Below are 230,686 nucleotides of genomic sequence, written 5' to 3'. Positions count from 1 at the left end.
GCCCCCGGCCGTACCGCGGGGGTGGCGACGTACACCCAGGCCCGTACGGTCGCCCCGTCCCCGGTGCGCACCGCGTCGCACACCTCCCGGTCGTAGCCGTCCTCCAGGAGGTCGAGCAGGGCGACGAGCTCCTCGTAGTGGCCCGGGGCGGCGCTCACCAGGTCGCCCGTGACGCACCCCGCGCCCCGCAGCAGGTACGGGTAGCCGGGTCCGTCGTACAGCAGGGCGCCCGCCAGCAGGGCCGGTTCCTCCGTCGCCGTGCGGCCACGGAGGAACCGGTCGTGGTTGTACTCGCCGGGCCGCAGCGTCCCGTACACGAAGAACGGCAGTTCGCTCATCGTTCCGTGGTCTCCTGCCGGATCCACGCGAGGTAGCCCGCGCTCCCCCGCACCACCGGGGTGGCGATGATCTCGGGCGTCTCGTAGTCGTGGACCGTGGTGAGGTGCGCCTCCAGCGAGGGGTAGCGGGCCTCGGTGGTCTTGAAGAGCACCTGCCACTCCTGGCTGGTCTCGATGGCGTTCCGCCAGTGGTAGACGGAGGTGACCGGACCGGAGATCTGCGCGCAGGCGGCGAGCCGCGCCTCCACCGCGCCGCGGGCCAGTTCCTGCGCCTTCTCGGCGCTGTCGGTGGTGGTGAGTACGGTCATGGCCTGGGTCACGGTCTCGCCTCCGAGCGTCGGTCGTCGCGCCACGGCGGCGCACCGCGCGGCGTACGGCCGAGCGTACGCACCCCGCGTTCAGGACGCGTAGGGGCGGACGGACTTGGCGTCGCGCAGGGCGTGGGCCCACCAGGAGAGCTGGTCGAGCATGGTCTTGGCGGCGGCGTCGGGGGCGGTGGGGTCCTTGTGGCGGCCGTCCTCGTCGAAGTGGCCGAAGGCGTTGTGGAAGGAGACGGTGTCGCGGACGGTGACGGCGTGCAGTTCCGCGAAGACCTGGCGGAGTTGTTCGACGGCGCGCAGGCCGCCGGAGACGCCGCCGTAGGAGACGAAGCCGACGGGCTTGGCCTGCCATTCGGTGTAGTGCCAGTCGATGAGGTTCTTGAGGGAGGCGGGGAAGGAGTGGTTGTACTCGGGGGTGAGGACGACGAACGCGTCGGCGGCGGCGAGCCGGGGGCTGATCCGCGCGAGCCGGTCGCGCACGTCGGGGGCGGGGTCGCGGGAGAGGGCGGTGGGCAGGTCGTTGCCGGGGTCGGCGAGGTCGACGACGTCGACGGTGAAGTCGGTGTGCTGTCCGGCGTGGGCGAGGAACCAGTCGGCGATGACGGGCCCGAAACGGCCTTCGCGGTTGCTGGCGACGACGACGGTGAGGGTGAGCGGCGAGCGCTCGGTGATCTCCATGAAGAAGACCTTCGTACCTCAACCATGATTCAGGTCAAGCGGTTCCCGTGAACATCTCGCCACCGGCTCGGGCGGGGAGGGGTCACCCGTTCGGGGCGGGGCGGCGGGCGGGGCCGGCGACCCGTCGCTGACCTGCGCCGATACGGGCCGTCCAGGGCGACACGCCGACCCGGACGGCGCAATCTGATGGGGTATCAGCAGGCGGGTACGGCGGACGGGGCCTTACCTCGGAGACAGGACATCCGACCGTCACCCCCGCTTGTCGCGCGCCCCGGAGGATCCCATGCGCACCACTGCCCGCCTGCTGACCGGTACCGCGCTGGCGGTCGTCTCGCTCGGCGCCCTCGCCTCACCGGCCGCGTACGTCGCGTACGCCGGTGACTTCGGGAAGCTGGAGGTGTACCCGTCGACCGCCAAGCCGGGCGAGACCGTCACGGTCAACACCACCGCCTGCGGCAAGAAGGGGCACGGGATCGGCGACGCGGAGTCCCTCGGCGCGGGCGAGTTCGAGCTGTCGCCCGGCACCCACAAGGACGTGGTGGTCGGCCGGTTCACGGTCCCCTCGCACACCAAGCCGGGCACCTACTCCATCGCTGTGGCCTGCGACAACGGCAAGACCGCCACCGGTGACCTGATCGTCGAGCGCGGTCACGACTCGGGCGGGCACAGCTCCGGCGGCCACGACTCGGGCGGCCACGTCCCGAGCGGTCACGTGAAGACCGGGGTGGGCGGCAGCGTCGGCCCCGACAGCACCCAGATCGCGGCGGGAGTGGCAGTGCTGGCCGCCTCCGCCGTGGGCGGGGCCTGGCTCCTGCGCCGCCGGGCGAGCGGCGCGCAGGACGGCTGACGGGGTCCGTCCCCGTACCCCCGCCTCGCTCCCCGCCCCCGCCGCGTGTGTCCCCGAGACCGCGGCGCGGGCGGGGAGCCCCATCCCCCGCGAGGGCAGCGATGACCGACGACACCGACACCAGGAGCGGGACGGGACACGGCACGGACACCGGCACGGGCACAGCCACCGGCACCGGCACCGGCGCTGAGGGCAGGAGCAGGGGCAAGGGGTGGGGCATAGCCATCGCCGCGTGCGTCGGCCTCTGGCTGGTGCAGAACGGCTCCGAGGACCTGACCCCGCCCGTCCCGACGGCCGCCGAGGCCTTCGCGGCCGGCCCCCACCAGCACACCGACGCCGCCGCGGACCCTCTGCCGCCCTCCGCCCCGGTCCGCGTCCGCATCCCCGAGATCGACGTCGACGCCCCGGTGATGCGCCTGGGGCTCGCCCCGGACGGCAGCCTGGAGGTGCCGCCCGCCGGGAATCCGAACATCGCCGGCTGGTACAAGGACGGCACCCCGCCCGGCGCGAAGGGCACCGCGATCGTCGCCGGTCATGTCGACAACTCCGAGGGCCCCGCCGTCTTCTACGCCCTCGGCGCCCTGAAGAAGGGCCACCGCATCGAGGTCACCCGCCGCGACGGCACCACCGCCGTGTTCACCATCGACGCGATCGAGGTGTACGAGAACGGCGAGTTCCCCGACCGGAAGGTCTACGGGCCCGCCGACCGGGCGGAGCTGCGCGTGATCACGTGCGGCGGGGAGTTCGACGAGAAGACCGGCTACCAGGGCAACGTCGTCGCCTACGCCCACCTGATCGGCGCCCGGTGACGGCCCGCGCGCACGCCGGCCCGCAGCAGCGGCGGGAGCCCGCGCCCGGGTCCCCTCCCCCGCTCAGCTCCACTGGTCGAACGCGAGCTTGGCGACCAGCGAGAAGACCACCACCAGCAGCACTCCCCGTACGAACTCCGCGCCCTTGCGCAGCGCCGTCCGCGCCCCGAACATCCCGCCCGCCAGGTTGAACACGGCCATCAGCGCCGCCAGCTTCCACAGCACCGTGCCCTGGTAGGCGAACATCGCCAGCGCTCCCGCGTTGGTGCACACGTTCACGATCTTGGCGGTGGCGGAGGCGGTCACCAGATCCAGGTGGAGCACGGCGGCGAGCGCCAGCACCAGGAACGTGCCCGTGCCGGGTCCGAACAGCCCGTCGTAGAAGCCGATCCCGCCGCCGACGAGGACGATCGCCGTGACGATCCGCGCCCTGGTCACCGGCCCCTTGTCCGCCCCCGCGCCGAACGACGGCCGCAGCATCACGAACGCCGCCACGCCCAGCAGCACCACCATGATGACCGGCCGCAGGACGTCACTGCTGATCCCGGCCGCGAAGAACGCCCCGCCCATCGAGCCCGCCAGCGCCGCGAGCCCGATCCGCACCGCCGTGCCCACCCGCACCGGCGCCTTGCGCACGTACGTCACAGCGGCGCCCGTGGTGCCCACGATGGCCACCGCCTTGTTGGTGCCGAGGATGTGGGCGGCCGGGACGTGCGGCAGGCCGAGCAGCAGCGCGGGCAGGAGGAGCAGCCCGCCGCCGCCCACCACCGCGTCGATCCAGCCCGCCACGAGAGCGGCCGCGCAGAGGAAGAGCAGGGTGGTCAGCGATATGTCGGGCATACCGAGAGCCTAGGTCGTGTCTTCAAAGTCCCGTCTGCCCGGCCTCCGGGCGGACGACGCTACTTTGAAGACCCTCCCTAGGGACGGGATACATGTGCCGTCCACGAAACCAGTGAGCCTTGAGGTACCTCTGAGGTTGGGTTGTCGCGCCCCGCCGGGCGGGCGTCACAGCAGCCGGAAGGCCAGCCGTCGTTGGAGGGCCGTGACGCCCCTGCCTATCCAGGGCATGAGGAGCAGGAAGCCGATCCCGCCCACCACCGCGTGGAACGCCCACGCCCCGGCGAAGGTCGGGCCGCCCCACGCCTGCGCCGGGTCGCCCGCCCGCAGCGGCCAGCCCAGGTTCATGGGGACGAGCGACCAGCCGTACACGGTGACGGCGAGCGCCACCGCGTTCACCGGTGTGGCCAGCAGCGCGTACAGGACGAGCCGCCGGGGCGCCGGCGCGCCGAGGTCCACCCCCAGCAGCCGCCGCGCGAGCAGGTGCGGCACGCCCAGCAGCCCGGCCGGGAGCGCGACCAGCAGGTAGGCGACCCGCCTCCAGGTCGCGGGGCGGAACGGCTCGGTGAGCACACGGGTGACGACGTCCATGCACCAAGGCTCCCGAACGGCGGCTCCCCGCACCATGGAGGCCACCGGAGTATCCGGGCTCCGGCTGTCCCCACCCCGGCAGGCGGGGTTCCCTCACCGGTGACCACGTCCGCCGCTGAGGTCAGCTTTCCGTGGGCGAAACAATCGGGATGCGGCCGGGTAACACCGCCGACGCACGCTGACGGGCATGAGTTCACGCATCGTGGTGGTCGGAGGAGGCACGGCGGGCGCCCGGCTCGCCGAGCGGCTGCCCGTCACCCTGCTCGGCGAGGAGCCGCACGCCCCGTACAACCGGGTGCTGCTCGCGGACGTCCTGGCCGGGCGGTACGGGCCCGAGGTCACCGCCCTGCCGGCGCCGCGCGACGGAGGGGCGCGGCACGAGGTGCGGGTGACCGGCATCGACCGCGCCGCCCGCGTGGTGCACTGCGCGGACGGTGCGGCGTTCGCGTACGACCGGCTGATTCTGGCCACCGGCTCGAACCCGGTGCTGCCGCCGCTGCGCGGCCTGGGCGGCGGGCGGCTGCCGGCCGGGGTGCACGCCTTCCGGACGCTCGACGACTGCCTCGCCCTGGACGCGCTGGTGGCACCCGGGGTGCGGGCGGTGGTGATCGGGGGCGGCCTGCTGGGCGTGTCGGCCGCGCGCGCCCTCGCGGCGCGGGGCGCGGAGGTGGTGCTGGCCCAGCAGGGCGAGCACCTGATGGAGCGCCAGCTGGACGCCGAGGCCTCACGGCTGCTGCGCCGCCACCTGGAGGCGGACCTGGGGGTGGAGGTCCACACGGAGTGCCGTGTCCGGGGCCTGCGCTGCACGGACGACACGGTCGAGGCGGTCGAGCTGGCCGACGGGTTCGTGCTGGACGCGGACGTCGTCGTCATCGCCTGCGGGGTGCGGCCCCGCGTGGGTCTCGCCCTGGAGGCGGGCCTGGACGTGCGGCGCGGGATCGTCGTCGACGACCAGCTGCGCACCTCCGACCCGTTCGTCCACGCCGTCGGCGACTGCGCCGAGCACGACGGCCGGCTCTACGGGCTGGCCGGTGCCGCCCTGGAGCAGGCCGACGTCCTGGCGGAGGTGCTGCTGCACGGCACCGGCGCGTACCGCGGCACGCGCGCGTTGACCCGGCTGAGCATGGACGCCCTCGAACTGGCGGCGTTCGGCGAGGCGACGGCGCTGCCCGGCGACGACACCGTGCGGCTGGCGGACGCGACGAGCGGCGCGTACCGGAAGGTCGTCGTCCGCGGCGACCGCCTCGTCGGCGGCGTACTGCTCGGCGATCTCGGCGCGGTCGGGGCGCTCGCCCGGGCCTGGGAGGGCGACGAGGCCCTTCCGGAAGCGCCCCTGCTCCACCTGCTCACCCATGACGGAGGCTCCTGAAATGGCCCACACGCCGAACATGCCCACCATCGTCCTCGTCGGCCACGGCATGGTCGGCCAGCGCTTCCTGGAGGGCCTCGCCGAGCGCGGGGTCACCGAGCGGGCGCGGGTCGTCGTGCTCTGCGAGGAGCCGCGCCCGGCGTACGACCGCGTCCGGCTGACCTCGTACTTCGACGGGAAGACGCCCGACGACCTGTCCATGGTCGAGGGTGACTTCATGACGCGGCACGGGATCGAGCTGCACCTGGACGACCCGGCCGAGACCATCGACCGCGAGGCGAGGACGGTCACCTCGCGCGCCGGCCGGGTGATCGCGTACGACACGCTGGTCCTGGCGACCGGTTCGTACCCCTTCGTTCCGCCGGTGCCGGGCAAGGACGCGACCGGCTGCTTCGTCTACCGGACGATCGAGGACCTCCTCGCCATCGAGGAGTACGCGAAGACGGCGCGGACCGGCGCGGTGGTCGGCGGGGGGCTGCTCGGCCTGGAGGCGGCGGGCGCGCTCAAGGGGCTGGGCCTGGAGACGCACGTCGTGGAGTTCGCGCCGCGCCTGATGCCGGTGCAGGTCGACGAGGGCGGCGGCGCGGCCCTGCTGCGCACCATCGAGAACATGGGGCTCGTCGTCCACACGGGCACCGGCACGCAGGAGGTGCTCACGGAGGACGGCGCCGGGGGCGGTCGTGTGACCGGCATGGCGCTGTCGGACGGTTCGACGGTCACCACCGACATGGTGGTCTTCTCGGCGGGCGTGCGCCCCCGCGACCAGCTGGCGCGGGACTGCGGCCTGGCGGTCGGCGAGCGCGGCGGCATCGCGGTCGACGAGCGGTGCCGTACGTCGGACCCGGCCGTGTTCGCGATCGGCGAGTGCGCCCTGGCGGTCGACGGCCGGGTGCACGGGCTGGTCGCGCCCGGGTACGAGATGGCGCTCACGGCCGCCGCGGCGATCGCCGAGGAGGAGACGGACGGCTTCACCGGTGCCGACATGTCGACCAAGCTGAAGCTGCTCGGTGTGGACGTGGCGTCGTTCGGTGACGCGCACGGCACCGCCGAGGGCTGCCTGGACGTCGTCTACTCCGACTCCCGGGCCGGGGTGTACAAGAAGCTGGTCGTCGACCCGGACGGGGTGCTGCTGGGCGGCGTGCTGGTCGGGGACGCCGAGTCGTACGGGATGCTCCGCCCGATGACCGGGACGAAGCCGCCGGTGGCGCCCGAGCAGCTGGTGCTGCCGGCCGGCGCCGGGGCGCCGGTGTCGCTCGGCCCGCAGTCCCTGCCCGACGACGCGATCATCTGCTCCTGCCACAACGTCACCAAGGGCGCCATCTGTGCCTGTTCCTCGCTGCCCGAGGTCAAGAAGTGCACCAAGGCGGGCACCGGCTGCGGCAGTTGCGTGAAGGTCATCCAGCAGCTGCTGCCGAAGCCCGCCGACACCGGCATGTGCGGCTGCTTCACCTACACCCGCAGCGAGCTGTACGAGATCGTCCGCACCATGCGGTTCACGTCGTACGCCGAGCTCCTCGACTCGCACGGCCGCGAGGAGGCGCGTGGCGGCGACGGCTGCGAGGTCTGCAAGCCGGCCGTGGCGTCGATCCTGGCGAGCCTGACCAACGAGTACATCCTCGACGGCGAGCGGGCCGCGCTCCAGGACACCAACGACCACTTCCTGGCGAACATGCAGCGCAACGGCTCGTACTCGATCGTGCCGCGCATCCCGGGCGGGGAGATCACCCCGGAGAAGCTGATCGTGATCGGCGAGGTGGCCCGGGACTTCGGCCTCTACACCAAGATCACGGGCGGTCAGCGGATCGACCTGTTCGGTGCCCGGGTGGACCAGCTGCCCAGGATCTGGGCGCGGCTGGTGGACGCGGGCTTCGAGTCGGGGCACGCGTACGGCAAGTCGCTGCGGACGGTGAAGTCGTGCGTGGGCCAGACCTGGTGCCGCTACGGCGTGCAGGACTCGGTGCGGATGGCGATCGACCTGGAGCTGCGCTACCGGGGCCTGCGCGCCCCGCACAAGCTCAAGTCGGCTGTCTCGGGCTGCGCGCGGGAGTGCGCGGAGGCCCAGTCGAAGGACTTCGGCGTGATCGCCACGGCGAATGGCTGGAACCTGTACGTCGGCGGCAACGGTGGCGCGACGCCGCGCCACGCGGACCTGCTCGCCCAGGACCTGTCGGACGCGGAGCTGATCCGGCTGATCGACCGGTTCCTGATGTTCTACATCCGCACCGCGGACCGGCTGGAGCGCACGGCGACCTGGCTGGAGCGGCTGGAGGGCGGGCTGGACCACCTGCGGGACGTGGTCGTGCACGACAGTCTCGGGCTGTGCGACGAGCTGGAGGCGCTGATGGCCGCGCACGTGGCGACGTACCGCGACGAATGGGCCGAGACGCTCCAGGACCCGGAGCGGCTGAGCCGGTTCGTCTCCTTCGTGAACGCCCCGGACGCGCCGGACCCGTCGGTGCGGTTCGTGCCGGAGCGCGGCCAGATCAAGCCGGACCTGACGATCCTGACGCTGGAACCGCCGGCGTCCAGGGACTCCCTGGAAGGAGCCTCCGCCCGATGATGCTCGAACTCTCCCTCGACGGGACCTGGTTGCCGATCTGCGAGGACTCCGCGCTGACGCCGGGGCGCGGCATGGCGGCGCTGCTGCCGGACGGGCGGCAGGTGGCGCTGTTCCGGGACCGGGCGGGGCGGCTGTACGCCATCGACAACCGGGACCCGTTCACCGGCGCCCAGGTGCTGTCGCGGGGCCTGCTCGGCTCGGCGGGCGGGCGGCCGTTCGTGGCGTCGCCGTTGCTGAAGCAGCGCTTCGACCTGGAGACGGGTCGGTGCCTGGACGACGAGGAGGTGTCGGTGGCGGTCTTCCCGGCCCGCACCCGTGAACTGGTCCCGGCCGCCTGAACGTTCGTGACCGCTACGCCCTCGACCGACACGCTCTCGACCGACACGACCCTGACCGACGCGATCTTGACCGATCGTTCCAGATCGATCTAGAGTCCCGACCGTGGCCAGGACCAAGGAATTCGATCCGGACGCCGCGCTCCAGGCAGCCCTCGAGCTGTTCTGGGAGCGCGGCTACGAGGCGACGTCGATGGCGGACCTCACCGACCGCCTCGGCATCGGCCGCGCCAGCATCTACGCGACCTTCGGCAACAAGCACGAGCTGTACCTGAAGGCCATGGACCGGTACGCGGAGTCCCGCGAGCCGGGCCTGGTGGAGGAGCTGTCCCGGCCGGGCCCGGCCCTGCCCGCCGTCCGGGCGCTGGTGCGCCGGTTCGCCGCCGAGGCCGCCAGTGACGAACAGCGTCTCACCGGCTGCTTCTTCACCAACACGGCCGCCGAGCTGGCCGCTCACGACCGGGCCGCGGCCCGGCGGGTGGAGCTCGGCTGGGAGCACGTCGAGACCGCGCTGCACGCGGCGCTGGCACGGGCACGGGCCGGGGGCGAACTCGCCGCGGACCGCGACCCGCGGGCGCTGGCCCGGATGCTGCTGGTGCTGATGCAGGGGCTGCGCGTCGTCGGCAAGGCGTCAGGCGACCCCGCGCGCGTGCGGGACGCGGCGGAGCAGGCACTGACGCTGCTGGACTGACCCGGCGGCACCGGAAGGGGCGCCCGAACCAGGGCGCCCCTTTCCTTCCGGCCTCATATTGGAACGTTCAGTCAAGAATCAAGCAGGACCAGACCCAGAGGGGGACCCCCATGTCCGCACGCTTCACCGGCACCGCATCGCGCTTCACCGGAGCGACCGCGCTCGTCACGGGCGGCGGCTCCGGACTCGGCCGCGCGGTGGCGCTGGCCTTCGCCGCCGAGGGCGCCTCGGTCGCCGTCTCCGGGCGCACGGTGGCCACCCTGGACGAGACCGTCGCGCTGATCGAGAAGGCGGGCGGCACGGCGGCAGCCTTCCCCGCCGACGTCAGCCGCGCCGACGACATGCGCGCCCTGGTGGAGCGGACCGTCGCCCGCTTCGGCGGCCTCGACGTCGCGGTCAACAACGCCGGCGTGCTGCGCGGCGGCGGCAGCACCGTCGGCGACCTGGACGCGGCGGACTGGCGGACCCTGCTGGACGTCAACGTCACCGGGGTGCTCCACGCCCTCCAGGCCGAGATCGCCCACATGCGGGCCCACGGCGGCGGCGTGATCGTCAACGTGGGCTCCAACCTGGGCGCCCACGTCCGCGTACCCGGCACCGGGGGCTACGCGGTGAGCAAGGCCGCCGTCTCCGCGCTGACCCGCGCCGCCGCCCTGGACCACATCGGCGACGGCGTCCGGATCAACGCGGTGAGCCCCGGCGCCTCGGAGGCGCCCATGTCCCTGCTGCCCGGGGAGACCCCCGAGGAGCGGGCGGCCCGGCTGACCTCCCCCCTCGGCCGGCTCACCTCCGCGGAAGAGGTCGCCGCCGCGGTGCTGTACCTCGCGTCACCGGCCGCGGGGTCGGTCGTCGGCGCCGACCTGGTCGTGGACGGCGGGGTCGCGGCCTGACCCGGCCCGGCCCCCCGCCCCGCCGGCGGACCGGTCAGGCCTGGCCCTCGATCGCCTTCGGGTCCATCCACATGACCTCCCACAGGTGGTGGTCCGGGTCCTGGAACGAACGGCCGTACATCGTGCCGTAGTCCTGGGGGTCGTTGGCGGCGGAGCCACCGGACGCCAGCGCGGCGTCGCACAGCTGGTCCACTCTCTCCCTGCTGTCGGCGCTCAGCGCGAAGATCGCCTCGGTGGTGGACGACGCGTCCGCGATCTCCTTCTTGGTGAAGTCCTTGAAGCGCGGCTCGGTGAGCAGCATCACGAAGATGGTGTCGCTCAGGACCAGGCAGGCGGTCTTGTCGTCGCTGAACTGGTCGTTGAAGGAGAAGCCCAGCTTGCTCCAGAAGGCCTTCGAGGTCTCGAGGTCCTTCACCGGCAGGTTCACGAAGATCATCTGGGGCATGTCGTCATCTCTTCTCTCGTCGTCGTGGTGCTTTCGAGGGGGTAGACCGGGGGGTCAGGCGAAACTCATCGCTCCCGCCGGACGTCCTCGAAAGAAATCTCGCCCCGCCGCGTCCCGCCCGCCACCGCAGCCGGGCGGAGGGGCGGAAGCGGCGGGGGGTGCCGGAGAGGTGGGCGGCGCCGGAGCGGCGGAGCGCCGCCGCTTCCCCTTCACCGGGTGTTGATGCACCGTCAATGCGGGACTTCTAGGTTCCGGAAGCGCGCGACCCCGTCGCCCCGACCGGTGCGGCGGGAGGGTCACACACCCTTGGAGTGACAAGTGGAACGTCGCAGTTTCCTGCGCGGAGCGGTCATGGGCGGCACGGTCGCGGCCTTCGGCGGCACCCTGATGCAGGGCGCGGCCTACGCGGCGCCGGCCCAGCCGGGCCCGGGGCCGTACGGGGCCCTCGGCGCGGCGGACGCCAACGGCATCCAGTTGCCCAGCGGCTTCACCAGCCGGGTGATCGCCCGATCCGGCCAGAAGGTCGGCTCGACCTCGTACACCTGGCACAACGCCCCCGACGGCGGCGCGTGCTTCACGGACGGCACGGGCTGGATCTACGTCTCGAACTCGGAGATCAACCCGGGTGGCGGCGCGAGCGCCGTGAAGTTCTCCTCCACGGGCGCGATCACCGGCGCGTACCGCATCCTGTCGGGCACCCGCACGAACTGCGCGGGTGGCAGGACCCCGTGGAACACCTGGCTGTCCTGCGAGGAGGTCAGCCTGGGGTACGTGTACGAGACCGACCCCTACGGCGTGAACGCGGCCGTGCGCCGGGACGCGATGGGCCGCTTCAAGCACGAGGCCGCCGCCGCCGACCCCGTCCGCAAGGTGGTCTACCTGACCGAGGACGAGTCCAACGGCTGCCTGTACCGGTTCGTCCCCACCACCTGGGGCAACCTGTCCTCCGGCACCCTTCAGGTGCTGCGGGCGGGCACCGCCACCTCCGGCAGCTTCACCTGGGCCACCGTGCCGGACCCGGACGGCTCCCCCACCGTCACCCGTGACCAGGTCTCCGGCGCCAAGCGGTTCAACGGCGGCGAGGGCTGCCACTACGCCAACGACACCGTCTGGTTCACCACCAAGGGCGACAACCGCCTCTGGCAGCTGAACCTGGCGAACAACACCTACGAGCTCGCCTATGACGACTCCCTGGTCACCGGCGGTGGCGCCCCGCTGACCGGCGTGGACAACGTCACCGGCTCGTCCTCCGGCGACCTGTTCGTCGCGGAGGACGGCGGCACCATGGAGATCTGCGTGATCACGCCGGACGACGTCGTGGCGCCCTTCCTGCGGATCGGCGGCCAGTCCGGCTCCGAGATCTGCGGCCCGGCCTTCTCACCGGACGGCCGCCGGCTGTACTTCTCCAGCCAGCGCGGTACGACCGGCAGTTCGTCGGGCGGCATCACCTACGAGGTGACGGGGCCGTTCCGCGCGTAACGCCGCCGCTGCGGCTGCCGGCGCTGGACGGCCGGCTGCGGCTGCCGCCCGGGCTGGGCGCCGCCCCCGTGCAGGAGGGCGGCGCCCAGTGGCGTCAGGGTGTGCAGGACGGAGCTGCCCTGCCGGAGGGTCACCACCAGTCCCGCGTCCCGCAGCACGCCCGCGTGCTGGCTGGCCGAGGCGAGCGAGACGCCCGCGCGGCGGGCCAGCTCGCTCGTCGTACCGCCGTGGCCTATGGCCGTGAGGACGGCGCACCGGGTGTGCCCGACGAGCCGTCCGAGCGGCGAGGAGCCCGGGTCCACGGGGCCGGACACCGGGGCGTCGGTGTGCGTCACGGGGTAGACCAGGACGGGCGGCAGGTCCGGGTCGCGCAGGACGACCGGGGTGCCCCGGCAGAAGTACGAGGGCTGGAGGAGCAGGCCCCGCCCGTCCAGCCGCAGCTCGCGGTCGACGGGGTAGTCGGCCTCCAGCACGGGTGCGCGCCAGCGGAGCACCGGGGGCAGGGAGGCGAGCAGTTCGTCCGCGCCGCCGTCGAGGAGCGCCCGGCCGCGGACGGCGCGGTCGGCCTCGACGCGGGCCTCGATGTGCGACCAGTACGGCTCGATGGCGGCCCGGTGGTAGCCCCGGAGCGCCCCGATGAGCCGCCCGAACGGCTCCTGCCGGCCCTCGGCGAGGTCGCGCGCCCATCCGGGCAGCGGGGCGCCGCCGGGCCGGGAGGTGGCCAGCAGGGCCAGCTCGGTGTGGACGCGGGCGGGCGGGGTGGCCCGCACGGCCTGGAGGCCCGCGTCGAGGCTGTCCAGGCCCTGCGGCGGGGTGAGGAAATCGGGGAAATAGCCCCGCGTCGGCACGAGGGCGCCGAGCAGCCGCGTTTCGCCGTTCAGCCGCGCCCGCGATTCCGAACGCCACGCTCCGTAGACGAGGGCGCCGCGCCGGTCCCGCAAGCGGTGAAAGCTGAGAATCGTTTCCCACAACGCATCAGGCCGGGCGGCCATCCGGACCCCGGCAAGGTCGTCCCCGGTGAAATGAATACGCAGCACTGAACCCACCCCTGTTGCATCCGCAATCACCCCCCGCCAATGAGTATGCATGCCATCACACGCCGTCACCACGGCATTTCAGCCACACTTGAAACGCATCGCGGAGACCGGGGGTGAACCGAAAAGCTGTACGCCGTCGGGCAGGAAACCTTCAGGACCGAGGTGACGTGCTGGAGACCGTGGGGGGCTTCGCGCGTCCGGCGGCGGACCTGAAAGGTTGCGGCTCTCCCGCCCGGCAGGGGTAATGGGGCGCGGTCGGCGGGTGGGGATCCGGTGGCCGCGCTCCGCCCGTTCCTTTGCGGGATGAATCGACCGATTAGGCCGGACATTGGCCTATACATTGACCTGACATAAAGGTCCGGTGTTCAACCGCCCGAAATACACCCGCCCGCAATGCCACCGGAACCAACATTTCCGTTCCCGGTGGCCCACCGGCCCGGCGGGGCCGGACCGCGTACGCACGCCGACGGGGCGGACACCTCCGCACAAGGTGTCCGCCCCGTCTCTCTTGCGGACCGGAGCCGCCGCCGATCGGTGAGGGTCGGGGACCAACGGCGGCTCCGGTGTCGAGGGGCCGGACCGTCAGGGCAGTGAACGGTCCGGCGCCGGCTCAGCGGCTGTCGCTCCCGTTCGACTGGGCAGCCGCGCGGCCCGCCTCCAGGCGCGCCACCGGGATGCGGAACGGCGAGCAGGAGACGTAGTCCAGGCCCACCTCGTGGAAGAAGTGCACCGACTCCGGGTCGCCGCCGTGCTCGCCGCAGACACCGAGCTTGATGTCGGGCCGGGTCTCGCGGCCGGCCTGGACCGCGCTGCGCACGAGCGCGCCGACGCCGTCCTTGTCGATCGTCTCGAACGGGCTGACGCCGAAGATGCCCTTCTCCAGGTACGCGGTGAAGAAGCTGGCCTCCACGTCGTCCCGGGAGAAGCCCCACACCGTCTGGGTGAGGTCGTTGGTGCCGAAGGAGAAGAACTCGGCGCACTCGGCGATCTGGCCGGCGGTCACCGCGGCGCGCGGCAGCTCGATCATCGTGCCGAGCGCCAGGGTCAGCTCGACGCCGGTCCGCGCCTGCACCTCGGCGATGACCTGCTCGGCCTCGTCGCGCACCAGCTCCAGCTCCTGGACGGTGCCGACCAGCGGGATCATGATCTCGGCGCGCGGGTCGCCCTTGGCCTCGACGCGCTCGGCCGCGGCCTCGGCGATCGCCCGCACCTGCATGGTGAACAGGCCGGGGATGACCAGGCCGAGGCGTACGCCGCGCAGACCCAGCATCGGGTTCTGCTCGTGCAGCCGGTGCACGGCCTGGAGCAGGCGCAGCTCGTTCTCGTGCGGCTCCTTGCGGGCCTCGGCGAGGGCGACGCGCACCGACAGCTCGGTGATGTCGGGGAGGAACTCGTGCAGCGGCGGGTCGAGGAGGCGCACCGTGACCGGCAGGCCGTCCATCGCCTCGAACAGCTCGACGAAGTCCTGCTTCTGGAGCGGCAGCAGGGCCTTGAGGGCGGCGTCGCGCTCCTCGTCCGTGTCGGCGAGGATGAGGCGCTCGACGTACTCGCGCCGCTCGCCGAGGAACATGTGCTCGGTGCGGCACAGGCCGATGCCCTGGGCGCCGAAGCGCCGCGCCCGCGAGGCGTCCTCGGCGTTGTCGGCGTTGGCCCGTACGCGCAGCCGGCGTACCCGGTCCGCGTACGCCATGATCCGGTGGACGGCCTGGACCAGCTCGTCGGCGTCGTCGGCGCCGGCGTGCATGCGGCCCTCGAAGTACTCGACGACCGGCGACGGCACGACGGGCACCTCACCGAGGTACACCTTGCCGGTGGAGCCGTCGATGGAGACGACGTCGCCCTCCTCGACGACCCCGCCGCCGGGCACGGTCATCCGGCGGCGCTTGGTGTCGACCTCCAGCTCCTCGGCGCCGCAGACACAGGTCTTGCCCATGCCGCGCGCGACGACGGCCGCGTGGGAGGTCTTGCCGCCACGGGAGGTCAGGATGCCCTCGGCGGCGATCATGCCGTCCAGGTCGTCCGGGTTGGTCTCGCGGCGGATGAGGATGACCTTCTCGCCGGACCGGGACCACTTGACGGCGGTGTACGAGTCGAAGACGGCCTTGCCGACGGCGGCGCCGGGCGAGGCGGCGATGCCGCGGCCGACCTGCTCGACCTTCGCCTTCTCGTCGAAGCGCGGGAACATCAGCTGGGCGAGCTGGGCGCCGTTGACGCGCTGGAGGGCCTCGGCCTCGTCGATCAGGCCCTGGTCGACGAGCTGCGTGGCGATCCGGAAGGCGGCACCGGCGGTGCGCTTGCCGACGCGGGTCTGGAGCATCCACAGCTGGCCGCGCTCGATGGTGAACTCGATGTCGCAGAGATCCTTGTAGTGGTTCTCCAGCGTCTCCATGATCTGCATCAGCTGGTCGTACGACTTCTTGTCGATCGACTCGAGGTCGGCCAGCGGCACGGTGTTGCGGATGCCGGCGACGACGTCCTCGCCCTGCGCGTTCTGCAGGTAGTCGCCGTAGACGCCCTGGTGGCCGGAGGCGGGGTCGCGGGTGAAGGCGACGCCGGTGCCGGAGTCGGGGCCGAGGTTGCCGAACACCATGGAGCAGATGTTGACGGCGGTGCCCAGGTCGTGCGGGATGCGCTCCTGGCGGCGGTAGAGCTTGGCGCGCTCGCCGTTCCAGGAGTCGAAGACGGCCTTGATGGCGAGGTCCATCTGCTCGCGCGGGTCCTGCGGGAAGTCGCGCCCGGCCTCGGCCTTGACGATCTTCTTGAAGTGCTTGACGAGCTTCTTCAGGTCGCCCGCGTCGAGGTCGGTGTCGACGGTGACCTTCTTGGCGGCCTTGGCGTCCTCGAGGGCCTCCTCGAACAGCTCGCCGTCGACGCCGAGGACGGTCTTGCCGAACATCTGGATGAGGCGGCGGTACGAGTCCCAGGCGAACCGCTCGTCGCCGGCCTGCTCGGCCAGGCCCTCGACGGACTTGTCGGAGAGTCCGATGTTGAGGACGGTGTCCATCATGCCGGGCATGGAGAACTTGGCGCCGGACCGGACGGAGACCAGAAGCGGGTTGTCGGCCTGACCGAGCTTCTTGCCCATCTTCCGCTCGAGGCCGTCGAGGTGCGCGCTGACCTCGTCGCGGAGCTCGACGGGCTCGTCGCCGCTGTCGAGGTAGACCTTGCAGGCCTCGGTGGTGATGGTGAAGCCGGGGGGCACCGGGAGACCCAGGTTGGTCATCTCGGCGAGGTTGGCACCTTTACCGCCGAGCAGGTCCTTCAGGTCCTTGTTGCCCTCGGTGAAGTCGTACACGAACTTCTGATCTTTGTTTTCCGACACGGGTCTCGACTCCTCGAGGACTCGGTGGCTGCCCTGACGGCGAGGAACATACCCAGATCGAAGGCTTCTGGGTACGTACGCCTACCCGTCATACGGCCTTAACCACCCGTCCGCCACCAGATCGAAAGTGACCGCGCAGTAGGTTTTCCGGCCCTCAGCCTTCAGCCTCCGAAAGGGGCTTGACGCAATGCTGGGGGTAACCGCTCATGTGAGCGCCGAACGAGCCACGTGAGTTCAAGTCTTGAACACAAAAAGGGTGGCACTCAGTGCCACCCTTTGAGAAGTGCAGTCGCCCATTTCGCGCTCATCTGAGCGCAACCCCTATCAGGGGTGGCGAGAATCACGCCCCGCCGGAGCCCCCGGTTCCAGGATCCGGACGGGTCCCGACCCGCATGCGGACAGCCGCCGAAGAGCCCCGCCGGGTCACCCGCCGGAGGTGTCCAGCTCCGCGTCCGCGCTGACCGCGGCGCAGTCGTAGGGGTCCTTCAGCCATCCGTCCGGCAGCACCACGCGGTTGTTCCCGGACGTCCGCCCGCGCGGCCCGTCCGCACCCGCCGGCCACGCCTGGTCCAGGTCCAGCTCGCTCAGCTGAGCGCGCAGCTCGTCCAGCGACGAGGTGATCGCCAGCCGCTTGCGCATCTCCGAGCCGACCGCGAACCCCTTCAGGTACCAGGCCACGTGCTTACGGAAGTCGATGACGCCCCGCGTCTCGTCGCCGATCCACTCCCCCAGCAGCGTCGCGTGCCGCACCATCACCTCCGCGACCTCGCGCAGGGTGGGCGTCGCCGCCGCACCCGAACCCTCGAAGGCCGCCACCAGGTCGCCGAACAGCCACGGGCGGCCCAGACAGCCACGCCCCACCACGACACCGTCGCAGCCGGTCTCGCGCATCATCCGCAGCGCGTCGTCGGCCGACCAGATGTCGCCGTTGCCGAGCACCGGGATCTCCGGGACGTGCTCCTTCAGCCGCGCGATGGCGTCCCAGTCGGCCGTGCCGCCGTAGTGCTGCGCCGCCGTCCGCCCGTGCAGCGCGATCGCGGTCACGCCCTCCTCGACCGCGATACGGCCCGCGTCCAGGAAGGTGATGTGGTCGTCGTCGATGCCCTTGCGCATCTTCATGGTCACCGGCAGGTCCCCGGCGTTCGAGACCGCCTCGTTCAGGATCGCCCGCAGCAGCGGACGCTTGTACGGCAGGGCGGACCCGCCGCCCTTGCGCGTCACCTTGGGCACCGGGCAGCCGAAGTTCAGGTCGATGTGGTCGGCGAGGTCCTCGTCGACGATCATCCGGACCGCCTTGCCGACCGTCACCGGGTCCACCCCGTACAGCTGGATCGACCGGGGCGTCTCCGTCTCGTCGAAGTGGATCAGCTGCATCGTCTTCTCGTTGCGCTCGACCAGCGCCCGCGTCGTGATCATCTCGCTCACGAACAGGCCCTTGCCGCCGCTGAACTCGCGGCAGAGGGTACGGAAGGGGGCGTTGGTGATGCCGGCCATCGGCGCGAGCACCACCGGCGGACGCACGGTGTGCGGCCCGACGGCAAGGGGACTGAACGCGGTCATGCCCCCCATTGTCACCCACACACCGAGCGGATCGTTAGTTAGGCGTACTTTGGATATGTGCCCGAGCTCACCCACCGCCGGCGGCTGCTCGTCCTGGCGATCTGCTGCATGAGCCTGCTGATCGTCAGCCTCGACAACACCGTCCTGAACGTCGCCCTGCCCTCCATGCGCGAGGAGCTGCACGCGGACGTCGCCGGAATGCAGTGGGTCATCGACGCGTACACCGTCGTCCTCGCGTCCCTGCTGATGCTCGCCGGCTCCACCGCCGACCGGATCGGCCGCCGCAAGGTCTTCACGGCGGGCCTCGTCCTGTTCACCCTCGGCTCGGCGCTCTGCTCCCTCGCCCCCGACCTGACCTCCCTCGTGGCCTTCCGCACGGTCCAGGCCGTCGGCGGCTCGATGCTCAACCCGGTCGCCATGTCGATCATCACCAACACGTTCACCGAGCCACGCGCGCGTGCCCGCGCCATCGGCGTCTGGGGCGGCGTCGTCGGCATCTCCATGGCGGCCGGCCCGCTCGTCGGCGGGGTGCTCACCGACACCGTGGGCTGGCGCTCCATCTTCTGGATCAACCTGCCCATCGGCCTGCTCGCCCTCTTCCTCACCCTCCGGTACGTCCCCGAGTCCCGCGCGCCCCGGCCGCGCCGCGTCGACCCGGTCGGCCAGCTCCTGGTCATGACCCTCCTCGGCTGCCTGACGTACGCCATCATCGAGGCGCCCGTCGCCGGCTGGACCTCACCGCTGATCCTGGGCTTCGCCGGCGCGGCCGCGCTCGCCCTCACCGGGCTCCTCCTGTACGAACCGAGGCGCGCCGAGCCGCTGATCGACCTGCGGTTCTTCCGCAGCGCGCCGTTCAGCGGGGCGACGGTCATCGCGGTGTGCTCGTTCGCGGCCCTGGGCGGCTTCCTGTTCGTCAACACCCTGTACCTCCAGGACGTACGCGGGCTGACCGCCCTGGGCGCCGGCCTCCACATGCTGCCCATGGCGGCGCTGACCCTCGTCTGCGCCCCCCTGTCGGGGCGCCTCGTCGGCAGCCGGGGCCCGCGCCTGCCGCTGCTGATCGCCGGCGTGACGATGACGGCGGCCGGCGTGCTCTTCGCCGCCTTCGAGGCCGAGGCGTCCACGCCGCTGCTGTTCACCGGGTACGTCCTGTTCGGCCTCGGTTTCGGCATGGTGAACGCGCCCATCACCAACACGGCCGTCTCGGGCATGCCCCGCGCCCAGGCGGGCGTCGCCGCGGCCGTCGCGTCGACCAGCCGCCAGATCGGCCAGACGCTGGGCGTCGCGGTCATCGGAGCCGTCCTGGCCTCCCACACGGCCGGCTTCGCCGCGGCGAGCCGCCAGGCGTGGTGGGTGATCGCCGGATGCGGCCTGATCGTCCTCCTGGTCGGCGCGGCCACCACGACGCGCCTCAAGTAACCCACCGCTCCGCACCCAGGGCGGGCCGTGCCCACCACCCACCACCCCGCACCCGGCGACGCACCGGGGCGGGCCGTGCCCACCACCCACCGTCCCGCACCCGGCGACGCACCGGGGTGGGGCCGTGCAGGGTCGCCCCCGCAGGGGTTGGCGGCGTTACCGGGGCTCCCTGTCCCGCAACCCGAGGCCGCCGGCCCCGAGGAGGCGAGCCCGGAGGGGCCACGCCCCACCCCCACCGACCGGCACCGGCCCGAGGCACCGCCCGCAGGCGAACCGGGACAGGGCACCGCCCAGCAGGGAACCGACGACAGGCACCGCCCCAGTCCCGTTGTGCCCACCCGTCCCGCCCTGCGAGACGATTGCCCACAACGGGGGCAGCGGGCCCAGCGGGTGAGCCCACAACGGGTGGGTGGGAACCCCTGCGGGCGGTTGCCCACAACGAGACCGGCGGGGCGAGCCCGCAACGGGAGGCGGGAGTCCCGGGACGATTGCCCACAACGGGGTGGGCAGGCCCCGCGGGGTGATCCCGCAACGGGGGGTCGGAGCCCCTCGGGGAACTGAGACAGGCCCCCCGCGGCAAAGACCCGGGCCACCCGTACAGGGGTGGCCCGGGCCTTGGTAGGCGCCGTGCGACATATCGCCGTGCGCCCGGTCCGGTGCGCGAGGCGTCAGCTCTCGCGCGTCTGCTCGTCCTGCGGCGTCTCGTCCTGCTCCGGCGTACCGAGCGCGCGTTCCCGCATCTTGCGGAGCAGGTCCTGCTTCTGGTCGGCGGCCGCCCTGCGGTCGGCGGCGCGGGCCGGGGCGGAGCCCTGCTGGTCGGCGCGGGACAGCTTCTTGCGCTGTCCGCCTACGCCGAGGAGGTTGTTGCGGCTCTTGGCCATGGGTTCTCCATCGTGGTGAGAAGTGGTTCGGCAGGTGGTGCGTGGGGGGCGGGTGGTGTCACCCGCCGCACTCTCACTCGTAGATCGGAAGGTATGGCATGCGCTGACCGTACCCCGCCCATGAAGGCCAGGGCATCCACTTTTCCCGGGCCGCACGACGAAGCCCCGGTCCCACCGGAACCGGGGCTTCCCGAGAAGCACGCGTCAGCAGCCCAGCAGGCGGCTGCCCAGGTAGCCCTGGATCTGGTCCAGGGAGACGCGCTCCTGCTTCATGGTGTCGCGCTCGCGCACGGTCACCGCGTTGTCGTCCAGGGTGTCGAAGTCGACCGTGATGCAGAACGGCGTGCCGATCTCGTCCTGGCGGCGGTAGCGGCGGCCGATCGCGCCCGCGTCGTCGAACTCGATGTTCCAGTTCTTGCGCAGGTCGGTCGCGAGACCCTTGGCCTTCGGCGAGAGCTGCGCGTTCCGGGACAGCGGCAGGACGGCGACCTTGACCGGCGCGAGGCGCGGGTCGAGGCGCATCACGGAGCGCTTCTCCATGACGCCCTTGGCGTTCGGCGCCTCGTCCTCGTTGTACGCGTCGAGGAGGAAGGCCAGCATCGCGCGGCCGACACCGGCGGCCGGCTCGATGACGTACGGCGTCCAGCGCTCGCCGGCCTCCTGGTCGAAGAACGACAGGTCGGTGCCGGACGCCTTGGAGTGCGCGTTCAGGTCGTAGTCGGTGCGGTTGGCGACGCCCTCGAGCTCGCCCCACTCGCTGCCGCCGAACTGGAAGCGGTACTCGATGTCGGCGGTGCGCTTGGAGTAGTGGGAGAGCTTCTCGGCCGGGTGCTCGTACCAGCGCATGTTCTCCTCACGGAGACCAAGGTCGCGGTACCAGTTCCACCGCTGCTCCATCCAGTATTCCTGCCACTGCTCGTCCTCGCCCGGCTTGACGAAGAACTCCATCTCCATCTGCTCGAACTCGCGGGTGCGGAAGATGAAGTTGCCGGGGGTGATCTCGTTGCGGAAGGACTTGCCCATCTGCGCGATGCCGAACGGCGGCTTCTTGCGGGAAGTCTGCTGCACCTGGGCGAAGTTGGTGAAGATGCCCTGGGCGGTCTCGGGGCGCAGGTAGGCGACGGAGCCGGAGTCCTGGGTGGGGCCGAGGTGCGTGGAGAGCAGGCCGGAGAACTGCTTGGGCTCGGTGAAGGTGCCCTTGTTGCCGCAGTTGGGGCAGCCCAGGTCCTTGAGGCCGTTCTCGGGGAGACGGCCGTGCTTCTCCTCGTACGCCTCTTCCAGGTGGTCCGCGCGGAAGCGCTTGTGGCAGGAGGTGCACTCGGTGAGCGGGTCGGTGAACGTGGCGACGTGTCCGGAGGCCTCCCAGACCTCGGGGGCCAGGATCACCGACGAGTCGATACCGACGACGTCCTCGCGCGAAGTGACCATGTAGCGCCACCACTGGCGCTTGAGGTTCTCCTTCATCTCGACACCCAGCGGCCCGTAGTCCCAGGCGGCCCGCTGACCGCCGTAGATCTCGCTGCACGGGTAGACGAAGCCACGGCGCTTGCTCAGGTTGACGATCGTGTCGATCTTGTCGGCGGCCACTGTGCTCTCTTCATAACGACGATGGCGAACGGCGAATGCTTCAGGTTACCGGCGTGCGCACCCCTGGGATCAAATCGGTGCGTGGCCGGGGCCACTCCCCACCTTTGTTGACAATCGTTTCCAACATTGTTGAAAATGAATCCCATGAACGTACGCCGTCTGATACCCACCACCGCCGTCGCCGGAGCCGTGACCCTCGGCCTGGTCACCCTCTCCGCCTGCGGCGGACCGTCCGGCTCCGGCTCGGGCGGCGCGGACGGCAAGCTGAGCGTGGTGGCGTCGTTCTACCCGATGCAGTACCTGGCCGAGCAGATCGGCGGCGACCACGTCTCCGTCTCCACCCTCACCAAGCCCGGCGTCGAGCCGCACGACCTGGAGCTGAAGCCGCGCCAGATCGGCGCGCTGGGCGACGCGGACTACATCCTCTACCTCAAGGGCATCCAGCCCGCCGTCGACGACGCCATCGCCCAGGCGGGCGTGAAGAACACCGTCGACGCGGCCACCCTGACCGCGATGGAGGAGCACGGCACCTCCACCGGCCATGAGGAGGGCGGCCACGAGGAGGGCGGCCACGAGGCGCACGACCACGGCCACGAAGAGGGCGCCGCCGAGCACGAGCAGCACGACCACGCCCACGAGGGCGAGGCCGGCGCCGACCCGCACATCTGGCTCGACCCGGTGAAGTACGCCGAGGTCGCCAAGGGCGTCGGCGCCTCGCTGGAGAAGGCCGACCCGGACAACGCCGCCGCGTACCGGAAGAACACCGACGCGCTGGTGAAGAAGCTGACCGCGCTCGACACGAGGTTCGAGACCGGCCTGAAGAACACCACCACCAGGACCTTCATCACCACCCACTCCGCCTTCGGCTACCTCGCCGAGCGCTACCACCTGGACCAGGAGGGCATCAGCGGCGTCGACCCCGAGTCGGAGCCGAGCCCCGCCCGGGTCAAGCAGCTCCAGGCCACGGCGAAGAAGGACAAGGTCTCCACCGTCTTCTTCGAGACCCTCGCCAGCGACCGGACCGCGAAGACCCTCGCCAAGGACACCGGCCTCCGGACGGACGTCCTGGACCCGCTGGAGGGAATCACCGACAAGTCCCGGGGTGCTGACTACATCGAGGTCATGGAGGCGAACCTCGCCGCGCTGAAGAAGGCGCTGGGCGCCAGGTGACCCGCATCCCGCACGCCCGCAAGGGAGGCACAGCAGTGAGCAGCGAGCCCGTCATATCCGTCCGCTCCGCCACCGCCTCGCTCGGCTCGCGCCCCGTGCTGCGCGGCGTCGACCTCGCCGTCCACCGCGGCGAGGTCGTCGCCCTGCTCGGCGCGAACGGCTCGGGCAAGTCCACCGCCGTCCGCTCGGTCATCGGGCAGGTCCCGCTCACCGGCGGCTCCATCGGCCTCTTCGGTACTGAGCTGAGGCGCTTCCGCGACTGGGCGCGCGTCGGTTACGTGCCGCAGCGCACCACCGCCGCCAGCGGCGTGCCCGCCACGGTCCGCGAGGTCGTCTCCTCCGGCCGCCTGTCCCGTACGAAGCTGAGGTGGCCGTCCAGGGCGGACCGGGCGGCCGTGGAGCGGGCCATCGAGGTGGTCGGGCTCGCCGACCGCGCCAAGGACTCCGTCTCCGCCCTGTCCGGCGGCCAGCACCAGCGGGTGCTGATCGCCCGCGCGCTCGCCTCCGAACCCGAACTGCTGATCATGGACGAGCCGATGGCGGGCGTCGACCTGGCCAGTCAGGAGGTGCTCGCCGCGACGCTGCGCGAGCAGGTCGCGGGCGGTACGACCGTCCTGCTGGTGCTGCACGAGCTGGGCCCGCTGGAGCCGCTGATCGACCGCGCGGTCGTGCTGCGCGACGGCTGCGTGGTCCACGACGGCCCGCCCCCGGAGGCGGTCGGCCAGCACGCGCTGCCGGGCCACGACCACGTACATCCGCACGCGGCCGACGAGCCGCTCCGCACGGGACTGCTGACCTGATCATGGACTTCCTCTCCGAACCCTTCATGCAGCGGGCGCTCCTCGCGGCCGTTTTGGTCGGGATCACCGCCCCGGCGGTCGGCATCCACCTGGTGCAGCGCCGCCAGGCGCTGATGGGCGACGGCATCGGGCACGTCGCCATGACGGGCGTCGGCCTGGGCTTCCTGATGTCCGCCAACCCGGTGTGGACGGCGACGCTGGTGGCCGTCGCGGGCGCGGTGGCGATGGAGCTGATCCGGGCGTACGGCCGCACCCGCGGGGACATCGCGCTGGCGCTGCTCTTCTACGGCGGCATGGCGGGCGGCCTGATGCTGATGAGCCTGTCGCCGACGGGGTCCAACGCCAACCTGCTGTCGTACCTCTTCGGCTCGCTGTCCACGGTGTCCGAGGAGGACGTCGTCGCCGTCTGCGTGCTGGCGGCGTTCGTGATCCTCGTCACGGTCGGGCTGCGGCGGCAGTTGTTCGCGGTGAGCCAGGACGAGGAGTTCGCCCGGGTCACCGGCCTGCCGGTGCGGGCGCTGAACCTGCTGATCGCCGTCACCGCCGCGGTGACCGTCACCGTCGCCATGCGGGTGGTCGGGCTGCTGCTGGTCAGCGCGCTGATGGTGGTACCGGTCGCGGCGGCCCAGCAGCTCACCCGGAGCTTCAGGGCGACGTTCGCCCTGGCGGTCCTGATCGGTACGGGCGTGACGCTGGCCGGCACGGTGACCACCTACTACCAGGACGTGCCGCCGGGCGCGACCATCGTCCTGCTGGCCATAGCGGTGTTCGTGGTGCTGACCGCCCTCGCCGCACCGCTGGCCCGGCGCCGCGCCAGGGCCGCCGCACCGGCGGACGTGGAGGCCTGTGACGTGGCAGTGGCGAGCACAGCGGCTCCCTCGGGCACCGCGACCCCCGCGAGCACAGCGCCCCCCGCGGGCCCCGTGGCTCCCCCGGCCTCCGCGGACGAGGGCGCCGGGGCCGGGAAGGCGTGACGCGGAGCTGCCGGGCCCCGTGGCGGGGCCTGGCAGAATGGCCCGGACGTACGGTTGAGCGGGCCGAGTGTTGAGGAGGCACCTGTGGCGATGGCTGGAACCCCCGGCGTGCGCGGCCGGTCGACCCGGCAGCGAGCTGCCGTTTCGGCGGCGCTGAACGAGGTGGACGAGTTCCGCAGCGCGCAGGAGCTGCACGACATGCTCAAGCACCGCGGCGACTCGGTGGGCCTGACGACGGTCTACCGCACCCTCCAGTCCCTCGCCGACGCGGGCGAGGTCGACGTGCTGCGCACCAGCGACGGCGAGGCGGTCTACCGCCGCTGCTCGACGGGCGAGCACCACCACCATCTGGTCTGCCGGATGTGCGGCAAGGCCGTGGAGGTGGAGGGCCCGGCCGTCGAGGAGTGGGCCGAGGCGATCGCCGCGGAGCACGCGTTCGTGAACGTGGCGCACACCGTGGAGATCTTCGGTACGTGCGTGGAGTGCGCCGCGAAGAACGCCTGACGCGCGTAAGACCTGACGCGTGGGAGGGGCCCGCACCGGAACCGTCCGGTGCGGGCCCCTCTCGTGTGCGTCGCCGCGTCACATGCGGCGGATGTTGCGGTCCAGGACCGCCCGCAGCCGGTCGGCGCCGTCCGGGCCGGCGACGGCCCGCTTGGGGAGGATGACGAGGCCGATGCCGTGCCGGTCACCGGTGAGCAGCACGAACAGGTCGCCGGTCTCGGTGTAGCGGGGCAGTGCGGGCCAGCGGTACGTCATGTCGAGGTCCCGCGAGAACTGCCGTACGCCCTCGTCGTCGACGACCACCCGGAACTCGCCCTGCGTGGCGTACATCCGGTGCACCTGCTGGCCCTGGAGGCCGGGCACCAGCAGGTACAGGCCGGCCGCCAGAACCAGTGCGGCGACGCAGAGCGCCGTGCCGCCCATGCTCGGCCCCTTGGGGCTGGTGAGGTTCAGGACCAGTGCGCCCACCATGAGCAGGGAGCACCCCAGCAGCACCCCGTTCTGGAGCCGCCCCGACGGGGTGGCCCTGGCGCGGGCACGGATCGCCCCCACCGCGTCGGCGAGGGCGGGTAGGTACGTCAGTTCCACGGCGTCCCGCGTCGTCCCGGGCACTGCGTCGGCCACGGCTCCTCCTTGTCATGGACAGAGCTGTGATCGTAGCGACGCGGTCAGACGGCCGGCTGCTCGCCCTCCGGGCGGCCCTGCATGGCCAGCAGCTCCTCGTTCGGGATCGCCCCGCCGAAGCGCCGGTCGCGCTGGGCGAACTCCAGGCACGCCCGCCACAGGTCGCGGCGGTCGAAGTCGGGCCACAGCACGTCCTGGAAGACCATCTCGGCGTACGCGCTCTGCCAGATCAGGTAGTTGGAGGTGCGCTGCTCACCGCTGGGCCGCAGGAACAGGTCCACGTCCGGCATGTCCGGGTAGTAGAGGTACTTCTGGATCGTCTTCTCGCCGACCTTCGACGGGTCGAGCTTTCCGGCCTTCACGTCCTCCGCGATGGCCTGCATGGCGTCCGCGAGCTCCGCGCGCCCGCCGTAGTTCATGCAGAAGTAGAGAGTGAGCCGGTCGTTGTCCTTGGTCTGCTCCTGCGCGATCTGGAGCTCCTTGGCCACCGACTTCCACAGCTTGGGCATCCGCCCCACCCAGCGGACCCGGATGCCCAGCTCGTCGAGCCGGTCGCGGGTCTTGCGGATGAAGTCGCGGTTGAAGTTCATCAGGAAGCGCACCTCGTCGGGCGAGCGCTTCCAGTTCTCGGTGGAGAAGGCGTACAGGGAGATGCTGCCGACGCCCATCTCGATCGCGCCCTGGAGGACGTCCAGCACGCGCTCGGCCCCGACCTTGTGCCCCTCGGTGCGCGGCAGGCCCCGGTCCTTCGCCCAGCGGCCGTTGCCGTCCATGACGATCGCCACGTGGGTCGGCACCAGCTCGCCCGGGATCTTCGGCGGGCGACCGCCCGAGGGGTGCGGCTCGGGGTCCTTGTAGTCGCGGCGGGACCGTCCCAGGAATCCGCGTCGTGCCATGGGGCTCACACTCTCCTCATTCTGCTTCTACTTCTCGACGTACCGAAGGGAGCGCAGCCCCCGCTCCAGATGCCAGTGCAGATACGCGGACACCAGCCCGCTCCCCTCCCTGACGTGGCGCGGCTCGCACGCGTCCGCCGTCTCCCAGTCGCCGGTCAGCAGCGCGCTGAGCAGACCGACGGCCTCCGCAGAGGGTACGACGCTCCCGGGCACCCGGCAGTCGCCGCATATCACCCCGCCCGCCGCCACGGAGAAGAACCGGTTCGGCCCGTGGATCCCGCAGCGGGCGCAGTCCTCGAACGACGGCGCGTAGCCGTTCACGGCCAGCGACCGCAGCAGGAACGCGTCCAGGATCAGGTGCGGGGCGTGCTCGCCCCGGGAGAGGGTCCGCAGGCCCCCGATGAGCAGCAGGTACTGCTGCACGGCCGGCTCGCCCTCGTGGTCCGTGAACCGCTCGGCGGTCTCCAGCATGGCCGTGCCGGCGGTGTACCGCGCGTAGTCGGAGACGATCCCGCTGCCGTACGCCGCGATCGTCTCGCTCTGCGTGCACAGCGGCAGCCCGCGCCCCACCAGTTCGCTGCCCCTCGCGAAGAACTGCACGTCGACGTGGCTGAACGGCTCCAGCCGCGCGCCGAACTTCGACTTGGTCCGCCGCACACCCCGCGCGACGGCCCGCACGCGCCCGTGCCCGCGCGTGAGGATCGTGATGATGCGGTCCGCCTCACCCAGCTTCTGGGTGCGCAGCACGATGCCGTCGTCGCGGAACAGGGTCATGGAGCCATTGTCCCGTACGGAGGCGGGGCCCGTGGCCCGCTCCCCCCGGCAGGGGGCCGATCACTCGCGCCGGTGAACCCGGGAACGTGGCATGGCAAAACCGCGAGCGGCCAGTAAGACTACGAGTATGAGCCTCGAACGCGTCACGATCACCATTCCCAGCGAGACACTCGAAGCCGTCCGGCAGGCCGCGGAGCGGGACGGCCTCAGCGTCTCCGCGTGGCTGTCCCGAGCGGCCGAGAAGGCAGCCAAGATCGAGGCGGGGCTGGCCGCGGCGGAGGAAGTCCTGGCGGAACTGGGTCCGCCCACCCCCGAGGAACAGGCATGGGTGGACTCCGTCATGGATCTCGTCACCGGCCCGCCGATGGACGGCTCCACCTCCCACCACGATGCCGCATGACCATGACCACTCTGCGGACCATGGTGTACGACGCGGGGGCTCTCATCGCCGCCGAGCGGAACCAGTCGACCTTATGGCGCCTGCACCGCTCATACCTGACGGCAGGCGGCGTACCGGTCGTACCGTCCCCCGTCGTCGCACAGGTGTGGCGAAACGGCGCACGACAGGCGGCGCTCGCCCGCCTGCTCCAGGGATGTGACGTCCTGCCGCTGGACGACGCGCTGGCCCGGAGGGTGGGCGAGCTCCTCGGGCACGCCGACGTGGTGGACCCGGTCGACGGCGCCGTGGCCCTCATCAGCGCGCGCACCTCCGCCACGGTGATCACGTCGGATCCCGGTGACATCCAGCGCCTCCTGGACCACCTCGGCCGGGCGGGGAAGCGAGCCACCGTGAAACCGCTCCACTGAACTGCCGTCGCCGGCAGTCACGGCACCTCGCCCCGGCTCCGCGCGTTCACGTACGACGTCGCGGCGCTGATCCGCTCCGCGTCCGTCGCCGGGCGCACCCCTTCCGGCGGGCAGTCCCACTCCCGCCCGCCCCCGATGGGCCTCAGCTGGACGTACGGCCCCACATGCCCCATGAGGCGCCCCACGCGTCCGCTGCGCACGTCCACGACGTACGCCCCGACCGTCAACCCGAACGGCAGGCTCATACCCGTCCACCTTCCTCCGGCAGAGCGGCGGCCAGCAGGCGTGCCGTCTCCACCGTGCAACGTCCCAGTTCCACGAGCGGCCGAGGGGGCTCGGCGGCACAGGTGACGGGGTCCAACCCCAGCGACGGGAGCTTGATTCCCGCCCTTTCCAGCGCCGCGCGCAATTCCGCCACCGCCTCCTCCGCGTCCTCAACGGTCCCCATCGACTGCCGCACGCTTTCTTCCTTCACCAACGCCGTCCTTTCCGAATCCATTTCCCGCTAACTGCCCCCAGGATGGACCCGCACCCCTAGCATTGGCAGTTGCGCACGCGCTACAACTGCGCGGCAGGACTGGGGTGTTAATCCATGGCCAACGCAGGCTCGTCCAGGCAGGCCGCCTGGGAGTTCTACGGCACGGAGCTGAAGAACCGGCGCGAAGCCGCGAAAATGACGCAGCAGGAACTGGGGCGGAAGGTCTTCGTATCGGGCGGATACATCGGCCAATTCGAACAGGCCATCCGTAAACCACAGTTGGACGTGGCGGCGAGGATCGACGAGGTCCTACAAACCGATGGCTTTTTCGAGCGGATGTGTCGTCAACTCATCAACAAGTCGCCCTATGCGGAGTATTTCGCGGCAGCGGCGGAGCTGGAGTCGTTGGCGACGAAGCTGTGTGACTTCGCCCCGACCCTGGTGCCCGGCCTGTTGCAAACCGCTCCGTACGCACGTGCCGTCACGTTGGCGATGAACCCGTTCATCTCAGAGGAGGACGTCGAGGGCAAGGTCACTGCCCGAATTGACCGTGCGCACATCCTGAGAAGGCCGTCCGCACCGGTGTACTGGGCGATCGTGCACGAGAACGTGCTGCGTACGCCAGTGGGAGGCTCTGCCACCATGGCCGGCCAGCTGGACCACATCGTGGCCCTGGCGCGGGAGCGGATCGTGCTGCCCTTGGTGATCCCCTACCAAGCCGGGGCGTACGCGCTGCTGACTGGCATGGTCACGCTGATGGAGTTCGAGGACGCACCGCCGACCGCCTATACAGAGGCCGTGTATTCGGGGAACTTGCTGGACGATCCGGCCCTGGTGAAGCAAGTGCAGGCCGCTTACGATCTGCTGAGGGCCAGCGCACTCCCCCAAGAGGCGTCCCTGACCCTGATCGAATCAGCGGCGGAGGACCACAGACGATGCGCGCGTACGACCTGAGCACCGCCCGGTGGCGCAAGAGCACCTACAGCGACGGCAACGGCGGAAGCTGCGTGGAAGTGGCGTACGACTTCCCCGGCGGCATCGTTCCCGTCCGGGACAGCAAGAACCCCACCGGGCCCGTCCTCGTGGTCGGCGCCCCCGCGTGGCGGGTGTTCGTCGAGGGTGTCGGGACGGCTGGGCCTGGCCTACTCTGATCCTCTTTTGTGGATCAACTGGGGGGTTGGGCCGTGTACAGCACGAGTGGTGCCGCGTGGTGAGAACGCGCGTGAGGACGCTGACGACCACCGCCGTCGTCCTGGCGGTGGTCGGGTCGATCACGGCCTGGATCCTGTCGTATCAGGGCTATCTGCCGGGCGACGCCATGGTGCGGACGTGGACGGCGGCGAAGGACCGACCCACCGACGACACGCTGGCCAACGACACGTGGGTCGTCGGCGACGTCGCCGTCCGGAGCCGGTTCGACGCGGTGACCGGGTTCGGCCTCGCGGAGGGGCAGGACGGCAGGAAGCTGTGGGAGTACGTGCCGCCCGGCCGTACCAGGATCTGCGGGAGCGCGGAGCACGCGGACGCGTCGGTGCTGCTCGTCGCGTACGGGGAGGAGGGCGGCGACCACAGCGCCCCCGCCGCGCCGGGCAAGGGATGCGCGACCGTCCTCGCTCTCGACCTGAAGAACGGCCGACAGCTGTGGACCGCCCAGCGGAAGGTCGCGACCGGGCGGTTCGACGAGCCCGCCCCGTTCCTGGACGCGGGCGGCGGCATCGCCGTCGTCGCCCATGACCACCGTGACGCGCGGCAGGCGCGGACCAAGGACGACCACGCCTCTCTGCGCGCCGTGGACCTGCGCACGGGCAGGCCTTACTGGACGGCTGCCGTGCCCGACAAGTGCGGCCCGCACGGAGTCGCCGCCGGCAAGGGGCAGGTGTTCGCGGTCCTGGAGTGCGGCGGCGAGGAGACGGACGAGTTCGGCAGAGGCAGCACGGACGGCGCCGAGCTGCACATGGCCGCCTTCGACCGCGCGACGGGCGCCCTGGAGTGGAAGGTCCCGTTGGACGCACGTCTCCCCATGGATCTGGGCGCCGTGGTCTCCATCGAATCCACCGACCCGCTGGTGCTCGCCGTCGGGCGGGACGGGAGCCTCGACGAGGGCACGTACCTCTCGTTCAGCCAGGACGGACGGCCGCGCCCCGGCATCGAGTTCGACGGCGACCACGGCAAGATCGCCGCAGCCGATCCGACCCAGACGGCGATCGTCGGCGAGCGGCTGTACGCGCTGCCGGGTTACTACGAGAAGGGAGAGCACCACACCCTGGTCGCCTACGACCTGACGACCGGCGAGAACGTGTGGGCGGAGCCCCTGGACGAGCCCGCCGCCGCGCTGATCGCGCACGGCGACCGGATCACCGTGCTCGGCGAGTGGTCCACCCAGGCCAGCGACATCACCGACCTGTTCGTGTTCGACGCCGCCGATGGCGAGGAACTCGACGAGCGGCACTTCCGCGACGAGGTTCCCGGTTCCCGCTTCTACGAGCACCGGGGGCGGCTCATCGCCGCCGGGTCGGGCGGCGGACTCACCTTCACCGCCTTCGAGCGGTGGTGAGTCCATGACCGTGTCCCGCGGCGGGCGCGGGAGCTACGGCTCCCGGCCCTCCTGTTTGGCGACGGCGACCTCCTTGCGGAGCGCCCGCGCGAGGATCACGCCGGTCACGATGAGGCCGACCGCGAACCATCTGGGTGCCGCGTCGTAGACGAGGACGAGGACGCCCATGGGGATGAGCAGGCCGACGAACGGCATGAGCAGGCGCCGTACCGGGGGTCTGGGGACGGCCGGGTACCACTCGGTGAAGCGCGCCGCGGTGATCAGCGCGGACGCCTGGACGAGCCAGGCGGTCCAGAGGTTGTCCGGATCGCGCAGCACGAGGTCGCCGATCAGGCCCGCTACGGCGGCGGTGAGGAAGGCCAGGCTCCAGGCGTGGGTGACGACGAGGTTGATCCGCCGGAAGTCGCGGGTGTGCCAGAGCTCGCGGGGGACCTTCTTGCGGGCGTAGGGCGTCGTCAGGGGTGTCCCGGCCGCGACGGACACCACCGCCAGGGCGACGATCGTCAGGTTGGAGACCTCGTTCCCGTACGTTTCCAGCCAGCGCAGGGTGTCCGGTGGGGCGATCATGCCGAGGACGGTGAGGACGGCGAAGAAGACGAGCCCGGCGGCTTCGAGGAAGATCGGCCGGTGCCGTACGAGCAGGAGGAGGACCGCCGTGGCGAGGGCGAGGCCGGCGGCGAGCTGGTAGCGGCCGGGGCCCGCGAGCAGGGAGAAGAGGATCCACGGGGACATCCCGGTGATCGAGCTGTTCATCAGCTTGGCGCCCCAGCCGGCTGTGCCGTTCATGGTTCCAGCGTGGCGCGGTTCATGCGTGGAGGCGAGAGACCTCATAAGCCGGGCTTATGGGGCCATAGACGGGGGGCGGGTACCGAGGTGAGGCGAGCCTTACTTAGGGTGCGTATGAGCAGTCATGTGACCGCTCACTCCTCGCTCGAAGGGAATCCGTCATGCCCCGCCCCCTGCGGGTCGCGATCGTCGGTGCCGGCCCCGCCGGAATCTACGCCGCCGACGCGCTGCTGAAGTCCGATGCCGCAGCCGACCCCGGTGTGTCGATCGACCTCTTCGAGCGGATGCCCGCGCCGTTCGGCCTGATCCGGTACGGCGTGGCTCCGGACCACCCGCGCATCAAGGGCATCATCACCGCGCTGCACCAGGTGCTGGACAAGCCGCAGATCCGGCTGTTCGGCAACGTGGACTACGGCACGGACATCGCCCTGGACGACCTGCGGGCGTTCTACGACGCCGTGGTGTTCTCCACGGGCGCGACGGCCGACCGGGCGCTCGACATACCCGGCATCGACCTGGACGGTTCGTACGGCGCCGCCGACTTCGTCTCCTGGTACGACGGTCACCCGGACGTGCCGCGCACCTGGCCGCTGGAGGCCGAGAAGGTCGCCGTGCTGGGTGTGGGGAACGTGGCGCTGGACGTGGCGCGCATCCTCGCCAAGACGGCCGACGAACTGCTGCCCACCGAGATCCCGCCGAACGTCTACGACGGCCTGAAGGCGAACAAGGCGCTGGAGATCCACGTCTTCGGCCGGCGCGGCCCGGCGCAGGCGAAGTTCAGCCCGATGGAGCTGCGCGAGCTGGACCACTCGCCGAACATCGAGGTGATCGTCAACCCCGAGGACATCGACTACGACGACGGCTCGATCGAGTCGCGCCGGTCCAACAAGCAGGTCGACATGGTCGCCAAGACCCTGGAGAACTGGGCGATCCGCGACGTCGGCGACCGGCCGCACAAGCTGTTCCTGCACTTCTTCGAGTCGCCCACCGAGGTCGTCGGCGAGGACGGCAAGGTCGTCGGCCTGCGCACCGAGCGGACCGAGCTGGACGGCACGGGCAACGTGAAGGGCACGGGCCGGTTCACGACGTGGGACGTCCAGTCCGTGTACCGCGCGGTGGGCTACCTGTCGGACGAGCTGCCCAAGCTGCCGTTCGACCTCGCCAGCGGCACCGTGCCCGACGAGGGCGGCCGGGTGATGGAGGGCGGCGAGCACATGGCGTCGACGTACGTCACGGGCTGGATCCGGCGCGGTCCGGTCGGCCTGATCGGTCACACCAAGGGCGACGCCAACGAGACGGTGGCCAATCTGCTGGAGGACCACCGCGAGGGCCGGCTCCTGACGCCCGAGTCGCCGGAGGAGGACGCCGTGGTGGCGTACCTGCGGGACAAGGGCGTGGAGTACACGACGTGGGAGGGCTGGTACCGCCTGGACGCCGCCGAGCGGGCGCTGGGCGAGGCCGAGGGCCGCGAGCGCGTCAAGATCGTCGAGCGTGAGGGCATGCTGCGGGCCAGCGCCGGGCAGTGAGCCGACGCGGCCGGGCCGCCCCCTGACCCTGGGGGGCGGCCCGGCCGCGTTTCACGCGTCCAGCAGGGGGACGAGCTCCTTCTCCTCGTACAGCAGGTGCGCCTCCAGCTCGTCCGTGAGCCGTTCGACGTCCAGCAGCACCTGCCGGGGATCGGCGGCCTCGTCGGTCACCACCTTCTTCAGGTCGGCGAGGAGGACGGCGATCCGTTCGTGCTCCTGCCGCAGCCGGTCCACCACCGGGGCCAGTTCGGGGTGGCGGTCGGCGAGCGCCGGGAAGAGCATCGTGTCCTCCCCGGTGTGGTGGTTGTGCAGCCCCTGGCACATCGTCAGGCAGTTGACCCGCAGTTGGGTGGCGAGGCCCTTGGCGGTGCCGGACTCGGCGATCTCCTTGCGGATGAGGCCCAGTTCGCGGCGGAAGGCGTCGTGCACGACCCTGATGGTCTCGCCGAGGGACGTCGCGTTGAAGCGGGGCGGGCCGGGCACCTCGGTCAGGGCGACGACGGGGATAACCCGGCTGGTCTTCGCCTGGTAGGCGGCCCAGCCGGGCTCGACCTCCACCGCGCGGGCGAAGGCGCGGTCCCGGTCCTCGCCCGTGAGGACGGTGGCCTCGGCCTCGTACGTGAGGACGCCGGTCTCCACCGTGACCCGGGGTCGGGCCACCAGGTTGTGGTACCAGGCGGGGTGCTGGGGGGCGCCGGCGGCGGAGGCGATGACCAGGATCCGGCCGTCGCCGTCGGCGTAGAACCCCACGGGCGTGGTGTGCGGTTTCCCGGACCGGGCGCCGGTGGTCGTCAGCAGGACGAGCCGGGCCCCCTCGAGCCATCCGCCCACGCGGCCGTGGTTGGCGCGGAACTCCTCGATGATGGGCAGGTTGAAATCGTTGGGCAATTCTCTGCTTTCTGCTCCAGGGTGAAGGACTGCTGCGTGCACGCGGGTGCACGGCTGTACGCGGAGAGAAAACAGAAGAAGGCGGGGCTCTGGCCCGCCCCGGCGTCACGCCGAGGCCGGGTGCCCTACTCGTGAATGGCCCATGGCCGACCCGGCAGTCACGGCGTCAACCTACCGATGACGAACGATCATCGGCAACGGCGAAATCCAGCCACGGGTCAGGGGTGCGCGGGTGCCCACCGCCCGTCCGCGGCTCCGGACGGGGGCGGTTCAGGAACCCGTCGTCCCCCGGGCGGCCTCGCCCATCAGCTCGGCGACGCGCATGGCCGGTGCCGTCCCGTCGACGCCCGTGACGCACACGGCGATCGCCACCGGACGGCCGTCGGCGGTGCGCGCGAGGGACACCGTCCACGCGGTGCCCGTGCCGCCGTGGGCGCCCTGCGGGGCGGCCACCCAGGTCGACCGGGTCTCCGACGGGCCGAGGGCCGAGCGGAGTTGCTCGGCGGTGTCCTGGCGCAGGACACGGCGGGGAGTGCCCGGGGGCACCGTCGGGGCCCTGCTGGCGCCGTCGCCGCCGGTGACGTGGTCGACCAGGCTCGGGTGGAGCTGCTTGCCGCCGGCCGCGAGGACGGCCATGATCCGGGCCGCCTGGAGCGGTGTGGCGGTGACGTCCCCGAGCCCGTTGGCCACCGCGGCGAGCTGCTTCTGGCTCCGGTCGCCGCGCGGGAAGGTGCTCTGGGCGGCGCGCACGGGCACGGCCAGCGCGTCGTCGTTGAAGCCGAACGTCTCGGCGGTCGCGGCCAGGGTGTCGGCTCCCAGGTCGGCCGCGACCCGGGCGAACACGTTGGCGCAGGACAGGCGCAGGGCGGTGCGCAGTGTCGCGTTCTCGCAGGGCGCCGGGTCGCCGGCGGCCAGCGGGCTACGGGTCGGGGCGTCGACGGAGGCGTAGAGGCCGTGCTCGACGGCGGCCGCCGCGACGACCGGCTGGAAGACGCCGCCCGGGGTCACCGCTTCGCGCAGGGCGCGGTTCAGCAGCGGCTTGTCGTCGTCGGCCTGGGCCTTCTTCCACGCCTCCGCGTCCTTGGGGGTGGAGCCGCCGAAGGTGGCCGGGTCGACCGAGGGGGCGCTCACCAGGGCGCGGATCCGGCCGGACAGCACGTCCAGGGCGACCGCGGCGCCGGTCTCGCCGCGCAGCCCTTCGGCGGCGGCCCGCTGGGTGGCCGGGTCGATGCTGGTCACGACGGTGCCGGGCGGGCGGCCCCGGTGCCGGGCGGCGGGCCCGAGGACGTCCTCGTGGACCGCTTCCAGGCCGCTGGTGCCGAACGCGGCGGACCGGTACCCGGTGACAGCGGCGTACAGCTCACCGTCGGTGTAGGTGCGCCGGTAGGGCACCTTGGGGTGGCCGGTCGGCTCGGCGCCGGTGATGGCACGGCCCGCCACGATGATGTCGCCGAGGCCTTGGGCGGGTGCCGGTTTCGCGGACGGTTGCTTCGCTTCCGGCGTGGGAGGTGGCTGCCCGTCGCTCCCGCCGTTCGTGCATCCGGTGAGTACGGCGGGCAGCAGCACGAGCAGGGTGGTGAGCACAGCTGTACGCCGGGTGACCGAAAGCATGGCGATCATCCTAGGACGCGGTGCCGGGCCCGGCAGGAGCGTCCACGGCACCGCCCCGTGCGGGCGGCCGTGGCCGGCGGCCGGGGCTAGAACGGCGTCCGCGCCGTCTCCATCAGGCGGGCCGTGTCGTCGGCCGGGAGGTGCAGGGCGGCGCCGACGGTGGTGAGGACGTCCCGCTCGGCGGTGGTGTACGCGCCGTCGGCGAGCGCGATGCGGGCGCCCTGCAGCAGGATCGACTCCCGTCCGGCGGGCGCCAGGTGCGGGGTGAGCGGCTCCAGGGCCTCGTGGAGCTCGATGGCGAGCGCGGCGCCGCACGGGGTGCCGGTGTCGGCGACGAAGCGGCCGGTGTCGGCTTCGAGGGCCTCGATGAGCGCGGTGAGGCTGTCGGCGGTGCAGTCCTCGTACCCCGCGGCGCGGACGGCGGAGACGGCGGTCCGCAGGACCGGGCGCGAGGAGACGCCACCGGCCGCGAGGACGGCGAGGGCGACGGTGTGGACGGCGTCGCGGAGCATCGCGGAGAAGCGGGCGGTGGTGGGGTGGTCCAGCGCGTCGGTGCCGTAGTGCCCGTGGCAGGCGGCGCATTCGACGACGGGTCCGGCGAGCCCGCGCGGCAGCAGCGGAACGCCGAGCAGGGTGAGGCGCCTGCGGCCGGTGCGGCGCCGGTAGTTGCGGTCGCCGCCGCAGCCGGGACAGAAGAACTGGCCGTCGCCGACGGTGTTCCACGAGGTGGAAACCGAGCAGATGCGCGCGCGGATGCCTGAGCCGATACGCCCGTCCCGCTCGCGTGATCCTCGTGCTGGCAGCACGTCGCACCTCCAGAACGCCTCGGCCACCTTGCCGCGTTGGCGTGATGTTAGCCACATCGATGATGTCGCGTCAGCACCCCGGCGTGAGATCGCCACGGACATGGCTGAACCCCGCCCTCCGGAAAGACTCCGGGCGGGCGGGGTTCCGTGCGGCGTGGATCAGCGCGCGGCGCGGTTGACGGCCGAGACGACCGCCTTCAGCGAGGCGCGGGTGGTGTTGGCGTCGATCCCGATGCCCCACAGGACCTTGCCGTCGATGGCGCACTCGATGTACGAGGCGGCCTGCGCGGACGCGCCCTCGCTCATGGTGTGCTCCTGGTAGTCCAGCAGGCGTACGTCGATGCCGATGGCCTGCAGGGCGGCGAAGAACGCGGAGATCGGGCCGTTGCCGGTGCCCGCCAGGACGGTGTCGGCGCCGTCGACGACCGCCTCGACGGTCAGGGTGTCCGTGCCGTCCTTGTCGGTCGTGGTCTGGCCGGAACGCAGCTGGATGCGTCCCCACGGGTTCTCCGGGTTGGGCAGGTACTCGTCCTCGAAGACGGACCAGATGGCCTTGGGCGTGACCTCGCCGCCCTCGGCGTCGGTCTTCGCCTGGATGATCTTCGAGAACTCGATCTGCATCCGGCGCGGCAGGTCCAGCTTGTGGTCGTTCTTCAGGACGTACGCGATGCCGCCCTTGCCGGACTGCGAGTTGACGCGGATGACCGCCTCGTAGGACCGGCCGACGTCCTTGGGGTCGATCGGCAGGTACGGCACGGCCCACTCGATGTCGTCGACCGTCTTGCCGGCGGCGGAGGCGGTGGCCTCCATCGCGTCGAAGCCCTTCTTGATGGCGTCCTGGTGGGAGCCGGAGAAGGCGGTGTAGACCAGGTCGCCCGCGTAGGGGTGGCGCGGGTGGACCTCCATCTGGTTGCAGTACTCGGAGGTGCGGCGGATCTCGTCGATCTGGGAGAAGTCGATCTGCGGGTCGACGCCCTGCGAGAACAGGTTCATGCCCAGCGTCACCAGGTCGACGTTGCCGGTGCGCTCGCCCTGGCCGAACAGGCAGCCCTCGATGCGGTCGGCGCCCGCCATGACCGCCAGCTCGGCCGCCGCCACCGCCGTACCGCGGTCGTTGTGCGGGTGGACGGACAGGCAGACGTGCTCGCGGCGGGACAGGTTGCGCGACATCCACTCGAAGCGGTCCGCGTGCGTGGACGGCGTGGAGCGCTCCACGGTGGCCGGCAGGTTCAGGATGATCTCGCGGCCCTCCTCGGGCTGCCAGACGTCCATGACGCCCTCGCAGACCTCCAGGGCGAAGTCCAGCTCGGTGTCGGTGAAGATCTCCGGGCTGTACTGGTAGCCGAAGACCGTCTCGTCGCCCAGGATCTTGTCGGCGTACTCCATCACCAGGCGCGTGCCGTCGACGGCGATCTGCTTGACCTGCTCCTTGGAGCCGCGGAAGACGACCCGGCGGAAGACGGGCGCCGTCGCGTTGTACAGGTGGACGGTGGCGCGGTGGGCGCCGCGCAGCGACTCGACGGTGCGCTCGATCAGCTCCTCGCGCGCCTGCGTCAGGACGGAGATCGTCACGTCCTCGGGGATGGCTCCCTCTTCGATGATGGAGCGTACGAAGTTGAAGTCGGTCTCGCCGGAGGACGGGAAGCCGACCTCGATCTCCTTGTACCCCATGCGCACCAGCAGGTCGAACATCTCGCGCTTGCGGGCGGGGCTCATCGGGTCGATCAGCGCCTGGTTGCCGTCCCGCAGGTCGGTGGACAGCCAGCGCGGCGCCTTGGTGATGCGGCGGTCGGGCCAGGTGCGGTCGGGGATGTCGACGGCCTCGTACGAGCCGTACTTGTGGACGGGCATCCCGGACGGCTTCTGGGTGTGCGTCGCGTTGGTGATCGGCGTGGGGCGGCCAACGGGCTGGGACATTGCGTAGGGCTCCTCGGTTGTCCTTCACAGGGACGGCCGACTGGGTCGAAGCAGCACCAGACTCCGCGGGGAGGGGGTCGGCCTACGACTACAGGCCCTCGCCGCGGCAGCTAAGGAGAAGCAGCCCGAAACGCATGATGCGGACAAGCCTAGCCGAGCAACACCGTGAGTGGAGGTGCCGTTTCAGTATGCGGGATTCGCTGCCGTAACCGTCGGACGGTGACGAATCACTCCTTTTCAGGAATTGCCGTCGCTGCTCGTGACAGGTCCGTAACACAGTGCCACATTGCGGTGCATGACTGCCACAGCTCCCGCGTTTTGCACGATCGTCCCGCCGCACCTCCTCGACCACCTCGCCCGCGCCGCCGACCCCGACGTCGCCGCCGCCGCCCGCCGCACCCTCGTCACCGACGCCGCGAACCGCACCGCCCGCCGGCTGACCACCGTCATGGGCGCCGCGGCCGTGCACGCGGTGGCCGACGCGCCCGCCGGCACACCGAAGCGCACCATCTACGACGCCAGGCACGGGACCGCCCTGCCGGGCAGGAAAGTGCGCGCCGAGGGCGCGGAGCCGACCAAGGACGCGACCGTCAACCGCGCGTACGCCGGCCTCGGCGCCACCTTCGAGCTGTTCCGCGACGCCTACGGGCGCGACTCGATCAACGGCTCCGGCCTGCCGCTGGACGCCACCGTCCACTACGACGAGGACTACAACAACGCCTTCTGGAACGGCGACCAGATGGTCTTCGGCGACGGGGACGGCAGGATCTTCCTCGACTTCACCATCGCCGTGGACGTCATCGGACACGAACTGGCCCACGGCGTCACCCAGTACACGGCCAACCTCGCCTACTTCGGCCAGTCCGGCGCCCTCAACGAATCCATGTCGGACGTCTTCGGCTCCCTGGTCAAGCAGAAGGCACTGGGGCACACCGCCGAACAGGCCGACTGGCTGATCGGCGCCGGACTGCTCGCGCCGGCCGTCCAGGGCCGGGCCCTCCGCTCGATGAAGGCCCCCGGCACGGCGTACGACGACGACGTCCTCGGCAAGGACCCGCAGCCCGCGACGATGGACGACTACGTCCACACCGGCTCCGACAACGGAGGCGTGCACATCAACTCGGGCATCCCGAACCACGCCTTCTACCTCTTCGCCACGGAACTGGGCGGCAACGCCTGGGAGCGGGCCGGGCAGGTCTGGTACGACGTGCTGACCGGCGGCAGGCTGGCCGTCGACGCCGACTTCGCGGACTTCTCGCGGCTGACGGTCACCGCGGTGCGCGACCGGTTCGGCGCGGGCGGCCCGGAGGACGACGCCGTCGTGAAGGCCTGGTCGACGGTCGGGCTACCGACGGAGTAGACAGGACCCATGCGTATTCGGGTGATCCGGACGGGCGGTTTCGCGGGCATCGAGCGACGGGCTGAGGTCGACACCTCGAAACTGCCCGACGCCCCCGACTGGCACGCCCTGGCGGAGGCGGCGCTCACCGGCGGCCACGAGAAGCGGCCGCCGGGCGTACCGGACGGGTTCGCCTACGAGATCACGGTCGACGACCGAACGGTCCACTGCACCGACCCCGGCCTCACCGAAGCCCAGCGGGCACTGGTGGGACGGGTGCTTCGGGAGGGCGCGTAGCGGGGGGACGGAGACCCGGGCCCGGCACTGCCGGGCCCGGTTCCTAGAAGCCGAGCTTGCGGAGCTGCTTGGGGTCGCGCTGCCAGTCCTTGGCGACCTTCACGTGCAGGTCCAGGAAGACCGGCGTACCGAGGAGCGCCTCGATGTGCTTGCGGGACTTGGTGCCGACTTCCTTGAGGCGCTGGCCCTTGGGGCCGATGATGATGCCCTTCTGGCTGGGGCGCTCGATGTAGACGTTGGCGTGGATGTCGAGCAGCGGCTTGTCCTTGGGGCGGTTCTCGCGCGGGATCATCTCCTCGACGACCACCGCGATCGAGTGCGGCAGCTCGTCCCGTACGCCCTCGAGCGCCGCCTCGCGGATCAGCTCGGCCACCATGACCTGCTCCGGCTCGTCCGTGAGGTCGCCCTCCGGGTAGAGCGGCGGGCTCTCGGGCAGCAGCGGGATCAGCAGGTCGGCCACCAGCTGGACCTGCTTGTCGCCGACCGCCGACACCGGGATGATCTCCTGCCACTCCATGCCCAGCTCCCTGCCGAGCTGGTCGATGGCGATGAGCTGCTCGGCGAGGGTCTTGGAGTCCACCAGGTCGGTCTTGGTGACGATCGCGACCTTCGGGGTCTTCTTGATCTCCGCCAGTTCCTTGGCGATGAACCGGTCGCCGGGGCCCAGCTTCTCGTTCGCGGGCAGGCAGAAGCCGATCACGTCGACCTCGGCCCACGTGGTGCGCACCACGTCGTTGAGCCGCTCGCCCAGCAGGGTGCGGGGCTTGTGCAGGCCCGGGGTGTCGACCAGGATCAGCTGCGCGTCCGGCCGGTGCACGATGCCGCGCACGGTGTGCCGGGTGGTCTGCGGCCGGTTGGAGGTGATCGCCACCTTCTGGCCGACCAGAGCGTTCGTGAGGGTGGACTTGCCCGCGTTGGGGCGGCCGACGAAGCAGGCGAAGCCGGCCCGGTGGGCGGCTTCGGTTTCAGGGTTACGAGCGCTCATGACGGCCATTCTCCCCGATGCTCGCCCCCTCACCCACCACGGGCTCCGTGCCGGACCCGGCGCCCACCGCCGACGCCCGTTGCCGCGAGCGCAGCCGTGCGGCCAGCGCGGCGGCCGCCGAGGCCGCGTACAGGACGGTGAGGACGCCCAGGATCAGGTCCAGCCAGTCGACCGGCTCGCCCCGCACGAGCGCGACCGCCGCCGGGACGCCCGCCGCGAGCCCGGCCGCGACCAGCAGCACCCCGGCCACCCCCTGCGCGGCCCGCGCCACCGCCGGCCTGGCCGGCTTGAGCAGGTCGGCCGCCGCCCAGAGCACCAGCAGCAGCGGGAAGACGTGGTACGGCTCCAGGCCGCCCTCGACGAACCAGTCGACGAGATTGATGACGACGCCGACGGCACCGACGGCCAGGACGATCCAGGAGTAGGTCAGGCCCCTGGTCCTCTCCCCCGCACCGGCCATCAGCCGGCGCTCACCGTGACGCGCAGCTCCCCGTCGGGGCCGGCCACGAACACCGGGGTGTCCGGACCGCCCAGGTCACGGACGGCGGCGCGGTCCGCGTCCGCGGCGGCCGGGGCGCCGGTGACGACGGCCGCGGCCTCCAGCGACTTCGCACCGCTGGCCACGGCCATCGCCACCGCCGTCTGGAGCGCGCTGAGGTTCAGCGACTCCAGAGCGACGGTCCCGGCGACGTACGTACGCCCCGTCTCGTCCCGTACCGCCGCGCCCTCGGGCACGCCGTTACGGGCACGGGCGCTGCGCGCCAGGGTGATGATCTTGCGGTCCTCGGGGCCGAGGTCGGTGGTCTGTGTCATGCCCCGAGGATAAGTCCGCGATCAGTGTCAGCCCTGGGCGGCCTCGACGAACTTGTCACCCGCACGCTTGGCGAGGTCGTCGAGCTCCTTGGCGGCGTCCGGGGTGCCGGGAAGGAACACCAGGCGGGACACCCCGCTGCCCTGGCGGGCGACGACGACGTTGAGCGCGAACTCCATCGCCCCGCCGAGGTCCATGCTGACGCGCACACCGTGCGACTCCTCGCCGGTCTTCGGCGCGGCCAGCTTCGCGACCTTGAGCTCGACGGGCGCGCCCTCCATGGTCGTCTTGAAGCCGGTGCACTTCTCCGAGGCCTCGCCGATGGGCGTCACGAAGTCCGCGGCACCCGTGCCGGGGAAGGTCATGACCTGGTGGGTGAGCTGGTTCGCGCCGTTGCCGCCCGTGAAGTCCGCGTTCGCGCCCATGGTGGCGCCGGCGATCTTGTCGTGCATCAGGTCGGCGATCGGCTGGCACTCGGGCTTGTCGGCCTTGGGAACCTCGTCGGTGCTGGCCGGGTTCTTCATGGACACCCAGCCCTTGGGCAGGTCGGCGACCGTCAGGGTGCCCGCCTTCATCTGCGCGGCGGTCAGCGGCGTGGCGGCCGCCGGCTTGTCGGCCGGCTGCTCGGCGGCCTTGTCCTTGCCCTTGGCGGCGCTGTCGTCGCCCTTGTCGGACGAGCCGCCACCGCACGCGGCGGTGAAGGTGAGCGCGGAAACGGTGAGCGCGACGGCGACGCCGCGACGGATGCGAGTACGCATGAGGGTGTGTTCTCCCCTAGAAAGTGGTGTTCCTGGGGAGCTGCGGTTCCCCCCTCCCCGCCGATGATCGGCCGCGCTGAGGATACACACAGGGAGATCACAGGAAGGGCACAGGACTGTCCTCACCCGGCCACCGGGTACATCGCCTCCCGCCGCCCCTCCGGGCTCGCGAGCCACTCCAGTTTGGCCGCCGTGTCCGCCTCCGGGAGCGGGGTGTGCAGCACGATCATCAGGTCCGGCCGGGCGGGAACGCGCAGTTGCGTCGACTCCACGTGCAGGGTGCCGACCACCGGGTGGTCGAGCTCCTTGTGCACCTGGCCCGCCGGGGCGATGTCACGGCGCTCCCACAGCTCGGCGAACTCCTCACTGGCCGCCCTCGCCTCCTCCACCACCGCGCGGAACCCCTCGTCCTGCGGGCACTCCGAACAGGCCGCCCTGAACTGGGCGACGAGCTGCGGGGCGTTGCGGGCCCAGCTCTTCGAACGCGTCCGGTACAGCGGGTCGGTGAAGAAGGCGATCAGACCGTTCTGCGGCATGCCCGGGCGCATCCCTAGCACGGCCGACGCCGAGTCGTTGTACATGACCGTGTTGCAGTACCGGTCCATGATGTGCGCCGGGTACGGCATCCACGCGTCGATCAGCCGGCGCAGCCCGGCGCACATGTCCCGCTGCGCCGGATCCACCTCCGCCGGGGGCGGGTTCAGCCCGGCCAGTACGTAGAGGTGGCGGCGCTCGGCGGGGGTGAGGCGGAGCACCCGGGCCACCGCGTCCAGCACCTGCGGCGAGACGGTGATGTCCCGGCCCTGCTCCAGCCACTGGTACCAGGACACCCCGACGCCCGCGAGGACGGCCACCTCCTCGCGGCGCAGCCCCGGGGTCCGGCGCCGCGCGCCGCCGTCGGGCAGCCCCGCCTCCGCCGGCGTCACCCGGGCGCGACGGCTCCTCAGGAACGCGCGCAGCTCGGCGAGCCGGAGGTTCTTGTAGTCCGTACCGCGGGACGCTGTGCTTTCAGGTGCTGTCACCACATGGTCCTCCCCCTGCCTGGTGGTGCGGCCAACAGGATAAGTCGCCGCTCCCCAGGCGCGCTTCGGCGGCCGGAGGGTCGGGGCATGACCATCGACACCTCCGAGACCTCCGCGCCCGCACGGCTGAAGCGCCGCGCCGGGCTGATCCTCTTCGTGCTGTGCGCCGCCCAGTTCATGGTGGCGCTCGACTTCTCCGTACTGAACGTGGCGCTGCCCGTCCTCGGCGAGGACCTGGGGCTGGGCCGGTCGGCGCTCCAGTGGGCGGTCACCGCCTTCGCGCTGCCGTCCGGCGGGTTCCTGCTGCTGTTCGGGCGGGTCGCCGACCTGTACGGGCGGCGCAGACTGTTCCTCACCGGGCTGGTGCTGTTCGGCGCCGCGTCACTGCTGGCCACGTTCGCCTGGAACCCGGCGTCGTTCCTCGCGGGACGGGCGCTCCAGGGACTGGGGGCGGCGGCGATCGTGCCGACGGGCATGTCGCTGCTGACCACGACGTTCCCGGAGGGACCGCTGCGCGACCGGGCACTCGGCATCAGCGGCACGCTGCTGTCGCTCGGGTTCACCATCGGCATGGTGCTGGGCGGTGTCATGACCGACACCCTCGGCTGGCGCTCCACCATGGGCCTGCTGGCCGTGTGCGCGCTGGTCGTGCTGCCGCCCGCGATGGTCCTGCTGCCCGAGTCGCGCACGCCCGGCCGGCCCCGCCTCGACGTGCCGGGCGCCGTCACCGTCACCGGTGGACTGCTGGCGCTGATCTACGCCCTGTCGACGGCGGCCGAGCACGGCTTCGGCGGCACGGACGTGCGGGCGGCGCTGGCCGCCGGGGTGGCACTGCTGGTGGCGTTCGCGGTGGTGGAGTCCCGGCACGACACGCCGCTGGTGTCGCTGTCGATGCTGCGGCGGCGGACAGTGGCGTTCGGCAACCTGGGCGGGCTGGTCACGTTCTCCATGATGAGCGCGGTCATCTTCGTCCTGACGCTGTACCTCCAGGAAACGCTGGGGCTGTCCGCCTTCGCGACGGGTCTCGTCTTCGGTGTGCAGGGTGGCGTGTCCGCGGCCGCCGGGGCGCTCGCCCCGAGGGTGATCGGCCGCTTCGGCGCCCGCCGGACGCTGGTGGGCTCGCTGGTGGGCCAGGGGCTGTGCGTGGCCCTGCTGCTGGGCATCGGCCCGACGTCGGGGGCGCTCCTGGCGGCGGTGGGCGTCTCGCTGGCGAGCGTGTTCCACCTGGGCGCGATCGTGTCGTACGGGCTGACGGTGACGTCCGGGGTGCCGGACGAGGAGCAGGGCCTGGCGACCGGCCTGGTGACCACCACGCAGCAGGTCGCGCTGACGATCGGGATTCCCCTGCTGGGCGTGCTCGCCACCACACGGGGCGACCTGTTCGGCGGGGTCCGCACGGTCCTGGCCATCGACGCGGCGATCGTCCTGACGGCGGCGGCCGTGGTGGCGGCCGGCCTCCGACGTCCAAGCCGGAACCACCCCGCCTGAACCGGGCGATCGCCCCGCCGGCGCCCCACCCCACCCGTTGTGGGCAGTCGTCCCGCTGGGCGATGGGGGTCCCCCCTGCTCGAGCGAAGCCGAGAGCTTGGGGGAGGGTGGGCACAACGGGACCGGGGCGGTGTCTGTTCCCGGTTCGCCCGGTGGGCGGTGCGGATACGCACGGTGGGTGGGGGGCGTGGCCCCTCCGGGCTCGCCTCCTCGGGGCCGGCGGCCTCGGGTTACGGGACAGGGAGCCCCGGTAACGCCGCCAGCCCCTGCGGGGGCGACCCTGCACGGCCCCACCCCGGTGCGTCGCCGGGTGCGGGACGGTGGGTGGTGGGCACGGCCCCGCCCCGGGTACGTCTCCGGGTGCGGGGCGGTGGGTGTTACGGGCGGTCCAGGCGTAGGCGGGTCGCCTTGGGGAGGCCCGCCACGACCAGGTCGTACGAGTCCTCGACCAGCTCGTGGACCAGGCGCTCCGGGAGCTCCTGGACCGTCACCGTGTTCCAGTGGCGCTTGTTCATGTGGTAGCCGGGGACGATCGCCGGGTGCTCGGCGCGCAGGCGGAGGGCGATCTCCGGGTCGCACTTGAGGTTGACGGTGAGCGGCCGGCCGTCCAGGGCGGACAGCGCGAACACCTTGCCCGCGACCTTGAAGACCGAGGTCTCCGGACCGAACGGGAAGTCCTCCACCACGTCGTTGAAGGAGAGGCAGAAGGCCCGCAGCTGTTCGGGGGTCATGAGACCGGCTCCGCGACCACCGTGACGATCTTGTTGCGGCGGCCGGCCGGGGACTCGGCCGTCAGGCGCAGGCTCCGGCCGTCCGGCAGGTCGACCACGGCCGACGCGCCGGAGATCGGGACCCGGCCGAGGGCCTTGGCGAGCAGTCCGCCGACCGTCTCGACGTCCTCGTCGTCGTACTCGTCGAGGCCGAACAGCTCGCCCAGGTCGCCGATGTCGAGCCGTGCGGTGACCCGGAAGCGGCCCTCGCCCAGCTCCTCCACGGGCGGCAGTTCCCGGTCGTACTCGTCGGTGATCTCGCCGACGATCTCCTCCAGGATGTCCTCGATCGTGACGATGCCGGCCGTGCCGCCGTACTCGTCGATGACGACGGCGCAGTGGTTGCGCTCCTGCTGCATCTCCCGCAGCAGGTCGCCGGCGTTCTTGGTGTCGGGGACGAAGGACGCGGCCCGCATGGCGGTGGAGACCAGGTCGGACTCGGAGTCCCGGTTGATGTGGGTCTTCCGGACCAGGTCCTTCAGGTAGACGATGCCGACGACGTCGTCCTCGTTGTCCCCGGTCACAGGGATGCGGGAGAAGCCGGAGCGCAGCGCCAGGGTGAGGGCCTGGCGGATGGTCTTGTACCGCTCGATGGAGATCAGGTCCGTGCGCGGGACCATGACCTCGCGGACGAGGGTGTCGCCGAGCTCGAAGACGGAGTGGACCATGCGCCGCTCGTCGTCCTCGATGAGGCTCTCCTGCTCGGCGAGGTCGACCATGGCGCGCAGTTCGGCCTCGGAGGCGAAGGGGCCCTTGCGGAAGCCCTTGCCAGGTGTGAGGGCGTTGCCGATGAGGATCAGCAGCTGCGGTACGGGGCCGAGGACGCGGGCGAGCGGCAGCAGGACGTACGCGGCGGCGGTCGCCGTGTTCAGCGGGTGCTGGCGGCCGATGGTGCGGGGGGACACGCCGACGGCGACGTACGACACCAGGACCATGACGCCGACCGCGACCAGCAGGGCCGCCCAGGTCTCGTCGAACTCGTTGAGGCAGACGTAGGTCACCATGACCCCGGCCGCCATCTCGCAGGCCACCCGGATCAGCAGCGCCAGGTTCAGGTATCGGGTCGGGTCGGAGGCGACCTGGACCAGCTTGGCCGCGCCGCGCCGCCCGACCCGTACCGCCTCGGCGGCGCGGAAGCTGGAGACGCGGGCGAGCCCGGCTTCCGCGCACGCGGCGAGCCAGGCGACCACGACCAGCGCGACCGCGCCGAGGATCAGCTGGGCGCTCATGAGACGGTCGGCGCCGGGGAGGGGCCCGTCAGGCCCTTCTCCGCCCGCCAGCCGTCCACGATCGCCGCCTGGAGCCCGAACATCTCGGCCTTCTCGTCGGGCTCCTCGTGGTCGTACCCGAGCAGGTGCAGCACTCCGTGGACGGTGAGGAGCTGGAGTTCCTCGTCCATGGAGTGCTGCGTGGGGGCGTCCTGGCCCTGCTTGGCGGCGACCTCGGGGCACAGCACGATGTCGCCGAGGAGCCCCTGCGGGGGCTCGTCGTCGTCCTTGCCCGGCGGTCGCAGTTCGTCCATCGGGAAGGACATGACGTCCGTGGGGCCCGGCAGGTCCATCCACTGGATGTGCAGCTGCTCCATCGCCTCGGCGTCCACCACGATCACCGACAGCTCGGAGAGGGGGTGGATGCGCATCCGCGTGAGCGCGTACCGGGCGACGTCGAGGATCGCCTGCTCGTCGACCTCGGTGCCGGACTCGTTGTTGACGTCGATCGACATGGTGCTCTTCGGTCTACTTCCCGTTTTGGTTGTCGTACTTCTCGTACGCGTCGACGATACGGCCGACGAGCTTGTGCCGTACGACGTCGTGCGAGGTGAGCATCGAGAAGTGGACGTCCTCCACGCCGTCCAGGATGTCCCGGACCTGCCGCAGGCCGCTCTTGGTGCCGCCCGGGAGGTCCACCTGGGTGATGTCGCCGGTGATGACGATCTTGGAATCGAATCCGAGGCGGGTGAGGAACATCTTCATCTGCTCGGGGTTCGTGTTCTGCGCCTCGTCGAGGATGATGAAGGCGTCGTTGAGCGTCCGGCCGCGCATGTACGCCAGGGGGGCGACCTCGATGGTGCCCGCCGCCATCAGGCGGGGGATGGAGTCGGGGTCGAGCATGTCGTGCAGCGCGTCGTACAGCGGCCGCAGGTACGGGTCGATCTTCTCGTAGAGCGTGCCGGGCAGGAAGCCGAGCCGCTCGCCCGCCTCGACGGCCGGCCGGGTCAGGATGATCCGGGTGACCTGCTTGGACTGCAGGGCCTGAACCGCCTTGGCCATGGCCAGGTACGTCTTTCCGGTGCCGGCGGGGCCGATGCCGAAGACGACCGTGTGCTTGTCGATCGCGTCGACGTACCGCTTCTGGTTGAGGGTCTTGGGACGGATGGTGCGGCCGCGGCTGGAGAGGATGTTCTGGGTGAGCACCTCGGCGGGGCTCTCCTGCCCCGGCTCGGCCGTGCCGTTCTCGCTCGCCCTGAGCATGGCGATCGAGCGTTCCACTGCGTCCTCCGTCATCGGCTGCCCGGTGCGGAGCACCAGCATCATCTCGTCGAACAGGCGCTGGATCAGAGCGACTTCCCCCGCCGGTCCGACCGCACTGACCTCGTTGCCCCGGACATGGATGTCGGCGGCCGGGAACGCCTCTTCGATCACGCGCAGCAGGGAGTCGCCCGAGCCGAGGACGGTCACCATCGGGTGCTTGGCGGGGACGGTGAAGTGGGCTCGCGCCTGCTGGGTCTGGGCTGTGGGTGTCTGCGTCATGGGCCGGCTCTCAGGCCTGCACATACCTCCGTTGCAGGGTTCTCGCTGCTCGACAACCTCTGGACATCCAGCGTACGTCGTGGGGCTGACAACCCCGAAGGCTTTTCCCGTCACCGCTGGGGCGGGGGCGCTCACGCGGACCGGCCGAAGCCGATCGTGGGCACGGCCCGCCGCAGCGGCCAGGGCCTGATGGGGGCGGGCAGGAGCGGCTCCAGGAACGCGTACCGGCGCAGGGCGGCGGGGTCCTGGTCGTCGCAGCCCTGGACGTAGTTCCACCAGGCGGCGATCTCGGTCCACCCCGGCGCGGAGAGCGATCCGCCGAACTCCTGCACCGACAGGGCGGCGGTCAGGCCGCCGAAGGCGAGCCGGTCGGCGAGCGGCCAGCCGGCGAGGGTGCCGGTGACGAACCCCGCGACGAAGACGTCCCCGGCTCCGGTCGGGTCCAGGGCGGCGACCTCGATGGCCGGCACCTCGGCGGTCTCGCCGGTCGCGCCGTCCACGGCGTAGGCGCCCTCCGGGCCGAGGGTGACGACCGCGAGCGGCACCTTGTCGGCGAGCGCGCGGGCGGCGGCGCGGGGGCAGGAGGTGCGGGTGTAGCGCATCGCCTCCTGGGCGTTGGGGAGGAACGCCTCGCAGTGGTCCAGGTCGGGCAGTGCGGCCAGGTCCCAGCGGCCGGTGTCGTCCCAGCCGGTGTCGGCGAAGATGCGGGTGTCCCGGCGGGCGGCGTCGCCGACCCACTCCTCGGGGCGGCCGGGCGCCAGGGACGCCACGGCGGCACGCGCGCGTGGCGCCGTCGCGGGCAGGGCGCCGTCCAGGGGCGGGGCCTCGTGGCCGTGGGACACCATGGTGCGTTCGCCCTCGTACGCCATGGAGACGGTCACCGGGGAGTGCCAGCCGGGCACGGTGCGCGACCGGGTCAGGTCGATGCCCTCGCCCTGCTCCAGGGCGTCCCAGCAGTACTCGCCGTAGTGGTCGTCGCCGAAGGCGGCCGCCAGGGAGGTGCGCAGCCCGAGCCGGGCGAGCGCGGTGGCCATGTTGGCGACGCCGCCGGGGCTGGAGCCCATGCCGCGCGCCCAGGACTCGGTGCCGCGCACGGGGGCGCTGTCGAGGCCGGTGAAGATGATGTCGAGGAAGACCGTGCCGGTGAGGAAGACGTCGCACTCGGGGTCGGCCGGTGTGCGCAGCGCGCCCAACGGGTCGACGCCTGCGGTGTGTTGGCGCGGCTGGTGGTCTCCTCGGGATGTGGTCACGGCGGGCTCCCCGGTCGCGGTGCGGATCAGGACAGTGTGCCCGATTCTCGCCCGTCGTGAGGGGCCTGGACCCGTTGAGAGCGGGGACAGTTACCCGCTGGTGGGCCATGCAAACGCAATGTGACCCGGATCACATCGGTCGGGCTTCTCGTGCGCCCAGCCCGCTTGATACAAATTGCCCCGCGTTCCCGTGCACGTTCCCGTACGACACCGGGCGCTCCACCCCTCCCCCTCCTCCCTGTTCGGGAACGCCCATGCCCTCGCGCCCGCGCGCCCTGTGGCCGCTCGTCGCCGTGTTCACGGCCGGCTACCTCGCCGCGTACCTCCTGCCGACCGTCGTCGGCCGTCTCTCCTCCGGTCTCGGTCTGACGCCCGCCCAGGCGGGTCTGGTCGGCTCCGGACTGCTCCTCGGTTCCGCCGCCGCGGGCTTCACGCTCGCCTCGCGCGTCGAGCGGTACGGGCCGCGCCGCCTGGCCCGCGCGGGCCTCCTGGTGGCCCTCACCGGCTACGGCTGCGCCGCTCTCGCCCCGTCCGTACCGCTGGTGGTGGCGGGCGCGGTGGCCGGCGGCTTCGGCTCCGGTACGGCGACGGCGGTCGCCGCGGCCGGCATCGCGGCGCAGCGCGATCCCCACCGCGCCTCCACCCTGGGCCTGCTGACGGTGTCGGCCACGGCCGGCGCCCTCTACCTGACGCTGCCGCACCTGGGCGGCGGGCACACGCTGCCGTTCGCGGCGCTCGCGCTGGTCGCGGCGGCCGTGTGGCCCGCGACGGGGCGCCTGGAGGCGGGCCACGACACGGGCGTCACCCGCGAGGCGGGGGCTCCGCTGCCCCGGCCGCGCGCGGGCCTGGTGCTGGCGGGCGCCATGGTGTGCTGGTCGATGGCGCAGAACGCCCTGTGGGGCGTCAGCGGCCGTATCGGGCTCACTCAGGCGGGTCTCGGCGAGGTGACCGTCGGCGCCGTGTTCGCGGCGGCCCTCGGCGCCGGGCTCCTGGGCGTCACCGCCGCCGGGCTGCTGGGCGCCCGGCTCGGGCGGGCGGTGCCGATCGGCCTGGGCACCGTGGTGATCGCCGGATGCATCGCCCTGACCTCCGCCGCCGACGGCCTCGTGTCCTTCGCGGCCGGCGAGATCCTGTGGAACGCCTGCTACCCGGTGGTCCTGTCGTACCTGATCGGCCTGGCCGCCTCCCTGGACCCGCGCGGCCGCTGGGCGGTCCTCGCCGGTTCGGCCTCCTCGCTGGGCGTGGCCTGCGGGCCGGTCGTCGGCAGCGTCCTGTCCGAGCGGGCGGGCTACCCGGGCATGGGCCTGGTGCTGGCCGCCCTGCTGCTGCTGCTCGCCGCCCCGCTCACCGCGGTCGCCCTGCACACCTCGGGCCGCCCCCTCGTCCCCGGCGCGGTGCGCCGCCGCGGCGGTGCCCCGGCGGCGGTCGTGGCCGGCACCACCGGCGCGGCGACCGGTCTGGCCGCCCCGCAGATCGGCGCGCCGGAGCAGCCGGTCACCGAGTTCCCCGTCCGGTCCGTGGTGCCGCTCCTGGTCCGGCGCCGCGCCTACCGCCAGGCGGGCCCGTCCGGTCCGCAGGGCTGACCCCGCCCCGGGTCGTCCTAGTCGAACTCGTACGCCTCGACCTCGGCGAGGTAGCGCGCCCTGCGGTCCTCGTCGTCGTCCAGGAACGACGCCAGGAACGAGTTGCGGGCCAGCTCGCGCAACCGCTCCGGGCCGATGCCCAGCGCCTCGTGGACGGCGTGGAAGGTGTCGCCGACGTACCCGCCGAAGTAGGCCGGGTCGTCGGAGTTCACCGTCACCAGCAGCCCCGCCGCCATCATCGCCGGCAGCGGGTGGTCCTCCAGCACGTCGACGGCGCGCAGCCGGACGTTCGACAGCGGGCACAAAGTGAGCGGCACCCGGTCCCGCACCAGCCGCTCCACCAGTTCGGGGTCCTCCATGGCCCGCAGCCCGTGGTCGATCCGCTCCACGCCGAGGACGTCCAGGGCCTCGCGGATGTACGCGGGCGGGCCCTCCTCGCCTGCGTGCGCGACCTTCCGCAGGCCGAGCGCCCCGGCCGCCTCGTACACCTCAGCGAACCTGGACGGCGGGTTGCCCACCTCGGCCGAGTCCAGGCCCACGCCCGCGATGTGACGCAGGTACGGCTCCGCCGCCCGCAGCGTCTCCATGGCCGACTCGGCGGACCGGTCCCGCAGGAAGCACATGATCAGCCGGGTGGAGACGCCGTGCCGCTCCTCGGCCCGCTCCAGCGCCCTCGCCAGGCCCTCGACGACCGTGCCGATGGGCACGCCCCGCGCGGTGTGCGCCTGCGGGTCGAAGAAGATCTCGGCGTGCCGGACGCCCTGGCGCGCGGCCCGCTCCAGATAGGCGTCGGCCAGCTCGGTGAAGTCGTCGGCGGTGCGCAGGACCGCCATCAGCTCGTAGTACAGGTCGAGGAAGGACTGCAGGTCGCTGAAGAGGTACGCCTCGCGCAGCTCCTCGGTGCCGGCGTACGGCAGCTCGACCCCGTTGCGTGCGGCGAGCGCGAAGGCCAGTTCCGGTTCGAGGGTGCCTTCGATGTGGAGGTGCAGTTCCGCTTTGGGGAGTGCTTCGGGGAGGTGCATGATGCGTGGCCTTACCTGCGTTTGGGGAGCGGGACGCGGACGAGGTCCTGGGCGATGGTCAGCTCGCCGTCGAAACCGGCCGCCCGTGCCTGCTGTTCGAAGAGGCCGGGGTCGGCGTAGCGCTGCGAGAAGTGGGTGAGGACGAGGTGGCGTACGCCCGCCTCGCGGGCGACCGCGGCGGCCTGGCCGGCCGTCAGGTGCCCGTGATCCTCGGCCAGGACGGCGTCCTCGTCGAGGAACGTCGACTCGATGACGAGCATGTCGCAGCCCGCGGCGAGCGCGTGGACACCCTCGCACAGCCGGGTGTCCATCACGAACGCGAACCGCTGCCCGCGCCGCACCTCGCTGACGTCCTCCAGGCCGACCCCGCCCACCGCGCCCTCGCGCTGGATGCGGCCCACGTCGGGGCCCTGGATGCCGTGCGCGGCGAGCCGCTCGGGCAGCATGCGGCGCCCGTCGGGCTCGGTCAGCCGGTAGCCGAACGACTCGACGGGGTGCGACAGGAGGCGGGCCTCCAGGGTGTACGCGCGGGTCGTGGCCAGCACGCCGTCGGCGGCGACCGGCGCCTCGGCGAGCTTCACCGTCTCGCGGTAGGCGGTCGCGTACCGCAGCCGGTCGAAGAAGCGCTGCCCGCTCGCCGGGTAGTGCGCGGTGACCGGGTGCGGGACCTGGTCGAGGTTGATGCGCTGGATCACCCCGGCGAGGCCCAGGGAGTGGTCGCCGTGGAAGTGGGTGACGCAGATGCGGTCGATGTCGTGCGCGGCGACCCCGGCGCGGAGCATCTGGCGCTGGGTGCCCTCGCCCGGGTCGAAGAGGATGCCCTCGCCGTCCCAGCGCAGCAGGTAGCCGTTGTGGTTGCGGTGGCGGGTCGGCACCTGGCTGGCGGTGCCCAGGACGACGAGCTCTCGTACGGACATGGCGTTCCTGACCGTCCGTCCGCGACTATCCGGGGGGCCAGTTCAGGCCGCGGCCGCCGAGCACGTGGGCGTGCGCGTGCCAGACGGTCTGCCCGGCGCCGGCACCGGTGTTGAAGACGATGCGGTACCCGGCTTCGGCCTTCTCGTCGGCCGCGACCTGCCCGGCCTCGCGCAGCACGTCGACCGCGACGTCCGGGGCGCCGGCGGCGAGGGCCGCGGCGTCCTGGTAGTGCGCCTTGGGGATGACCAGGACGTGGGTGGGCGCCTGCGGGTTGATGTCGCGGAAGGCGAGGGTGGTCTCCGACTCACGGACGATGGTGGCCGGCACCTCCCTCGCCACGATCTTGCAGAACAGGCAGTCGCTCTGCGGCTCTCCGGCCATGACCTGGTCCCTTCTGTCGGGGCGTGCTCGTGCAGGAACTCTATCGGCGGCCGGGCGTCCGTCTCCTGAGCGCCGACCGGCTGACCCAGTACGTGATGACCACGCCCCAGAACAGCGGCGCGCCGAAGCCGCCCACCACGCCCGCGTCGAGCGTGGGCAGCGCCAGGGTGACCAGCGAGAGCAGGCCCAGCAGCCCCACGGCGCCGGCCATCCACAGCACCGGCGAGCAGGTGCGGGAGATCAGCAGCAGGGGCCGCCGCAGCCGCGGGGGCACCCGTCTGGCCATCCACAGCGCCCAGCCGCCCCACAGCGCCACGAACACGGCCGCGCCGACGAGCTGCGCCACCACCGGGCCCGTCCCGGAGCCACCGCTGCGCAGTTGGGCCGACCCCACGGTGGCGGCCATGAACCCGGCCAGGGCGACCCAGCGGGCCCCGGCGGCGGTCCCCCACGCCATGGTCTCCAGGTTGAAGCGCGCCTCGCGGTCGTCCAGGTCGAGGGCGGCCGAGTCGACGAACCCCTCGGCGGCCCTGGTCCACGCGCCGCGCCGGTACCAGCGGCGGCGCAGGTGCAGCAGGGACAGGTTGTTGTGGGCCTCGCTGCTCTCCGGGTTGAGCCTCAGCGCGTTCTCGTACGCCCTCTCGGCGGTCCGGTAGTCCTTCAGCTGGTAGGCGACCAGGCCGAGGAGGAAGTGGGTGGCGTCCTCCTCGGGGCCCAGCTCGACGGCGCGCAGCGCCAGCGCGTACGCCTCGGCGCGCCGTGCCGGGTCCCCGGAGCGGGCGAGGATCGTGCCGAGCACGTGGTAGCCCGCCCAGTGGTGCGGCACGAGTGCGATGCCGCGCCGGGCGGAGTCCTCCGCCGCCGCCCACGCCGGCCCGCGCGCCGGCTCCTGCGCCAGGAGGTCAGCCCGCAGGAGCCACGCCGAGGGCAGCTCGGGGTCGGCGCGCAGCGCCTCGTCGGCCAGGCGCAGCGCCTCGGCCCGGTCGCCGAGCCGGCTCCGGCAGCGGGCCAGCAGGGAGAACGCCCGGGCGTCGTCCGGGTGCTGGGCCAGGTGCCGCGCCGTGAGGGCCGCGGCCTGTTCGTACCGCTCCAGGTCGTACAGCGCCTCGGCCCGGTCGAGTGACATCGACGGGGGCTGCGGGGTGGTCACAGTTTGCGCTTCCTCTTCAGGTACGCGAGGAGGTCGTCGTACATGCCGCCGTCGTTGGCGAACGTCGCCACGTTGCGGGCGGCGGCGAACCAGGGGTCGGTGGACGGCCGTATCTGCTTGGCGGCGCCCATCAGGTCCCTCATGCCGATCATGCGTACGGTGCCGGTGCGGGCGGAGTCGAGCAGCGCCGCCTCCGCCGCGCTCTCGCATACGTGCGCGAGGTCGGCGCCGGAGAAGTCCTCGGTGGCCTTCACCAGCTTGCCCAGGTCGACCGCCTCGATGGGGCGGTCGCGCAGGTGGTAGCGGAGGATCGCGTCGCGCGCGGTGGCGTCCGGCGGCAGCACCAGCAGGGTGCGGTCGAGCCGGCCGGGGCGGCGCAGCGCGATGTCCACGTCCCAGGGCACGTTGGTGGCGGCGAGGACGAACACCCCGTCGTTGCTGTCGGCGGCGATGCCGTCCAGCTCGGTGAGGAGCTGGTTGACGACGTTGCGCAGTCCGCTGTGGTGGCTGCGGCTGCGCTTGGCGCCCAGCGCGTCCAGCTCGTCGAGGAATACGACGCAGGGCGCCTGGCGGCGGGCGGTCTCGAAGATGTCGTGGACGTTCTTCTCGGAGGCCCCGATGTACATGTCGAGGATGTCGCTGAGCGAGATCGACAGGAAGCTCGCCCCGAGCTCGCCGGCGACGGCACGCGCGATGAACGTCTTGCCGCAGCCGGGCGGCCCGTAGAGCAGCAGGCCGCCGCGCAGGCTCTTGCCGTACAGCTTGCGCAGCTCGGGGTTGCGCATGGGTGCGAGGAAGGCGGCCTCCAGGCGGTCCTTGACCTCCTGCATGCCGCCGACGTCCGCGAGCCGCACGGCACCCGGGGCGTCGACCTCCCAGGCGCCGGCGCCGCCCGGGTCGTCGCCGTGGCCGTCGACGGTGAGGGGCGCCTCGGTGCCCTCGACGAACCGGGGCGGCACGATGTCACCGACCTCCTGCTCGGCCGCGGCCCAGTCGAAGCGCTCGCCGGTCGGGGCGGCCTCCGGGGCCGGCGCGGTGCTGGGCGCGGCGGTGGGCATGGGCGGCATGCCCATGGCGCGGCCCATCAGCGCACGGGCCTGCGCGTCACCGGGCGCGTGCTGGAGGGCGACGGCCGCTTCGGTCACCGCTTCGTCGTTCCGCCCCGCCTGGAGCAGGAGTTCGGCGAGGTGCAGGCGCAGGGGAACGTCGTCGGGCGCGGCGGTGACGGCGGCACGCAGACTGCGCAGGAGAGGAGACTCGTCGGACATGCGGCCACCTTACGGAGCGGGTCCGACAACCGGTCGTGCGGGCCCCGGGACGGGGCGGGGGCGGGGGCACGCGCCCTCCAGGGCGTCAGGACCAGCGGCCGGTGCGGCCCACGCCCCGGGGTCCGCGCCCGCCGGCTGCCGTGCGCGGCGCCGACCGCCGCCGAGAACAACCGGGATGCGCCCACGGCCGGTGCAGCTCACGCCCCACGGCCGTGGACGACCCGGGCACGCGCCCGTCCGGCCGTCAGGACCAGCGGCCCGTGCGGCCCAGTAGCAGGGCGGTGGCGGCCGTGCCGGCGGTGGAGGTGCGCAGGACGGTGCGGCCGAGGCGGTAGGGCTTGGCGCCCGCTTCGGCGAAGGCCGCCGACTCGTCGGGCGACACGCCGCCTTCGGGGCCCACGACCAGCACGATGTCGCCGGTGGAGGGCAGTTCGGCGGTGGCCAGCGGCTCGGCGCCCTCCTCGTGGAGGACCGCCGCGAAGTCGGCCGCCGCCAGCAGGCGGGCGACCTGCTTGGTGGTGGCCGCGTCGGCGACGTCCGGGAAGCGGAGCCGTCGGGACTGCTTGCCCGCCTCCCGCGCGGTGGCCCGCCACTTGGCGAGCGCCTTCAGGCCCCGGTCGCCCTTCCACTGCGTGATGCAACGGGACGCCGCCCACGGCACGATCGCGTCGACGCCCGTCTCGGTCATCGTCTCCACCGCCAGCTCGCCCCGGTCGCCCTTGGGCAGGGCCTGGACGACGGTGATGCGGGGGCTGGGCGCCGGTTCATCACGTACCTCGGTCACCGTCACGGTGAGGCGGTCCTTGCCCTCGACGGCCGCGACCGTGCCGTAGGCGCCGTTTCCCGCGCCGTCGGTCAGGACGATGTCCTCGCCGACCCGCAGCCGCCGTACCGACACCGCGTGGCGCCCCTCGGGCCCGTCGAGCGTGACGGTGCCGCCGGTGACGCGGTCGACCAGGAAGACGGGCGCGGTCATGACGCCCCGCCCCGCAGCGCGAGGGCGGCGACCGCGGCGTCCAGTTCGGCGCCCAGGACCTGCACCAGGCGTCCGGCGGGCAGTTCGCGCGCCATCCGGTGGCCCTGTCCGGCCCACAGCGCCATGCCCTGCGGGTCGCCCGCCTTGGCGGCGGCCTTGCGCAGCCCGCTCGTCAGGTGGTGCACCTCGGGGTACGCGGCCGGGGCGTAGGGGCCGTGCTCGTGCATGAAGCGGTTGACCAGGCCCCGCGCGGGGCGGCCCGAGAACGCCCGCGTCAGCTCGGTGCGGACGAACAGCGGGTTGGTCATGGCCTGCTTGTGGAGGGCGTTCGCGCCGGACTCGGGGCATACCAGAAACGCCGTGCCGAGCTGGGCGGCCTCGGCGCCCGCCGCGAGGGCGGCGGCGATCTGGCTGCCGCGCATCAGGCCGCCGGCGGCGACGACCGGCAGCGGCACGGTCTCCTTGACCAGCGCGATCAGCGTGAGCAGCCCCGTGCCGGTGCCGCCGCTCTCCGGGTCGTCGCGGTGGGTGCCCTGGTGCCCGCCGGCCTCGACGCCCTGCACGCACACCGCGTCCGCGCCCGCCGCCTGCGCGGCCAGCGCCTCGTCGGGCGAGGTCACCGTGACGACGGTGACCGTCCCGGCCCGCCGGAACGCGGCCACCGTCTCGGCGGCCGGGCAGCCGAACGTGAACGACACCATCGGCACCGGGTCGTCCAGCAGGATGGCCAGCTTGGCCTCGTACCCGTCGTCGCGCCCCGCGTCGGGGTCACCGAGCGGCGTGTCGTACCAGGTGGCCTCACCGGCGAGCTGGTGCCGGTACACGTCGACGGCGGCCGGGTCGGCGTGCCCGGGCTGCGGCATGAAGAGGTTGACGCCGAAGGGCCGCGAGGTCAGCCCGCGTACCTGCTTGATCTCCTGGTACATGCCGTCGGCGGTCTTGTACCCGGCGGCCAGGAACCCGAGACCGCCGGCCTCGGACACGGCCGCGGCGAGCTCCGGTCGGGAGGCGCCACCCGCCATGGGGGCCTGCACGATCGGGTACCGGCAGAGACCGGTCAGTGCGGAGGACATGAACGCATGGTGTCACGCCCCCGCACCCGTACCGAACCGGCGAGGGCTCACCGCCCGTTGAAGGCGTCCTTCAGGCGGGAGAACAGCCCCTGCTGCCCCGGCTGGAACTGACCCGTGGGCCGCTCCTCGCCGCGCAGCTTGGCCAGCTCGCGCAGCAGCCGCTCCTGCTCCGGGTCCAGCTTCGACGGCGTCTGGACCTCGACGTGCACGATGAGGTCGCCGCGCCCGCCGCCCCGCAGGTGCGTGACGCCACGGCCGTGCAGCGGGATCGACTGGCCCGACTGCGTGCCGGGGCGGACGTCGACCTCCTCCAGCCCGTCCAGCGTCTCCAGCGGGCACTTCGTGCCCAGCGCGGCCGCCGTCATCGGGATGGTCACCGTGCAGTGCAGGTCGTCACCGCGCCGCTGGAACACCGGGTGCGGCAGCTCGTGGATCTCCACGTACAGGTCGCCCGCCGGGCCGCCGCCGGGGCCGACCTCACCCTCGCCGGCGAGCTGGATGCGGGTGCCGTTGTCGACACCGGCCGGGATCTTGACCGTGAGCGTCCGGCGGGAGCGGACCCGGCCGTCGCCCGCGCACTCAGGGCACGGGGTGGGGACCACGGTGCCGAAGCCCTGGCACTGCGGGCACGGACGGGAGGTCATGACCTGGCCCAGGAACGACCGGGTGACCTGGGAGACCTCGCCGCGACCGCGGCACATGTCGCAGGTCTGCGCCGACGTACCAGGCGCGGCGCCCTCGCCGGAACAGGTGGTGCAGACGACGGCCGTGTCGACCTGGATGTCCTTGGTGGTGCCGAAGGCCGCCTCGTTGAGGTCGATCTCCAGGCGGATCATCGCGTCCTGGCCGCGCCGCGTGCGCGACCTCGGCCCGCGCTGGGACGCCGTGCCGAAGAAGGCGTCCATGATGTCGGAGAAGTTTCCGAAGCCACCCGCGCCGAAGCCGCCCGCGCCCGCACCGCCCGCGGCGGACAGCGGGTCTCCGCCGAGGTCGTAGACCTGCTTCTTCTGCGGGTCCGACAGCACCTCGTAGGCGGCGTTGATCTCCTTGAACCGCTCCTGGGTCTTCGGATCGGGGTTGACGTCCGGGTGCAGCTCGCGGGCGAGCCTCCGGAACGCCTTCTTGATCTCGTCCTGGGAGGCGTCGCGGCGCACGCCGAGTACGGCGTAGTAGTCGGTGGCCACTTACGACTCCGCCAGGATCTGTCCGACGTAACGTGCCACTGCGCGTACCGCTCCCATCGTTCCGGGGTAGTCCATGCGGGTCGGTCCGACCACGCCGAGTTTGGCGACTGCCTCGTCGCCCGAACCGTAGCCGACCGCGACGACGGACGTGGAGTTGAGGCCCTCGTGGGCGTTCTCGTGCCCGATACGTACGGTCATGGCCGAGTCACTGCTCTCGCCGAGCAGCTTGAGGAGCACGACCTGCTCCTCCAGCGCCTCCAGCACCGGCCGGATGGTCAGCGGGAAGTCGTGCCCGAAGCGGGTGAGATTGGCGGTGCCGCCGATCATCAGCCGTTCCTCGGTCTCCTCCACCAGGGTCTCCAGCAGGGTGGCCAGCACCGTGGAGACCGTCCCCCGGTCCTCCGCCTCGAAGGACTCGGGGAGGTCCTGCACCAGCTGCGGCACGTCCGTGAAGCGCCGGCCCACGACGCGGCTGTTGAGCCGCGCCCGCAGGTCGGCCACGGACGTCTCGCCGAAGGGCGCGGGGCAGTCGACCATGCGCTGCTCCACCCGCCCCGTGTCGGTGATCAGGACGAGCATCAGCCGGGCGGGGGCGAGCGACAGCAGTTCCACGTGACGCACGGTGGAGCGCGTCAGGGACGGGTACTGCACGACCGCGACCTGCCGGGTGAGCTGCGCCAGCAGCCGCACCGTGCGGCCCACGACGTCGTCGAGGTCGACGGCGCCGTCCAGGAAGTTCTGGATGGCGCGCCGCTCCGGCGACGACAGCGGCTTGACGCCGGCGAGCCGGTCGACGAAGAGGCGGTAGCCCTTGTCGGTGGGGATGCGGCCCGCGCTGGTGTGGGGCTGGGCGATGAAGCCCTCGTCCTCCAGCACCGCCATGTCGTTGCGCACGGTGGCGGGTGAGACGCCGAGGTTGTGGCGCTCCGTGAGCGCCTTGGAACCCACGGGCTCCTCGGTGCCGACGTAGTCCTGGACGATGGCGCGCAGTACCTCGAGTCTGCGTTCGCTCAGCATCGCGCGCACCTCCAGCTGGCTTCGGTTCCTTCTGCCTGGCTGGCACTCGCGATACCCGAGTGCCAGACGTCCCCGGTCAGTGTACGGCGCCGGGGTACGCCCGGGGCAAGGGCGGCGGGCCACGCTACCGCGAGACGGCGCTGGTGGTTGCCGATAGCGTCGCGGTATGGACGTCAGGTGGGAAGACTACGGCTGGGAGCGCGTGGCCGACGGCGTGGGCCGCCGCAGGCTGCCGGTGTGGGACGCGACCACGGCCCTGGTGGTGGGCGACAAGGGCGCGCTGCTGTACGACACGGGCGCCACGCTCCGTGAGGGGGCCGAGATCCGGGCCCAAGCGCAGGCCCTGATGGGCGGGCGGAGAGTGACGCATATCGCACTCAGTCACCCCCACTTCGATCATGTTCTGGGCACGGCGGCGTTCGCGGGGACGGAGGTGTACGGCGCGGTCGGCGTCGATACGGTCCTCACCGGCGCGGGGCGGGACTCGCTGCGCACGGACGCGGTGCGCCACGGCGTCGACGAGGCGGACGCCGTGGAGGCGACGGACGTCCTGGTGGCCCCGCACCACCTGGTGTGCGGCGAGTGGACCCTGGAGCTGGGCGGGCGGCAGGTGCTGCTGGCCAACGTGGGCCCGGGACACAGCGGCCACGACCTGGCGGTGCTCGTGCCGGGCTCCCGGGAGGTCGTCCTGTGCGGCGACCTGGTGGAGGAGTCGGGCGACCCGCAGGCGGGCGGTGACGCCATCCCCTCGCGCTGGCCGGCCGCGCTCGACCGGCTGCTGGAGCTCGGCGGCGAGGACGCCCGGTACGTGCCGGGGCACGGCGCCGTCGTGGACGCCGCCTTCGTACGCGCCCAACGCGATGAGCTGGCCCGGCGGTTCGGCGTGTCGTAGCGTCTGGCGAATGCGCAGCTACCACCCCGATCTGACACCCCCGTGGAAGAAGTCCGCGCCCGTCCCGGAGGTCCCCGCCGAGCCGGACCTGGTCGTCGAGGAGGTGACCACCGGGTTCTGCGGGGCGGTGACCGGCTGCGAGGCCGGCACGGTGACCCTGGAGGACCGGTTCGGCAAGCACCGGGTGTTCCCGCTGGCCCCGCGCGGTTTCCTGCTGGAGGGGCGGACGGTGACGCTGGTGCGCCCCGCGTCGGGGCCGGCCCGCCCCTCGCGGACCGCATCGGGTTCGGTCGCCGTTCCGGGCGCACGCGCGCGTGTGGCCCGGGCGGGGCGCATCTACGTGGAGGGCCGGCACGACGCGGAACTGGTCGAGCGGGTCTGGGGCGACGACCTGCGCGTCGAGGGCGTGGTCGTCGAGTACCTGGAGGGCGTCGACGACCTGCCGGCCGTCGTCCGCGACTTCGGCCCGGGCCCCGACGCCCGCCTGGGGGTCCTGGTCGACCACCTGGTGCCCGGCTCCAAGGAGTCCCGCATCGCGGCCTCGGTCACGGACGCCCACACCCTGGTCGTGGGGCACCCGTACATCGACGTCTGGGAGGCCGTGAAGCCGTCCTCGGTCGGCATCCCGGCGTGGCCGACCGTCCCGCGCGGCCAGGACTGGAAGACGGGCGTCTGCCGCGCCCTCGGCTGGCCGGACAACACGGGCGCCGCCTGGCAGCACATCCTGTCCAAGGTCACCTCGTACAAGGACCTGGAGCCGGCGCTGCTGGGCCGGGTGGAGGAGCTGATCGATTTCGTGACGGCACCGTAGGAGGTGTCTCGGGCGGGACCCGGCCGGTCAGTCGGTCAGTCGGTCAGGTCCCGCACCACCGCGTCGGCGAGCAGACGGCCCCGCAGCGTCAGGACGGCGCGCCCCTCGGCGTAAGGACCGGGGTCCAGGAGCCCGTCACTTACCGCCCGCTCGGCGGCGGCCAGGCCCGCGGGCTTCAAAAGACCCAGGGGGCACCCCTCCCGCAGGCGCAGCTCCAGCAGCACGCGCTCCACCCGGCGGTCCTCCTCCGCCAGCAGCTCACGTCCCGCGCCGGGCGAGCGGCCCTCCGCCAGCGCGGCGGCGTACGCGCCGGGGTGCTTGACGTTCCACCACCGCACGCCCCCCACGTGGCTGTGCGCGCCCGGCCCGGCGCCCCACCAGTCGGCGCCGCGCCAGTACAGCTCGTTGTGCAGGCACCGTCCCGCCTCCGACGTGGCCCAGTTGGACACCTCGTACCAGGAGAAACCCGCCCCGGACAGGACGTCCTCCGCGATCAGGTACCGGTCGGCGTGGACGTCGTCGTCCGTCATCGGCACCTCGCCGCGCCGGATGCGCCGCGCCAGCTGGGTGCCCTCCTCGACGATCAGGGCGTACGCGCTGACGTGGTCGGGGCCCGCGCCGATCGCCGCGTCGAGCGAGGCGCGCCAGTCGTCGTCGCTCTCCCCCGGCGTGCCGTAGATCAGGTCGAGGTTGACGTGCTCGAACCCGGCCGCGCGCGCCTCCGCCACACAGGCCTCGGGCCGCCCGGGCGTGTGCGTGCGGTCGAGCACCTTCAGGACGTGCCGGCGGGCGCTCTGCATGCCGAAGGAGATCCGGTTGAAGCCGCCCTCGCGCAGCTCCGCCAGGTACGCCGGGCCGACCGACTCCGGGTTCGCCTCCGTCGTGATCTCCGCGTCGTCCGCGAGCCCGAACTCGTCCCGCACGGCCGCCAGCATCGCCACCAGGTCCGCGGCGTCGAGCAGCGTGGGCGTACCGCCGCCGACGAAGACGGTCCGCACGGGGCGCGGGTCGTCGCCGAGGACCTTCCGCGCCAGGCGCACCTCGTCGGCCAGGGTCGCGGCGTAGTTGTCGCGGGAGGCGAGGACGCCGCCGGAGCCGCGCAGCTCGGTGGCGGTGTACGTGTTGAAGTCGCAGTATCCGCAGCGGGTCGCGCAGTACGGCACGTGCAGATAGAACCCGAGCGGCCGCTCACCGGCCCCGAGCAGGGCGGACGCGGGCAGCGCGCCGTCCTCGGGCATGGGCTCACCATCGGGCAGTACGGAAGGCATACGTCCCATTGTCCGTCACCCGGCCGGGCGCCCCGTCCGTCCCGGGGGCCGACCGGCGGCCGTCACCGGGCCTGGAGCACCAGGAGCGCGAGATCGTCGCGTACGGGCGCCTCGCCGAAGGTGTGGACCGCCTGCCGGATGCGGTCGGCGACCTCCCGCGCGGGCAGCCCGGCGCAGCCGGAGAGGGCCTCCGCCAGCCCGTCGCCGTCGTCGAACATGCGCCCCGTGCGGGAGCGGCGCTCGGTGACGCCGTCGGTGACGCACAGGAGGGTGTCGCCGGGCGCGAGGTGGAAGGTGTGGCTCTCGTACCCGACGTCGTCGACGACGCCCAGCAGCACCTGGGGCACGGCGGCGGGCGTCACCGAGCCGTCCGGGCGCAGCAGGAGCGGCAGCGGGTGGCCCGCGCAGGCGAGGGTGCAGCGGGCGCCGCCGCCGTCCTCGGCCGCGAGCGGCACCAGCTCGCCGTACAGCAGCGACAGGAACCGCGACTGCGGCTGCGCCGGTGGCGGCGCGCCGGGCAGGTCACCGGCGGCGGCGACGATCGAGGCGGCGGCCTCGGCGGCCTCGGTGGCGTCGTCGAGGAGCAGCCGGTTCAGCCGGTCGAGGACGTGGCCGACCTGGTGGTCCTCCCGGGCCAGCAGCCGCAGCCAGGGGCGGGCGAGGCCGGTGACGACGGCCGCCTCGGGGCCGCTGCCCTGGACGTCGCCGAGCATGAAGCACCAGCGCCGCGCGCCGGGGCCCGCCTGGAACACGTCGTAGAAGTCGCCGCCCGCCAGCCCGTCGTCGCTGGGCTCGTACACGATGCGGCTCTCGACGCCCGGGATCTGGGCCACCTGGCTGGGCAGGAGCCCGCGCTGGAGGATCCGGCTGATGGTGACCTGCCGGGTGTAGCGGCGGGCGGCGCCGATGGCGAGGGCGACGCGGCGGGCGAAGTCCTCGACGAGGGTGGTGACGGCGTCGGGGACCCGGCCCCGCCCACGCCTCCCGAGCATCAGCGTGCCGAGCCCGTGGCCGCCCACGACCAGCCGGTACGCCAGCGCCGTACCGGCCGCCTCCGGGCCGGCGGCGGTCCGGTCCTCCGCGTCCTCCGCGCGTGTGGCCGCGCCACGGCCCGCGGTCGTGGGAGCGCAGCCGTGCGCGCCGGCGTATGCGGCCCCCGTAACGCCGTGCGCGCGTGCCTCCGCGCCGCCGTGCGCGCGTGCGTCCGTGACTGTACCGCCGGGCGCGCCGGCGTACGCCGCCTCCGCAACCGTTCCCGTCGCACTGTCCGCGCCGGCGTACGCCGCCGTACCGGCGTCCGTGAACGTGTCCGTGAACGTGTCCGTGCTCACGCCCGGCCCGCCGGGCTCGTCGCCGGCGCTGCCGGCCGTGGGGGCGCTTCCCCGGCCGTCCGCGGCGTGGAGGCCGTGGGACGGCCAGGGGATCGGCACCGGGCCCGGGCGGGGCGGCTCCGGCATGCGGGGCGGTTCCTTCTCCAGTACCCCTCGCAGGGTCTCCAGCGCCGATTCGTCGGCGTGCCACACCCGGGCGAGCCGCGGTCCGCCGCCCTCCGTGCCCTCGTCCTCCAGCCAGAAGGCGCACCAGTCGGCCAGGCGCGGCACGAGGAGCTGGCCGGCGAGCGCGGCGACGAGGTCCTCGTCGAGCTGGCCGGCGAGCAGGTCGGACGCCTCGGCGAGGAACGACAGCGCTCCGCGGCCGTCCCACTCCTGGTCGTCGCGCACGACCCGGCGCGGCACCGGGGCGAGGATCTCCGCGGCGCGCAGCCCCCGCTGGATGGCCGGCTCGGCGCCGGGGACGGGGCAGGTGTCCCAGCCGTCGAGGGGAAGCCGGGCCCAGACGGTCTTCAGGCCGGGGCGGTAGGTGATGCCCCAGCACTCGGCGAGGGAGGCGACGAGCCGGAGCCCGCGGCCGTACTCGTCGAGGCCGTCCTCGTCCTCCTGCTGGTGCTCCTGACGGACCGTCCGGGTCGGGTGATGGTCGGAGACTTCGAGGACGAGGGCGGCGGGCAGGCCGTCCGCGGGGTCCTCCAGCCGGAAGAGGAGCTCGACGGTGGTGCCGGCGTGGACGACGGCGTTCGTGACGAGTTCGCCGGCCACCAGGACGGCGTCGTCGGCGACCCGGTCGGTGATCGTGGCGGCGGCGGGCAGCCCCAGGCCGGTCCAGTCGGCGAGCGCGGCGCGGGTGAAGCGGCGCGCGGCGGCCGGGGCGAGCGGGTTGCCGGGCAGGCTGGTGCGCGTGACGGTCTGGCCGGGCGGCGGCTGGTGGGGCGGCAGCAGCAACTCGCCGGCGCTCGCGCGCTGTGTCGGAAGGGACCCCACGTGCGGCTCCTCGTCGGCTCCTGGGTCGGCTCGCGGTCGGACACCGACAGGGTGACAGATCGAGAACGCCCATAAGCGCCGAGTCATCGAACTCGCCATGAGATCCCGCCCACGGGGCCGACGACGAGACCGCCGACGAGAACGGGCGACGAGAACGGGCGACGAGAACCCGCCCATGAGCGTGGGTCCTGCGAACGGGCCATGCGAACGGGGCCGCGCTTCGCGAGCGCGGCCCCGTCGTTCCCGGCGTGCCGGGGTTCAGTCCTCCCGGCTCCCCGCGTACATCTCGTCGATCAGGTGCTTGTACTCCCGCTCCACCACGGGCCGCTTGAGCTTGAGGCTGGGTGTCAGCTCACCGTGCTCGATGTCGAGGTCGCGCGGCAGGAGCCGGAACTGCTTGATGGTCTGCCAGCGCTGGAGCCCCTCGTTGAGGCGGTCCACATAGCCCTGGACGAGCTGGGTGACCTCGGGGGTGGCGACGACCTCGGCGTACGACTTGCCGCCCAGGCCGTGCTCCTCCGCCCAGCCGAGGATGGCGGGCTCGTCGAGGGCGATGAGGGCCGTGCAGAAGTTCCGGTCGGCGCCGTGGACGAGGACGTTGGACAGGTACGGGCAGACCGCCTTGAACTGGCCCTCGACCTCGGCGGGCGCGATGTACTTGCCGCCGGACGTCTTGATCAGGTCCTTCTTGCGGTCGGTGATGCGGAGGTAGCCGTCGGCGGACAGCTCGCCGATGTCGCCGGTGTGGAACCAGCCGTCCGGCTCCAGGACCTCGGCGGTCTTCTCGGGCAGGCCGTGGTAGCCCTCCATGATGCCGGGGCCGCGCAGCAGGATCTCGCCGTCGTCGGCGATCCGTACCTCGGTGCCGGGCAGCGGCTTGCCGACGGTGCCGGTGCGGTAGGCCTCGCCCGGGTTGACGAAGGAGGCGGCGCTGGACTCGGTGAGTCCGTAGCCCTCCAGGATGTGGATGCCGGCGCCGGAGAAGAAGTAGCCGATGTCGGGCGCGAGGGCCGCCGAGCCGGAGACGGCGGCGCGCAGCCGGCCGCCGAAGGCCTCGCGGAGCTTGGAGTACACCAGCGCGTCGGCGACCTTGTGCTTGGCGTTAAGGCCGAAGGGGACGGTCGCGTTGCCGGTGCGGCGGAAGTTGTCCTGGCTGGTCCTGGCGTACTCGCGGGCGACTTCCGCGGCCCACTTGAAGATCTTGTACTTGGCGCCGCCGCCGGCCCGTGCCTTGGCCGCGACTCCGTTGTAGACCTTCTCGAAGATGCGGGGCACGGCGGCCATGTACGTCGGCTGGACGACCGGCAGGTTCTCGATGATCTTGTCGACGCGGCCGTCGACGGCGGTGACGTGCCCGACCTCGATCTGCCCGGAGGTCAGGACCTTGCCGAAGACGTGCGCGAGCGGCAGCCACAGGTACTGCACGTCCTCCGACGTGACGAGGCCGGTCGAGGCGATGGCCTTGGCCATGTACGACCAGTTGTCGTGCGGCAGCCGTACACCCTTGGGGCGGCCGGTGGTGCCGGAGGTGTAGATGAGGGTGGCGAGCTGGTCGGCCGTGATGGCCGAGACCCGGTCCTTGACGGCCTCGGGCTTCTTCTCCAGGTACGCGCGGCCGCGCTCCTCCAGTTCGGCGAGGGACAGGACCCAGCCCTCGGGGTCGCCGGCGTCCGCGTCGGCTCCGGCCGGGTCGACGACCACGACGTGCGCGAGGTTCGGCAGCTCGGCCCGGCGCTCGCGGGCCTTGGCGAGCTGGGCGGCGTCCTCGGCGATCAGGACGCGGCTGGCGGAGTCGGCGAGGATGTACGCGGACTCCTCGGCGTTGGTCTGGGGGTAGATCGTGGTGGTCGAGGCGCCGGCGCACATCACGCCCAGGTCGGCGAGGATCCACTCGACGCGGGTGGCGGAGGCGAGGGCGATCCGCTCCTCGGGCTGGACGCCGAGGTCGACGAGCCCGGCGGCGATGGCGAACACCCGCTCGGCGGCCTGCCCCCAGCTCAGGGACCTCCACTCGTCGGGCCCCTGGCCCGAGGGGGCGGGGACCGGGTAGCGGTAGGCCTCCGCGTCGGGGGTTTTCGCCACGCGTTCCAGGAAGAGGGCGGCCACGGAGGGCGGTCGGTTCTCGATCGGGGTCTGTGTGTCGCTCACGACGTCCTCCGGGCGGCTTGCGGCGGGCTGCACGACGGGATGATTGCTTAACTGGCGAGTAACCCTCGGGCGGGATCAGGTTAGAGCGCCGTGGTCCGCCACGTAAGGGGCTGCGGCCCGGTCGTTCATACCCGCTTCATAACGACTGGCACGCGTCATGGCACGTCACAAGCGCGCAAAAGCGCCCGTCCGTGAACGAACGGGCGCTGTGCGGCCGAGAGGGAGGAGCGGCTGCGCCGCCGTTACTTCTTGGACTTGCCGCCGCCGGAGTCGTCGCTGGACAGGACCGCGATGAAGGCCTCTTGCGGAACCTCCACGGAACCGACCATCTTCATCCGCTTCTTGCCCTCCTTCTGCTTCTCCAGCAGCTTCCGCTTCCGGGAGATGTCACCGCCGTAGCACTTGGCGAGGACGTCCTTGCGGATGGCGCGGATGGTCTCGCGGGCGATCACGCGCGAGCCGATGGCCGCCTGGATGGGCACCTCGAAGGCCTGCCGCGGGATGAGCTCGCGCAGCTTGGCGACCAGCCGTACGCCGTACGCGTAGGCCGCGTCCTTGTGGGTGATGGCGGAGAAGGCGTCGACCTTGTCGCCGTGCAGGAGGATGTCGACCTTGACGAGGCTGGAGGTCTGCTCGCCGGTGGGCTCGTAGTCCAGCGAGGCGTACCCGCGGGTCTTGGACTTCAGCTGGTCGAAGAAGTCGAAGACGATCTCGGCGAGGGGGAGGGTGTAGCGGATCTCGACCCGGTCCTCGGAGAGGTAGTCCATGCCGAGGAGGGTGCCGCGGCGGGTCTGGCACAGTTCCATGATGGAGCCGATGAACTCGCTGGGCGCGAGGATCGTGGCGCGCACGACCGGCTCGTACACCTCGCCGATCTTGCCCTCGGGGAACTCGCTCGGGTTGGTGACGGTGTGCTCGGTGCCGTCCTCCATGAGCACGCGGTAGACCACGTTGGGGGCGGTGGCGATGAGGTCGAGGCCGAACTCGCGCTCCAGTCGCTCCCGGATCACGTCGAGGTGCAGCAGCCCCAGGAAGCCGACGCGGAAGCCGAAGCCGAGCGCGGCGGAGGTCTCCGGCTCGTAGACGAGCGCGGCGTCGTTGAGCTGGAGCTTGTCGAGGGCGTCACGCAGCTCGGGGTAGTCGGAGCCGTCCAGCGGGTAGAGGCCGGAGAACACCATGGGCTTCGGGTCCTTGTAGCCGCCCAGTGCCTCGGTGGCGCCCTTGTGCAGGGTGGTGATCGTGTCACCGACCTTGGACTGCCGGACGTCCTTCACACCCGTGATCAGGTAGCCGACCTCGCCCACGCCGAGCCCGTCCGCCGGGAGCATCTCGGGCGAGTTCGTCCCGATCTCCAGCAGCTCGTGGGTCGCGCCGGTGGACATCATCCGGATGCGCTCGCGCTTGTTGAGCTGGCCGTCGATGACACGGACGTAGGTGACGACGCCCCGGTACGAGTCGTAGACCGAGTCGAAGATCATCGCGCGGGCGGGGGCGTCGGCGACACCGACCGGCGCCGGGACGTCCTTGACCACGCGGTCGAGCAGCGCCTCGACACCGAGACCGGTCTTGGCCGAGACGCGCAGCACGTCGTCCGGGTCGCAGCCGACCAGGTTCGCCAGCTCCTCGGCGAACTTCTCCGGCTGGGCCGCCGGCAGGTCGATCTTGTTGAGCACGGGGACGATGGTGAGGTCGTTCTCCATCGCCAGGTAGAGGTTGGCGAGGGTCTGCGCCTCGATGCCCTGGGCGGCGTCGACGAGCAGGATGGTGCCCTCGCAGGCGGCCAGGGACCGCGACACCTCATAGGTGAAGTCGACGTGACCGGGGGTGTCGATCATGTTGAGGATGTGAGTGCTGCCCTGGCCGGGCCCCTCGGTGGGGGCCCAGGGCAGACGCACCGCCTGGGACTTGATCGTGATGCCGCGCTCGCGCTCGATGTCCATGCGGTCGAGGTACTGAGCGCGCATCTGCCGCTGCTCGACCACACCGGTCAGCTGGAGCATCCGGTCGGCAAGCGTGGACTTGCCGTGGTCGATGTGCGCGATGATGCAGAAGTTGCGGATCAGCGCCGGGTCGGTACGGCTCGGCTCGGGCACGTGGATAGGGGTCGCGGGCACGCAGGGTCCTGATTCTCGAGACGCCGGGCGTCTCTGCTCGGGTCGACGTCGGATCGATACGTAGGTTCCATGGTCCCACGGACGGGGACCGGCGCTCGGTTTGGGCCGCTCGAAGGGCGACTGGTAGCCTGGGCAGCTGTGTCTCTTGGCCCTCTCAGCGGAGAGGCACGCATCAGAAATCCTTACGAACCTGAAAAGGCTCTTTCGTGGCGAACATCAAGTCCCAGATCAAGCGGAACAAGACCAACGAGAAGGCGCGCCTGCGCAACAAGGCCGTCAAGTCGTCGCTCAAGACCGCGATCCGCAAGGCCCGTGAGGCCGCCGCCGCGGGTGACGTCGAGAAGGCCACCGTGGCCGCTCGCGCCGCCTCCCGTGCGCTCGACAAGGCTGTCTCGAAGGGTGTCATCCACAAGAACGCCGCCGCCAACAAGAAGTCGGCGCTGGCCACCAAGGTTGCCTCCCTGCAGGGCTGAGCTTTCTTGATTTGATCGCCGGGACGGACCAAGCGGGCCCTCTCATCCGCTCCTGACCGGCACCCCGAGCCCGTACGCGGCCTGCGTTCGCCACGCGGGTACGAGCTCACCAACGCATCACCCGAAGGCCCCGTCGCCGTCCTTCCCCAGGACGCCCGCCGGGGCCTTCGCCATGCCGGGACGCGCTGGTGGGGGGTGGCCCCTGCGGGGCTTGCGCGCGGTGGGCGGGGGCGGCCGGTGGAGGGCGCGGCGGGGGGCGAGGGCGTCCGGCGGGGCGGCCGCCCGGGGGCCGCGGGCGCGGGCGGCCGGCGGTGTACGCGGGCGCCCGGCGGCGGGGCGGCGGGCGCGGGCACCCGGCGGTGGCCGCGGGCGCGGGCGCGGGCACCCGGCATGGTGCCCATCAGGGGGCCGGGGCGCCTGGTGGCGCCGGTGGTGTGTCCGCCCGGGGGCGCGGCGGGGCGCCCGGCCGGGGGCCACCAGCACGGTGCCCGGCGGTGCGTGGCAGGGAGTGCTCAGCAGGAGGGGCGCCCGTGGACGGGCGCGCGCGGCGGCTCGCTCAGCGGGGAGGGCACCGCGGCCCAGGCGCGGCGGATCGCTTCGCCGGGCGCCGCGCCCCGGTCCGTGCCGGGGACGCGGCTCACCGGGGGTCAGCGTCGGGAGCGGGCCGCGCGGGCGATGGTGACGACCGCCTTCTCCAGGGCGTACTCCGGGTCGTCGCCGCCGCCCTTGACGCCCGCGTCCGCCTCGGCGATGGCGCGCAGCGCGACGGCGACGCCGTCCGGCGTCCAGCCCCGCATCTGCTGCCGCACCCGGTCGATCTTCCACGGCGGCATGCCGAGCTCACGTGCGAGGTCGGCGGGACGCCCGCCCCGCGCCGACGACAGCTTCCCGATCGCCCGGACGCCCTGCGCCAGCGCGCTCGTGATCAGCACGGGCGCGACACCGGTCGACAACGACCAGCGCAGCGCCTCCAGGGCCTCCGCCGCCCGGCCCTCCACCGCCCGGTCGGCGACGTTGAAGCTGGAGGCCTCCGCGCGGCCCGTGTAGTACCGGCCGACGATCGCCTCGTCGATGGTGCCCTCGACGTCCGAGGTGAGCTGCGACACCGCGGACGCCAGCTCCCGCAGGTCGCTGCCGACCGCGTCGACGAGCGCCTGGCACGCCTCCGGTGTGGCCGACCGCCCCAGCGCCCGGAACTCACCGCGCACGAACGTCAGGCGCTCCGCCGGCTTGGTGGTCTTCGGGCACGCGACCTCGCGCGCTCCGGCCTTGCGCGCCGCGTCGAGCAGGCCCTTGCCCTTCGCGCCGCCCGCGTGGAGCAGGACGAGGCTGATGTCCTCCACGGGTGCGCCGACGTACGCCTTGATGTCCTTGACCGTCTCGGCGGAGAGGTCCTGCGCGTTCCGCACGACCAGCACCTTGCGTTCGGCGAAGAGCGAGGGGCTCGTCAGCTCGGCGAGGGCGCCGGGCTGGAGCTGGTCGGGCGTCAGGTCACGGACGTCCGTGTCGGCGTCGGCCGCGCGGGCGGCCGCCACCACCTGCTGCACCGCGCGGTCGAGGAGCAGGTCCTCCTGCCCCACGGCGAGGGTGACGGGCGCGAGGACGTCGTCGGTCTGGTTCTTTCTGGTGGCCATCGCGAACCAGCATCCCACGGCCCACCGACAACCCGGATTCCCCTGGACCCCGCCCTCTCCTCACCTCCTCACGTCACCGCTCTACGGCTCTTCCCGCCAGCCGTCCCACCGCGCCGCGAACTCGTCCAGCTCGCCGGCCGGGAGCCGCCCGGCCGGGTCCTCGACCACCACCAGCCACTGGGCGTCCTCGGCGTCGTCCTCACCGGCCAGGGCGTCCCGCACCAGCTGGGGCCGCTCGGTGATCCCGAAGGCCTCCCCCAGTTCCTCGGCGGCCTCCTCGGCCGCGTCCCGGTCGGGCAGCACCAGCACATGTCTCACATCGCTCACGGACCCATTGTTGCTGTGGGCCGCTACGGTCCCGGCCCCGCCCCCGGCTCCCGGGCCGGGACGGCACGCAGCTCCCTCCCGCTCCCCCTCACGGCGATCGAGCCGTGCCTGTCGGTGCTGAGCACCACCGCTCCCCCGGCCCGCAGCGCGCCGACCGTGCGCGGAGAAGGATGGCCGTAGGTGTTGTCCGCTCCGGCGGACACGAGGGCCAGCCGGGGCCGGGCCCGGTTCAGCAGGCCCGGGTCCTGGTGGGCCGAGCCGTGGTGGGCCACCTTCAGGACGTCGACCCCCGCCAAGTCCGGGTGGGCCCGCAGCAGGCCCCGCTGGGCGGGCGGCTCCAGGTCGCCGAGGAGCAGCAGGGTCGTACCACCGGCGACGCGGACGAGGAGCGTGACGCTCGCGTCGTTCGGCCCCTCCGGCGCCGCGCCGGGCCGGGTGGCGTCCGGCCACAGCACCCGCCAGTCGAGCGGCCCGGTCCGCCGGCGCTCCCCGGCTCCCGCCACCACGACCGGCACCCCGGCCGCGGCGGCGGTCCTGCGGACGAACGCGGCCTGGTCCGCGGGGTCCCGCAGGCTCGTGGTCTGGATCGCCCCGACGGCCCGGCCCCTCAGCACGCCGGGCAGACCGGCCACGTGGTCGGCGTGGAAGTGCGTGAGCACCACGAGCGGCACCCGGCTGACGCCCAGTTCGCGCAGGCACCGGTCGACGGGTTCCGGATCGGGGCCGGCGTCCACCACGACGGCCGTGTCCCGGCCCGCCGCGAGGACCGTCGCGTCGCCCTGGCCGACGTCGCACATCGCGAACACCCAGTCCGGCGGCGGCCACCCGGTGACCAGCCTGGTGAGCGGTGCGGGCCGCACCACGGCGAGCAGCAGCAGGACGGTGCACGCGCCCGCGAGCCAACCCCGGTGCCGGACCCGCTTGACCCACGCCACCAGCAGTCCGGTGACGGCGGCGAGCAGCAGCCCTCCGAGCCAGCCGCCGGGCCACTGGACCTCCGCCCCGGGCAGCGCGGCTCCCGCACGGGCGACCGAGGCGATCCAGCCGGCTGGCCAGCCCGCGCACTCGGCGAGCAGCCGCGCCACCGGCGCCGCGACCGGTGCCGTGGCGAGCGCGGCGAACCCCAGCACCGTCGCCGGGGCCACCGCCAGCTCGGCGAGCAGATTGCAGGGCACCGCCACCAGGCTCACCCGGGCGGCGAACACGGCCACCACCGGGGCGCACACCGCCTGGGCCGCCGCGGCTGCCGCCAGCACCTCCGCGAGTCGTGGCGGCACTCCGCGTCCCTGGAGCGAGGCGCTCCAGCGCGGGGCGAGCGTCAGGAGCGCCCCGGTGGCCAGTACGGACAGCAGGAAGCCGTAGCTGCGCGCCAGCCACGGGTCGTACAGCACGAGCAGCAGTACGGCGGCGGCGAGCGCGGGGAGCAGCGACCTGCGGCGCCCGGTGCCGATGGCCAGCAGGGTGATCAGCCCGCAGGCGGCGGCGCGCAGGACGCTCGGGTCGGGCCGGCACACGACGACGAAGGCGAGGGTGAGTGTTCCGCCGAGCAGCGCGGTGGCCCTGAGCGGGATCCCCAGGCGGGGCGCCAGTCCGCCGCGTTCGGCCTTCAGGGCCTTTCCCGGCGGGCCGATGAGCAGCATCAGCACCAGGGTGAGGTTGCTTCCGGACACGGCCAGGAGGTGCGTCAGGTCGGTCGCCCGGAAGGCGTCGTGCAGGTCGGCCGGGATGCGGGAGGTGTCGCCGACGACCAGTCCCGGCAGGAGGGCGCGCGCGTCGGGCGGGAGCCCGTCGGTGGCGGTGCGCAGCCCGGCGCGCAGCTCTCCGGCGGTGCGCTGGAGGGCGGTCGGCGGCCCGGTGATCCGCGGCGGGCCCGTGGTCACCCTCAGGACGCCGGCGTACGGTTCGCCGGTGTTGCGCGGCGGTGCCAGGCTTCCGGTCATACGAAGCCGGGTGGAGGGCAGGAGCCGCCGCCAGTCCGGTGTGGCCGGCGAGGCGATCACCAGCACGGGCGTACGGACCTTGGTGTCCGGCCCGCCGGGGGGCGTCACCCGTGTCACGTCGGCGTCCAGCACGACGGACGCGGGCACCGGCCTCGGGCCGCGGACCCGCGCGCGAAGGAGCCGTGGGTCGGAGGTGACCGTCGCCTCCACGGTCACCGGCGTGTGCCGCTGCGCCAGTGCCGGCAGTGGCCCCCTGCGCACCTCGGCGCCGTGCAGCCCCGCGGACGCCGCACCGGCCGCTGCGCAGAGCAGCACCGCCGCGCACGCCGTGCCGCCGCCCCGCGACCGGGCCGCCACCACCCGGCCGTTGCCGCCGCCCCGCCGGAGGAGCAACGCGATCCCGCCCAGGGCGCAGAGCGCCACCCCGGCCACGGTCCACCAGCCGGGCGCGCCCACCGCGAGGGCCGCCGCCCCGTACGCCGCCAGGGCGGGCCCCACCAGCCGCAGGTCGGCCGGGCCGTCCCGCCCCGGGTCCGCGGCGCCCAGCCGGGTGCCCGACGCGGCGTGAACCGCCGGGCGGTTCACGGCCGTACGAGGGGCTGGAGGTCGGCGAACCGGCGCTCACCGATCCCGTTGACCTCGCGGAGTTCGTCGACCGACCGGAAGCCGCCGTGCCGGGTGCGGTGGTCGACGATGTGCTGGGCCAGCACGGGGCCGACGCCGGGCAGGGTGTCGAGCTGTTCCACCGTGGCGGTGTTGAGGCTGACCGGCCCGGCGGGGACGCCACCCACGACGGCGGCTCCGGGCGCGCCGGTCACCGGGCCGGGCGGCGCCGGCGCGGCACCCACCACGATGTGCTCGCCGTCCATGAGCACCCGTGCCCGGTTCAGGCCCGTGACGTCGCTACCGGGTCTGACACCGCCCGCCGCGCGCAGGGCGTCGGCGACCCGGGACCCGGCGGGCAGCCGCAGCACCCCCGGCCGGCGCACCGTGCCGCTCACGTCGACGACGACCGGCGGCGTTCCGGCGGGTGGGCGGCGGCTCGCGGCAGCGGCCGGGGCGGACGCGGCGCCCGTGACCACGTCGGGGGCCCGGACCGCCTCGGGCCTGCCCGTCCAGAAGTACCGTCCGGCGAGTGTCACGGCCACCACGAGGACGATGACGAGCGCGACGACCGTCCGGGGCTCCATCCCGCACCGCGTCTGCACCCACAGCGGTAACCGGTCCCGCACCCCGAGCCGCCACCGGTCGCGCCGCTCCAGTCCCGTCCCACCGCCTGGGCCGGCACCCTCCGCCGCCACCCCCGCGCCCGCCTCCGCCTGCGGCACCGGCGTGCCTACAGGCGTCTGCGGATCCCCCACCACCGGCGGCGGCAACGCCGGACTCCCGCCCGCCAGGGGTGCCTGCGCCACCGGCCGCCCAGGCCGGAGCGGGGCCGGGGCGGCCACCACCACCCGCCCGAGTGCCGGCGAGGCACCACCGGCCGCGGGCGGTGACGGGGCGTCACCGCCCGGTGGTGGGTGGGTCGTGGACGTGCCGGGGCGTTCGAAGAGCGCGGCCGCTCGGCGGCGGGCCACCATCCGGGCGTGCGCGGCGGTGCGCCCGCCGCGCACCCGGTGTCGTGCGGAGCCCGGGCGCCGGGCGCGGACGTCGGAGCCGGGGGCGCGGCCGGGACCGCTCGCCGCCCGGGCCGCGGGCGACGACGGTGTGACGGTGTGTGTGACGGCGTGCGTGACGCTGTGTGTTCGCGGAGTCATGCCACAGCACGGTAGGGACGATCGTCCGACCCCGCTGAGCCGCCTGAAATTCCGTGGAAAACCAGCCGGTTGGGGATATCTCGGTCACCCGGGCGGGTGAAGCGCTCGGCTCGCGGTCACCTCACGGAGACGACCAGCCCCAGCAGTCCCGGCCCGGTGTGCGCGCCGATGACCGCGCCGACCTCGCTGACGTGCAGGTCCGCAAGACCGGGGACGCGGGCGCGCAGCCGCTCGGCGAGTGCCGCCGCCCGGTCGGGTGCGGCGAGGTGGTGCACGGCGATGTCCACCGGGCCGGCGCCCGCCCGTTCGGCGGCGATCTCCTCCAGCCGGGCGATCGCCTTCGACGCGGTGCGCACCTTCTCCCGCAGCTGGATCCGCCCGTCCTCCAGCTCCAGCAGCGGTTTCACGGCGAGCGCGGAGCCCAGCAGCGCCTGTGCCGCGCCGATGCGGCCGCCCCGGCGCAGGTACTCGAGGGTGTCGACGTAGAAGTAGGCGGAGGTACCGGCGGCCCGTTTCTCCGCGGCGGCGACCACCTCGTCCAGGCTGCCGGCCGCTTCCGCCGCCTCGGCGGCCGCCAGCGCGCAGAAGCCGAGCGCCATGGCGACCATGCCGGTGTCGACGACCCGCACCGGTACGGGGGCGTCCTTGGCGGCCAGCAGCGCGGCGTCGTACGTACCGGAGAATTCGGCCGACAGGTGGAGCGACACGATGCCGGCCGCCCCCGCCTCCGCCGCCGTCCGGTAGGCGGCGGCGAACACCTCGGGGCTCGGGCGGGACGTGGTCACGGAGCGGCGTTTCTGCAGCGCCAGGGCGAGCGAGCGGGCCGAGATCTCGGTGCCCTCTTCAAGGGCCTGGTCCCCGAGGACGACGGTCAGCGGCACCGCGGTGATGCCGTGCCGCTCCATCGTCCGCGGCGGCAGGTAGGCCGTTGAATCAGTGACGATCGCGACATGGCGGGACATGACCGGGAGGGTACCCCGGAGGGGGCTCCGTACGGCAGCCCGCCCCCGCTCCGTGATCGAAACCGGTCAGTTCGTGGTCTCGGGACGTGCCGACTTCTGCCAGGAGTAGGTGGTCTGCTGTCGGGGATCCCGCGCCGTGATCGCCTTGGGCGTCTCCGTGCCGGAAGCCTCGCGGCCGCCGTCCGCCTGTTCCGCGGGCCGCTGCGCCGCCTTCGCGCCGGCGTCCGCACCCGCCCCGGCGCCCACATGCGCAGCGGCGCCCGCGTCGGCGCCCTCCGGCCAGACCTGCTCCGACGCGCTGCCCGGCGCCGCCTCCGGCCAGGACAGGTCGTCCAGGCCGTCCCGCTCGCCGCCGGCCCAGTGCCGCAGCGCCCCGGCCTCCACGTCGATCTGGGCGCTCAGGGACGCCAGGTCGTCGTCCGCGAACTTCTGCGCCCGGTCCCGGGCCGCCCACCGCAGCGACTCCGCCGAGTGGACGATCCGCTCGGTGCGCTCGCGCAGGTCGTCGAGCTGGGCCGCGACCCCGCCGCGGTCCGGGTCCCGCTCCAGCCGCTTCAGGTCGGCGTCCAGTTCGTGGCCGTGCGCGCTGAGCCGCCGGAACAGGTCGAGGGACTCCTTGAGCGAGGCGTCCTGCGCGGCGCCCGCCTCCAGCGCGTCCTGGGTGGCCCGCATCGACGTCCGGAGCGACAGCCGCAGCTGCGCCAGCTCGGCCTTCACACCACCCGGCCCGTAGCTCTTGGCGCGCAGCGTGGTGTCCTCGACGGTCCGCCGCGCCTGGGTGATCGTGCGGTCGACTCCGCGCTTGGCGGCCTTGACGGCCTTCACGGTGACGAACACCCCCAGAGCGACGAAGACGACGAAGAGCAGCGCCAGGATCGCGATCGCTTCTGCCATGGAGTCCCCTTGTTGTCGCTCGGTACGACGCCGGACGCGTCCGCCCGTCGCCCCTCCACGGTAAACGGAACGGGCAGGCCGGGGGTTCCATACGCGACCCCCAACCTGCCCGTAGGGGGGAACCCGGGGTTGCCGGGTTCCCCGGGCGCGTCACGCCGGGACGATGTTCACCAGCTTCGGGGCCCGCACGATCACCTTGCGGACGCCCGCGCCGCCCAGGGCCGCGACGACGCCCTGGTCGGCCATGGCCAGTGCCTCCAGGTCCGCGTCCGTGATGGACGGGGAGACCTCCAGGCGGGCCTTGACCTTTCCCTTGATCTGGACGACGCAGGTCACCGTCTCGTCGACGACGTACGCCGGGTCGGCGACCGGGAAGTCCTGGTGGACGACCGAGTCGGTGTGGCCCAGCCGGTGCCACAGCTCCTCGGCGATGTGCGGGGCCAGCGGCGCGACCAGCAGCACCAGCTGCTCGGCGACCGGCCGCGACACCGGGCCGCCCGCCTTGGTCAGGTAGTTGTTCAGCTCGGTGACCTTGGCGATCGCCGTGTTGAACCGCATGGCGGCCATGTCCTGGCCGACGCCGTCGATGGCCTTGTGCAGGGCGCGCAGGGTGCCCTCGTCCGGCTCGGTGTCGACGACGGTCGCCTCACCGGTCGACTCGTCGACGATGTTGCGCCACAGCCGCTGGAGCAGCCGGTACTGGCCCACCACCGCGCGCGTGTCCCAGGGCCGCGAGACGTCCAGGGGGCCCATCGCCATCTCGTACAGGCGCAGGGTGTCCGCCCCGTACTCGGCGCAGATCTCGTCCGGAGTGACGGCGTTCTTCAGGGACTTGCCCATCTTGCCCAGGACGCGGCTGACCTTCTCGCCCTGGTACCAGAAGGCACCGTCGCGCTCCTCCACCTCGGCGGCCGGCACGGCGATGCCGCGGGCGTCCCGGTAGACGAAGGCCTGGATCATGCCCTGGTTGTAGAGCTTGTGGAACGGCTCGGGCGAGGAGATGTGCCCCAGGTCGAACAGGACCTTCGACCAGAAGCGCGCGTACAGCAGGTGCAGTACGGCGTGTTCGGCGCCGCCCACGTACAGGTCGGCACCGCCGTGCGGCTTGCCCTCGCGCGGCCCCATCCAGTACCGCTCGATCTCGGGGTCGACCAGGCGCTCGCTGTTGTGCGGGTCCAGGTAGCGCAGCTCGTACCAGCAGGAACCGGCCCAGTTGGGCATGGTGTTGGTCTCGCGCCGGTACTTCTTGGGGCCGTCGCCCAGGTCCAGGGTGACGTTGACCCAGTCCTCGTTGCGCGACAGCGGCGTCTCGGGCTGGGTGTCCGCGTCGTCCGGGTCGAAGGTGCGCGGCGAGTAGTCCTCGACCTCGGGCAGCTCCAGGGGCAGCATCGACTCGGGCAGCGGGTGGGCGATGCCGTCCTCGTCGTAGACGATCGGGAAGGGCTCGCCCCAGTAGCGCTGGCGGCTGAACAGCCAGTCGCGCAGCCGGAAGTTGACGGTGCCCTCGCCGATGCCCCGGCCGGCCAGCCACTCGGTGATCTTCGCCTTGGCCTCGACGACGCCCAGGCCGTCCAGGGAGATGGCGTCGCTCGCCGAGTTGACGATCTTCGCGTCGTACGAGTCGAAGGCGTCGTCCCAGTCCGACGGGTCGGTGCCGCGGCCGTCCGACGGCTCGACGACGCAGCGCATCGGCAGCTCGAAGGCGCGCGCGAAGGCGAAGTCGCGGGTGTCGTGCGCCGGGACGGCCATGATCGCGCCGGTGCCGTAGCTCATCAGGACGTAGTCGGCGATGAAGACCGGGACGCGGTCGCCGCTGACGGGGTTGACGGCGTAGGCGCCGGTGAAGACACCGGTCTTGTCCTTGGCCTCGGCCTGGCGCTCGACGTCGGACTTGGACGCGGCCTGCTTGCGGTACGCGTCGACGGCCTCGGCCGGGGTGGCGTGGCCGCCCGTCCAGACGTCGTGCGTGCCCTCCGGCCAGGCCGCCGGGACGATCTTCTCGACCAGCTCGTGCTCGGGGGCCAGCACCATGTAGGTGGCGCCGAACAGGGTGTCCTGGCGGGTGGTGAAGACGGTGATCGCGTCGTCGCCGACGGCGAAGTCGACGCGGGCGCCCTCGGAACGGCCGATCCAGTTGCGCTGCTGGAGCTTGATGGCCTCGGGCCAGTCCAGCGCGTCCAGGTCGTCCAGCAGCCGGTCGGCGTAGGCGGTGATGCGCATGTTCCACTGGCGCAGCTTGGCCTTGAAGACGGGGTAGTTGCCGCGTTCGGAGCGGCCGTCGGCGGTGACCTCCTCGTTGGCGAGGACGGTGCCCAGGCCGGGGCACCAGTTGACGGGCGCGTCCGAGGCGTACGCCAGGCGGTAGTCGCCCAGGACGTCGGCGCGCTCCGCGGCGGTCAGCTCGCCCCACGCGCGCGTGCCGGGCGCCTGGCGTTCACCGCTCTCGAACTGGGCGACCAGGTCGGCGACGGGGCGGGCCCGGCCGGCCTCCTCGTCGTACCAGGAGTTGAAGATCTGCAGGAAGATCCACTGGGTCCACTTGTAGTAGTCCGGGTCGATCGTCGCGAACGACCGGCGCTTGTCGTGTCCCAGGCCCAGCCGGCGCAGCTGGAGCTTCATGTTCTCGATGTTCGCCTCGGTCGACACGCGCGGGTGCGTGCCGGTCTGGACGGCGTACTGCTCGGCGGGCAGTCCGAAGGCGTCGAAGCCCAGGGTGTGCAGGACGTTGTGCCCGGTCATGCGCTGGTGACGGGCGAAGACGTCGGTGGCGATGTAGCCGAGGGGGTGGCCGACGTGGAGGCCGGCACCCGACGGATAGGGGAACATGTCCATGATGAACCGCTCGGGGCGGGCGGCCACGGCCGGGTCGCCGGCCAGGTCACCGCTCGGGTTGGGCGCCTCGTAGGTGCCCTCCGCGTCCCAGACGTCCTGCCAGCGTGCCTCGATGTCGGCGGCCATGGCCGCCGTGTACCGGTGCGGGGCTGCTGCCTCGGCGGCAGCCGAATTCATCTCGCTCATGGTCCTTGAAGCTCCATCGATCGTCTCTGCCCGTTGCCGCTCGGTGACGCGGCGAAATGAAAAAACCCCTCGCACAGGAGGGGACGCCGCGCCGATTCCGGCCGGATTTCTCATCCGCCGGTGCTGATCAGCGCGGCTCGCTAAGCAGAAGGCGTACGGCACGCATGGCGTCAGGGTACCGCAGGGCCCGTACCGGCCGCATCGAGGTTCGTGGGACCGGTGACCGCTCGAGGGCCCCACCGGGGGTCCGGGTTACTCCGCGTATCGACCCTATCCAGGGCAACCCCAAAGTCAGTTGCCGTCGGTTCCGAACCTTAAACGCCCAAAGCTCGTACCGGTGGGTATGCCTCGACTTAGCATGCGGCCACGGGACCTCTTTTCCGCACCACTGGAGTCGCCCCCCATGAACCCTCATCGCAAGATCCGCTCGTCGCCCGCCTTCCAGGCCGGTATGAGCAAGCCGGTACAGGGCGGGCTTTCCGCGGCCGCACTGATACTCATACCGCTGCTCGCGATCGGCGGGAGCGACAGCTTCCGGGCCGCCCTGGACTTCGCCACGGGCGTCCTGTCCCTCGTGTCACTGACCGCTTCCGTGGCATGGGGCCTGCTCGCGCAGGACCGGCTGGTGCTCTCCACCCGGCACCGGCTGATCGCACAGGCCATCCACCGCACCACCGCGGTGGCCTCCCTCGGCTTCCTGCTCCTGCACGCCACCGTCAAGGTCTCCCTGGGGCACGTGGCACTCATCGGGGCCCTCATCCCCTTCGGGCTCGGCGTCACCGGCACCTCCGCGCTCATCGGCTTCGGGTCGCTCGCCGGCCTGCTGATGGTGGTCGCCGCGTCCACCGGCGCCGCCCGCAGCGCCCTGGCGGGCCGGGGCAACATCGCGGCCCGCTGGCGGCCGCTGCACATGCTCGCCTACCCGGCCTGGTGCTTCGCGCTCGTCCACGGGCTCTACGCGGGTCGCCCCGCCGCCACCTGGGTCACCACCATGTACTGCCTGGCCCTCGCCGGGGTCGCCGCGGTCGTGTCGCTGCGGCTGCTGCCCGGCGCCGTGCAGCAGCGCCTCACCGACCGCGTGCTCGGCGCGCTCGGGCCCGCCGGCCCGGACAGGCCGGCCCGCGGCCGCGGCAGGCGGCGCGACCCCTCGGTCTCCCCGCTGCCCGGCTCGGACATGGCCCCGCCCATGCCGTACGAGCCCTCCGCCTCGTTCGAGCAGGAGCTGCGCCGCGAGCCGCGCAGCCGTCCCGAGCCGCCGGCCCCCGCCGCCGACCGCCCGCTCGGCCGCCCCCGCGAGCAGCCCCGCACCCTGACGCCGCCGACCGCGCCGCTGTACGAGCCCGCGTTCCCCTCGCCCTCCCCGAGCACCACGGGCGCGGGCATCTCGGCCGCCTACCGGGCCGTGTCCCTGGGCAACGCCGGTGCCGGCAGCCCCACCCAGGAGATCCCGTACGCCGAGCGCGTCCCCATGACGGAGGAACTGCCGGTCGTGACCGACGAACCGGCGACCCGTCCCGGCTACTGGCCGACCCCCTCCCCGCCGCCGCCCGCTCCGTCCCCCGCCCCGCCCTCGTACAGTTCCCAGCCCACCCCGCCGCCGTACGGCGACACCAGCCCCCCGGAGCCCGCACCGGGCCCCTTCCAGCAGCCGCCGGCCGGCGAGCCCTGGACCGCACCAGCAGGAGACCGCCCGTGAACGCCCCGCTCCCCGACGTCCCCGAGGTCCGAGTCGTCGGCCTCCCCCAGCTCACCCAGGGCTTCGACCTCGTCGAGCGGCTCGACCTCCAGATGCACCTGAAGGTGCACGGCCCGCTCGAACCGATGGGCGGCGAGCGGCTGGCCCAGCTCGCGGAGGAGATATCGCTGACCGGCCGCGGCGGCGCCGGTTTCCCGTTCGGCAGGAAGCTGCGCGCCGTCGCCAAAGCGACGATCCGGCGCGGGGTGCGCCCGGTCGTCGTGGTCAACGGCAGTGAGGGCGAGCCCGCCTGCCGCAAGGACACCGTCCTGCTCAACCGCGCGCCGCACCTCATCCTGGACGGCGCGCTGCTGGCCGCCGAGGCGCTCGGCGCCCGCACCCTGGTCGTGGTGGTGACCCGGAACTCCACGGAGGTCTCCATCCGCGCCGCCCTCGCCGAGCGGGGGCTGTCGGACCGGCGCGGACAGCGGCTGCGCGCCCGTGTGGTGCGCACGCCGGAGCGCATGGTCTCCGGTGAGGCGTCCTCCGTCATCCGGGCGGTGAACGGCGGCCCGGCGATCCCGCCGGGGCGCAGGGAGCGCGCGGCCGAGTCCGGCGTCGGCAACGCGCCGACGCTGCTGTCCAACGCCGAGACGTTCGCGCAGCTCGCGATCGCCGCGAGGGTCGGCGCGGGCCGCTACAGCCAGCACGGGCTGGACAGCGAGCCGGGCACGGTGATGCTGACGATCTCCGGGCAGGTGGCCCGGCCCATGGTGGTGGAGGTGCCGACGGGCGTCCCCATGCGGTACGTCCTCCAGCTCGCCGGTGCCCCGCAGACCCCTCAGGGGGTGCTGACCGGCGGCTACCACGGCAACTGGATCGACTCCATGGCCGTCGACAACTGCGTCATCTCCAAGCAGTCCATGGCGGCCGTGGGGGGCGCCCTGGGAGCCGGTGCGATCCTGCCGATCGGTCCGGACACCTGTCCGCTGGGTGAGGCGCAGCGCGTGGCGAACTGGCTGGCGGCGGAGACGGCCGGCCAGTGCGGCCCCTGCCGACTGGGGTTGCCCGCCGCGGCGGGCGGCCTGTCGGACGTGCTCAACGGCGGCGGGCCGGCGGCCCTGGAGGCGCTGCGCGAGGTCACGCAGGCCGTGAAGGGCCGGGGCGTGTGCAAGCACCCGGACGGGTCGGCGCGCTTCTTCAGCTCGACGCTGTCGGCCTTCACCGACGACCTGGCGGCTCACGTGCTGCACGGCGGCTGCGGCCGTCCGACGCTCGGGACGCTGCCGCTGCCCGAGCCGGGCTACCAGGAGGCCGTGGAGTCCATTCCGAGCGGCGAGAAGCTGGCGGTCGACTGGACGCTGTGCAAGGGCCACGGCCTGTGCGCGGACATCCTCCCGGAGCTGATCCGCATGGGCCGCGACGGTTATCCGGTGCTGTCGGAGGCGTCGGTGCCCACGCACCTGCGGGACCGCGCCCAGCTCGCCGTGCGACGCTGCCCCGAGCTGGCGCTGCGGCTCGAACAGGGCCCCCAGGAGCGGCCGTCCCGTCCCGCGTTGCCGAGCGCCGACCGCAAGGCCCTGGGCAGCGGCCGGGGTTGACGGACACAAGGAAGGCGGGCCATCCGATCGGATGGCCCGCCTTCCACGTTCTGTGGAGCTAAGGAGAATTGAACTCCTGACCTCCTGCATGCCATGCAGGCGCTCTACCAACTGAGCTATAGCCCCTTGCGGTGTGCCGCCCTCCTGGAGTTTCCTCCTGGCCGGGTCTCCCTTGCGGGTTTCCCTCGCGGCGACACAGAGAACATTACACGGTCCCCCCGGTGGTTCACCAAATCGTTTACGGTCGGTAGGGCTCTGGCCGGTAGCGTCGCCCTTCGTGACCGTGACCCTGACCTTCCGGGCGCGCCTTCGGGAGCTGCCCCTCGCCGCCGCCGTGACGGCCTGCCTCGTGTCCTTTGTGGCGTTCTGGGTGGCGCAGCGCGCCGCCAACGTCACCATGCTGGACCTCTCCGTCTACCGCGCGGAGGGCGAGACCGTCCTGGCCGGGGGCGATCTGTATGCGATGCGCGCCACATCGGCGAACCTGCCGACGACCTATCCGCCGTTCGCCGCGCTGCTGTTCACGCCGCTGACGCTGCTCGGTGTGCCCGAGATGCGCACCTTGGCCACCGCGGGGAACCTGCTCCTGCTGCTGGCGCTGGTGCACCTTTCGCTGCGGCTGGTGGGCCGGGACCGGCCGGGCGCGGCGCTGTGGGTGGCGGCGGTCCTGGTCTGGTGCGAGCCGGTGTGGACGACGCTGCGGTACGGGCAGATCAACCTGCTGATCGCGGTGGCGGTGCTGTGGGACCTGACCCGGAGGGAGAACAACCGGTGGGCCGGGGTGGGGATCGGCCTGGCCACGGCGGTGAAGCTGACCCCGGGACTGTTCGTGGTGCTGCTGCTGGTCGTCGGGGTGGCACGCGCGCGTGCGGGGGGCCGGCGGTGGGAGTGGAACCCGTGGCTGCGGCAGGCGGCGACGGCCACCGGGGTGTTCATCGGGGTGACGGTGGCGTCCGCCGTCGTCCTGCCGTACGACTCGCGCCGGTTCTGGACGGAGATGATCTTCGAGACGAGCCGGGTCGGGCGCAAGGAGGAGACGGCGAACCAGTCGCTGAACGGCGTGCTGGCCCGGCTGCTGCACACCACCGACCCGGGCGTGTGGTGGCTGGTCGCCGCCGTCGTGGTGGGTGTGGCGGGAATCACGGTCGCGGTCCTGGCGGCGCTGCGGGACGACCGGCCGGTGGCGGTGGTCGCGTGCGCGACGACGGCGCTGCTGGTCAGCCCCATCTCCTGGTCGCACCACTGGGTGTGGTGCGTGCCGATGCTGATACTCCTGGCCACCCGGGTGCGGCCGGCCTGGACCGCCGGTACGGCGCTGGTGTTCGCGTCGTTCGCCCTGTGGTGGGTGCCGCACGCTCCGGCGCCGGTCCGGCTCGAACTCCACCAGAACGGCTGGCAGATGTTGCTGTCCGGGCTCTACACGCTGACCGGCCTGGGGCTCCTGGCGGCGTTCGGGATCCGTCAGTGGCGAGCGGCTCAGGCGGTGGCGAAGGAGTAGAACCGCTTGAGGGTGCAGTGCTCGTCGAGCAGGCGCCCGTAGATGGGCTCCCCCTCGAGTTCCCGGTAGGTCTCGATGGGGTCGCCCTTTATGATCAGCGCCCGCGCGCACTCCTCGCACCAGTACTGGTACTCGGGGTTGACCGGGTCCATGTCCCGGACGATCGGCGTACCACTGCCGCACCAGTCGCATTTCCGCCTGTGCGCACCCATCAATCAGCTCCAGCTGTGGCCACAGGACGTGCACACATAGGACACTCCGCCATTGTCACCGAGTACTTGGGCGACGTGGGCCGAACCGCACGCGGGGCAGCTGAGTCCTGAGCGCGACCGCGCCGCGGTGAGCGGGTCGGAAGCTTCCTCGAATCCGCCGGCCGCCATCGCGCACTCCCTCCCGCCCGGGTCGTCGTCCCCCTCCGGCCGTCCGATTCTGCCATGGCCCGGCCCGGGGGTCAGCGGGGTCGGTGCACACCACCCGTGGACGGCGATGGGGAACCAGAGGGCGGGGAAAACACGAATCCCGCCCCCTATGGGGACGGGATTCGGTGACTGTGGAGCTAAGGAGAATTGAACTCCTGACCTCCTGCATGCCATGCAGGCGCTCTACCAACTGAGCTATAGCCCCTCGTGTTCTTCGCGCTCCGCGCTGCGAACAAGAAGAACTTTAGCCTGTGACCAGCCGGAAAGTGAAATCCGGGTCAGTCGTCGTCGCCGAGGACCGGTTCCGGGAGCGTTCCGGCGTTGTGTTCCAGCAGCCGCCAGCCGCGCGCACCCTCGCCCAGCATCGACCAGCAGCAGTTCGAGAGGCCGCCCAGCCCCTCCCAGTGGTGCGACTCCAGCCCGAGGAGCCGGCCGATGGTGGTGCGGATCGTGCCGCCGTGGCTGACCACGACGAGCGTGCCGTCGTCCGGCAGCTTCCCCGCGTGGGCGAGCACGACGGGGGCGGCCCGGTCGGCGACCTCCGTCTCCAGCTCGCCACCGCCGCGCCGCACCGGCTCGCCGCGCTTCCACGCGGCGTACTGCTCGCCGTAGCGCGCCAGGATCTCCTCGTGGGTCAGGCCCTGCCACTCGCCCGCGTACGTCTCGCGCAGCGCGGGGTCGTGGTCGACCCGGTGGCCGGTGAGCGCGGCCAGCTCGGCGGCCGTGGCCGACGCGCGCTTCAGGTCCGAGGCGATGATCGCGTCCGGCTTGAGCGCCGCGAGGAGCCGCGCGGCCCGGCGTGCCTGGGTGACGCCGGTGTCGGTCAGCTCGATGTCCGTGGAGCCCTGGAAGCGGCGCTCCAGGTTCCACGACGTCTGGCCGTGCCGCCACAGGACGATCCGGCGGCCCCTGCCGCCCTTGCTGCCGTTCAGCTCTGATCACCGTCCGTGCCGTCGGCACCGGTGAGCCGGGCGTGCTCCTCCGCCTTGCCGCGGGTCTTCAGGGCGTCCTCGGGCAGGGGCAGCTCGGGGCAGTCCTTCCACAGCCGCTCGAGGGCGTAGAAGACGCGCTCCTCGCTGTGCTGGACGTGGACGACGATGTCGACGTAGTCCAGCAGGATCCAGCGGGCGTCCCGGTCGCCCTCGCGGCGGACCGGCTTGGCGCCGAGGTCCTTGTTCAGCCGCTCCTCGATCTCGTCGACGATCGACTTGACCTGGCGGTCGTTGGGCGCGGAGGCGAGCAGGAAGGCGTCGGTGATCGACAGCACGTCGCTGACGTCGTAGGCGATGATGTCGTGCGCGAGCCGGTCGGCAGCCGCCTGGGCGGCGGCGGTCACGAGCTCGATGGAGCGGTCAGTGGCGGTCACATGCAGGCTTTCGTCGGCGGTCCAGAACACCCCCAGGGTCTCACGTACCGCCGACAGCCCGGCAAACCTTTAACGGACCCCGCGCCCGCTCCCTGCCCGTCGCCTAGGGAACCTCGTAGTCCTGGCCCAGGACGACGGTGACGTCGGCGTTGGCCGCGGCCGTGCCCTTCTCCACCGCGCCGGCCGGCAGGCCCAGCGTCTTGGCGACCTCCTCGGCCTTCGCCTTCTGCGCCGCGTCACCGTAGATGACCTGCGACGACGACTCCGTTTCGGCCTTTCCGCCGTCCAGGACCGAGTAGCCGCCGTTGATCAGCACGACCCGGGCGGCCTCGGTGGCGTCCTGGTCGCCGGAGGCGTTCCTGACCCCGACCCGGACGGCCGCGCCCTGCTCGGGTGCGGTGACCGAGCCGCCCAGGATGTCCTTCACCACACTGCCGGTGGCCTGCTCGCTGAGGGTCCCGTCCTCACGCACGGGCAGCAGGGCCGTCTTGTGGTCGCCGACCTTGGCGTGCTCGGCGAGCCTCGCCAGAGAGGCGCCCAGGTCCTTCTCGGGCAGCGACGGGTCGAGGATCTGCGCCAGGGTCTGCACGGTGACCGTCGCCGACTCCGGGTCGTCCGACATCTTGCGCAGCACGCCGTGGACGACCTGGCCGAACCGCTCCAGCTGGGCGGCCTCCGCCTCGCCGGAACCCCGGTGGGTCGCGTATGCGACGGCCATGCGCCCGTTCAGGGTCTGGTTCTCGCCCTTGGGTACCAGGGGCGCGTCGCCCTTCTTCGCGCCGGGCACCTCGGTGTCCGTGCTGACCTCGATGCCGCCGACCAGCTCGACCAGGTTCTCCAGGTACGGGGTGTCCAGCCGCCACGTTCCGGTGATCCTGGTGCCGAGCAGCGCGCCGATCGCCTCACGGGTGCCGGTGGAGCCGTCCTCGTCGACGGACTTCGCGAGCGTGGTGGTGGTGCCGTCGTCGTTGGCGACGGACAGGGCGTTCGGCAGCAGGACGGTGGTGCCCTGCTTGGTGGTGGCGTTGTCGACCAGCAGCGCCGTGGAGGTCTCCTTGTTCCCGGTGTTGTGCAGGTGCAGGACGATGACGTCCCGCTTCTGCGGGCCGCTCGCGGCGCCGCCCTGCTTGGTCTCCTCGCCGGACAGGCCCGGGATCAGGCCGGCCGACCACAGGTAGCCGACTCCGCCGAGGAGGGCGACGGCCAGGACGACGACGAGCGCGACGACCTTGTTGCGGCCGCGCCGCTTGGCCTCCTCGCGGCGCTCGGAGCGGCTCTCGGTGAACTTGAGCCAGTCGATGACGTCTTCGGAGTCCTCGTCCGGGTCCTCGACGAAGGCGAACTGCTCGGTGCGGTACTCGCGGTCCGCGTCCGGCGCGGAGGGCGGCGACTGCGCGGGGCGGCGCTGCCCCGGCACGGCGGCGGACGGCGCCGGCTCCGGCTCGGGGGCCGGGGGCTGCGGGTCGCGCGCGTGCTGTGGCGCGGGGGCCTGCTGGTGCTGCTGCTGGGCGGTGTCGTAACCGGTCCCGTAGCCGGCGGCGTACCCCTCGTACCCGTACCCCTGCTGTGCGTAGGACGGGTCGTACTGCTGCTGGCCGCCCTGGGCGTACTGGTCGTAGCCGTAGGACTGCTGGGGCTGCTGGGGCTGGGCGTACGTGTCGTACTGCGCCTGCGCCTGCTGCTGCTCGTGCTGGGTCTGAGCCTGCTGGTACACCGGCTGCCCGTACGCGTCGTAGCCGATGATCTGCGGCTGCGGCGGGTAGTACGGGTCGTACGGGTTCTGCTGGTCGTTCACCGGTGCCCCTCTCCGTGGCTCATTCGCCCCGGTACAACTGGCGCTTGTCGATATAGCGCACCACGCCGTCCGGCACCAGATACCAGACCGGATCGCCGGCGGCGACCCGTGCCCGGCAGTCCGACGACGAGATGGCCAGCGCGGGCACCTCGACCAGGGAGACCCCGCCCTCGGGCAGACCGTCGTCCGACAGGTCGTGGCCCGGGCGGGTCACCCCGATGAAGTGGGCCAGCGAGAAGAGTTCCTCGGCGTTGCGCCAACCGGGCATGATCTGGGACAGCGCGTCCGCTCCGGTGATGAAGAACAGGTCCGTGTCCTCGTTGAGGTCACGGAGGTCCCGCAGGGTGTCGATGGTGTACGTCGGCCCGCCGCGATCGATGTCGATGCGGCTGACCGAGAACTGCGGGTTCGACGCCGTGGCGATGACCGTCATCAGGTAGCGGTCCTCCGCCGGGGAGACGTTCCGGTGGCTCTTCTGCCACGGCTGCCCGGTCGGTACGAACACCACCTCGTCCAGGTGGAACAGGGCGGCCACCTCGCTGGCGGCCACCAGGTGTCCGTGGTGGACCGGGTCGAACGTCCCGCCCATCACACCGAGTCGGCGTTTGCCGGAGCTGGTAGGCACTTGCTGGTCTCCCATGCGTGCAGAGCCTACTGGCACGGCGCCGCGGGCGGTCCCGGCGGTCGCGGGCCGCGGCCCGGCCGGCTCAGCGGTCGCGGTTGAAACGCGTGGTGATCCACAGCAGCAGGAGCAGCACGACGAGGGCGCCGCCGCCGGTGATGTAGGGGCTGAGGCTCGCGTGGCGGTCGGCGTGCTCGCCGCCCTGGGCGAGCGTGACCAGACTGGCGGCGGTGGTGGGGAGGCTCATCTTCGGCAGGACCTATCCATCGGAGACGGGGCGGAGACTTCGCGCACATCGTATGCGGGCCGTCCGGGCACGCTCACGCCGACTCAGTCGTTGTCGTCGGTGTTGCGGTGTCCGCGCGGCGGGAAGCGGCGGGAACCGGGCGAGCGGGGCCGCCCCGGCGAGCGGGACGACCAGCACGGCCCGGAGCGTACTGCCGGGCCCCTGCCGTCCGGTGGCGGCGGCCGGCGGCGTAACGGCGTCCGGCACGGCGGTGCGCTCCCCGGGGCTCCTCGGTTGTCCACAGGCTCGGTGGCACCGTGGCTCCAGCGCCTACGCTGGGGGCCGTCAGGGGGACGAGACAGGTCTCGTACGAAGAGAGGGCAATTCATGACCGACAGCAGTCACGAGAACGTGCCGAGCAGGCAGCGCAGGCGGTTCCCGGGCATCTCGTCCCGGGCCTACGAGCATCCGGCGGACCGGTCCGCGCTCGTCGCCCTGCGCAAGCTCAGCGGCTTCGACACGGTCTTCAAGGCGCTGAGCGGACTGCTGCCGGAGCGCAGCCTGCGGCTGCTCTTCCTGTCCGACTCGGTCCGGGTGAGCGACGCGCAGTTCGCCCACCTCAACGGCATGCTGCGGGACGCCTGTTACATCCTGGACCTGGAGAAGGTCCCGGCGATGTACGTGACGCAGGACCCCAAGCCCAACGCCATGTGCATCGGTCTGGACGAGCCGATCATCGTCGTCACCACCGGGCTGGTGGAGCTGCTGGACGAGGAGGAGATGCGGGCGGTCGTCGGGCACGAGGTGGGCCACGCCCTGTCGGGCCACGCCGTGTACCGCACGGTGCTGCTCTTCCTCACCGGCCTGGCGATGAAGGTCGCCTGGATCCCGCTCGGAAACGTGGCGATCATGGCGATCGTGACGGCGCTGCGCGAGTGGTTCCGGAAGTCGGAGCTGTCGGCCGACCGGGCCGGGCTGCTGGTGGGCCAGGACATCAAGGCGTCGATGCGCGGACTGATGAAGATCGCGGGCGGCAACCACCTGCACGAGATGAACGTGGACGCGTTCCTGGAGCAGGCCGAGGAGTACGAGGCCGGGGGCGACCTGCGCGACTCGGTGCTCAAGATCCTGAACGTGCTGCCGCGCTCCCACCCGTTCACCACGGTGCGGGCCGCCGAGCTGAAGAAGTGGGCCGAGAGCCGCGACTACCAGCGGATCATCGACGGCCACTACCCGCGCCGCTCGGAGGACAAGGACACGTCGGTCACGGACTCCTTCCGCGAGTCCGCGTCCCACTACGCCGAGTCGGTGCGCACGAGCAAGGACCCGCTGATGAAGCTGGTCGGCGACATAGCCGGCGGCGCGGGCGACCTGGGCGGCAAGCTCCGCGACAAGTTCACGGGCGGCTCCCCCGGCGGCCCGGGCCGGCCGGAGAACAACGGCGGCCCGACGGGCTGACCCACCATCGCCGCCCCGGCCCACGGCCCCGGGGCCAGCTGCCGCGAGCGGGTGGCTTCCGAGGGCCGGTGTGGGGCTCCGCGGGCCGGGTGAGGTGCGGGAGCGCCACCTGAGGGGCCGGGTCGGGGCGCCGGCGCCCGGCTCCGGTCACGGCCCCGGGGTCGAGGGCCCCGGCTCGGACGGTTGGGCTCGGGGGGACAGGGCGCCGCAGAGGGCGGTGGTCGTGCGGGTGCCGAGCGCGTAGGGGTCGGTGACCGCGGGGCCCGTGGGGGTGGCGCGGTGGCCGGCGAGCACCGGGTGCAGGGCGCCGGACGGGTCGGACGAGCAGGCCTGGGGGCCGGCCTGCACCCGGCTGGTCAGCACCTCCGCCCGGTGCATCCGCAGGTCCTCGCGGTCGAAGCGGAAGGTCAGCTCGCGCCGGACCGTGAAGAGCGAGGCGTCGGCGAGAGTGCTCGCCCCCGCCGGGCGCACCGCGTAGACGAGCGTGTGGTCCGTCGTCACCTCCAGGGCGTCGGCCCCCACCTCGGCCGGGCGCATGGTGCCCCGGACGCGGGCGGTGGTGTCCGCCAGCGCCACCTCGGTGGTGTCGAAGCGCACCAGCCAGCCCGTCGCGGCGTGCCATCCGTCGTCGGCCGGGGACTCGACGCTGCGGTCGAACTGGTCCAGCTGGTCGGGGTCGAGCAGCAGCCGTACCTGCCGTACGGCGTTGCCGGTCAGGACGTCGGGGTCGAGCGACGACCGCACCAGGTAGTCCTTCACCGTGCTCAGCGCGGTCATCACCTGGCTGTCGGAGAAGTGGGCGGTGCGCCTGACGGCCGGAAGGGTGATGCCGGCGGCGCCCGTGCGGAACTGGGCGGCGGGGCTGCGGGCGTACAGGGCGGCGGGTTCCCCGCCGGGGACGGTGCCCTGCGGGGCGAGCGGCACGACCATGATCCGCAGCGACTCCGCCCGGCGGTCGGTCACCGGCCGGTAGGTGTTCCGGGCGCTCATGTACACCACGGCCGCGAAGGCCACGGCGAGCATCAGCACGATCGCCAGGGCCCCGTGGCGGGAACGGGAGCGGACCGCTTCCGCGTCCGCCTCCGCTCCCCGGGCGGGCCGGCTCCGTACGGCCTCGGCGTGCTCGCCCATGCGTTCCCGCGCCGAGTACTCCTGGAGGCGGGCAGCGCGGATGAACGACTCGTCGAAGACGACGGACCGGTACTCGTCCTCACCACCGCCGGGAACCCCGTCGGGCGTCCCCTCAGGCGGGTCGCCACGCCCTGCCATACCTTCAGGTTAGGTCGGCCGGGCTCCCGGTAAACGCGCTGGTGCGGGACAACGCCCGGGTGGCCTCAGGGTGTTCGTGGCACCGCCGGGGCGGGTACGGGGGCGGGCGCCGGGGGCGGGGTGTCGACGCCGCTGGTCGCCGGGGCCGGCACCGGCCCGCCACGGCTTCCGGAGCCGCCGCGGTAGACGGCCGTGAAGGCGAGGGCGACCATGCCGACGCCCATCACGACGGCGAGGACCCAGGCCACCGGGCGGTGCCAGCGGGAGCTGGGCCGGTAGGGGCGCAGCGCGCCGCCGTGCGCCCCGTAGGGGTCGGCGTCGTCGGTGTCCCGGTCGTACGCCCCGGCGTACCCGTGCGGGCGCGGGTGGCCGTACGCGTCGTCGTAGCGCTCGTCGTCCGTGGGGCCGGCGCCCGCGCCGGAGCGGGCGGCCTCGGCGTCGGCGCGCGCCTGGGCGGCGGCCAACAGCCGGTCGACGGCGGTGGGTTCATGGACCTCGGCGGCCCGTACCCAGTCCTCGTCGAACACCACGGAGGCGAAGTCCTCGTCCGCGCCCCCGCGGTCGTCGTCGGGCTCCCAGCCGTCCGGGAACGGCTTGCCCCCCACGTCGTCCGGCACGCCTTCAGGGTAGACCGAGGTGGTGGTTTTGGGCAGGCGGAGCGCAAACCCCGTCGGAGGACCGAGCGGCCCGGCACGGCGGGGCCGGTCCGGACCGGCCCCGCGCAGGGCACCTATCGGGTGTGGCCGTCGCCCGTGACGATGTACTTCGTCGACGTCAGCTCCGGCAGGCCCATGGGGCCGCGGGCATGGAGCTTCTGGGTGGAGATGCCGATCTCGGCGCCGAAGCCGAACTGGCCGCCGTCCGTGAAGCGGGTGGACGCGTTCACCGCGACGGTGGTCGAGTCGACCAGCTGGGTGAACCGGCGGGCGGCCGCCTGGGAGGTGGTGACGATCGCCTCGGTGTGGCCGGAGGTCCACAGCCGGATGTGCCCCACGGCGGCGTCCAGCGAGTCGACGACGGCCGCGGCGATGTCGTACGAGAGGTACTCCGTCTCCCAGTCCTCCGCGGTGGCCGCCACGACGGTGGCCTTGGAGCCGTCCGCGTAGGCCTGCACCCGCTCGTCGGCGTGGACGGTGACGCCCGCCTCGGCGAGGGCGTCCAGGGCCCGCGGCAGGAAGGTGTCGGCGATGTCCTGGTGGACGAGGAGGGTCTCGGCGGCGTTGCAGACGCTGGGCCGCTGCGCCTTGGAGTTGATCAGGATGTCGACGGCCATGTCGAGGTCGGCCTGGGCGTCGACGTACACGTGGCAGTTGCCGGTGCCGGTCTCGATGACCGGGACGGTGGACTCCTCGACGACCGTGCGGATCAGGGAGGCGCCGCCGCGCGGGATCAGCACGTCGACCAGGCCGCGGGCGCGCATCAGCTCGCGCACCGAGTCGCGGGACTCGCCGGGCACGAGCTGCACGGCGTCGGCCGGGAGGCCTGCGCCGCCGACCGCGTCGCGCAGGACGCGGACGAGGGCGGTGTTCGAGGAGTACGCGGAGGAGGAGCCGCGCAGCAGCACCGCGTTCCCGGACTTCAGGCACAGAGCGGCGGCGTCGACGGTCACGTTGGGCCGGGCCTCGTAGATGATGCCGACGACGCCGAGCGGGACGCGGACCTGCCGGACGTCGATGCCGTTGGGGAGGGTGGAGCCGCGGACGACCTCGCCGACCGGGTCGGGCAGCGCGGCCACGTCACGGACGTCGGCGGCGATGGCCCGTACCCGCTCGGGGGTGAGCGTCAGGCGGTCGATGATCGACTCGCTGGTGCCGGCCTCCCTGGCCCGGGTGACGTCCTCGGCGTTGGCCTCGACGATCTCGCTCGTACGGACCTCCAGCGCGTCCGCGATCGCCAGCAGCGCGTCGTCCTTGGCCGAGCGCGGGAGTGGCGCGATTTCGGCGGCGGCGGCACGCGCCCGGTAGGCGGTGCGGGCGACGGGGGTCATGTCGTCGTACGGCGTGACGGACGGCGAGCCGGCGGCGGAGGCGGGAGAGTGCGACGAGGTCATACTCGCAGCGTAATGCGCCCGGGACGGGCATCCATCCCATATCCCGCTCTGCGAGACGCCCCGGTCAGTACGGGTGCACGCCCACCGGGGCGGCCGGGGGCGGGCCGTAGCCCTCCGCGATCCGCAGGTGGTACGTCTCGCGGTCGATGACCTCCAGGCCGACGATCTCCCACGGCGGGAGGTTGGCGCTCTGCCGGTGCTCGCCCCACAGCCGCAGGGCGACGGCGGCCGCGTCGTGCAGGTCGCGGGCCTCCTCCCAGTACCGGATCTCGGCGTGATCGTTGGCATACCGGCTGGTCAGCAGGAACGGGTGATCGTGGGCGAGCTGCTCCAGGGCGCGTCTGACGTCCTTGAGCGGGGCGGCCCGGCCGGAGACGCTGAGGGTGATGTGCCACAGCTTGGACACCGGGCGGTCGGGGGTGTGCCGGTCGGGCCGGCCTCCCGCCTGCCGGTCCGCGGCGCCCTCGTCGAGGACGGCTTCGTCGAAGTCGGCCCCTGCCTCGACACTCGTCAAGGCGCGTTCGGCCGTCCCTCGGGGCAGAGCCCCCGGGCGCGCTCGTCTCACCGGCGGCCTCCTGTTTGTGCGTCGTGGTGCTGTCACCCCGCTTACCCCTGAGACAAAGTTGACCAGTCCTGCGTGGAACGTGGGGCGGTTTTGGTGAAGGTGTCTGGCGGATGGCGGGACTTTCAGCCGTTCTGGGACGGGTCTAGGGCTGGAGGACGACGAGATCGTCCCTGTGTACGACCTCCCGCTCGTACGCCGGGCCCAGCTCCTTCGCCAGCTCCCTGGTGGACCGGCCCAGGAGCTGGGGGATCTCCTTGGCGTCGAAGTTGACGAGCCCCCGTGCGACGGCCCGGCCCGAGGTGTCGCGCAGCTCGACCGGGTCCCCGGCGCCGAATTCCCCCTCGACGGCCGCGATGCCCGCGGGGAGCAGGGACTTCCTGCCGTCGACGACCGCCCGCACCGCGCCGTCGTCCAGGACCAGGGCGCCCTGCGGGGTGGAGGCGTGGGCCAGCCACAGCAGCCGGTCGGCGGAGCGGCGGCCGGTGCGGCGGAAGTAGGTGCCGGTGTCGCGGCCCGCGAGGGCGTCGGCGGCGCGGCTGGCGGAGGTGAGGACGACCGGTACGCCCGCGGCGGCGGCGATCCGGGCCGCCTCGACCTTGGTGACCATGCCACCGGTGCCGACGCCCGCCTTGCCCGCCGAGCCGATCTCGACGCCCGCGAGGTCCTCCGGGCCGCGCACCTCGGCGATGCGCGAGGTGCCCGGCTTCGACGGGTCGCCGTCGTACAGCCCGTCCACGTCGGAGAGCAGGACGAGCAGGTCGGCGCGGACGAGGTGGGCGACGAGCGCGGCCAGCCGGTCGTTGTCGCCGAACCGGATCTCGTCCGTGGCCACCGTGTCGTTCTCGTTGATGACGGGCAGGGCGCCCATCGCGAGCAGCTGGTCGAGCGTCCGGTAGGCGTTGCGGTAGTGGGCGCGGCGGCTGGTGTCGTCGGCGGTGAGCAGGACCTGGCCGACGCGTACGCCGTAGCGGGCGAAGGAGGCGGTGTAGCGGGCGACGAGGAGGCCCTGGCCGACGCTGGCGGCGGCCTGCTGGCGGGCCAGGTCCTTGGGGCGGCGGGCGAGGCCGAGCGGCGCGAGCCCGGCGGCGATGGCCCCGGAGGAGACCAGGAGGACCTCCTTCTCGCCTCCGCTGCGGACCTTGGCGAGTACGTCGACGAGTGCGTCGACCCGGTCGGCGTCGATGCCGCCGGACGCGGTGGTCAGGGAGGAGGAACCGACCTTGACGACGATCCTGCGCGCTTCCGTCACGTACTGCCTTGCCACTGTCACAGGGGAAAATCTATGCCAGGCGCGCCGTTCGGCGCGCGCGGGTTCCAGCCGCTGGACGCCGGTCCGGACTCAGGCCCCCGCCCGCACCCTCCGCAGGTGCCGCAGCGTCCGGTCCGCCAGCCGCCGGGCGCGGCGCCGTGCGACGGTCAAGGGGCCGGGCGCGCCGCGCACTTCGTACGCCGAGTCCGGGATGCCGAGCGCCGGGTCGCGGAAGTGCGGGTACGCCAGGTACTCGCGACCCCGCCGGCGTACCCGCTCCGGCTGCTTCCCCTCGTGCAGGAAGGCAACCACGTCGACGAGGGGGTCGGGCAGGTCCATCGCCACGCAGGTCAGCCGCAGCCGTTCGTCGGTCTTCAGGCGGCGGGCCAGGCCGGGGGTCCAGTGGGCGGCCATCAGCGGCGCGGCGAGCTTCATCTTGGCGAGCAGGACGTCGCGGGGCTGGCGGAGCACGACGGGCCCGAACTGCGGCAGCAGGGTGACCGCGAAGGGGCGCATCATCAGCAGGTCGCGGCGCTCGCCCGCCGGTACGTGCGCGGCGATCAGCCGCATCAGGGCCCTGGCCGAGTCGAAGCGGGGGACGTAACCGCCGGTCTTCGTCAGGTGTTTGCCGTCCTCGCGGCCCACCAGGTAGTAGCAGGTGGGGTCGGAGACCACCGACACCCCGTTGCCGCGCAGGTACGCCTCCAGGGTGAACAGCGCGTCCTCGCCGGTGCGCAGCGACTCGTCGAAGCGCATGCCGTGCCGGACGAGCAGGTCGCGGCGGAAGAGTTTCTGGGCGCTGAGCGTGTACTTGACGTTGGAGCGGTAGATGTCGGCGCGTTCGACGGTCTCGTTCCACATCGATTTGGCGGCGTTGCGGTTGACGCCGACGGTCTTGCCGAGCACCACGTCCGTGCCGGCCCGGTCGGCCATCGCGACGAGGCGTTCCAGCGCCTCGTCGCCGAAGTAGTCGTCGGCGTCCAGGAAGAAGACGAACCGGCCGCGGGCGAGGGCGAGTCCGGTGTTGCGCGGGCGGCTGGGGCCGCCGGAGTTGGACTGTCGCACGACGCGGGTGGCGACCTTGGAGCGGGTGGCGAACTCCTCCAGGTACTCCCCCGTGCCGTCGGTCGAGCCGTCGTCGACGGCGACGATCTCGATCCGGTCGGCGCCGAGCGTCTGCGACTCCACCGACTCCAGGCACTTCACCAGGTACGGCATCGCTTCATAGGCTCCGATGATCACGCTGACATCGGGAGTGTTCTCGTTCACGTCCGTCATGGTGCCCGGGGGGTCGTCGCGGGGAGTGACGGCACGCACGACGGCCCGTAAGTGCTCCTCGGACGAGGGACTTACGGGCCGTCGGGTGTACGTGCGCGCTTTACGCGGGGGTGCCGGGGCTCAGGTGGCCACCGTCGCCTCCTGCGCGCCCTTCTCCGCCACCGTGTCGAGCGCGGCGCCGGCCGGCTCGGCGCCCGCGCCGTCGGCCTCCTGGTCCAGCTCGCCGATCCGCTGGCCGGCCAGCCGCTGCGCCACGCCGTTGTTGCGGGCCTCCGCCTTGGCGGCCAGCGCGCGTACCGCGGTGTTGAACTGCTCCATGGACGTGGGCTCGTCGGGGCCCAGCAGGTACCGCTTGAGCTGCTTGCGCTCCCCGGCGAGGAGGTCGGCGGCCGGGTCGGCCACGGCCGCCAGCAGTTCGTCCAGCTCCTCGGCGCCGTTGGAGAGGATCACCGCGGCCCGTACGGCGGTGTTCTGGCGCTTGAACTCGTCGGTGCCGAGCTCGGCGGAGTCGGTGACGGCGTACGGCTTGCCGCTCGCGATGAAGTCGGACACGACGCTGGAGATGTCGGAGACCATGCCGTCGGCCTCGTTGAAGCAGTCGTACAGCTTCGGCTCGGCGCCGGTGACGACCTTGTGCTCCCACCAGCCGAACGAGCGCCAGTACGCGTCGTTCCACTCGGCCCGCAGCCGCTTGAGGTCGGCCAGCCGCTGGGGGTCGGCGAGCGAGACGCGGGACTCCTCGGCCTCGTCGCCGCCCTTGCGGCCGGGGGCGGCGAGCTGCGCGATGCGGGCCTCGACACGGGTCAGTTCGGCGCGGGCCGCGGCCTGGGAGGACTGGGCGGCGGCGATCTCCTTCGCCCAGCGCGGGTCGGCCGCGCGCTCGGCGTTGGCGGCGGCGACCATCTTCTGGAGGCGCTCGTCGACGGCCTTGGCCTTCTTGTTGACGAGCCCGGTGAAGGGGTGCGGCTTGTAGATGACCCGGACCGGCCGTGGGGCGTTCAGCAGCCGCTTCACGATGTTCTCGCCGGCCAGCAGCAGGGAGGTGTTGCCGGGGTTGTTGTCCCAGCCCTCCCAGGTGGGGGCGTACAGGACGGTGGGGATCGCGTTCTGGGGCGTGCCCGTCCAGGTGCGGATCGGGGCGAGCTGCGGGCGGCCCACCTCGACGATGTCGTCGTCGCGGACGCCGACGTCGGCGAGGGCGTACCGGTCGCGGCCGGCCTGGCCCGCGGTCCACACCTCGTCGTACACCTTGGAGAACGGGTTGACGCTGGCGAGCTTGTCGCTGTCGCCGTGCCCGATGAAGACGTGCTTCATGGTCGGGACGCGCAGCATGTGGATGTTCTTGCCGACGTTGGCCGGGTAGAGCGTGACGCGGATCGACGACAGGTCCATCGCCATCAGGTGCTGGCCGCCGGGGACGCACAGGATCGGCACGGAGGTCGGGTTGAGCTTCCTGACCAGGTTCCGCTCGCGCATGATGATCAGCGGCCGTCCGTCGACCTGCTCCATCGTCTCCAGCCACATGTTGACCTGGTACGCGGAGTCGTCGGAGCCGGAGAAGTACAGCGCGACGGTCGGCTGGTACTCGCGCAGCCAGGTGGCGACGGCCTTGAGCGCGGCGCCGGTGGCCGGCGCGCGGCGCTTGCGGCGCAGGTACGGCACGAGGGCCGCGGTGTAGAGCAGGCCCAGGGCGAGGGTCGCCCCGACGCCCGCGTAGCCGATGGCGTCGACGCCGGTGGCGGCCGCGGCGATCACGCCCGCCATGGCGGGGAGGTCGAGGTGCAGCATCTTCTCGGCGGAGCGGCTCAGCAGCGCCTGCGGCGGGGCGTCGGGGATGCGTACGGCGTTGAGGTCGACGTTGCGCGTGACGACCGGCATGGTGCGGCGCAGCCGGATGAGGGTCGCGAGGGCGCCCTGCGGTGCCTGGAGGCCGTAGAAGAGCAGGAAGCAGGCGACCGCCGCGAAGAACACGGGCTGCTCGGCGAGGCCTTCGCGGGCGAGCAGCAGGATCAGCAGCAGCTGGCGCAGCAGGAAGCGGATCGGCAGACCGGCCCGGACCTTGCTCAGCCGGTTGATCAGGTAACTGTCCTTCTGGTGCAGATACCAGTCGGCGACATAGGTCACGGCACCGGCGGCCGCGAAGAACCAGAGGTTCGGGAGGAGGGCGGCGAGCATGACGCACGGATAACCCAGTCCCATGAGGACTGCCGCGGCCAGCTCGGACGCACTGCCCACGCGTGCCAGGCGAATGGCGGTCGAAATCACGAAGAACCTGCTCCAGAAGGGGGTGCCGGTTTTTTCACATGGACAAAACTCTCGTGAAGGTGGGGGTCTTCACGGACTGACTTCGCGAGCCCTTGCGGACTCTTTCGCAGTTTTACGAACTCGGGCCCCTGCATTCGCGCAATGCGACACAGAGGCCCGAAGAACACATCTGGTGAGTATTACACATCTTCCTGTCGGTCCAGCACGGAGGCCAGAGCCTGTTCGAACCCGGACGCCTCGCTCGCCCCACGGGTGGGGTCCTGCTGCCGGACGTCGATGACGTGGCCGGTGAGCTCGGAAAGCAGCACGTCCAGCGAGGTCCGGGCCACGGCCTCGGAGGACAGCAGCGATCCGGCGGGCTCCTGGCCGAACGCCTTCGTACGCATCGGCGTGGCGGTGCGCTCGGGGTTGACGCAATTCACTCGGATTCCGTCGCCGGCCCATTCGTCGGCGAGCGCCTGCGTGAGATTCACCATGGCGGCCTTGGTGGACGAGTAAAGGCTGTACTCGGCCCGGCCGCGGGTGTAGCTGGAGGACGTGTAGAGCAGCAGCTGCCCCTTGGTCTCCACCAGGTATTTATACGCGGCGCGCGCGATCTGCACGGGCGCCAGGTAATTGACGTTCAGCGCTTCCTGAATGGTCGCGGTGTCGGTCTCGGCGAGTTTGCCGATGCGCAGGACGCCCGCCGTGTTGATGACGTAGTCGATGCGGCCGCCGGCCGCATACGCCGTGGCGAGCGCCTCCTCGACGTGCTCGGGGTTCTCGACGTGCGTGCCGGTGGTGGAGCGGCCCAGCGCGTACACCGTCGCACCGTACCGCTCGGCGAGGGCGGCGATGTCGGCGCCGATACCGTACGAGCCGCCGAAGACGACGAGGGTCTTGCCGGACAGCAGTTCGCGGTACGCGGCCTCGTCGGCCTGGCGCGGGGCGGCGGTGGAGGCCAGCTGGAACAGCTTGTCGGCGATGAAGACGTCGACGGGCTGGGTGACCTTCATGTTGTACTCGTCGCCCGCGACGACGTAGATCGGCACGTCCGGCAGGTACTTCAGCACGACGCTGCAGTCGTCGGTCGCCTGGAAGTTGGGGTCACCGGCCGCGACCTCGTACGCCCGCTTGATCGTGGACAGCTTGAACGCCTGGGGCGTCTGCCCGCGGCGGAGCCGGGAGCGGTCGGGGACGTCGGTGATGAACTCGCCGTCCTCGCCGTGGGTGCGGGTGACGATGATCGTGTCCGCGGAGGGGATGGCGACGTCGACGGCCTGGTACCGGTCGAGGGCGTCGACGCAGTCCTTGATGACGCGCTGTGACAGAAGCGGACGCACCGCGTCGTGGAAGAGGACGTTGAGGTCCTCGCCCTCCCCGAGGCCCTCGCCGAGCGCCTGGATGGCGCGCTCGGTGGTCTCGTTGCGGGTGGCGCCGCCCTCGATGACGCGGGTGACCTTGGTGAGGCCCGCCTTGGCGATGATCCTCTCGACGTCGGGTACGAAACCCGGCGCCATCAGCACGATCACGTCGTCGACGGAGTCCGCCTGCTCGAAGATCGTCAGCGTGTGCTCGATGACCGCCTTGCCCGCGATCTTCAGCAGCTGCTTGGGGATCGAGAGGCCCACGCGCTGGCCGGTACCGCCGGCGAGCACGACAGCTGTGGTGCGGGTCTTGGCTTCATGCGGCGCTGACACAGAACGACCTACCTTGCGACGACTGGGGGACGGGCTGATGGTCGCACTCTCCGTGACCGTCTCGCAAGGCGGACAGAAGGCCCCCCACACCCGCGCGACACCTTCTGTTCACGCTGTGGCCAGGGAGAGCGGACGCACCACGGAAAGGGGCGCCGGTGACCGACATCACGCCGCCGGCCCGTCGACGACGTTGAGCACGAGCTCGTTGGCCGCACTGTAGAAAACCTTGATCACGACCCGCTCCTGGGGCCTGCCGGTCAGCTTCCGCACCACCGCTCGGGCCAGCCCCCCGGGCTGCCGTTTGCGCAGCTCGACCGGAGGGTGGGGGAAGAGGGAGCCCTTCTCCACGACGTCGTCGAGGAAGCGCCCGACCCGGACCGGCTCGGCGTCCGGCGCGTACCGGAGCCACAGGTCCCACACATCGTGCGGGTCCTGCTGACGCGCGGCGGGAGCCGTGCAGGAGAAGGCGAAGCGGAGACCGGCCACCGCCGGTGAGCCGTCAGCGGTTTCCGTGCAGGTTCCGGGGAAGGCCAGCTCCAGGGGCGCCTTGCCGCGCCGCCGCAGCAGGAGAACGGGTTCGCCGTCGGGCTCGGCCGTGCCGTGGAGCCGCGCGGCCAGGGTGATCGTCCCGTCCTCGATGCGGACGTCGCCGGCCTCGGCGTGGACCCGGCGCACCCAGCAACGCACGTGCAGGGCCCCGCCCTTGACGTACGGAACCACCTGCCGAACCGTTTCCCCGGCCCGCTGCCGCTCCGCCGCGCGCATCGCCCCGCGCTGGTCGACGGCGCGCGTGGTGAGCGGTACGCGGCCCTCGGCGCCGGGCAGCCCGATCTGCGCGGGCCAGACGCCCTCGGGGAGCGCCGTACCGGCCGGCACGGTCGCGGTGCCGCGCGCGTCGAAGGGGAAGACGTGCTCGCCGACGAACAGGCGGGCGCCCTCGCGCGGGGTGAGGAGCGACACGGTCAGGGAGCCGTCGGCGGCGGCGACGCAGTCGGCCACCGCATCCCGGCCGGCCGCGGAGCCCGGCTCCGGGTGCGGGGCGGCGCGGTGGGTGGGGGCCGCGCCCAGCTCGCCGAACAGCTCCTCGTACTGCTTGGCCACCGGGCCCGGGGCGAAACGGCGGGCGTTGGCGCGGGCGGCGGCGCCCATGCGGCGGCGCAGACCGGGGTCGTCGATGAGCCGGATCAGCGCGGCGGCGATGGCGTCGACGTCGCCGACAGGTACGAGGAAGCCGTCCTCGCCGTCCTGGATGATCTCGCGGGGGCCGTAGTCGCAGTCGGTGGACACCACGGGCAGCCCGCACCGCATCGCCTCGACGAGCGTCATGCCGAAGGACTCGTGCCGGGACGTGGACACCGCGAGCGCGCCCTTGACCCACTCGGGCTCGATGGGCGAGCGCGGGCCCATGAGGTGCACGCTGTTGTACAGCCCCAGTTGGTCGATCTTCCTGCGGAGCCGGTCCTTCTGGTTGCCCCAGCCGCAGATGCGCAGGGTCCACCCGGGGCGCTGGACGGCGACCTTGCCGAACGCCTCGATCAGCACGTGGTACTGCTTCTCGGACGCCAGCCGCCCGGCCGCCACGATCGTGGTGCCCGAGGTGTCGGAGGGGGTGACGACCGGCTCGGGCACGCTGTTGGGGATGGCGAGCACGCGGGTGCCGGGCAGGGGCATCCGCTCGCGCCAGGAGGCGGCGTCGCCCTCGGAGACGGTGACGAACGCGTCCAGCTCCTTGAGGAACCCGGCCATCTCGGTCCGCAGCTCGGGCTTGTGGTGGTTGTGCGTCATGTGCTCCTGCCCGATGCGCACGGCGCTCGCGGGCGCGAACGCGGCGACGTAGGCGACGAGCCCGGGGCGGGTGCCGATGACGACGTCGGCGTCGGAGCCGGCTCCGGCGTAGTGCGCGCGGACGCGTTCGTCGGTGAGGAGGCTGTACTCCGCGTACCGGGCCTCGTTCCGCGGGAAGTGCTCGGCGGGCCGGAGGTGCAGCTCGTGCTTCTTCTCGTTGGCCGGGGAGGACGGGCGGGTGTCGACGAGCGGGACGACGGTGATGCGCGGGTCGATCGCGAACAGCGGCTCGTCGCGGTGGCGGAACACGGAGACGATCTCCACCTCGTGGCGCCCGGCCAGCTCCTCCGCGAGGTTGAGCGTGGTGCGGATGGTGCCGCCGATGCCGTAAATGGTGTGGATGAGGAAGGAGACCTTCATCAACGCTCCGTTCAAGTCAGCCGGGACACCCGTGGTCCCGCCCCCGGAGACAAGACGGTGATCCTTGGCCACAGGTTGTCCGGTCGGAGCGACGTAAACCGGAATTCATACGCTTTTTTCGACCGCGCCCACACCGGCGCCCCTGCGCGACCGTCCGCTACGCACAGCGACGCCCCGGGGTGCACGGCGGCACCCCGGGGCGTGGGAGAGCTCCCGAAGGATCAGAAGGGCTCGAAGCCCTCGTACTCGCGCTGGGCCTCGTCCCGCTCAGCGTCCCGGTCCTTGCGGCGCTGGGCCGCGGGGCGCGGGGCCTCGAGGCGGTGGTCCTCACCACGGCGGCCGAGCATCTCCGCGCCGGCCATCATCGTGGGCTCCCAGTCGAAGACGACCGCGTTCTCCTCGGGGCCGATGGCCACGCCGTCGCCCGCGCGGGCGCCGGCCTTCATCAGCTGGTCCTCGACGCCGAGGCGGTTGAGGCGGTCCGCCAGGTAGCCGACGGCCTCGTCGTTGTTGAAGTCCGTCTGGCGCACCCAGCGCTCCGGCTTCTCGCCGCGCACGCGGAAGAGGCCGTCCTCCTCCTGCGTGACCGTGAAGCCCGCGTCGTCGACCGCCTTCGGGCGGATGACGATCCGGGTGGCCTCCTCCTTCGGCTTGGCCGCCCGGGCCTTGCCGACGATCTCGGCCAGCGCGAAGGACAGCTCCTTCAGGCCCATGTGGGCGACCGCCGAGACCTCGAAGACGCGGTAGCCGCGCTCCTCCAGGTCGGGGCGGATCATGTCGGCGAGGTCCTTGCCGTCCGGAATGTCGATCTTGTTGAGGACGACGATCCGGGGGCGGTCGTCGAGGCCGCCGTACTGCTTCAGCTCCTCCTCGATGACGTCCAGGTCCGTGACCGGGTCACGGTCGGACTCCAGGGTCGCCGTGTCCAGGACGTGCACGAGCACCGAGCAGCGCTCGACGTGGCGCAGGAACTCCAGGCCGAGCCCACGCCCCTGGCTCGCGCCCGGGATGAGCCCCGGCACGTCCGCGATGGTGAAGACGGTCGAGCCGGCGGTGACGACGCCCAGGTTCGGCACGAGCGTGGTGAACGGGTAGTCGGCGATCTTCGGCTTCGCGGCCGACAGCACGGAGATCAGCGAGGACTTGCCAGCGCTGGGGTAGCCCACCAGCGCGACGTCGGCGACGGTCTTCAGCTCCAGGACGATGTCGCCCGACCGGCCCGGCTCGCCCAGCAGCGCGAAGCCGGGCGCCTTGCGGCGGGCGGAGGCCAGGGCGGCGTTGCCGAGCCCGCCGCGGCCGCCCTCGGCCGCGACGTACGACGTGCCGTGCCCGACCAGGTCGGCCAGCACCTCGCCGTTCTTGTCGAGGACGACCGTGCCGTCCGGCACCGGCAGGACCAGGTCCTGGCCGTCCTTGCCGGACCGGTTGCCGCCCTCGCCGGGCTTGCCGTTGGTGGCCTTGCGGTGCGGCGAGTGGTGGTAGTCCAGGAGCGTGGTGACCGACTGGTCGACGACCAGGATCACGTCACCGCCCCGGCCGCCGTTGCCCCCGTCGGGGCCGCCGAGCGGCTTGAACTTCTCACGGTGGACGGAGGCACAGCCGTGGCCTCCGTTACCCGCGGCGACATGCAGCTCGACGCGGTCCACGAAGGTGGTCATGTTCTGTGCCTCCAGTACGTACGGAAATGTCTACGTGTTAACACGCGAAAGGCGGACCCGCTTCCCGTACGGGAAGTGAGGTCCGCCTCCGCGAAAGTGGATCAGGCAGCGGTCGGAACGATGTTCACGACCTTGCGGCCACGGAACGTGCCGAACTGCACCGCACCGGCCTGCAGCGCGAACAGCGTGTCGTCACCACCACGACCGACACCCGAACCGGGGTGGAAGTGGGTGCCACGCTGGCGGACCAGGATCTCACCGGCGTTGACGACCTGACCGCCGAAGCGCTTCACGCCGAGCCGCTGAGCGTTGGAGTCGCGACCGTTCCGGGTGGACGATGCGCCCTTCTTGTGTGCCATGTCTCCTCAGTCCCTTACTTCGCAGCCGTGGGGATCGCCGTGACCTTGATCGCCGTGTACTGCTGGCGGTGGCCCTGACGACGGCGGTAGCCGGTCTTGTTCTTGTAGCGCAGGATGTCGATCTTGGCGCCCTTGTGGTGGTCCACGACCTCGGCCGTGACCTTGATGCCGGCCAGCACCCACGGGTCGCTGGTCACAGCGTCGCCGTCGACAACGAGCAGGGTCGAGAGCTCGACCGTGTCGCCAACCTTGGCAGTGGAAATCTTGTCAACCTCAACGATGTCGCCGACAGCAACCTTGTGCTGGCGACCACCGCTGCGCACGATGGCGTACACGCGGATCTCACTCTCGCTCGGAACGGAAACCCCTGATGCCAGCCGCTCGCACGGACCGGCGAGGTCCGTGACTGTCCTGGGGACGAGCGGCCTCTCCCGACCCGAGGCCGGGAGGGAGGTGCTCAGGAGTTGGCGCGCATGGAAACACGCCGACGGTCAAGGTTACGGTCAGCGCTCCGAGGGGTCAAACCGGCCGGGCGCCACCCGGCTGGCCGTATGCTCGCCGGGCGAAGACGCATCCCGGAAGGCAGAGCACAGTGAATTACAGGGTCCAGCCCACCGCGCAGGTCGCCGACAACGCCGAGATCGGCGCCGGGAGCAGTGTGTGGGAGCTCGCGCAGATCCGCGAGGGAGCGAAGCTCGGCGAGGGCTGCGTGATCGGTCGCGGTGCGTACGTCGGCACGGGCGTGCGCATGGGTGACAACTGCAAGCTCCAGAACTACGCCCTGGTGTACGAGCCGGCCGAGCTCGGCGACGGTGTCTTCATCGGCCCGGCCGTCGTCCTCACCAACGACCACAACCCGCGCTCCGTCGACCCCGACTTCAAGCAGAAGCGCGGCGGCGACTGGGAGGCCGTGGGCGTACGGATCGCCGACGGCGCCTCGATCGGCGCGCGCTCGGTGTGCGTGGCGCCGCTGGAGATCGGCCGCTGGGCGATGGTGGCCGCGGGGGCGGTCGTCACGAAGGACGTACCGGACTTCGCGCTGGTCGTGGGCGTCCCGGCCCGCCGGATCGGCTGGGTCGGCCGGTCCGGCGTCAAGCTGGTGGAGCGCGCCGGCGAGCCGGGCGTCTGGGAGTGCCCGAAGACGGGTGCGCTGTACGACGAGAAGGACGGCACGCTCACGGAACGCGCCTGACGCACCCGGGGGGCCGTGCCCCCACCCACCGTCCCGCACCCGGCAACGCACCGGGGCGGAGCCGTGCCAACCACCCACCGCCCCGCACCCGGCGACGTACCCGGGGTGGGGCCGTGCAGGGTCGCCCCCGCAGGGGTTGGCGGCGTCACCGGGGCTCCCTATCCCCGTAACCCGAGGCCGCCGGCCCCGAGGAGGCGAGCCCGGAGGGGCCACGCCCCCACCCACCGGGGGTCACCGGCACGAGGCACCGCCCGCAGGCGAACCGGGAACAGGCGCCCCGGTCCCGTTGTGCCCACCCGTTCCGCCCTGCGGAACGATTGCCCACAACGGGGGGCGAGGGTGGGAGCCCCAGCGGGACGATTGCCCACAACGAGACCGGCGGGGGGTGGCCCACAACGTGGCGGGGGCGGGGGCGGGACGATTGCCCGCGACGAGACCGGCGAGGCTCAGGCTCGCGTCCACGCCTCCAGTGCCAGGCCCGGTTCGGGCTTCTGGCGGGCGACGCGGAGGGTGCCGTCCGTGCCGAAGGCGGCCATGACCACGCGGCCGCGGCCGTCGAGGTTCAGCGCGGGGGCGCCCACGCAGGGGTCGCCGGTGAGCGTCCAGGTGGCGCCGAGGGCTTCGTCCTCGGTGGGGTAGGCGGCGAGCGCGGGGCGCCCCGTCGCGGCGTCCCGGCGGGCCATGATCGTGCAGTCGTGACCGTCGACGGCGGTGCGGAGCAGGGCGACCGGACCGGTGCCCGCGCCGGCGCCCAGGACGGAGGGGGCCTTGTCGGAGGGGCGCCAGGCCCGGACCGTACCGTCCTCGGCGTCGTGCCAGTAGTGGGTGAGGCGGCCGCTGCCGGTGCGTTCCGTGGACAGCGACGCGGGCTGGGGCCGGGCCGGGACGTCCTCGGCGCGCTGGAACTTGACGCCCTTGGTCTCCTGGGTCCAGCGCAGGACGTGGTCCTCGGCGGGCGCGACGAGTTCCATCAGGCCGTCGGTGGTGATCGACGCGCGGATGGGCCCGGTGATCCCGCTGCCCTTGAGGTCGGCCCACTTGTTCCACTTGCCCGAGGGCACGGAGGAGCGCCCGCAGATCCCGCCGCCCACGTTGCGCACGAAGACGTGCAGCGAGCCCTCGGAGTCGACGACGGCCGCGGGGGTGCCGATCTGCGCGGCGAGTTCCGGGTCGTTCGGGTAGGGGTTGCCGACGACGGCCCAGTCGCGGACGGCCAGGCCGGACTGGTACTGGAGCGCGAAGACGACGTCGGCGGTGGGGGTGCCGTCCGCGCCGCGGGTGCGGCGCAGGGCCACGAGGTGGACGTATCCGTCGGGGCCCTGGGCTATGGACAGGTGCGGCACGATGCCGGGGGCGGGGATGGTCTCGGGGCCGGTCCAGTCGGGGCCGCCCGGGTGCTTCTCGGTCCAGCGGAGCACGGCGCCGTCGACGGGGGCGTACGCCGTGAGGCGGCCGTCCTTGCCGCGGACCAGCCAGTCGGTGGTGGCCGGGAGGGAGGCGCCGGGAAGCGGGGCGCCGGCCCCGGCGGCGCTACGGCTCGACGGGGCGTCCGCAGGACGCTTGGATTTCCGCGCGGACCACACCGCCATGGCTCACCGCCGACCTTCCCCTGAACAGTTCAAACAGTTCACGCGAGCTCCCCCAAGCTTGCGCGACGATAGCATTTTGGCGCGCGTCCCCCGCTCCCCCGCGAGGGGCCCTCGTCGCTCCCCCGCGAGGGACGCTCGTCGCTCCCCCGCGTGGGACCCTCGTACGGTGCTGACTCTCCTCGTCGTGGACGGCGCGAACGTCGTCGGATCGGTGCCGGACGGCTGGTGGCGGGACCGCCGCGGGGCCGCCGAGCGGCTGCGTGACCGGCTGGTGCCGTACGCCGCCGAAGGGGTGGCCGGGCATCCCGGTCCGCTGGACGTCGTGCTGGTCGTGGAGGGCCGGGCGCGGGGTGTGGAGCCGGTGCCGGGGGTGGGGGTCGACGAGGCGGCGGGCAGCGGCGACGACCGGATCGTGGAGCTGGCCGCGGAGGCGGGCGCGGCGGGGCGCCGCTGTGTGGTGGTGACGGCCGACCGGGAGTTGCGCCGGCGCGTGGCGGAGCACGGCGCCGAGTGCCTGGGCCCCCGCTCCGTACGACCGTGAGGGAGACCACCCCCGTACGCCTCTGGAGGAGCCCGCCGTACGCCCCCGGGAACCGCCGCGAAACCTCGCCGTCAACTGTTCACGGAATTGTTATCCCAGGTGTTCGCGGGTGTACAGGCACCTTCTGACCATGTCTGACCATGGCCGTCGGACGTCGTCGTTCCGGCCCGTGCTCCGGCCGCGGGCCTGGTCATCCGCGCCATTGCCTACGATGGCACGGCACGCCTCCCTCATTGACCTGTCCCAGTAGAAGAAGAGTGCTCAGTGAAAGTCATCAGCATCGTCGGCGCACGTCCCCAATTGGTGAAGCTCGCCCCCATCGCGGCGGCGTTCGCCGAGACGGAGCACGAGCACTTCATCGTGCACACCGGGCAGCACTACGACGCCGACCTCTCCGACGTCTTCTTCGAGGGCCTCGGCATCCCCGACCCGGACGTCCACCTGGGTGTCGGCTCCGGCAGCCACGGCGTCCAGACCGGCGCCGTGCTCTCGGCGCTCGACCCGGTCCTGGAGCGCGAGAAGCCGGACTGGGTGCTGGTGTACGGCGACACCAACTCGACGATCGCCGGTGCGCTGTCGGCCGTGAAGATGCACCTGCCGGTCGCCCACCTGGAGGCGGGCCTGCGCTCGTTCAACCGGCGTATGCCGGAGGAGCACAACCGCGTCCTGACGGACCACTGCGCCGACGTCCTGCTCGCGCCGACCGAGGAGGCCATGCGCCACCTCGCGGACGAGGGCCTGAAGGACCGTGCCGTGCTGGCCGGTGACGTGATGGTCGACATCTGCCTGAAGATCCGGGACGACGTGCGGGCGGGCAAGCACGCGGCCCCGGCCCTGCCGGAGGGCATCGACCCGTCGGAGCCGTTCCTGCTGGCCACGCTGCACCGGCCGGACAACACGGACGACCCGGAGCGCCTGCGGGCGATCATCGACTCGCTGGCGGGGCTGCCGCTGCCCGTCGCGCTGCTCGCCCACCCGCGGCTGGTCTCGCGCGCCCAGGCGCACGACATCGAGCTCAACACCGGTTCGGTGCACGTCGGCCGTCCGCTGCCGTACGCCGGTCTGGTCGCGGCCGTGGAGGCGTCGGCGGGCGTGGTCACCGACTCGGGCGGTCTGCAGAAGGAAGCGTTCCTGCTGGAGCGCATCACGACCACCATCCGTCCCGAGACGGAGTGGGTGGAAACCGTGGACACGGGTTGGAACGTCCTTGTTCCCGACCCGCACACGCTGTCCGCCGACGAGTGGGCGGCGACCGTGACCCGTGCGGTGCCCACGGCCGACCCGGGCACTCCGTACGGGGACGGCCGGGCCGCCCAGAACGTCGTCCGGATCATGGAAGAGTGGAAGGGAGGCAGCCGGCACGCGTGACCGGACAGGTCCTCTCACGAGGCACTTTTCCGTACATGTCACCGTGCTAGCGTCACCGGTTATGTCAGCGTCTCCCAGGTCCGGGCTGCCCGCGACAGGCAAGCGGCCCCACGTGATCTACCTCGCCATCGGTTTCCCTCCCGCGGCCAAGAGCTGCGCGTACCGCATGCGCGAGACCGCGAACCAGTTCATCAACGAGGGCTGGGACGTCACCGTCGTCACCATCGCGCAGGAGTCGTGGGAAAGGGACTCCGGCGTCGACCTCACCCTCCTGGAGCAGGTCGACCCGAAGATCAAGATCGTCGAACTGCCGCTGGTGCGCGAGGACCTGGAGACGGACATCCGTCTCTACAACGAGGACCGCGCCCTCAACCCGAACGGCTGGGTGACCCGCCTGCGGCGCCGCCAGATGGAGCCGTTCCCCGAGCCCAACTTCGGTGAGTGGCGCGAGGACCTGGAGCGGGCCGTGCTCCGCATCCACGGCGAGCACCCGGCCGACCTGCTGCTCGCCAGCTGCGTCCCCTACGTCAACCTCGCCGCGGCGTGGAAGCTGTGGGAGGAGGCGAAGGTGCCGTACGCGGTGGACTTCCGCGACGGCTGGTCGATCGACGTCATCGACGGCGTCGAGGCGTTCGCCCGCGACTCCGCCGAGGGCGTCTGGGAACAGAAGATCCTCGACAACGCGCTGTCCCTGTGGGTCGTCAACGACCCGATCGCGGAGCACTACCGCACCCGCTACCCGGACTTCGCCGACCGCGTCCACGTGGTGCGCAACGGCTACGACGCCGACAGCTCGCCGGGCAAGGCGCACCGCGCCAACCCCGAGGCGGGCCTGGCATTCGGCTACCTCGGCACGGTCAACTTCACGGTCCCGCACCTGGAGACCGTGCTGAACGCCTGGCGCGCCGCCCGCGAGAAGGAGCCGCTGCTGGCCAACGCCACCTTCGAGGTGCGCGGCCACATCGGCAACGGCTCGGGCCGCGAGGCCAACCGGCACGCCGAGGTCCTCAAGCAGGCCGAGGTCGACGGCGTACGCTTCGGCGGCCCCGCCGCCAAGGCCGAGGTGGCGTCCATCTACGCCCGCTGGGACGCGATGGTCCTCATCCTCATCGGCGGCCGGTACGTGACCTCCGGCAAGGTCTACGAGTACATGGCGACCGGTCTGCCGATCGTCTCGGCGCACGTCGTCGAGCACGACGCCTCCAACGTGCTGCGCGGCCACCCGCTGTGGACGGGTGCCGTCGGCATCGACGAGGAGGGGCTGACCGAGTCGTTCGTCAAGGCCGCGCACATGGCGGTGGAGACCAGCGACGAGGTGCACGCCGAAGCCATGGCGCACGCCGACCAGTTCACCCGTGAGGCGCTGATGACCTCCGCCGTGAAGCAGCTGATCGACGACTACACCGCCCTGAAGGCGGAGGCGACGGACACCGCGGACGCGACCGGCCTCGCCCAGAACCAGATCGTCGCCGGAGGACCGTCCCTGTGACCAACGTCCTGTTCATCGCCAGCGTCCGCCCCCAGCTGGGTGTGTTCGCCGACTCGGTGCGCAAGTTCCGCGCCGCGGGCGCGAAGACGTACCTCGCCGGTACGTTCCACCTGGAGCCGGTCGCCGAGGACCTCGCCGCCACCGAGCTGGACGGTACGCACCAGCTCCCCCGCAACCTCAACTTCCGCAGCACCGCGCTGCGCCGCAAGGCCCGGATGGCGCCGGGCGGCATGAAGGTGTGGATGCAGACGGAGCGGGACGGCGTGCTGCGCCGGCTGGCCCGCAAGGCGGACGTCCTGGTGGCGCTCGACGCGGGCGCCGTCTACACGGTGTGGCGCCTGGCGCAGTACTACCGCGTCGAGGAGGCCCACTTCGGCCTGGCACCGGCGCTGAAGGCCGTCGACCGGGTCAAGGCGAAGGGCTCCACGGCCGGCCGGGGCGTCCTGCCGCCGATGGACGTCGTCAAGCAGAACGTGCGCCGCTCGGTGGACGGCCTGCCGGCCACCGTCATGCGGCACGCCACCGCCCGCCCGGTGATGCGTTCCACGGTCGGCGCCCGGATGTGGCGCACGGCCGTCACGGCGCCCGGTGTGCCGCCGAAGGTGCGCATCGCGACGTCCCGTTACGTGGCCGAGGGCATGCAGTGGGCGGGCCGCACCAGTGGCGCCGCCCTGGCGCTCGCCGCCGCCGCGTCGAAGATCCCCGACCTGGGGCTCAAGGCGCAGCTGCTGGACGAGGCCGTGATGAAGGAGCTCGCCAAGGGGCTCAACCCGCGCGACCTCGACAAGGCGGTCGCGGCCCAGCTGGCGCACGCGGACGCGCAGTTCGCGGCGGGCGACCACGAGAAGGCGTCGTTCGCGCTGGACCGTGCGCTGTTCCTGGGCTTCCACCGGGTGCTGCACATCGACCAGTTGTCGTCGCCGCTGGCCAAGGACGCGCAGGGCTTCGTCGAGCCGCTGTACCGGTCCAAGGTCATGGGCGTGATGAAGCGCCCGCAGGGCCGGAAGACCCCGGCGGCGCCCGCGCCGAAGGACCGTCCGCTGCGGCTGCTGGTCACCACCAGCGCCAACGACAACTTCCTGCACCACATCCTGGACCGGTACGGCAACCACCAGGGCGTGGAGCTGCGGTACCTGGACCTGGCGGCGCAGAAGGCGCTCAAGCGGATCGCGTGGGCGGGCCGCCGGGTGCTGGAGGACCGTCTGGCCGGCGGCACCAGCACGTACCAGGAGGAAGTCGAGCGGCTGATGCGGCCGTACCTGGACTGGGCGGACACCGTCTTCCTGGACTGGTCGGTGGGCCCGGCGGCGATGCTGACGACGATCGACCCGGGTGACACCCGGATCGTGGTGCGTCTGCACAGCTACGAGGCGTTCACGCGCTGGCCGCACATGACGGACTTCTCGCGGATCGACGACCTGATCTACGTCGCCCCGCACGTGAAGGACCTCGTCGAGTCGCTGGTGCCGATGCTGCGCGGGGACTCCGCGCCGCGGGCGCACCTGATCGACAACGCCATGGACCTGTCGGGCTTCGCCCGTCCGAAGCCGGCCGACGCCCGCTTCAACCTGGGTCTGGTGGGCATCAGCCAGGTCGCCAAGGACCCGATGTGGGCCGTGGACGTGCTGCGGCGGCTGCGGGAGAAGGACGAGCGCTACCGGCTGCTGCTGGTGGGCGGCGACATGAACCCGAAGACCAGCCGGGCGACCCGCGACTACCGGCGCCAGTTCGACAAGGAGATCGCCCCGCTCATCGAGGAGGGCGTGGTGCTGAAGCTCGGCCCGACGGACGACGTGCCGTCGGCGCTCGCCGAGATCGGCGTGATCCTCTCCTCTTCGGTGCGCGAGGGCTGCCACGTGGGCCTGATGGAGGGCGCGGCGAGCGCCGCCGTCCCGGTCGCCCGTGACTGGCCGTTCTACGCGGGCAAGCCGAACAGCGCCCGCACGCTGTACCCGGAGGGCTGGGTCGTCGGCTCCACGGAGGAGGCCGCGCAGCGGATCCTGGAGACGACGGCGACCGAGGAGGCGTGGCAGAACGCCGGGAAGCTGGCGTCCGAGTACGCGCTGTCGACGTGGGACTGGCCGATCGTGAGCAAGGCGTTCGACAGGCTGTTCCTCGGCGAGGAGTAGGCCGGAGCGCGGGTACGGCGAAGGGCCCCGGGAGCGATCCCGGGGCCCTTCGCCGTGTCCGTCGTGCCTACGGGTGGCGCAGTCGCCAGCCCGCCCAGGCGGACTCGACCATCTCGCGCACCCCGTGCCGGGCGCTCCAGCCCAGCTCTTCGCGGATGCGGTCGGCGGAGGCCACCACCCGGGCGGGGTCGCCGGGGCGGCGGTCGGTGACGTGCGGCTTGATGTCGGTGCGGCCGGTGACGTCCTGGATGAGGCCGACCATCTCCGTGACGGAGACGCCCTCGCCGCGCCCGATGTTCAGGACCAGCGAGGCCGTGGGGTCGGCGGCGAGCCGGCGGGCGGCGGCGACGTGCGCGGAGGCGATGTCCTCGACGTGGATGTAGTCGCGGATGCACGTGCCGTCGGGCGTCGGGTAGTCGTCGCCGAACACCAGGGGCTGCTCGCCGGCGGTGAGCCGCTCGAAGACCATCGGCACGAGGTTGAAGACGCCGTCGTCGCCCAGTTCGGGCGTGGCCGCGCCGGCCACGTTGAAGTACCGCAGCGAGGCGGTCGCCATGCCGTGCGTCCGGCCGGTCGCCGTCACCAGCCACTCGCCGGCCAGCTTGGTCTCGCCGTACGGGTTGATGGGCGCGCACGGCGTGGCCTCGGTGACCAGGTCCACGTCGGGCATGCCGTACACGGCGGCGGAGGAGGAGAACAGGAACCGGGCCACCCCGGCGTCGGCGGCGGCCTCCAGGAGGGTGCGGAGGCCCTCGACGTTCTCGCGGTAGTAGTGCAGGGGCTTGGCGACCGACTCGGCGACCTGCTTCTTGCCCGCGATGTGCACGATGCCGGTGACGGCGTGCTCGGCGAGGACACGGTCGACGACGTCACGGTCGAGGACGGTGCCGACCTCCAGCGGTACGCCGTCGGGGAGCCGCTCGGCGCGGCCCGTGCTCAGATCGTCGAGGACGACGATCCGCTCGCCGCCCTCGGCCATCGCCTTCACCACGTGGGAGCCGATGAAACCGGCGCCGCCAGTAATCAACCAGGTCATGGGGAAACCTTCTGCGCGTCGGCCCCGCCCCGCGGGATGTGCGGGGCAGGGCCACGGTCGGGTCGTACGGTCGTGCGGTGGTACGGGGAGTCTCAGCCGCCGATGACGACGCGGCGGACACCCTCCCAGCGGGCCGGGTCGGTGGTGCGGCGACCGTCGACCAGGACGGTGACGTCCGGCAGGTCGGAGGCGGCCAGCTCCTTGTACTCGGCGTGGTCGGCCTGGAGGACCGCGGCGGTGACCTTCTCGCCCTGGTGGGGGGTGAGGCCGTGCGCGGCGAGCTCCTCGGCGGTGTACATCGGGTCGGAGACGTACGGGACGGCGCCACGGGCCTTGAGGGCCTCGACGGTGCCGAAGACGCCGGAGAACGCGGTCTCCTTGACGCCACCGCGGTAGGCGGCGCCCAGCACGAGCACGTTCACGTCCTTGAGGTCGCCGTAGGCGGCGGCCAGCAGGTCGACGGCGTACTCGGGCATCGCGGCGTTGGCCTCGCGGGCCGAGCGCACGACGGTCGCCTCCGGGTCGTTCCACAGGTACATCCGCGGGTAGATCGGGATGCAGTGGCCGCCGACGGCGATGCCGGGCTGGTGGATGTGGCTGTAGGGCTGGGAGTTGCAGGCCTCGATGACCTTGAGGACGTCGATGTTCTGCTGGTCGGCGAACCGGGCGAACTGGTTGGCCAGGCCGATGTTGACGTCGCGGTAGGTGGTCTCGGCGAGCTTGGCGAGCTCGGAGGCCTCGGCGGTGCCCAGGTCCCACACGCCGTTGGCGCGGGGCAGGTCGTCGCGCTCGTCGAAGTCGAGGACCTGCTCGTAGAACTCGACGCCGTGCTTCGCCGACGCCTCGTCGATGCCGCCGACGAGCTTGGGGTAGCGGCGCAGGTCGGCGAAGACGCGGCCGGTGAGGACCCGCTCCGGGGAGAACACCAGGTGGAAGTCGGTGCCGGCGGTGAGGCCGGAGCCCTCCTCCAGCATCGGCGCCCAGCGGGTGCGGGTGGTGCCGACGGGGAGGGTGGTCTCGTAGGAGACGAGGGTGCCCGGCTTGAGGCCCTTGGCGATGGCCTTGGTGGCGGCGTCCATCCAGCCGAAGTCGGGGGTGCCCTCGGCGTCCACGAACAGCGGGACGACGACCACGACGGCCTCGGACTGCGCGACGGCGGCCGCGGTGTCGGTGGTCGCGGACAGCAGACCGGCGTCGACGGTCTGCTTCAGCAGCCGGTCGAGGTCGTGCTCGCCGGGGAAGGGCTCGGTGCCGGCGTTGACCAGCTCGACGACCTTCTCGTTGACGTCGGCGCCGATGACCTTGTGGCCCTTGGCGGCGAACTGCACGGCGAGCGGCAGGCCGATCTTGCCGAGCGCGACTACACAGATATTCATCGGGTCAGTTTCCTCTTCACACGGGACATCAGTTGACGCAGTCGCCTGCCCGCGCCGAGCGCGGGCTCCCAGAGCGGGGCCGTGGTGATCACCAGCCGGCCCTTGGGGTTGGCGTTGGCGGAGATCCGGTACGGGATCCTCTCCCGCCAGCGCCGGGCCAGGGGCAGCGGCCGGCCGCGGACCGGCACGGGTACCTCGTAGACCGAGCCTGCCACCTCGGCGTACACGCGCACACCGAGCTTGGCGCTCTTCGGTGGGACCGGGATGCGCGCGGTGAGCAGGGTGCCCTCGCCGTCCTCGGTCGGTTCGCGGGTGAACTCCCCCACCGAGGCGGGGAGTTCGTGGCCCACGGGGAGCCTTCGGGCGCCGGGCTTGTCGGCGCTCTTGGGCATGGCCTTGGTGGCGAGCCTCACCACGGCGGAGCCGGTGTCGCCGGTCAGCCCGAGGCGGACCGTCAGCGACACGGCCATGTCGTCGCCGTTCTGGTCCCACTCGGCGGACACGAGCGCCGTGCCCTCGGCCAGCCGTGCCGGGACGGCCTCGCCGATCACCTCGTACGCCCGGTCGGGCAGCCCGGCGGACGGGTCGCGGAAGCCGGGGTACCGGACGAACGCCCGCCCGTCCTCCAGCAGCAGCGGCGGCGAGCCGTGCTCGGCCTCGTCCTCGATGGCCCGTACGAGGGCGTCGACGGAACCCCGCTGGGCGAGGCAGATCCGCAGCCGCCGCTTGACGTCCATCGCGTCGCGCAGCTCGTCGGTGAAGTACGCGTCGGCCAGCTGCGCGATGCCCGCGCACACCTCGGTCCGCGTCACCGCGTCCAGCGCCGGGAAGTCGTCCTGGACGAGCTTGGCGAGTTCCCAGGTGAAGTGGCGCTTGAGGACCGCGTCACGCCGCGGGCCGGCCTCGATCAGCGAGGCCGCGAAGTGCATGATCCGCTCGGTGCAGCGCAGCCGGGACAGGTGGTTCGCCCGGTAGGTGATGTTGCTGGCGTCACCGCGCTTGACGGCGTAGTAGTACGTGTAGTCCGCGAGGACCGAGATCTTCGCGGCCCGTACGCACGCCTCCAGGGTGAACGGCTGGTCGGAGCCGACCGGCAGGTCCTCGGGGAAGCGCAGCTTGTGCTTCTCCACCAGCTCGCGGCGGAAGAGCTTGGTGTTGGCCAGCGTGAACGGCAGCGCCGACTCGTACAGCGAGACGTCCGGGTCGCTCTTCTTGTAGAGCGCCTGATGGACGTAACGGCCGTTGGTGCCCACCATCTTGCCGACGACGACGTCGGAGCCGTGCTCGTCGGCACAGGCCACCATGCGCTCCAGGGCTTGGCTGCCCAGGTAGTCGTCGGAGCCGATGAAGTAGACGTAACGACCGGTGGCCAGCTCCAGGGCCCGGTTGCTGGGCGCGGCCGGGCCGCCGGAGTTGGCCTGATGGATCACCTTGACTGTGTCCGGGTACTTCTCCGCGAAGCGGTCCAGTTCCCGGCCACTGTCGTCGGTCGAGCCGTCGTCGACGGCCACGACCTCGAGCCGGTCCAGCCCGATGCTCTGCCCCACCAGCGAGTTCAGGCACTCGGTGAGGTACGGCATCGTGTTGTACACGGCTACCACGACGGTGACATCGGGTGTGGTCAACTGGCCACGTCCTCCGGGGTGAGCCGCACGGTGACACCGCGGTCGGCGGAGTCGATGACGGCCGCGGCCACCTCCACCGTACGCAGACCCTGGCGCAGCGTGCAGATGTCGTCGCCCTTGCCGAGGACCGCGTCCCGGAACAGCTCGTGCTCGACGAGGAGCGGCTCGCGCTTCGGGATGGCGTAGCGGATCATGTCGCCCTCGGAGACGCCGCGGAAGGCGCGCAGGGCCTCCCACTCGGTGGCGACGGCGGCGTTGGAGTAGAACGTGAGGTCGGCGGTGAGGGTGTCGGCGATGAAGCAGCCCTTCTCGCCGGTGACCGACGTGAAGCGTTCCTTCAGCGGGCTCAGCCAGTTGACGAGGTGGTTGACCATCGTGCCGTCGGAGAGCTGGCCGACGGCGGAGACCATGTCCTCGTGCGGGCGGCCCGACTTGGACACCGTGTGCGCGGCGATCGACGTGTACTGCTGGCCGGTGACCCAGCCGGTCAGGTCGATGTCGTGGGTGGCGAGGTCCTTGACCACGCCGACGTCCGCGATGCGGTGCGGGAAGGGGCCCTGGCGGCGGGTGACGACCTGGTAGACGTCGCCCAGCTCACCGGCCTCCAGGCGGGAGCGGAGGCTGCGCAGCGCCGGGTTGCAGCGCTCGATGTGGCCCACGCCGGCCACCAGGCTCCGCGACTCGAACGCCTCGACCAGGCGGCGGGCGCCCTCGACGGTGTCGGCGACCGGCTTCTCGATCAGCGCGTGGACACCGGCGTCGGCCAGCTTGAGGCCGACTTCCTCGTGCAGCGCGGTCGGGCAGGCGACGACGGCGTAGTCGATGCCGAGCGCGATCAGTTCCTCGACGGTGGCGAGGACGGGTGCGCCCTGGGCCCAGCCGTTCTTGTCGCCCATCGGGTCGACGACGCCGACGAGCGTCACGCCGTCCAGCCCGGCCAGTACGCGGGCGTGGTGGCGTCCCATCGAGCCGAGGCCGATCAGCCCGGCCCGCAGTCCAGCAGCAGTCACAGGTTCTCTCCCAGCGCGTTCACGGCGGTGACGATGCGCTCAAGGTCGTTCTGGGTCAGCGAGGGGTGGACGGGCAGCGAGACGACCTCGGCGGCGGCCTTCTCCGTCTCGGGCAGGTCCCAGGTGCGGCCGGCCTTCTGGTCCGGCTCCCAGTACGGCTTCAGGCGGTGGATCGGGGTCGGGTAGTAGACGGCGTTGCCGATGCCCGCCTCGGTGAGCTTCGCCATCGCGGCGTCGCGGTCACCGCCCTGAACCCGGATCGTGTACTGGTGGTAGATGTGGCGCGCGCCCTCGGCGACGACCGGGGTCACGATGCCCGGCGCGGTGATGTGCTCGGTGAGGTACGCGGCGTTCGCGATGCGCGTCTCGGTCCAGCCGTGCAGCTTGGAGAGCTGGACGCGGCCGACGGCGGCGGCGACGTCGGTCATGCGCATGTTGGCGCCGACGATCTCGTTGGCGTACCGCTGCTCCATGCCCTGGTTGCGCAGCAGGCGCAGGGTGCGGGCGGTCTCGGCGTCGGCCGTGGAGATCATGCCGCCCTCGAGGCTGTGCATGTTCTTCGTCGGGTAGAAGCTGAACGTGCCGCCGGAGCCGAACGCGCCGACCGGGGTGCCGTTCAGGGCCGCGGCGTGCGCCTGGCAGGCGTCCTCGACGACCGCGAGCTTGTGCTTCTCCGCGATGGCCATGATCTTGTCCATGGCGGCCGGGTTGCCGTAGATGTGGACCGGCATGATCGCGGCGGTGCGCGGGGTGATCGCGGCCTCGACCGCGGCCGGGTCGATGTTGAAGCTGTCGGCCTCGATGTCGACGAAGACGACGTCGGCGCCGACGAGGCGGACCGCGTTCGCCGACGCGGCGAACGAGAAGGACGGGACGATCACCTCGTCACCCGGGCCGATGTCCAGCGCCATCAGAAGGAGGTGCAGCGCCGACGTACCGGAGTTGACGGCGACGCAGTGGCGCCCGTCGACCAGCTCCGAGAATCCCTCCTCGAAGGCGGCCACTTCCGGGCCCTGTACGACGCGGCCGGTGCGCAGTACGCGCACGGCGGCCTCGATCTCTTCTTCACCGATGACCGGGCGGGCAGCGGGGATGGGCTGCTCGTTGATGCTCGGCATGGACGTCCTCCTTGAACACCGCAAGAGCTCTTTGTGGCAGAGGTCTGAAGGGTGCCCGCGGACGCTCACAAGGCCGCGCTTACCCCTCCGGCGCGATGCCGACGCCCTACCGAGGAATGCTGGGACCGGTCTGTCCCGGAACCGGGTCGGTCACCGGCCTTAGTCTTCGGGCGGGGCCCGCCGACGGCGGCGACCGGCGTCACATTATCAGGAATTTCCTAGGCAATTTCGGGGCCGTTAACCGCTGGAGGCATCGATTCCGAAACAAAGTCCCGGGCCCGCCCCAGAGTAATCCGGGGCGGAACGCGGGACGTTCGACGATGCTCACCGACTGTTCGCCGGCCGGCCCGCCCCCGTTCGCCGGGTTCACCGTGACAGCGGTCACGGCGAACCCGGCGGGCGGGCTACTGCTCGGCCGTGACGGTCTCCTTCGACGCCGACTTGGCGGTCTTCGCCGTTTTCGCCGTCTTTGCCGCCGTCTTGGTGGCCGTCTTCTTGGCGGTCGTCTTCTTCGCCGCGGTCGTCTTCTTGGCGGCCGTCTTCTTGGTGGCCGCCTTCTTCGCCGTGGCCTTCTTGGCCGTCTTGCGCGCCGCGGTCTTCTTGGCCGGTGCCTCGGTGGCCTCGGCCTCGGTCCCGGCCGCCTCGGCGTCCGGTGCCGGTGCGGGCTCCTCCGCCTGCGTGCCGCTGCTCACCACGATGACCGCGGCTTCCGCGGCGCCCGCGGGGGAAGCGGCCGGCGCGGTGACCTTGCGGACCACCCGGCGGCGCGCCCGCGGCGGGGCGGCCACGGGGGCCTCCTCGGCGGCCGGCTGCGGCTCCGGCTGCTGCTCCTGCACGGGCGCCTCGGCCGGTACGGGCTCGGCCTGGACCGGCTCCGGCTGGGCCGGGGCGGTCGCGGGCGCGGGCTCCTCCTCGGCGGCCACCGGCTTCGGCGGGCCGGCCGGGGAGGTCGCCTTGCGGGTGGCGCGGCGACGGGTGCGGCCCTTCGGGGCCTCGGTGACCTCGGCCGCCTCAGGAGCGGTGGCCGTCTCGGCGGTGGCCGCCTCGGGAGCGGTGGCCGTGGCGAGCGCCGGGAGGGCCTCCACCTCGATGGCCTCGGGCGCCACTTCGGCGACGCCCGGCCGCTGCTCGGGCTCGGCGGCCGCCCTGGGCGCACCGGCCGGGGCCGACGCCTTGCGGGACGCCCGGCGGCGCGAACGGCCACGGCCCGCGGCCGCCTCGGCCTCGGCGACGCTGGAGTACAGCTCCTCGTCCGGACGGAACTCCTCCTCGACCGCCACCGGCGGAGCGACCTCCGCCGCGAGCTCGGCCTCGGTCTCGGTCTCCGTCTCGGTAACTGCCGTCTCGGTGCCGGCCGTCTCCAGCTCGGCCTCGGCGGCGCGCGCCCTCTTCTTGGCACGCTTGCCGCCGTTGCCACCGCCGCCGGCGGAGGCCGGCTGCTCCATGTGCACGATGACGCCACGGCCGTTGCAGTGGACGCAGGTCTCGGAGAAGGACTCCAGCAGGCCCTGGCCCACCCGCTTGCGGGTCATCTGCACCAGGCCCAGCGAGGTGACCTCGGCGACCTGGTGCTTCGTACGGTCCCGGCCCAGGCACTCCAGCAGGCGCCGCAGCACCAGGTCCCGGTTGGACTCCAGCACCATGTCGATGAAGTCGATGACGACGATGCCACCGAGGTCGCGCAGCCGCAGCTGGCGCACGATCTCCTCGGCCGCCTCCAGGTTGTTCCTGGTGACGGTCTCCTCCAGGTTGCCGCCCTGGCCGGTGAACTTGCCGGTGTTGACGTCGACGACGATCATCGCCTCGGTCTTGTCGATCACCAGCGAACCGCCCGACGGCAGCCAGACCTTGCGGTCCAGCGCCTTCATCAGCTGCTCGTCGATCCGGTACGTCGCGAAGACGTCGGTCTCCGAGGTCCAGCGCTGGAGGCGGTCCGCCAGGTCGGGCGCGACGTGCGACACGTACCCGTGGATGGTCTTCCACGCCTCGTCGCCGCTGACGATCACCTTCGAGAAGTCCTCGTTGAAGATGTCGCGGACGACCCGGACGGTCATGTCGGGCTCACCGTAGAGGAGGGTCGGGGCGTTGCCGCTCTTCGCCTTCTTCTGGATGTCCTCCCACTGCGCCTGGAGCCGCTCGACGTCACGGCGCAGCTCGTCCTCGCTCGCGCCCTCGGCGGCGGTGCGCACGATGACGCCCGCGTCCTCGGGGACGATCTTCTTGAGGATGGTCTTCAGCCGGGCGCGCTCGGTGTCGGGCAGCTTGCGGCTGATGCCGGTCATCGAGCCCTCGGGCACGTAGACCAGGTAGCGGCCGGGCAGCGAGACCTGGCTGGTGAGGCGGGCGCCCTTGTGGCCGATCGGGTCCTTCGTCACCTGGACGAGGACGGACTGGCCGGACTTGAGCGCGGTCTCGATGCGGCGCGGCCCGTTGGCCATGCCGAGCGCCTCGAAGTTGACCTCACCGGCGTACAGGACGGCGTTGCGGCCCTTGCCGATGTCGACGAAGGCGGCCTCCATGGACGGCAGCACGTTCTGGACCTTGCCCAGGTAGACGTTGCCGACGTAGCTGGTGGCCTGCTCCTTGTTGACGTAGTGCTCGACGAGCACGTTGTCCTCGAGGACGCCGATCTGGGTGCGCTCGCCGCTCTGGCGGACGACCATCACGCGCTCGACGGCCTCGCGGCGCGCCAGGAACTCCGCCTCGGTGATGATCGGCACCCGGCGGCGGCCCTGCTCGCGGCCCTCGCGGCGGCGCTGCTTCTTCGCCTCCAGGCGGGTCGAGCCCTTGATGGACTGCACCTCGTCGGACGGCTCGGCCTTCTCGCGGGCGGGACGCGGCTCGCGGACCTTGACGACCGTACGGACGCCGTCCTCCTCGCCCGCGCTCTCGCCCTCGGCGCCCGAGTCACCGCTGCGGCGGCGCCGGCGACGGCGACGGCGCGAGCTGCTGGTGCCGGCCGCGGACGGGGTGCCGCCCTCGTGCTCGTCGGCCTCGTCCTGGTCCTCGTCCGCCTCGTCCCCGTCGGCCTCCTCCTCGGCGCGGGCGGCCTCCTCGGCCTCCTCCGCCTCGGTGGCGTCACCACGGCGACGGCGGCGGCCGCCCCGGCGGCGACGGCGCGAGGGGCGGTCACCGAACTCGTCGGTCTCCTCGCCCTCGCCGGCCTCCGCCTCGGCGTCCGCGTCGGTCTCGGCCTCCGCCTCCGGCTCGGGAGCGGCCGCGGGGGCGGTACGGGTCGGCTCGGCCTCGGCGGCCGGCTCGGCCGGCTCGCCACGGCGACGGCGGCGGCGACGGCCACCCGTCTCGGGCTGCTCGGCGGCGGCCTCGGCGGGTGCGGGGGCGGCGGGGGTCTCGGTGACCTCCGGGGCCTCCTCCGTCCCGGCGGCCTCGGCGGCGGCCGCGGCGGCGGCGGTCTCCGGGGTCTGGAACATCGGCTCGGTGAAGACCGGGGCCTGGAAGACCGGCACGGCCGGGCGCGCGGCCCGGCGGCCGCGGGACTGCTCGGGCTTCTTCGCCGGCTCGGCGGTGAACTGCGGGGCGGCGGCCCGGCGGCGCGTACGGCCGCGGGTGGCGGCCTCCTCGGCGGCGGCGACCTCGGCGCCCGCCTCGTCGGAGGAGATCTGCGCGACGGTGGCGGCCGGCAGGCTCTCGCCGCCTTCGGCGGTGTCCGTCTCGTCCTCCGCCGGGGCCTGCGCCTGCGGGGCGCCGGCCGGGGCGGTGGCCTTGCGGGTGGCGCGGCGGCGGGTGCGGCGCGGCGCGGCCTCGGCATCCTCGGTGGCCGGGGCGTCGGCAGCCGGGGCGGCGACGACCGGGGCCTGGGCGGCCTGCGGCTCCTCGGCGGCCTGCGGGGCGGCCGCCGGAGCGGTGGCCTTACGGGTGGCACGGCGACGCGCCGGGGCGGCGGGCGCCTCCGGCTGGGCCTCCGGTGCGGACGCCTCGGGAGCCTCGGCGGCCTGCGGGGCACCGGCCGGGGCGGTCGCCTTGCGGGTGGCACGGCGGCGGGCCGGGGCGGCGGGCGCCTCCGCCTCGGGCTGAGCCTCCGCGGCCTCCATGGGCTGCGGGGCGGTCGCAGGGGCGGTCGCCTTGCGGGTGGCACGGCGGCGGGCCGGGGCGGCGGGCGCCTCCGCCTCGGGCTGAGCCTCCGGCGCGGAAGCCGCAGGAGCCTCCGCGGTCTCGGCGGCCTGCGGGGCGCCCGCCGGGGCGGTCGCCTTGCGGGTGGCGCGGCGACGCGGGCGGGCCGGAGCGGGCTCGGCCGCCTCGTTCGGCGCCTCGGCGAGGGAGGCCACGTCGGCCACCTCGGCGGCGGGCGTCTCGACGACGACCTCGCCGGCGGGCGTGTCCCCGGCGCCCGCCGTGACCGGCGGTCCCGCGGGACGCGACGCGGCCCGGCGACGGCGGCGCGGAGGCAGCGTGTCGCTGGGCGAGCTGTTCTCTTCGTTGTGGTTACCGGCGGTGCCGGTTTCGTTCGGCTCGAGCATGCGGGCGGTTCTCCCGTCACGCTCCCGGGCGCCGCGTCTGGCGCGGCGCCGCACGGGAGCTGTTATGTCTGGCTCGCCGGTTCCGTACGCGGTGTGCGGACGGCCTGGCGAAAGTCTCCTGTGGGTGTACGCGGCCCGACCCAGGTGGCTCCCGAGTGCCAGGGCCGCGATGCGACGACCGCCCTACGCGGAACCTGCACCTGTCGGCTCCGGGGCGGCGGCGGGTCCGGCGGCCTTGGGTGGGGCGGCCAGGACTGCCTCGCGGTCGGGCGCGAGCGGGTCGGTCACCGTGCCGGACTCCTCGTCGAAGAGCCCCTGCGCCAGCCTGGTCACCGCTGCGGGGACCGGCGGCGCCAGGTCGGCCACAGCTCGGAGACCGGACAGGACGTCGTCGGGTCGTACGGCAGGTGTCACGTGCCGAACAACCAGCCGCAGTATCGCACAAGGGCCCTGTCCGGGCCTATCAGACGGCGCAGGTGCGGCTTCCAGGTCCGCCACGGCCGCCCGTGCGTCGAAGGTGCGCATGCCGTTCTTGGTCTTGCGCTGCACCTCGACGGCGTCCGCGGCGAGGAAGGCGGCGACGGCGCGTTCGGCGTCCTCGGCCGCCACCTGCTCCAGGCGCAGTTCCCAGACGGAGGCGGTGAGCCGGTCGGCGAGCCCCGGCGTGCGGGCCTCGACGGCGTCGGTGATGTCGAGCCCGGCCGGCAGGGACTCGTCGAGCAGCGCGCGGAGCTTCTCCGGGTCGCGCGGCGCGGTGAGCGCGATCTCCAGGTACTCGGCCTCGGAGCCCGTGCCGGTGGGTGCGGCATTGGCGTACGAGACCTTGGGGTGCGGTGTGAAGCCGGCCGAGTACGCCATGGGCACCTCGGCGCGGCGCAGCGCGCGCTCGAAGGCACGCTGGAAGTCGCGGTGGCTGGTGAACCGGAGGCGGCCGCGCTTGGTGTAGCGCAGGCGGATGCGCTGCACTGCCGGTGCGGGCGGCGGGCCTTCGGGCTGTCGCTTGCCCAGTGGTTCTTCTCCTCGGTGCGGGGCGGGCGCGGTGGCGCTCCGCCCACGAAAATTCGGGCGGCTCCCGGGGGTCCCGCCCGGCTCACCCCCGCTGTCGCGGGGAGATCTCTGGTGCGGGCGCCACGCCGGGCGCAGTCGTTGTACTACCCAGACTACGCGCCGGTGCTCCGGTGGGTTCCCCAGGCCGCCCCGGCGGGGGTCCGCCGGCCAGCGCCCGCCACGCGTCGAGGCGGGCCCGCCGCAGCGTGACGCGGGCGGCGGCGAGCGCCGCGCGGGCCGGGCGCCACAGGTGGTCGCGCAGGGCGTGTCCAGCCGGTACGCACACGTTCCGCCAGGTCCACGCCACGGGCCGGCCCAGCAGGTGCCGGCCGAGCCACTTCAGGGCGCGCCCCAGGGCCCGTGACACGTACCCGGCGGCCCGCCACGCCATGACGGCGGCGTCCCGGATCTCCCGGCCCACCGGGGTGAGCACCCAGCGGTACAGCCACCGGGCGGGCGGGGCGACCACCCACCGGAACAGCCAGGCCAGCGGGACGACGATCCCGTACCGCACGACCGGCACGACGACGTAGGTCCACAGCGCCACCCACGGCCACACCAGCAGCGCCTTCGCCAGCCACACCACACCGTGCCCGGCCGGGGTGAGCACCCAGCGGTACAGCCACCGCGCCGGTGCGGCGACCAGGGTCGCGCCCAGCCAGGCCAGCGCGTGCCCCAGCGGCGTCAGGATCCACCGGTACAGCCACCCGGCGGGCCTCACCAGCCCGTACACCACCAGCGCCCCCGCCAGCCACGCCAGCGCCCGCCCGAGCGGGGCGAGGACCTGGGCGTAGAGCCACACCAGCGGGGTGATCAGCAGGGCGTACAGCACCCGGCCGAGGGGGCGCAGCACCACCCGGTCGAGTGCCCGCCCGCACGCGGTGAGGGCGTCCCAGACGAGGCGTACGGGCAGGACGACGAGCAGCGCCACGATCCGTACCGGCATCCTGACGGCCGCCGTCAGGCACCCCTCGGGCCGGCGCGCGTCCATTTCCTGGCGGTCCATGCCCGGCAGGACGCGAACGGCCCGGTCAGGGGTTTCTCCCCCGGCCGGGCCGTTGCGCGGACGTTACACGGCTACTTGACGACCGTCAGCGGCAGCAGCTTCTTGCCGGTGGGGCCGACCTGGATCTCGGTCTGCATGGCGGGGCAGACGCCGCAGTCGAAGCACGGGGTCCAGCGGCAGTCCTCGACCTCGGTCTCGTCGAGCGCGTCCTGCCAGTCCTCCCACAGCCAGTCCTTGTCGAGACCGGAGTCCAGGTGGTCCCAGGGCAGGACCTCCTCGTAGGTGCGCTCGCGGGTGGTGTACCAGTCGACGTCGACGCCGAACTCGGGCAGCGTCTTGTCGGCGCACGCCATCCAGCGGTCGTAGGAGAAGTGCTCGCGCCAGCCGTCGAAGCGGCCGCCGTCCTCGTAGACGGCGCGGATGACGGCGCCGATGCGGCGGTCGCCGCGCGAGAGCAGGCCCTCGACGATGCCGGGCTTGCCGTCGTGGTAGCGGAAGCCGATGGAGCGGCCGTACTTCTTGTCGCCGCGGATCTTGTCGCGCAGCTTCTCCAGGCGGGCGTCGGTCTCCTCGGCGCTCAGCTGCGGGGCCCACTGGAAGGGGGTGTGCGGCTTGGGGACGAACCCGCCGATGGAGACCGTGCAGCGGATGTCGTTCTGGCCGGAGACCTTGCGGCCCTCGGCGATCACGTTCATCGCCATGTCGGCGATCTGGAGGACGTCCTCGTCGGTCTCGGTGGGCAGGCCGCACATGAAGTACAGCTTCACCTGGCGCCAGCCGTTGCCGTACGCGGTGGAGACCGTGCGGATCAGGTCCTCCTCCGAGACCATCTTGTTGATGACCTTGCGCATGCGCTCGGAGCCGCCCTCGGGGGCGAAGGTGAGGCCGGAGCGGCGGCCGTTCCTGGTGAGTTCGTTGGCGAGGTCGACGTTGAACGCGTCCACCCGGGTCGACGGGAGGGACAGGCCGATCTTGTCCTCCTCGTACCGGTCGGCGAGGCCCTTGGCCACGTCGCCGATCTCGGAGTGGTCGGCGGAGGACAGCGACAGCAGGCCGACCTCCTCGAAGCCGGTCGCCTTGAGACCCTTGTCGACCATCTCGCCGATGCCGGTGATGCTTCGCTCCCGCACGGGGCGCGTGATCATGCCGGCCTGGCAGAAACGGCAGCCGCGGGTGCAGCCGCGGAAGATCTCGACGGACATCCGCTCGTGGACGGTCTCGGCGAGCGGGACGAGCGGCTGCTTGGGGTAGGGCCACTCGTCGAGGTCCATGACGGTGTGCTTGGACACGCGCCACGGGACGCCCGACTTGTTCGGCACGACGCGGCCGATGCGGCCGTCGGGCAGGTACTCGACGTCGTAGAACGCCGGGATGTAGACCGAGCCGGTCTTCGCGAGGCGGAAGAGGACCTCCTCGCGGCCGCCGGGGCGGCCCTCCGCCTTCCAGGCGCGGATGATCTCGGTCATGTCGAGCACGGCCTGCTCGCCGTCACCGATGATCGCGGCGTCGATGAAGTCGGCGATCGGCTCGGGGTTGAAGGCCGCGTGGCCGCCGGCGAGCACGATCGGGTCGTCGAGGGTGCGGTCCTTGGACTCCAGCGGGATGCCCGCGAGGTCCAGCGCCGTGAGCATGTTGGTGTAGCCCAGCTCGGTGGAGAAGCTCAGGCCGAAGACGTCGAACGACTTCACGGGCCGGTGGCTGTCCACGGTGAACTGCGGCACCCGGTGCTCGCGCATCAGCGCCTCGAGGTCCGGCCACACGCTGTACGTACGCTCGGCCAGCACGCCCTCGCGCTCGTTCAGCACCTCGTAGAGGATCATGACGCCCTGGTTGGGCAGGCCCACCTCGTAGGCGTCCGGGTACATGAGCGCCCAGCGCACGTCGCACTCGTCCCAGGGTTTGACGGTGGAGTTCAGCTCACCGCCGACGTACTGAATGGGCTTCTGCACGTGCGGGAGCAGAGCTTCGAGCTGGGGGAAGACCGACTCGGACATCAGAGACCTTCATGAGCGGGCAGGGGGCGACTCTCAAGCGTACCCCGGCCCGCGGAAGGTCAGAGCCGCCGCGGTTTCCCGGCGTCCACGTCCGCCCACACCTCCGGCAGCCGCCGCTCGGACTCCGCGGCCCGCGCCTCCTCCCGGCCGTACAGCAGGCCCCACGTGAACGCCGTCTCGCCCGACAGGTGGGCCTGGACGGCGAGGTCGCGGAGCGTCCGGCGGGCGACCACGCTGTCCTGATGCTCCCCGAGGACCTTCTGCACGGCCTTGACCCGCTTGCCGAACCGTTTCGCGGGCTTGCCGAGCGCGGGTGCGGCGGCCTCCGCCCCGTACCGGGCGCGCTTGGCGGCCTTGCGGGCCTCGTGCAGGGCGACGTCCCGGTCCGGCCCCGGCGTGAGGGCGAGCGCACGGTCGACGCGGGCGGCGAGCCGGTCGTGGTCCTTCCGCAGCGCCTTGCGCAGGACGGGCCCGGCGTCCTTGCGGGCGGCGGGGCGCAGCGGCGGGTCGGCGAGCAGGGCGGCGAGGGAGTCCAGGAGGGCGGCGTACCGGTCGCTGTCGAGGACGGCGAGGGTGCGCCCGCGCGATCCGGCCCGTCCGGCGCCGTCCCAGGCGCGCAGGCGGCCCCGGACGGGTCCGAGGAGGAGGGTGACGGGCAGGGCGTCGACGCCGGCGGTGAGGCGTGCGGCGAGGACTTCCTGGTCGCGGTCGACGCCCAGCTCCCCGGCCAGCCATTTCAGTTCGGCGGCGACGGGGTCGGTGGCGGACCGGTCCAGGACGGAGCGGTAGGTGCGGAAGGCGCTGCGCAGGCGGCGGGTGGCGACGCGCATCTTGTGGACGGAGTCGGGCAGGTCGCGGCGTACGGCGGCGTCGTAGGTGACCAGGTTGTCGGCGTGTTCGCGCAGGTGGGCGAGGATGCGGCCGCCGGCGGTGCCGTCCTCGTCCGGGGGCGGGGCGGGCAGGCGGCCGGTGTCGGTGAGCGCCTTGTGGAGTTTGGAGGCGGTGCCGGCGGACTTCAGTCCCTTCTTGCGCAGCCGCTTGTCCAGGGCGTCGAGGAGGGCGGGGTCGCCGTCGTCGGCGAGTTCCACCTCGATCTCGGTCCACTCGGTGGCGGTGCCCTCCTGGTGGCCCTTGCGGCCGCTCTTCCGGCCGCCGGGCGCGAGGAGCTCGGCGCGCACGGTGTCGGTGGCCGCCTCGGCGAGCAGGGCTCCGTCGTGGCCGACGAGGTGGCGGACGTCCCGGCGGGAGCGGAGCCGTACGAGGGGGACGAGCGCGGCGCCGCGGGTCCTGGCCCGCACCAGTGCGGCGAGGGCGTCGGGCACGTCGTCCTCCAGCGGGGCGCGCAGTTCGTCCCGTACGCCGGGGGCGACCGGCAGCTTCAGGTGCCAGCCGGAGTCGTTCCCGCCGGTGCGGCGGCGCAGCGTGATGGACGCGGCGGCGAGCCGGAGGTCGTCGGTGTCGTAGTAGACGGCGTCCAGCTCGGCGACGCCCCGGTCCACGACGTCCGAGACGCCGCCCACGCCGGTGAGGTCCGGGAGCCGCGTGCCGGGGTTCGCTTCGTACTTCCGCTCGATCTCGCGTTTCGTGTCCGCCACCATGCCCCTGCAAGTGCCCCGGAAGGGGCCGGTCCATGCGGGCGGTGACGTGGTCCTATGCGGCCAGGGGCCGCTGGACCCTGATCGACTGGAGCAGTCCGATGGCCACCCACACGGCGAACATCGACGATCCTCCGTAGGAGACGAACGGCAGCGGCAGGCCCGCGACGGGCATGATGCCGAGGGTCATGCCGATGTTCTCGAAGGACTGGAACGCGAACCAGGCGATGATCCCGGCGGCGACGATCGTGCCGTACAGCTCGGTCGTCCCCCGGGCGATCCGGCAGGCGCGCCACAGCACGATGCCGAGGAGGGCGATGATCGTGGCGCCGCCGACGAAGCCGAGTTCCTCGCCGGCGACGGTGAAGATGAAGTCGGTCTGCTGTTCGGGGACGAACTGGCCGGTGGTCTGGTGGCCGTTGAACAGTCCCGCTCCGTAGAGCCCGCCGGAGCCGATGGCGATGCGTGCCTGGTTGGTGTTGTAGCCGGCGCCGGCCGGGTCGAGTTCGGGGTTGGCGAAGGCGGCGAACCGGTTGATCTGGTACTGGTCGAGCACGCCGAGCGCGGCGACGGCGACCGCGCCGATGACCCCGGCGCCGATGAGTCCGAAGATCCAGCGGTTGGACGCGCCGGAGGCCAGCAGCACGCCGAGGACGATGACGACCATGACCATCACGGAGCCGAGGTCGGGCATCAGCATGACGATGGCCATGGGCAGGACGGCGAGTCCGAGGGACTTGGCGACCGTGCGGTGGTCGGGGTGGAGCTGGTCGCCCGCGTCGACCTTGGCGGCCAGCAGCATCGCCATGCCCAGGATGATCGTGATCTTGACGAACTCGGAGGGCTGGAGGGAGAACCCGCCGCCGATCACGATCCAGGCGTGGGCGCCGTTGATGGTGGCGCCGAGCGGGGTGAGGACGAGCAGCACCAGGACGACGGAGATGCCGTACAGCACCGGTACGGCGCCGCGCAGGGTGCGGTGGCCGAGCCAGATCGTCCCGACCATCAGGGCGAATCCGATACCGGTGTTGAGGACGTGGCGGAAGAGGAAGGCGTACGGGTCGCCCTGGGTGAGTTCGGTGCGGTTGCGGGTGGCGGACCACACCAGGAGCGAGCCGATGAAGGACAGCGCGACCGCGGAGAACAGCAGCGGCCAGTCGAGCCTGCGGACCATGGAGTCGCGGGCGGTGAGCCTGCCCCAGGCGCCGCGGTCGGGCGCGTAGCGGGAGACGGAGAAGTTGTTGGTTCCGGTCATCGCGGGTCAGTCCCTCCAGACCGGGGGCGGGCCGGCGGGCGGGGGCTCCTCCCCCTGTGCCTGCTCGGCCGGGTCGACCAGCTGTGACTTGGGGTCGTACGGCTTGATCGGCGGCGCCTCGATGGTGCCGTCCTGCTGGATCCTGGGCAGCGTGCTCTGCGGCTTGGGCAGCAGGGCGCGCTTGAGGTCCTGCTTGCCGGAGTCGTCGAGGCCGTAGAGGGCGTCGTAGATGTTGCGTACGGCGGGGCCGGAGGCGCCGGAGCCGGTACCACCCTGGGAGATGGTCATCACGATGGTGAAGTCGTCGGTGTAGGTCGCGAACCAGGAAGTGGTCTGCTTGCCGTACACCTGCGCGGTACCGGTCTTGGCCCGCATGGGGATCTTGTCCTGCGGCCAGCCGCCGAACCGCCAGGCCGCGGTGCCGCCCGGCTCGACGACGGAGCGCAGCCCCTTGTCGAGGTCGCTGACGGTCTGGGCGTCGACTGGGAGCCTGCCGTGCGGCTTGGGCTTGATCTCCTCGATGCTCTTGCCGTCGGGGCTGATCACGGCCTTGCCAATGGTGGGGTTGTAGAGGGTGCCGCCGTTGCTGATGGCCGCGTAGGCGGTGGCCATCTGGATGGGGGTGACGAGGACGTCGCCCTGGCCGATCGCGTAGTTGATGCTGTCGAAGGCCTTCAGCTGGTTGCCCTCGAGGCAGCTCTCGTAGGCGATCTGCTCGACGTAGCTGCCGCCCTTCTTGCCCTGCTTGCACCAGGAGTCCTTGTTGGCCTCCCAGAACGACTGCTTCCAGTGGCGGTCCGGGATGCGGCCCTTGACCTCGTTGGGCAGGTCGATGCCGGTCTCGGAGCCGAGGCCGAAGTCGTGCGCGGTCCGGTAGAACCAGTCGTTGGCGTTCTTCTTCGCCTTGAGGCCGCCGTCGCGCTGCCACTCCTTGTGGCCGAGGGCGTAGAAGACGGTGTTGCAGGAGAACTTGAGGGCCTCGCCGAGGGAGATCGGTCCGTGGCCCTTGGACTCGAAGTTGGCGAAGCTCCGGCCGCCGAGGCTGTAGGAGCTGGAGCAGTTGTAGCTGCCGTCGAAGGGGTAGCCGGCGCGTACGGCCGCGCTCGCGGACACCACCTTGAAGATGGAGCCGGCCGGGGCCTGGCCCTGGATGGCCCGGTTGAGCAGCGGGTAGTTGGAGTTCTTGCCGGTGAGCCTCGCGTACTCCTTGCCGGAGATGCCGCCGACCCAGGCGTTGGGGTCGTAGTCGGGCTGGGAGGCCATGGCGACGACGCGGCCGGTCTTGGACTCCATGACGACGACGGCGCCCGCGTCGGCCTTGTACGGCCGTCCGGTGATCTTGTCGGTCTCGCCCCGCACCTTCTTCATCGCCTGGTACAGCTCGTACTCGGCGACGGCCTGGACGCGGGCGTCGATGCTGGTGACGACGGTGGAGCCGGGCCTGCCGGGGTCGCTCTCGGCCTCGCCGAGGACGCGGCCCAGGTTGTCGACCTCGTAGCGGGTCACCCCGGCCTTGCCGCGCAGGGCCTTGTCGTAGGTGCGTTCCAGGCCGGAGCGGCCGACCATGTCGGAGCGGAGGAACGGCGAGTCGGTGTCCTTCGCCTTCTCCAGCTCCTCGTCGGTGACGGGCGAGAGGTAGCCGAGGACCTGCGCGGTGCGGGCGCGGCCGGGTGCGGGGTAGCGGCGCACGGCGGTCGGCTCGGCGGTGATGCCGGGGAAGTCCTCGGCGCGTTCGCGGATCTGGAGGGCCTGCTGGGTGGTGGCCTCGTCGGTGACGGGGATCGGCTGGAAGGGTGAGCCGTTCCAGCAGGGCTGGGGGGTCTTGGAGTCGCAGAGGCGGATCTTGTCCATGACGTCCTTGGGCTTCATGCCCAGGACGCCGGCCAGCCGGGTGAGGACGCCCTTGCCGTCGTCCTTCATCTTCATCAGCTCGGTGCGGGACGCGGAGACCACGAGGCGGGTCTCGTTGTCGGCGAGCGGGACGCCGCGGGCGTCGAGGATGGCGCCGCGCACGGCGGGCTGGACCACCTGCTGGACGTGGTTGTTCTTCGCCTCGTCGGTGTACTCCTTGCCCTGCCGGATCTGGAGGTACCAGAGGCGGCCGCCGAGGGTGAGGAGCAGGGAGAAGACCAGGACCTGGATGACGATGAGCCGGATCTGGACCCTGGGGGTCCGGCCCGTCTCGGGGATGTTGCTCATGACGCGGTTGCCCCCTCGGTCACAGTCGCTTGACGCCCTTGATGCGTCCGGCCCGCGCCGCCCGGTTGCGGGCGGCCTTCATGCGCAGCACGCCGCGCTGTTCGCCGATCCGCAGGCCGGTGCCGTTCGCCATGAAGCCGGAGGCGACATCACTTCCGGAGCCGGTGTTCTCGGCGAGGGGATCGTTCTCTGCGCGTCTGGCGAGCGCCATGATCAACGGCACGGTGAAGGGCGCGAGCAGCAGGTCGTAGATGACGGCGGTGACCAGCAGGGACACCAGGCCGACGTGGCGGGCGGCGGTGTCGCCGACCAGGGCTCCGACGCCGGCGTACAGCAGTGTCGAGCCGACGGCCGCGACGACCACCATGGCCATGGGGCCGGTGGCGGACCGCAGCTGGCCGTTCTCGGGCTTGGCGAGGCCCACGAGGTAGCCGATGACGCACAGGACCAGGGCGTACCGCCCGGCGGCGTGGTCGGCGGGCGGGGCGAGGTCGACGAGCAGGCCGGCGCCGAAGCCGATGAGGGCGCCGCTGACGTGCCCGTACACCAGGGAGAGGCCGACGACGACGAGCAGGAGGAGGTCGGGGACGGCGCCGGGGAGCTGGAGGCGGGCCAGGATCGACACCTGGAGGACCAGGGCGACGACGACGAGGGTCGTGGAGAGCAGGATCCGGTTGAAACGCATGCGTCACTCCCCCTCGGGCGGCCCGCTCGGTGCGCCGCTGGGCGCCCCGGTGGGAGACGGGGTCACCGTGACGGTGACGGTCGGCTCGGGCGTGGGCTTGGGCGGCAGCACGGTGTCCCGGGGGTCGGTGCGCGGGGCCTGGACGACGACGCCGACGATGTCGAGCTTGCTGAAGCCGACGTAGGGGCGTACGAAGATGTTCCGCGTGAGGTTTCCGGTGGACGGGTCGACGCGGACGACCTCGCCGACCGGGACGCCGGGTACGAAGGGCTTGTCGGCGCGGGAGCCGAAGGTGACGAGCCGGTCGCCGGGCTTGACCTTGGCCTTGCCGTTGAGGAGCTGCACCGACAGCGGGCGGTCGCCCTGGCCGGTGGCGAAGCCCAGTTCGTCGGACCGCTCCATCCGGGTGCCGACGGTGAAGTCCGGGTCGCTGGCGAGGAGGACGGTGGACGTGCCGGGGCCGACGGTGGTGACGCGGCCGACGAGCCCGTCGCCGTTGATGACCGTCATGTCCCGCTTGATGCCGTCCCGGGCGCCCGCGTCGATGGTCACCGTCCAGGAGAAGCCCTGGGCGGCTCCTATGGCGATGACCTCGGCGGCCTTGATGCCGAACTGGCCGGCGCCGGCCTTCTTCAGCAGGTTGTCGAGCTCCCGCACGCGGCTGCGGTTGCGGTCGTCGCTGCCGAGCTTCGCCTTGAGCGCGGCGTTCTCCCGTTCCAGGTCCGCGACGCGGTTGTGGCGGTCGCCCGAGTCCCGTACGGCCGCGATGGCGTTGCCCACCGGATTGACGGCGGACGCGACGCTGTCCTCGACCGGGCCGAAGACCGTGGCGGCCGCCCGTCGGGCGCCGTCGACGGGTGACTCCTCACCGCCGCGGATGTCCACCGTGATCAGCGCGAACGCGATGGCGACCAGCAGCACCAGGAGCAGCCGGCTCTCTCGTGTGTCCCTCACGTGGGGCGGCCGTGCCTTCCTCGTAGGAATCTCGTAGGAAATGTTGTGCCGTTATATCAACCGGAGCAACCGGATCAACGATCAGCCGTACGGGTCCGGCAGCACCCGTACGGCTGACCTGTGGGTCACGCTATCTGCGCGGCTGGGCGTCCAGCACCTGCTGGAGCGCCTCGAACTCCTCGACGCACTTGCCGGAGCCGAGCGCCACCGAGTCCAGCGGGTCCTCGGCGATGTGGATCGGCATGCCGGTCTCCCGGCGCAGCCGCTCATCGAGGCCGCGCAGCAGGGCGCCGCCGCCGGTGAGGACGATGCCCCGGTCCATGACGTCGCCGGACAGCTCCGGCGGGCACTTGTCGAGGGTCGTCTTGACGGCGTCGACGATGGCGTTGACCGGCTCCTCGATCGCCTTGCGGACCTCGGCGGCCGAGATGACGACCGTCTTGGGGAGCCCGGAGACGAGGTCCCGGCCGCGGATCTCGGTGTGCTCGTCGCTGTCCAGGTCGTACGCCGAACCGATGGTGATCTTGATCTGTTCGGCGGTCCGCTCGCCCAGGAGGAGGCTGTACTCCTTCTTGACGTGCTGGATGATCGCGTTGTCCAGCTCGTCACCGGCCACCCGGATGGACTGCGCCGTGACGATTCCGCCGAGGGAGATGACGGCGACCTCGGTGGTGCCGCCACCGATGTCGACGACCATGTTGCCGGTGGCCTCGTGGACCGGGAGGCCGGAGCCGATGGCGGCGGCCATGGGCTCCTCGATGATGTGCACCTGGCGGGCGCCCGCCTGGGTGGACGCCTCGATGACGGCACGGCGCTCGACACCCGTGATGCCGGAGGGCACACAGACGACGACGCGCGGACGGGCCAGGTAACGGCGCTTGTGGATCTTGAGGATGAAGTAGCGGAGCATGCGCTCGGTGATCTCGAAGTCGGCGATCACGCCGTCCTTCAGCGGCCGGACGGCCACGATGTTGCCGGGAGTCCGGCCGATCATCTTCTTCGCTTCTGCGCCGACCGCCAGGATTCCGCCGGTGTTGGTGTTGATCGCGACGACGGACGGCTCGTTGAGGACGATGCCGCGACCCCTCACGTACACCAGCGTGTTGGCGGTCCCGAGGTCGACAGCCATGTCACGGCCGATGAACGACATTGAGTTCCCCTTGTTTCCCATGAGGATGCGTCGGGCCTTCCCAATTAGAGCGTTGACGGCTTCTCAGGTCGGCGAGGTGGGTGTGTGGCGAGGAGATTCACATCGTAGTCCCGCCTGCGCGGACACGGCGCGGTGGCCCACCTCTGTATAGGTGACGATGTGTCGGTGCGATGCGTTCCCGGTCGTGGCGTTCATATGCCGAAGGGCGACCGAAATTCCATCGGTCGCCCCAGGTCATGAGCGCTGTATGGCTGACAGCGGGTCAGGAAATGCCCGGGAAGAAAATCTTCAGTTCCCGAATGGCGGACTCCTCCGAGTCCGACGCGTGGATCAGGTTCTCCCGGACGATGGTGCCGAAATCACCACGGATGGAGCCGGGCGCTGCGGCGATCGGGTCAGTCGGCCCCGCCAGCTGGCGTACGCCCTCGATGACCCGCTCGCCTTCGACCACCAGTGCGACGACCGGCCCGGACGACATGAACGCGACCAGCGGCTCGTAGAACGGCTTGCCCTTGTGCTCGCCGTAGTGCTGCTCCAGCGTGTCCTGGTCCAGGTGGCGCAGCTCGAGGGCGGTGATGGCCCAGCCCGCCTTGCGCTCGATACGACCGATGACCTCGCCGATCAGGCCGCGGCGTACCGTGTCGGGCTTGAGAAGGACGAGCGTGCGCTGGGTCATGGGTGAGGGCTCCTTGCAGGCATACGTGTGCGGTGAGCCGAGGCTACAGGGGCGCCGCCGCGCCGCGGCACGGGGTCCGGTCTTTCCGGCCACCGGGGCGCACGTTCCCGGGTACCGCGCCCGGGTCGGGGCGCGCGGCTACTGCGCCTGGGCCGCCCACTTCGCCTTGGCCACGTCGATCTTCCGGCCGAAGTGGACCGACGCCCACCACAGCCCGGCGAACACCGCGCCCAGGAAGAACATCACCGGCACGACGAAACCGCTCAGGATCAGCACCACCTGGAGCGCCCAGCCGAGCTGCACCCCGCCCGGCCGGGTGATCATGCCGCACAGCAGCACGCTCAGGGCCATGAGCACACCGCACACCGTCCACACGGTGCCCATCGTCAGGCTGTCGTCCTTCATGGCCACCAGACCGGCGAACCCGATCACGAAGAACTCGCCGATCAGCGTGGACGCGCAGAGCGTACGCATCAGAAACCTCAGCCCTTCCCGAGCAGCAGCCGGGCCTCGCCGACCGTGATCACCGAACCCGTCACCAGGACGCCCGCCCCGGCGAACTCGTCCTCTTCCTCCGCCAGGGTGATGGCCGCCTCCAGCGCGTCGGGCAGCCGCGGCTCGACCACCACGCGCTCGTCGCCGAACACCTCGACGGCGATCGCGGCCAGCTCGTCCACGTCCATCGCGCGATGGCTGGAGTTCTGCGTGACGACGACCTCCGCGAAGATCGGCTCGAACGCCTCCAGCAGGCCCCGGACGTCCTTGTCGCCGCTCGTGCCGACGACACCCACCAGCCGGGAGAAGCCGAACGCCTCGCTGATGCCCTCGGCGGCGGCCCGCCCGCCCGCCGGGTTGTGCGCGGCGTCCAGCACCACGGTCGGGCTGCGCCGCACCACCTCCAGGCGGCCCGGCGAGACCACCGAGGCGAACGCGTGCCGGATGCGGTCCACGTCCAGCGTCCGCGCCTCCTGGGCGCCGACGCCGAAGAACGCCTCCACCGCCGCGAGCGCCACCGCCGCGTTGTGCGCCTGGTGCGCGCCGTACAGCGGCAGGAAGATCTCCTCGTACTCACCGCCGAGGCCGCGCAGCGTCAGCAGCTGCCCGCCGACGGCGACCTCCCGCGAGACGACACCGAACTCCATGCCCTCGCGGGCCACCGTCGCGTCGACCTCGACGGCCTTCTTCAGCATCACCTGCGCCGCGTCCACCGGCTGCTGCGAAAGGATGACGGTGGCGCCCTGCTTGATGATCCCGGCCTTCTCGCCGGCGATCTCGGCGTGCGTGGTGCCCAGCCGGTCGGTGTGGTCCAGGTCGATGGGGGTGACGACGGCGACGTCCCCGTCGATCACGTTCGTCGCGTCCCAGCTGCCGCCCATGCCGACCTCGACGACCGCCACGTCCACCGGCGCGTCCGCGAACGCGGCGTACGCCATACCGGTGAGGACCTCGAAGAACGACAGCCGGTACTCCTGCGAGGAGTCGACCATCTCGACGTACGGCTTGATGTCCTGGTACGTCTCGATGAACCGCTCGTGGCCGACCGGCGCGCCGTCCAGGCTGATCCGCTCGGTGATCGACTGCACGTGGGGCGAGGTGTACCGCCCGGTGCGCAGGTCGAACGCGCCGAGCAGCGCCTCGATCATCCGGGCCGTGGACGTCTTGCCGTTGGTGCCCGTGATGTGGATGGAGGGGTACGCGCGCTGCGGCTCGCCCAGCACGTCCATCAGTGCCGCGATCCGCGTCACCGACGGCTCCAGCTTAGTCTCGCCCCAGCGGGTGGCCAGCTCCTGCTCCACCTCCCGCAGCGCCCGGTCCACCTCGGGGTCGGCGGGCCGCGCGGGCACCGCCTCGTCGGCCCCGGGCGGTCCGGCCTGGGCGCGCAGCGTACGGCTGCCGGCCTCGATCACCGCCAGATCGGGGTCTCGGGTGGTCTCGGCTTCCACGAGGTCGTCGAAGTCGTCGCTGTCGCTGGACGGGGGCTGCTCACTCACAGGGCCAGTCTACGGAGCCCCACCGACAGCGCCCGGACCGGTGCCGGGCGGCCGGGGGCGCGAGGCGTGTGCCCCGCGCCCCCGGCCGTGGGGATCACGCCTCGGGGAGGTTCGCCAGCTGGTTCTGGAGGCGCGTGATGTCCTCGTCGGCCTTGGCGAGCCGGGTGCGGATCTTGTCCACGACGTTGTCCGGCGCCTTGGCGAGGAACGCCTCGTTGCCGAGCTTCGCCGTCGCCTGGGCCTTCTCCTTCTCCGCGACGGCCAGGTCCTTGGCGAGGCGCTTGCGCTCGGCCGCCACGTCGATCGTGCCGGACAGGTCGAGCGCGACGGTGGCGCCGGCGACCGGCAGGGAGGCGGTGGCGTGGAAGCCCTCGCCCTCCGGCTGGAGGCGCAGCAGCTGGCGGATGGCCGCCTCGTGCGGGGCGAGCGCCGTGCCGTCGAGGGCGAGGCGGGCCGGGACCTTCTGGCCGGGCTGGAGGCCCTGGTCGGAACGGAAGCGGCGGACCTCGGTGACGACCCGCTGGACCAGCTCGATCTCGCGCTCGGCGGCTTCGTCGCGGAAGCCGGAGTCGGCGGGCCAGTCGGCGACGACCAGGGACTCCCCTCCGGTGAGGGAGGTCCACAGCGTCTCGGTGACGAACGGGACCACCGGGTGCAGCAGCCGCAGCGTGACGTCCAGGACCTCGCCGAGGACGCGGGCCGAGACCTTGGCGGGCTCACCGCCGCCGAAGAACGTGGTCTTCGACAGCTCGACGTACCAGTCGAAGACCTCGTCCCACGCGAAGTGGTAGAGGGCGTCCGACAGCTTGGCGAACTGGAAGTCCTCGTAGTACGCGTCGACTTCGGCGACCGTCTTGTTGAGCCGCGACAGGATCCAGCGGTCGGTCGCCGACATCGCGGAGGCGTCCGGCAGCGGGCCCTCGACCGTGGCGCCGTTCATCAGCGCGAAGCGGGTGGCGTTCCAGATCTTGTTGGCGAAGTTCCGGGACGCCTGGACCCAGTCCTCGCCGATCGGGACGTCGGTGCCGGGGTTGGCGCCGCGGGCCAGGGTGAAGCGGACGGCGTCGGAGCCGTAGGCGTCCATCCAGTCCAGCGGGTCCACGACGTTGCCGAAGGACTTGGACATCTTCTTGCCGCGCTCGTCACGGACGAGTCCGGTCAGGGAGATGGTCTTGAACGGGACCTCGCCGTCCATCGCGTACAGGCCGAACATCATCATCCGGGCGACCCAGAAGAAGATGATGTCGTGGCCGGTGAGGAGGACGTCGGTGGAGTAGAACTTCTCCAGGTCCGGGGTGCGCTCCGGCCAGCCGAGCGTGGAGAACGGCCACAGGCCGGACGAGAACCAGGTGTCCAGGACGTCGGTGTCCTGCGTCCAGCCCTCGCCGGTGGGCGTCTCGTCGTCGGGTCCGACGCAGACGACCTCGCCGTCGGGGCCGTACCAGACGGGGATGCGGTGGCCCCACCACAGCTGGCGCGAGATGCACCAGTCGTGCATGTTGTCGACCCAGTCGAAGTACCGCTTCGACATGTCCTCGGGGTGGATCTTCACCCGGCCGTCGCGGACCGCGTCACCGGCGGCCTGGGCCAGCGGGCCGACCTTGACCCACCACTGCATCGACAGGCGCGGCTCGATGGTGGTCTTGCAGCGCGAGCAGTGGCCGACGGAGTGGACGTACGGGCGCTTCTCGGCGACGATCCGGCCCTGCGAGCGGAGCGCGCCGACGACGGCGCTGCGCGCCTCGAACCGGTCCAGGCCCTGGAAGGGGCCGTGGACGGTGAGGACTCCGCGCTCGTCCATGATCGTCATGGACTCCAGGCCGTGGCGCTGGCCGATGGCGAAGTCGTTGGGGTCGTGGGCCGGGGTCACCTTGACGGCGCCGGTGCCGAACTCCGGGTCGACGTGGGTGTCGGCGACGACCGGGATGGTGCGGTCGGTCAGCGGCAGCTTGATGCGCTTGCCGACGAGGTGCTTGTACCGCTCGTCGTCCGGGTGGACGGCGACGGCGGTGTCACCGAGCATCGTCTCGGCGCGGGTGGTGGCGACGACGAGCGACTCGTCGCCCTCGCCGTACCGGATGGAGACGAGCTCGCCGTCGTCCTCCTGGTACTCCACCTCGATGTCGGAGATGGCGGTCAGACAGCGCGGGCACCAGTTGATGATGCGCTCGGCGCGGTAGATCAGCTCGTCGTCGTAGAGCCGCTTGAAGATGGTCTGGACGGCCTTGGACAGGCCCTCGTCCATGGTGAAGCGCTCACGCGACCAGTCGACGCCGTCACCGAGGCGGCGCATCTGCCCGAGGATCTTGCCGCCGTACTCCTCCTTCCACTGCCAGACGCGCTCGGTGAACTCCTCGCGGCCCAGGTCGTGGCGGGACTTGCCCTCCTCGGCGAGCTGCTGCTCGACCTTGTTCTGGGTGGCGATGCCGGCGTGGTCCATGCCGGGCAGCCACAGCGCCTCGTGACCCTGCATCCGCTTGCGGCGGGTGAGGGCGTCCATGAGCGTGTGCTGGAAGGCGTGGCCCAGGTGGAGGCTGCCGGTGACGTTCGGCGGCGGGATGACGATGGTGTACGGCGGCTTCTCGCTCTTCGCGTCGGCCGTGAAGTAACCGCGCTCTACCCAGCGCTCGTACAGCTTCCCCTCTACCTCGGCCGGCGCGTACTGGGTCGGCAGTTCGGGGACGGATGCTGGCTGCTGCTGAGTGTTCTCGGTCACGGGCCACAGTTTAGAGGTGTCACAGGCCCGTACTGAAACGGGAATGTTCGGTAACGGTGTGACCCCCGCCGTCCCGCGTGGGAGGGGTTTCAGCCAGGATGTGAGGAACGCATAAGCATTCGGAGGGGGAACCCCTTAATGAGTTACAACCAGCCGGGCCCGTACGGCGGACAGCCCCAGCAGCCCGGACCGTACGGCCAGCCCCCGCAGCAGCCCCAGCCCGGCTACGGCTACCCCCAGCAGGCCCCGCCGCCCCAGGGCGTGCCGCCGCAGGGTTACGGCTACCCCCAGCAGCCCGGCCAGCCGGCCCCCTACGGCCAGCCCCCGCAGCAGCCCTACGGCGCGGGCCCCGGCGCCTACCCCCCGCCCCCGCCGCCGGCCGGTGGCGGCGGCAAGAAGACGGGCCTGATCCTCGGCGCGGTCGCGGTGGTCGCGGCGATCGGCGTGGGCGCGTACTTCGTGTTCGGCGGTGGCAGCTCCGTCGGGGACGACGGCAAGAAGTACAAGCTGACGACGCCCGAGACGGTCGCCACCGAGTACAAGAAGGAGTCGGGGAACTCCAGCGCCGCGGATGCCGATGCCGTCAAGGACGCCGCCAAGTGGGGCGTCAAGAACCCGCAGAACGTGACGGGCGCCTACAAGGCAGGCTCGTCCGAGACCGCCAAGCAGCTCCAGCTGAACGGCGTGTACGGCGAGATCGAGGACCCGGAGAAGGTCGTCGACGCCATGTTCGCGGAGCTGAAGAACAAGTCCGCCGAGGAGGGCTCCGGCTCCGACGGCGAGAGCATCAAGCTCAACGGCAGCCCGCAGGAGTTCACGCCGGCCGGCTTCGAGAACGGCGTGATGAAGTGCCAGGAGGCCGAGTTCGACATGGGCGCGGCCACGGACACGGCCGGAGCGCCGAGCAGCTTCAAGATGCCGGTGTGCATCTGGGGTGACCACAGCACCGTGGCGTCCGTCATCTCCACGGACCCGGCCGCCATCCTGACCGGCAAGTCACTGCCCCTGGACCAGGCCGCCGAACTGGCCGCCAAGGTCCGCAAGGACGCCCGCGTCGAGATCAAGTGACCCGGACGCCGCACTGACGCGTACGACGAGGGCGCCCGCCCGGTTCCTGGAACCGGGCGGGCGCCCTCGTGTGATGTCCGTGCCGCTACGCGGACTTCTCGTGGCGGCCCGGGTCCTTGACGACCCGGGGGACCAGCGTCGGGTTGACGTTGTTGTGGACGACGTCCTCCGTGATGACCACGCGGGCCACGTCCTTGCGGGACGGCACCTCGTACATCACCGACATCAAGACCTCCTCCATGATGGCGCGCAGGCCGCGCGCGCCGGTGCCGCGGAGGATGGCCTGGTCGGCGATGGCCTCCAGGGCCGGGCGGTCGAAGTCCAGCTCCACGCCGTCGAGTTCGAACAGGCGCTGGTACTGCTTCACCAGCGCGTTGCGCGGCTCGACGAGGATCTTCAGCAGCGCCTCGCGGTCCAGGTTGTGCACCGAGGTGATGACGGGGAGACGGCCGATGAACTCGGGGATCATCCCGAACTTCACCAGGTCCTCCGGCATGACCTCCTGGAACTGGTCGCTGGCCTCGATCTCGCGCTTCGAGCGGATCGTCGCGCCGAAGCCGATGCCCTTCGCGCCGGCGCGCGACTCGATGATCTTCTCCAGGCCGGCGAAGGCACCGCCCACGATGAACAGCACGTTCGTCGTGTCGATCTGGATGAACTCCTGGTGCGGGTGCTTGCGTCCGCCCTGCGGCGGCACGGAGGCGGTGGTGCCCTCCAGGATCTTCAGCAGCGCCTGCTGGACGCCCTCGCCCGACACGTCCCGGGTGATGGACGGGTTTTCGCTCTTACGGGCGACCTTGTCGATCTCGTCGATGTAGATGATGCCCGTCTCGGCCTTCTTGACGTCGTAGTCGGCGGCCTGGATGAGCTTCAGCAGGATGTTCTCGACGTCCTCGCCCACATAGCCCGCCTCCGTCAGCGCCGTCGCGTCGGCGATGGCGAACGGGACGTTGAGCATGCGGGCCAGGGTCTGGGCCAGGAGGGTCTTGCCGGAGCCCGTGGGGCCCAGCAGGAGGATGTTGGACTTGGCGAGCTCGATCGCGTCGTCCCGGCCCTGCGCGCCGCCGTTCTCGCCGGCCTGGACGCGCTTGTAGTGGTTGTACACCGCGACGGAGAGGGCCTTCTTCGCGGGCTCCTGCCCGACGACGTACCCCTCCAGGAACTCGTAGATCTCACGCGGCTTGGGGAGTTCCTCCCACCGCACCTCGGAGGTCTCGGCGAGTTCCTCCTCGATGATCTCGTTGCAGAGGTCGATGCACTCGTCGCAGATGTACACACCGGGGCCTGCGATGAGCTTCTTCACCTGCTTCTGGCTCTTTCCGCAGAACGAGCACTTGAGCAGGTCGCCGCCATCACCGATGCGTGCCACGAGGTGCTTCCCCTTCGCCTGGGAGCGGCTTGGTTCAGCCGGCTCCTGGTGCCTCATATCCGACGGTACCTTGCCGGGCCCCGTGTTCGGGCCCCCCTTGGCACGGTTCACACCGTGCCAAGGGAAGGCGGAGCCGTCAGGCTGCCGCCGCGGCGGTGCTCTTACGGGTGGAGACGATCTGGTCCACCAGGCCGTACGCCAGGGCGTCCTCGGCCGTGAGGATCTTGTCGCGCTCGATGTCGTCGCGGATCTTCTCGATCGGCTGGGTGGAGTGCTTGGCCAGCATCTCCTCCAGCTGGGTGCGCATGCGCAGGATCTCGTTGGCCGCGATCTCCAGGTCGGAGAGCTGCTCGCGGCCGGTGCCGCCGGACGGCTGGTGGATCAGGACGCGCGCGTTGGGCAGGGCCATCCGCTTGCCGGGGGTGCCCGCGGCCAGCAGCACGGCCGCGGCGGACGCCGCCTGGCCCATGCAGACCGTCTGGATGTCCGGCTTCACGAACTGCATCGTGTCGTAGATGGCCGTCAGCGCGGTGAAGGAACCACCGGGGCTGTTGATGTAGATGGAGATGTCGCGGTCCGGGTCCATCGACTCCAGGCACAGCAGCTGCGCCATGACGTCGTTGGCGGAGGCGTCGTCGATCTGCACGCCGAGGAAGATCACGCGCTCCTCGAAGAGCTTCGCGTACGGGTCGTACTCACGCACGCCCTGCGAGGTGCGCTCGACGAAGCGCGGGACGACGTACCGGTTGTCCACCTGCGGGCCGGTGTAGAGGCCGCTCGCGGAGAAGTTGCTCATGTGGGTGTTCACCATCCTGGTGGCGTTCGGCGGGGCTGGGAGGAAGGGGGCGGGTGCCGGCTCAGGCGCCGGTGCCGCCACCGCCCGGAACGCCCGCGGCGGCAGACATGATGTCGTCGATCAGGCCGTACTCCTTGGCCTCCTCGGCGGTGAACCAGCGGTCGCGGTCACCGTCGCGGATGATCGCCTCCACGGTCTGGCCGGAGTGGCGCGCGGTGATCTCGGCCATGCGCTTCTTCGTGCGGAGGAGGTACTCGGCCTGGATCTTGATGTCCGAGGCGGTGCCGCCGATGCCGGCGGAGCCCTGGTGCATCAGGATGTCGGTGTTCGGCAGCGCGAAGCGCTTGCCGGGGGTGCCGCCGGTGAGCAGGAACTGGCCCATCGAGGCCGCCATGCCCATACCGATGGTGACGACGTCGTTCGGGATGTACTGCATGGTGTCGTAGATGGCCATGCCGGCCGTCACCGAGCCACCCGGGCTGTTGATGTAGAGGTAGATGTCCTTGTCCGGGTCGGCGGCGAGGAGCAGCATCTGCGACGTGATCTTGTTGGCGATCTCGTCGTCGACCTGCTGGCCGAGGAAGATGATCCGCTCGCCGAGCAGCCGGTTGTAGACATGGTCGCCGAGGCCACCACCGATGGACGGCTCACCCGCGGCGTAAGGCATCAGATTCGTCACGTATCCACCTGCTCGTCTCTGACGGCTCCGGCCGTCTCAGCGTCGTACGTACTGGGGGCGAGTACTGGCCTGCCCTCGTATTCATGGACCCTAACGCGCAGGTCGGACAACACCATCCCGGTTCCCGAACTGTTCGCTCGGAGCGCAAGGTAGTTGGGCCCGCGGGGCTCCCGGGGCCCGTACGGCGACGGGCCCGATCGCACGCGGGTGCGGATCGGGCCCGTCGGACCGTTCATGCCGGGGCCGGGGCTCAGGCCTCGGGCTTGTCCTCGGCCTTGTCCTCGGTCTCCTCGGAGGAGGCGTCGACCGTCTCGGCGGTCTCGTCCTCGTCGTCGTCGAGCTCGACCGGCTCGCCGTTGGTGTCGACGACCTTGGCGGCCTCGACGACGACCGCGAGGGCCTTGCCGCGGGCGACCTCACCGACGAGCATCGGGACCTGGCCGCCCTCGACGACGGCCTTGGCGAACTGGTCGGGGCTCATGCCGGAGGAGGAGGCACGCCGCATGAGGTGCTCGGTGAGTTCCTCCTGGTTGACGTTGAGCTTCTCCTTGTTGACCAGCTCGTCCAGGATGAACTGGGTCTTGATGCCCTTGACGGCCTGCTCGCGGGTCTCGGCGTCGAACTCCTCGACCGTCTTGCCCTGGAGCTCCAGGTACTTCTCGATGGTCAGACCCATCTGGCCGAGCTGGTGGTGCTCGAGGTTGTGCTTGCGGGTGTTGACCTCGTCCTCGAGGAGCTTCTCGGGGATCGGCACCTCGGCCAGCTCGATCAGCTGGTCCAGGACGCGCTCCTGGGCCTGGGTGGCCTGGTCGTACTGCTTCATGTTCTCGAGGCGCTTGCGGCTGTCCGCCTTCAGCTCCTCGAGGGTGTCGAACTCGGACGCCATCTGGGCGAAGTCGTCGTCGAGCTCGGGGAGCTCACGGGCGGCGACCTGGGTGACCTTGACGGAGACCTCGGCCTCCTTGCCCTCGGCGGAGCCGCCCTTCAGCTCGGAGGTGAAGGTGGCCTCAGCCCCGGCCTCCAGGCCGGTCACGGCCTCGTCGATGCCGTCGAGGAGCTCACCGGAGCCGATGGTGTACTGCACGCCGCTCGCGACGCCGTCCGGGAGGACCTCGCCGTCGACCTTGGCCTCGAGGTCGATCGTCACGACGTCGCCCTCGGCGGCGGCGCGCTCGACCGGGTTGGTGGAGGCGAAGCGGTCGCGGAGCTGCTCCACGGACTTCTCGACGTCCTCGTCGGTGACCTCGACGGCGTCGACCGTGACCTCGATGCCGGAGTAGTCCGGGATCTCGATCGTCGGGCGGATGTCGACCTCGGCGGTGAAGGCCAGCAGCTCGCCGTCCTTCAGCTCGGTGATGTCGACCTCGGGCTGGCCCAGCGGGTTGACCTCGGCCTCGTTGACGGCCTCGGTGTAGAACTTCGGGAGGGCGTCGTTGACGGCCTCCTCCAGCACCGCACCACGGCCGAACCGCTGGTCGATGACACGAGCCGGGATCTTGCCCTTGCGGAAGCCCTTGACCGTGACCTGCTGGTTGATCTTCTTGTACGCCGCGTCGAGGCTGTCCTTGAGCTCCTCGAAGGGCACCTCAACAGTGAGCCGAACCCGGGTCGGGTTCAGGGTCTCAACGGCGCTCTTCACGGTTCGGTCTCCTTGGTGGCTGATTCTTGGATTCTGCCGATGCCGCTTGCGGGCGGTTCCGGCGGATTCGGCCCGGTCAGAGAGACACACGGGCACGCAGCTTGCATAGTAACCGCAAGCGGGTTGGCGCCCACAACGTGATCTTGGTTGCGCATGCGATCAGGCGCGTCTGGCGTGGTCGGGGTGGCGGGATTTGAACCCACGGCCTTCCGCTCCCAAAGCGGACGCGCTACCAAGCTGCGCCACACCCCGTCGGTGCGACACGTAGGGTACATGCCTCGCGCCGCTGCGTCGGCACCTTAATGGGGCGGCCCGTTTCAAGGGGTGTGCGACGACCCGGCCCGACCCGCTACGATGACGTTGCGTTCGTGCCGCGGCCTTGGGCCCGCGGTGCGTTGCCTGCGGGCGTAGCTCAATGGTAGAGCCCTAGTCTTCCAAACTAGCTACGCGGGTTCGATTCCCGTCGCCCGCTCCATCCGGCCGCGGCCCGGTGGGAGGACACCGTCCCCCGCCGGGCCGCGCGGCGTTTTCGGCGGCGACGCCTCGGCCCCTCCGTACGCCTCACCCCATCTGTGCCTTCACGTGCGCGATGACCTCGTCGAACTCCTTGGTGGGCGAGAAGTCCAGGTACTCGCAGTCCTCCAGGGCCTCGGGCGCGTGTCCGGGCTCCCAGTAGAAGGCCTGGCCGGCCTCGTAGATCCGGTCACCGTCTCCGGTGCGCATCCTGAGGCGTCCTTTGAACAGGTAGCCCCAGTGGGGGCACTGGCACAGGTCGCCGGGCAGGCCCTTGAGGGCCGGGCCCATGTCCGTGCCGCGGGGGAAGCGGACGAACGCGGCGGTCATGTCGCCCCCTAGGTCCGCCATCCGCAGTTCCACACCGTCGCCCTCGATGGCGACGGGGGTGTCCTCGCGTGTCGTTGCCGTCATGGTGCCTCCTCGGTCGGCACCCCTTCTCCCAGTCTGGGTCCGGCTCCGGGCACCGGCGACCCGGCCGCCGGTTCAGAAGTTGATCTGGTTGATCGTCGACGCGATCGAGTCGAGGAAGCGCTGTATGGACGGCGCCATACCGGACGAGGCGAGGAAGAAGCCGAAGAGGACGGCGACTATCGCGGGACCGGCCTTGAGGGAGCCGCCCCGGATCATCACCACCAGGATGATCGCCAACAGCAGCACCACGGACAGTGAAATGGCCACAACTGATCACACACCCTCGGTCGGTCCACCTTGCCGGCCCCGGGGTGCGCGGCCCGGCGCCCCCCGTTCGCTCCATCGTGCCACCAACCTCCCCACGATTGAGGCCCGCTGACACATCGTTCACACGGGCACGGAGCGCGGCCGTGGCCGGGCCCGGGCGCGGACGGAAAAACAGACTTCGAATTCAATGTGATCGTTTCACGCCGCATACATATCGGACACAGGAAATTCGCAGCGTGCCCGACAAGTAATTCTCCGTGGACCATGACGGGGCAACATGCCCCAATTAAGGGGGATTAATTGGGGCATAGAGTGCGGTTGCGGGTGGTGTCAGAAACAAATGGCCGAGGCTTCCGGCAGGTTTTACGAATGAGCGGAAGCGTGGCTAGGGTGCCTCAGATGTTCCAGGCTCCGCATGGAAATCAGCAGACCCTGCTCCCACCGGTCGGGGAGCCCGAGACCACCACGAGCCCCCGCCCGGCCGGGGCGGACAGACCAGGCCGGGACGCCTTCTTCGACAACGCCAAGTACCTGGCGATCGTGCTCGTCGCCATGGCGCACGCGTGGGAGCCCGTCATGGACGGCAGCAGGGCGGCCAGGGCGCTCTACATGTTCGTCTACACCTTCCACATGCCGGCGTTCATCGTGATCTCCGGGTACTTCTCGCGGAGCTTCACCGGACGGCCCCACCAGCTGAAACGGCTGGTCAGCGGGATCGTGGTGCCGTACCTGGTGTTCGAGGTGGCGTACTCGCTCTACCGGCGCTGGGCCGGCGGCACCCCCGACCAGGCCATCAGCCTCACCGACCCGATCTACCTCACCTGGTTCCTGATCGCGCTGTTCGTCTGGCGGCTGACCACCCCCCTGTGGCGCTCGATCCGGCATCCGCTGCCCGTCGCCCTGGTCATCGCCGCGCTGGGCTCGCTCACTCCGGGCATCGGCCAGGACCTGGACCTCCAGCGCATCCTCCAGTTCCTGCCGTTCTTCGTGCTGGGCCTGTCCCTGAAGCCCGAGCACTTCGAACTCCTGCGGCGGCGCGCCGTCCGGCTGGCCGCCCTGCCCGTCGCCCTGGGCGCCCTGGCCTTCACGTACTGGATCGCACCGGACATCCGGATGGGCTGGTTCTACCGCTCGACCAGCGCCGAGGAGCTGGACGCGCCCTGGTGGGCGGGTCCGGTCATGACGTTCGCGCTGTTCGGCTGCGCCCTGGTGCTCACCGCGGCCTTCCTCGCCTGGGTGCCGCGCCGGCGGACCTGGTTCACCGTGCTCGGCGCGGGCACCATCTGCGGCTACCTGCTGCACGGGTTCCTGGTGAAGGGCATGGACTACTGGGCGCTCGTCCCCGCCTACCAGCTCGACACGCCCCTCGGGCGGATCGTCGTCACCCTGGTCGCCGCCACCACGGTCACCCTGATGTGCACCCCGCCGGTGCGGCGCGCCCTGCGCTGGGTGACGGAACCGAACATGGACTGGGCGTTCCGCCGCGACGCGGCCGAACTCAGCCGCCGCTGAGCCCCAGCAGCGCCCGCGTCCTCGCGTACTTGGCCCTGAGCCGGTTCCGGGTCGCCTCGTCCAGCACGGCGAGGCGGCCCGGATCCGCGTTGTGGGCCAGGTCGGCCTCCTTGACCAGACGGGCGCCCGGCACCGCCAGCACCCGGGCGGTGTACGCCTCCAGGTCCTCGCCCGGCCGCTTGGTGAGCGCCAGCACCATGTCCTTGACGGCCCGCGGCAGCGCGGCCTCCATGAGCCAGGCCTCCGGCAGCCGGTCGTCCTCCACCGCGTCGTGCAGCCAGGCCGCGGCGACCTGCTCGTCCCCGCCGCCCCGCGCCCGGACCCCCTCGGCCACCGCCTCGAGGTGCTCGGCGTACGGGCGGCCCGCCTTGTCGGTCTGCCCGGCGTGCGCCTCCCGCGCCAGCGCCTCGACCTCGTCCAGCGACAGGTACGTCATGTGTGCCCCCTACGCGTCACGGGTGATGAGCAATAGCGCCCGGTCGTCGTTGACGTCCTTGGCGCACGCCTCGATCAGGTGCCAGGCGGAGCCCTGGAAGCCGGAGGAGACGTACCGGTCGGCCTCGCCGGTGAGCCGGTCGATGCCCTCGGCGATGTCCCGGTCCGCCGCCTCCACCAGGCCGTCGGTGAACAGCATCAGGACGTCCCCCGGCCGCAGCGACCCCTTGACCGGGTGGAACTCTGCGCCGTCGTACACCCCCAGCAGCGGGCCCTCCCCCGCCTTCTCCTCCCACCGGCCGCTGCCCGCGTGCAACTGGAGCGCCGGGAGGTGACCCGCGGACAGCAGCTCGTAGTCCCCGGACTCCAGGTCCAGCACCAGGTGGATGGAGGTCGCGAAGCCCTCGTCCCAGTCCTGGCGCAGCAGGTAGCCGTTGGCCGCCGGCAGGAAGCCGTGCGGCGGCAGCGAGCCGAGCAGCCCGCCGAACGCCCCGGACAGCAGCAGCGCGCGGGAACCCGCGTCCATGCCCTTGCCGGACACGTCGGTCAGGACGACCTCCAGGGAGCGGCCGCCCTGCGTCCTGGCCGCGACGACGAAGTCGCCCGAGAAGGACTGGCCGCCCGCGGGGCGCAGCGCCATCTCCTGGTGCCAGCCCTTCGGCAGCCGCGGCAGGGCGCTCTGCACCCGGATGCGTTCCCGCAGGTCGAACAGCATGGTCCCGCCGCGCCGCCACGGCACGCCGACCCGGGCCCGGAACTGGGCGATCAGCAGACCGAACAGCCCGCACGCGGCCACCACCAGGACCGTGCCGGGCGTGACCCGGCCGGCGGCCCCGGGGTACGGGCCGAGCACGGCCGACTCGACGATCAGGGCGCCGGCGGCCGCCGCGTACAGGGCCAGCAGGCTCGCCGGGCGCAGCAGCAGGCCGCCCGCCACGATGGGCAGGACCAGCGCGGAGGGGGCCGCCCAGACGGGGGTGGTGATGGTGAGGAACGTGATCGCGGGGACCGTGAGCAGCAGGCCCACCAGGGCGATCCAGTCGGAGCCGTCGCCGCGGAAGTAGTCGACGCCGGATTTGCGCAGCCCGACCTTGACCCGGCGGGCGGACTTCCGCATCCGGGCCAGGTACGCGTCCACTCGTGCGCTACGGGCCATTGGCCTGGACCCTATCCACCCGGTGGGGCCCCGTGCAGGGGGACCCCTGTGACATTGCGTTCGAAATTGGGTCGCCGCGCTCACCCGCGCCTGGTACGCATGGCATATGACGACAGACCTACGCGTGCTGCGGCCGGCCGAATGGGACCACTGGTACGGGCAGTTGGAGACGGCGTTCGGGGGTCTGCCGGACTCGCCCCAGGAGCGCGCGCTGTGGCAGGCGCTCACCGAGTGCGAGCGCTCGATCGGTATCTGGGACGGGTCGGTCTGCGTGGGTACGGCCGGGGCGTTCTCCTTCCTGCTGTCGGTGCCGGGCGGTGCCCTGGTGCCCGCGGCGGGCGTGACGATGGTCGGTGTGGTGCCGACGCACCGGCGCCGCGGGATCCTCGCGTCGATGATGCGGCGCCAGCTCGACGACGTCTTCGCGCGGGGCGAGTCCCTGGCCGTGCTGACGGCGTCGGAACCGGCCATCTACGGTCGCTTCGGCTACGGCGTCGCCACCCGGAAGCTGCGCGCGGAGATCGACACGGACCGGGTGCGGCTGTCCGTACCCGACGGGACGGATGACGTAGCCCTGCGGCTCGTGGCGCCCGCCGACGCGAGCGCGGCGTGCGAGGCGGTGTACGCGCGGCTGGTGTCCGAGCGGCCCGGGATGCTCGCCCGCCGCCCCGGCTGGGAGGCGTTGCCGCTGCTGGACCCGCCCGGCAGCCGGGACGGCGCGTCGCGGCTCCAGTGCGTGCTGGCCGAGCGGGACGGCGAGGTCGTCGGGTTCGCCCTGTACAGCACCAAGGTGGAGTGGGAACCGGCCGGGCCGAAGGGCGCGGTGCGGCTGCGGCACATGGGGGCGCTGGACCCGGCCGGGTACGCGGCGGTGTGGCGGTTCCTGTGCGGCATCGACCTGACGTCCACGCTCCAGGTCCACAACCGGCCGGTGGACGACCCCTGGCAGCACCTGGTCTCCGACATCCGCCGCTGCGACCTGCGCGAGCTGGACGCGCTGCACGTGCGCCTGGTGGACGTGCGCGCGGCGCTGGAGGCGCGCACCTACCAGGCCCCGGTGGACGTGGTCCTGGACGTGGAGGACGCCTTCTGCCCCTGGAACACCGGGCGTTGGCGCCTGTCGGGCGACGCGAAGGGCGCGGTGTGCTCCCGTACGGACGACGCCGCGGACCTCGCCCTGTCGGTACGGGAGCTGGGCGCGGCGTACCTGGGCGGGTCGTCCCTGGCGTCACTGGCGGGCGCCGGCCTCGTGCGGGAGGTGCGGCGGGGCGCCCTCGCCGAGGCGTCGCTGGCCTTCGGCTCCACCCTCGCGCCCTGGCTTCCTCACGGCTTCTGACAGCCGGGGCACCAGAACAGGTTGCGGGCGGCGAGTCCGGCGGTACGGATGTCGCCGCCGCAGACGTGGCAGGGCAGGTTGGCCCTGCGGTACACGTACACCTCTCCCCCGTGGTCGTCGACGCGCGGCGGGCGGCCCATCGCCTCGGGGGTGTGCTCGGGGCGCACGGTGTCGATGCGGTTGTTGCGCACGCCCTCGCGCATCAGCGCCACGAGGTCGGCCCACATCGCGTCCCACTCGGCCCGCGTGAGGTCCTTCCCCTGCCGGTAGGGGTCGATGCCGTGCCGGAAGAGGACCTCGGCACGGTAGACGTTGCCGACGCCCGCGATGACCTTCTGGTCCATGAGCAGGGCGGCGACGGTGGTACGGCTCCGGCAGATCCGCCGCCACGCCTTGTCCGGGTCGTCGCCGTCCCGGAGCGGGTCGGGGCCGAGCCGCTCGTGTATCGCGCGCTTCTCCGGCTCGGTGATCAGTGCGCAGGTGGTGGGCCCGCGCAGGTCCATGTACGCGCCGTCGCCGGCGATCCGCAGCCGCACCGTGTCGGTGGGCGGCGGCGCGGGGACGTCCCCGAACCCCACCTTGCCGAACAGCCCGAGGTGGATGTGGACCCAGCCGGTGTCCTCGAAGCCGAGGAACAGGTGCTTGCCGTGGGCGTCCACGCCGTCGAGCACCCGGCCGTCGAGGAGGGCGGCGCTGTCGGAGAACTTGCCCTGGGGGCTGGTGACGCGGACGGGCTGGCCGGCGAAGCGGGTCAGGTGCTCCTCGGCGAGGCGGTGGATCGTATGCCCTTCGGGCATGGGTCTCCTCGGGTGTACGTACGCAAGCCCCGGCCCGCAGTCGGCATCCGGCCGGGGCGGGGCCGTGCAGGGTCGCCCCCGGGGTTGGCGGCGCAGGCGCGGCTCCCCTACGCGTAACCCAAGGCCGCCGGCCCCGAGGAGGCGAGCCCGGAGGGGCCACGCCCCCCACCCACCGGCAGCCAACCGAGCCGCACCGGAGCGAACCGGGAACAGGCACCGCTCCGGTCCCGTTGTGCCCACCCGTCCCGCCCTGCGGGACGATTGCCCACAACGGGTGGGGGTGGGAGCCGCCCTGCGGGACGGGGTCAGGCCTGGGGGTGGTGGGGCGGGATGGGGGGGAGGTCGCCGGTGGTCTCGTAGGCCGAGAGCATCTCGATGCGGCGCGTGTGACGCTCCTCACCCGAGTACGGGGTGTTCAGGAAGGTCTCCACGAACTTCGTGGACTCCTCCACCGTGTGCATCCGCCCGCCGATCGCGACGACGTTGGCGTTGTTGTGCTCGCGGCCCAGCGCCGCCGTCTGCTCGCTCCAGGCGAGCGCCGCCCGCACGCCCTTCACCTTGTTCGCGGCGATCTGCTCGCCGTTGCCGGAGCCGCCGATCACGATGCCCAGGCTGTCCGGGTCGGCCGCGGTCTTCTCGGCCGCGCGGAGGCAGAACGGCGGGTAGTCGTCCTGGGCGTCGTAGATGTGGGGACCGCAGTCGACGGGCTCGTGGCCGTGGGCCTTGAGCCACTCGACGAGGTGGTTCTTGAGTTCGAAGCCGGCATGGTCGGAGCCGAGGTACACGCGCATGGGTCCGAGTGTGGCACGCGCGGGGCCCGGGGCGGGTCGGCGGGGCCCGTCGTATCACGATCCGGAATCGGGTCTTTCGGTGCGTCCGGGTCTCGTGCTTGCATGCACGGGCTCGTAACCCGAGTACCGCACAGACGTTAGGAATCGTCCATGACGACGCAGTCGACCCTCCAGAAGGAAGGCGGAGCAGCCGGGGAACCCGGTACTCCGCAGCCTTCAGACGGTCTCAAGGCCGGACTGAAGAACCGCCACCTTTCCATGATCGCCATTGGTGGAGTGATCGGCGCCGGCCTGTTCGTCGGGTCCTCCGGCGGCATCGCCAAGGCCGGTCCCGCCATCCTCGTGTCGTACCTGCTCGTCGGCGCGATGGTCGTGTTCGTGATGCGGATGCTGGGCGAGATGGCGGCCGCGAGCCCGAACTCGGGCTCGTTCTCCGCGTACGCGGACCGCGCGCTCGGCCGCTGGGCGGGCTTCTCCATCGGCTGGCTGTACTGGTTCTTTTGGGTCGTGGTGCTGGCGGTCGAGGCGACCGCGGGTGCCGTGATCCTGGAGGGGTGGATACCGGCCGTTCCGCAGTGGGCCTGGGCGCTGATCGTGATGGTGGTCCTGACGGCCACCAACCTCGCCTCGGTCTCGTCGTACGGCGAGTTCGAGTTCTGGTTCGCGGGCATCAAGGTCGTCGCCATCGGCGCGTTCGTCGTCATCGGCCTGCTGGCCGTGTTCGGCTTCCTGCCGGGCTCGGACAACCCGGGTGCGGGCTTCGCGCACCTCACGGACGCCGGCGGGTTCATGCCGAACGGCGCGGGCGCCATCCTGACCGGTGTCCTGATGGTCGTCTTCTCCTTCATGGGCAGTGAGATCGTCACGCTGGCCGCCGGCGAGTCCGAGGACCCGCGCCGCGCGGTCACCAAGGCGACGAACAGCGTGATCTGGCGCATCGCCGTGTTCTACCTGGGCTCGATCTTCGTCGTGCTGACGCTGCTGCCGTGGAACGACAAGTCGATCGTGGAGAAGGGCTCGTACGTCGCCGCCCTGGACTCGATCGGCATCGCGCACGCCGGCCAGATCATGAACGTGATCGTGCTGACGGCCGTGCTGTCCTGCCTGAACTCGGGCCTGTACACCGCTTCCCGCATGGCGTTCTCGCTGGGTGAGCGCGGTGACGCGCCGAAGGCCTTCGCCAAGGCCAACGCCAAGGGCGTGCCGACCGCTGCCATCCTGGCCTCGGTGGCGTTCGGCTTCGTGGCCGTCTACTTCAACTACGCGTTCAAGGACACGGTCTTCGACTTCCTGCTCAGTTCGTCCGGCGCGGTCGCCCTGTTCGTGTGGCTGGTCATCTGCTTCACCCAGCTCCGGATGCGCGGGATCCTGATGCGCGAGGCGCCCGAGAAGGTGACGGTGAAGATGTGGCTCTTCCCGTACCTGACGTGGGCGACCGCCGCCATGATCGTCTTCGTGCTGGTGTACATGGTGTTCGACAAGGACAACCGTGAGGTCGTGCTGCTGTCGACGCTGGTCGCGGCCGTCGTGGTGGCCGTCGGTGTGGCCCTCGACCGCGCCCGCAGGGCCAAGGCGCGCGTCTCCGCCTGAATGAACGGCTCGCACCCGTAGGAGCCGAAACGGAAAGGCCCTCCGCGCACAGGACGTGCGCGGAGGGCCTTTCTCTTCACCCGTTCGTGTCAGCCCTTGCGGCCGAGGACCTTCCACGCCGTGGGCAGCAGGCCCATCGCCAGCGCCGCCTTGAGCGCGTCGCCGAGGAGGAAGGGCGTCAGGCCCGCGGCCACGGCCTGGGAGAGCGTCATCCCGGTCGCCAGGGCCAGGTAGGGCACGCCGACCGCGTAGATGATGAGGGAACCGAGCGCCATGGTGGCGGCCGTGCGCGCCACGGAGCGGTCGGCGCCGCGCCGGGCGAGGGCGCCCACGACGGTGGCGGCGAGCAGCATGCCGAGGATGTAGCCGAAGGAGGGCATGCCGTACCCGGACGTGGCCTGGGCGAACCACGGCATGCCGGCCACGCCCGCGACCGTGTACAGCGCGAGGGACAGGAAGCCGCGGCGGGCGCCGAGGGCGGTGCCGACGAGCAGGGCGGCGAACGTCTGGCCGGAGACCGGGACGGGCGAGCCGGGGACCGGCACGGAGATCTGGGCGGCGATACCGGTGAGCACGGCGCCGCCGGCGACGAGCGCGATGTCGCGGACGCGGCTGGACGGCAGCAGGTCGGCGAGGACCACTCCGTGGCGGACGGGGGCGGCGGCTGTGCTCATCGGGGACTCCGGCGGGATGCGGGGGTGGTGCGGGACAGGCTGACCGTAGCCCACGGGTGAACGCCCGATCACCGTCCGCCGACCACAAAGCGGCTGACGGGGCGTTGGTGGGGTTCGAACAAAGAAGGCGGATACACATCGGTCCGCGTGACGCTCGTCACTAGGGAGGCCGAGTGGACGGTCCCTTTTGCGCCACACGGGCGTCTCCGGGGAGACTGTGGGGTCCTTCCAATTACCCAAGAGTCACCTGAGAGTACGAGCGCCATGCACGACGCCCCGTCCCCGCCGCTCGCCCCGGCGCCCGAGCCCCTGTCGCACGGGCTGAAGCAGCGGCATCTGACGATGCTCGGCCTGGGCGGGGTGATCGGTGCCGGGCTGTTCGTGGGCTCGGGCGCCGGGATCGCGGTCGCCGGGCCGGGCATCGTGCTGTCGTACCTGATCGCGGGCGCGCTGGCGATGCTGGTGATGCGGATGCTCGGGGAGATGTCGGCGGCGATGCCCGCGTCGGGCGCCTTCTCGGTGCACGCCGAGCGGGCGCTCGGCCGGTGGGCGGGGTTCTCGGTCGGCTGGCTGTACTGGTTCCTGCTGGTGGTCGTGCTGGCGGTGGAGGCGACGGGTGCGGCGCGGATCGCCAACGGCTGGGTGCCGGGGGTTCCGCAGTGGGCCTGGGTGCTGGTGTTCATGGTGGTGTTCACGGTCGCCAACCTGGCGGCGGTGAAGAACTTCGGTGAGTTCGAGTTCTGGTTCGCGGCGCTGAAGGTCGGCGCGATCGTGCTGTTCCTGGTCCTCGGTGTGCTGGCGATCGGCGGGTGGCTGCCGGACACCGCGCCGGTGGGGCTCGCGAACCTGACCGGCCAGGGCGGGTTCCTGCCCAACGGCTGGGACGGGGTGGTCTCCGGCGTCCTCGCGGTGGTGTTCGCGTTCGGCGGGCTGGAGGTCGTGACGATCGCCGCCGCCGAGTCGCAGGACCCGGCGCGCAACGTGGCGCGGGCGGTGCGCAGCGCGGTGTGGCGCATCCTCCTCTTCTACGTCGGTTCGATGCTGGTCATCGTGACGCTGCTGCCGTGGACGTCGATGGTGCCGGGGCAGAGCCCCTACGTGGCGGTGCTGGACGCGATCGGGGTGCCGGGGGCGGGCCAGATCATGAACGTCGTGGTGTTCGTGGCGCTGCTGTCGGCGCTCAACGCCAATCTGTACGGCTCGTCGCGGATGGTGTTCTCGCTGGCGGAGCGTGGCGAGGCGCCGAAGGGGCTGCTCGCGGTGTCCAGCGGCGGGGTGCCGCGCCGGGCGGTGCTGGCGTCGGTGGCGTTCGGCTTCGTGTCCGTACTGCTGAATCTGAAGTGGCCGGACTCGGTGTTCCTCTACATGCTGAACGCGGTCGGGGCTGTGCTGCTGTTCGTGTGGGGCCTGATCGCGGTGTCGCAGCTGCGGCTGCGGCGGCGGATCGAGCGCGAGGCGCCCGAGCGGCTGACGCTGCCCATGTGGGGCTTCCCGTGGCTGACGTGGGCGGCGCTGGCGGCGATGGCGGCGGTCCTGGTGCTGATGCTGCTGGACGACGGGTCGCGGCCGCAGGTCCTGTGGTCGGCGGCGGCGACCGGGCTGGTGCTGGCGGTGGCGGGGCTGCGGGAGTGGCGCACGTGCCGCTCGTGATGATTGTGTGCCCAATCCTTCACATTGTGTGAGCACGGTGTCCGTATAGCGGGCGGTTGTTCCCTGTGAGCGGTGCGCCCGCCCAGACTGTGGGCCGGCCCCGACTCGTGGGCCACCCACGCATCGCACCCCGTCTCAGCTACGGAACAGGGCACGCCCATGTCTCGGACCTCCGCGCCCGCCGACTCGACGCCGGTCGATCCGGCGCCGGCCGACGCGCCGCTCTCCCACGGCCTCAAGCAACGCCATCTGTCGATGATCGCCCTCGGTGGGGTCATCGGCGCCGGTCTGTTCGTCGGCTCGGGTACCGCCATCGCGGCCGCCGGACCCTCGATCGTCATCGCGTACGCCCTCTCCGGCGCGCTCGTGATGCTGGTGATGCGCATGCTGGGCGAGATGTCGGCGGCCAACCCGGCATCCGGCTCCTTCTCGGTGCACGCCGAGCGGGCCATCGGACCCTGGGCGGGCTTCACGGCGGGCTGGTCGTTCTGGTTCCTGCTGTGCGTGGCCGTGGGCCTGGAGGGCATCGGCGCCGCCAAGATCATGACGGGCTGGTTCCCGGGAACGCCCGAGTGGGCCTGGGTGGCGCTGTTCATGGTGGTCTTCTGCGCCACCAACCTCGCGGCCGTGAAGAACTTCGGCGAGTTCGAGTTCTGGTTCGCCGCCCTCAAGGTCGGCGCGATCGTCGTCTTCCTCGGCATCGGCGCGCTGGCCATCGCGGGCCTGCTGCCCGGCACGGACTCCCCCGGCACGGCGAACCTCACCGACCACGGCGGTTTCCTGCCCAGCGGGTCCGAGGGCCTGATAGTCGGCCTGCTCGCGTCCGTCTTCGCGTACGGCGGTCTGGAGACGGTCACGATCGCGGCGGCCGAGTCGGAGCACCCGGTGCAGGGCGTCGCCAAGGCCGTCCGTACGGCGATGTGGCGGATCGGCGTCTTCTACATCGGCTCGATGGCCGTGGTGGTCACGCTGCTGCCGTGGACCGACGAGGCGGTCGCCGAGAAGGGCCCGTACGTCGCCACGCTGGAACACCTGGACATCCCGTACGCCGGCCAGATCATGAACGTCGTGGTGCTGGTCGCCCTGCTGTCCGCGATGAACGCCAACATCTACGGCGCCTCCCGCATGGCCAACTCGCTGGTGGCCCGCGGGCAGGGCCCGAAGGCCCTCGGCAGGATCTCCGGCGGCGTGCCGCGCATCGCGGTCCTGATGTCGTCGGTGATCGGCTTCGTGTGCGTGCTGCTCAGCTACTGGCGCCCCAACGACGTCTTCCTGTGGCTGCTCAACATGATCGGCGCGATCATCCTGGTCGTCTGGATCTTCATCGCGGTCTCGCAGCTCGTGCTGCGCCGCCGGACGGAGCGCGAGACGCCCGAGAAGCTGGTCGTGCGGATGTGGGCCTACCCGTACCTGACGTACGCGGCGCTGGCGGGCATGGCGGCGGTCTTCGTGCTGATGGCCCGCGAGGAGGGGACGCGGCACCAGCTGTACGCCACGGGCGCGCTGACGCTGGCGCTCGCGGTGGCCGGCTACGTGCTCCAGGTGACCCGCAAGGAGTCCGGCAAGGTCTGACGGTGGCGGTACAGGAGCCCCGGCGCGTCGTGCGCCGGGGCTCCTGGCGTTCGCGGCCCGGGGGCCTACCGTCCGGGCCCATGAGACGTCGCTCGGTACTCCTCGCGGCGGCCGCGACCGCCGCCGCCTCCCCGCCCGCCACCGCGTCCGCCCGCGCCGGGGCCGCCGGCCGGTGCCCGCTCGTGATCGGGCACCGGGGCGCCGCGGGCTGGCGCCCCGAACACACGGCCGCCTCATACACCTTCGCCGTCGAGACCGGCGCCGACTGGATCGAGCCGGACCTCGTCGCCACCCGGGACCACCACCTGGTGGTACGCCACGAGAACGAGATCTCCGGCACCACGGACGTCGCCCGCCACCCCGAGTTCGCCGGGCGCCGCACCACGAAGACCGTCGACGGGCGGACCGTCACCGGCTGGTTCACCGAGGACTTCACGCTCGCGGAACTGCGGACCCTGCGGGCGGTCGAGCGCCTGCCCCTGGTACGGAACAGGAACACCGTCTTCGACGGGCACCAGCGGGTGCTCACCTTCCAGGAGGTCGTCGATCTGGCGCGGCGGCTGTCGAGGCGCCACGGCCGGACCGTCACGGTCTTCCCCGAGACCAAGCACCCCACGTACTTCCGCGAGATCGGCCTGCCCCTGGAGCCGGTCCTCGCCGCGTCCGTCCGCCGCGGCCGGCCGGGGCCGCACGAGTGCGTGATCCAGTCCTTCGAGCCGTCCAGCCTGCTGCGGCTCGCCGCAGAGCGCCTCGGCGTCCCCCTGTGGCAGGCCCTCGGTACGGCGGGCGGCCCGTACGGGCACCCGATGACGTACCGGGACATGGCGACCCCGGCCGGGCTGCGCGCGATCGCCGGCTACGCGCACTGGATCGGCCCCGACAAGTCGTCCCTGGTGGCGCCCTCGACCCTGCTCGCGGACGCGCACGCCGCGGGGCTGAGGGTCGGCGCGTACACCTTCCGCGCCGAGAACCGGTACCTGCCGCCCGAGCTGCGTCGCGGTACCGACCCGGACGCCTTCGGGGACGCCTTCGCCGAGTACGCCCGGCACTTCGCGCTGGGCGTCGACGCCGTGGTGACGGACTTCCCGGACCTGGCGGTGATCGCCCGGGACGCGCGCCCTAGGACGAAGGGCTGATCAATTCCGGCCCGACCTGCTGCTAGCCTGCACTTGCATATCGTTCGCAATAAGCATCGCTCGCAAGAAGCAGCAGTCGGAGGGCTCGGACATGGCGATCTACACACTTCCTGAACTTCCGTACGACTACGCGGAGCTCGAGCCGGTCATCAACCCGCAGATCATCGAGCTGCACCACGACAAGCACCACGCCGCCTACGTCAAGGGCGCGAACGACACCCTGGAGCAGCTGGAGGAGGCCCGGGACAAGGAGGCGTGGGGGTCGATCAACGGCCTGGAGAAGAACCTCGCGTTCCACCTCTCCGGCCACATCCTGCACTCCATCTACTGGCACAACATGACCGGCAAGTCGAACGGCGGCGGTGGCGAACCGCTGGCGGCCGACGGTGTCGGTGAGCTCGCCGACGCGATCTCCGCCTCCTTCGGCTCCTTCGCCAAGTTCAAGGCCCAGCTCACCAAGGCCGCCGCGACCACCCAGGGCTCGGGCTGGGGCGTCCTGGCGTACGAGCCGGTCAGCGGCCGCCTCATCGTCGAGCAGGTCTACGACCACCAGGGCAACGTCGGCCAGGGCTCGGTGCCGATCCTGGTGTTCGACGCCTGGGAGCACGCCTTCTACCTCCAGTACAAGAACCAGAAGGTGGACTTCATCGACGCGATGTGGGAGGTCGTCAACTGGCAGGACGTGGCCAAGCGCTACTCCGAGGCCAAGGACCGCACGCCGCTGATCACCCCCTGACCCGGGTGCCCTGAAACGCCCTGCTCGTGATCGTCTTCTCAACCTTCACGGGGCAGGCGGATGAAGGAAGGCCCCCTGCGAGGACGTGACTCGCGGGGGGCCTTCTGTGCGCGCGGCGGGCGCGCCCGGTTACAGGTTGCTGAAGTCCGGGCCCTGGGTGCGGCTGCGCTTGAGCTCGTAGAAGCCGGGCACCGACGCCACCAGCAGCGTGCCGTCCCACAGGCGGGCCGCCTCCTCGCCCTTGGGCGCGGGGGTGACGACCGGGCCGAAGAAGGCGATCTGCTCGCCGTCCGGGCCGGGCACCGCGATGACCGGGGTGCCGACGTCCTGGCCCACCTTGCTGATGCCCTCGTGGTGCGAGGCGCGCAGCTCGGCGTCGTAGGTGTCCTTCTCGGCGTACTCGGCGAGGGAGACGGGCAGGCCCACGTCCTCCAGGGCCGCGCGGACCGCCGAGACGGTCGGGCCCTCGCCCTTGTTGTGGAACCGGGTGCCGAGCGCGGTGTAGAGCTTGCCGACCACCTCGTCGCCGTGCAGCTGCTGGGCGGCCACGACGACCCGCACCGGCCCCCATGCCTGGGTCTCCAGCATCTCCCGGTACTCCGCCGGAAGCTCGTCCAGCTTGTCCTCGTTGAGGACGGCGAGGCTCATCACGTGCCAGCGGACGTCCACCGGGCGGACCTTCTCGACCTCCAGCATCCAGCGGGACGTCATCCACGCCCACGGGCACAGCGGGTCGAACCAGAAGTCGGCGGTGGTCCTGCTCTCGGACATGTCTCTCCTCGTCGTCTGCACTCGCGGGGTCGGGCCGTGCTCGTCCCCGGCCACAACGTCCCCGGCCGCCGGCGCATTCCCCAGGCGTGCCCAGGTGTGCCCGGGTGTCCCCGCGTGTCAGTGCCGCATGGCAGGATCACTGCTGTCCAGACGAGCCACGAAGGAGTGCCGCCCGTGCCCGGTGAGAATCTGTCCCGCGACGAGGCCCGCGAGCGGGCCGAGCTCTTGTCCGTCGACGGGTACGAGGTCGCGCTCGACCTGCGGTCGGCCGTCGGGGGGAGCGAGTCGCAGCGGCGGACGTTCCGTTCGGTGACGACCATCCGGTTCCGGTGCGCCGCGCCCGGTTCGGCCACGTTCGTGGACCTGATCGCCCCCTCGGTGACCGCCGTGACGCTCAACGGGCGGGAGCTGGACCCGGCGGCCGTCTTCGACGGTTCCCGGATCGCGCTGGACGGTCTCGCCGAGGAGAACGTGCTGGTGGTGGACGCCCAGTGCGCCTACAGCCGCACCGGTGAGGGGCTGCACCGCTTCGTCGACCCGGAGGACGGCGAGGTCTACCTCTACACGCAGTACGAGCCGGCCGACGCGCGGCGGGTGTTCGCCAACTTCGAACAGCCCGACCTGAAGGCGCCGTTCCGGTTCGAGGTGACGGCCCCCGAGGCCTGGTCGGTGTGGAGCAACGGCGCGGAGGAGTCGCGCGACGGCGAGGTCCGGCGGTTCGCCGAGACGGCGCCCATCTCGACGTACATCACCTGTGTCGTGGCCGGTCCGTACCACTACGTGACGGACACCTACCGGCGCGGCGGACTGGAGATCCCGCTGGGCGCGATGTGCCGCCGCAGCCTGGCCCGGCACTTCGACGCGGACGACGTCTTCCTGGTCACCAAGCAGGGCTTCGACTTCTTCCACGACAACTTCGACTACCCGTACCCCTTCGGGAAGTACGACCAGGCCTTCGTGCCCGAGTACAACCTGGGCGCCATGGAGAACCCGGGCATGGTGACCTTCCGCGAGGAGTACATCTACCGGGGCAAGGTGACGCAGGCGGCGTACGAGCGCCGGGCCAACGTCATCCTGCACGAGATGGCGCACATGTGGTTCGGCGACCTCGTCACCATGAAGTGGTGGGACGACCTGTGGCTCAAGGAGTCCTTCGCGGACTTCATGGGGTCCTTCTCGCTCGCGGAGGCGACCCGGTTCACCAACAGCTGGGTGACCTTCGCCAACAACCGCAAGGCGTGGGCGTACCGGGCGGACCAGCTGCCGTCGACACATCCCGTCACGGCCGACATCCGTGACCTGGAGGACGCCAAGCTGAACTTCGACGGCATCACCTACGCCAAGGGCGCGGCGGTGCTCAAGCAGCTGGTGGCCTACGCGGGCCGGGACGCGTTCCTGGAGGGCGCCCGCCGGTACTTCAAGCGGCACGCGTACGGCAACACCCGCCTGGACGACCTGCTGTCGGTGCTGGAGGAGACGTCCGGGCGGGACATGCGGGCCTGGTCGCGGTCCTGGCTGGAGACCTCCGGCGTCAACGTGCTGACGCCGGAGGTGACGTACGGCGCGGACGGCCGGGTCGCGGAGCTGGCCGTGCTCCAGGAGGGCGCGGAGCTGCGCCCGCACCGGGTGGCGGTGGGCCTGTACCGGCTGACCCCGGACGGCGAGCCGGTGAGGTACGCCCGCGCGGAGGTGGACGTCACCGGTGGGCGGACCGTCGTGGCGGAGCTGGCGGGGGCCGAGCGCCCGGCGCTCGTGCTGGTCAACGACGACGACCTCACGTACTGCAAGGTGCGCTTCGACGAGGTCTCGCTGGCCACGCTGCGGGGGCACCTGGGCGACCTGAAGGACCCGCTGGCGCGGGCGCTGTGCTGGTCCGCCCTGTGGAACCTGACGCGTGACGGGCTGTTGCCGGCCCGGGAGTTCGTGTCCCTGGTGCTGGCCTTCGCCGGGCGCGAGTCGGAGATCGGTGTGCTCCAGATGCTGCACGCCTGGGCGCGGTCGGCGCTGGTGCACTACGCGTCGCCGCGGTGGCGCGAGGAGGGCGGACGGCTGCTCGCCGAGGGTGCCCTGCGGGAGCTGCGGGCGGCCGAGCCGGGCAGTGAGCAGCAGCTGACGTGGGCGCGGTTCTTCGCGTCGGCGGCGGCGGACGACGCGCACTTCCAGCTCCTCGAGGGGCTGCTGGCGGGCACGGCGGCGATCGACGGGCTGGACGTGGACCAGGAGCTGCGGTGGTCGTTCCTGGAGCCGCTGGCCGCGCACGGCCGGGCGGACGAGACGGTGATCGCGGCGGAGCTGGCGCGGGACGACACGGCCTCGGGCAAGCGCCACCAGGTGCGCTGCCTGGCGGCCCGCCCGTCCCCGGCCGTCAAGGCGCAGGCGTGGGCGCAGGTCGTCGAGTCGGACGCGCTGTCGAACGCGCTGGTGGAGGCGGTGATCGCGGGCTTCGGCCAGCCGTCGCAGCGGGCGCTGACCGCTCCGTACGCGCCGAAGTACTTCGCCGCGATCGAGCGGGTGTGGGCCGAGCGGTCGATCCAGATCGGCATGGACGTGGTGCGGGGGCTGTTCCCGTCCCTCCAGGACGACCCGGCCACCCTGGAGGCGGCCGACGCCTGGCTCGCCGCGCACGAGTCGGCCGCCCCGGCGCTGCGCCGGCTGGTCCTGGAGTCCCGGGACGACCTGGCCCGCGCCCTGCGCGCCCAGGCCTGCGACGCGGCGGCGGGCTGACCCGGGGCCCGCGCCGGGGGTGCGTCCGTTCCCGTACCGAACAGCGGTCCGGGAACGGGTCGCGGTGCAGGTCGGGGCCGTGATCGGGGTCGCTGATCGGCACTCGAACGTCCGTACTTTAGGACGGGGTTGTCCCGGATTGTCGACGGGCGTGTAACAGCGGTTAGCGAGGGGCCCGTTGACGGGAACCCCCGGGGCATGACGAACACCCCGCTCTCCCCCCGCCCCCTGTCCCACCTCGCCACCGACCGGCGCCGGGTGCTGTCCGCCGCGCAGTTGCGGGCGCACGGCGTGTCCGCCGCCGAGGCCGGCGCCCAGTGCCGGCCCGGCGGCCCCTGGCAGCAGTTCCTGCCGGGCGTGTACCTGCTGCACCCCGGGCCGCCCACCAGCGAGGAGCGGCTGCAGGCCGCCCTGCTGTACGCCGACCGGCAACCGCAGCAGCCGCAGCCGCACCGGCAGGCCCGGCCGCCGGCGGTCGAGGCGATGGTCACCGGACAGGCGGCACTCGCGCTGTACCGGTTCGCGTCGGCCCCGGCGCTGCCGGCGCTGGACCGCATCGACGTCCTCGTCCCGCGCACCCGGCGGCTGCGGTCCACCGGCTGCGTACGGATCGTGCGCACGCCGGAGCTGCCCAGGCCGCTGGAGGTCACCGGCGTCGCGGTCGCCCCGGTGGCCCGCGCCCTGGCGGACGCCGTCGCGCAGCTCGGTGACGCCCATACCGTGCGCCGGCTGCTGACCGAGGCCGTGCGCGGCGGCCACTGCGAACCGGCGGCGGTGGTGCGCGAGTTGAACGCGGCGCGGCTGCTGACGCGGCCGCACGTGGTGGACGCGGTCGACACGCTGCTCGCCGAGGGGCGGGTGCTGGCGGAGGACAGGCTGTACGAGATGGTGCGGTCGTACGGCCTGCCGGAGCCCCTGTGGAACGTCGACCTCCGGCTGCCGGGCGGCCCGCACCTCGGCGGTGTGGACGCGTACTGGCCCGACCACGCCGTCGCCGTCGAGCTCGACACCCGGTCGCCGCGCCAGGACGACGACACCGACTGGTCGGAGAGCACCCGCAAGCGCGAGCAGCTGGAGCGGCTCGGCATCACCGTCGTCCACATCACGCCCCGGAAGCTGCGGGACGCCCTGGAGCAGCAGTCGATCGTGGTGCGCACCGCGCTGATGGCGGCCGGGGACCGCGCCCCGGCCGCCTACGTGGTGGTGCTGCCCCGGTAGGTCAGCCGCAGAACTCCGCCTCGACGACCGCGTGGGTGTCGCCCGCCCAGTCGCCGTTGACGTTCAGCGCCAGCGAGTGCTTCCCGTCGCGGGTGGCCACCACGTCCGAGCCGGACCCGTGGATGCCGCCGCCGTGGCCCCACGCCTCCTCGCCGCAGCTCAGCTTCCGCACCATCACCCCGAGGCCGTAGCGGACGCCCGGCGCGTCCGCGCCCACCGGGACGGTGGCGGTCAGCTCCTTCATCTGCCGGGGTGGCAGCAGCCGGCCCGTGAGCAGCGCCCGGACGAAGCGCTGGAGGTCGGCGGAGTCGGAGACCATCTCGCCGGCGGCCCAGGCGACGGACGGGTTCAGCTCGGTGACGTCGTGGACGGGTGCGCCGGGTTCCCGGCCGAGGGTGGAGTAGGCCCGGCCGCTGGGCGCGGGCATCCTCGGGTCGATGCCGGGCACGCTGGTGGCGCGCAGGCCGAGCGGCTTCAGGACGCGGCGTTCGACCTCCTTGCCGTAGGGCCGTCCGGTGACCTTCTCGATGACCAGGCCGGCCAGCACGTAGTTGGTGTTGGAGTAGCTCCAGCCGGTGCCGGGGGCGAAGTCCGGTGCGTGGCGCATGGCGATGTCCACCAGGTGGCGCGGGGCCCAGGTGTCATAACGGTGTTCCAGGAAGCCGGAGCCGAGGACCTTGTCCTGGAAGCCGGGGTCGGAGGTGACGTCGTAGACGCCGCTGGTGTGGTTGAGCAGTTGGCGGAGCGTGATCTTCCGGCCGTCGTGGCCGTTGCCCCGGACCACGCCGGGCAGCCGGCGCTCGACCGTGTCGTCGAGGTCCAGTCTGCCCTCGGCCTCCAGTTGCAGGACGACGGTGGCGACGAACGGCTTGGTGATGGAGCCGACGCGGTAGCGGTCCCGGGGGTGGCGGGGGGCGCCGGTGGTGCGGTCGGCGACGCCGGCGCTGCCGTTCCAGGTGCCGTGCCGGTCCTGCGCCTGGGCGAGCGCGCCGGGCACGCCGTCCCGGACGAGCGCCTCGACGGCCGCCCGGGTGGCCCGGTGCCGGTCCCCGGTCCCGTCCGGGGTCCGGTCGCCGGTCCGTTCACCGGCCATGGCGGGCGCGGCGAAGGCGGTGGCGGCGAGCGCGCCCGCCACCAGGGCCGCGGGCAGCTTCTTCCGTACGGACATGTCGGAGTTCCCCTCTGCGCGACGTGCTCTCACGGGGCAGGACTCCCGGGGCACGAGGCGCAGTTGCGTGCTTCGTTCGGGTTGAGCGTGTTTCAGCCGTTCTGCACGAGCCGCCCCGCAGCGGGCCGCTCACGCCACAGCCGCAGCCCGGTGTCGACCAGCCCGACGCGTACGAGCGAGGGGACGGCGTCCAGCGGGTACCAGGCGGCCAGGTCGGTGGAGCCGCCCACCTCGGGGCGCAGTTCACCGCCGGTCACGCGGGCCTCGTAGAGGACGCGCAGGGCCTGGAAGTCGGAGCCGCCGCCGAGGCGGCCGGTGCGGCGGCGCCGTACCGAGTCGACTCCGAGGAGGGCCGTCACCTCGGCAAGGTAGCCGGTCTCCTCCTCGACTTCCCGCACGACGGTGTCGAAGGGGTCCTCCCCGTGGTCCATGCCGCCGCCGGGCAGGGTCCATTCCGCCGTTCCGTCGTCGGCGAAGCCGCGGGCCAGCAGAACCTGTCCGTCGCGTACGCACACGGCGTAGGCCGCCACCCTCAACCTCTGCTTCATGCACCGAGGTTAGTCGGCCGGGGACGACCCGGCACAGAGGCTTCCGGAACGCACGAGAAGCACGAGAAGCACGTAAAGGTATCGACCCATGCATGCCCGGAATGGCCGGTTGGCCGCCGACCGGTTGGCGGTCGACGCCCGCCACACGCGTCTCGGTGACCTGAGGATCGAGGTGGTGGCGCCGGACGGCACCGCGCAACGTCGGGGACGGCGGGCGCCGGCGAGGAGGCGGAAAGGTGAACGCTGAATCATTTATGGGGTGTTGAGTCCCGGTTCGTTCCCCTTGGCGGAGTGCCCGCGGTGGCGGGTCTCCGCCATGGCCCGATCCCGGCTCCGGCAGCCCTCCACAAAACACCTCCGCGTGCGAAAGGGTGAGCGGTCATCCGGCTCCGAATTCCGGACTGTCTCTTTCACATACAGGGATGCTGATGACCACGCTCGACTCCCAGGGCTCCATATCGGGGAGCCCGACCCCCGGGCACAGACGGGCGGCCCGCGTGGCCGCCGCCGCCGGCCTGGTGGCCGCGCTCGTCGCGGCCGGTACCGCCCCGGTGTTCGCCGCCGACCCGGCGGACCCCGCACCCCCCAAGCCCGCCCCCTCGTCCGCCGCCGCGGACAAGCTGGGCGCGGCCGACACCGAGCGGCTGGCCGAGGCGGAGGCGGCGGGGAAGAAGACCGTCACCGTCATGGTGGCCACCGCGCCGGGCCAGACCGAGCAGGTCGCCGCGCAGCTCGACGGCGTCACGGGCGCCACCCTCGGCACGACGTACGACAAGCTCGGTTACGTCCGCGCCACCCTGCCGACCGCGAAGGCCGAGTCGGCGCTCACCGCGGCCGCGAAGCTGCCCTCCGTCAAGGGCATCGACCTCCAGTACGAGATCGAGCTGGACGACCCGTCGCCCGACGCGGGCCAGTCCGCCGCGCGGGGCGCCACCGGCACCAAGGGCGCCGACCGCGGCCCGGGCGCCAGGACCCCGGCGAAGAACCCGTACAACCCGTCCCACGAGACGGGCGCGGTCGACTTCGTCAAGAAGTACCCCAAGGCCGACGGCCGGGGCGTGACCATCGGCATCCTCGACTCCGGTGTCGACCTGGACCACCCGGCGCTGCAGAGGACCACCACCGGCGAGCGGAAGATCACCGACTGGGTGACCGCCACCGACCCGGTCGCCGACGGGGACGGCACGTGGCGCAGGATGAACGTCGCCGTGGAGGGGCCGACGTTCACCGCGGACGGCCGCACCTACCGGGCCCCGGCGGGCAAGCACGCCTACAGCCGGTTCGCCGAGGCGGTCACCAAGGGCGGTGACATGGCCGGTGACCTCAACCGGGACGGTGACACCACCGACGCCTGGGGCGTGCTGTACGACGCCGCGGCCGGCACCGTCCGGGTCGACCTGAACGACAACGCCGACTTCACCGACGACGCCGCGATGAAGCCGTACAAGGACGGCTTCCAGACCGGCCACTTCGGCACGGACGACCCGGCCACCCCGGTGGCCGAGCGCATCCCGTTCGTGGTGGAGATCCGCAAGGACGTCGAGTACAACGCGAACGGCGACAAGGCCGACTACGTCAACATCGGCGTCGTCAACTCCGACCACGGCTCGCACGTCGCCGGCATCACGGCCGCGCACGGGCTGTTCGGCGGGAAGATGGACGGCGCCGCCCCCGGCGCGAAGCTCGTCTCCTCGCGCGCGTGCACCTGGTCGGGCGGCTGCACCAACACCGCCCTGACCGAGGGCATGGCCGACCTCGTGATCAACCGCGGCGTGGACATCGTCAACATGTCCATCGGCGGTCTGCCGGCGCTCAACTCCGGCGACAACGCGCGCGCCGAGCTGTACGGCCGGCTGATCGACACCTACGGCGTCCAGCTGGTCATCTCGGCCGGCAACGAGGGCCCCGGCGTCAACACCATCGGCGACCCCGGCCTGGCCGACAAGGTCCTGTCGGTCGGCGCGGCCATCTCCCGGGACACCTGGAAGGCCAACTACAACTCGGTCGTCGCGAAGAAGTACGCGATGTTCCCGTTCTCCTCGCGCGGCCCGCGCGAGGACGGCGGCTTCACGCCGTCGATCTCCGCGCCCGGCTCCGCGGTCAACACCATCCCGCTGTGGATGGCCGGTGCCGGCGTGCCGGAGACCGACTACCAGCTGCCCGCCGGGTACGGGATGCTCAACGGCACCTCGATGTCCTCGCCGCAGGCGGCGGGCGCGAGCGCGCTGCTGATCTCGGCCGCGAAGCAGCAGCGGATCGAGCTGTCGCCGCTGACCCTGCGCACCGCGCTGACCAGCACCGCGAACCGGATCCACGGGGTCGCCGCGCACGAGCAGGGCGCGGGCCTGATCGACGTCGTGGACGCCTGGAAGTCCATCCGGAAGGGCGCGACCGCGCACGAGTACAAGGTCGCCGCCCCCGTCGACACCGCGCTGGACCAGCACCTGAAGAAGCCCGGCACGGGCATCTACGACCGTGAGGGCGGTCTGAAGGCCGGCCAGAAGAAGGTCTACGACGTCCAGATCACCCGCACGACGGGCCCGGACCGGCCGGTCGAGCACGAGCTGGACCTGAAGTACGACGACGGCACGTTCCGCATCCTCGGCGACGACGAGGTGGACCTGCCGCTGAACAAGCCGGTCACCGTCAAGGTGCAGGCGAGGCCCGGCTCCGCGGGCGTGCACAGCGCGATCCTGGAGGCGGACGACGAGGACACCGAGGGCGTCGACAAGCAGATCATGGCCACCGTGGTCGTCTCCCACGAGCTGGCGAAGCCGTCGCACACCTTCTCGGCGCGCGGCAGCGTCCAGCGCAACAGCCACATGTCGTACTTCGTGACCGTGCCGCAGGGCGCCAAGGCGCTGGAGGTGGCGATCGGCGGGCTGAAGGAGAAGAGCCAGACCCGGTTCATCGCCATCCACCCGTACGGTGTGGCCGTCGAGGACACCGCGTCCAACCTGTGCTACCCGCACTACAACCCGGCCAACACCTGCCGCCCGGACGTGCGCTCGTACGCCGACCCGGCGCCGGGCGTCTGGGAGATCGAGGTCGAGTCGCGGCGTACGTCGCCGGACCTGAACAACCCGTACGAGCTGGACGTCACCCTGCTGGGCGCGGCCTTCGACCCGGCCGTGCAGACGGTCACGGAGGCGAAGGCCGGCACGCCGGCCGCGGTCGGCTGGAAGGTCACCAACACGTTCGCGGCGATCGACGGCAGGCTGAAGGGCGGCCCGCTCGGTTCCGCGAAGGTCGCCACGCCGACGATCGCGAACCACGAGTCGCAGACCAGCACGGTGACGGTCGGCGAGGGTGTCGAGCGGCTGGACGTGGCGATCGGCAACACCTCCGACAAGGGTGCCGACCTCGACCTGACCGTCCTGAAGGACGGCAAGGTCGTGGGCACGTCCGCGGACGGCGACTCGGAGGAGTCGGTCTCCCTGGTCAAGCCCGCCGCCGGTACGTACACGGTCGTCGTCGACGGGTACGCGGTGCCGTCCGGGTCGACCACGTACGACTACAAGGACGTGTACTTCTCGTCCTCGCTCGGCACGATCAAGGTCGACGAGTCGAAGCCGGTGAAGCTGGCGAGCGGTGCGTCCGCGCAGGTCGCGGCGGAGGTGCTGGTGAACGGCGCGGCCCCCGAGGGCCGGCGGTTCTTCGGCGAGGTGTCGCTGCTGACGGCGCGCGGCACGGCCGCGGGCTCGGGCAGCGTCGTGATCGAGAAGGTCACGCCGTAACGCCGTACGCACGGTGAGTGAGGGCGGGCGTCCGGACCGGGCGCCCGCCCTTCCGCGTTCCCCCTCGTCCCGCCGCCCGTGCCGCCCGCTCGGCTGGCGTGCTGCTTCTCACGTCGCGGACAATGAATTGGACAAGCCGGACCTGGTGATACGCATCATGGGGGCGGCAGCCAGGCCGCCAGGCCCGCAAGCACGTACGGAGGAACCCCTGTGAAGGTCGGAATCGTCGGAGCCACCGGTCAGGTCGGCACGGTCATGCGCAAGATCCTTGCCGAGCGTAATTTTCCGGTGGACGAGCTGCGACTCTTCGCCTCCGCCCGTTCGGCGGGCACGGTCCTGGACGGCGTGACCGTCGAGGACGCCTCGACGGCCGACTACACCGGCCTGGACATCGTGCTCTTCTCGGCCGGCGGCGCCACCTCGAAGGCGCTCGCCGAGAAGGTCGCCTCCCAGGGCCCCGTGGTGATCGACAACTCCTCCGCCTGGCGCCGGGACCCCGAGGTGCCGCTGGTGGTGTCCGAGGTGAACCCGCACGCGATCAAGGACCGCCCCAAGGGGATCATCGCCAACCCGAACTGCACCACCATGGCCGCCATGCCGGTGCTGAAGCCGCTGCACCAGGAGGCGGGCCTGACCGCCCTGGTCGCCACCACCTACCAGGCGGTCTCCGGCTCGGGTCTGGCGGGCGTCGCGGAGCTGGACGGCCAGGTCAAGGCCGTCGCGGACAAGGCCGCCGAGCTCACCCACGACGGTGAGGCCGTGGCGTACCCGGAGCCGGGCGTCTACAAGCGCCCCATCGCCTTCAACGTGCTGCCGCTGGCCGGTGCGATCGTCGACGACGGCTCGTTCGAGACGGACGAGGAGCAGAAGCTCCGCAACGAGTCCCGCAAGATCCTGGAGATCCCGGACCTCAAGGTCTCCGGCACCTGTGTGCGCGTCCCGGTCTTCTCCGGCCACTCCCTCCAGGTCAACGTCCGCTTCGAGCGCCCGATCGGCGTGGAGCGCGCCTACGAGCTGCTGAAGGACGCCGAGGGCGTGGAGCTCTCCGACATCCCGACCCCGCTCCAGGCGGCCGGCAAGGACGTCTCCTACGTGGGCCGGATCCGGGTCGACGAGACCGTCGAGAACGGCCTGGCGCTGTTCCTGTCGGGCGACAACCTGCGCAAGGGCGCGGCGCTGAACGCCGTGCAGATCGCGGAGCTGGTGGCCGAGGAGCTCAAGGGCGCCTGACCCGCCCGCCCGCGCCCGAGGTCCGCGAAGGGGCCGCCCCGCCGAAACGGTGGGGCGGCCCCTTGGCGTACGTGGAAGGATGACCGCAAACGTCACACAACGAGGAGATGACCGGGTGCCTGGCACGAACCTGACCCGTGAAGAGGCCCAGCGGCGGGCGGAGCTGCTGACCGTGGACTCGTACGAGATCGACCTCGATCTCGGTGGCGCGCAGGAGGAAGCGACCTACCGGTCGGTGACCACCGTGCGCTTCGATTCCGCCGAGGACGGGGCTGAGACCTTCATCGACCTGGTCGCCCCGGCCGTGCACAAGGTCACGCTGAACGGGCACGCGCTGGACGTCGCTGCGGTCTTCCGGGACGCGCGGATCACGCTGAAGCACCTGAAGCAGGGCCGCAACGAGCTGACGGTCGTCGCGGACTGCGCGTACACGAACACCGGTGAGGGCCTGCACAAGTTCGTCGACCCGGTCGACGACCAGGCGTACCTCTACACCCAGTTCGAGGTGCCGGACGCGCGGCGGGTGTTCGCGAGCTTCGAGCAGCCCGACCTGAAGGCCACGTTCCAGTTCACCGTGAAGGCGCCGGCGGGCTGGACCGTGATCTCGAACAGCCCGACGCCGGAGCCGAAGGACGACACCTGGGTCTTCGAACCCACACCGCGGATCTCCACCTACATCACGGCCCTGATCGTCGGCCCGTACCACGCGGTGCACAGCTCGTACGAGAAGGACGGGCAGAGCGTGCCGCTGGGCATCTACTGCCGGCCCTCGCTGGCCGAGTACCTGGACGCGGACGCGATCTTCGAGGTGACGCGGCAGGGCTTCGACTGGTTCCAGGAGAAGTTCGACTACGCGTACCCGTTCGCCAAGTACGACCAGCTCTTCGTGCCGGAGTTCAACGCGGGCGCGATGGAGAACGCGGGCGCGGTGACCATCCGCGACCAGTACGTCTTCCGCTCCAAGGTGACGGACGCGGCGTACGAGGTGCGGGCCGAGACCATCCTGCACGAGCTGGCGCACATGTGGTTCGGCGACCTGGTCACCATGGAGTGGTGGAACGACCTGTGGCTGAACGAGTCGTTCGCCACGTACACCTCCATCGCCTGCCAGGCCGCGGCGCCCGGCTCGCGCTGGCCGCACTCGTGGACGACGTTCGCGAACTCGATGAAGACCTGGGCGTACCGGCAGGACCAGCTGCCGTCCACGCACCCGATCATGGCCGAGATCAACGACCTGGACGACGTCCTGGTCAACTTCGACGGCATCACCTACGCCAAGGGCGCCTCGGTGCTGAAGCAGCTGGTGGCGTACGTCGGCGTGGACGCGTTCTTCCGGGGTGTGCAGGCGTACTTCAAGCGGCACGCGTTCGGCAACACGCGCCTGTCGGACCTGCTGGGCGCGCTGGAGGAGACCTCCGGGCGCGACCTGCGGACCTGGTCGAAGGCATGGCTGGAAACCGCCGGCATCAACATCCTGCGCCCGGAGATCGAGGTCGACGGGAACGGTGTGATCACCTCGTTCGCGGTCCGGCAGGAGGCCCCGGCGCTCCCGGCCGGCGCCAAGGGCGAGCCCGTGCTGCGGCCGCACCGGATCGCGATCGGCCTGTACGACCTGGACGGCGGCAAGCTGGTCCGCACGGACCGGGTGGAGCTGGACGTCACGGCGACCGGGCGGACCGAGGTGGCGCAGCTCGCGGGCAAGCGGCGCCCGGCGGTGGTGCTGCTCAACGACGACGACCTGTCGTACGCCAAGGTCCGCCTCGACGAGGTGTCGCTGGAGAACGTCACCGGGCACCTGGGCGACTTCGCCGAGTCGCTGCCGCGCGCGCTGTGCTGGGCGTCCGCCTGGGACATGACGCGGGACGGCGAGCTGGCCACGCACGCGTACCTGGAGCTGGTGCTGTCGGGCATCGCGAAGGAGTCGGACATCGGTGTGGTGCAGTCGCTGCACCGGCAGGTGAAGCTGGCGCTGGACCTGTACGCGGCGCCCGAGCGGCGTGAGGCGGCGCTGGCGCGCTGGACCGAGGCGACGCTGGCGCACCTGCGCACCGCGGCGCCGGGCAGCGACCACCAGCTGGCGTGGGCGCGGGCGTTCGCGGCGACCGCCCGGACGCCGCAGCAGCTGGACCTGCTGACGGGTCTGCTGGAGGGCACGGAGACGATCGAGGGCCTGACCGTCGACACCGAGCTGCGCTGGGCGTTCGTGGAGCGGCTGGCGGCCACGGGCGTGTACGACGAGGCGGAGATCGCCGCGGAGTACGAGCGGGACCGTACGGCGGCCGGTGAGCGGCACGCGGCGACCGCACGGGCGGCCCGGCCGACCGAGGAGGCCAAGGCCGAGGCGTGGGCGTCGGTCGTCGACTCGGACAAGCTCCCGAACGCCGTGCAGGAGGCGGTGATCGGCGGCTTCGTCCAGACCGACCAGCGCGAGCTGCTGGCCCCGTACACCGAGCGGTACTTCGCGGCGGTCAAGGGCGTGTGGGAGTCCCGCTCGCACGAGATGGCCCAGCAGATCGCGGTGGGGCTGTACCCGGCGCTCCAGGTGTCCCAGGAGACCCTGGAGGCGACGGACGCCTGGCTCGCGGACGCCGGGCCGAACGCGGCGCTGCGCCGGCTGGTGTCGGAGTCGCGGGCGGGCGTCGAGCGCGCGCTGCGGGCGCAGGCGGCGGACGCGTAGGCACGGCGGAGGCACCCTCGTCCGGGAACGCCCCGGGCCCGGTCGACCGGGCCCGGGGCGTTCCCGTGTCCGGTCGCTCGGGGAGCCGTTGCGGACGGACGGCGTCCGGATACTGACCCACTGTCAAGAACCTTGGTCAACAACCGATAAGCTTCCGGGCCGTTGTGTCCTTTGATCTTTCGCTTTCGATCGTTTGAGGGTTCTGATGGTTCGAGAGGGAGCGTCGCCCGGCAGTCCAGGGCCCACCTCACCCGTCATATGGGCGTTGCCCGCCATCGTGATCGCAGCGGGCACCGCCGTCGCCGTGGCCCTGGTCTCCGGACCGGCCCGCACGCCGGTCGCCTGGCTCGGAGCCGCCGCCTTCGTCGCGGTCGCGCTCTGCGGCGGGGCCGCCGCCCGGCGCGGTGGCGAGCTGGCGCGGTTGCGGGCCACGGTGCGCGAGCAGCACACGGCCCTCGCGCGCCAGGAGGCCGAGACGGTGCGGCTCGCCGGCACGCTGCTGCCGGACGTCGTACGGCGGCTGCGCGAGGGCGAGTTCCCCGAGGACGTCCTCGCCTCGCTGGAGACCGCCGACGCCTACGGGCCGGGGCTGACCCCGGAGTTCCGGGCCGCCCACCAGGCGGTGCTGCGCTCGGTGCTGGACGCCGTGGTCGCGGAGGAGGACCTGCGCGAGTCGGCGCAGCGCGCCTTCGTGAACATCGCCCGCCGCGTCCAGGCCATCGTGCACCAGCAGGCCCAGGAGCTGCGGGACATGGAGGACCGCCACGGGCAGAGCCCGAGCGTCTTCGGCGACCTGCTGCGGCTCGACCACGGGACCGCGCTCATCGGCCGGCTCGCCGACTCCATCGCCGTGCTCGGCGGGGCACGGCCGGGCCGTCAGTGGAACAGGGCCGTGCCGCTCTACAGCGTGCTGCGCGGCGCGATGTCCCGGATCATCGACTACCAGCGCGTCGAGCTGCACTCGGTGTCCGAGGTCGCGGTCGTCGGCCCCGCCGTCGAACCCCTCATCCACGCGCTCGCCGAGCTGCTGGACAACGCCACCCGCTACTCGCCGCCGCGCACCAGGGTCCACCTCACCGCGGTGGACGTGAACGCGGGCATCGCCATCGAGATCGAGGACGGTGGCGTGAGCATGAGCGAGGAGGCCCGGGGCAGGGCCGAGCGCATGCTCCGCCAGGCCCAGCAGGGCATCGACCTCAACGACCTGGGCGAGACGCCCCGGCTGGGCCTCGCCGTGGTGGGCCGGCTGGCGCAGGCGTACGACTTCCAGGTCTCGCTGCGCTCCTCGGCGTACGGCGGTGTCCGTGCCGTCCTCGTCGTCCCGCAGGAGCTGATCACCACCACCTCGGCCGCGACGGGCCTCGCCCACGGCATCGGCACCTCCTCCGGCCCCCGGGGAGCCGTCCCGCCGCCGGCACCGGCGCCGACACCGGCGCAGGAGGCGGCCGTCCCGGCGCCCGTACCGGCGCCCGCCCCGACCCCTCAGGCACCGGCCGCGACCGGCCCGACCACCGCCGACGCGCCCGTCGTGACCGAACGGACGCCCAGCGGCCTGCCGCAGCGCCGCCGCAAGACCCGGGTCACCGCGCCGGAGCCCGCGGCCACCGGCGCGGGCGGGGCCCCGGTGGGCGCCCTGCCGACCGGCGCCGTACCGACGGGGGCCGCGCCGACCACCAGCACCACGACCAGCCGGACCACCGCCGCCGCCGAGCCGGAGCCCGCGCCGCAGGTGCAGCCCGGCATGTGGCTGGCCGCCTTCCAGAGCGGCCTGTCCGGAGAACGCCAGCCCGGCGCAGACCAGAACAGCGACGCCTCGCCGGCCTCGGCGAGCAAGGGGGAACAGCCATGAGTCAGCAGCGGCCCGACATGGACTGGATGCTCAAGGACCTGGCAGAGAGCGTTCCGCAGACCCGTCACGTCATCGTGCTCTCCGCCGACGGCCTGCGCATGGCGCAGTACGGGGCCGAGACCGACACCGCCGACCGGCTGGCCGCCGCCTGCGCGGGCCTGCAGAGCCTGGCCGGCGCCGTCGCCGCCGAACTGCCGCACAGCGAGGGCCGGATGCGGCTCGTCGTGATCGAGATGGACGGCGGCTTCTTCTACCTGATGGCGGCCGGCGCCGGCGCGTACCTCGCCGTCCTGGCCGACGAGGGCGTCGACGCCGGACTGATGGGTCAGCGGATGCGCGACCTGGTGGCCCGGATCGGAGAGCACCTCAGCAGCCCGCCCCGCCGCGACGGGCTGCCCGCGTGAGCGAACCGGGCCGGCCCCGCGGTACCGGCCCCGACTGGGAGGACGGCAGCCCGGAGCGGCTCTACGTGATCACGGGTGGGCGCAGCGGCTCGTTAGAGTCCGCCCCCCTCGACCTGGTCACCCTGATCGTGGCCAGGTCGGGGCCCAGGCCCGGACTTCCGCCGGAGCACGCGGCGATCATGCGGATGTGCCAGGCTCCGCTGTCGGTCGCCGAGATCTCCGCGTACCTCTCCCTGCCGGTGAGCGTGGTGACCGTCCTGGTCGGTGACCTGCTCGCGGACGGGGACGTACTGGCCCGCGCGCCCGTCGCCCGCGCCCAACTCCCCGACCTGGCACTGATTGAGGCAGTGATCGATGGACTTCAGAAGCTCTGAGCCGCCCGCCGGTCCGCGCCGCGCGGACACCCTGCCGGCCACGACCACCGCCGCGGTCAAGGTGGTGATCGTCGGCGGCTTCGGGGTCGGGAAGACGACGCTGGTCGGCTCGGTGAGCGAGATCCGGCCGCTGACCACCGAGGAGACGATGACCCAGGCCGGGGTCGGCGTCGACGACACGGCCGGCGTGGAACGCAAGAGCTCCACGACCGTGGCCATGGACTTCGGCCGCATCAGCATCAACGAGGAGCTGGTGCTGTACCTGTTCGGCACGCCCGGCCAGGAGCGCTTCTGGTTCCTGTGGCGCGGCCTGTTCGAGGGCGCGCTGGGCGCGGTGGTCCTGGTCGACACCCGCCGCCTGGAGGTCAGCTTCGACGTCATCGGCCGGCTGGAGGAGCGCGGCGTCCCCTTCGTGGTCGCCGTCAACTCCTTCCCCGGCGCGCCCGAACACCCGGTGGATGAGCTCCGCGCCGCCCTCGACCTGCCCGCGTCGGTGCCGATCGTCCGCTGCGACGCCCGGCTGCGCGACTCCAGCCGCGACGTCCTGATGACGCTGATGCGCTACCTGCACTCCCTCGCCGTGACCCCGGAGGCATCGTGACCACGCCGTCCACTCCCCCGCCCGTCCCGGGCCCGCCACAGCCGTTCCCGGCGGGTCCGGCGTCCCCGCCCCCGGGCTGTCCCGCGCACCGGTTGTACGGCCCCGCGGCCGAGGCCGACCCGATCGGCCTGTACGAGAAGCTGCGCGCCGAGCACGGCAGCGTCGCCCCGGTCCTGGTCCACGGCGACCTGCCGGCCTGGCTGGTGCTGGGCCACCGGGAGAACCTGGACGTGGCCCGCACGCCGTCGCGGTTCTCGCGCGACCCGCGGCTGTGGCACGCCATGCGGGAGGGCAAGGTGACCGCGGACCACCCGCTGGCGCCGATCGCCGCCTGGCAGCCGGTGTGCAACTTCCAGGACGGTCCGGAGCACCAGCGACTGCGCGGTGCGGTCACGGAGGCGCTGGAGCGTTTCGACCGGCGTGGTGTGCGCCGGTACGTGAAGCGGTTCGCCGAGCAGCTCATCGCGGGCTTCGTGGACTCCGGCCGCGCCGACCTGGTGACGGACTTCGCCGAACCGCTGCCCATGCTGGTGATGACCCAGCTCGTCGGGGCGCCGGAGTCGTACGGTCCACGCCTCGTGGAGGCGGGCCGGGACATGATCAAGGGCACGGAGACCGCCGTGGCCAGCAACGCGTACGTCACCGAGGTGCTGGAGCAACTGCTCGCCAGGAAGCGGGAGGTGCCGGGGCGGGACTTCACCTCGTGGCTGCTGGAACACTCGCCGTCGCTCTCCGACGAGGAGATCGTGGAGCACCTGCGGCTGGTCCTCATCGCGGCGTTCTCGACGACCGCCAACCTGATCGCCAACGCCCTGCGCCTGGTCCTCACCGACCGGCGCTTCCGCGCGAACCTGTCGGGCGGCCACATGACCCTGCCCGACGCGCTGGAGCAGGTGCTGTGGGACGAGCCGCCGCTCATGACGATCCTGGGGCGGTGGGCGACCGGTGACACCCGCCTCGGCGGCCGGCACATCAAGGCCGGTGACATGCTGCTGCTGGGGCTCGCCGCCGCCAACACCGACCCCGCGATCCGTCCGGACCCGGGTGTCCCCGTGCACGGCAACCGGTCGCACCTGGCGTTCAGCGGCGGGCCGCACGAGTGCCCGGGCCAGGACATCGGCCGGGCGATCGCGGACACCGGTGTCGACGTCCTGCTGTCGCGGCTGCCCGACCTGGAACTGTCGGTCGCGGAGGGCGAGCTGCGCTGGGAGTCGTCGCTGATGTCGCGCGAGCTGGTTTCGTTGCCCGTGACGTTCACCCCGCGCGGGGCGACGGGTACCACGACCGCCCCCGTCGCGGCCGCCTCCGTCGCGGTCGCCGCCTCGCAGCCGCTGCCCGAGGCGGTGCCGGAACCGGCCCGTTCCGTCCCCGTGGAGGGCGGTGACCCGGGCCGGTCGTCGTGGTGGAGCCGTCTGCTGCGGCGCGGCTGAACCGGAGCGACCGCGGGAGCCCGCCGTCGCGTCAGCCTCGCGTCAGCCGTCGAGCTGCCGCCACCACCAGGCGATCGCCGGGACGGGCGGCGGCTCGGGGCTCGGGTCGCTCGGGGTGTCCCGCCAGGTGATGTCGTAGGAGGCGCCCTCGACGGGCAGCGCGTTGCGGTTGCGCGGGCTGGCGTAGCGCGGTGCGCGGTTCTGCCAGGTGATGCAGCCCGCGACGTAGTGCGCGAGCGAGTCGAGGTAGCGGCGGAGCGGTTCGCCGGCGTCCCGGGCGAGCTGCTCGCTCAGCCGGACGAACAGGGTCATGGCGCGGTCGCGCAGGGCGACGGCCGGGACCAGCGCCTCGCGCGGGGTGCAGCCGCGGTCGCGGGCGACCACGTTGAGCAGGTTCTGCTCCCGGGGTTCCTGGTGGTCCTCCTTGTTGTACGAGAACAGGTCGTTGTCGCAGGAGACGATGAAGCCGGCGGCGTCGGTGAGGGCCTGGACGGGCGCCGAGTAGAGCACGTCGGCGGGCAGGCGGATGTCGTTCGCCGCGTCGCACCAGGTGAGGGTGAAGCGGGTGCCGTTGACGGACGCCCGCATCGCCGCGAACTCGTTGAGGGACGGCATGACGTCGCGTTCGGTGTTCGCGGTCTGCCAGCCGGCGCCGAACAGCCAGTCGCGGGTCCCCTCGGTGAACCTGCGCAGCTGGAAGGGCGTGAGCATGGCACGAGTACGGGAGACCAGGTCGTCCAGGGCCTCGGTGAGCGGTCCGCGGGGGAGCAGCCGGGAGCCGGGCGCCTCGATGGTCCGGACGAGCCGGGCGCTGTGGTCGGTGATGTCGGCGGTCCGGGTGGCGGCGGACCCGGAGTCCTGCCAGTCGTCGACCGCGTTGGCCCAGTAGTTCCACTCGATGAACAGCAGGATCGGCTCCACGTCGCCGTGGGGGATGATCCGGCTGGTGAAGTCGGCGCTGTGGGTCGCCAGGCCCCAGGCGCGTTCGGTGGCGTCCGGATAGAGGCCGTACGCGTCGATCCAGGCGACGGCCCGCTCCTCCAGCTCGGCGGCCTTGGGGTGGAGCAGGTCCCGGTCGAATGGGCAGTAGAAGGGCGGGAGTCGCCAGCCGATCCGGGAGGGCGGTGTGTCCTCGGCGTAGGAGGGTGGCATCGTCAGCTGCCCCCGCCCAGGCGGAAGAGCAGCAGGCGGGTCTCCATGGCGTGGTCCCGCCAGATGCGGAACAGTTTGCCGTGGGTGATCGTGGACTCCTGGAGCCGTTCGCGGGACCAGGCCGTCCGGTCGGTGGCACCGGCCGGGGCGCGCTCGGCACGTTCCAGCTCGGCGGTGTTCCAGGCCATGGACTGGACCCAGAACTCGGCGACCCGGTCGGTGACGTCCTCGTCCTGTTCGAGTTCGAAACCGGCCGCCTCGGCGGCGAGGATGTATTCGGTGAGGGTGCCGAGGCGGGTCTTGTAGTAGCCGTCGATGAACTCGGTCCACTCGGGGCGGCGGATGAAGTGCTCCTGGAGGCCGAACCAGCCGCCCGGCTTCAGGGACTTGGCGACGACCTTGAAGAGCCGCTCGCGGTCCATGTAGCCGGAGCTCTCGTTGGCGTACGCGGCGTCGTACTTGCGTTTGGTGCGGAAGGCGTGGATGTCTCCGAGGACCGGGGTGACCCGGCCGGCGACCCCGGCCCGGCGGGCGAAGTCCTCGATGAGCGGGACGTGTTCGCCGGTGACGGTGATCCCGGTGACCTTGGCGCCGTGCTCCTGGGCCCAGTAGAGCGAGCCGCCGCCGACCCCGCAGCCGATGTCGAGGAGCCTGCGGGGCGGGGTGGAGTGCGCGCCCCAGGTGCGCGCCGCGTGCGCGACGATCGCCTCCTGGGACTCGACTATCCGGCGCTTGAGGACGCGCTGGGCGACGGTGGTGTTGGGCGTGGCGCCGGGGTCGAACAGCCCCACGTGGAAGTGGACGCGCGGGCCCGGTCCGTACTTGTGGAGGATGTCCGCCGTCTTGCGGCTGTAGTAGAGGGGGACTTGTGCTTCGTCGAACGCCTGGCCATCAGTGGTCGGCTGGATGGCGAGGTTGCTGTCCATCGGTTCTCCGGTCCTGCGGTCATGTGGGGGTGTTCATCGGCCGCCCCACCCTGCCCAAATATGACTGAAAAAAGTCCTCAGTTACTTAGGGTTTGAGCATAGTCACGCGCAAAAGGGCCACATTCTGCGCGAGTTGACCGCGTACGGGAACGCCGGAAGGGGCGCCCTCCCCTGCGGGGCGCCCCTCCCGGGTACTGCGTGGTGAAGCCCGCCCGGCGGGTGGGCGATCGGTGCGCGGCCGCCCGCCGGGCGGAGAGCGGTCAGCCGTTCAGCTCGGTCCAGCGGGCGCGGAGGGCGGCCGCGCCGTCGGTGGTGAGGGAGCCGTGCAGGCGCATCCGGGCGACGCCGCCGTCGGGGAAGGCGTCGAGGCGGACGTGGGTGGCGACGGCTTCGGCGGGGAGCACGAAGCGGTGCAGCGTGTCGGGCTGGAGCCGGGTGCGCGGGATGATCTCGAACCACTCCGCGCCGCCCTCGGGCCCGCCGTCGCGGCCCTGGAGGGCGATCCAGCCGGCGGAGTTGCCCTTGAGGTACGCGGTGTCGATCTCGACGGCCCGGACGGCGCCCCGGGCGGCCAGCCGGAAGCGCACCCAGTCGTTGGTGCCGCGCACCCGGCGGCGGCGGTTCTCCCAGCCGTCGTCCATCTTGCGGGAGGTCCCGGGCAGGATGATCTGGGTGGGCGAGGAGTAGAACTTGTCCGACGCGTCCTCGTAGGCGCCGCCGTTGAGCACCGAGACCAGGTCGATCGTCCCGAGCAGCTCCAGCCACTCCGGGTCGGGCACGACCTCGCCGTGGACGCGCAGGCGGGCGATGCCGCCGTCGGGGTGCTGGCACAGCCGCAGGTGGGTGAAGCGGCGCTCGGTGGTGATCTCGAAGCCGTTGGCGGCGTGGCCGCGTACGGGCGTGGGCGGGACCAGCTCCTCCCACTTCACGTCGTCGCCGAGCAGGTCTGCCGGGCTGGGCGAGCCGGGGACGGCGGCGGCCTGGACGGACACGCGCTGGGGGTAGTTGCCGCGGAAGTGGGCGGTGTCCACCACGATGCCGTGGATGACGCCGGGGGCACCGAGACGGATGATCGCCCAGTCGTGGTCCTCGGGGGCGGGGAAGGGGTTCCCGGCGTCGGCCCCGCGACGGCGACGGGTCTCCCAGCCGTCCATGATCTTGCCCTTGTGGCCGAAGTGCTCCGGGTCGAACACGGCGGGCTCGCGCACCAGCAGGTTCTCGCGCTCGGCGAAGAACTCGTCGTTGGCGGCGACGACACCGGCGCCGAGGCGGCGGTCGGCCAGGTCGACCAGCTCGGTGAAGGGGAAGTCCCCGGAGCGGTAGTCGGCGTAGGGGTCGCCGCCGCCGTAGGGCGCGGCGTCGTTGGCGTGCGGGTCCTGGCCGGGGGCGTGGTGGCTGGCGTCGAAGGTCATGCTCCGACTGTCCCGCCCAGGACCAGTGAGGTCCATCGGAAGTTTCTTCACTTGTTGTTAAGCAGGACTGAAAGATGACGGGCGGTACGCTGGTCCCATGGGCCAGCCGCAGGGCGCCGGCCCCGGCGGGCGCCACGAACGGGCCGACGCCGCGGACAACCGGTGCCGCATCCTGGAGGCCGCCGCGCGGATCATCGCCGACCGGGGCGCCGGCGCGCTGACGATGAACGGGGTCGCCCAGGAGACCGGTATCGGTGTGGGCACGGTCTACCGGCGGTTCGGGGACGTCGCCCAGCTGCTGTTCGCGCTGCTCGACGAGCGGGAGAAGCGGTTCCAGGACGCGTTCATGACCGGCCCGCCGCCGCTCGGCCCCGACGCCCCGCCCCTGGAGCGGCTGCGCGCCTTCCTGCACGCGCTGGCCGACCGCGTCACCGACCAGCTGGACATGCTGCTCGCCGCCGAGGCCGCCGCCCCGGCCGCCCGCCACCGCAGTGGGGCGTACGCGACGATGCACGCGCACGTGACGGTGCTCGTGACCCGCGCGCGGCCCGGGGCGGACGCCTCGCTGCTGGCCCACCTGCTGCTCGCGCCGTTCGCGCCGAGCCTGGTCCACCATCTGACGCGGGAGGGCGGCCGGAGCGTGGCCGACCTCAAGGCCGGCGCCGACGAACTGCTGAGGGGGCTCGCCCCCGACGCGCGCTGAAGCCCCGCCCCGGCCGGCGCCTACCGGCGCTCCGCGGCCTCCCGCAGCGCCGCCAGCAGGCGGGCCACCGCCGGGGCGGACTCGGCGCCGCGGCGTACCGCCGCCACGACGTGCCGGCGCGGCTGGTCGGCCTCCAGGACCCGCATCACCACTCCCCTGACGCGCTCCGCCGCCGCCATGCGCGGCACCAGCGCGATGCCCATCCCGGCCTCCACCATGGCGAGGATCGCGGTCCACCCGGCGGCCGAGTGCGCCTGCTCCGGTACGAACCCGGCCGCCTCGCACGCCGCCCTGGTGATCTCCGACCAGGGCCCGCTGCCCCCGAAGATCCACCGCTCCCCGGACAGGTCGGCCAGCCGCAGCCCCGGCGCCCCGGCGAGCGCGTGCCCGGCGGGGAGGGCCACGTCCAGCGGGTCGGCGAGCAGCGGTACGCGGCTGAACCCGGGGTCACGGGCGGTCGGGGCGTGCGCCGCCAGCGACAGGGCGAGGTCCACCTGCCCGGCCGACAGCAGCTCGTACGCCTCGGCCGCCTCGGCCTCGCGCACCCGCACCTCCAGCCCCGGGTGGTCGGCCCGCAGCCGCAGCACCGCCGGCACGACCAGGGCGGGCACGGCGGTGGAGAACGCGCCGACCCGGACCTCGCCGGCCTCGCCCTGGAGGTAGCCGGCCAATTCGGCGTCCGCCCTCTCCAGCTGGGCGAACACCACCTCGGTGTGGCGCAGGACGAGGTGCGCCGCGTCCGTGAGCCGCACCCGCCGCCCGTGCGCCTCGAGCAGCCGTACGCCCAGCTGCTTGGAGAGGTTGGTCAGCTGCTGCGACACCGCCGAGGGGGTCATCAGCAGCGCCTCCGCGGTCGCGGTCACCGTCTCCCGGTCGCGCAGGGTGCGGAGGATCTGGAGCTTCTTGATGTCCCACTCGGTCATGCCCCGCAACCTACCCATGGCCGCGCCTCACCTGCCCCGGGACGTCCCCAGGACCACCCCGCCCAGGATCAGCGCCATGCACAGGAACTGCAGCGGGCCCATCGCCTCCCCGATCAGCGCCCAGGACAGCAGCGCCACGCACACCGGCTGGAGGTAGTACACGACTCCCGCGCGGGCGGCGCCGATCAGCGCGATCGCCTTGTTCCAGGCGAAGAAGGCCACGGCGGAGGAGAAGACGCCGACGTACACCAGCGGGCCGACCGTGCCGGGCGTGGGCGTGAAGCCGCCCTGGACGGCGAGGCTGATCGCGTACACCGGCAGCAGCATCAGGGCGCCGAGCACGAACGTGGCGAAGAGGAACGCGGGCCCCCCGAGACCGGCCGGGCGCCGCCTCAGCAGCGCGCTGTAGGAGGCGAAGCAGCCGGCGGCGGCCACGATCCACAGGTCACCGGCGGACAGGTCGGGCACCAGGGAGCCCTTGCCGACCAGGAGCAGCACACCGGCGCAGGCGATCAGCATGCCGGTGACGCGGCGGGGGCCGAGCCGGGCGCCGCCGAGCCTCTCGTACACCGCCATCAGGACCGGCGAGGCGGCCATGACCATGCCCATGGTGCCCGCCGAGGTGGTCAGGCCGGCCTGGTTGACGAGGGTGTTGTAGACGGTGACGCCGAGCAGCGAGGCGAGCACGAGGAAGCCGAGGTGACGGCGGATCAGGGCGCGCTGCCGCCACGCCTCGCGGGCGGCGAAGGGCGCGACGGCCGCGATGGCGACGATCCAGCGCCAGAAGGCGGCCTGGACGGGCGGGACGGAGTCGTGCAGGGCGCGGGAGGTCACGAAGCTGCCCGACCAGACGACCGTGGCGAGGGCGGCGAGGAGGAGCCCGGCGCCGGAGGCTCGGGCGGTCGCCCTCCTCGTGCTGGTCGACCCGCCGGTGCGGACGCGCTGGTCCAGGACTGCCACGGTTTCCCTTGCCTCTCTCCCCGCGGGGATGGTGAACGAGGCACTACCGTCGCACCGACACTCCTCTTAGGTCCATCGAAGGTTTTTGACCAATTGATTCAGTTGAACTGAACATTGTTCGCAGGGAACGCCAACAGCCCGGGCGGTACGGGGTACCACCCGGGCGGGGTCCGCGAGCGGGGCTCGGGAGAGTCAGGCCTTCTTGGACTTGTCGAGGACCATGACCAGCCCGGCGATGACCAGGAAGAGCACGATCGGGGCGGCCACGTACAGGCCGAGGGTCTCGGCGACGCTCAGGCCGGAACCCGGGTCGTCACCGTCGTCGCGGGTGAGCGCGAGCGCGGGGGACGACATGAGCAGCATCATCAGCGTCGTACCGGTCGCGACGGCGCCGGTGCGCAGGGCGTTCTTCTTGTCCACGGTGCAAACGCTAGCGAACGCCTAGACGCCGCGCGCGTCCGGGGGTGCCGTGGACGGCCGCAGGACGTCCATCAGGGCGTGCAGGCGGGGTGAGACGGCCAGCTCCTCCAGGGTGACGGGGCGCCCCTCGGCGTCGGCGACCGGAAGGCGCCAGTTCGGGTACTGGTCCCAGGTGCCGGGCAGGTTCTGCGGGCGGCGGTCGCCGACCGCGTCCGGCAGCCAGACGCCGGTCATCCGGGCGGGGGTGCGGCGCAGGAACCGGTAGACCGCGCGGATCTCCGCCTCCTCGTCGCGCGGCCCCTCCTCCAGCAGGCCGAGCTCCCTCAGGTACGCCAGCCACTCGGCGACCTCCTCGGTGTCCTCGGCGCGCTCCTCGTCCAGGGGGCGGGTGAGCAGTCCGAGCCGGTGGCGCAGTCCGACGTGCTCGCCGGTGAGCCGGGCGGCGGTGGACGGCAGGTCGTGCGTGGTGGCGGTGGCGACGCAGTCGGACCGCCAGGTGCCGGGCGCCAGCGGCCGCCGGTCGCCCTCCCAGTCCCGCTCGAACCACAGCACGGACGTGCCGAGGACACCGCGCCGCTGGAGGTTCTCCCGTACGCCGGGTTCAACGGTGCCGAGGTCCTCGCCGATCACGACGGCGCCCGCGCGGTGGGCCTCCAGCGCGAGGATCGCGAGCATGGCGTCGGCGTCGTACCGGACGTAGGTGCCCTCCGTCGGGGGGCGGCCCTCGGGCACCCACCAGAGCCGGAACAGGCCCATGACGTGGTCGATGCGCAGGGCGCCCGCGTGCCGCAGCAGGCCGCGCAGCAGGTCCCGGTAGGGGGCGTAGCCGGAGTCGGCCAGCGCGTCGGGGCGCCACGGCGGCAGGCCCCAGTCCTGGCCGCGGGCGTTGAACGCGTCCGGCGGGGCGCCGACCGACATCCCGGTGGCGAACGCGTCCCCCTGCGCCCACGCGTCGGCGCCGTCGGGGTGGACGCCGACCGCCAGGTCGTGGACGATCCCGACGGACATGCCCGCCTCCCGGGCGGCCCGCGCGGCGGCGCCGAGCTGCTCGTCGGTGAGCCAGGCGAGCCGGCAGTGCAGGTCGACCCGGTCGGCCAGCGCGTCCCGCTCGCGGGCGGTGGCGGCCGAACGGGGGTCGCGCAGCCCTTCGGGCCACTGCCGCCGGTCGGCGCCGTACCGCTCGGCGAACGCGCACCAGGTGGCGTGGTCGAGCAGCGCCTGGCCGTGCTCGGCGCGGAACGCGCGCAGGGCGGCCTGCCGTCCGGGCCCGAGCGGCACCCGCCACAGCAGCTCCAGCGCCTGCCGCTTCAGCACCCACACCGCGTCGCGGTCGATCAGCTCGCCCTTGCGCAGCACCCCTTCGCGCAGCTCGCCCGCGCGCGCGACGAGCGCGTCCAGCTCGGCCCGGTCCTCACCGCGCGCGTACGCGTACTCGGGGACGTCCTCGATCCGCAGGTGCACCGGGTCGGGGAAGCGCCGTGAGGAGGGGCGGTACGGGGAGGGGTCGGTGGGCGTCCCCGGCACGGCCGCGTGCAACGGGTTGACCTGCACGAACCCGGCTCCCAGGTCGCGGCCCGCCCAGTCGGCCAGCTCGCGCAGGTCACCGAGGTCGCCCATGCCCCAGGACCGCGTGGACAGCAGCGAGTACAGCTGGACCAGCACGCCGTACCCGTGCCCGGCGGGCTGCGGCACGCGCGCGGGGGCCACGACGAGCGTGCTGTGCCCCGTGCGGCCGTCGCGCGCCCGGGCGCGGAGCGTGTGCACGCCCAGCGGCAGCCGTGCCCAGCGGGGCGTGCCGGAGATCTCGTCGCCGTTCTCCGTGGTGATCCGCAGCTCGGTGCCCGGCGGGAGCGTCGCGAGGGGGCGGGGCAGCTCGGCCGGCCGGCCGGGCGGTGCCCCGGCGTCCGGGTCGTCCTGCCACAAAACCAGGGTCGCCGGGAGGAGCCGGGCGTCCCTGGCCGCCTCGGTGGCGGCCAGGGACGCGCGCAGCGCCCCGGGCGTGGCGGCGTCGACGTTCAGGGCGGCGAGGACCTCCACCACCGTGGCGTCGGGGACCGGGACGGTGACGCCCGCGGACGGGGAGTACGCGGTGGCGACACCGTGCAGCGCGGCGAGCCGGGCAAGGGTCATTCAGGCTCCTGGGGACTCCGGTCCGCCGGCCGTGTGGTACGCGGTCGGCTCGCTGGTGAGGGGGGTGAAGTCGGTGAGGGCGGGTTCGCTGGTGAGGGGGGTGGCGTCGGGGAGCGGGGGTTCGCTGGTGAGGGGGGTGGCGTCGGCGAGCGGGGGTTCGCCGGTCAGCGGGGCGCCGGCCTCGGGCAGGCCGGTGAGGGGGCAGAATCCCGGGCCGTACCCGCTGACCGGTCGGTCGAGGGCGGGTGCGGGGCCCGGGACCTGTTTGGAGAGGGCGGAGAGCAGGAGCTGGGCGGAAGCGGCCACGGTGGCCTCCTTGTGCGGGTGACGGTGGGACACAGCAGCCCTACCCAGCACGCGCCCACACATCCGCCCGAAGTGGCGTCCGTCACATGGCTTTCCGGTGGCGGGAGTTGGACCGCACCCCGCGCCCCGGTAGGCAAATACGACACAACGGCCACGCACATTGACACCTTCGGCGAGTCGGTGGTGGGCTCGAAACCGACCGGTTCAGCCACCGGTCCGGCCTCCGGCCAAGCTACTCGCAGAACAACGAAAGACGAGGGGAGACGCGCGTGCAGTTCGGGCGCTTCGGCCGCGGAAAGCGGACCGCGACGGCCGTCGCCGTCGCCGTGATCGGCGGCCTGCTGGGTGGCGCTCCCGGGGCGCTGGCCGCACCGGGCGGCCCCGGCTCCCCCACCACGACCGTCCCGGAGCGGGACGGCACCGACCTGCCGCCGGTGTGGCCGCGCCCGCAGTCCCTGCGCGCCGCCGGCACCGCGATACCCCTCGGCGACGACGTGACGGTCCTCACCGGCGAGGGCGCCGACCCGTACGCGGCGGCCGCGCTGGAGGGCGTCCTGCGCGACGCCGGGGTGCGCACGGTGTACCGGGAACGAGAGGGCCGCGGGCCGGTCGTGCTGCTGGGCGGCGCCGCCGCGCACAGCGCCCTGCGCGCCCTGCGGGCGCCCGAGCGGGGCGACCTGCCCTCGGGCGGTTACCGCATCGCCACCGGCCGCCACGAGGGCCGCGACACGATCGCCGTGGACGGCGTCGGCCCGGACGGCCTGTTCCACGCCGTCCAGACGCTGCGCCAGCTGGTGACCGCCGGCCGCACCGTGCCCGGCGTCCTGGTGCGCGACTGGCCCGGAACCGCCGTGCGGGGCCTGACGGAAGGTTTCTACGGCCGTCCCTGGAGCCACGCCCAGCGGCTGGAGCAGCTCGACTTCATGGGCCGCACCAAGCAGAACCGGTACCTCTACGCCCCCGGCGACGACCCGTACCGCCAGACGCAGTGGCGCGAGCCGTACCCGGCCGCCCAGCGGGCCGAGTTCCGGGAGCTGGCCGAGCGCGCCCGGCGCAACCACGTGACGCTCGCCTGGGCCGTGACGCCCGCCCAGTCGATGTGCCTGGCGTCGGACGAGGACCTCACGGCGCTCAAGCGCAAGGTCGACGCGATGTACGCGCTCGGCGTGCGCGCCTTCCAGGTGCAGTTCCAGGACGCCTCCTACGACGAGTGGCACTGCTCCAGGGACGCGGACACCTTCGGTTCGGGCCCGGCGTCGGCGGCCCGTGCCCACGCGCGCGTGGGCACGGAACTGGCGCGGCACCTGGCCGGCCGGTACCCGGACGCCGAGCCGCTGACGCTGATGCCGACGGAGTACTACCAGGACGGCGCCACCGAGTACCGCACGGCGCTCGCCGCCGAGCTGGACGACCGGGTGCAGGTGGCGTGGACGGGCGTCGGGGTCGTCCCGCGCACGATCACCGGGCGGGAACTCGCGGGCGCCCGGGACGCGTTCGGGCACCCCCTGGTCACCATGGACAACTACCCGGTCAACGACTACGCGCAGGACCGCGTCTTCCTGGGCCCCTACATGGGCCGCGAGCCGGCCGTGGCGGCCGGTTCCGCCGCCCTGCTGGCCAACGCGATGGAGCAGCCCACCGCGTCCCGGATCCCCGTGTTCACCGCCGCCGACTACGCCTGGAACCCCAAGGGCTACCGGCCCGGCGAGTCCTGGCACGCCGCGCTGACCGACCTGGCCGGCGGCGACCCGCGGGCCCGTGAGGCGCTGCACGCCCTCGCGGGCAACGACGCCTCCTCCATCCTCAGCCGCACCGAGTCGGCGTATCTGCGTCCGCTGCTGGCCGGCTTCTGGCGCACCCGCGCCAGCACGACGGCCGACCCGGCGGCCCGGGACCGGGCGGCGCGGGAGCTGCGGGCGGCGTTCACCGTGATGCGCGAGGCGCCCGTGCGGCTGGCCGGCACCGCGGACGGTCTGCTGGACGACGAGGTGCGGCCCTGGCTGGAGCAGCTGGCGCGCTACGGCCGGGCGGGGGAGGCGGCCGTGGACATGCTCCAGGCGCAGTCCCGGGGCGACGGGGCCGCCGCCTGGCGGGCGTCCCTGGAGCTGGAGCCGCTGCGCAGGGAGCTGGCGGCGAGCCCGGCGACGGTCGGCGAGGGCGTCCTGGACCCGTTCCTGACGCGGGCCGTCGACGAGGCGGCGCGGTGGACGGGCGCGGCGCGCCGGGCCGGCACCGTGGCGCACGAGAACGGCTCGTACAGCGTGCGCCTGGACCGGGCGCGGCCACTGGACACGGTCACCGCGATGACGGTGCCGGGGGACCGCCCCGCGAGCGGCTCCGTCGAGGCGCACGTGCCCGGCCAGGGGTGGCGGCGGCTGGGCGCCCTGTCGGCGAGCGGCTGGACGCAGGCCGCCGCGCGGGGCGTGACCGCCGACGCCGTACGGATCACCTGGACCGGGCGGTCCCCCGGGGTGCGGGCCCTGGTCCCGTGGTTCGGGGACGAGCCGCAGGCCCGCCTGGACCTCCCGCGCAGCGAGACCGACGCCGTGATCGGCGGGGCCCCGCGCCGGGTGGACGCGGTGCTCGCCGCCCAGCGGCCCGGTGAGGTGCGCGGCACGCTCACCGCGAAGGCCCCGAAGGGTCTGAAGGTCACCGTCCCCAAGCAGACGACGGTGCCGCGCGGCACGGCCGCCACCGTCCCGGTCGACATCACCGTCCCGGCGGGCACCCCGTCGGGCGACTACCGGGTGCCGCTCTCCTTCGGCGGCCAGGAGCGCACGCTGACGGTCCGGGCGTACCCGCCGTCGGGCGGCGCCGACCTCGCCCGTACGGCCAGGGCGTCGTCGTCGGGGGACGAGACCGCCGACTTCCCGGCCGCGGCCGCGATCGACGGCGACCCGGAGACCCGCTGGTCGTCACCGGCCGAGGACGGCGCCTGGTGGCAGCTGGAGCTGGAGCGCCCGGTCCGGCTGGGGCAGGTCGTCCTGCACTGGCAGGACGCGCACGCCTCGAAGTACCGCGTCCAGGTGTCGGCGGACGGCCGGGTGTGGCGGACGGCGGCGACCGTGCGGGACGGCAAGGGGGGCCGCGAGGCGATCCGCATGGACGCCCCGGGCACCCGCTTCGTCCGCGTCCAGGGCGACGCGCGGGCCACGGAGTACGGCTACTCCCTGTTCACGGTCGAGGCGTACGCGGTCACCGCCCCCCTGGCGGCTCCTAGGGCCCCGGCCGGGTCCTAGGAGACCCTAGGAGACCCGGTCGATGCGGGCCATGGCGTCGTCGGCGCCGTACGGCTGGAGGTACGGCAGCCAGCGCGGGTCGCGGTGTCCGGTGCCGATGATGCGCCAGGCCAGGCCGGTCGGCGGGGCGGGCTGCTGGTGGAGCCGCCAGCCCAGTTCCCTCAGGTGCCGGTCGGCCTTGACGTGGTTGCAGCGGCGGCAGGCCGCCACGACGTTCTCCCAGGCGTGCTGCCCGCCGCGGCTTCGCGGCACGACGTGGTCGACGCTGGTTGCGACGCCACCGCAGTACATGCAGCGCCCGCCGTCGCGGGCGAAGAGGGCCTTGCGGGTCAGAGGAACGGGCCCCCGGTAGGGGACCCGCACGAACCGCTTCAGGCGGACCACACTGGGTGCGGCGATGACGTGGGTCGCGCTGTGCATGAAGGCGCCGGATTCCTCGAGGCAGATGGCCTTGTTCTCAAGGACGAGGACGAGCGCGCGGCGGAGCGGTACGACGCCGAGGGGCTCGTACGACGCGTTGAGGACCAGGACATGCGGCACGGATGCCTCCTATAACGCCGGCGGCGCGTGGCTCGCGCCGGGACGATCTGCTCTCAGTCTCTCCTCATGCCAGGTCGAAGCGCCACCACGTACCGGTAACGGGCCCGAAGTGTTTTCGACCACACCCTGATCATCCCCAGGTGAGACGCAGCTCTCCCTCGAACATGGCAACGAACCCCTCCGAGTGCCCCGTTAATGTAATTAGTCCGCTTGTCCATCCTGGAGGTTCCCGCCGTGCTCAGGTCCGCCGTTCCGGCTGCCGACCCTTCGCCCAGGCCGGTGTCGCTCGACGAAGCCGCCAAGCAGGCCGGTGAGGCCGCCGGCTGGGTGGAACAGAACTGGTCCACCTGGCTGAGCACCGGTCTGCGCATCCTGCTGATCCTGGTGGTGGCGATCGTGCTGCGCCACCTCGTCCGCAGGGCGCTGACCAAGCTCATCGAGCGCATGAACCGCAGCGCCCAGGCCGTCGAGGGCTCCGCGCTGGGCGGTCTGCTGGTGAACGCCGAGCGCCGCCGGCAGCGCTCGGAGGCCATCGGGTCGGTGCTGCGCTCGGTCGCGTCGTTCCTGATCCTGGGCACCGCGGGGCTGATGGTCCTCGGCGCGTTCAACGTGAACCTGGCGCCGCTGCTCGCCTCGGCCGGTGTCGCGGGTGTCGCCATCGGTTTCGGCGCCCGGAACCTGGTCACGGACTTCCTCTCGGGCGTTTTCATGATCCTTGAGGACCAGTACGGGGTCGGCGACTCGGTCGACGCGGGCGTCGCCTCCGGCGAGGTGATCGAGGTCGGGCTGCGGGTGACGAAGCTGCGCGGCGACAACGGTGAGATCTGGTACGTCCGCAACGGCGAGATCAAGCGGATCGGCAACCTCAGCCAGGGCTGGTCGACGGCGACGGTCGACGTGACGGTCCGCCCGACGGAGGACCTGGACCGGGTCCGCACCGTGATTGCGGAGGTCGGGGACTCCCTGGCCAAGGAGGAGCCCTGGAACGAGCGCCTGTGGGGCCCGGTGGAGGTCCTGGGCCTCACCGAGGTGCTGCTGGACTCCATGACCGTCCGGCTCGCGGCCAAGACGATGCCGGGCAAGTCGCTCGGGGTGGAGCGCGAGCTGCGCTGGCGCATCAAGCGGGCCTTCGACGAGGTCGGCATCCGCATCGTGGGCGGTCTCCCGGCCGTTCCGGCCGAGGACACGCCCGCCGACCCGACGGCCGGCATGGCCGCCCCCTCCGCCTACGCCTCCACCACCTCGCCCCAGTCGGTGGCGGCCACCCCGCTGACGCCGCCGGCGAACCTGACGAAGTAGGGCGACACCGCCCCGGAAGGGCGCCCCCGCCGTCGCGGCGGGGGCGCCCTGTTGACGTGCTCCTCCCGGCCGCCCTATCGTCCAGCCACTCCGACAGGAAACTTTCCTGACAGTGGTTCCCCACCGGTGAGGCAGGTGTTTCCCCGTGACCGGTACCGGCGCCTCCGGGGCCACCCCCGGCACGCCGCGCGTGCTGCGGGCCATGAACGACCGGGCCGCGCTCGACCTGCTGCTGGAGCACGGGCCCCTGTCCCGGACCAGGATCGGGACGCTGACCGGACTGTCCAAGCCCACCGCGTCGCAGCTGCTGGCGCGGCTGGAGGCGGCCGGTCTCGTCGTGGCGACCGGCGTGACCGAGGGGCGCCCGGGGCCGGGCGCCCGGCTGTACGCCGTGAACCCGCGCGCCGCGTACGTGGCCGGGCTCGACGTCACCCCGCGGCGCGTCCGCGCGGCCGTCGCCGACGTGACCGGCACGGTGCTGGGCGAGTTCGGCCTGGCCACCCCGAGGAAGGCGGCCGGGGACGTCGTACGGCAGGTGACGGACGCGCTGGACGGGGCCGTGAAGGCGGCCGGGATCACCCGGGGCGAGGTGCACCGGCTGGTGATCGGCACCCCCGGCGCGTTCGACCCGTCGACCGGGCGGCTGCGGTACGCCGCCCACCTGCCGGGCTGGCACTCCCCCGCGCTGCTGGACGAGCTGGCGGCGGCGCTGCCCATGCCGGTCGGGTACGAGAACGACGTGAACCTGGTCGCGGTCGCCGAGCAGCGGCTGGGGGCCGCGCGGGGGCATCGGGACTTCGTCCTGCTGTGGAACGAGGAGGGCCTGGGCGCCGCCCTGGTGCTCGGGGGCCGGCTGCACCGCGGCTTCACCGGCGGCGCGGGCGAGGTCGGTTTCCTGCCCGTGCCGGGCACACCGCTGGTGCGGCAGGTCACCAGGGCCAACAGCGGCGGCTTCCAGGAGCTGGCGGGCGCCCGGGCGGTGGCCCGGCTGGCCCGCGAGTGTGGCATCGAGGACGTACCGAGCGGGCGGCGCGGGGAGCGCGGTACGCACGCCGAGGTCGCCGCCGAGCTGGTGCGGCGGGCCGCGCACGCCGGGCCCGGCCCGTACGCCCGGCTGCTCGGCTCCTTCGCGACCGGGCTCGCCACCGGGCTCGCCGCGCTCGTGTCCGTCCTCGACCCCGAGCTGGTGGTGCTGTCCGGCGAGGTGATCACGGCCGGGGGCGAGCCGCTGCGCGAGCGCGTGGCGGCCGAGCTGGCCGAGCTGGCCCCGTCCCGGCCCCGGCTCGTCACCGGCGGCGTACGCCAGGACCCCGTGCTGCGCGGCGCGCTGGAGAGCGCGCTGGCCGCGACCCGTGACGACGTCTTCGACACCTCCCGTTGAACCCCACCTCAGGAGTCACCGCATGAAGCGCACAGCCCCGCTTCCCCCGGCCCTGTACGGACGCCGAGGGCGTCACACCGTCCGGAGCGAAGGGTGAGACGGGCATGAAGCTGGCTGTTGTGGGGGGCGGCTCCACCTACACCCCCGAACTGGTCGACGGGTTCGCCCGGCTCCGCGACACCCTCCCGGTCGGGGAACTCGTCCTGATCGACCCGGACGCCGACCGGCTGGAACCCGTCGGCGGACTGGCCCGGCGGATCTTCGCCAAGCAGGGCCACGACGGGCGCGTCACGACCACGTCCGACCTGGAGGCCGGGGTCGACGGCGCCGACGCCGTACTGCTGCAACTGCGGGTCGGCGGACAGGCGGCCCGGCACCAGGACGAGACGTGGCCGCTGGAGTGCGGCTGCGTGGGCCAGGAGACGACCGGCGCCGGCGGGCTCGCCAAGGCGCTGCGCACGGTGCCGGTGGTGCTGGACATCGCCGAGCGCGTACGGCGGTCCAACCCCCGTGCCTGGATCATCGACTTCACCAACCCGGTCGGGATCGTCACCCGCGCCCTGCTCCGGGCGGGCCACCGGGCCGTCGGGCTGTGCAACGTGGCCATCGGTTTCCAGCGGAGGTTCGCGCGGCTGCTGGGCGTCGCACCGGACGCCGTCCACCTGGACCACGTCGGGCTCAACCACCTGACCTGGGAGCGGGCCGTGCGGCTCGGCGGGCCGGACGGCGAGGACGTCCTGCCGAAGCTGCTCGCCGCGCACGGCGACACCATCGCCGGCGACCTGCGGCTGCCGCGCGCCCTGCTCGACCGGCTGGGCGTCGTCCCCTCGTACTACCTGCGCTACTTCTACGCCCACGACGAGGTCGTCCGGGAGCTGGGGACGAAGCCGTCGCGGGCGGCCGAGGTCGCCGCCATGGAGCGGGAACTGCTGGCGATGTACGGCGACCCCGCGCTGGACGAGAAGCCGGAGCTGCTCGCCCGGCGGGGCGGCGCCTTCTACTCGGAGGCGGCGGTCAACCTGGCGGCGGCGCTGCTGGGCGGCTCCGGGCCGGGCACGCAGGTGGTCAACACCGTCAACCGGGGCACGCTGCCGTTCCTGCCGGACGACGCGGTGATCGAGGTGCCGGCGGCCGTGGACACCGAGGGCGCGGTGCCGCTGCCGGTGCCCGCGCTCGACCCGCTGTACGCGGGGCTCGTCGCGCACGTGACGGCCTACGAGGACCTGGCGCTCCAGGCCGCCGTGCGCGGCGGGCGCGACCGGGTGTTCACGGCGCTGCTGGCGCACCCGCTGATCGGCCAGTACGCGCTCGCCGACGGGCTGACCGACCGGCTGATCGCGCACAACCGGGAGCACCTGGCGTGGGCGTGACCGCCGCGGTCCTCGCGATCGACGCGGGCAACAGCAAGTCGGACGTGGCGTTCGTCGGCGACGACGGCACGGTCCTGGCCGCCGCGCGCGGGCCGGGCTTCCAGCCGCCGAGGGTGGGCGTCGGGCCGGCGCTCGACGTGCTGGCGGCGATCGTCGGCGAGGCGCGGGCGTCCGCCGGCCTGCCCGTCGCCGGAGCGCGGCACGTGTCGGCGTGCCTGGCCAACGCCGACTTCCCCGCCGAGGAGGCCGAGTTGACGGCTGCCCTGCACGCGCGCGCGTGGGGGCGGACGGTCGAGGTCCGCAACGACACGTTCGCGATCCTCCGGGCGGGCGTGGACGAGCCGCGCGGGGTGGCCGTCGTGTGCGGTGCCGGTATCAACTGCGTGGGCATGCTGCCGGACGGGCGCACCGCCCGCTTCCCGTCGGTCGGCCGGATCTCCGGCGACTGGGGCGGGGGTTCGTTCCTCGTGGAGGAGGCGCTGTGGTGCGCCGCGCGGGCGGAGGACGGGCGCGGTGAGCCGACGGAGCTGGCCCGGGCCCTCCCGGCGCACTTCGGCCTGGACTCGGTGTACGCGCTGGTCGAGGCGCTGCACCTGGGGCGGATCCCGGCCGGGCGGCGGCACGAGCTGACGCCGGTGCTGTTCGCGGCGGGCGCCGCGGGCGACCCGGTGGCCCGCTCGCTGGTGGAGCGGCAGGCGGAGGAGGTCGTCGCGCTGGCGACGGTCGCCCTGGACCGGCTCGGCCTGCTGGACGAGGAGGTTCCGGTCCTCCTGGGCGGCAGCGTGCTGGCGGCCCGGCATCCCCGGCTGGACGGCCGGATCACCGAACTGCTCGCCGCCCGCGCCCCGAGGGCCACCGTCCACGTGGTGACCGAACCTCCCGTCCTGGGCGCCGCGCTGCTCGGCCTGGACCGCCTCGGCGCCCCCGCCGGGGCGCGGGCCAGGCTGCGGGCGCACTACGCGCGGGGCCCCGAGTAGGGAACCTCCGGGGTGCGTACGGCGTATACAGGGTGGGGAGATCGAGGGGTGGTGCGAGCGGGGCGGCGGGCACAGCAGGACAAGATCGAGTCAAGCCTGGTGTGAACACCGGCCCCTTTCGCCATACTGCGGTGAGCGACCGAGGGGGAGGTCACGTGACATACGCACCGGACGCGCCGGCCGCACCGGCCGTGCCGGGTCCGCCCGGCGCGCCGCCACCGCCGGCACCGGGACCGGACCCCGTGACGGCGCCCGGGGGGCCGCCCGCCGGGCGGGGCGCGTGGGCCGAGGGGGCGGCCCGGCTGCGTGGAGCCGCGACGACCGAGCCTGGGCGGCTCCGGATCCTGGGGGCCGTACTGGCCGCGCTGGTCGTGGCGTTCGGGGCGGTCACCGCGTTCGAGGTGTCCGACCGGGCGGCGGCGGCCGACGACGTGGTGAGCCGCAGTCAGCCGCTGAGCGCCGACGCGGCGGACATCTACCGCTCCCTGGCGGACGCCGACACGGCCGCGGCGGGCGGCTTCCTGGCCGGCGCGCAGGAGCCCGCCGGAGTGCGCGAGCGGTACGAGGAGGACATCACCACCGCGTCCCGGCTGCTCGTCAAGGCCGCGTCGCACACGGACGCGTCGTCCGCATCCGCCCGGGACATCGGCCGGCTCAACGAACACCTGCCGCGCTACACGGGCCTCGTCGAGCGCGCCCGCGCGGCCAACCGCCAGGGCCTGCCGCTGGGCGGCGCCTATCTGCGCTACGCCAACCAGCAGATGAGCACCCGGCTGCTGCCCGCCGCCGAGCGGCTGTACGAGGCGGAGACCGCGCGCCTGGGCCAGGACGACCGGGACGCCCGGACGTGGCCGTTCCTGTCACTCGGCACCGGGATCGTGGCGCTCGCCGCCCTTCTGTGGGCGCAGCGCCGCTCGTACCTGCGCACCCACCGGGTGTTCAACCAGGGGCTGCTGGCCGCCACGGCCGCGTCCACGGTGGTGCTGCTGTGGCTGGCGGCCGGGCACGCGGTGGCGCGGGCGGGCCTCGACGAGGCCACCGCCCACGGCCAGAATTCCCTCAAGGTGCTGAACGAGGCGCGGATCAACTCCCTGAAGGCACGGGCGAACGAGAACCTGACCCTGGTGGCGCGCGGCGCGGTGCTGACCGCCGACGGCAAGAGCGACAAGTACGAGACCGACTACGGCACGGGCATGGGCAGGCTCACCGCGGCGCTGGACCGGGCGGCCGCGCTCGCGGACGACAGCGCGGGCAGGACACCGGTGACGGAGGCCTCGGCGCGGGTCTCCGAGTGGAAGGACCGGCACCAGAACGCCCGGGAGACGGACAACGCGGGCAACTACGAGGGGGCGCTGGCCAGGGTGATCGGCCCCGACGGCTCCACCGGCGAGTCCTTCGACGACGTGGACGCGGCGCTGGAACGCGCACGCGACCACGAGCAGGGCGAGTTCACCCGCGCCGCCGAGGACGGGCGCGCCGCGCTGACCGGCCTCCCGGCCGGAGCCGCCGCGCTGGCCGTGGTGGGCGCGGCCGGCGCCGTCATGGGCGTCAACCGCAGGCTGTCGGAGTACCGGTGAGGGCGAGGGGAGGCACGATGAAGGGCGACGACGGCACGGAGCCGGTTCCCGGGCGGCCGCCCGGCCGGACCGGCCCGAGGGGGTGGCGCGCGCGTGCCGCCCGGGGCGCCGCGCGGCTGCGCGGCTGGGGCGGGGTCGCGGCGATGGCCGTGGCGTGCGGGCTGACCGCCGCGCTGACCCTGGTGCCGCTGTCCCACGGCGGACCCGGCCGCTCCGCGGTGTCCGGCGCGGACAGCGCCCTCCCCGTCAGGGCCGACACCTGCCAGGACCCGGAGGCCTCCCTGCCGCCGTCCACCGCGGACGGGCCGTCCGTCGACGCCATCAAGGCGCGCGGCAAGCTGGTCGTCGGCGTCGACCAGAACAGCTACCGGTGGGGGTACCGCAATCCGGCGACCGGCCGGCTGGAGGGCTTCGACATCGACCTGGCCCGGGCGATCGCCGAGGACATCCTCGGCAGCCGGGACGACGTCATCTTCCGGGCCGTCCCCACCAACCAGCGGATCTCCGCCCTGGAGAACGGGACGGTCGACCTGGTGGTGCGGACGATGACGATCAACTGCAAGCGGATCGAGCAGGTCGCCTTCTCCACCGCCTACTTCCAGGCCGGGCAGCAGGTCCTCGCCCCGGAGGACTCCCCGGTCACCGGCTACGACACGTCCCTCAAGGGCAAGCGGGTCTGCTCGGCGGAGGGTTCGACGGCGTACGAGGCGCTGGCGCGGAACTCGTTCGGCGCCGTCTACCGGGACGCGCACGACGACCGGCCCGAGGACGAGGACGTCCACACCGTGCCCAACCAGCTCGACTGTCTCGTACGGCTCCAGCTCGGCGAGGTCGACGCGGTCGTCACGGACAACGCGCTGGCGGCCGGACAGGCGGCCCAGGACCCGGCCGTCGAGCTGAAGGGCAAGCCCTTCACCACCGAGTACTACGGGGTCGCCGCGAAGCTCGGCAACGACGACCTCGTACGGCGGGTCAACGCGGTGCTGGTCGACTACCGCAAGGGCCCCTGGACGAAGGCGTACGACCAGTGGCTGCGGCCCGTCCTGCCCGGCATAGCCGGCCCGCCGGCGCCGAAGTACCGCACCAACTGACCCTGTGGACGAGTGGAGAGGTGATCGATGGGCGTCACGGGACCTCCAGGGCCGGTGATGGACCGGGACGAGGTGGACCGTGCGCTGGCGCGGCTCGGGGCGGAGCACAAGGCGGTGGAGGACTCGCTGCTCGCCCTCCAGGACCACGCGGGCCGCAGGCTCCTCGAGGGCGCCGAGCTGACCGGCACGACCAAGGACCGCTGGGCCGGCACCGAGCAGACGATCACCCTGCTGTGGACGTACTTCGACGCGTACACGGAGGCGCTGGACGAGGTGCGCGAGGTGCGCGCCCGGCGGCGCTGGCCCGGACGCGAGGAGCTGGCCGAGCTGACGGAGCGGCTGCGCGGCGAGAGCGTGACGGTGTCGGGCACACCGTCCAAACTGGCCGAACGGTTCACGCTGGAGCGGCTGGTGGAGCGGATGAACGAGCTGTACGCGAGCTCCCTCGACATGGTCGTGACGGCGGACGCCGTGTGGTCGGCCCTGCCCGCCCGGATAGACCTGCTGGCGGCCGAGCTGCGCCGCACCCGTTCGCTGGCGCACTCGGTGGGCGTACGCCCCGGGGAGCACCCGGCCGGCGACGACCTGGAGTCCATCACGCACGAGCTGACGACGCTGCGCTCGCAGGTGGTGACCGACCCGCTGGCCTTCTGGCGCCCCGCCCTGGGCAGTTCGGCGCCCGGGGGCGGGCGGCCGGACACCGACCGCTACGACCGGGCGGCCCGGGCGCTGGAGGACGTGCGCCGCGAGATCGAGGCGGTGCTCCAGGTGCGGCAGGACTCGGAGGCCCGGCTGCTGCGGCTGCGGGACGTCCTCTCGCGCGCCGACCGGACGCTCACCGAGGCGCGGGCGGCCCGGGGCGAGGTGCTGGCGAAGATCGCCGCCTCGGAGGTACCGGTGGTGAACGGTCCGCCGACCGTTCTCCAGGAGCGCCTGGCGGCGGCCGCCGACCACCGCCGCCACGCGCGGTGGCACCGGCTGTCGCCGCTGCTGGAGGCGCTGGAGCAGGAGGCCGAGGAGGAACTGCTGCGGGCCCGTGAACAGTTGACGGCGGTCACCGCGCCGCTGGCGGTCCGGGCGGAGCTGCGCGGCCGGCTCGACGCGTACCGGGCGAAGGTCGCCCGGCACGGCCTGGCGGAGGACCCGCTGCTGATCGAGCGGTACGACGTGGCGCGCCGCATGCTGTGGAGCGCCCCGTGCGACCTGCGGGCCGCCGAGCAGGCGGTGCTGCGCTACCAGCGGGCGGCCGCCGAGGCCCTGTCGGGTGCCGGGCCCGTGGACCGTGGACCGTAGGGGGAAGAGTTGAGGGACTGTCAGCGGCCCGGCTGTGAGGGCCACTACGAGGACATGGGCGGCGGCGAGCTGTACTGCGACACGTGCGGCCTGGCGCCGGTCGTGTCGCCGTCGGGCATGGTGTCGTCGCCGCCCACGGGCGTCGCGGGCGGCGGGCGCGGTTCGACCGGCAGTTCGCGCTCCTCGTCCCGGTCGTCGCGGTCATCGCGGTCCTCCCGGTCGTCGCGGCGCTCGGTGTCGGGGCGGCTGTCGCGCTCGCTGTCGGGCGGCACGGGCTCGTCCCGGTCGGTGTCGGTGCGCAGCTCCGGCTCGTCCACCGGCCAGTCCGGGCGGGGCAGGCTGGGCGCGGGGCTCGTGTCCGTCCCGGCGGTGCCGCGCCCCGACCCCCGGTCGGTGGTCATGGCGGAACCGGAGGTGCCGGAGCGGAAGCGATTCTGCTCGCGGTCCGACTGCGGGGCGCCGGTCGGCCGGGCCCGCGGTGACCGACCGGGGCGCACCGAGGGCTTCTGCACCAAGTGCGGCCACCCGTACTCGTTCGTCCCGAAGCTGCGCGCCGGTGACGTGGTGCACGGCCAGTACGAGGTGGCCGGGTGCCTCGCGCACGGCGGCCTCGGGTGGGTCTACCTCGCGGTGGACCGGGCGGTCTCCGACCGGTGGGTCGTCCTCAAGGGCCTGCTGGACACCGGCGACCAGGACGCGATGGCGGCGGCGATCTCGGAGCGCCGGTTCCTCGCCGAGATCGAGCACTCCAACATCGTCCGCATCTACAACTTCGTGGAGCACCTGGACCAGCGGACCGGCTCCCTCGACGGCTACATCGTCATGGAGTACGTCGGCGGCAAGTCCCTCAAGGACATCGCCAACGAGCGGCGCGGGACGGACGGGCGGCGCGACCCGCTGCCGGTCGAGCAGGCCTGCGCGTACGGCATCGAGGCCCTGGAGGCGCTCGGGCACCTGCACGGCAGGAACCTGCTGTACTGCGACTTCAAGGTCGACAACGCGATCCAGACCGAGGACCAGCTGAAGCTGATCGACATGGGCGCGGTGCGCAGGATGGACGACGACGAGTCGGCCATCTACGGCACGGTCGGCTACCAGGCGCCCGAGGTGGCGGAGACCGGCCCGTCGGTCGCGTCCGACCTGTACACGGTGGCGCGGACGCTGGCGGTGCTGACGTTCGACTTCCAGGGCTACACGAACGTGTTCGTGGACTCGCTGCCGAACCCGGACCACATCGAGGTGTTCCGGACGTACGAGTCGTTCTACCGGCTGCTGGTACGCGCGACCGACCCGGACCCGGCGCGCCGGTTCGCCTCCGCCCAGGAGATGGCCGACCAGCTGACGGGCGTGCTGCGCGAGGTGGTCGCGCTCCAGACCGGCCGCCCCCGCCCGGCCCTGTCGACGCTGTTCGGCCCCGAGGTGCGCGTCCCCGACACGGAACTGTTCGCCGCCGACGACGCCGACGTCTCCCTGCTCGGCGCCCGCGAGGTCCCCAGGGGCCTGGCCCTGCGGGCACGCGCGCGTGTCGCGGGACGGGCCCCCGGCGTGGGCGGGCGCGTGGCGGCGGGGACGGCGGTGGTGCCCGTGGCGGCGGTGGCGCCGGTGACTGCTTCGGGCGCGGGTGCGGCTGTGGCGGGTGGCGGGCCGGGGGCGGCTGTGGCGGGTGGCGCGTTCGGTACGGGGCCCGGCGCGGGGTCCGGGGTCGCCGTGGCGGGTGCGGTGCCGGCGCCGCGGGCGGGGGCGGGGGCGGTGACGGCCGCCGCGTCCGGGGCGCCCGGCGCGCCCCTGCTCGCCCCGCTGGACGCCCGCGTCACCGCGCTGGCGCTGCCCGTACCGCACGTCGACCCCGGCGACCCGAACGCCGGTTTCCTGGCCGGGCTGCTGGCGTCCGCCCCCGCGGAGCTGATCGCCGCGCTGCGCTCCGCCCCGGCGGGCTCCCCGGAACTGCGGCTGCGCGAGCTGCGCGCCCGCCTCGAGATGGGCGAGACCGAGTCGGCCGGCCGGTTGCTGGACACCCTGGAACGGCAGCACCCGGACGACTGGCGGGTCGTCTGGTACCGCGGGATCGTGTCGCTGGCGACGGGCGACGACGCGAACGCCGCGCTGTCGTTCGACGCGATCTACGACGCGTTCCCCGGCGAACCGGCGCCCAAGCTGGCGCTCGGCGTATGTGCCGAGGTGCTGGGCCAGTTGGACAACGCGGCCGAGTACTACCGCCTGGTGTGGACGACGGACCCGAGCTACGTCAGCGCCGCGTTCGGGCTCGCGCGGGTCCGGCTCGCGGCCGGCGACCGGCCCGGCGCGGTCCACGCGCTGGAGTCGGTGCCCGAGGCGTCGATCCACTACACGGCCGCCCGCGTCGCGGCCGTACGGGCCAGGCTTCGGCGGCGCCCGCCCCGGGAAGCCCTGCTCGGAGACCTGACGGCGGCGGCCGGCCAGGTGTCCGCGCTACAGCAGTTCGGGCTGGACGCGGTCCGCCGCGAACAGTTGTCCACAGAGGTGCTGGGCAAGGCGCTGGACTGGGTACTCTCCGGTAGTCCCGGTGTGGGGGCCGCACGGGCCCCACTGCTGGGCAGCGAACTGGACGAGCGTGCCCTGCGTTTCGGACTGGAACGCTCCTACCGGGTGCTCGCCCGGCTCGCTCAGCGCGGCGAGGAGAGGATCGACATGGTGGAGCGGGCGAACCGCTTCCGCCCCCGGACATGGGTGTGAATGATGTCGCAGAGGCACCAGTTGTCAGCCTGCCCCAGCTGCGAGGAGCCGCTGGATTCGGGTGACCTGTTCTGCGGTGCGTGCGGGTACGACCTGTCGGCCGTACCCCCGCCGCCGGAGGACCGGCCGACCATGGTCATGGGCTCGCCCGTCGGCGGCGCCACGTGGCCCACCGCGCCGGCCGAGCAGCCCGCCCCGGGCGCCGCCGCCGTGCGCTTCGACGCCCGCGCCACGGGCGACGGCGACTTCGAGCTCCCGGCCCCGGCGCCCGCACCGGCCGAGGCCCCAGCGCCGCCGCCCGCCCCGGCACCCGCCCCCGGTACCGCCCCGGCTCCGGTGCGGGCTCAGGCCGGTGCTCCCGGTCCGGCCCCGGGCGGCGGTGCCCCGGGCGACGGTGTCCCGGGGGCCGACCCGGCACCGGCCGGGGGCGCGCCCGATCCCCGGGCGGCCGAGCACACGGCGGCGCCGGCCGCCGGGACCCGGCTGTGCGTGGCCTGCCGGGCCGGGCACGTGGATCCGGACGGGTACTGCGAGAACTGCGGGCACGCCCAGCCGCGCGAGCGCGACCACATGGAGGAGGAGCTCGGCGCGGTCGCCGCCGTCAGCGACCGCGGGCTGCGCCACCACCGCAACGAGGACGCTTTCGCCGTGTCGTCGACGGCCCTGCCGGACGGTTCGCCGGCGGTCGTCGCGATCGTCTGCGACGGGGTGTCGTCGGCGACCCGCCCCGACGAGGCGTCGGCCGCCGCCGCGGCCGCGGCCAACGAGTCGCTCCTGGCGTCCCTTCCGCGCGGCACCCACCCGCAGGCGGCGATGCACGACGCGATCGTCGCCGCCGCCGACGCGGTCAACGCCCTGGCGAACACCGGCGGCGGTCAGGACGGCGCCATGGAGCACGACCCGCACCGCCACCAGAACGCCCCGGCCTGCACGCTCGTCGGCGCGGTCGTCGCGAACGGCCTGCTGGTGGTCGGCTGGGTCGGCGACAGCCGCGCCTACTGGGTGCCGGACGACCGCGGCGGCCCGCCCGCCCGGCTCACCGAGGACGACTCGTGGGCCGCGCAGATGGTCGCCGCCGGACTGATGAACGAGGCCGAGGCGTACGCGGACGAGCGGGCCCACGCCATCACGGGCTGGCTGGGGGCCGACGCGTACGAACTCGACCCGCACACCGCGGCGTTCAAGCCCGACCGGCCCGGTGTCGTCGTGGTGTGCACGGACGGCCTGTGGAACTACGCGGAGGGGGCGCGGGACATGGCGCGGGTGGTCCCGCCGGACGCGGCGGCCCGGCCCCTGCACAGCGCCCGGGTCCTGGTCGGGCACGCGCTCGACGGTGGCGGGCACGACAACGTAACGGTGGCCCTCGTGCCGTTCGCGGTGGCGCCCGGAGGGGCAGGATCGGCCTGACCGTTTCGCCCGACGACCAGCCCCCCACCGCCTTCCGCCCGTTGCGCGGGCGTCAGTCCACGTCCTGAGGAGCCGATCAGATGGCGAACTTCTCCAAGTCGAACGTGCCGCAGTTCTCGGTGGACGTGTACCAGAACGAGTACCTCCCGGAGGGCGGGCGCGAGGTCAACGCGATCGTCACGGTCACCTCGACGGGTGGCGGCACCAGCGGCGGGGTGCCGTTGACCGGGGCGTCGGTCTCACCGGCGTACATACCGGGGCGGGGGCCGTCCGCCGCCGTCGTGATCATGGTCGACTGCTCCGGGTCCATGGAGTACCCGCCGACGAAGATGCGCAACGCGCGGGACGCCACCGCGGCCGCGATCGACACCCTGCGCGACGGCGTCGCCTTCGCGGTGGTCGCCGGCACCCATGTCGCGCACGAGGTCTATCCCGGCGGGGGACGGCTGGCCACCGCCGACGCCCGCACCCGCGCCGAGGCGAGGGACGCGCTGCGCAGGCTGAGCGCGGGCGGCGGCACGGCGATCGGTACGTGGCTGACGCTCGCCGACCGGCTGCTGGCGTCCGCCGACGTACCGATCCGGCACGGCATCCTGCTGACCGACGGGCGCAACGAGCACGAGTCGCCGGAGGACCTGCGGGCCGCGCTGGACGCCTGCGCGGGCCGCTTCACCTGCGACGCGCGCGGGGTGGGGACCGACTGGGAGGTCAAGGAGGTCACCGGCATCGCCTCGGCCCTGCTCGGCACGGCGGACATCGTCGCCGACCCGGCGGGCCTCGCCGCGGACTTCACGCGGATGATGGAGGACGCCATGGGCAAGGAGGTCGCCGACGTGAGCCTCCGCCTGTGGACCCCGGTCGGGGTGGAGATCGTCTTCGTCAAGCAGGTGGCCCCGACGGTGGAGGACCTGTCGGACCGGCGTACGGAGGCGGGGCCCCGGGCCGGTGACTACCCGACCGGCTCGTGGGGCGACGAGTCCCGTGACTACCACGTCTGCGTCCGGGTGCCGGAGGCGGGAATCGGCCAGGAGATGCTCGCCGCCCGGGTCTCGCTCGTCCTGCCCGACCCCGCCGGCGGCACCCCGCAGGCCCTGTCGCACGGGCTGGTACGTGCGGTGTGGACGGACGACATGGCGGCGTCCACGTCGATCAACCCCCAGGTCGCGCACTACACGGGTCAGGCCGAACTGGCGCAGGTCATCCAGCAGGGGCTGGACGCCCGCAAGTCGGGTGATTTCGACGGCGCGACGGCGAAGCTCGGCCGGGCGGTGCAGCTCGCGGCCGCCTCCGGCAACGCGGACACTGCGAAACTCCTTTCGAAGGTGGTGGACGTGGTCGACGCGGCGACAGGTACTGTGCGACTGAAGGCGAAGGTCGCGGAAGCGGACGAGATGACCCTCGAAACGCGCTCCACGAAGACCGTTCGCGTCAAGAAATAGGTCACGATCTGCTCGGCCTGCGGGCCGGACGAGGAGAGGGGGAAGCGCCGACATGCCGACCTGCCCGAACGGACACCAGTCGGGTTCCGACGACTGGTGCGAGGTCTGCGGACACCGCATGACCGGGGCGGGCGCGCCTGCGGGTGCCGTTCCGCCGCCGCCTCCCCCGCCGCCGCCGCCCGCGTACGGCTACCCCGGCCCGGCCGGCCCCGGTGGTCCCGGCGGCCCCGGTGGTTTCGCGAACGGTGACCCGAACGCCACCGCGCAGGCGGAGCTGTGTCCGCAGTGCCGCACTCCGCGCGAGGCCATGGCCCCGTTCTGCGAAGAGTGCCGGTGGAACTTCCTGACCAACACGGCCACGTCGTACACCCCCGTCGCCCCGCCGCCCATGCCGGGCAACCAGGGCCGTCCCGGGGGCCCCGGTGGTCCCGGTGGTCCGCCGCCCGGGCTGAACCTGCCGCCCGGCTTCCAGTCGCAGTCGCCGTCGCAGGCCCCGCAGCCACCACAGGCCCCCCAGCCGCAGGCGCCGCGGCCGCCGGACCCGTTCGACTACCAGGGCTCCCGCCCCTCGCAGATGAACCGCCCCGCCGAACCGCTGCCTCCCGAGCCGCCGTCCCACCAGGGGCCGCCCCAGGGCGCGCCGCAGGGTCCGCCGCCGGTTCCCCAGGCGTTCCAGCAGCCGCCCGGTCCGCCGCGGCCGCCGCAGGCGTTCCAGCAGCCGGGCCCGCCGCCCCCGCCGCAGCCCCAGTCACCCGCGCACCCGACCGGTGGCGGCGGGGACGACTGGATGCTGCCCCCGCCCTCGCAGCCCGGCCCCCCGGCACCACAGCCGCACACGCAGCAGCCGCAGCCGCAGGCACAGCAGCCGCACCAGCCGCATCAGCCGCATCAGCCGCAGGCGCAGCACCAGCCGCAAGCGCAGCCTCACCAGTCGCAGCACCAGCCGCCGCAGGCACAGCAGGCGCCCGCGGGCTGGACCGCGGTGGTCGCGCCCGACCGTGAGTACTTCATGGCGATGATGCGGCGCAGCGGCCCCGAGGCGGCGGGCCTCAACCTGCCCGCGTACTCCCCCGAGCAGCGCCTGACGCTGACCGGCACCCAGATCAGCATCGGCCGCCGGCGGCACTCCACGGGCGAGTCCCCCGACATCGACCTGTCCGTGCCGCCGGAGGACCCGGGCGTCTCGCACCAGCACGCGGTGCTGGTGCAGCAGCCGGACGGTTCCTGGGCGGTGGTGGACCAGAACTCCACCAACGGCACCACCGTCAACGGCGCCGAGGATCCGATCCAGCCCTACGTCCCCGTCCCGCTCCAGGACGGCGACCGGGTGCACGTGGGCGCCTGGACGACGATCACCGTCCGCCGGGGCTGACGCCGCACGAGGCGGCGCTGGGCCGCGCTAGTCCGCGGTGCCGAGGGGCCAGAGGTAGGGCCCCTCGGGATCGTCCAGCCAGGCCCACTGGTGTCCGTCGCTGACCGTCACGCCGAACCGTTCCCGTGCGGGGCGCCTCTCGCGCTGCCAGAGCGAGTACGCCTCGTACGGGTCCAGGCTGCCCGCGGTGAGCGTCAGCAGGAACCGGAACAGCTCGTTCTCGGTGGCGTGCCGCGGCAGGCCGCCCGTGCGCACCACCGGCTCCCGGGCGGCCCCGCCGCGCAGGGGCACGAAGAAGGCGGACGTGTGGAGGAACCGCCCCTCCGCGTGGCCCTCGTCCCGTACCCGCAGGCGGATGAGCCCGGTGGACAGCGGCGCCAGGACGCGGGCTCCCGGCCGGCACTGCGCGAGCCACGCGGGTGGTACGGACGGCACGGCGCAGGTGGCGACGATCGCGTCGAACGGCGCCCGGCCGGGGCAGCCGGCGGCCCCGTCGCCGGTGACGACGGCCGGGCGGAACCCGGCCGCCGCGAGGTGGGCCCGGGCCGCCCGCGTGATGTCCTCGTCGAGGTCGATGGTCGTCACCCGCTCGTCGCCCAGCCGGTGGGCGAGGAGCGCCGCGTTGTACCCGGTGCCGGCACCGATCTCCAGGACGCTCTCGCCGTCCCTCAGCTCCAGCGCGTGCAGCATCGCGGCCATCAGGGACGGCTGGCTGGCGGAGGAGACCAGTTCCCGGTCGCGTACGCGCGTGGCGAGCGGTCGGTCCAGGTAGGCGCCCTCCAGCCACCGCCTGCGCCGGGCCGGGTCGGGGTCCTCGCACGAGAGCCGCTCGTACCCGCCGATCACCCCGATGTGGAAGTACGGCACGAACAGGTGCCGGGGCACGTCCTCGAACGCCGACCGCCAGGCCGGGTCCTGGAGGTCACCGCCCGCGGCGATCTCCCGCACCAGCTCGCGCCGCGCCTCGGCGGCCTCCTCGGCGAACGGATCCTCGGAGATCGGGTCCTCGGAGATCGGGTCCTCGGAGATCGGGTCCTCGGCGGACGGACCCTCGCCGGACGTCCGGTGTGTACCCATACCTCCACATTGACCCCCGTCGGGCTCGCTGGCGAGCACGCGGCAGATCGCGGAGGGGTTTCCGGGGGGGTCCTAGGGCCCGGGTCCTCGGCCGGTGCGTCTGAGACGATGGACTCGTGAATGAGATCCCGCGCGGCACGCTTCAGGAGCAGACCTTCTACGAGCAGGTCGGCGGCGAGCCCACCTTCCGGCGCCTCGTCCACCGCTTCTACCAGGGCGTCGCCGAGGACCCCCTGCTGCGGCCGATGTACCCGGAGGAGGACCTGGGTCCGGCCGAGGAGCGGCTGGTGCTGTTCCTGATGCAGTACTGGGGCGGCCCGCGCACCTACAGCGACAACCGCGGCCACCCGCGCCTGCGGATGCGCCACGCCCCCTTCACCGTGGACCGCGCGGCGCACGACGCCTGGCTGAAGCACATGCGGGCGGCCGTCGACGAACTCGGCCTGTCCGAGGAGCACGAGCGGACGCTGTGGAACTACCTCACGTACGCCGCCGCCTCCATGGTGAACACGGCCGACTGAGCGGCGCATACGCTCCGTAACCGGGAAGTGACAGAAAAGGTTCCGGCCAGATCTCCCGTACCCGGTCCCCCTGGGCACCCTCCACCACCTAAGTTCACAGCCGCAACACATCGAACGGGCATCCGCAGCCGGCGGGTGCCCCTCGTCTTGTGGAGGTGCAACGTGCGACGGAGGACATCGCGGCTGGGCGCCGTGGCGATCGCGACGGTGACGGCGCTGCTCGGGGCCGGCACCGCGTTCGGTGACACCTTCTACGTCTACGAGGGTGAGGACTTCGGCTACATCGGCCAGGACCACAAGTACGCCGGTGTCTGCGACCGCGAGTACGACGGCTTCAACGTGTACGTCAACTTCAAGCGGACCACGCCCAACACGGTCGTGCGCATGGAGGAGCAGAACGGCTACTGCCGGTCCTCCACCACCGGCACGTACTCGATCTACACCCTGCAGACGTGCGAGAACCGTCCCCTCGTGTCGGACGCGTGCTCCAGCTGGAAGAGGCACCCCTGACCCCCCTGGCCGCGCCCACCGTGCTGGTGTCCGGCCTGACCTGCGAACTCGGTGGCCGCACCCTGCTGCGCGACGCGGCCATGACCGCCCACGCGGGCGAGTCCGTCGCCGTCACGGGCCCCAGCGGCAGCGGCAAGTCCACCCTGCTGTCCTGCCTGGCCGGGCTGTACCGCCCCCGCGCCGGGACCGTCCGCGTGTGCGGCACCGACACCGGCGCGCTGCGGCCCGCGAAGGCCGCGGCGTGGCGGCTCGGCACCCTGGGCTTCATCTACCAGTTCGGGGAGCTGCTGCCCGAACTGAGCGCCCTGGAGAACACCGCGCTGCCCCTCCTCATCGCCGGCCGGGGCCGCCGCGAGGCGTACGGGACGGCCGGGCGGCTGCTGCGCGAGCTGGGCGTGGGCGCGGTCGCGGACTCCCCGGCCGGCGTCCTGTCCGGCGGCGAGCGCCAACGGGTCGCCGTGGCCCGCGCGTTGTCGACCCGGCCACCGGTGATCCTCGCCGACGAGCCGACCGGGGCGCTCGACGAGCGCGCCACGGACGACGTCTGCGCGCTGCTCTTCGCGCTGCCCGTCCAGTACGGCTGCACCCTCGTCGTGGTCACGCACAATCCCGTGGTCGCGTTCTGTGCCGACCGCCAACTGGCGCTCCGTGACCGGCGGTTGCACGAGACCACCGACAGCACCCCGGCGGGCGCGTGAGCGGCACCCGGCGCACGACCAGTGACCGACGGGCGACCGGCGGCCGGTGGGCGGGCCGCGCCCCGCGCCGCGGCGCGACCGCGCACCTGCTCGCCGTCGGGCGGCGCGCCTCGGCGGGCCGCGGCGGGCGGCGCGACCCACGGCTCACCGTCCAGGCCCTGTGCCTGGTGCTCACCGGGATGGCGGCGGCGCTGCTGGTGTGGGGCGTCCAGGCGGTCCACACGGTGTACGAGGGACGCCAGGCCCGCGTGGCGGCCCGGGTCCCCGTCGCGGCGGAGCCCGGCGCGCGGCCGGCCGCCTGGTGGGCGCAGAGCGACGACACCTGGGGGGAGAAGGTCTTCTCGGTGGTGTACGTCGAGCCCGCCGACCCGTCCGCGCCCCTGCCGCCGGGCCTGCCCCGCCTGCCGGAACCCGGTGAGTCGTTCGTGTCACCGGCGCTGCTCGACGCCATGCCGGCCGCCGCCACCCGGTACGGCAGGCTCGCGGGCACGATCGGGCGCGAGGGGCTCGCCGACGCGGGAGAGCTGTTCGTGTACGTCCGCCCGCCGGCCGGCGTGAGCGTCAAGGGGTACGCCACGACGCTGGGGATCAGCGGTTTCGGGACGGAACGGCCGGGCGACCCCGCGTACTTCGCGAGCCAGTCGTTCGACCGGCCGGAGGGCGACTTCCTCTGGCTGCTGGTGCCCCAGCTGGGGCTGCCGGTGGGCGTCCTGCTCGTCGTCGCCTCCCGGCTCGGTGCCCGGCAGCGGGACCGGCGCCTGGCGGTGCTCTTCGCGATCGGCGCGGGGCGTTCCGTACGGGCGAGGGTCGCGGCCGGGGAGGCCCTGCGCCCGCTGGCCGCCGGCGTCGTGCTCGCGGGCGTACCGCTGGCGGCGCTCACGCTGACCGGGGTCCGGCTGCCGCTGACCGGGTACGAGGTGCCGGCCGCCGATCTGGCGCCGCTGCGGTGGCAGTTCCCCCTCACGTCGGTGGGCGTGTGGGCGGCCCTGTGCCTGATGTTCGCCGCGCTGCACCTGCGGGTGCGCCCCGCGGGGTCCGGCCGGCCGCAGGCGGCGCGGCGCCCGCCGTCGGCGTGGCCCGGCGTCCTGTGCGGGACCGGCGCCCTGGCCGTGGTCGCCGGGGCGGCGGTGGGCCAGGCGATGGGCCTCCGACTGTTCGTCCTGGGCACCACGCTGACGCTCGTCGGGCTGCCGCCGCTCCTGGGGCGGGCCGCCGCCCGCGCCGCCGAACGGCTCACCGGCCGCGGCACGGCGAACCCGGCGCGGCTGATCGGCGGGCGCTGGGCGGCCGCCCATCCGGCGGTCGTCGCCCGGGCGGGCGCGGCGCTCGTCGTCATGCTGGGGCTCGTCGCCCAGGCCCTGGTGCTGGTGACCGACCTGACGGCGGGGGCCCGGAACGCCACCGTCCTCGGCGAACGCCTCGGCGGCGGGCTCCTGGAGGTCTACAGCGCACCTCCGAGCCAGGAGGCGTACGCCCGCTTCCTCACCGCGCTGGGCCCGGAGACCCGAGTCCTGCGCGTCCTCCCGGGCAGCGGGACGCCGGAAGGTGCGGGCCCCGTGCTGCGGGGGGACTGCCGCGACCTGGCCGCCCTGGGCGCCATGCGGTCCTGCCCGCGCGACCGGGCCCTGCCGGTGCGGGAGGTGTACCGGGAGCGCACGCCCCGCACGGAGGCGCTGCGCTGGATGAGCTTCGGCAGCGTCCACGTCCAGGCGTCCGCCTCCCGGGCGGCGTTGCTGGAGGCACAGGGTCCGTTCGTGGTGCTGACCGGCGGCCCGGAAGGGCGTGAGCGTGCCGAACGGGCCGCCCTGGCCACGCTGCCGCTGCCCCACGTCGACGTCCCGGGCGCCGGCAGCGTCGTCGGCGCCCAGGCCCGCGCGCGGCAGGCCGGCTGGGTGGTGCTGGTGGCGGCCGCCGGGTTCCTGCTGCTGGCCCTCACGGGTGCGGCGGGGTTGCTGCACGCGTTCCTCGACCGCGCCGACGAACTGCGCCCCCTGGCCGGCTACACCTCGGGCACGCGCTTCCACCTGCGGGTCGCCTACTGGGGCATGGGCGTCCCCATGGCCTGCGTACTCGCCCCGGCCGCCCTCGCCGCGGCCCTGCTCGCCGGCGTGAACCTCGGCTTCCTGTCCCCATCGGGAAGTTCACCCCTGGCACTGCTGGCCGGCGGCCTCACGGTGGCGGTCACGGTCTGCGCGGCGGCGACGGTGGCCGGCGGATGGCTGGCGGCCAGATTCACCCACCGCTGGGTCCCGAGAGGCGACTGAGCGGTGGGAAGCGCGCGGCGTGGCGCCGCGGCCGCGGCCGCGTGGCGCCCCCCGTGCGTTTGAGTGCCGCGCCGAACGGCGCCCGGGCGGCCATGTCGAACCCGGTGGTACGACCCGCCCGCCGGGCCCTTACGTCCGGACCGGGGTGACGGTCAGTCCCGGTCCGATACCGGCCTTGCGGACGGCGATCGATCCGTACGGGGTGCGCAGCCGCAGCCACGAGCCCGCGGCGAGCAGGGCCACCGGCACGTCGTGCGGGGGCAGGAAGCCCAGCGACTGGGCGGCGTGCACGGCGCGCAGGGGAAGGCCGGTGGCGCCGATCGTGCGGGTCCAGATCTCCCGCCCGATCCGGTCGCGCTCGGCGCGGTTGCGGCGCTCGGCCGGCAGGGCGGTGTCCCGCTCGCGGAACTCGGCCACCGCCGCGGCGACCGCTCCGCGCAGTCCGGCGGCGTCGGGGAGGCCGGGGGCCTCCTGCCAGCCGCCGCGCGGGGGAAGGACGCCGGCCCACGGCGGGCCGGTGACGGGGTCCGGGACCATGGCCTTGCCCGCCGACTCCTCGATGCCGTCGAGGAGTTGCCCCGCCGACACGGTGACGTCCAGCGGCGCGTCGTCCAGGAGCGCCGCCGTCCGGATGGCCAGCACCTCGAACGACGGCGGCCGCCCGAACACGGCCAGGGCCCCGCCACCCGCCTGGAGGCGGACGGCGGCGGCCCTGTCGTAGTGGATCAGCCGGGCCAGGAAGGCCGCGAGGTCGGCGGCCTCCCTGGCGTCGGCGAAGTGCAGCGGCGGAGTCATGCCGCGGCGGCCTCCCCCGGCGCGGGCGAGCGCATGCCGTCGTCGACGTACTCCTCGAGGAACGACCGCTCCTCCGCCGAGATGCGGCGCGGGCGCTGGGCCTCCAGGTCGAACGGCACGACGACCGTCGAGGCCCGCACGTACACCTGGTCCGGGTCCTTGATCTCGTACGCGATCGTCAGCGACGCCGCGCCGATCTTCGTGACCCACGACTCGATGGTCACCGGCTCGTGCCGGTGGACCAACGGGCGCACGTAGTCGATCTCGTGCCGGGCCACGACGGACCCGCCGGAGAAGGAGGGCGAACCGTCCCCCGGCGCGAGCCGGAACATGAAGTCGATCCGCGCCTCCTCCAGGTACCGGAGGAAGACGACGTTGTTGACGTGCCCGAAGGCGTCCATGTCCGACCAGCGGAGGGGACAGCTGTAGATGTGACGAGCCACTGCCGCTGCCTCAGCCCCGGGTCAGCTTCTTGTACGTGGCGCGGTGCGGGCGTGCCGCGTCCGGGCCGAGGCGCTCGATCTTGTTCTTCTCGTAGGACTCGAAGTTGCCCTCGAACCAGAACCACTTGGAGTCGCCCTCGTACGCCAGGATGTGCGTGGCGACCCGGTCCAGGAACCAGCGGTCGTGGGAGACGACCACGGCCGCGCCCGGGAACTCCAGCAGCGCGTTCTCCAGCGACGACAGGGTCTCGACGTCGAGGTCGTTGGTCGGCTCGTCGAGGAGCAGCAGGTTGCCGCCCTGCTTGAGGGTCAGCGCGAGGTTCAGGCGGTTGCGCTCACCACCGGACAGGACGCCGGCCGGCTTCTGCTGGTCCGGGCCCTTGAAACCGAACGCCGACACGTAGGCGCGGGACGGCATCTCGACCTGGCCGACGTTGATGTAGTCGAGCTCGTCCGAGACGACCGCCCACAGCGTCTTCTTGGGGTCGATGTTGGCGCGGCTCTGGTCGACGTAGGAGATCTTGACGGTCTCGCCGACGCGGATGTCGCCGGAGTCCGGCTCCTCCAGGCCCTGGATCATCTTGAACAGCGTGGTCTTGCCGGCGCCGTTCGGGCCGATGACGCCGACGATGCCGTTGCGGGGCAGCGAGAAGCTCAGGTCGTCGATGAGGACCTTGTCGCCGAAGGCCTTGTTGAGGTTCTCGACCTCGACGACGACATTGCCCAGGCGGGGGCCCGGCGGGATCTGGATCTCCTCGAAGTCCAGCTTCCGCATCTTGTCGGCCTCGGCCGCCATCTCCTCGTACCGGGCGAGACGGGCCTTCGACTTGGCCTGCCGTCCCTTGGCGTTGGAGCGGACCCACTCGAGTTCTTCCTTGAGCCGCTTGGCGCGCTTGGCGTCCTTCTGGCCCTCGACCTTGAGACGGGTCTGCTTGGTCTCCAGGTACTTCGAGTAGTTGCCCTCGTACGGGTAGGCGCGGCCCCGGTCGAGCTCGAGGATCCACTCGGCGACGTTGTCGAGGAAGTACCGGTCGTGGGTGATGGCGACGACGGTGCCGGCGTACTTGGCGAGGTGCTGCTCCAGCCACTGCACGGACTCGGCGTCCAGGTGGTTGGTGGGCTCGTCGAGCAGCAGCAGGTCGGGGGCCTCCAGCAGCAGCTTGCAGAGCGCGACGCGGCGCTTCTCACCACCGGAGAGGTTGGTCACGGGCCAGTCGCCGGGCGGGCAGCCGAGGGCGTCCATGGCCTGCTCGAGCTGGGCGTCGAGGTCCCACGCGTTGGCGTGGTCCAGCTCCTCCTGGAGCTTGCCCATCTCCTCCATGAGCGCGTCCGTGTAGTTCGTCGCCATCTCCTCGGCGATGGCGTTGAACCGGTCGAGCTTGCCCTTGATCTCGCCGACGCCGTCCTGGACGTTCTCGAGGACCGTCTTGGACTCGTCCAGCGGCGGCTCCTGGAGCAGGATGCCGACTGTGTACCCGGGCGACAGGAAGGCGTCACCGTTGGACGGCTGCTCCAGACCGGCCATGATCTTCAGCACGGTCGACTTACCGGCGCCGTTCGGGCCGACCACACCGATCTTCGCACCGGGCAGGAAGCTCAGCGTCACGTCATCGAGGATGACCTTGTCGCCGTGCGCCTTGCGCGTCTTGCGCATCGTGTAGATGTACTCAGCCAAGAGAAACCGTCCGGCAGTCCGTGAGTGGGCAGATACACCCCATCTTGCCTGACGGCCACCCCGCGACGGAAACCCGTATCGTCCCGCGCCGCCCGCCAGGGGCTACGCCGCCCGCGCCCCGGCGGCGGGCCACCGCCCGGGCGCGTCCGTCAGCCCCCGGCGCCCGTCAGCCCCCGGGTCCGTCAGTCCTCGGCGCCCGGGTCCTTCTTCTTGCGGAGCAGGAAGACGGCGGCGCCGCCGATCACCAGCATCGCCAGCGCTATGCCCGCGATCATGGGCGTGGCGCCGGAGGCTCCCGTCTCGGCGAGGTCCGGTCCGTCGTCCGTCCCAACGGGGCCGGTGGACGTGCCGCCTGCCGAGAGGGGGCTCGGCCCGTTGCCCTGCTCGCCGGTCATGGGGACGGCGGTGCTGCCCGTGGTGCGGCAGTCGAGGGTGCCGGTGAACGTCTTCCGGAAGCCGCCGGGGGCGGTGACCGTGACGTCGTACGGCTGGTCCTCCGCGACCGGGACGGTCACGGTGCGGGTCTCGCCGGCCCGGACGGAGTGGGTGAGGCCCATCAGCTCGAAGCCGAAGGCGGCGTCGCCCCGGTTGGTGACCGTGACGTCCACGCCGCTCTTGGCGCAGTTCTTCCGGGCCGAGAGGGCCGGTATGGGGCCGGCCGTCGCCCAGGTGGCCCCGGCGGTGGCGGAGACGGTCGACTCGCTGGAGCCGGCCAGGATCTGCGTCTGGCTCTTGGTGACGCCGCTGAAGGCGCGGCCGACCGGCACGGAGGTGGTGGCCTGCACGGTGAGCGCGGCGGAGCCGTCGGCCGCCTTGGCGGGGACGTCGAAGTACAGCCGGCTGCCGTCGGCCGCCGAGGTGACCGGCTTGCCGTTGCCGTCGGTGATCCTGATCCCGCTGGCGGCGGCGTCGGCGGGCGGGGACACCGAGACCCGGGCGGCGTCGGTGCGCACGGTCACGGGGCCGATCCGGCCGCCGGCGGGGCCGGACACGGCGCTGGGCTCCAGGCTGAGCGACGCCTCGGGCTCCGCGACGCTCCGGGCCTCCTTCTCCAGCCAGTCGGCGAGCCTCTCGGCCGCCGGGTCGAGCGCCTGGATCTGCGCCTTGTCCGAGTAGCGCCAGATGGCGACCTGCGTGCCGGCGGCCGCGGTGCCGGCGGTGAGCGGTCCCGTGCCGGCGTCCGCCGCCAGCTCGCCCAAGTCGTCGACCTGGGGGTAGGAGTGCTGGAGGATCCACCGGATCCGGCCCGCGTCCTTGTTGCCGCCGAGCGCGGTCTGGTCCCAGGACGTCTCCTGGTACCGGGCCTTCTCCTGGGTGGGCTTGTGGAGGTCGACGCAGTAGGTCTTGAGCGTTCCGCCGCCGTCGACGGTCATCTCGAAGAGGCCCGCCGGGATCTCCTGCTTCTCACCGTCGACGTGGAGCACCGCCTGGTCGAAGGTGGTGAGCCCGTTGAGGGTGGCGGCGGCGCCGCCCTGGTGCTGTGATGCCTCGTCGGCCACGGCGGCGGTCGCCCCGGCCACCGCTCCCCCGGCGACCAGACCGGAGGTCACGACCGCGGCGAGGAGGCGGGCGGGACGCCTCCTCCACCTCCGTACAGAAAACCCAGCAAACACAGAATTCCCCTCCGGGCGAGACTTTTGCGCACGTGGCGCGTGGGGGGAGTGCCTCGCCTGCCGACTCAAGTGCCCCGTGAGTACCCGGGAATCCTAGAGAGGCGACCTTGCACAGTCCCCTGTCATACCGTCAGACAACCATTCCGAATCGGAATCGTTATCGCGAACGCCGGTTCACGAGGCCCGTACTCGCCGAATCTCCACATCACCGCGCCGCTCGGTGGCCCACCCCTGACACACCGTCACGACACCAGCTCGGCCTGCCGGTCCGCCGCACCACCTCCCGCCGCCCCCGCCGACCCGGTCGTTCCGGTGGTCCCGGTGGTCCCGTTCGTCCCGGTCGCGCCGCCGTCGCCGCCCGCCCCGGCCGGCTCGCTCCCGTCGCCCGTCCGGTCCGCCGCGCGGGGCTCGCCCTTCGTCACCCTCCTGAACGCCGAGGTCCCGCGCGTCAGGTCGTGTCCGGCCGCCGACGCCTCGAGGTCGACGAACGTCCGGCGCTGACCGTCCCAGTCCTCCTCCCGCACCCTCAGCCGCCCGTGGACGACCAGCGGGTCACCGACCGACACCGACGCGGCCAGGTTGGCGGCCAGCGCCCGCCACGCGCTCACCGTGCAGAAACTCGTGTGTCCGTCCACCCAGGCCGCCTTCTCGCGGTCCCAGCGGCGCGCGGTCGCCGCGAACCGGAATTTCGCCACGCCTCCCATCGCGGTGTCGCGGTAGTCCACGCTCGTCGCGACATTGCCCACCACCGTCACCATCGTGTCGTTCATGACACCCACCCCTCACGGTCGTCCTGCTGACTGACCTCATGCTGGCCCGCCCGCCGAAATCCCACCCGGCCCTGTGGATGAGGCCCGGTTTGTGGACAAGGACACCACCCGCAAGGGGGACGTCCATCCGGCCGCCGCCCAGACCCGCCTCCTCGCCCACACCCGTCACGTCCCCCACACCGCCCGCGGACGTCACAACCTCCGCAGGCCCTTCAGCCCCGTGAGCCCGAGTTGTCCCAACGGTCCCGAGGCCCCCGGGGCCCCCGAAGTCCCGGAAGACCCAGAAGGCTCAGAAAGTCCCGGAGACCCCACCTGTGCGACCTGTCCCACAGGCCCCACAGCTCCTACCGGCCCTACAGCTCCCACCGGCCCCACCGCCCCTCCCCGTCCCCCGACCGTCCGGACGATCACCGAGGCGGGGCCGCTACCGTCGCCGCGCCGGCGCGCCACGTGTGCGTACCGCTCGCGCACCTCGCGGTACCGCATCAGCTCCGCCGCCACCGGGTCGAGCACCCTCGCCCGCCCGCACCCCGCCGCCGCCTCGCGCAGCCGGCGCTCCGTCTCCTGCCCGTACCGCCGGGCCGGGCCCCGGGCCGCCGCCGCGCACGCCCACTCCACCAGGGGCCCGCCGAGGATGCCCGCGAGCATGACCAGGACCGGCGGGACGAGGCCCGGTTCGAGGACGCCGACGATCTGGCCGACCAGCCACAGGGCGCCGTAGAACTGGAGCAGCGTCATGGCCGCCTGCGCCAGTACGGCGGCCGGCCACCACGCGGGCCGGGGCGGCCTGCCGCCCGCCGGGGGCGCCGCCACCGACACCGCCAGCTCGTCCAGCGCCTCCGGAAGGCCGCGGGCCCCGCGTACCGCCGCCTCGCGCACCGCCTGCGCCCAGGGTGCCGGCAGCCCGCGCGAGGCCTCGTCGGCGACCACCCGTACGGCCTGCTCGACCCGCTGGCGCGCCGTCAGCTCGTCCTCCTCCGCGGAGGCGGCGCTCTGCTCGGCGCCCTCCTCCGCGCCCGCCACGCCCCCGTGCGTCCGCATCCGCTCGTACCAGCGCCACAGCCGCAGCCAGGGCGTCCCGCAGGCGCGTCCCGCGTTGCGCCGCCATTCGCGTTCCGCCGCCTCGCCGGCCGCCCGGGCGCCGACGGCGACCGCGAGCCGCGCGCCGAAGTCCTCGCGGGAACGCTCGCCCAGACCGGGGTGGCCGTCGGCCATGTACACCGGGCGCAGCCGGGCGGCCGCCGCGTCCACGTCCGCCGACAGGCGCCGTTCGGCGGCGCCGCGGCCCTGGACGAACGCGCCGAGGAGTTCGCGCAGTTCCCCCACGCCCTCGCCGGTGAGCGCGGACACGGCGAGGACGGTGGCGCCCGGTTCGCCGTGCTCGCCGAGGGCCATCCCGTCCTCGTCCAGCAGCCGCCGCAGGTCGTCCAGCACCTGGTGGGCGGCGTCGCCGGGGAGCCGGTCGACCTGGTTGAGGACCACGAAGGTCACCTCGGCATGGCCCGCCAGGGGGCGCAGGTAGCGCTCGTGCAGGGCCGCGTCCGCGTACTTCTCCGGGTCGACGACCCAGATGACGGCGTCGACCAGGGCCAGCACCCGGTCGACCTGGTCGCGGTGGGCGACGACCGCCGAGTCGTGGTCGGGCAGGTCGACCAGGACCAGGCCCTGCAGCGCCTCGTCGCCCGCTCCGCCGGCCAGCGGCCTGCGCCGCAGCCGTCCCGGGATGGCCAGCCGGTCCAGCAGCCCGGCCGCGCCCTCGGACCAGGTGCAGGCGATGGGGTTGGCGGTGGTGGGCCTGCGGAGCCCGGTCTCCGACACGGGTACGCCCGCCAGCGCGTTGATCAGTGTCGACTTGCCGCTCCCGGTGGGTCCGGCGATGGCGACGACGGTGTGCCGGGACGACAGCCGCTGCCGCGCGGCGGCCTCGTCCAGGACCCGTCCGGCCTCGGCGAGCGTGTCGCCGTCCAGCCGGGTCCTGGACAGGCCGACGAGTTCGCGCAGGGCGTCCAGCCGCGAGCGCAGCGTTCCGGCGTACGCCTCCCCGATCGGGACGTGCGGCTCGTCCGCCGGCGCGTCGCCGTCGGCGGCGGCCTGTTCCTGGGCGCGGCGGGCGATCAGTCCGTCGTCCCAGCGTTCGTCAACGGCGCTCACCGCCGTCACCTCTCCTTCTGCAGTCGGGACAGTGCGGCGATGAGCTCGGACTGTGGTTCGGGGGTCACGTCGAGGGCCCGGAGCGGTTCGAGCCGCCGGACCCGCTCCTCGTGCAGGACGCGGTCGATGTACGCGGTCACCAGCTCGCCGCCCCGATCGCGCAGCCGCAGCGCGCCCTGGGCGCCGAGCAGTTCGGCGAGCCGTTCCCCGGCGCTGCGCGCCCTGCGCCCGCCGAGCAGCGCGGCCGCGAGGAGGGCGGCCACCGTCTCGGGGTCGGGGGCGGCGGCGCGGTCCATGCGCCGTACCTCGTCCTCGGCCAGCTCCTCCAGGACGCGCCGCCAGCGGCGTACGGCCATGCCGATGCGCTCCCCGGTCTCGCGGTCGGGCCCGGAGGACCTCCCGGCGCCCGCGTCGAGCACCCGGGCGGCCGGTTCGCGCCGCCAGGATTCCCGTACGTGGTCGTCGGCGGCGGCGACGGCGCACTGAAGGAGAGCGGTCAGGGACTCGGCGAGGGAGTCGAGCAGTTCGGTGGCCGTGCAGTCGCGGGGGTAGCCGCGCCAGCGGGTGCGGGCGTCCCCGGCGAGTACGGCTCCGCGCCGCAGCTCGCGCCGTACGCGTTCGCCCTCCTGCTCGTAGGCGCCCTGGACGGCGCCGGTGAGGCGGACGGCGGCGGCGTACTGGGCGGCGACGGCCCCGGCCAGCTCCGGCAGCCGGGCGTTCAGCGAGTCGATCACCCCGCCGGCCGTGCGTCCGACGGTCTGCTGGCGGGCGGCGGGGTCCTGGGTGCGGTGGGCGAGCCAGGCGCGCAGCGGGGCGACGGCGGTGTCGGGCAGGAGTCCGTGGCCGCCGCCGGCGGACTCGGGCAGTTCGGGGATGGTGAACCGGGGCACCTCGCCGAGACCGGCGCGGGCGAGGAGCGCCTCGTACTGGCGTGAGACCTCGTTGATGACCTGGTGCGGCACCCGGTCGAGGACGGTGACGAGGGTGGCGTCGTACTCCTTGGCGGTGCGCAGCAGGTGCCAGGGCACGGCGTCGGCGTAGCGCGAGGCGGTCGTCACCATCACCCACACGTCGGCGGCGCAGATCAGCTCGGCGGCGAGTTCGCGGCTCTCGACGACGAGGGAGTCGATGTCGGGGGCGTCGAGCAGGGCCAGTCCGCGCGGGACGGTGTCGGCGGTCTCGACCCGCAGGGCGCGCTCCTGCTTGCCGTCCTCCGGCTCGGCCTCCCCGTCCGGGGCCGCCCATACGCGGGTGAGCTGGGGCAGCACCCGCATCCCGGCGAACCAGTGGTGGTCGTCCGGATGGCAGACAAGGACGGGTGTGCGGGTGGTGGGTCTGAGCACCCCGGCCTCGCTGACCCGCCGCCCTACGAGGGAGTTGACGAGCGTCGACTTCCCGGCCCCGGTGGACCCGCCGATGACGGCGAGCAGCGGAGCCTCGGGTTCCTTGAGCCGGGGCACCAGGTAGTCGTCGAGCTGCGCGAGCAGCTCGGCCCGCGTCTGCCGGGCCCGTGGCGCGCCCGGAAGGGGCAGTGGGAGACGCACGGCGGCGACACGGTCGCGCAGGGCGGAGAGTGCGTCGATGAGCTGAGGCCGTACGTCCAAGGTCACCACATGCGAAGAATGCCCAATTTCATGACCTTTTTGAAGCGTATGACGCTCCCTGCGCGCCGATCAGACACATGAGACAGACGGGATGAGTGGGACACAGGCATAACGAGTACACAACACCCGGGGCGTGAGACGCGAAAAGCGCTGCAGGAATCGCACCTGCCTGCGATTATCGGTTCGCTTCACCGAACCTCCACATCGTGCCACGCAGGCGAAGCGACCGGGTCAAGGCGATCGGAGCCCTATCCTTGTCCCCGGCAAGGTCACGGACCACCCAGCAGGGGCTCCAGGCCACACGGCCAACACCGGCCCCCGTAGCTCAGTGGATAGAGCAGGCGCCTTCTAAGCGCTTGGCCGCAGGTTCGAGTCCTGCCGGGGGCGCACACCTTCGTTCCGCCCGTCAGCGGGAGCCGTTCGTGTCGTCCGCGTCGTAGGCGTCGCGGGCCCGCTCGACCTTGGTGAGGTTCTCCGCGGCCCACTCGGCGAGGTGGGCGAAGAGCGGGGCGAGGCTGCGGCCCAGAGCGCTGATCTCGTACTCGACCCGGGGCGGGACCTCCGGGTGATAGGTGCGCACCACCAGGCCGTCGCGTTCGAGTTGGCGCAGGCGCTGGGTCAGCACCTTGGGGGTGATCCGGGCGATGCGCCGTTCCAGTTCGACGAACCGCTGACGGCCGTGCGTGTGCAGGGTCCACAGGATCGGCGTGGTCCAGCGGCTGAACACGATGTCGACCACCGGGCTGACCGGGCAGGCGAGTTCGGGATCGGTCGCCGTGGGAGTCGTCCGGGTACGGGTGTCCGTCATGCGCTTCCCTCCGCCACAGTCACTTTCCTCTAGGTACCTACTATACGGGCGGTGTTAGCGTCCCCACGTCGGCCAAGGGGTCGGCAACCACCCACCATTGCAGGGGAGTTCGGCATGTACGTGGTGACGGGGGCGACGGGCAACGTCGGCCGATCGCTGGTTCGGATCCTCGCGGCCGCCGGAGAGCCGGTGAGGGCGACGTCCCGGAACATCTCGGCGGCCGGCGTGCCGGACGGCGTCCGGTACGCGCGGGCCGACCTGGTCGACGCCGAGAGCCTGCGGCCGGTCCTCGAGGGCGCCGGCACGCTGTTCCTCCAGAACGGGGGCCCCAGCATGCACCGGCTGGCCCCCCGGGCCCTCCTCGGCGTCGCCAAGGCCGCCGGGGTCGGGCGCGTGGTGCTGCTCTCCTCCCAAGGAGTCGTCACCCGTCCCGCGTCGGCGTCCCACGGGCACACGGCACGCGCCATCGAGGACGCCGTCCGGGAGTCCGGCCTGGAGTGGACGGTCCTGCGTCCCGGCGGCTTCGCCTCCAACGCGTACGCCTGGGCCGAGTCGGTCCGCGCCCAGCGGCTGATCGCCGCGCCGTTCGCCGACACCGGCCTCCCGGTCGTCGACCCGGACGACATCGCCGAGGTCGCCGCGGCCGCCATGACGGAGGACGGCCACCACACGCGCGCCTACGAACTGACCGGGCCGGCGCCCAGCACGCCCCGCGAGCGGGCCGCGGCCGTCGCGGAGGCGCTCGGCGAACCCGTCCGGTTCGTGGAGCAGACGCGCGACGAGGCCCGCGAGCAGATGCTGCGCTTCCTGCCCGCGCCGGTCGTGGAGACGACCCTCGACATCCTCGGCGAGCCCACGGCCGCCGAGCAGCGCGTCAGCCCGGACACCGAGCGGATCCTGGGCCGCGCGCCCCGCACGTTCGCGGACTGGGCCGCACGCCACATCGCCGCCTTCCGGTAGGCGGCGGCCGGCCGACAGGTCCTACCGGGCCGGCTCCCCGTAGAGCACCAGGTTCTCGGCGTACGCGTGCGTGGCGGGGTCGAAGGTGCCGGTGCAGGTGACCAGGACCAGGCGGGGCGTCCCGCGCGGGGTGAAGACGTCCTGGGGCAGGGCCTCCTTGGCGTACGTGCGCCGGGCGACGATCCGGTACGTGTGGTGCCTGCCGTCCGCCGTGGTGAGGTGCGCCCGGGCACCCAGGGGCACGTCGTGGAGGGCCTCGAAGGGGCCCGCGCCCTCGGCGGCCGAGTCGAGGTGGCCGGCCAGCAGGACGGTGCCGCGGGCGGCGCCGGGGGGTGCGCCGAGGGCCCACCAGCCCAGGCGGGCGGGCGACTCCGGCACGGCCATGGCCCCGGTCCGGTCCGCGGTGACCGGGTCGACCGGTGTGGGGCGCAGGTGGCCCGGGACGCCGAGCGACACGGGCGGCGAGTACGCCCCGGCCCTGCCGGCGGCGGGCGGCGCCGCGGCGGACGACCCCGGCAGGACGCCCGCGTCCGGCGCCCGCACGGGAGCCGGATAGAACGGGAAGAGGTACGCCACGAGCGCGGTGGCGACCGCGGCGAGTCCGGCCCGGACCAGCACGCGGTCCGGGCCGGACTCCTCGCGCCCCCGCGGCGGCGGGAACTCGTCACGCGGGTTGCGCGGCCAGGCGCCCACGGGCGTCACCCGTCCCCGTGGGTCAGCGGTTGTCGTTGCGGCGCATCCGGGACGCGGCCCAGAAGGCTCCGCCCGCCACCAGGAGGCCGCCGACCGCGAGCGCCGGTACGGCGACCGCGACCGGTACGCCGGCCGCCAGGGACGTCGCGACCGGGCCGCCGTTGCCGGCGTGGATGGCCTTGGGGGCCGCCCCGGCGTGGCACTCACCACCGCGGACCATGTCCAGGTGCATGGCGACGACCGGGCGGGCGGCCTTGGCGGCGGCGGTCACCCGGGCGTTCTTCCCGTTGGCGACCTGGTTGTCGATCCGGGCCAGGGTCTTCTCGTGGGCGGCGGCCTGGGCCTTCAGCCACGCGTGGTCGTAGGCCTCGGTGCCCGCCTTGGACATCACGTCCGCGAGGGTGTCCTGCTGTTCCTTCGTGGGCGCGAGGGGCAGGTCGACACCCTGGTCGTCGGCGAGCGCCCGGGTGTCCGCGTCGAGCTTGGTGTGGTCGCGGACGAGCACCTCGCCGACCTTCTTCACACAGTCGGTGGTGGCGTTCTTCCGGGCGTCCTTCCCCGCCGCGATCTCGGTCAGGTTCCCCTGGTGGGAGGCGCGGAGGAACGCCGCGTCGGTGGCGTGGGCGTTGGAGGAGCCGTCGGCGGGGGCCGTGGCGGCGGCGGGACCGGCGGCTATGCCGGTCAGGGTCAGACAGGTGAAGGCCGTGGCGGCCCAGCGGTGGGTGCGGATCACGTGTGGTCGTCCGTTTCTCGTCGGTCGGTGGGTGACCCTCACCTCGCGAGGGTCACCCGACCATCCGGACACGGCGCGGTGCCGCACGCCACTCGCCGTACTGCAAACGGCGCATCACCCGGTCAGGTGACCGAGGCCGTGACGAGCAGGGCGAACGACGCGGTGATCAGCAGGGTGCGCAGCAGGTGGAAGGCGTTCCACCGGGACTCGAACGCCTGTCGTACGGCGCCGGGCGCCTCGCCCTCCGAGGCGGCGAGCGCGTTGTTGAGCGGGATGTTGCCGGCGATGGTGACGAGGTGGTTGAGCACCGCGCACGCCAGACCGGCGACGATCAGCCACCGCCGGCCGTCGGACGCGCCCTCGACGGGTATCGCGAGGGCCAGGACCGGGAAGACGACCACGCCCGCGAAGACGGCGAGGAACACCGCCCGGGGCACGAACTCGTTGACGCGCCGCATGGCCGTCACGAACTGCTCGTCCGTCAGCCTCGCCAGGGCGGGCATGATCCCGGTCAGGAAGATCAGCATGAACCCGGCGTACAGGCCGGTGGAGATGACGGCGAGGGCGAGCAGCAGCGTCGGCATGCGGTCATCATGGCAGCCCCCCGGACGCGGCGTCAGGGCCTGTGGACAGGCCGGGGACGCAGCGGCCACGGGCCTGTGGACAGGCCGGGGCAGGCCTGGACAGGCTGAGCAGGCCGGGGACATGACCACCGGGCCGGTTCCGGGGACCGACCACCGGGCCCGTCCGGGAACGCGGCTGCCGGGCCGCCCCCCGGGCTGGCGCGCCTCCCCCGGGGCGGTCCTGGCGGCCGGCTCCCCGGTCAGTCCCTGAGGCCGTTCGCCCGGCGGATGGATGCGGCCAGTTCCCCGACCACCTTGGACTCGGTCGTACGGGCCAGGCCGTCCGCGTGCCCGGCGAGTTGGGCGCGGGTGGGCGCGCCGGGGAGTTCGCCACCGCGCAGCGAGTCGGCGAAGTACGCGGCCGTGGCGGCGACCCGCAGGCCCGGCTTGGTGCCCTCGTCCCAGAGGCGGGCCCCGAGGGCGCCCGAGTCCAGCGAGCCGGAGCGCTCCTGGGGCGCGCGCGAGGCGGGGTCGAGCCACCGGACGGTGGCCGTGGCCAGGCGGCCGCCGCGGTCCTGGGCGCCGGGCCGGGTCTTCACGGCGTACAAGGCGGTCACCTGGTGGCCGGGGCCCACCTCGCCGCCGTCGACGCGGTCGTCGCGGAAGTCCTCGTCGGCGACCTCCCGGTTCTCGTACCCGATGAGCCGGAACGTCTCCACCCGCTTCGGGTCGAACGCCACCTGCGCCTTGGCGTCCCGGGCGCGCAGCTCGATGTGGGCGGGCAGTTGCTCGACGAAGACCTTGCGGGCCTGCTCGGAGGTGGAGACGTAGGTCGTGTGCCCGTCACCCTTGTCGGCGAGCTGTTCCATGAACGCGTCCCCGTACTCGCTGCCGACGCCGACCCCGAAGAGGGTGATGCCGTAGGCGCGCCGCTCGTCCTCGATGCGGTCGAGGATGGCGCCGGCCTCCGTCTCGCCCGTGTTGGCGAGCGCGTCGGACAGCAGGACGACCCGGTTGGTGGCGCCCTTGCGGTGGCCGGCGACGGCGGTGTCATAGCCGGTGGTCACGCCCGCCTCCACGTTGGTGGAGGAGGTGGTCTCCAACTCGTCGACGACCCGGTGAACGCGGTCGCGGCTGCCTTCGACCCGGGTCATCGGCAGCCGGGTCTCGGCCTCGTCGCTGAAGGTGACCAGGGCGATCGAGTCGTCGTCGCGCAGCTGGTCGGTGAGGACGCCGAGGGATTCCTTGACGAGGTCGAGGCGGCCCGGTTCGCCCATCGATCCGGAGATGTCGACGACGAACGTGAGGGCGGCGGGCGGGCGTTCGCCGTGCCGGTCGGCGGGGCGGGTGGCGAGTCCGACGCGGACGAGGGACCAGTCCCGCGCCCCGGTGCGGGCACCGTCGACGGTCACGCTGAAGCCGTTGCCGGCGGGCTTGGGATAGTCCTGGCGGAAGCTGTTGACGAACTCCTCGGGGCGGACGGTGTCCGCGGCGGGCAGCCTGCCGTCGGCAAGCGTGCGGCGGGCGTAGCCGTACGAGGCGGTGTCGACGTCCAGCGCGAACGTGGACAGGTGGTCGGCGGGCGCGGTCTCCCGCGCCTCGTCGCCGGCGGCACCGTCCGCGCCGCCGTTCGCGCCCCCGTTCGCGCGGTCGGCGCCGGGGCGCTGTTCGCCGTCCCGTGCGCCGGGCGCGGGGGCGGGTGCGGGTGCGCCGGGGGCGGGTGCGCCGGGCGCGCGCTCGCCGCTGTCACTCGTGGCCGCCCGGTCGGTTCCGCCGCCGGAGCAGCCCGTGATCAGCAGCCCTCCGGCGACCACCGCCGCGAGCGCGGCCCGGCGCGCCGCACCCGTCCTCCATCGATTCGTGTCCACGCGGATCCCCCCATGTCTCGTGTCGCGTGTGCCATGGCCACGCGGCTGTCGGCACTTGTGGATGTGACGTTCGGGAGGGTTCCGCGGGAGCAGACGAACCTGTTGCGGATGTGTCTCAATGCGGCAACACCGAGCGGCCGGTGAGGCGTGGCGCAGGGCTTGGCTTGGACTCGCCAACCGCCGACGGACCTCTTGTCACCGTACGCAGTCACATGCGTACATGGAGTTGCGTAGTCCAAGGGGATGGCGGGGGTGGTCGGCCGTGGCGAACGTTCCGGGCTCTGTG

Annotated in this window: 196 protein-coding genes, 5 tRNA genes and 1 pseudogene (1 of these 202 running past the window's edge); 73 read left to right on the top strand and 129 right to left on the bottom strand. The window is 72.6% G+C overall.

The window, feature by feature from the left end; translation table 11 throughout:
- The 3 genes and pseudogenes from EIZ62_RS32540 to EIZ62_RS22595 all read right to left on the bottom strand — a co-directional run.
- Positions 1–338: pseudogene (locus tag EIZ62_RS32540) on the bottom strand (gamma-glutamylcyclotransferase family protein); its annotated part reaches 34 nt to the left of the window's first position; the annotation flags it as partial.
- Positions 335–646: a divalent-cation tolerance protein CutA gene (gene cutA, locus EIZ62_RS22600; RefSeq protein WP_156696549.1), complete on the bottom strand. Its 312-nt coding sequence runs from the start codon at positions 644–646 to the stop codon at positions 335–337. The pseudogene EIZ62_RS32540 and the gene cutA, both read right to left, overlap by 4 nt.
- Positions 647–736: 90 nt before the next feature.
- Complete coding sequence (locus EIZ62_RS22595; protein WP_156694517.1) at positions 737–1,336, bottom strand: NADPH-dependent FMN reductase; 600 nt, start codon at positions 1,334–1,336, stop codon at positions 737–739.
- 283 nt (positions 1,337–1,619) lie between these two features.
- Between EIZ62_RS22595 and EIZ62_RS22590 the strand changes: the two genes are divergently transcribed.
- Positions 1,620–2,183, top strand: a complete 564-nt coding sequence (locus EIZ62_RS22590) for a hypothetical protein (protein ID WP_156694516.1) — start codon at positions 1,620–1,622, stop codon at positions 2,181–2,183.
- Positions 2,184–2,284: 101 nt separating this feature from the next.
- Positions 2,285–2,992 carry a class F sortase gene (locus EIZ62_RS22585; RefSeq protein WP_156694515.1) on the top strand — a complete coding sequence of 236 codons (708 nt, stop codon included), beginning with the start codon at positions 2,285–2,287 and terminating at the stop codon, positions 2,990–2,992.
- Between the two features lie 63 nt (positions 2,993–3,055).
- On the opposite strand, the gene EIZ62_RS22580 is transcribed toward EIZ62_RS22585, so the two are convergent.
- Both EIZ62_RS22580 and EIZ62_RS22575 read right to left on the bottom strand, forming a co-directional pair.
- On the bottom strand, positions 3,056–3,832 hold the full coding sequence (locus tag EIZ62_RS22580) for a sulfite exporter TauE/SafE family protein (RefSeq protein WP_156694514.1): 777 nt from the start codon (positions 3,830–3,832) through the stop codon (positions 3,056–3,058).
- A gap of 165 nt (positions 3,833–3,997) precedes the next feature.
- Positions 3,998–4,420, bottom strand: coding sequence for a hypothetical protein (locus EIZ62_RS22575; RefSeq protein ID WP_156694513.1), 423 nt, complete (start codon positions 4,418–4,420; stop codon positions 3,998–4,000).
- A 187-nt stretch (positions 4,421–4,607) separates the two neighbouring features.
- Here EIZ62_RS22575 and EIZ62_RS22570 point away from each other — a divergent pair, with 187 nt between their 5' ends.
- The 5 genes from EIZ62_RS22570 (at position 4,608) to EIZ62_RS22550 (ending at position 10,265) form a co-directional block, all read left to right on the top strand.
- Positions 4,608–5,789, top strand: a complete 1,182-nt coding sequence (locus tag EIZ62_RS22570) for an NAD(P)/FAD-dependent oxidoreductase (protein WP_156694512.1) — start codon at positions 4,608–4,610, stop codon at positions 5,787–5,789.
- A 1-nt stretch (position 5,790) separates the two neighbouring features.
- Positions 5,791–8,349 (top strand): nitrite reductase large subunit NirB, encoded by a 2,559-nt coding sequence (nirB, locus tag EIZ62_RS22565; RefSeq protein ID WP_156694511.1) that lies wholly within the window; start codon positions 5,791–5,793, stop codon positions 8,347–8,349.
- Positions 8,346–8,687 carry a nitrite reductase small subunit NirD gene (gene nirD, locus EIZ62_RS22560; protein WP_156694510.1) on the top strand — a complete coding sequence of 114 codons (342 nt, stop codon included), beginning with the start codon at positions 8,346–8,348 and terminating at the stop codon, positions 8,685–8,687. The genes nirB and nirD overlap by 4 nt, the downstream gene beginning before the upstream one ends.
- 103 nt (positions 8,688–8,790) lie before the next feature.
- Positions 8,791–9,375 carry a TetR/AcrR family transcriptional regulator gene (locus tag EIZ62_RS22555; RefSeq protein WP_156694509.1) on the top strand — a complete coding sequence of 195 codons (585 nt, stop codon included), beginning with the start codon at positions 8,791–8,793 and terminating at the stop codon, positions 9,373–9,375.
- A gap of 110 nt (positions 9,376–9,485) precedes the next feature.
- Positions 9,486–10,265: an SDR family NAD(P)-dependent oxidoreductase gene (locus EIZ62_RS22550; RefSeq protein WP_156694508.1), complete on the top strand. Its 780-nt coding sequence runs from the start codon at positions 9,486–9,488 to the stop codon at positions 10,263–10,265.
- Positions 10,266–10,299: 34 nt separating this feature from the next.
- On the opposite strand, the gene EIZ62_RS22545 is transcribed toward EIZ62_RS22550, so the two are convergent.
- Positions 10,300–10,710 (bottom strand): VOC family protein, encoded by a 411-nt coding sequence (locus tag EIZ62_RS22545; protein ID WP_156694507.1) that lies wholly within the window; start codon positions 10,708–10,710, stop codon positions 10,300–10,302.
- 318 nt (positions 10,711–11,028) lie between these two features.
- Here EIZ62_RS22545 and EIZ62_RS22540 point away from each other — a divergent pair, with 318 nt between their 5' ends.
- Positions 11,029–12,189, top strand: a complete 1,161-nt coding sequence (locus EIZ62_RS22540) for a PhoX family protein (protein WP_156694506.1) — start codon at positions 11,029–11,031, stop codon at positions 12,187–12,189.
- On the opposite strand, the gene EIZ62_RS22535 is transcribed toward EIZ62_RS22540, so the two are convergent.
- From EIZ62_RS22535 to dusB, 3 genes are all read right to left on the bottom strand, one after another.
- Positions 12,159–13,226, bottom strand: coding sequence for an ArsR/SmtB family transcription factor (locus EIZ62_RS22535; RefSeq protein WP_208828008.1), 1,068 nt, complete (start codon positions 13,224–13,226; stop codon positions 12,159–12,161). The genes EIZ62_RS22540 and EIZ62_RS22535 overlap by 31 nt on opposite strands.
- A 610-nt stretch (positions 13,227–13,836) precedes the next feature.
- Complete coding sequence (gene ppdK, locus EIZ62_RS22530) at positions 13,837–16,548, bottom strand: pyruvate, phosphate dikinase (RefSeq protein WP_156694505.1); 2,712 nt, start codon at positions 16,546–16,548, stop codon at positions 13,837–13,839.
- A gap of 423 nt (positions 16,549–16,971) precedes the next feature.
- Positions 16,972–18,108, bottom strand: coding sequence for a tRNA dihydrouridine synthase DusB (gene dusB, locus EIZ62_RS22525; RefSeq protein ID WP_156694504.1), 1,137 nt, complete (start codon positions 18,106–18,108; stop codon positions 16,972–16,974).
- Positions 18,109–18,165: 57 nt separating this feature from the next.
- Between dusB and EIZ62_RS22520 the strand changes: the two genes are divergently transcribed.
- The gene (locus EIZ62_RS22520; RefSeq protein ID WP_156694503.1) at positions 18,166–19,527 is read left to right on the top strand and encodes an MFS transporter; all 1,362 of its coding nucleotides are present in this window, start codon (positions 18,166–18,168) and stop codon (positions 19,525–19,527) included.
- A 668-nt stretch (positions 19,528–20,195) separates the two neighbouring features.
- On the opposite strand, the gene EIZ62_RS22515 is transcribed toward EIZ62_RS22520, so the two are convergent.
- Both EIZ62_RS22515 and EIZ62_RS22510 read right to left on the bottom strand, forming a co-directional pair.
- Positions 20,196–20,408: a DUF6243 family protein gene (locus EIZ62_RS22515; RefSeq protein ID WP_156694502.1), complete on the bottom strand. Its 213-nt coding sequence runs from the start codon at positions 20,406–20,408 to the stop codon at positions 20,196–20,198.
- A gap of 204 nt (positions 20,409–20,612) precedes the next feature.
- Positions 20,613–21,995, bottom strand: coding sequence for a glycine--tRNA ligase (locus EIZ62_RS22510; protein WP_156694501.1), 1,383 nt, complete (start codon positions 21,993–21,995; stop codon positions 20,613–20,615).
- Between the two features lie 144 nt (positions 21,996–22,139).
- Between EIZ62_RS22510 and EIZ62_RS22505 the strand changes: the two genes are divergently transcribed.
- The 4 genes from EIZ62_RS22505 to EIZ62_RS22490 all read left to right on the top strand — a co-directional run bounded on the left by EIZ62_RS22505 (position 22,140) and on the right by EIZ62_RS22490 (position 25,443).
- Complete coding sequence (locus EIZ62_RS22505) at positions 22,140–23,165, top strand: metal ABC transporter substrate-binding protein (RefSeq protein WP_156694500.1); 1,026 nt, start codon at positions 22,140–22,142, stop codon at positions 23,163–23,165.
- 35 nt (positions 23,166–23,200) lie between these two features.
- Positions 23,201–23,965 (top strand): metal ABC transporter ATP-binding protein, encoded by a 765-nt coding sequence (locus tag EIZ62_RS22500; protein WP_156694499.1) that lies wholly within the window; start codon positions 23,201–23,203, stop codon positions 23,963–23,965.
- Between the two features lie 2 nt (positions 23,966–23,967).
- Positions 23,968–24,939, top strand: a complete 972-nt coding sequence (locus EIZ62_RS22495; protein ID WP_156694498.1) for a metal ABC transporter permease — start codon at positions 23,968–23,970, stop codon at positions 24,937–24,939.
- 90 nt (positions 24,940–25,029) lie between these two features.
- Entirely contained in the window at positions 25,030–25,443 is a 414-nt protein-coding gene (locus EIZ62_RS22490) for a Fur family transcriptional regulator (protein ID WP_156694497.1), read from the top strand.
- 78 nt (positions 25,444–25,521) lie between these two features.
- Here EIZ62_RS22490 and EIZ62_RS22485 read toward each other — a convergent pair whose 3' ends face one another.
- From EIZ62_RS22485 to recO, 3 genes are read right to left on the bottom strand one after another with little or no spacing between them, the layout of a single operon-like run.
- A complete protein-coding gene (locus tag EIZ62_RS22485) occupies positions 25,522–26,067 on the bottom strand; it encodes a YcxB family protein (RefSeq protein ID WP_156694496.1) in 546 nt (181 codons plus the stop codon).
- Positions 26,068–26,111: 44 nt separating this feature from the next.
- The gene (locus EIZ62_RS22480) at positions 26,112–26,963 is read right to left on the bottom strand and encodes an isoprenyl transferase (RefSeq protein ID WP_156694495.1); all 852 of its coding nucleotides are present in this window, start codon (positions 26,961–26,963) and stop codon (positions 26,112–26,114) included.
- Positions 26,964–26,990: 27 nt separating this feature from the next.
- A complete protein-coding gene (recO, locus tag EIZ62_RS22475) occupies positions 26,991–27,737 on the bottom strand; it encodes a DNA repair protein RecO (RefSeq protein WP_156694494.1) in 747 nt (248 codons plus the stop codon).
- A gap of 127 nt (positions 27,738–27,864) precedes the next feature.
- Here recO and EIZ62_RS22470 point away from each other — a divergent pair, with 127 nt between their 5' ends.
- Positions 27,865–28,137 carry a ribbon-helix-helix protein, CopG family gene (locus EIZ62_RS22470; RefSeq protein WP_167536412.1) on the top strand — a complete coding sequence of 91 codons (273 nt, stop codon included), beginning with the start codon at positions 27,865–27,867 and terminating at the stop codon, positions 28,135–28,137.
- A complete protein-coding gene (locus EIZ62_RS22465) occupies positions 28,134–28,544 on the top strand; it encodes a type II toxin-antitoxin system VapC family toxin (RefSeq protein WP_208828006.1) in 411 nt (136 codons plus the stop codon). Before EIZ62_RS22470 ends, EIZ62_RS22465 begins: the two co-directional genes overlap by 4 nt.
- Positions 28,545–28,561: 17 nt before the next feature.
- Here EIZ62_RS22465 and EIZ62_RS22460 read toward each other — a convergent pair whose 3' ends face one another.
- Positions 28,562–28,789 (bottom strand): hypothetical protein, encoded by a 228-nt coding sequence (locus EIZ62_RS22460; protein ID WP_156694492.1) that lies wholly within the window; start codon positions 28,787–28,789, stop codon positions 28,562–28,564.
- A complete protein-coding gene (locus EIZ62_RS22455; RefSeq protein ID WP_156696547.1) occupies positions 28,786–28,992 on the bottom strand; it encodes a hypothetical protein in 207 nt (68 codons plus the stop codon). The genes EIZ62_RS22460 and EIZ62_RS22455 overlap by 4 nt, the downstream gene beginning before the upstream one ends.
- 144 nt (positions 28,993–29,136) lie before the next feature.
- Between EIZ62_RS22455 and EIZ62_RS22450 the strand changes: the two genes are divergently transcribed.
- From EIZ62_RS22450 to EIZ62_RS22440, 3 genes are all read left to right on the top strand, one after another.
- On the top strand, positions 29,137–29,976 hold the full coding sequence (locus EIZ62_RS22450) for a helix-turn-helix domain-containing protein (RefSeq protein WP_156694491.1): 840 nt from the start codon (positions 29,137–29,139) through the stop codon (positions 29,974–29,976).
- Positions 29,958–30,173: a DUF397 domain-containing protein gene (locus EIZ62_RS22445; RefSeq protein ID WP_156694490.1), complete on the top strand. Its 216-nt coding sequence runs from the start codon at positions 29,958–29,960 to the stop codon at positions 30,171–30,173. Before EIZ62_RS22450 ends, EIZ62_RS22445 begins: the two co-directional genes overlap by 19 nt.
- A gap of 71 nt (positions 30,174–30,244) precedes the next feature.
- Positions 30,245–31,576: an outer membrane protein assembly factor BamB family protein gene (locus tag EIZ62_RS22440; protein ID WP_156694489.1), complete on the top strand. Its 1,332-nt coding sequence runs from the start codon at positions 30,245–30,247 to the stop codon at positions 31,574–31,576.
- A gap of 33 nt (positions 31,577–31,609) precedes the next feature.
- Here the strand turns inward: EIZ62_RS22440 and EIZ62_RS22435 are convergent, their stop codons facing one another.
- Entirely contained in the window at positions 31,610–32,362 is a 753-nt protein-coding gene (locus EIZ62_RS22435) for a hypothetical protein (protein WP_156694488.1), read from the bottom strand.
- 161 nt (positions 32,363–32,523) lie between these two features.
- On the opposite strand from EIZ62_RS22435, the gene EIZ62_RS22430 reads away from it, so the two are divergent.
- Positions 32,524–33,888 (top strand): FAD-dependent oxidoreductase, encoded by a 1,365-nt coding sequence (locus EIZ62_RS22430; protein ID WP_156694487.1) that lies wholly within the window; start codon positions 32,524–32,526, stop codon positions 33,886–33,888.
- Positions 33,889–33,939: 51 nt separating this feature from the next.
- On the opposite strand, the gene EIZ62_RS22425 is transcribed toward EIZ62_RS22430, so the two are convergent.
- From EIZ62_RS22425 to leuA, 4 genes are all read right to left on the bottom strand, one after another.
- Positions 33,940–34,776 (bottom strand): nitroreductase/quinone reductase family protein, encoded by an 837-nt coding sequence (locus tag EIZ62_RS22425; protein WP_156694486.1) that lies wholly within the window; start codon positions 34,774–34,776, stop codon positions 33,940–33,942.
- 270 nt (positions 34,777–35,046) lie between these two features.
- Positions 35,047–36,387 carry a penicillin-binding transpeptidase domain-containing protein gene (locus EIZ62_RS22420; RefSeq protein WP_167536411.1) on the bottom strand — a complete coding sequence of 447 codons (1,341 nt, stop codon included), beginning with the start codon at positions 36,385–36,387 and terminating at the stop codon, positions 35,047–35,049.
- A gap of 86 nt (positions 36,388–36,473) precedes the next feature.
- A complete protein-coding gene (locus EIZ62_RS22415; RefSeq protein WP_425281839.1) occupies positions 36,474–37,193 on the bottom strand; it encodes a TerB family tellurite resistance protein in 720 nt (239 codons plus the stop codon).
- Between the two features lie 159 nt (positions 37,194–37,352).
- The gene (gene leuA / locus EIZ62_RS22410; RefSeq protein WP_156694483.1) at positions 37,353–39,110 is read right to left on the bottom strand and encodes a 2-isopropylmalate synthase; all 1,758 of its coding nucleotides are present in this window, start codon (positions 39,108–39,110) and stop codon (positions 37,353–37,355) included.
- 295 nt (positions 39,111–39,405) lie between these two features.
- On the opposite strand from leuA, the gene EIZ62_RS22405 reads away from it, so the two are divergent.
- The gene (locus tag EIZ62_RS22405) at positions 39,406–40,470 is read left to right on the top strand and encodes a M4 family metallopeptidase (RefSeq protein ID WP_156694482.1); all 1,065 of its coding nucleotides are present in this window, start codon (positions 39,406–39,408) and stop codon (positions 40,468–40,470) included.
- Positions 40,471–40,479: 9 nt separating this feature from the next.
- Complete coding sequence (locus EIZ62_RS22400) at positions 40,480–40,746, top strand: protealysin inhibitor emfourin (RefSeq protein WP_156694481.1); 267 nt, start codon at positions 40,480–40,482, stop codon at positions 40,744–40,746.
- 43 nt (positions 40,747–40,789) lie between these two features.
- Here the strand turns inward: EIZ62_RS22400 and era are convergent, their stop codons facing one another.
- The 5 genes from era to EIZ62_RS22375 all read right to left on the bottom strand — a co-directional run bounded on the left by era (position 40,790) and on the right by EIZ62_RS22375 (position 44,322).
- Entirely contained in the window at positions 40,790–41,740 is a 951-nt protein-coding gene (gene era, locus EIZ62_RS22395; protein ID WP_425281838.1) for a GTPase Era, read from the bottom strand.
- Positions 41,718–42,191, bottom strand: a complete 474-nt coding sequence (locus tag EIZ62_RS22390) for a hypothetical protein (protein ID WP_156694479.1) — start codon at positions 42,189–42,191, stop codon at positions 41,718–41,720. Before EIZ62_RS22390 ends, era begins: the two co-directional genes overlap by 23 nt.
- Complete coding sequence (locus EIZ62_RS22385; RefSeq protein ID WP_156694478.1) at positions 42,191–42,544, bottom strand: cytidine deaminase; 354 nt, start codon at positions 42,542–42,544, stop codon at positions 42,191–42,193. The genes EIZ62_RS22390 and EIZ62_RS22385 overlap by 1 nt, the downstream gene beginning before the upstream one ends.
- Before the next feature lie 27 nt (positions 42,545–42,571).
- Positions 42,572–43,300: a hypothetical protein gene (locus tag EIZ62_RS22380; protein ID WP_156694477.1), complete on the bottom strand. Its 729-nt coding sequence runs from the start codon at positions 43,298–43,300 to the stop codon at positions 42,572–42,574.
- A gap of 122 nt (positions 43,301–43,422) precedes the next feature.
- Positions 43,423–44,322 (bottom strand): helix-turn-helix transcriptional regulator, encoded by a 900-nt coding sequence (locus tag EIZ62_RS22375; protein WP_208828003.1) that lies wholly within the window; start codon positions 44,320–44,322, stop codon positions 43,423–43,425.
- An 87-nt stretch (positions 44,323–44,409) separates the two neighbouring features.
- On the opposite strand from EIZ62_RS22375, the gene EIZ62_RS22370 reads away from it, so the two are divergent.
- Positions 44,410–45,810: an MFS transporter gene (locus EIZ62_RS22370; RefSeq protein ID WP_156694475.1), complete on the top strand. Its 1,401-nt coding sequence runs from the start codon at positions 44,410–44,412 to the stop codon at positions 45,808–45,810.
- Between the two features lie 377 nt (positions 45,811–46,187).
- Here the strand turns inward: EIZ62_RS22370 and EIZ62_RS22365 are convergent, their stop codons facing one another.
- The 5 genes from EIZ62_RS22365 to EIZ62_RS22345 all read right to left on the bottom strand — a co-directional run bounded on the left by EIZ62_RS22365 (position 46,188) and on the right by EIZ62_RS22345 (position 50,580).
- Complete coding sequence (locus EIZ62_RS22365) at positions 46,188–46,541, bottom strand: MmcQ/YjbR family DNA-binding protein (RefSeq protein ID WP_156694474.1); 354 nt, start codon at positions 46,539–46,541, stop codon at positions 46,188–46,190.
- The gene (locus tag EIZ62_RS22360) at positions 46,538–47,809 is read right to left on the bottom strand and encodes a hemolysin family protein (RefSeq protein WP_156694473.1); all 1,272 of its coding nucleotides are present in this window, start codon (positions 47,807–47,809) and stop codon (positions 46,538–46,540) included. Before EIZ62_RS22360 ends, EIZ62_RS22365 begins: the two co-directional genes overlap by 4 nt.
- Complete coding sequence (gene ybeY, locus EIZ62_RS22355) at positions 47,806–48,303, bottom strand: rRNA maturation RNase YbeY (RefSeq protein ID WP_156694472.1); 498 nt, start codon at positions 48,301–48,303, stop codon at positions 47,806–47,808. Before ybeY ends, EIZ62_RS22360 begins: the two co-directional genes overlap by 4 nt.
- 13 nt (positions 48,304–48,316) lie before the next feature.
- On the bottom strand, positions 48,317–49,330 hold the full coding sequence (locus tag EIZ62_RS22350) for a PhoH family protein (RefSeq protein WP_156694471.1): 1,014 nt from the start codon (positions 49,328–49,330) through the stop codon (positions 48,317–48,319).
- Between the two features lie 131 nt (positions 49,331–49,461).
- Positions 49,462–50,580, bottom strand: coding sequence for a carbohydrate kinase family protein (locus EIZ62_RS22345; protein WP_156694470.1), 1,119 nt, complete (start codon positions 50,578–50,580; stop codon positions 49,462–49,464).
- Between the two features lie 254 nt (positions 50,581–50,834).
- Here EIZ62_RS22345 and EIZ62_RS22340 point away from each other — a divergent pair, with 254 nt between their 5' ends.
- Complete coding sequence (locus EIZ62_RS22340; protein ID WP_156694469.1) at positions 50,835–52,163, top strand: MFS transporter; 1,329 nt, start codon at positions 50,835–50,837, stop codon at positions 52,161–52,163.
- A 17-nt stretch (positions 52,164–52,180) separates the two neighbouring features.
- On the opposite strand, the gene EIZ62_RS22335 is transcribed toward EIZ62_RS22340, so the two are convergent.
- From EIZ62_RS22335 to hrcA, 9 genes are all read right to left on the bottom strand, one after another.
- Positions 52,181–53,185: an adenosine deaminase gene (locus EIZ62_RS22335; protein ID WP_156694468.1), complete on the bottom strand. Its 1,005-nt coding sequence runs from the start codon at positions 53,183–53,185 to the stop codon at positions 52,181–52,183.
- 11 nt (positions 53,186–53,196) lie between these two features.
- The gene (locus EIZ62_RS22330; protein ID WP_156694467.1) at positions 53,197–54,102 is read right to left on the bottom strand and encodes a ribonuclease Z; all 906 of its coding nucleotides are present in this window, start codon (positions 54,100–54,102) and stop codon (positions 53,197–53,199) included.
- A gap of 25 nt (positions 54,103–54,127) precedes the next feature.
- Positions 54,128–54,484 (bottom strand): histidine triad nucleotide-binding protein, encoded by a 357-nt coding sequence (locus EIZ62_RS22325; RefSeq protein ID WP_156694466.1) that lies wholly within the window; start codon positions 54,482–54,484, stop codon positions 54,128–54,130.
- 40 nt (positions 54,485–54,524) lie between these two features.
- Positions 54,525–55,634 carry a tetratricopeptide repeat protein gene (locus EIZ62_RS22320; RefSeq protein WP_244375900.1) on the bottom strand — a complete coding sequence of 370 codons (1,110 nt, stop codon included), beginning with the start codon at positions 55,632–55,634 and terminating at the stop codon, positions 54,525–54,527.
- Entirely contained in the window at positions 55,631–56,902 is a 1,272-nt protein-coding gene (locus tag EIZ62_RS22315; RefSeq protein WP_156694465.1) for an ATP-binding protein, read from the bottom strand. Before EIZ62_RS22315 ends, EIZ62_RS22320 begins: the two co-directional genes overlap by 4 nt.
- 244 nt (positions 56,903–57,146) lie before the next feature.
- Positions 57,147–57,878, bottom strand: coding sequence for a 16S rRNA (uracil(1498)-N(3))-methyltransferase (locus EIZ62_RS22310; RefSeq protein WP_156694464.1), 732 nt, complete (start codon positions 57,876–57,878; stop codon positions 57,147–57,149).
- Positions 57,875–58,951 (bottom strand): nitronate monooxygenase, encoded by a 1,077-nt coding sequence (locus tag EIZ62_RS22305; RefSeq protein ID WP_156694463.1) that lies wholly within the window; start codon positions 58,949–58,951, stop codon positions 57,875–57,877. Before EIZ62_RS22305 ends, EIZ62_RS22310 begins: the two co-directional genes overlap by 4 nt.
- Positions 58,952–58,998: 47 nt before the next feature.
- Positions 58,999–60,135, bottom strand: coding sequence for a molecular chaperone DnaJ (gene dnaJ, locus EIZ62_RS22300; RefSeq protein ID WP_156694462.1), 1,137 nt, complete (start codon positions 60,133–60,135; stop codon positions 58,999–59,001).
- Positions 60,136–61,152 (bottom strand): heat-inducible transcriptional repressor HrcA, encoded by a 1,017-nt coding sequence (gene hrcA, locus EIZ62_RS22295; protein ID WP_156694461.1) that lies wholly within the window; start codon positions 61,150–61,152, stop codon positions 60,136–60,138. It abuts the gene before it with no gap.
- A gap of 166 nt (positions 61,153–61,318) precedes the next feature.
- Here hrcA and EIZ62_RS22290 point away from each other — a divergent pair, with 166 nt between their 5' ends.
- The gene (locus EIZ62_RS22290) at positions 61,319–62,044 is read left to right on the top strand and encodes an MBL fold metallo-hydrolase (RefSeq protein ID WP_156694460.1); all 726 of its coding nucleotides are present in this window, start codon (positions 61,319–61,321) and stop codon (positions 62,042–62,044) included.
- A 10-nt stretch (positions 62,045–62,054) separates the two neighbouring features.
- Entirely contained in the window at positions 62,055–62,855 is an 801-nt protein-coding gene (locus tag EIZ62_RS22285; RefSeq protein WP_156694459.1) for a DUF3097 domain-containing protein, read from the top strand.
- Positions 62,856–62,890: 35 nt separating this feature from the next.
- Here EIZ62_RS22285 and hemW read toward each other — a convergent pair whose 3' ends face one another.
- The 4 genes from hemW to lepA form a co-directional block, all read right to left on the bottom strand.
- Positions 62,891–64,123 carry a radical SAM family heme chaperone HemW gene (hemW, locus tag EIZ62_RS22280; protein ID WP_156694458.1) on the bottom strand — a complete coding sequence of 411 codons (1,233 nt, stop codon included), beginning with the start codon at positions 64,121–64,123 and terminating at the stop codon, positions 62,891–62,893.
- Positions 64,124–64,185: 62 nt separating this feature from the next.
- Complete coding sequence (locus EIZ62_RS22275) at positions 64,186–66,441, bottom strand: SpoIIE family protein phosphatase (RefSeq protein ID WP_425281837.1); 2,256 nt, start codon at positions 66,439–66,441, stop codon at positions 64,186–64,188.
- Between the two features lie 258 nt (positions 66,442–66,699).
- The gene (locus tag EIZ62_RS22270) at positions 66,700–68,589 is read right to left on the bottom strand and encodes an AMP-dependent synthetase/ligase (protein ID WP_156694456.1); all 1,890 of its coding nucleotides are present in this window, start codon (positions 68,587–68,589) and stop codon (positions 66,700–66,702) included.
- 242 nt (positions 68,590–68,831) lie between these two features.
- Complete coding sequence (lepA, locus tag EIZ62_RS22265) at positions 68,832–70,703, bottom strand: translation elongation factor 4 (RefSeq protein WP_156694455.1); 1,872 nt, start codon at positions 70,701–70,703, stop codon at positions 68,832–68,834.
- Between the two features lie 206 nt (positions 70,704–70,909).
- On the opposite strand from lepA, the gene rpsT reads away from it, so the two are divergent.
- A complete protein-coding gene (rpsT, locus tag EIZ62_RS22260; protein WP_064069563.1) occupies positions 70,910–71,176 on the top strand; it encodes a 30S ribosomal protein S20 in 267 nt (88 codons plus the stop codon).
- A 512-nt stretch (positions 71,177–71,688) separates the two neighbouring features.
- Here the strand turns inward: rpsT and EIZ62_RS32770 are convergent.
- The 8 genes from EIZ62_RS32770 to leuS form a co-directional block, all read right to left on the bottom strand.
- Positions 71,689–71,817, bottom strand: a complete 129-nt coding sequence (locus EIZ62_RS32770) for a hypothetical protein (protein WP_280117750.1) — start codon at positions 71,815–71,817, stop codon at positions 71,689–71,691.
- Positions 71,818–71,823: 6 nt separating this feature from the next.
- A complete protein-coding gene (gene holA / locus EIZ62_RS22255; protein ID WP_156694454.1) occupies positions 71,824–72,810 on the bottom strand; it encodes a DNA polymerase III subunit delta in 987 nt (328 codons plus the stop codon).
- A gap of 81 nt (positions 72,811–72,891) precedes the next feature.
- Positions 72,892–73,137, bottom strand: a complete 246-nt coding sequence (locus tag EIZ62_RS22250; RefSeq protein WP_156694453.1) for a hypothetical protein — start codon at positions 73,135–73,137, stop codon at positions 72,892–72,894.
- 23 nt (positions 73,138–73,160) lie between these two features.
- A complete protein-coding gene (locus tag EIZ62_RS22245) occupies positions 73,161–75,662 on the bottom strand; it encodes a ComEC/Rec2 family competence protein (protein ID WP_156694452.1) in 2,502 nt (833 codons plus the stop codon).
- Positions 75,659–76,834, bottom strand: coding sequence for a ComEA family DNA-binding protein (locus EIZ62_RS22240; protein WP_156694451.1), 1,176 nt, complete (start codon positions 76,832–76,834; stop codon positions 75,659–75,661). Before EIZ62_RS22240 ends, EIZ62_RS22245 begins: the two co-directional genes overlap by 4 nt.
- Before the next feature lie 116 nt (positions 76,835–76,950).
- Positions 76,951–77,796 (bottom strand): DegV family protein, encoded by an 846-nt coding sequence (locus tag EIZ62_RS22235; RefSeq protein WP_156694450.1) that lies wholly within the window; start codon positions 77,794–77,796, stop codon positions 76,951–76,953.
- A gap of 66 nt (positions 77,797–77,862) precedes the next feature.
- Positions 77,863–78,690: a hypothetical protein gene (locus EIZ62_RS22230; RefSeq protein WP_156694449.1), complete on the bottom strand. Its 828-nt coding sequence runs from the start codon at positions 78,688–78,690 to the stop codon at positions 77,863–77,865.
- A 150-nt stretch (positions 78,691–78,840) separates the two neighbouring features.
- Complete coding sequence (leuS, locus tag EIZ62_RS22225; RefSeq protein WP_156694448.1) at positions 78,841–81,708, bottom strand: leucine--tRNA ligase; 2,868 nt, start codon at positions 81,706–81,708, stop codon at positions 78,841–78,843.
- Between the two features lie 403 nt (positions 81,709–82,111).
- On the opposite strand from leuS, the gene EIZ62_RS22220 reads away from it, so the two are divergent.
- The gene (locus tag EIZ62_RS22220; RefSeq protein ID WP_425281836.1) at positions 82,112–83,404 is read left to right on the top strand and encodes a hypothetical protein; all 1,293 of its coding nucleotides are present in this window, start codon (positions 82,112–82,114) and stop codon (positions 83,402–83,404) included.
- A complete protein-coding gene (locus tag EIZ62_RS22215; RefSeq protein WP_156694447.1) occupies positions 83,401–84,984 on the top strand; it encodes an NADH-quinone oxidoreductase subunit NuoF family protein in 1,584 nt (527 codons plus the stop codon). Before EIZ62_RS22220 ends, EIZ62_RS22215 begins: the two co-directional genes overlap by 4 nt.
- A gap of 53 nt (positions 84,985–85,037) precedes the next feature.
- Here the strand turns inward: EIZ62_RS22215 and EIZ62_RS22210 are convergent.
- Positions 85,038–85,110 (bottom strand) — tRNA-Ala (locus EIZ62_RS22210).
- A 151-nt stretch (positions 85,111–85,261) separates the two neighbouring features.
- Between EIZ62_RS22210 and EIZ62_RS22205 the strand changes: the two genes are divergently transcribed.
- Positions 85,262–86,482 (top strand): glycosyltransferase 87 family protein, encoded by a 1,221-nt coding sequence (locus EIZ62_RS22205; RefSeq protein ID WP_156694446.1) that lies wholly within the window; start codon positions 85,262–85,264, stop codon positions 86,480–86,482.
- Here EIZ62_RS22205 and EIZ62_RS22200 read toward each other — a convergent pair.
- From EIZ62_RS22200 to EIZ62_RS32015, 7 genes are all read right to left on the bottom strand, one after another.
- On the bottom strand, positions 86,461–86,694 hold the full coding sequence (locus EIZ62_RS22200; protein WP_026277450.1) for a hypothetical protein: 234 nt from the start codon (positions 86,692–86,694) through the stop codon (positions 86,461–86,463). The genes EIZ62_RS22205 and EIZ62_RS22200 overlap by 22 nt on opposite strands.
- Before the next feature lie 339 nt (positions 86,695–87,033).
- Positions 87,034–87,106: transfer RNA gene (locus tag EIZ62_RS22195), tRNA-Ala, on the bottom strand.
- 73 nt (positions 87,107–87,179) lie between these two features.
- Positions 87,180–87,833 carry a histidine phosphatase family protein gene (locus tag EIZ62_RS22190; protein ID WP_156694445.1) on the bottom strand — a complete coding sequence of 218 codons (654 nt, stop codon included), beginning with the start codon at positions 87,831–87,833 and terminating at the stop codon, positions 87,180–87,182.
- On the bottom strand, positions 87,830–88,267 hold the full coding sequence (rsfS, locus tag EIZ62_RS22185; RefSeq protein ID WP_156694444.1) for a ribosome silencing factor: 438 nt from the start codon (positions 88,265–88,267) through the stop codon (positions 87,830–87,832). Before rsfS ends, EIZ62_RS22190 begins: the two co-directional genes overlap by 4 nt.
- Positions 88,268–88,370: 103 nt before the next feature.
- Complete coding sequence (locus EIZ62_RS22180) at positions 88,371–90,062, bottom strand: LCP family protein (RefSeq protein ID WP_156694443.1); 1,692 nt, start codon at positions 90,060–90,062, stop codon at positions 88,371–88,373.
- A 19-nt stretch (positions 90,063–90,081) separates the two neighbouring features.
- Positions 90,082–90,702, bottom strand: a complete 621-nt coding sequence (gene nadD, locus EIZ62_RS22175) for a nicotinate-nucleotide adenylyltransferase (protein ID WP_156694442.1) — start codon at positions 90,700–90,702, stop codon at positions 90,082–90,084.
- Positions 90,703–90,769: 67 nt separating this feature from the next.
- A complete protein-coding gene (locus tag EIZ62_RS32015) occupies positions 90,770–90,931 on the bottom strand; it encodes a hypothetical protein (RefSeq protein WP_167536410.1) in 162 nt (53 codons plus the stop codon).
- A gap of 366 nt (positions 90,932–91,297) precedes the next feature.
- Between EIZ62_RS32015 and EIZ62_RS22170 the strand changes: the two genes are divergently transcribed.
- Positions 91,298–92,368 (top strand): M48 family metallopeptidase, encoded by a 1,071-nt coding sequence (locus EIZ62_RS22170; protein WP_156694441.1) that lies wholly within the window; start codon positions 91,298–91,300, stop codon positions 92,366–92,368.
- 147 nt (positions 92,369–92,515) lie between these two features.
- Here EIZ62_RS22170 and EIZ62_RS22165 read toward each other — a convergent pair whose 3' ends face one another.
- From EIZ62_RS22165 to rplU, 12 genes are all read right to left on the bottom strand, one after another.
- Positions 92,516–93,637, bottom strand: coding sequence for an SCO2583 family membrane protein (locus tag EIZ62_RS22165; protein WP_156694440.1), 1,122 nt, complete (start codon positions 93,635–93,637; stop codon positions 92,516–92,518).
- 65 nt (positions 93,638–93,702) lie between these two features.
- Positions 93,703–94,254: an SCO2584 family spore wall biosynthesis protein gene (locus EIZ62_RS22160; protein WP_156694439.1), complete on the bottom strand. Its 552-nt coding sequence runs from the start codon at positions 94,252–94,254 to the stop codon at positions 93,703–93,705.
- A gap of 113 nt (positions 94,255–94,367) precedes the next feature.
- Positions 94,368–95,687, bottom strand: coding sequence for a glutamate-5-semialdehyde dehydrogenase (locus EIZ62_RS22155; protein ID WP_156694438.1), 1,320 nt, complete (start codon positions 95,685–95,687; stop codon positions 94,368–94,370).
- 64 nt (positions 95,688–95,751) lie between these two features.
- Positions 95,752–96,252 (bottom strand): hypothetical protein, encoded by a 501-nt coding sequence (locus tag EIZ62_RS22150; protein WP_156694437.1) that lies wholly within the window; start codon positions 96,250–96,252, stop codon positions 95,752–95,754.
- A 142-nt stretch (positions 96,253–96,394) separates the two neighbouring features.
- Positions 96,395–97,522, bottom strand: coding sequence for a glutamate 5-kinase (proB, locus tag EIZ62_RS22145; RefSeq protein WP_208828001.1), 1,128 nt, complete (start codon positions 97,520–97,522; stop codon positions 96,395–96,397).
- A gap of 69 nt (positions 97,523–97,591) precedes the next feature.
- Complete coding sequence (locus EIZ62_RS22140; protein WP_156694436.1) at positions 97,592–98,779, bottom strand: glycosyltransferase family 2 protein; 1,188 nt, start codon at positions 98,777–98,779, stop codon at positions 97,592–97,594.
- Between the two features lie 120 nt (positions 98,780–98,899).
- The gene (locus EIZ62_RS22135) at positions 98,900–101,044 is read right to left on the bottom strand and encodes a hypothetical protein (protein WP_244375898.1); all 2,145 of its coding nucleotides are present in this window, start codon (positions 101,042–101,044) and stop codon (positions 98,900–98,902) included.
- 179 nt (positions 101,045–101,223) lie between these two features.
- Positions 101,224–102,723: a bifunctional cytidylyltransferase/SDR family oxidoreductase gene (locus EIZ62_RS22130; protein ID WP_156694434.1), complete on the bottom strand. Its 1,500-nt coding sequence runs from the start codon at positions 102,721–102,723 to the stop codon at positions 101,224–101,226.
- A gap of 165 nt (positions 102,724–102,888) precedes the next feature.
- A complete protein-coding gene (locus EIZ62_RS22125; protein ID WP_156694433.1) occupies positions 102,889–104,928 on the bottom strand; it encodes a glycosyltransferase family 4 protein in 2,040 nt (679 codons plus the stop codon).
- A 221-nt stretch (positions 104,929–105,149) separates the two neighbouring features.
- The gene (obgE, locus tag EIZ62_RS22120; RefSeq protein WP_156694432.1) at positions 105,150–106,586 is read right to left on the bottom strand and encodes a GTPase ObgE; all 1,437 of its coding nucleotides are present in this window, start codon (positions 106,584–106,586) and stop codon (positions 105,150–105,152) included.
- A gap of 101 nt (positions 106,587–106,687) precedes the next feature.
- Entirely contained in the window at positions 106,688–106,945 is a 258-nt protein-coding gene (gene rpmA / locus EIZ62_RS22115; protein ID WP_156694431.1) for a 50S ribosomal protein L27, read from the bottom strand.
- A 14-nt stretch (positions 106,946–106,959) separates the two neighbouring features.
- Complete coding sequence (rplU, locus tag EIZ62_RS22110; RefSeq protein ID WP_156694430.1) at positions 106,960–107,280, bottom strand: 50S ribosomal protein L21; 321 nt, start codon at positions 107,278–107,280, stop codon at positions 106,960–106,962.
- A 257-nt stretch (positions 107,281–107,537) separates the two neighbouring features.
- Here rplU and EIZ62_RS22105 point away from each other — a divergent pair, with 257 nt between their 5' ends.
- Positions 107,538–108,137, top strand: coding sequence for an acyltransferase (locus EIZ62_RS22105; RefSeq protein WP_156694429.1), 600 nt, complete (start codon positions 107,538–107,540; stop codon positions 108,135–108,137).
- Positions 108,138–108,583: 446 nt separating this feature from the next.
- On the opposite strand, the gene EIZ62_RS22100 is transcribed toward EIZ62_RS22105, so the two are convergent.
- Positions 108,584–109,726, bottom strand: coding sequence for a PLL family lectin (locus EIZ62_RS22100; RefSeq protein ID WP_156694428.1), 1,143 nt, complete (start codon positions 109,724–109,726; stop codon positions 108,584–108,586).
- Positions 109,727–109,892: 166 nt separating this feature from the next.
- Here EIZ62_RS22100 and EIZ62_RS22095 point away from each other — a divergent pair, with 166 nt between their 5' ends.
- The 4 genes from EIZ62_RS22095 (at position 109,893) to EIZ62_RS22080 (ending at position 115,253) form a co-directional block, all read left to right on the top strand.
- Complete coding sequence (locus EIZ62_RS22095; RefSeq protein WP_156694427.1) at positions 109,893–110,267, top strand: PIN domain-containing protein; 375 nt, start codon at positions 109,893–109,895, stop codon at positions 110,265–110,267.
- A 264-nt stretch (positions 110,268–110,531) separates the two neighbouring features.
- Complete coding sequence (gene wecB, locus EIZ62_RS22090; RefSeq protein ID WP_156694426.1) at positions 110,532–111,635, top strand: non-hydrolyzing UDP-N-acetylglucosamine 2-epimerase; 1,104 nt, start codon at positions 110,532–110,534, stop codon at positions 111,633–111,635.
- Positions 111,636–111,747: 112 nt separating this feature from the next.
- The gene (locus EIZ62_RS22085; RefSeq protein ID WP_156696543.1) at positions 111,748–113,124 is read left to right on the top strand and encodes a glycosyltransferase; all 1,377 of its coding nucleotides are present in this window, start codon (positions 111,748–111,750) and stop codon (positions 113,122–113,124) included.
- Positions 113,121–115,253, top strand: coding sequence for a glycosyltransferase family protein (locus tag EIZ62_RS22080; RefSeq protein ID WP_156694425.1), 2,133 nt, complete (start codon positions 113,121–113,123; stop codon positions 115,251–115,253). Before EIZ62_RS22085 ends, EIZ62_RS22080 begins: the two co-directional genes overlap by 4 nt.
- A 67-nt stretch (positions 115,254–115,320) precedes the next feature.
- Here EIZ62_RS22080 and galE read toward each other — a convergent pair whose 3' ends face one another.
- The 19 genes from galE to EIZ62_RS21985 form a co-directional block, all read right to left on the bottom strand.
- Positions 115,321–116,289, bottom strand: coding sequence for a UDP-glucose 4-epimerase GalE (gene galE, locus EIZ62_RS22075; protein ID WP_156694424.1), 969 nt, complete (start codon positions 116,287–116,289; stop codon positions 115,321–115,323).
- Positions 116,290–116,381: 92 nt separating this feature from the next.
- Positions 116,382–117,665 (bottom strand): nucleotide sugar dehydrogenase, encoded by a 1,284-nt coding sequence (locus EIZ62_RS22070; protein ID WP_156694423.1) that lies wholly within the window; start codon positions 117,663–117,665, stop codon positions 116,382–116,384.
- Positions 117,662–119,290, bottom strand: a complete 1,629-nt coding sequence (locus EIZ62_RS22065) for a glycosyltransferase family 2 protein (RefSeq protein ID WP_156694422.1) — start codon at positions 119,288–119,290, stop codon at positions 117,662–117,664. Before EIZ62_RS22065 ends, EIZ62_RS22070 begins: the two co-directional genes overlap by 4 nt.
- Complete coding sequence (locus EIZ62_RS22060) at positions 119,287–120,300, bottom strand: Gfo/Idh/MocA family protein (protein WP_156694421.1); 1,014 nt, start codon at positions 120,298–120,300, stop codon at positions 119,287–119,289. Before EIZ62_RS22060 ends, EIZ62_RS22065 begins: the two co-directional genes overlap by 4 nt.
- A complete protein-coding gene (locus tag EIZ62_RS22055; RefSeq protein ID WP_156694420.1) occupies positions 120,297–121,418 on the bottom strand; it encodes a DegT/DnrJ/EryC1/StrS family aminotransferase in 1,122 nt (373 codons plus the stop codon). Before EIZ62_RS22055 ends, EIZ62_RS22060 begins: the two co-directional genes overlap by 4 nt.
- Positions 121,419–121,822: 404 nt before the next feature.
- Positions 121,823–125,896, bottom strand: coding sequence for an Rne/Rng family ribonuclease (locus EIZ62_RS22050; protein ID WP_156694419.1), 4,074 nt, complete (start codon positions 125,894–125,896; stop codon positions 121,823–121,825).
- A 183-nt stretch (positions 125,897–126,079) separates the two neighbouring features.
- Complete coding sequence (locus EIZ62_RS22045) at positions 126,080–126,862, bottom strand: TIGR03936 family radical SAM-associated protein (protein WP_156694418.1); 783 nt, start codon at positions 126,860–126,862, stop codon at positions 126,080–126,082.
- 124 nt (positions 126,863–126,986) lie between these two features.
- The gene (locus tag EIZ62_RS22040) at positions 126,987–127,949 is read right to left on the bottom strand and encodes a hypothetical protein (protein WP_156694417.1); all 963 of its coding nucleotides are present in this window, start codon (positions 127,947–127,949) and stop codon (positions 126,987–126,989) included.
- 71 nt (positions 127,950–128,020) lie between these two features.
- Positions 128,021–129,943, bottom strand: a complete 1,923-nt coding sequence (locus EIZ62_RS22035; RefSeq protein WP_156694416.1) for a TIGR03960 family B12-binding radical SAM protein — start codon at positions 129,941–129,943, stop codon at positions 128,021–128,023.
- A gap of 59 nt (positions 129,944–130,002) precedes the next feature.
- On the bottom strand, positions 130,003–131,538 hold the full coding sequence (locus tag EIZ62_RS22030; protein WP_156696542.1) for a CYTH and CHAD domain-containing protein: 1,536 nt from the start codon (positions 131,536–131,538) through the stop codon (positions 130,003–130,005).
- 55 nt (positions 131,539–131,593) lie between these two features.
- Entirely contained in the window at positions 131,594–132,793 is a 1,200-nt protein-coding gene (gene rodA / locus EIZ62_RS22025; RefSeq protein WP_156694415.1) for a rod shape-determining protein RodA, read from the bottom strand.
- Between the two features lie 6 nt (positions 132,794–132,799).
- Positions 132,800–134,992 carry a penicillin-binding protein 2 gene (gene mrdA, locus EIZ62_RS22020; protein WP_156694414.1) on the bottom strand — a complete coding sequence of 731 codons (2,193 nt, stop codon included), beginning with the start codon at positions 134,990–134,992 and terminating at the stop codon, positions 132,800–132,802.
- 19 nt (positions 134,993–135,011) lie between these two features.
- Positions 135,012–135,677 (bottom strand): rod shape-determining protein MreD, encoded by a 666-nt coding sequence (gene mreD / locus EIZ62_RS22015; RefSeq protein WP_156694413.1) that lies wholly within the window; start codon positions 135,675–135,677, stop codon positions 135,012–135,014.
- 3 nt (positions 135,678–135,680) lie between these two features.
- A complete protein-coding gene (gene mreC / locus EIZ62_RS22010; protein ID WP_156694412.1) occupies positions 135,681–136,631 on the bottom strand; it encodes a rod shape-determining protein MreC in 951 nt (316 codons plus the stop codon).
- A gap of 130 nt (positions 136,632–136,761) precedes the next feature.
- Complete coding sequence (locus tag EIZ62_RS22005; RefSeq protein ID WP_156694411.1) at positions 136,762–137,781, bottom strand: rod shape-determining protein; 1,020 nt, start codon at positions 137,779–137,781, stop codon at positions 136,762–136,764.
- Positions 137,782–138,043: 262 nt separating this feature from the next.
- Complete coding sequence (gene ndk, locus EIZ62_RS22000) at positions 138,044–138,457, bottom strand: nucleoside-diphosphate kinase (RefSeq protein WP_156694410.1); 414 nt, start codon at positions 138,455–138,457, stop codon at positions 138,044–138,046.
- A gap of 138 nt (positions 138,458–138,595) precedes the next feature.
- Positions 138,596–138,931 carry a DUF4233 domain-containing protein gene (locus tag EIZ62_RS21995; RefSeq protein ID WP_156694409.1) on the bottom strand — a complete coding sequence of 112 codons (336 nt, stop codon included), beginning with the start codon at positions 138,929–138,931 and terminating at the stop codon, positions 138,596–138,598.
- Positions 138,932–138,939: 8 nt separating this feature from the next.
- Entirely contained in the window at positions 138,940–140,448 is a 1,509-nt protein-coding gene (gene folC / locus EIZ62_RS21990) for a bifunctional tetrahydrofolate synthase/dihydrofolate synthase (protein ID WP_156694408.1), read from the bottom strand.
- Positions 140,449–140,542: 94 nt separating this feature from the next.
- Entirely contained in the window at positions 140,543–143,164 is a 2,622-nt protein-coding gene (locus tag EIZ62_RS21985) for a valine--tRNA ligase (protein ID WP_156694407.1), read from the bottom strand.
- Positions 143,165–143,302: 138 nt separating this feature from the next.
- Here EIZ62_RS21985 and EIZ62_RS21980 point away from each other — a divergent pair, with 138 nt between their 5' ends.
- Positions 143,303–144,232 carry a hypothetical protein gene (locus tag EIZ62_RS21980; RefSeq protein ID WP_156694406.1) on the top strand — a complete coding sequence of 310 codons (930 nt, stop codon included), beginning with the start codon at positions 143,303–143,305 and terminating at the stop codon, positions 144,230–144,232.
- Between the two features lie 85 nt (positions 144,233–144,317).
- Here the strand turns inward: EIZ62_RS21980 and clpX are convergent, their stop codons facing one another.
- From clpX to EIZ62_RS21955, 5 genes are all read right to left on the bottom strand, one after another.
- Positions 144,318–145,601 (bottom strand): ATP-dependent Clp protease ATP-binding subunit ClpX, encoded by a 1,284-nt coding sequence (clpX, locus tag EIZ62_RS21975; RefSeq protein ID WP_031070473.1) that lies wholly within the window; start codon positions 145,599–145,601, stop codon positions 144,318–144,320.
- A gap of 136 nt (positions 145,602–145,737) precedes the next feature.
- Complete coding sequence (locus EIZ62_RS21970; protein WP_031070475.1) at positions 145,738–146,412, bottom strand: ATP-dependent Clp protease proteolytic subunit; 675 nt, start codon at positions 146,410–146,412, stop codon at positions 145,738–145,740.
- 46 nt (positions 146,413–146,458) lie between these two features.
- Complete coding sequence (locus tag EIZ62_RS21965) at positions 146,459–147,076, bottom strand: ATP-dependent Clp protease proteolytic subunit (protein ID WP_156694405.1); 618 nt, start codon at positions 147,074–147,076, stop codon at positions 146,459–146,461.
- Between the two features lie 250 nt (positions 147,077–147,326).
- Entirely contained in the window at positions 147,327–148,715 is a 1,389-nt protein-coding gene (gene tig, locus EIZ62_RS21960) for a trigger factor (RefSeq protein ID WP_156694404.1), read from the bottom strand.
- A 175-nt stretch (positions 148,716–148,890) separates the two neighbouring features.
- Positions 148,891–148,967, bottom strand: a tRNA-Pro gene (locus EIZ62_RS21955).
- A gap of 149 nt (positions 148,968–149,116) precedes the next feature.
- Between EIZ62_RS21955 and EIZ62_RS21950 the strand changes: the two genes are divergently transcribed.
- A tRNA-Gly gene (locus EIZ62_RS21950) sits at positions 149,117–149,190 on the top strand.
- An 86-nt stretch (positions 149,191–149,276) separates the two neighbouring features.
- Here the strand turns inward: EIZ62_RS21950 and EIZ62_RS21945 are convergent.
- Both EIZ62_RS21945 and EIZ62_RS21940 read right to left on the bottom strand, forming a co-directional pair.
- Positions 149,277–149,642 (bottom strand): cupin domain-containing protein, encoded by a 366-nt coding sequence (locus EIZ62_RS21945; RefSeq protein ID WP_156694403.1) that lies wholly within the window; start codon positions 149,640–149,642, stop codon positions 149,277–149,279.
- 72 nt (positions 149,643–149,714) lie between these two features.
- Positions 149,715–149,909, bottom strand: a complete 195-nt coding sequence (locus tag EIZ62_RS21940) for a hypothetical protein (protein WP_156694402.1) — start codon at positions 149,907–149,909, stop codon at positions 149,715–149,717.
- Positions 149,910–150,308: 399 nt separating this feature from the next.
- Here EIZ62_RS21940 and EIZ62_RS21935 point away from each other — a divergent pair, with 399 nt between their 5' ends.
- A complete protein-coding gene (locus tag EIZ62_RS21935) occupies positions 150,309–151,421 on the top strand; it encodes an acyltransferase family protein (RefSeq protein ID WP_156694401.1) in 1,113 nt (370 codons plus the stop codon).
- Here EIZ62_RS21935 and EIZ62_RS21930 read toward each other — a convergent pair.
- Both EIZ62_RS21930 and EIZ62_RS21925 read right to left on the bottom strand, forming a co-directional pair.
- Positions 151,408–151,857, bottom strand: a complete 450-nt coding sequence (locus EIZ62_RS21930) for an HD domain-containing protein (protein WP_156694400.1) — start codon at positions 151,855–151,857, stop codon at positions 151,408–151,410. The genes EIZ62_RS21935 and EIZ62_RS21930 overlap by 14 nt on opposite strands.
- A gap of 9 nt (positions 151,858–151,866) precedes the next feature.
- Complete coding sequence (locus EIZ62_RS21925) at positions 151,867–153,012, bottom strand: PP2C family protein-serine/threonine phosphatase (protein WP_156694399.1); 1,146 nt, start codon at positions 153,010–153,012, stop codon at positions 151,867–151,869.
- Between the two features lie 106 nt (positions 153,013–153,118).
- Here EIZ62_RS21925 and EIZ62_RS21920 point away from each other — a divergent pair, with 106 nt between their 5' ends.
- Complete coding sequence (locus EIZ62_RS21920; protein WP_156694398.1) at positions 153,119–154,348, top strand: GNAT family N-acetyltransferase; 1,230 nt, start codon at positions 153,119–153,121, stop codon at positions 154,346–154,348.
- Here EIZ62_RS21920 and EIZ62_RS21915 read toward each other — a convergent pair.
- A complete protein-coding gene (locus EIZ62_RS21915; RefSeq protein WP_156694396.1) occupies positions 154,336–155,145 on the bottom strand; it encodes an Fpg/Nei family DNA glycosylase in 810 nt (269 codons plus the stop codon). The two genes, EIZ62_RS21920 and EIZ62_RS21915, sit on opposite strands and share 13 nt — an antisense overlap.
- A gap of 305 nt (positions 155,146–155,450) precedes the next feature.
- Positions 155,451–155,936 (bottom strand): ribose-5-phosphate isomerase, encoded by a 486-nt coding sequence (locus EIZ62_RS21910; protein ID WP_156694394.1) that lies wholly within the window; start codon positions 155,934–155,936, stop codon positions 155,451–155,453.
- Positions 155,937–156,086: 150 nt separating this feature from the next.
- Between EIZ62_RS21910 and EIZ62_RS21905 the strand changes: the two genes are divergently transcribed.
- The gene (locus tag EIZ62_RS21905; protein ID WP_156694392.1) at positions 156,087–157,526 is read left to right on the top strand and encodes an amino acid permease; all 1,440 of its coding nucleotides are present in this window, start codon (positions 156,087–156,089) and stop codon (positions 157,524–157,526) included.
- Between the two features lie 89 nt (positions 157,527–157,615).
- Here EIZ62_RS21905 and EIZ62_RS21900 read toward each other — a convergent pair whose 3' ends face one another.
- Positions 157,616–158,200 (bottom strand): biotin transporter BioY, encoded by a 585-nt coding sequence (locus EIZ62_RS21900; protein WP_156694390.1) that lies wholly within the window; start codon positions 158,198–158,200, stop codon positions 157,616–157,618.
- Between the two features lie 264 nt (positions 158,201–158,464).
- Here EIZ62_RS21900 and EIZ62_RS21895 point away from each other — a divergent pair, with 264 nt between their 5' ends.
- The 4 genes from EIZ62_RS21895 to EIZ62_RS21880 all read left to right on the top strand — a co-directional run bounded on the left by EIZ62_RS21895 (position 158,465) and on the right by EIZ62_RS21880 (position 163,294).
- Complete coding sequence (locus EIZ62_RS21895) at positions 158,465–159,850, top strand: amino acid permease (protein WP_156694388.1); 1,386 nt, start codon at positions 158,465–158,467, stop codon at positions 159,848–159,850.
- A 159-nt stretch (positions 159,851–160,009) separates the two neighbouring features.
- Complete coding sequence (locus EIZ62_RS21890; protein WP_156694387.1) at positions 160,010–161,422, top strand: amino acid permease; 1,413 nt, start codon at positions 160,010–160,012, stop codon at positions 161,420–161,422.
- Positions 161,423–161,502: 80 nt separating this feature from the next.
- Positions 161,503–162,558 (top strand): glycerophosphodiester phosphodiesterase family protein, encoded by a 1,056-nt coding sequence (locus EIZ62_RS21885; protein ID WP_156694385.1) that lies wholly within the window; start codon positions 161,503–161,505, stop codon positions 162,556–162,558.
- A 91-nt stretch (positions 162,559–162,649) separates the two neighbouring features.
- Positions 162,650–163,294, top strand: a complete 645-nt coding sequence (locus EIZ62_RS21880; RefSeq protein WP_156694383.1) for a superoxide dismutase — start codon at positions 162,650–162,652, stop codon at positions 163,292–163,294.
- Positions 163,295–163,423: 129 nt separating this feature from the next.
- Here EIZ62_RS21880 and EIZ62_RS21875 read toward each other — a convergent pair whose 3' ends face one another.
- Positions 163,424–164,065 (bottom strand): DsbA family protein, encoded by a 642-nt coding sequence (locus EIZ62_RS21875; protein WP_156694381.1) that lies wholly within the window; start codon positions 164,063–164,065, stop codon positions 163,424–163,426.
- 174 nt (positions 164,066–164,239) lie between these two features.
- Between EIZ62_RS21875 and pepN (EIZ62_RS21870) the strand changes: the two genes are divergently transcribed.
- Together pepN (EIZ62_RS21870) and EIZ62_RS21865 are read left to right on the top strand one after the other, a co-directional pair.
- Entirely contained in the window at positions 164,240–166,789 is a 2,550-nt protein-coding gene (pepN, locus tag EIZ62_RS21870; RefSeq protein WP_156694379.1) for an aminopeptidase N, read from the top strand.
- 198 nt (positions 166,790–166,987) lie between these two features.
- Positions 166,988–168,007 (top strand): hypothetical protein, encoded by a 1,020-nt coding sequence (locus tag EIZ62_RS21865; protein WP_156694377.1) that lies wholly within the window; start codon positions 166,988–166,990, stop codon positions 168,005–168,007.
- A 1-nt stretch (position 168,008) separates the two neighbouring features.
- Here EIZ62_RS21865 and EIZ62_RS21860 read toward each other — a convergent pair whose 3' ends face one another.
- Complete coding sequence (locus tag EIZ62_RS21860; RefSeq protein WP_156694375.1) at positions 168,009–169,175, bottom strand: serine hydrolase domain-containing protein; 1,167 nt, start codon at positions 169,173–169,175, stop codon at positions 168,009–168,011.
- Between the two features lie 92 nt (positions 169,176–169,267).
- Positions 169,268–169,723 (bottom strand): NUDIX hydrolase, encoded by a 456-nt coding sequence (locus tag EIZ62_RS21855; RefSeq protein WP_156694373.1) that lies wholly within the window; start codon positions 169,721–169,723, stop codon positions 169,268–169,270.
- A 428-nt stretch (positions 169,724–170,151) separates the two neighbouring features.
- Between EIZ62_RS21855 and EIZ62_RS21850 the strand changes: the two genes are divergently transcribed.
- The 8 genes from EIZ62_RS21850 (at position 170,152) to EIZ62_RS21815 (ending at position 182,025) form a co-directional block, all read left to right on the top strand.
- Positions 170,152–173,460: a S8 family serine peptidase gene (locus EIZ62_RS21850; protein ID WP_425281835.1), complete on the top strand. Its 3,309-nt coding sequence runs from the start codon at positions 170,152–170,154 to the stop codon at positions 173,458–173,460.
- A gap of 210 nt (positions 173,461–173,670) precedes the next feature.
- The gene (locus EIZ62_RS21845; protein WP_156694370.1) at positions 173,671–174,690 is read left to right on the top strand and encodes an aspartate-semialdehyde dehydrogenase; all 1,020 of its coding nucleotides are present in this window, start codon (positions 173,671–173,673) and stop codon (positions 174,688–174,690) included.
- 115 nt (positions 174,691–174,805) lie between these two features.
- On the top strand, positions 174,806–177,367 hold the full coding sequence (gene pepN, locus EIZ62_RS21840; RefSeq protein WP_156694361.1) for an aminopeptidase N: 2,562 nt from the start codon (positions 174,806–174,808) through the stop codon (positions 177,365–177,367).
- Positions 177,368–177,572: 205 nt separating this feature from the next.
- Positions 177,573–179,216 (top strand): sensor histidine kinase, encoded by a 1,644-nt coding sequence (locus EIZ62_RS21835; protein WP_156694359.1) that lies wholly within the window; start codon positions 177,573–177,575, stop codon positions 179,214–179,216.
- On the top strand, positions 179,213–179,620 hold the full coding sequence (locus tag EIZ62_RS21830) for a roadblock/LC7 domain-containing protein (protein ID WP_156694357.1): 408 nt from the start codon (positions 179,213–179,215) through the stop codon (positions 179,618–179,620). Before EIZ62_RS21835 ends, EIZ62_RS21830 begins: the two co-directional genes overlap by 4 nt.
- The gene (locus tag EIZ62_RS21825; protein ID WP_156694356.1) at positions 179,617–179,994 is read left to right on the top strand and encodes a DUF742 domain-containing protein; all 378 of its coding nucleotides are present in this window, start codon (positions 179,617–179,619) and stop codon (positions 179,992–179,994) included. The genes EIZ62_RS21830 and EIZ62_RS21825 overlap by 4 nt, the downstream gene beginning before the upstream one ends.
- Complete coding sequence (locus tag EIZ62_RS21820) at positions 179,975–180,595, top strand: GTP-binding protein (protein WP_156694354.1); 621 nt, start codon at positions 179,975–179,977, stop codon at positions 180,593–180,595. The genes EIZ62_RS21825 and EIZ62_RS21820 overlap by 20 nt, the downstream gene beginning before the upstream one ends.
- A complete protein-coding gene (locus EIZ62_RS21815; RefSeq protein WP_425281834.1) occupies positions 180,592–182,025 on the top strand; it encodes a cytochrome P450 in 1,434 nt (477 codons plus the stop codon). Before EIZ62_RS21820 ends, EIZ62_RS21815 begins: the two co-directional genes overlap by 4 nt.
- Before the next feature lie 42 nt (positions 182,026–182,067).
- Here EIZ62_RS21815 and EIZ62_RS21810 read toward each other — a convergent pair whose 3' ends face one another.
- The 3 genes from EIZ62_RS21810 to alc form a co-directional block, all read right to left on the bottom strand.
- Complete coding sequence (locus EIZ62_RS21810; protein WP_156694351.1) at positions 182,068–183,177, bottom strand: terpene synthase family protein; 1,110 nt, start codon at positions 183,175–183,177, stop codon at positions 182,068–182,070.
- 2 nt (positions 183,178–183,179) lie between these two features.
- Positions 183,180–184,103 (bottom strand): methyltransferase domain-containing protein, encoded by a 924-nt coding sequence (locus EIZ62_RS21805; RefSeq protein WP_156694349.1) that lies wholly within the window; start codon positions 184,101–184,103, stop codon positions 183,180–183,182.
- A 260-nt stretch (positions 184,104–184,363) separates the two neighbouring features.
- Complete coding sequence (gene alc, locus EIZ62_RS21800; RefSeq protein WP_156694347.1) at positions 184,364–185,515, bottom strand: allantoicase; 1,152 nt, start codon at positions 185,513–185,515, stop codon at positions 184,364–184,366.
- Between the two features lie 97 nt (positions 185,516–185,612).
- Between alc and EIZ62_RS21795 the strand changes: the two genes are divergently transcribed.
- On the top strand, positions 185,613–186,218 hold the full coding sequence (locus tag EIZ62_RS21795) for a TetR/AcrR family transcriptional regulator (RefSeq protein WP_156694345.1): 606 nt from the start codon (positions 185,613–185,615) through the stop codon (positions 186,216–186,218).
- Positions 186,219–186,238: 20 nt separating this feature from the next.
- On the opposite strand, the gene EIZ62_RS21790 is transcribed toward EIZ62_RS21795, so the two are convergent.
- The 5 genes from EIZ62_RS21790 to EIZ62_RS21770 all read right to left on the bottom strand — a co-directional run bounded on the left by EIZ62_RS21790 (position 186,239) and on the right by EIZ62_RS21770 (position 190,957).
- Positions 186,239–187,141: a LysR family transcriptional regulator gene (locus tag EIZ62_RS21790; protein ID WP_156694343.1), complete on the bottom strand. Its 903-nt coding sequence runs from the start codon at positions 187,139–187,141 to the stop codon at positions 186,239–186,241.
- 27 nt (positions 187,142–187,168) lie between these two features.
- Positions 187,169–188,101, bottom strand: a complete 933-nt coding sequence (locus EIZ62_RS21785) for a DMT family transporter (RefSeq protein ID WP_167536408.1) — start codon at positions 188,099–188,101, stop codon at positions 187,169–187,171.
- A gap of 192 nt (positions 188,102–188,293) precedes the next feature.
- On the bottom strand, positions 188,294–188,521 hold the full coding sequence (locus tag EIZ62_RS21780; protein ID WP_156694340.1) for a hypothetical protein: 228 nt from the start codon (positions 188,519–188,521) through the stop codon (positions 188,294–188,296).
- 21 nt (positions 188,522–188,542) lie between these two features.
- A complete protein-coding gene (gene malQ, locus EIZ62_RS21775; protein ID WP_156694338.1) occupies positions 188,543–190,651 on the bottom strand; it encodes a 4-alpha-glucanotransferase in 2,109 nt (702 codons plus the stop codon).
- On the bottom strand, positions 190,652–190,957 hold the full coding sequence (locus tag EIZ62_RS21770; RefSeq protein ID WP_156694336.1) for a hypothetical protein: 306 nt from the start codon (positions 190,955–190,957) through the stop codon (positions 190,652–190,654).
- A 269-nt stretch (positions 190,958–191,226) separates the two neighbouring features.
- Here EIZ62_RS21770 and EIZ62_RS21765 point away from each other — a divergent pair, with 269 nt between their 5' ends.
- On the top strand, positions 191,227–194,196 hold the full coding sequence (locus EIZ62_RS21765) for a glycoside hydrolase family 84 protein (RefSeq protein WP_156694334.1): 2,970 nt from the start codon (positions 191,227–191,229) through the stop codon (positions 194,194–194,196).
- A gap of 6 nt (positions 194,197–194,202) precedes the next feature.
- Here EIZ62_RS21765 and EIZ62_RS21760 read toward each other — a convergent pair whose 3' ends face one another.
- On the bottom strand, positions 194,203–194,736 hold the full coding sequence (locus tag EIZ62_RS21760; protein ID WP_156694333.1) for an HNH endonuclease: 534 nt from the start codon (positions 194,734–194,736) through the stop codon (positions 194,203–194,205).
- 219 nt (positions 194,737–194,955) lie between these two features.
- On the opposite strand from EIZ62_RS21760, the gene EIZ62_RS21755 reads away from it, so the two are divergent.
- From EIZ62_RS21755 to EIZ62_RS21705, 11 genes are all read left to right on the top strand, one after another.
- On the top strand, positions 194,956–196,035 hold the full coding sequence (locus EIZ62_RS21755; RefSeq protein WP_244376257.1) for a mechanosensitive ion channel family protein: 1,080 nt from the start codon (positions 194,956–194,958) through the stop codon (positions 196,033–196,035).
- Positions 196,036–196,237: 202 nt separating this feature from the next.
- The gene (locus EIZ62_RS21750; protein ID WP_156696539.1) at positions 196,238–197,416 is read left to right on the top strand and encodes an ROK family transcriptional regulator; all 1,179 of its coding nucleotides are present in this window, start codon (positions 196,238–196,240) and stop codon (positions 197,414–197,416) included.
- A 104-nt stretch (positions 197,417–197,520) separates the two neighbouring features.
- On the top strand, positions 197,521–198,786 hold the full coding sequence (locus EIZ62_RS21745) for a 6-phospho-beta-glucosidase (RefSeq protein ID WP_156694331.1): 1,266 nt from the start codon (positions 197,521–197,523) through the stop codon (positions 198,784–198,786).
- Positions 198,777–199,763: an N-acetylglucosamine kinase gene (locus tag EIZ62_RS21740; RefSeq protein WP_156694329.1), complete on the top strand. Its 987-nt coding sequence runs from the start codon at positions 198,777–198,779 to the stop codon at positions 199,761–199,763. The genes EIZ62_RS21745 and EIZ62_RS21740 overlap by 10 nt, the downstream gene beginning before the upstream one ends.
- Before the next feature lie 191 nt (positions 199,764–199,954).
- Positions 199,955–201,340, top strand: a complete 1,386-nt coding sequence (locus EIZ62_RS21735) for a hypothetical protein (protein ID WP_156696538.1) — start codon at positions 199,955–199,957, stop codon at positions 201,338–201,340.
- Between the two features lie 17 nt (positions 201,341–201,357).
- Positions 201,358–202,431: a glutamate ABC transporter substrate-binding protein gene (locus EIZ62_RS21730; RefSeq protein ID WP_156694327.1), complete on the top strand. Its 1,074-nt coding sequence runs from the start codon at positions 201,358–201,360 to the stop codon at positions 202,429–202,431.
- 27 nt (positions 202,432–202,458) lie between these two features.
- A complete protein-coding gene (locus EIZ62_RS21725) occupies positions 202,459–203,724 on the top strand; it encodes a hypothetical protein (protein WP_156694325.1) in 1,266 nt (421 codons plus the stop codon).
- 54 nt (positions 203,725–203,778) lie between these two features.
- Positions 203,779–206,436, top strand: a complete 2,658-nt coding sequence (locus tag EIZ62_RS21720) for a serine/threonine-protein kinase (protein WP_156696536.1) — start codon at positions 203,779–203,781, stop codon at positions 206,434–206,436.
- A 3-nt stretch (positions 206,437–206,439) separates the two neighbouring features.
- Positions 206,440–207,843 (top strand): PP2C family protein-serine/threonine phosphatase, encoded by a 1,404-nt coding sequence (locus EIZ62_RS21715; RefSeq protein WP_156696537.1) that lies wholly within the window; start codon positions 206,440–206,442, stop codon positions 207,841–207,843.
- A gap of 80 nt (positions 207,844–207,923) precedes the next feature.
- Entirely contained in the window at positions 207,924–209,282 is a 1,359-nt protein-coding gene (locus EIZ62_RS21710; RefSeq protein ID WP_156694323.1) for a vWA domain-containing protein, read from the top strand.
- Between the two features lie 52 nt (positions 209,283–209,334).
- Entirely contained in the window at positions 209,335–210,654 is a 1,320-nt protein-coding gene (locus tag EIZ62_RS21705) for an FHA domain-containing protein (RefSeq protein WP_156694321.1), read from the top strand.
- A gap of 27 nt (positions 210,655–210,681) precedes the next feature.
- On the opposite strand, the gene EIZ62_RS21700 is transcribed toward EIZ62_RS21705, so the two are convergent.
- Complete coding sequence (locus EIZ62_RS21700; protein WP_156694319.1) at positions 210,682–211,731, bottom strand: methyltransferase domain-containing protein; 1,050 nt, start codon at positions 211,729–211,731, stop codon at positions 210,682–210,684.
- 116 nt (positions 211,732–211,847) lie between these two features.
- On the opposite strand from EIZ62_RS21700, the gene EIZ62_RS21695 reads away from it, so the two are divergent.
- The 4 genes from EIZ62_RS21695 to EIZ62_RS21680 all read left to right on the top strand — a co-directional run bounded on the left by EIZ62_RS21695 (position 211,848) and on the right by EIZ62_RS21680 (position 215,724).
- Complete coding sequence (locus EIZ62_RS21695; RefSeq protein ID WP_156694318.1) at positions 211,848–212,252, top strand: globin; 405 nt, start codon at positions 211,848–211,850, stop codon at positions 212,250–212,252.
- 162 nt (positions 212,253–212,414) lie between these two features.
- Positions 212,415–212,762 (top strand): hypothetical protein, encoded by a 348-nt coding sequence (locus EIZ62_RS21690; protein WP_156694317.1) that lies wholly within the window; start codon positions 212,415–212,417, stop codon positions 212,760–212,762.
- Positions 212,735–213,460 (top strand): ABC transporter ATP-binding protein, encoded by a 726-nt coding sequence (locus EIZ62_RS21685; RefSeq protein WP_244375895.1) that lies wholly within the window; start codon positions 212,735–212,737, stop codon positions 213,458–213,460. Before EIZ62_RS21690 ends, EIZ62_RS21685 begins: the two co-directional genes overlap by 28 nt.
- Entirely contained in the window at positions 213,457–215,724 is a 2,268-nt protein-coding gene (locus tag EIZ62_RS21680; RefSeq protein WP_156694316.1) for a hypothetical protein, read from the top strand. The genes EIZ62_RS21685 and EIZ62_RS21680 overlap by 4 nt, the downstream gene beginning before the upstream one ends.
- A 129-nt stretch (positions 215,725–215,853) precedes the next feature.
- On the opposite strand, the gene EIZ62_RS21675 is transcribed toward EIZ62_RS21680, so the two are convergent.
- The 7 genes from EIZ62_RS21675 to EIZ62_RS21645 form a co-directional block, all read right to left on the bottom strand.
- Positions 215,854–216,519, bottom strand: coding sequence for a DUF8010 domain-containing protein (locus tag EIZ62_RS21675; RefSeq protein WP_156694315.1), 666 nt, complete (start codon positions 216,517–216,519; stop codon positions 215,854–215,856).
- The gene (locus EIZ62_RS21670) at positions 216,516–216,962 is read right to left on the bottom strand and encodes an acyl-CoA thioesterase (RefSeq protein ID WP_156694314.1); all 447 of its coding nucleotides are present in this window, start codon (positions 216,960–216,962) and stop codon (positions 216,516–216,518) included. The genes EIZ62_RS21675 and EIZ62_RS21670 overlap by 4 nt, the downstream gene beginning before the upstream one ends.
- Before the next feature lie 10 nt (positions 216,963–216,972).
- Entirely contained in the window at positions 216,973–218,637 is a 1,665-nt protein-coding gene (gene ettA, locus EIZ62_RS21665) for an energy-dependent translational throttle protein EttA (protein ID WP_156694313.1), read from the bottom strand.
- 182 nt (positions 218,638–218,819) lie between these two features.
- Positions 218,820–220,250, bottom strand: coding sequence for a Cys-Gln thioester bond-forming surface protein (locus tag EIZ62_RS21660; protein ID WP_167536407.1), 1,431 nt, complete (start codon positions 220,248–220,250; stop codon positions 218,820–218,822).
- A 242-nt stretch (positions 220,251–220,492) separates the two neighbouring features.
- Positions 220,493–221,020, bottom strand: coding sequence for a single-stranded DNA-binding protein (locus tag EIZ62_RS21655; protein WP_156694310.1), 528 nt, complete (start codon positions 221,018–221,020; stop codon positions 220,493–220,495).
- A gap of 192 nt (positions 221,021–221,212) precedes the next feature.
- Positions 221,213–223,180, bottom strand: a complete 1,968-nt coding sequence (locus tag EIZ62_RS21650; RefSeq protein ID WP_156694308.1) for a GTPase — start codon at positions 223,178–223,180, stop codon at positions 221,213–221,215.
- Positions 223,177–224,775 carry a dynamin family protein gene (locus EIZ62_RS21645; RefSeq protein ID WP_156696534.1) on the bottom strand — a complete coding sequence of 533 codons (1,599 nt, stop codon included), beginning with the start codon at positions 224,773–224,775 and terminating at the stop codon, positions 223,177–223,179. The genes EIZ62_RS21650 and EIZ62_RS21645 overlap by 4 nt, the downstream gene beginning before the upstream one ends.
- Positions 224,776–225,089: 314 nt before the next feature.
- On the opposite strand from EIZ62_RS21645, the gene EIZ62_RS21640 reads away from it, so the two are divergent.
- A tRNA-Arg gene (locus tag EIZ62_RS21640) sits at positions 225,090–225,162 on the top strand.
- A 19-nt stretch (positions 225,163–225,181) separates the two neighbouring features.
- Here the strand turns inward: EIZ62_RS21640 and EIZ62_RS21635 are convergent.
- On the bottom strand, positions 225,182–225,583 hold the full coding sequence (locus tag EIZ62_RS21635; RefSeq protein ID WP_156694306.1) for a winged helix-turn-helix transcriptional regulator: 402 nt from the start codon (positions 225,581–225,583) through the stop codon (positions 225,182–225,184).
- 114 nt (positions 225,584–225,697) lie between these two features.
- Here EIZ62_RS21635 and EIZ62_RS21630 point away from each other — a divergent pair, with 114 nt between their 5' ends.
- Complete coding sequence (locus tag EIZ62_RS21630) at positions 225,698–226,543, top strand: NAD(P)H-binding protein (protein WP_156694305.1); 846 nt, start codon at positions 225,698–225,700, stop codon at positions 226,541–226,543.
- Between the two features lie 21 nt (positions 226,544–226,564).
- Here the strand turns inward: EIZ62_RS21630 and EIZ62_RS21625 are convergent, their stop codons facing one another.
- From EIZ62_RS21625 to EIZ62_RS21610, 4 genes are all read right to left on the bottom strand, one after another.
- Positions 226,565–227,236 carry a class F sortase gene (locus EIZ62_RS21625; RefSeq protein ID WP_156694303.1) on the bottom strand — a complete coding sequence of 224 codons (672 nt, stop codon included), beginning with the start codon at positions 227,234–227,236 and terminating at the stop codon, positions 226,565–226,567.
- Positions 227,237–227,258: 22 nt separating this feature from the next.
- On the bottom strand, positions 227,259–227,969 hold the full coding sequence (locus EIZ62_RS21620) for a DUF4142 domain-containing protein (RefSeq protein WP_244375889.1): 711 nt from the start codon (positions 227,967–227,969) through the stop codon (positions 227,259–227,261).
- 122 nt (positions 227,970–228,091) lie between these two features.
- Positions 228,092–228,553: an anthrone oxygenase family protein gene (locus tag EIZ62_RS21615; protein ID WP_156694301.1), complete on the bottom strand. Its 462-nt coding sequence runs from the start codon at positions 228,551–228,553 to the stop codon at positions 228,092–228,094.
- A 239-nt stretch (positions 228,554–228,792) separates the two neighbouring features.
- Positions 228,793–230,400 carry a vWA domain-containing protein gene (locus tag EIZ62_RS21610; protein WP_244375887.1) on the bottom strand — a complete coding sequence of 536 codons (1,608 nt, stop codon included), beginning with the start codon at positions 230,398–230,400 and terminating at the stop codon, positions 228,793–228,795.
- Positions 230,401–230,686: the final 286 nt, after the last annotated feature.

Origin of the sequence: Streptomyces ficellus (genome assembly GCF_009739905.1) — a bacterium.
GTDB classification, from domain to species: domain Bacteria; phylum Actinomycetota; class Actinomycetes; order Streptomycetales; family Streptomycetaceae; genus Streptomyces; species Streptomyces ficellus_A.
Note: the sequence above shows the minus strand (reverse complement) of the source record. Positions and strands in the feature narration are given on the sequence as shown.

Coding starts and splice junctions, on each gene's coding strand:
- cutA (WP_156696549.1), bottom strand. CDS start 646: ATGACCGTACTCACCACCACCGACAGCGCCGAGAAGGCGCAGGAACTG.
- EIZ62_RS22595 (WP_156694517.1), bottom strand. CDS start 1,336: ATGGAGATCACCGAGCGCTCGCCGCTCACCCTCACCGTCGTCGTCGCC.
- EIZ62_RS22590 (WP_156694516.1), top strand. CDS start 1,620: ATGCGCACCACTGCCCGCCTGCTGACCGGTACCGCGCTGGCGGTCGTC.
- EIZ62_RS22585 (WP_156694515.1), top strand. CDS start 2,285: ATGACCGACGACACCGACACCAGGAGCGGGACGGGACACGGCACGGAC.
- EIZ62_RS22580 (WP_156694514.1), bottom strand. CDS start 3,832: ATGCCCGACATATCGCTGACCACCCTGCTCTTCCTCTGCGCGGCCGCT.
- EIZ62_RS22575 (WP_156694513.1), bottom strand. CDS start 4,420: ATGGACGTCGTCACCCGTGTGCTCACCGAGCCGTTCCGCCCCGCGACC.
- EIZ62_RS22570 (WP_156694512.1), top strand. CDS start 4,608: ATGAGTTCACGCATCGTGGTGGTCGGAGGAGGCACGGCGGGCGCCCGG.
- nirB (WP_156694511.1), top strand. CDS start 5,791: ATGGCCCACACGCCGAACATGCCCACCATCGTCCTCGTCGGCCACGGC.
- nirD (WP_156694510.1), top strand. CDS start 8,346: ATGATGCTCGAACTCTCCCTCGACGGGACCTGGTTGCCGATCTGCGAG.
- EIZ62_RS22550 (WP_156694508.1), top strand. CDS start 9,486: ATGTCCGCACGCTTCACCGGCACCGCATCGCGCTTCACCGGAGCGACC.
- EIZ62_RS22545 (WP_156694507.1), bottom strand. CDS start 10,710: ATGCCCCAGATGATCTTCGTGAACCTGCCGGTGAAGGACCTCGAGACC.
- dusB (WP_156694504.1), bottom strand. CDS start 18,108: ATGACCGCGTTCAGTCCCCTTGCCGTCGGGCCGCACACCGTGCGTCCG.
- EIZ62_RS22515 (WP_156694502.1), bottom strand. CDS start 20,408: ATGGCCAAGAGCCGCAACAACCTCCTCGGCGTAGGCGGACAGCGCAAG.
- EIZ62_RS22505 (WP_156694500.1), top strand. CDS start 22,140: ATGAACGTACGCCGTCTGATACCCACCACCGCCGTCGCCGGAGCCGTG.
- EIZ62_RS22495 (WP_156694498.1), top strand. CDS start 23,968: ATGGACTTCCTCTCCGAACCCTTCATGCAGCGGGCGCTCCTCGCGGCC.
- EIZ62_RS22490 (WP_156694497.1), top strand. CDS start 25,030: ATGGCTGGAACCCCCGGCGTGCGCGGCCGGTCGACCCGGCAGCGAGCT.
- EIZ62_RS22480 (WP_156694495.1), bottom strand. CDS start 26,963: ATGGCACGACGCGGATTCCTGGGACGGTCCCGCCGCGACTACAAGGAC.
- recO (WP_156694494.1), bottom strand. CDS start 27,737: ATGACCCTGTTCCGCGACGACGGCATCGTGCTGCGCACCCAGAAGCTG.
- EIZ62_RS22470 (WP_167536412.1), top strand. CDS start 27,865: ATGAGCCTCGAACGCGTCACGATCACCATTCCCAGCGAGACACTCGAA.
- EIZ62_RS22465 (WP_208828006.1), top strand. CDS start 28,134: ATGACCATGACCACTCTGCGGACCATGGTGTACGACGCGGGGGCTCTC.
- EIZ62_RS22460 (WP_156694492.1), bottom strand. CDS start 28,789: ATGAGCCTGCCGTTCGGGTTGACGGTCGGGGCGTACGTCGTGGACGTG.
- EIZ62_RS22455 (WP_156696547.1), bottom strand. CDS start 28,992: ATGGGGACCGTTGAGGACGCGGAGGAGGCGGTGGCGGAATTGCGCGCG.
- EIZ62_RS22450 (WP_156694491.1), top strand. CDS start 29,137: ATGGCCAACGCAGGCTCGTCCAGGCAGGCCGCCTGGGAGTTCTACGGC.
- EIZ62_RS22445 (WP_156694490.1), top strand. CDS start 29,958: ATGCGCGCGTACGACCTGAGCACCGCCCGGTGGCGCAAGAGCACCTAC.
- EIZ62_RS22435 (WP_156694488.1), bottom strand. CDS start 32,362: ATGAACGGCACAGCCGGCTGGGGCGCCAAGCTGATGAACAGCTCGATC.
- EIZ62_RS22430 (WP_156694487.1), top strand. CDS start 32,524: ATGCCCCGCCCCCTGCGGGTCGCGATCGTCGGTGCCGGCCCCGCCGGA.
- EIZ62_RS22420 (WP_167536411.1), bottom strand. CDS start 36,387: ATGCTTTCGGTCACCCGGCGTACAGCTGTGCTCACCACCCTGCTCGTG.
- leuA (WP_156694483.1), bottom strand. CDS start 39,110: ATGTCCCAGCCCGTTGGCCGCCCCACGCCGATCACCAACGCGACGCAC.
- EIZ62_RS22405 (WP_156694482.1), top strand. CDS start 39,406: ATGACTGCCACAGCTCCCGCGTTTTGCACGATCGTCCCGCCGCACCTC.
- EIZ62_RS22400 (WP_156694481.1), top strand. CDS start 40,480: ATGCGTATTCGGGTGATCCGGACGGGCGGTTTCGCGGGCATCGAGCGA.
- era (WP_425281838.1), bottom strand. CDS start 41,740: ATGGCCGTCATGAGCGCTCGTAACCCTGAAACCGAAGCCGCCCACCGG.
- EIZ62_RS22390 (WP_156694479.1), bottom strand. CDS start 42,191: ATGGCCGGTGCGGGGGAGAGGACCAGGGGCCTGACCTACTCCTGGATC.
- EIZ62_RS22385 (WP_156694478.1), bottom strand. CDS start 42,544: ATGACACAGACCACCGACCTCGGCCCCGAGGACCGCAAGATCATCACC.
- EIZ62_RS22380 (WP_156694477.1), bottom strand. CDS start 43,300: ATGCGTACTCGCATCCGTCGCGGCGTCGCCGTCGCGCTCACCGTTTCC.
- EIZ62_RS22370 (WP_156694475.1), top strand. CDS start 44,410: ATGACCATCGACACCTCCGAGACCTCCGCGCCCGCACGGCTGAAGCGC.
- EIZ62_RS22365 (WP_156694474.1), bottom strand. CDS start 46,541: ATGACCCCCGAACAGCTGCGGGCCTTCTGCCTCTCCTTCAACGACGTG.
- EIZ62_RS22360 (WP_156694473.1), bottom strand. CDS start 47,809: ATGAGCGCCCAGCTGATCCTCGGCGCGGTCGCGCTGGTCGTGGTCGCC.
- ybeY (WP_156694472.1), bottom strand. CDS start 48,303: ATGTCGATCGACGTCAACAACGAGTCCGGCACCGAGGTCGACGAGCAG.
- EIZ62_RS22350 (WP_156694471.1), bottom strand. CDS start 49,330: ATGACGCAGACACCCACAGCCCAGACCCAGCAGGCGCGAGCCCACTTC.
- EIZ62_RS22340 (WP_156694469.1), top strand. CDS start 50,835: ATGCCCTCGCGCCCGCGCGCCCTGTGGCCGCTCGTCGCCGTGTTCACG.
- EIZ62_RS22335 (WP_156694468.1), bottom strand. CDS start 53,185: ATGCACCTCCCCGAAGCACTCCCCAAAGCGGAACTGCACCTCCACATC.
- EIZ62_RS22330 (WP_156694467.1), bottom strand. CDS start 54,102: ATGTCCGTACGAGAGCTCGTCGTCCTGGGCACCGCCAGCCAGGTGCCG.
- EIZ62_RS22325 (WP_156694466.1), bottom strand. CDS start 54,484: ATGGCCGGAGAGCCGCAGAGCGACTGCCTGTTCTGCAAGATCGTGGCG.
- EIZ62_RS22315 (WP_156694465.1), bottom strand. CDS start 56,902: ATGTCCGACGAGTCTCCTCTCCTGCGCAGTCTGCGTGCCGCCGTCACC.
- EIZ62_RS22310 (WP_156694464.1), bottom strand. CDS start 57,878: ATGACCGCGCCCGTCTTCCTGGTCGACCGCGTCACCGGCGGCACCGTC.
- EIZ62_RS22305 (WP_156694463.1), bottom strand. CDS start 58,951: ATGTCCTCCGCACTGACCGGTCTCTGCCGGTACCCGATCGTGCAGGCC.
- hrcA (WP_156694461.1), bottom strand. CDS start 61,152: ATGCTGAGCGAACGCAGACTCGAGGTACTGCGCGCCATCGTCCAGGAC.
- EIZ62_RS22290 (WP_156694460.1), top strand. CDS start 61,319: ATGGACGTCAGGTGGGAAGACTACGGCTGGGAGCGCGTGGCCGACGGC.
- EIZ62_RS22285 (WP_156694459.1), top strand. CDS start 62,055: ATGCGCAGCTACCACCCCGATCTGACACCCCCGTGGAAGAAGTCCGCG.
- hemW (WP_156694458.1), bottom strand. CDS start 64,123: ATGCCTTCCGTACTGCCCGATGGTGAGCCCATGCCCGAGGACGGCGCG.
- holA (WP_156694454.1), bottom strand. CDS start 72,810: ATGGCCACCAGAAAGAACCAGACCGACGACGTCCTCGCGCCCGTCACC.
- EIZ62_RS22240 (WP_156694451.1), bottom strand. CDS start 76,834: ATGACTCCGCGAACACACAGCGTCACGCACGCCGTCACACACACCGTC.
- EIZ62_RS22235 (WP_156694450.1), bottom strand. CDS start 77,796: ATGTCCCGCCATGTCGCGATCGTCACTGATTCAACGGCCTACCTGCCG.
- EIZ62_RS22230 (WP_156694449.1), bottom strand. CDS start 78,690: ATGGCAGAAGCGATCGCGATCCTGGCGCTGCTCTTCGTCGTCTTCGTC.
- leuS (WP_156694448.1), bottom strand. CDS start 81,708: ATGAGCGAGATGAATTCGGCTGCCGCCGAGGCAGCAGCCCCGCACCGG.
- EIZ62_RS22220 (WP_425281836.1), top strand. CDS start 82,112: ATGAACCCTCATCGCAAGATCCGCTCGTCGCCCGCCTTCCAGGCCGGT.
- EIZ62_RS22200 (WP_026277450.1), bottom strand. CDS start 86,694: ATGGGTGCGCACAGGCGGAAATGCGACTGGTGCGGCAGTGGTACGCCG.
- nadD (WP_156694442.1), bottom strand. CDS start 90,702: ATGGGAGACCAGCAAGTGCCTACCAGCTCCGGCAAACGCCGACTCGGT.
- EIZ62_RS32015 (WP_167536410.1), bottom strand. CDS start 90,931: ATGAGCCTCCCCACCACCGCCGCCAGTCTGGTCACGCTCGCCCAGGGC.
- EIZ62_RS22170 (WP_156694441.1), top strand. CDS start 91,298: ATGACCGACAGCAGTCACGAGAACGTGCCGAGCAGGCAGCGCAGGCGG.
- EIZ62_RS22165 (WP_156694440.1), bottom strand. CDS start 93,637: ATGGCAGGGCGTGGCGACCCGCCTGAGGGGACGCCCGACGGGGTTCCC.
- EIZ62_RS22155 (WP_156694438.1), bottom strand. CDS start 95,687: ATGACCTCGTCGCACTCTCCCGCCTCCGCCGCCGGCTCGCCGTCCGTC.
- EIZ62_RS22140 (WP_156694436.1), bottom strand. CDS start 98,779: ATGACGGACGTGAACGAGAACACTCCCGATGTCAGCGTGATCATCGGA.
- EIZ62_RS22125 (WP_156694433.1), bottom strand. CDS start 104,928: ATGAAGGTCTCCTTCCTCATCCACACCATTTACGGCATCGGCGGCACC.
- obgE (WP_156694432.1), bottom strand. CDS start 106,586: ATGACCACCTTCGTGGACCGCGTCGAGCTGCATGTCGCCGCGGGTAAC.
- rpmA (WP_156694431.1), bottom strand. CDS start 106,945: ATGGCACACAAGAAGGGCGCATCGTCCACCCGGAACGGTCGCGACTCC.
- EIZ62_RS22100 (WP_156694428.1), bottom strand. CDS start 109,726: ATGGCGGTGTGGTCCGCGCGGAAATCCAAGCGTCCTGCGGACGCCCCG.
- galE (WP_156694424.1), bottom strand. CDS start 116,289: ATGACCTGGTTGATTACTGGCGGCGCCGGTTTCATCGGCTCCCACGTG.
- EIZ62_RS22070 (WP_156694423.1), bottom strand. CDS start 117,665: ATGAATATCTGTGTAGTCGCGCTCGGCAAGATCGGCCTGCCGCTCGCC.
- EIZ62_RS22055 (WP_156694420.1), bottom strand. CDS start 121,418: ATGCCGAGCATCAACGAGCAGCCCATCCCCGCTGCCCGCCCGGTCATC.
- EIZ62_RS22050 (WP_156694419.1), bottom strand. CDS start 125,896: ATGCTCGAGCCGAACGAAACCGGCACCGCCGGTAACCACAACGAAGAG.
- EIZ62_RS22040 (WP_156694417.1), bottom strand. CDS start 127,949: ATGGACCGCCAGGAAATGGACGCGCGCCGGCCCGAGGGGTGCCTGACG.
- EIZ62_RS22035 (WP_156694416.1), bottom strand. CDS start 129,943: ATGTCCGAGTCGGTCTTCCCCCAGCTCGAAGCTCTGCTCCCGCACGTG.
- rodA (WP_156694415.1), bottom strand. CDS start 132,793: ATGACCGGAACCAACAACTTCTCCGTCTCCCGCTACGCGCCCGACCGC.
- mrdA (WP_156694414.1), bottom strand. CDS start 134,992: ATGAGCAACATCCCCGAGACGGGCCGGACCCCCAGGGTCCAGATCCGG.
- mreD (WP_156694413.1), bottom strand. CDS start 135,677: ATGCGTTTCAACCGGATCCTGCTCTCCACGACCCTCGTCGTCGTCGCC.
- EIZ62_RS22005 (WP_156694411.1), bottom strand. CDS start 137,781: ATGTCGTTCATCGGCCGTGACATGGCTGTCGACCTCGGGACCGCCAAC.
- ndk (WP_156694410.1), bottom strand. CDS start 138,457: ATGACCCAGCGCACGCTCGTCCTTCTCAAGCCCGACACGGTACGCCGC.
- EIZ62_RS21995 (WP_156694409.1), bottom strand. CDS start 138,931: ATGCGTACGCTCTGCGCGTCCACGCTGATCGGCGAGTTCTTCGTGATC.
- EIZ62_RS21980 (WP_156694406.1), top strand. CDS start 143,303: ATGAGTTACAACCAGCCGGGCCCGTACGGCGGACAGCCCCAGCAGCCC.
- EIZ62_RS21970 (WP_031070475.1), bottom strand. CDS start 146,412: ATGGTGAACACCCACATGAGCAACTTCTCCGCGAGCGGCCTCTACACC.
- EIZ62_RS21945 (WP_156694403.1), bottom strand. CDS start 149,642: ATGACGGCAACGACACGCGAGGACACCCCCGTCGCCATCGAGGGCGAC.
- EIZ62_RS21935 (WP_156694401.1), top strand. CDS start 150,309: ATGTTCCAGGCTCCGCATGGAAATCAGCAGACCCTGCTCCCACCGGTC.
- EIZ62_RS21930 (WP_156694400.1), bottom strand. CDS start 151,857: ATGACGTACCTGTCGCTGGACGAGGTCGAGGCGCTGGCGCGGGAGGCG.
- EIZ62_RS21925 (WP_156694399.1), bottom strand. CDS start 153,012: ATGGCCCGTAGCGCACGAGTGGACGCGTACCTGGCCCGGATGCGGAAG.
- EIZ62_RS21920 (WP_156694398.1), top strand. CDS start 153,119: ATGACGACAGACCTACGCGTGCTGCGGCCGGCCGAATGGGACCACTGG.
- EIZ62_RS21915 (WP_156694396.1), bottom strand. CDS start 155,145: ATGCCCGAAGGGCATACGATCCACCGCCTCGCCGAGGAGCACCTGACC.
- EIZ62_RS21910 (WP_156694394.1), bottom strand. CDS start 155,936: ATGCGCGTGTACCTCGGCTCCGACCATGCCGGCTTCGAACTCAAGAAC.
- EIZ62_RS21905 (WP_156694392.1), top strand. CDS start 156,087: ATGACGACGCAGTCGACCCTCCAGAAGGAAGGCGGAGCAGCCGGGGAA.
- EIZ62_RS21900 (WP_156694390.1), bottom strand. CDS start 158,200: ATGAGCACAGCCGCCGCCCCCGTCCGCCACGGAGTGGTCCTCGCCGAC.
- EIZ62_RS21895 (WP_156694388.1), top strand. CDS start 158,465: ATGCACGACGCCCCGTCCCCGCCGCTCGCCCCGGCGCCCGAGCCCCTG.
- EIZ62_RS21890 (WP_156694387.1), top strand. CDS start 160,010: ATGTCTCGGACCTCCGCGCCCGCCGACTCGACGCCGGTCGATCCGGCG.
- EIZ62_RS21885 (WP_156694385.1), top strand. CDS start 161,503: ATGAGACGTCGCTCGGTACTCCTCGCGGCGGCCGCGACCGCCGCCGCC.
- EIZ62_RS21880 (WP_156694383.1), top strand. CDS start 162,650: ATGGCGATCTACACACTTCCTGAACTTCCGTACGACTACGCGGAGCTC.
- EIZ62_RS21875 (WP_156694381.1), bottom strand. CDS start 164,065: ATGTCCGAGAGCAGGACCACCGCCGACTTCTGGTTCGACCCGCTGTGC.
- EIZ62_RS21865 (WP_156694377.1), top strand. CDS start 166,988: ATGACGAACACCCCGCTCTCCCCCCGCCCCCTGTCCCACCTCGCCACC.
- EIZ62_RS21860 (WP_156694375.1), bottom strand. CDS start 169,175: ATGTCCGTACGGAAGAAGCTGCCCGCGGCCCTGGTGGCGGGCGCGCTC.
- EIZ62_RS21855 (WP_156694373.1), bottom strand. CDS start 169,723: ATGAAGCAGAGGTTGAGGGTGGCGGCCTACGCCGTGTGCGTACGCGAC.
- EIZ62_RS21850 (WP_425281835.1), top strand. CDS start 170,152: ATGACCACGCTCGACTCCCAGGGCTCCATATCGGGGAGCCCGACCCCC.
- EIZ62_RS21835 (WP_156694359.1), top strand. CDS start 177,573: ATGGTTCGAGAGGGAGCGTCGCCCGGCAGTCCAGGGCCCACCTCACCC.
- EIZ62_RS21830 (WP_156694357.1), top strand. CDS start 179,213: ATGAGTCAGCAGCGGCCCGACATGGACTGGATGCTCAAGGACCTGGCA.
- EIZ62_RS21820 (WP_156694354.1), top strand. CDS start 179,975: ATGGACTTCAGAAGCTCTGAGCCGCCCGCCGGTCCGCGCCGCGCGGAC.
- EIZ62_RS21810 (WP_156694351.1), bottom strand. CDS start 183,177: ATGCCACCCTCCTACGCCGAGGACACACCGCCCTCCCGGATCGGCTGG.
- EIZ62_RS21805 (WP_156694349.1), bottom strand. CDS start 184,103: ATGGACAGCAACCTCGCCATCCAGCCGACCACTGATGGCCAGGCGTTC.
- alc (WP_156694347.1), bottom strand. CDS start 185,515: ATGACCTTCGACGCCAGCCACCACGCCCCCGGCCAGGACCCGCACGCC.
- EIZ62_RS21795 (WP_156694345.1), top strand. CDS start 185,613: ATGGGCCAGCCGCAGGGCGCCGGCCCCGGCGGGCGCCACGAACGGGCC.
- EIZ62_RS21790 (WP_156694343.1), bottom strand. CDS start 187,141: ATGACCGAGTGGGACATCAAGAAGCTCCAGATCCTCCGCACCCTGCGC.
- malQ (WP_156694338.1), bottom strand. CDS start 190,651: ATGACCCTTGCCCGGCTCGCCGCGCTGCACGGTGTCGCCACCGCGTAC.
- EIZ62_RS21750 (WP_156696539.1), top strand. CDS start 196,238: ATGAACGACCGGGCCGCGCTCGACCTGCTGCTGGAGCACGGGCCCCTG.
- EIZ62_RS21745 (WP_156694331.1), top strand. CDS start 197,521: ATGAAGCTGGCTGTTGTGGGGGGCGGCTCCACCTACACCCCCGAACTG.
- EIZ62_RS21730 (WP_156694327.1), top strand. CDS start 201,358: ATGAAGGGCGACGACGGCACGGAGCCGGTTCCCGGGCGGCCGCCCGGC.
- EIZ62_RS21725 (WP_156694325.1), top strand. CDS start 202,459: ATGGGCGTCACGGGACCTCCAGGGCCGGTGATGGACCGGGACGAGGTG.
- EIZ62_RS21720 (WP_156696536.1), top strand. CDS start 203,779: ATGGGCGGCGGCGAGCTGTACTGCGACACGTGCGGCCTGGCGCCGGTC.
- EIZ62_RS21715 (WP_156696537.1), top strand. CDS start 206,440: ATGTCGCAGAGGCACCAGTTGTCAGCCTGCCCCAGCTGCGAGGAGCCG.
- EIZ62_RS21710 (WP_156694323.1), top strand. CDS start 207,924: ATGGCGAACTTCTCCAAGTCGAACGTGCCGCAGTTCTCGGTGGACGTG.
- EIZ62_RS21705 (WP_156694321.1), top strand. CDS start 209,335: ATGCCGACCTGCCCGAACGGACACCAGTCGGGTTCCGACGACTGGTGC.
- EIZ62_RS21700 (WP_156694319.1), bottom strand. CDS start 211,731: ATGGGTACACACCGGACGTCCGGCGAGGGTCCGTCCGCCGAGGACCCG.
- EIZ62_RS21675 (WP_156694315.1), bottom strand. CDS start 216,519: ATGACTCCGCCGCTGCACTTCGCCGACGCCAGGGAGGCCGCCGACCTC.
- EIZ62_RS21655 (WP_156694310.1), bottom strand. CDS start 221,020: ATGAACGACACGATGGTGACGGTGGTGGGCAATGTCGCGACGAGCGTG.
- EIZ62_RS21635 (WP_156694306.1), bottom strand. CDS start 225,583: ATGACGGACACCCGTACCCGGACGACTCCCACGGCGACCGATCCCGAA.
- EIZ62_RS21630 (WP_156694305.1), top strand. CDS start 225,698: ATGTACGTGGTGACGGGGGCGACGGGCAACGTCGGCCGATCGCTGGTT.
- EIZ62_RS21615 (WP_156694301.1), bottom strand. CDS start 228,553: ATGCCGACGCTGCTGCTCGCCCTCGCCGTCATCTCCACCGGCCTGTAC.